This is a genomic window from Streptomyces sp. MK7, assembly GCF_032658145.1.
In the GTDB taxonomy this organism is placed as follows: domain Bacteria; phylum Actinomycetota; class Actinomycetes; order Streptomycetales; family Streptomycetaceae; genus Streptomyces; species Streptomyces spiralis.
The window spans coordinates 173,015-403,700 of sequence record NZ_JAVACL010000003.1 but is presented as its reverse complement, the minus strand read 5'-3'; the positions used below and the strand labels follow the sequence as shown (position 1 = coordinate 403,700).

190 protein-coding genes, 7 tRNA genes and 5 pseudogenes (2 of these 202 cut by a window edge) are annotated in these 230,686 nt (G+C 70.9%); 71 read left to right on the top strand and 131 right to left on the bottom strand.

The features are described 5' to 3' along the window. Positions 1–119, top strand: the 3' end of a protein-coding gene (locus tag R2S09_RS06555; protein ID WP_316740113.1) for a carboxyl transferase domain-containing protein. 1,318 nt of this gene lie to the left of the window's left edge; the window shows 119 of its 1,437 coding nt (coding positions 1,319–1,437); its start codon lies off the left edge, out of view; it ends in the stop codon at positions 117–119. 25 nt (positions 120–144) lie between these two features. On the opposite strand, the pseudogene R2S09_RS06550 reads toward R2S09_RS06555, so the two are convergent. Further along, positions 145–669 (bottom strand): annotated as a pseudogene (locus tag R2S09_RS06550) (hypothetical protein); the annotation flags it as partial. A 342-nt stretch (positions 670–1,011) separates the two neighbouring features. Between R2S09_RS06550 and R2S09_RS06545 the strand changes: the two are divergent. From R2S09_RS06545 to R2S09_RS06535, 3 genes are all read left to right on the top strand, one after another. After that, positions 1,012–2,055: a rod shape-determining protein gene (locus tag R2S09_RS06545; RefSeq protein WP_306186910.1), complete on the top strand. Its 1,044-nt coding sequence runs from the start codon at positions 1,012–1,014 to the stop codon at positions 2,053–2,055. 296 nt (positions 2,056–2,351) lie between these two features. Next, positions 2,352–2,507, top strand: a complete 156-nt coding sequence (locus tag R2S09_RS06540) for a hypothetical protein (protein ID WP_306186911.1) — start codon at positions 2,352–2,354, stop codon at positions 2,505–2,507. Between the two features lie 217 nt (positions 2,508–2,724). Continuing rightward, entirely contained in the window at positions 2,725–3,513 is a 789-nt protein-coding gene (locus R2S09_RS06535; protein ID WP_306186913.1) for a VOC family protein, read from the top strand. A 121-nt stretch (positions 3,514–3,634) separates the two neighbouring features. On the opposite strand, the gene R2S09_RS06530 is transcribed toward R2S09_RS06535, so the two are convergent. From R2S09_RS06530 to R2S09_RS06515, 4 genes are all read right to left on the bottom strand, one after another. Beyond that, a tRNA-Ile gene (locus tag R2S09_RS06530) sits at positions 3,635–3,711 on the bottom strand. Positions 3,712–3,762: 51 nt separating this feature from the next. Beyond that, positions 3,763–3,945 carry a hypothetical protein gene (locus R2S09_RS06525; RefSeq protein ID WP_316740112.1) on the bottom strand — a complete coding sequence of 61 codons (183 nt, stop codon included), beginning with the start codon at positions 3,943–3,945 and terminating at the stop codon, positions 3,763–3,765. A 63-nt stretch (positions 3,946–4,008) separates the two neighbouring features. After that, a tRNA-Asn gene (locus R2S09_RS06520) sits at positions 4,009–4,081 on the bottom strand. Between the two features lie 5 nt (positions 4,082–4,086). Next, positions 4,087–4,159, bottom strand: a tRNA-Asn gene (locus R2S09_RS06515). Positions 4,160–4,304: 145 nt separating this feature from the next. Here R2S09_RS06515 and R2S09_RS06510 point away from each other — a divergent pair. From R2S09_RS06510 to R2S09_RS06495, 4 genes are all read left to right on the top strand, one after another. After that, on the top strand, positions 4,305–4,604 hold the full coding sequence (locus R2S09_RS06510) for a YtxH domain-containing protein (RefSeq protein ID WP_306186994.1): 300 nt from the start codon (positions 4,305–4,307) through the stop codon (positions 4,602–4,604). Positions 4,605–4,657: 53 nt separating this feature from the next. Further along, positions 4,658–6,112, top strand: a complete 1,455-nt coding sequence (locus R2S09_RS06505; protein WP_316740111.1) for an FGGY family carbohydrate kinase — start codon at positions 4,658–4,660, stop codon at positions 6,110–6,112. 172 nt (positions 6,113–6,284) lie between these two features. After that, positions 6,285–8,018 carry an ABC transporter ATP-binding protein gene (locus tag R2S09_RS06500; protein WP_316740110.1) on the top strand — a complete coding sequence of 578 codons (1,734 nt, stop codon included), beginning with the start codon at positions 6,285–6,287 and terminating at the stop codon, positions 8,016–8,018. Next, complete coding sequence (locus R2S09_RS06495; protein WP_306186999.1) at positions 8,018–10,000, top strand: ABC transporter ATP-binding protein; 1,983 nt, start codon at positions 8,018–8,020, stop codon at positions 9,998–10,000. Before R2S09_RS06500 ends, R2S09_RS06495 begins: the two co-directional genes overlap by 1 nt. 72 nt (positions 10,001–10,072) lie before the next feature. Here R2S09_RS06495 and R2S09_RS06490 read toward each other — a convergent pair whose 3' ends face one another. Continuing rightward, complete coding sequence (locus R2S09_RS06490; RefSeq protein ID WP_316740109.1) at positions 10,073–11,359, bottom strand: RNA polymerase sigma factor; 1,287 nt, start codon at positions 11,357–11,359, stop codon at positions 10,073–10,075. Between the two features lie 265 nt (positions 11,360–11,624). Here R2S09_RS06490 and R2S09_RS06485 point away from each other — a divergent pair, with 265 nt between their 5' ends. After that, a complete protein-coding gene (locus R2S09_RS06485) occupies positions 11,625–11,846 on the top strand; it encodes a hypothetical protein (protein WP_316740108.1) in 222 nt (73 codons plus the stop codon). Positions 11,847–11,858: 12 nt separating this feature from the next. Here the strand turns inward: R2S09_RS06485 and dnaG are convergent, their stop codons facing one another. The 4 genes from dnaG to R2S09_RS06465 all read right to left on the bottom strand — a co-directional run bounded on the left by dnaG (position 11,859) and on the right by R2S09_RS06465 (position 17,637). After that, positions 11,859–13,778, bottom strand: coding sequence for a DNA primase (dnaG, locus tag R2S09_RS06480; protein ID WP_306187004.1), 1,920 nt, complete (start codon positions 13,776–13,778; stop codon positions 11,859–11,861). Positions 13,779–13,916: 138 nt separating this feature from the next. Then, positions 13,917–15,182 carry an NAD(P)/FAD-dependent oxidoreductase gene (locus R2S09_RS06475; protein ID WP_306187006.1) on the bottom strand — a complete coding sequence of 422 codons (1,266 nt, stop codon included), beginning with the start codon at positions 15,180–15,182 and terminating at the stop codon, positions 13,917–13,919. A 195-nt stretch (positions 15,183–15,377) separates the two neighbouring features. Next, the gene (locus R2S09_RS06470) at positions 15,378–16,712 is read right to left on the bottom strand and encodes a deoxyguanosinetriphosphate triphosphohydrolase (RefSeq protein ID WP_316740107.1); all 1,335 of its coding nucleotides are present in this window, start codon (positions 16,710–16,712) and stop codon (positions 15,378–15,380) included. 109 nt (positions 16,713–16,821) lie between these two features. Continuing rightward, entirely contained in the window at positions 16,822–17,637 is an 816-nt protein-coding gene (locus R2S09_RS06465; RefSeq protein ID WP_306187009.1) for a sirohydrochlorin chelatase, read from the bottom strand. A gap of 622 nt (positions 17,638–18,259) precedes the next feature. On the opposite strand from R2S09_RS06465, the gene R2S09_RS06460 reads away from it, so the two are divergent. Together R2S09_RS06460 and R2S09_RS06455 are read left to right on the top strand one after the other, a co-directional pair. After that, positions 18,260–18,985 (top strand): vancomycin high temperature exclusion protein, encoded by a 726-nt coding sequence (locus R2S09_RS06460; RefSeq protein ID WP_372337678.1) that lies wholly within the window; start codon positions 18,260–18,262, stop codon positions 18,983–18,985. A gap of 118 nt (positions 18,986–19,103) precedes the next feature. Continuing rightward, the gene (locus tag R2S09_RS06455) at positions 19,104–21,275 is read left to right on the top strand and encodes a molybdopterin oxidoreductase family protein (protein WP_306187013.1); all 2,172 of its coding nucleotides are present in this window, start codon (positions 19,104–19,106) and stop codon (positions 21,273–21,275) included. A gap of 95 nt (positions 21,276–21,370) precedes the next feature. On the opposite strand, the gene R2S09_RS06450 is transcribed toward R2S09_RS06455, so the two are convergent. Continuing rightward, positions 21,371–21,814, bottom strand: coding sequence for a gamma-glutamylcyclotransferase family protein (locus R2S09_RS06450; RefSeq protein WP_306187015.1), 444 nt, complete (start codon positions 21,812–21,814; stop codon positions 21,371–21,373). Between the two features lie 150 nt (positions 21,815–21,964). On the opposite strand from R2S09_RS06450, the gene R2S09_RS06445 reads away from it, so the two are divergent. Continuing rightward, positions 21,965–23,608, top strand: a complete 1,644-nt coding sequence (locus R2S09_RS06445) for a M4 family metallopeptidase (RefSeq protein ID WP_316740106.1) — start codon at positions 21,965–21,967, stop codon at positions 23,606–23,608. 32 nt (positions 23,609–23,640) lie between these two features. On the opposite strand, the gene R2S09_RS06440 is transcribed toward R2S09_RS06445, so the two are convergent. The 5 genes from R2S09_RS06440 to R2S09_RS06420 all read right to left on the bottom strand — a co-directional run bounded on the left by R2S09_RS06440 (position 23,641) and on the right by R2S09_RS06420 (position 27,474). Continuing rightward, positions 23,641–24,954: a hypothetical protein gene (locus R2S09_RS06440; protein ID WP_316740105.1), complete on the bottom strand. Its 1,314-nt coding sequence runs from the start codon at positions 24,952–24,954 to the stop codon at positions 23,641–23,643. 86 nt (positions 24,955–25,040) lie between these two features. Then, entirely contained in the window at positions 25,041–25,598 is a 558-nt protein-coding gene (locus R2S09_RS06435; RefSeq protein WP_316740104.1) for a hypothetical protein, read from the bottom strand. A gap of 109 nt (positions 25,599–25,707) precedes the next feature. Further along, positions 25,708–26,154: a hypothetical protein gene (locus tag R2S09_RS06430; RefSeq protein ID WP_316740103.1), complete on the bottom strand. Its 447-nt coding sequence runs from the start codon at positions 26,152–26,154 to the stop codon at positions 25,708–25,710. A 192-nt stretch (positions 26,155–26,346) separates the two neighbouring features. After that, the gene (locus tag R2S09_RS06425; protein ID WP_316740102.1) at positions 26,347–26,670 is read right to left on the bottom strand and encodes a hypothetical protein; all 324 of its coding nucleotides are present in this window, start codon (positions 26,668–26,670) and stop codon (positions 26,347–26,349) included. Between the two features lie 216 nt (positions 26,671–26,886). After that, entirely contained in the window at positions 26,887–27,474 is a 588-nt protein-coding gene (locus R2S09_RS06420) for an NADPH-dependent FMN reductase (protein WP_306187025.1), read from the bottom strand. Between the two features lie 405 nt (positions 27,475–27,879). On the opposite strand from R2S09_RS06420, the gene R2S09_RS06415 reads away from it, so the two are divergent. The 4 genes from R2S09_RS06415 (at position 27,880) to nirB (ending at position 33,281) form a co-directional block, all read left to right on the top strand. After that, the gene (locus tag R2S09_RS06415) at positions 27,880–28,449 is read left to right on the top strand and encodes a hypothetical protein (RefSeq protein ID WP_306187027.1); all 570 of its coding nucleotides are present in this window, start codon (positions 27,880–27,882) and stop codon (positions 28,447–28,449) included. A 191-nt stretch (positions 28,450–28,640) separates the two neighbouring features. Continuing rightward, positions 28,641–29,261: a class F sortase gene (locus tag R2S09_RS06410; protein ID WP_306187029.1), complete on the top strand. Its 621-nt coding sequence runs from the start codon at positions 28,641–28,643 to the stop codon at positions 29,259–29,261. A gap of 154 nt (positions 29,262–29,415) precedes the next feature. Next, on the top strand, positions 29,416–30,633 hold the full coding sequence (locus tag R2S09_RS06405; protein WP_316740101.1) for an FAD-dependent oxidoreductase: 1,218 nt from the start codon (positions 29,416–29,418) through the stop codon (positions 30,631–30,633). Continuing rightward, positions 30,633–33,281 (top strand): nitrite reductase large subunit NirB, encoded by a 2,649-nt coding sequence (gene nirB / locus R2S09_RS06400; protein WP_316740100.1) that lies wholly within the window; start codon positions 30,633–30,635, stop codon positions 33,279–33,281. Before R2S09_RS06405 ends, nirB begins: the two co-directional genes overlap by 1 nt. A 16-nt stretch (positions 33,282–33,297) precedes the next feature. On the opposite strand, the pseudogene R2S09_RS06395 reads toward nirB, so the two are convergent. Next, positions 33,298–33,594: pseudogene (locus R2S09_RS06395) on the bottom strand (zinc ribbon domain-containing protein); the annotation flags it as partial. 68 nt (positions 33,595–33,662) lie between these two features. On the opposite strand from R2S09_RS06395, the gene nirD reads away from it, so the two are divergent. Further along, complete coding sequence (nirD, locus tag R2S09_RS06390) at positions 33,663–34,016, top strand: nitrite reductase small subunit NirD (RefSeq protein ID WP_306187035.1); 354 nt, start codon at positions 33,663–33,665, stop codon at positions 34,014–34,016. Positions 34,017–34,170: 154 nt separating this feature from the next. Here the strand turns inward: nirD and ppdK are convergent, their stop codons facing one another. Beyond that, positions 34,171–36,918 carry a pyruvate, phosphate dikinase gene (ppdK, locus tag R2S09_RS06385; RefSeq protein ID WP_316740099.1) on the bottom strand — a complete coding sequence of 916 codons (2,748 nt, stop codon included), beginning with the start codon at positions 36,916–36,918 and terminating at the stop codon, positions 34,171–34,173. A 404-nt stretch (positions 36,919–37,322) separates the two neighbouring features. On the opposite strand from ppdK, the gene R2S09_RS06380 reads away from it, so the two are divergent. Continuing rightward, positions 37,323–37,487, top strand: coding sequence for a hypothetical protein (locus R2S09_RS06380; RefSeq protein WP_316740098.1), 165 nt, complete (start codon positions 37,323–37,325; stop codon positions 37,485–37,487). A 120-nt stretch (positions 37,488–37,607) separates the two neighbouring features. Here the strand turns inward: R2S09_RS06380 and R2S09_RS06375 are convergent, their stop codons facing one another. Then, positions 37,608–39,260 carry a hypothetical protein gene (locus tag R2S09_RS06375; RefSeq protein WP_316740097.1) on the bottom strand — a complete coding sequence of 551 codons (1,653 nt, stop codon included), beginning with the start codon at positions 39,258–39,260 and terminating at the stop codon, positions 37,608–37,610. 186 nt (positions 39,261–39,446) lie between these two features. On the opposite strand from R2S09_RS06375, the gene R2S09_RS06370 reads away from it, so the two are divergent. After that, entirely contained in the window at positions 39,447–41,297 is a 1,851-nt protein-coding gene (locus R2S09_RS06370; protein WP_399143922.1) for a CDP-alcohol phosphatidyltransferase, read from the top strand. 323 nt (positions 41,298–41,620) lie between these two features. On the opposite strand, the gene dusB is transcribed toward R2S09_RS06370, so the two are convergent. Beyond that, the gene (dusB, locus tag R2S09_RS06365) at positions 41,621–42,763 is read right to left on the bottom strand and encodes a tRNA dihydrouridine synthase DusB (protein ID WP_306187041.1); all 1,143 of its coding nucleotides are present in this window, start codon (positions 42,761–42,763) and stop codon (positions 41,621–41,623) included. An 81-nt stretch (positions 42,764–42,844) separates the two neighbouring features. Here dusB and R2S09_RS06360 point away from each other — a divergent pair, with 81 nt between their 5' ends. Further along, the gene (locus R2S09_RS06360; protein WP_306187042.1) at positions 42,845–44,290 is read left to right on the top strand and encodes an MFS transporter; all 1,446 of its coding nucleotides are present in this window, start codon (positions 42,845–42,847) and stop codon (positions 44,288–44,290) included. 35 nt (positions 44,291–44,325) lie between these two features. On the opposite strand, the gene R2S09_RS06355 is transcribed toward R2S09_RS06360, so the two are convergent. After that, on the bottom strand, positions 44,326–45,255 hold the full coding sequence (locus R2S09_RS06355; RefSeq protein ID WP_306187044.1) for a helix-turn-helix transcriptional regulator: 930 nt from the start codon (positions 45,253–45,255) through the stop codon (positions 44,326–44,328). A gap of 101 nt (positions 45,256–45,356) precedes the next feature. Here R2S09_RS06355 and R2S09_RS06350 point away from each other — a divergent pair, with 101 nt between their 5' ends. Next, positions 45,357–46,790 (top strand): MFS transporter, encoded by a 1,434-nt coding sequence (locus R2S09_RS06350; protein ID WP_306187046.1) that lies wholly within the window; start codon positions 45,357–45,359, stop codon positions 46,788–46,790. A 48-nt stretch (positions 46,791–46,838) separates the two neighbouring features. Here the strand turns inward: R2S09_RS06350 and R2S09_RS06345 are convergent, their stop codons facing one another. After that, a complete protein-coding gene (locus R2S09_RS06345; RefSeq protein WP_306187048.1) occupies positions 46,839–47,429 on the bottom strand; it encodes a TetR family transcriptional regulator in 591 nt (196 codons plus the stop codon). 38 nt (positions 47,430–47,467) lie between these two features. Next, a complete protein-coding gene (locus R2S09_RS06340) occupies positions 47,468–48,478 on the bottom strand; it encodes an aldo/keto reductase (protein WP_306187050.1) in 1,011 nt (336 codons plus the stop codon). A gap of 174 nt (positions 48,479–48,652) precedes the next feature. On the opposite strand from R2S09_RS06340, the gene R2S09_RS06335 reads away from it, so the two are divergent. Further along, positions 48,653–49,723 carry a chitinase gene (locus R2S09_RS06335; RefSeq protein WP_316740096.1) on the top strand — a complete coding sequence of 357 codons (1,071 nt, stop codon included), beginning with the start codon at positions 48,653–48,655 and terminating at the stop codon, positions 49,721–49,723. A 3-nt stretch (positions 49,724–49,726) separates the two neighbouring features. Here R2S09_RS06335 and R2S09_RS06330 read toward each other — a convergent pair whose 3' ends face one another. Next, on the bottom strand, positions 49,727–50,338 hold the full coding sequence (locus R2S09_RS06330; protein WP_316740095.1) for a LysE family translocator: 612 nt from the start codon (positions 50,336–50,338) through the stop codon (positions 49,727–49,729). Between the two features lie 311 nt (positions 50,339–50,649). Beyond that, positions 50,650–52,032, bottom strand: coding sequence for a glycine--tRNA ligase (locus R2S09_RS06325; RefSeq protein WP_306187056.1), 1,383 nt, complete (start codon positions 52,030–52,032; stop codon positions 50,650–50,652). Positions 52,033–52,215: 183 nt separating this feature from the next. On the opposite strand from R2S09_RS06325, the gene R2S09_RS06320 reads away from it, so the two are divergent. The 4 genes from R2S09_RS06320 (at position 52,216) to R2S09_RS06305 (ending at position 55,384) form a co-directional block, all read left to right on the top strand. Next, entirely contained in the window at positions 52,216–53,172 is a 957-nt protein-coding gene (locus tag R2S09_RS06320) for a metal ABC transporter substrate-binding protein (RefSeq protein ID WP_316740094.1), read from the top strand. Positions 53,173–53,201: 29 nt separating this feature from the next. Beyond that, positions 53,202–53,993 (top strand): metal ABC transporter ATP-binding protein, encoded by a 792-nt coding sequence (locus R2S09_RS06315; RefSeq protein WP_306187059.1) that lies wholly within the window; start codon positions 53,202–53,204, stop codon positions 53,991–53,993. Next, positions 53,993–54,895, top strand: coding sequence for a metal ABC transporter permease (locus R2S09_RS06310; RefSeq protein WP_306187060.1), 903 nt, complete (start codon positions 53,993–53,995; stop codon positions 54,893–54,895). Before R2S09_RS06315 ends, R2S09_RS06310 begins: the two co-directional genes overlap by 1 nt. A 72-nt stretch (positions 54,896–54,967) precedes the next feature. Then, entirely contained in the window at positions 54,968–55,384 is a 417-nt protein-coding gene (locus tag R2S09_RS06305) for a transcriptional repressor (protein WP_316740093.1), read from the top strand. 10 nt (positions 55,385–55,394) lie between these two features. Here R2S09_RS06305 and R2S09_RS06300 read toward each other — a convergent pair whose 3' ends face one another. The 10 genes from R2S09_RS06300 to leuA all read right to left on the bottom strand — a co-directional run bounded on the left by R2S09_RS06300 (position 55,395) and on the right by leuA (position 66,110). Further along, complete coding sequence (locus R2S09_RS06300) at positions 55,395–55,916, bottom strand: YcxB family protein (protein WP_316740092.1); 522 nt, start codon at positions 55,914–55,916, stop codon at positions 55,395–55,397. A gap of 24 nt (positions 55,917–55,940) precedes the next feature. Next, complete coding sequence (locus R2S09_RS06295) at positions 55,941–56,780, bottom strand: isoprenyl transferase (protein ID WP_189898944.1); 840 nt, start codon at positions 56,778–56,780, stop codon at positions 55,941–55,943. A gap of 65 nt (positions 56,781–56,845) precedes the next feature. Continuing rightward, entirely contained in the window at positions 56,846–57,592 is a 747-nt protein-coding gene (gene recO, locus R2S09_RS06290) for a DNA repair protein RecO (protein ID WP_306187067.1), read from the bottom strand. Between the two features lie 130 nt (positions 57,593–57,722). After that, a complete protein-coding gene (locus R2S09_RS06285; RefSeq protein ID WP_316740091.1) occupies positions 57,723–58,469 on the bottom strand; it encodes an alpha/beta hydrolase in 747 nt (248 codons plus the stop codon). 300 nt (positions 58,470–58,769) lie between these two features. Beyond that, on the bottom strand, positions 58,770–59,219 hold the full coding sequence (locus R2S09_RS06280) for a protein phosphatase (RefSeq protein WP_306187069.1): 450 nt from the start codon (positions 59,217–59,219) through the stop codon (positions 58,770–58,772). Between the two features lie 45 nt (positions 59,220–59,264). Beyond that, the gene (locus R2S09_RS06275) at positions 59,265–59,930 is read right to left on the bottom strand and encodes a response regulator transcription factor (RefSeq protein WP_306187071.1); all 666 of its coding nucleotides are present in this window, start codon (positions 59,928–59,930) and stop codon (positions 59,265–59,267) included. After that, on the bottom strand, positions 59,927–61,153 hold the full coding sequence (locus tag R2S09_RS06270; RefSeq protein WP_306187072.1) for a sensor histidine kinase: 1,227 nt from the start codon (positions 61,151–61,153) through the stop codon (positions 59,927–59,929). Before R2S09_RS06270 ends, R2S09_RS06275 begins: the two co-directional genes overlap by 4 nt. Before the next feature lie 47 nt (positions 61,154–61,200). Continuing rightward, a complete protein-coding gene (locus R2S09_RS06265) occupies positions 61,201–63,276 on the bottom strand; it encodes an MMPL family transporter (RefSeq protein ID WP_316740090.1) in 2,076 nt (691 codons plus the stop codon). A gap of 220 nt (positions 63,277–63,496) precedes the next feature. Beyond that, positions 63,497–64,195: a TerB family tellurite resistance protein gene (locus tag R2S09_RS06260; RefSeq protein WP_306187076.1), complete on the bottom strand. Its 699-nt coding sequence runs from the start codon at positions 64,193–64,195 to the stop codon at positions 63,497–63,499. 193 nt (positions 64,196–64,388) lie between these two features. Then, a complete protein-coding gene (gene leuA / locus R2S09_RS06255; protein WP_306187078.1) occupies positions 64,389–66,110 on the bottom strand; it encodes a 2-isopropylmalate synthase in 1,722 nt (573 codons plus the stop codon). A 382-nt stretch (positions 66,111–66,492) separates the two neighbouring features. Between leuA and R2S09_RS06250 the strand changes: the two genes are divergently transcribed. The 8 genes and pseudogenes from R2S09_RS06250 (at position 66,493) to R2S09_RS06215 (ending at position 73,015) form a co-directional block, all read left to right on the top strand. Then, on the top strand, positions 66,493–67,563 hold the full coding sequence (locus R2S09_RS06250; RefSeq protein WP_316740089.1) for a M4 family metallopeptidase: 1,071 nt from the start codon (positions 66,493–66,495) through the stop codon (positions 67,561–67,563). Positions 67,564–67,584: 21 nt separating this feature from the next. Further along, positions 67,585–67,851, top strand: a complete 267-nt coding sequence (locus R2S09_RS06245; protein ID WP_306187081.1) for a protealysin inhibitor emfourin — start codon at positions 67,585–67,587, stop codon at positions 67,849–67,851. 82 nt (positions 67,852–67,933) lie between these two features. Next, positions 67,934–69,277: a GH1 family beta-glucosidase gene (locus R2S09_RS06240; RefSeq protein WP_306187082.1), complete on the top strand. Its 1,344-nt coding sequence runs from the start codon at positions 67,934–67,936 to the stop codon at positions 69,275–69,277. Between the two features lie 147 nt (positions 69,278–69,424). Further along, positions 69,425–70,504, top strand: coding sequence for a PhoH family protein (locus tag R2S09_RS06235; RefSeq protein WP_316740088.1), 1,080 nt, complete (start codon positions 69,425–69,427; stop codon positions 70,502–70,504). 12 nt (positions 70,505–70,516) lie between these two features. Next, positions 70,517–71,014 (top strand): rRNA maturation RNase YbeY, encoded by a 498-nt coding sequence (ybeY, locus tag R2S09_RS06230; protein WP_306187084.1) that lies wholly within the window; start codon positions 70,517–70,519, stop codon positions 71,012–71,014. An 8-nt stretch (positions 71,015–71,022) separates the two neighbouring features. Next, complete coding sequence (locus tag R2S09_RS06225; RefSeq protein ID WP_316740087.1) at positions 71,023–72,339, top strand: hemolysin family protein; 1,317 nt, start codon at positions 71,023–71,025, stop codon at positions 72,337–72,339. Further along, positions 72,336–72,629: pseudogene (locus R2S09_RS06220) on the top strand (MmcQ/YjbR family DNA-binding protein); the annotation flags it as partial. The gene R2S09_RS06225 and the pseudogene R2S09_RS06220, both read left to right, overlap by 4 nt. A gap of 26 nt (positions 72,630–72,655) precedes the next feature. Further along, positions 72,656–73,015, top strand: coding sequence for an MmcQ/YjbR family DNA-binding protein (locus R2S09_RS06215; protein WP_306187089.1), 360 nt, complete (start codon positions 72,656–72,658; stop codon positions 73,013–73,015). Between the two features lie 31 nt (positions 73,016–73,046). Here R2S09_RS06215 and R2S09_RS06210 read toward each other — a convergent pair whose 3' ends face one another. After that, positions 73,047–74,468, bottom strand: coding sequence for an MFS transporter (locus tag R2S09_RS06210; protein WP_316740086.1), 1,422 nt, complete (start codon positions 74,466–74,468; stop codon positions 73,047–73,049). Positions 74,469–74,577: 109 nt separating this feature from the next. Here R2S09_RS06210 and R2S09_RS06205 point away from each other — a divergent pair, with 109 nt between their 5' ends. Beyond that, positions 74,578–75,438 carry a helix-turn-helix transcriptional regulator gene (locus R2S09_RS06205; RefSeq protein ID WP_316740140.1) on the top strand — a complete coding sequence of 287 codons (861 nt, stop codon included), beginning with the start codon at positions 74,578–74,580 and terminating at the stop codon, positions 75,436–75,438. 39 nt (positions 75,439–75,477) lie between these two features. Further along, on the top strand, positions 75,478–75,840 hold the full coding sequence (locus tag R2S09_RS06200; protein ID WP_306187091.1) for a cytidine deaminase: 363 nt from the start codon (positions 75,478–75,480) through the stop codon (positions 75,838–75,840). 20 nt (positions 75,841–75,860) lie between these two features. Here R2S09_RS06200 and R2S09_RS06195 read toward each other — a convergent pair whose 3' ends face one another. Then, positions 75,861–76,199 (bottom strand): P-II family nitrogen regulator, encoded by a 339-nt coding sequence (locus tag R2S09_RS06195; protein WP_030173001.1) that lies wholly within the window; start codon positions 76,197–76,199, stop codon positions 75,861–75,863. Next, positions 76,196–77,509 (bottom strand): ammonium transporter, encoded by a 1,314-nt coding sequence (locus tag R2S09_RS06190; protein WP_316740085.1) that lies wholly within the window; start codon positions 77,507–77,509, stop codon positions 76,196–76,198. Before R2S09_RS06190 ends, R2S09_RS06195 begins: the two co-directional genes overlap by 4 nt. 151 nt (positions 77,510–77,660) lie before the next feature. Between R2S09_RS06190 and era the strand changes: the two genes are divergently transcribed. Beyond that, the gene (gene era, locus R2S09_RS06185) at positions 77,661–78,614 is read left to right on the top strand and encodes a GTPase Era (RefSeq protein WP_306187095.1); all 954 of its coding nucleotides are present in this window, start codon (positions 77,661–77,663) and stop codon (positions 78,612–78,614) included. Positions 78,615–79,226: 612 nt separating this feature from the next. On the opposite strand, the pseudogene R2S09_RS40525 reads toward era, so the two are convergent. The 4 genes and pseudogenes from R2S09_RS40525 to R2S09_RS06165 all read right to left on the bottom strand — a co-directional run. Then, positions 79,227–79,355: pseudogene (locus R2S09_RS40525) on the bottom strand (RHS repeat-associated core domain-containing protein); the annotation flags it as partial. Between the two features lie 12 nt (positions 79,356–79,367). Beyond that, positions 79,368–81,455, bottom strand: a complete 2,088-nt coding sequence (locus R2S09_RS06175) for a glycoside hydrolase family 31 protein (RefSeq protein WP_399143921.1) — start codon at positions 81,453–81,455, stop codon at positions 79,368–79,370. Between the two features lie 298 nt (positions 81,456–81,753). Beyond that, positions 81,754–82,875, bottom strand: coding sequence for a carbohydrate kinase family protein (locus R2S09_RS06170; RefSeq protein WP_399143925.1), 1,122 nt, complete (start codon positions 82,873–82,875; stop codon positions 81,754–81,756). A 242-nt stretch (positions 82,876–83,117) separates the two neighbouring features. After that, on the bottom strand, positions 83,118–84,425 hold the full coding sequence (locus R2S09_RS06165) for a glucarate dehydratase family protein (protein WP_306187100.1): 1,308 nt from the start codon (positions 84,423–84,425) through the stop codon (positions 83,118–83,120). A 338-nt stretch (positions 84,426–84,763) separates the two neighbouring features. On the opposite strand from R2S09_RS06165, the gene R2S09_RS06160 reads away from it, so the two are divergent. Beyond that, positions 84,764–85,990: an MFS transporter gene (locus R2S09_RS06160; RefSeq protein WP_316740082.1), complete on the top strand. Its 1,227-nt coding sequence runs from the start codon at positions 84,764–84,766 to the stop codon at positions 85,988–85,990. On the opposite strand, the gene R2S09_RS06155 is transcribed toward R2S09_RS06160, so the two are convergent. The 5 genes from R2S09_RS06155 to R2S09_RS06135 all read right to left on the bottom strand — a co-directional run bounded on the left by R2S09_RS06155 (position 85,942) and on the right by R2S09_RS06135 (position 92,401). After that, positions 85,942–86,946, bottom strand: a complete 1,005-nt coding sequence (locus R2S09_RS06155; RefSeq protein ID WP_316740081.1) for an adenosine deaminase — start codon at positions 86,944–86,946, stop codon at positions 85,942–85,944. The genes R2S09_RS06160 and R2S09_RS06155 overlap by 49 nt on opposite strands. A 20-nt stretch (positions 86,947–86,966) precedes the next feature. Then, on the bottom strand, positions 86,967–87,872 hold the full coding sequence (locus tag R2S09_RS06150) for a ribonuclease Z (RefSeq protein ID WP_306187103.1): 906 nt from the start codon (positions 87,870–87,872) through the stop codon (positions 86,967–86,969). Between the two features lie 177 nt (positions 87,873–88,049). After that, on the bottom strand, positions 88,050–88,403 hold the full coding sequence (locus tag R2S09_RS06145) for a histidine triad nucleotide-binding protein (RefSeq protein ID WP_306187104.1): 354 nt from the start codon (positions 88,401–88,403) through the stop codon (positions 88,050–88,052). 126 nt (positions 88,404–88,529) lie between these two features. Next, complete coding sequence (locus R2S09_RS06140) at positions 88,530–91,673, bottom strand: S41 family peptidase (RefSeq protein ID WP_399143924.1); 3,144 nt, start codon at positions 91,671–91,673, stop codon at positions 88,530–88,532. Between the two features lie 164 nt (positions 91,674–91,837). Then, entirely contained in the window at positions 91,838–92,401 is a 564-nt protein-coding gene (locus R2S09_RS06135; protein ID WP_316740079.1) for a hypothetical protein, read from the bottom strand. 230 nt (positions 92,402–92,631) lie between these two features. On the opposite strand from R2S09_RS06135, the gene R2S09_RS06130 reads away from it, so the two are divergent. Beyond that, positions 92,632–93,039: a hypothetical protein gene (locus R2S09_RS06130; RefSeq protein WP_316740078.1), complete on the top strand. Its 408-nt coding sequence runs from the start codon at positions 92,632–92,634 to the stop codon at positions 93,037–93,039. Here the strand turns inward: R2S09_RS06130 and R2S09_RS06125 are convergent. The 5 genes from R2S09_RS06125 to hrcA all read right to left on the bottom strand — a co-directional run bounded on the left by R2S09_RS06125 (position 92,981) and on the right by hrcA (position 97,599). Continuing rightward, positions 92,981–93,373, bottom strand: a complete 393-nt coding sequence (locus R2S09_RS06125; protein WP_306187111.1) for a VOC family protein — start codon at positions 93,371–93,373, stop codon at positions 92,981–92,983. The two genes, R2S09_RS06130 and R2S09_RS06125, sit on opposite strands and share 59 nt — an antisense overlap. Positions 93,374–93,405: 32 nt before the next feature. Next, positions 93,406–94,146, bottom strand: a complete 741-nt coding sequence (locus R2S09_RS06120) for a 16S rRNA (uracil(1498)-N(3))-methyltransferase (protein ID WP_316740077.1) — start codon at positions 94,144–94,146, stop codon at positions 93,406–93,408. Beyond that, positions 94,143–95,231 (bottom strand): nitronate monooxygenase, encoded by a 1,089-nt coding sequence (locus tag R2S09_RS06115; protein ID WP_306187114.1) that lies wholly within the window; start codon positions 95,229–95,231, stop codon positions 94,143–94,145. Before R2S09_RS06115 ends, R2S09_RS06120 begins: the two co-directional genes overlap by 4 nt. Before the next feature lie 214 nt (positions 95,232–95,445). Next, a complete protein-coding gene (gene dnaJ / locus R2S09_RS06110) occupies positions 95,446–96,582 on the bottom strand; it encodes a molecular chaperone DnaJ (RefSeq protein ID WP_306187115.1) in 1,137 nt (378 codons plus the stop codon). Further along, positions 96,583–97,599, bottom strand: coding sequence for a heat-inducible transcriptional repressor HrcA (hrcA, locus tag R2S09_RS06105; protein ID WP_306187117.1), 1,017 nt, complete (start codon positions 97,597–97,599; stop codon positions 96,583–96,585). It abuts the gene before it with no gap. Positions 97,600–97,748: 149 nt separating this feature from the next. Here hrcA and R2S09_RS06100 point away from each other — a divergent pair, with 149 nt between their 5' ends. Both R2S09_RS06100 and R2S09_RS06095 read left to right on the top strand, forming a co-directional pair. After that, positions 97,749–98,480, top strand: a complete 732-nt coding sequence (locus R2S09_RS06100; protein WP_306187119.1) for an MBL fold metallo-hydrolase — start codon at positions 97,749–97,751, stop codon at positions 98,478–98,480. 247 nt (positions 98,481–98,727) lie between these two features. Continuing rightward, entirely contained in the window at positions 98,728–99,498 is a 771-nt protein-coding gene (locus R2S09_RS06095) for a DUF3097 domain-containing protein (protein WP_316740076.1), read from the top strand. On the opposite strand, the gene R2S09_RS06090 is transcribed toward R2S09_RS06095, so the two are convergent. From R2S09_RS06090 to lepA, 5 genes are all read right to left on the bottom strand, one after another. Next, positions 99,470–100,054, bottom strand: a complete 585-nt coding sequence (locus R2S09_RS06090) for a Uma2 family endonuclease (RefSeq protein WP_306187122.1) — start codon at positions 100,052–100,054, stop codon at positions 99,470–99,472. The genes R2S09_RS06095 and R2S09_RS06090 overlap by 29 nt on opposite strands. Before the next feature lie 99 nt (positions 100,055–100,153). After that, entirely contained in the window at positions 100,154–101,386 is a 1,233-nt protein-coding gene (hemW, locus tag R2S09_RS06085) for a radical SAM family heme chaperone HemW (RefSeq protein ID WP_306187124.1), read from the bottom strand. Between the two features lie 91 nt (positions 101,387–101,477). Then, entirely contained in the window at positions 101,478–103,352 is a 1,875-nt protein-coding gene (locus R2S09_RS06080; protein ID WP_316740075.1) for an ATP-binding SpoIIE family protein phosphatase, read from the bottom strand. Positions 103,353–103,561: 209 nt separating this feature from the next. Further along, positions 103,562–105,436 carry a long-chain fatty acid--CoA ligase gene (locus R2S09_RS06075; protein WP_316740074.1) on the bottom strand — a complete coding sequence of 625 codons (1,875 nt, stop codon included), beginning with the start codon at positions 105,434–105,436 and terminating at the stop codon, positions 103,562–103,564. 314 nt (positions 105,437–105,750) lie between these two features. Beyond that, positions 105,751–107,619 carry a translation elongation factor 4 gene (gene lepA / locus R2S09_RS06070; RefSeq protein ID WP_306187126.1) on the bottom strand — a complete coding sequence of 623 codons (1,869 nt, stop codon included), beginning with the start codon at positions 107,617–107,619 and terminating at the stop codon, positions 105,751–105,753. Between the two features lie 209 nt (positions 107,620–107,828). Between lepA and rpsT the strand changes: the two genes are divergently transcribed. Next, entirely contained in the window at positions 107,829–108,095 is a 267-nt protein-coding gene (rpsT, locus tag R2S09_RS06065; RefSeq protein ID WP_015660447.1) for a 30S ribosomal protein S20, read from the top strand. A 756-nt stretch (positions 108,096–108,851) separates the two neighbouring features. On the opposite strand, the gene holA is transcribed toward rpsT, so the two are convergent. From holA to leuS, 7 genes are all read right to left on the bottom strand, one after another. Beyond that, positions 108,852–109,841: a DNA polymerase III subunit delta gene (holA, locus tag R2S09_RS06060; protein WP_306187129.1), complete on the bottom strand. Its 990-nt coding sequence runs from the start codon at positions 109,839–109,841 to the stop codon at positions 108,852–108,854. A gap of 59 nt (positions 109,842–109,900) precedes the next feature. After that, entirely contained in the window at positions 109,901–110,146 is a 246-nt protein-coding gene (locus R2S09_RS06055; RefSeq protein ID WP_306187131.1) for a hypothetical protein, read from the bottom strand. A 59-nt stretch (positions 110,147–110,205) separates the two neighbouring features. Beyond that, entirely contained in the window at positions 110,206–112,875 is a 2,670-nt protein-coding gene (locus R2S09_RS06050) for a ComEC/Rec2 family competence protein (protein WP_316740073.1), read from the bottom strand. Continuing rightward, positions 112,872–114,065 (bottom strand): ComEA family DNA-binding protein, encoded by a 1,194-nt coding sequence (locus tag R2S09_RS06045; RefSeq protein ID WP_316740072.1) that lies wholly within the window; start codon positions 114,063–114,065, stop codon positions 112,872–112,874. The genes R2S09_RS06050 and R2S09_RS06045 overlap by 4 nt, the downstream gene beginning before the upstream one ends. 137 nt (positions 114,066–114,202) lie before the next feature. Continuing rightward, entirely contained in the window at positions 114,203–115,048 is an 846-nt protein-coding gene (locus tag R2S09_RS06040; protein WP_316740071.1) for a DegV family protein, read from the bottom strand. An 81-nt stretch (positions 115,049–115,129) separates the two neighbouring features. Continuing rightward, positions 115,130–115,858: a hypothetical protein gene (locus R2S09_RS06035; RefSeq protein WP_316740070.1), complete on the bottom strand. Its 729-nt coding sequence runs from the start codon at positions 115,856–115,858 to the stop codon at positions 115,130–115,132. A gap of 167 nt (positions 115,859–116,025) precedes the next feature. Beyond that, positions 116,026–118,911 (bottom strand): leucine--tRNA ligase, encoded by a 2,886-nt coding sequence (gene leuS, locus R2S09_RS06030; RefSeq protein WP_316740069.1) that lies wholly within the window; start codon positions 118,909–118,911, stop codon positions 116,026–116,028. A gap of 450 nt (positions 118,912–119,361) precedes the next feature. On the opposite strand from leuS, the gene R2S09_RS06025 reads away from it, so the two are divergent. Next, positions 119,362–120,666 carry a cytochrome b/b6 domain-containing protein gene (locus tag R2S09_RS06025; RefSeq protein WP_316740068.1) on the top strand — a complete coding sequence of 435 codons (1,305 nt, stop codon included), beginning with the start codon at positions 119,362–119,364 and terminating at the stop codon, positions 120,664–120,666. After that, the gene (locus R2S09_RS06020) at positions 120,663–122,273 is read left to right on the top strand and encodes an NADH-quinone oxidoreductase subunit NuoF family protein (protein ID WP_306187143.1); all 1,611 of its coding nucleotides are present in this window, start codon (positions 120,663–120,665) and stop codon (positions 122,271–122,273) included. Before R2S09_RS06025 ends, R2S09_RS06020 begins: the two co-directional genes overlap by 4 nt. 111 nt (positions 122,274–122,384) lie before the next feature. Here the strand turns inward: R2S09_RS06020 and R2S09_RS06015 are convergent. The 4 genes from R2S09_RS06015 to R2S09_RS06000 all read right to left on the bottom strand — a co-directional run bounded on the left by R2S09_RS06015 (position 122,385) and on the right by R2S09_RS06000 (position 124,472). After that, positions 122,385–122,457 (bottom strand) — tRNA-Ala (locus R2S09_RS06015). Positions 122,458–122,600: 143 nt separating this feature from the next. Then, positions 122,601–122,834 (bottom strand): hypothetical protein, encoded by a 234-nt coding sequence (locus R2S09_RS06010; RefSeq protein WP_006136074.1) that lies wholly within the window; start codon positions 122,832–122,834, stop codon positions 122,601–122,603. Positions 122,835–122,837: 3 nt separating this feature from the next. Next, positions 122,838–123,011, bottom strand: coding sequence for a hypothetical protein (locus R2S09_RS06005; protein ID WP_107473306.1), 174 nt, complete (start codon positions 123,009–123,011; stop codon positions 122,838–122,840). A gap of 69 nt (positions 123,012–123,080) precedes the next feature. After that, the gene (locus R2S09_RS06000) at positions 123,081–124,472 is read right to left on the bottom strand and encodes an MFS transporter (RefSeq protein ID WP_306187146.1); all 1,392 of its coding nucleotides are present in this window, start codon (positions 124,470–124,472) and stop codon (positions 123,081–123,083) included. Between the two features lie 208 nt (positions 124,473–124,680). Here R2S09_RS06000 and R2S09_RS05995 point away from each other — a divergent pair, with 208 nt between their 5' ends. Next, positions 124,681–125,517: a helix-turn-helix transcriptional regulator gene (locus R2S09_RS05995; protein ID WP_316740067.1), complete on the top strand. Its 837-nt coding sequence runs from the start codon at positions 124,681–124,683 to the stop codon at positions 125,515–125,517. Positions 125,518–125,570: 53 nt separating this feature from the next. Here the strand turns inward: R2S09_RS05995 and R2S09_RS05990 are convergent. The 7 genes from R2S09_RS05990 to R2S09_RS05960 form a co-directional block, all read right to left on the bottom strand. Continuing rightward, a tRNA-Ala gene (locus tag R2S09_RS05990) sits at positions 125,571–125,643 on the bottom strand. A gap of 143 nt (positions 125,644–125,786) precedes the next feature. Continuing rightward, positions 125,787–126,464 (bottom strand): histidine phosphatase family protein, encoded by a 678-nt coding sequence (locus tag R2S09_RS05985; protein ID WP_306187150.1) that lies wholly within the window; start codon positions 126,462–126,464, stop codon positions 125,787–125,789. Next, positions 126,455–126,901, bottom strand: coding sequence for a ribosome silencing factor (rsfS, locus tag R2S09_RS05980; RefSeq protein WP_306187152.1), 447 nt, complete (start codon positions 126,899–126,901; stop codon positions 126,455–126,457). The genes R2S09_RS05985 and rsfS overlap by 10 nt, the downstream gene beginning before the upstream one ends. 77 nt (positions 126,902–126,978) lie before the next feature. Then, entirely contained in the window at positions 126,979–128,817 is a 1,839-nt protein-coding gene (locus tag R2S09_RS05975) for a LytR C-terminal domain-containing protein (RefSeq protein WP_316740066.1), read from the bottom strand. A gap of 16 nt (positions 128,818–128,833) precedes the next feature. Beyond that, positions 128,834–129,508 carry a nicotinate-nucleotide adenylyltransferase gene (nadD, locus tag R2S09_RS05970; protein ID WP_306187156.1) on the bottom strand — a complete coding sequence of 225 codons (675 nt, stop codon included), beginning with the start codon at positions 129,506–129,508 and terminating at the stop codon, positions 128,834–128,836. Between the two features lie 112 nt (positions 129,509–129,620). Next, a complete protein-coding gene (locus R2S09_RS05965; RefSeq protein ID WP_306187157.1) occupies positions 129,621–129,776 on the bottom strand; it encodes a hypothetical protein in 156 nt (51 codons plus the stop codon). Between the two features lie 189 nt (positions 129,777–129,965). Beyond that, a complete protein-coding gene (locus R2S09_RS05960) occupies positions 129,966–130,130 on the bottom strand; it encodes a hypothetical protein (RefSeq protein ID WP_316740065.1) in 165 nt (54 codons plus the stop codon). A 101-nt stretch (positions 130,131–130,231) separates the two neighbouring features. On the opposite strand from R2S09_RS05960, the gene R2S09_RS05955 reads away from it, so the two are divergent. Beyond that, positions 130,232–131,416 carry a M48 family metallopeptidase gene (locus tag R2S09_RS05955; protein WP_316740064.1) on the top strand — a complete coding sequence of 395 codons (1,185 nt, stop codon included), beginning with the start codon at positions 130,232–130,234 and terminating at the stop codon, positions 131,414–131,416. A gap of 72 nt (positions 131,417–131,488) precedes the next feature. Here R2S09_RS05955 and R2S09_RS05950 read toward each other — a convergent pair whose 3' ends face one another. The 6 genes from R2S09_RS05950 to galE form a co-directional block, all read right to left on the bottom strand. Further along, entirely contained in the window at positions 131,489–132,559 is a 1,071-nt protein-coding gene (locus tag R2S09_RS05950; RefSeq protein WP_316740063.1) for a hypothetical protein, read from the bottom strand. Between the two features lie 89 nt (positions 132,560–132,648). Then, positions 132,649–133,248, bottom strand: coding sequence for a hypothetical protein (locus tag R2S09_RS05945; RefSeq protein ID WP_372337682.1), 600 nt, complete (start codon positions 133,246–133,248; stop codon positions 132,649–132,651). 84 nt (positions 133,249–133,332) lie between these two features. Beyond that, positions 133,333–134,619, bottom strand: coding sequence for a glutamate-5-semialdehyde dehydrogenase (locus R2S09_RS05940; protein WP_316740062.1), 1,287 nt, complete (start codon positions 134,617–134,619; stop codon positions 133,333–133,335). A gap of 91 nt (positions 134,620–134,710) precedes the next feature. After that, positions 134,711–135,262, bottom strand: coding sequence for a hypothetical protein (locus R2S09_RS40520; protein WP_399143923.1), 552 nt, complete (start codon positions 135,260–135,262; stop codon positions 134,711–134,713). Between the two features lie 227 nt (positions 135,263–135,489). Then, the gene (gene proB / locus R2S09_RS05930; protein ID WP_306190185.1) at positions 135,490–136,617 is read right to left on the bottom strand and encodes a glutamate 5-kinase; all 1,128 of its coding nucleotides are present in this window, start codon (positions 136,615–136,617) and stop codon (positions 135,490–135,492) included. Positions 136,618–136,851: 234 nt separating this feature from the next. Further along, complete coding sequence (galE, locus tag R2S09_RS05925; RefSeq protein WP_316740061.1) at positions 136,852–137,823, bottom strand: UDP-glucose 4-epimerase GalE; 972 nt, start codon at positions 137,821–137,823, stop codon at positions 136,852–136,854. A gap of 328 nt (positions 137,824–138,151) precedes the next feature. On the opposite strand from galE, the gene R2S09_RS05920 reads away from it, so the two are divergent. Then, entirely contained in the window at positions 138,152–140,395 is a 2,244-nt protein-coding gene (locus R2S09_RS05920) for a bifunctional glycosyltransferase family 2 protein/CDP-glycerol:glycerophosphate glycerophosphotransferase (protein ID WP_316740060.1), read from the top strand. A 113-nt stretch (positions 140,396–140,508) separates the two neighbouring features. Here R2S09_RS05920 and obgE read toward each other — a convergent pair whose 3' ends face one another. The 6 genes from obgE to R2S09_RS05890 all read right to left on the bottom strand — a co-directional run bounded on the left by obgE (position 140,509) and on the right by R2S09_RS05890 (position 149,656). Further along, positions 140,509–141,954, bottom strand: a complete 1,446-nt coding sequence (gene obgE, locus R2S09_RS05915; protein WP_316740059.1) for a GTPase ObgE — start codon at positions 141,952–141,954, stop codon at positions 140,509–140,511. A 135-nt stretch (positions 141,955–142,089) separates the two neighbouring features. Beyond that, entirely contained in the window at positions 142,090–142,344 is a 255-nt protein-coding gene (gene rpmA / locus R2S09_RS05910; RefSeq protein ID WP_023550764.1) for a 50S ribosomal protein L27, read from the bottom strand. A 14-nt stretch (positions 142,345–142,358) separates the two neighbouring features. Then, positions 142,359–142,679, bottom strand: coding sequence for a 50S ribosomal protein L21 (rplU, locus tag R2S09_RS05905; protein WP_003990208.1), 321 nt, complete (start codon positions 142,677–142,679; stop codon positions 142,359–142,361). Between the two features lie 250 nt (positions 142,680–142,929). Further along, entirely contained in the window at positions 142,930–147,414 is a 4,485-nt protein-coding gene (locus R2S09_RS05900) for an Rne/Rng family ribonuclease (protein ID WP_316740058.1), read from the bottom strand. 275 nt (positions 147,415–147,689) lie between these two features. Then, on the bottom strand, positions 147,690–148,475 hold the full coding sequence (locus tag R2S09_RS05895; protein ID WP_306190180.1) for a TIGR03936 family radical SAM-associated protein: 786 nt from the start codon (positions 148,473–148,475) through the stop codon (positions 147,690–147,692). A 224-nt stretch (positions 148,476–148,699) separates the two neighbouring features. Next, positions 148,700–149,656: a DUF5996 family protein gene (locus R2S09_RS05890; protein ID WP_306190179.1), complete on the bottom strand. Its 957-nt coding sequence runs from the start codon at positions 149,654–149,656 to the stop codon at positions 148,700–148,702. 497 nt (positions 149,657–150,153) lie between these two features. Here R2S09_RS05890 and R2S09_RS05885 point away from each other — a divergent pair, with 497 nt between their 5' ends. Together R2S09_RS05885 and R2S09_RS05880 are read left to right on the top strand one after the other, a co-directional pair. Beyond that, entirely contained in the window at positions 150,154–151,281 is a 1,128-nt protein-coding gene (locus R2S09_RS05885; protein WP_306190187.1) for an LLM class flavin-dependent oxidoreductase, read from the top strand. Continuing rightward, on the top strand, positions 151,278–151,883 hold the full coding sequence (locus tag R2S09_RS05880; protein WP_316740057.1) for a CE1759 family FMN reductase: 606 nt from the start codon (positions 151,278–151,280) through the stop codon (positions 151,881–151,883). Before R2S09_RS05885 ends, R2S09_RS05880 begins: the two co-directional genes overlap by 4 nt. Before the next feature lie 86 nt (positions 151,884–151,969). On the opposite strand, the gene R2S09_RS05875 is transcribed toward R2S09_RS05880, so the two are convergent. Both R2S09_RS05875 and R2S09_RS05870 read right to left on the bottom strand, forming a co-directional pair. Continuing rightward, entirely contained in the window at positions 151,970–153,166 is a 1,197-nt protein-coding gene (locus tag R2S09_RS05875) for an LCP family protein (RefSeq protein WP_316740056.1), read from the bottom strand. A 16-nt stretch (positions 153,167–153,182) separates the two neighbouring features. Then, on the bottom strand, positions 153,183–155,282 hold the full coding sequence (locus tag R2S09_RS05870) for a bifunctional polysaccharide deacetylase/glycosyltransferase family 2 protein (protein WP_316740055.1): 2,100 nt from the start codon (positions 155,280–155,282) through the stop codon (positions 153,183–153,185). A 504-nt stretch (positions 155,283–155,786) separates the two neighbouring features. On the opposite strand from R2S09_RS05870, the gene R2S09_RS05865 reads away from it, so the two are divergent. The 5 genes from R2S09_RS05865 (at position 155,787) to R2S09_RS05845 (ending at position 162,951) form a co-directional block, all read left to right on the top strand. Beyond that, a complete protein-coding gene (locus R2S09_RS05865) occupies positions 155,787–157,118 on the top strand; it encodes a ferredoxin reductase family protein (protein ID WP_316740138.1) in 1,332 nt (443 codons plus the stop codon). Positions 157,119–157,162: 44 nt separating this feature from the next. Then, positions 157,163–157,771, top strand: a complete 609-nt coding sequence (locus R2S09_RS05860; RefSeq protein ID WP_316740054.1) for an FMN-binding protein — start codon at positions 157,163–157,165, stop codon at positions 157,769–157,771. 310 nt (positions 157,772–158,081) lie between these two features. Then, positions 158,082–159,758 (top strand): SpoIIE family protein phosphatase, encoded by a 1,677-nt coding sequence (locus tag R2S09_RS05855; protein ID WP_316740053.1) that lies wholly within the window; start codon positions 158,082–158,084, stop codon positions 159,756–159,758. A gap of 272 nt (positions 159,759–160,030) precedes the next feature. Continuing rightward, entirely contained in the window at positions 160,031–161,026 is a 996-nt protein-coding gene (locus tag R2S09_RS05850) for a terpene synthase family protein (RefSeq protein WP_316740052.1), read from the top strand. A gap of 362 nt (positions 161,027–161,388) precedes the next feature. After that, positions 161,389–162,951: a recombinase family protein gene (locus R2S09_RS05845; protein ID WP_316740137.1), complete on the top strand. Its 1,563-nt coding sequence runs from the start codon at positions 161,389–161,391 to the stop codon at positions 162,949–162,951. Between the two features lie 61 nt (positions 162,952–163,012). Here R2S09_RS05845 and R2S09_RS05840 read toward each other — a convergent pair whose 3' ends face one another. From R2S09_RS05840 to R2S09_RS05820, 5 genes are all read right to left on the bottom strand, one after another. Further along, positions 163,013–163,147, bottom strand: coding sequence for a hypothetical protein (locus R2S09_RS05840; RefSeq protein WP_316740051.1), 135 nt, complete (start codon positions 163,145–163,147; stop codon positions 163,013–163,015). Continuing rightward, positions 163,116–164,492, bottom strand: a complete 1,377-nt coding sequence (locus tag R2S09_RS05835) for a replication initiator (protein ID WP_316740136.1) — start codon at positions 164,490–164,492, stop codon at positions 163,116–163,118. The genes R2S09_RS05840 and R2S09_RS05835 overlap by 32 nt, the downstream gene beginning before the upstream one ends. 300 nt (positions 164,493–164,792) lie before the next feature. Continuing rightward, entirely contained in the window at positions 164,793–164,990 is a 198-nt protein-coding gene (locus tag R2S09_RS05830) for a hypothetical protein (RefSeq protein WP_316740050.1), read from the bottom strand. Then, positions 164,987–166,288, bottom strand: coding sequence for an FtsK/SpoIIIE domain-containing protein (locus tag R2S09_RS05825; RefSeq protein ID WP_316740049.1), 1,302 nt, complete (start codon positions 166,286–166,288; stop codon positions 164,987–164,989). Before R2S09_RS05825 ends, R2S09_RS05830 begins: the two co-directional genes overlap by 4 nt. After that, positions 166,288–166,635 (bottom strand): hypothetical protein, encoded by a 348-nt coding sequence (locus tag R2S09_RS05820; protein WP_316740048.1) that lies wholly within the window; start codon positions 166,633–166,635, stop codon positions 166,288–166,290. Before R2S09_RS05820 ends, R2S09_RS05825 begins: the two co-directional genes overlap by 1 nt. A 165-nt stretch (positions 166,636–166,800) precedes the next feature. Between R2S09_RS05820 and R2S09_RS05815 the strand changes: the two genes are divergently transcribed. Further along, positions 166,801–167,580 (top strand): GntR family transcriptional regulator, encoded by a 780-nt coding sequence (locus R2S09_RS05815; RefSeq protein WP_316740047.1) that lies wholly within the window; start codon positions 166,801–166,803, stop codon positions 167,578–167,580. Positions 167,581–167,990: 410 nt separating this feature from the next. On the opposite strand, the gene R2S09_RS05810 is transcribed toward R2S09_RS05815, so the two are convergent. Continuing rightward, positions 167,991–168,269 (bottom strand): hypothetical protein, encoded by a 279-nt coding sequence (locus R2S09_RS05810; protein WP_316740046.1) that lies wholly within the window; start codon positions 168,267–168,269, stop codon positions 167,991–167,993. 339 nt (positions 168,270–168,608) lie between these two features. Then, on the bottom strand, positions 168,609–169,160 hold the full coding sequence (locus tag R2S09_RS05805; protein WP_316740135.1) for an ATP-binding protein: 552 nt from the start codon (positions 169,158–169,160) through the stop codon (positions 168,609–168,611). A 210-nt stretch (positions 169,161–169,370) separates the two neighbouring features. Between R2S09_RS05805 and R2S09_RS05800 the strand changes: the two genes are divergently transcribed. Continuing rightward, positions 169,371–170,747: a sporulation protein gene (locus R2S09_RS05800; RefSeq protein WP_316740045.1), complete on the top strand. Its 1,377-nt coding sequence runs from the start codon at positions 169,371–169,373 to the stop codon at positions 170,745–170,747. 3 nt (positions 170,748–170,750) lie between these two features. Here the strand turns inward: R2S09_RS05800 and R2S09_RS05795 are convergent, their stop codons facing one another. The 15 genes from R2S09_RS05795 to R2S09_RS05725 form a co-directional block, all read right to left on the bottom strand. After that, positions 170,751–171,665 (bottom strand): aminoglycoside phosphotransferase family protein, encoded by a 915-nt coding sequence (locus R2S09_RS05795; protein ID WP_316740044.1) that lies wholly within the window; start codon positions 171,663–171,665, stop codon positions 170,751–170,753. 219 nt (positions 171,666–171,884) lie between these two features. Then, positions 171,885–173,771 carry a UvrD-helicase domain-containing protein gene (locus tag R2S09_RS05790; protein ID WP_316740043.1) on the bottom strand — a complete coding sequence of 629 codons (1,887 nt, stop codon included), beginning with the start codon at positions 173,769–173,771 and terminating at the stop codon, positions 171,885–171,887. Further along, positions 173,768–175,921 (bottom strand): ATP-dependent endonuclease, encoded by a 2,154-nt coding sequence (locus tag R2S09_RS05785; protein WP_316740042.1) that lies wholly within the window; start codon positions 175,919–175,921, stop codon positions 173,768–173,770. Before R2S09_RS05785 ends, R2S09_RS05790 begins: the two co-directional genes overlap by 4 nt. Positions 175,922–176,303: 382 nt before the next feature. Further along, positions 176,304–177,122, bottom strand: coding sequence for a hypothetical protein (locus R2S09_RS05780; RefSeq protein ID WP_316740041.1), 819 nt, complete (start codon positions 177,120–177,122; stop codon positions 176,304–176,306). 910 nt (positions 177,123–178,032) lie between these two features. After that, positions 178,033–179,973 (bottom strand): TIGR03960 family B12-binding radical SAM protein, encoded by a 1,941-nt coding sequence (locus R2S09_RS05775; protein ID WP_316740040.1) that lies wholly within the window; start codon positions 179,971–179,973, stop codon positions 178,033–178,035. 43 nt (positions 179,974–180,016) lie between these two features. After that, entirely contained in the window at positions 180,017–181,576 is a 1,560-nt protein-coding gene (locus R2S09_RS05770; protein ID WP_316740039.1) for a CYTH and CHAD domain-containing protein, read from the bottom strand. A 79-nt stretch (positions 181,577–181,655) separates the two neighbouring features. Next, the gene (gene rodA, locus R2S09_RS05765) at positions 181,656–182,855 is read right to left on the bottom strand and encodes a rod shape-determining protein RodA (RefSeq protein ID WP_306190169.1); all 1,200 of its coding nucleotides are present in this window, start codon (positions 182,853–182,855) and stop codon (positions 181,656–181,658) included. Continuing rightward, positions 182,852–185,116, bottom strand: a complete 2,265-nt coding sequence (gene mrdA, locus R2S09_RS05760) for a penicillin-binding protein 2 (protein WP_306190168.1) — start codon at positions 185,114–185,116, stop codon at positions 182,852–182,854. The genes rodA and mrdA overlap by 4 nt, the downstream gene beginning before the upstream one ends. Positions 185,117–185,268: 152 nt before the next feature. Next, the gene (mreD, locus tag R2S09_RS05755) at positions 185,269–185,946 is read right to left on the bottom strand and encodes a rod shape-determining protein MreD (protein WP_306190167.1); all 678 of its coding nucleotides are present in this window, start codon (positions 185,944–185,946) and stop codon (positions 185,269–185,271) included. A 15-nt stretch (positions 185,947–185,961) separates the two neighbouring features. Next, a complete protein-coding gene (gene mreC, locus R2S09_RS05750) occupies positions 185,962–186,945 on the bottom strand; it encodes a rod shape-determining protein MreC (protein WP_306190166.1) in 984 nt (327 codons plus the stop codon). 162 nt (positions 186,946–187,107) lie between these two features. Then, complete coding sequence (locus R2S09_RS05745; RefSeq protein WP_030381728.1) at positions 187,108–188,127, bottom strand: rod shape-determining protein; 1,020 nt, start codon at positions 188,125–188,127, stop codon at positions 187,108–187,110. Positions 188,128–188,420: 293 nt separating this feature from the next. Beyond that, positions 188,421–188,834: a nucleoside-diphosphate kinase gene (gene ndk, locus R2S09_RS05740; protein WP_030171330.1), complete on the bottom strand. Its 414-nt coding sequence runs from the start codon at positions 188,832–188,834 to the stop codon at positions 188,421–188,423. 54 nt (positions 188,835–188,888) lie between these two features. Continuing rightward, on the bottom strand, positions 188,889–189,254 hold the full coding sequence (locus R2S09_RS05735; RefSeq protein WP_316740038.1) for a DUF4233 domain-containing protein: 366 nt from the start codon (positions 189,252–189,254) through the stop codon (positions 188,889–188,891). 6 nt (positions 189,255–189,260) lie between these two features. Beyond that, a complete protein-coding gene (locus R2S09_RS05730) occupies positions 189,261–190,778 on the bottom strand; it encodes a folylpolyglutamate synthase/dihydrofolate synthase family protein (RefSeq protein ID WP_306190164.1) in 1,518 nt (505 codons plus the stop codon). A gap of 142 nt (positions 190,779–190,920) precedes the next feature. Beyond that, positions 190,921–193,545, bottom strand: coding sequence for a valine--tRNA ligase (locus R2S09_RS05725; protein ID WP_316740037.1), 2,625 nt, complete (start codon positions 193,543–193,545; stop codon positions 190,921–190,923). Between the two features lie 136 nt (positions 193,546–193,681). On the opposite strand from R2S09_RS05725, the gene R2S09_RS05720 reads away from it, so the two are divergent. Then, positions 193,682–194,692 carry a hypothetical protein gene (locus R2S09_RS05720; protein WP_316740036.1) on the top strand — a complete coding sequence of 337 codons (1,011 nt, stop codon included), beginning with the start codon at positions 193,682–193,684 and terminating at the stop codon, positions 194,690–194,692. Between the two features lie 74 nt (positions 194,693–194,766). Here the strand turns inward: R2S09_RS05720 and clpX are convergent, their stop codons facing one another. The 5 genes from clpX to R2S09_RS05695 form a co-directional block, all read right to left on the bottom strand. Beyond that, a complete protein-coding gene (clpX, locus tag R2S09_RS05715; protein ID WP_086724555.1) occupies positions 194,767–196,053 on the bottom strand; it encodes an ATP-dependent Clp protease ATP-binding subunit ClpX in 1,287 nt (428 codons plus the stop codon). A gap of 170 nt (positions 196,054–196,223) precedes the next feature. Next, positions 196,224–196,934: an ATP-dependent Clp protease proteolytic subunit gene (locus R2S09_RS05710; protein WP_306190161.1), complete on the bottom strand. Its 711-nt coding sequence runs from the start codon at positions 196,932–196,934 to the stop codon at positions 196,224–196,226. A 172-nt stretch (positions 196,935–197,106) separates the two neighbouring features. Beyond that, on the bottom strand, positions 197,107–197,712 hold the full coding sequence (locus tag R2S09_RS05705; protein ID WP_030171301.1) for an ATP-dependent Clp protease proteolytic subunit: 606 nt from the start codon (positions 197,710–197,712) through the stop codon (positions 197,107–197,109). Positions 197,713–198,009: 297 nt separating this feature from the next. Further along, positions 198,010–199,395, bottom strand: a complete 1,386-nt coding sequence (gene tig, locus R2S09_RS05700; protein ID WP_316740035.1) for a trigger factor — start codon at positions 199,393–199,395, stop codon at positions 198,010–198,012. Positions 199,396–199,674: 279 nt separating this feature from the next. Beyond that, positions 199,675–199,751 (bottom strand) — tRNA-Pro (locus tag R2S09_RS05695). Between the two features lie 410 nt (positions 199,752–200,161). On the opposite strand from R2S09_RS05695, the gene R2S09_RS05690 reads away from it, so the two are divergent. Next, positions 200,162–200,232: transfer RNA gene (locus R2S09_RS05690), tRNA-Gly, on the top strand. Between the two features lie 110 nt (positions 200,233–200,342). Here the strand turns inward: R2S09_RS05690 and R2S09_RS05685 are convergent. Then, a complete protein-coding gene (locus R2S09_RS05685) occupies positions 200,343–200,537 on the bottom strand; it encodes a hypothetical protein (RefSeq protein WP_030171279.1) in 195 nt (64 codons plus the stop codon). Between the two features lie 491 nt (positions 200,538–201,028). On the opposite strand from R2S09_RS05685, the gene R2S09_RS05680 reads away from it, so the two are divergent. Beyond that, the gene (locus R2S09_RS05680; protein ID WP_316740034.1) at positions 201,029–202,240 is read left to right on the top strand and encodes an acyltransferase family protein; all 1,212 of its coding nucleotides are present in this window, start codon (positions 201,029–201,031) and stop codon (positions 202,238–202,240) included. A gap of 217 nt (positions 202,241–202,457) precedes the next feature. Here the strand turns inward: R2S09_RS05680 and R2S09_RS05675 are convergent, their stop codons facing one another. Then, entirely contained in the window at positions 202,458–202,991 is a 534-nt protein-coding gene (locus R2S09_RS05675) for an HD domain-containing protein (protein WP_316740033.1), read from the bottom strand. A 23-nt stretch (positions 202,992–203,014) separates the two neighbouring features. Next, entirely contained in the window at positions 203,015–204,193 is a 1,179-nt protein-coding gene (locus R2S09_RS05670; RefSeq protein WP_306190156.1) for a PP2C family protein-serine/threonine phosphatase, read from the bottom strand. 164 nt (positions 204,194–204,357) lie between these two features. Here R2S09_RS05670 and R2S09_RS05665 point away from each other — a divergent pair, with 164 nt between their 5' ends. Further along, positions 204,358–205,599 carry a GNAT family N-acetyltransferase gene (locus R2S09_RS05665; protein ID WP_306190155.1) on the top strand — a complete coding sequence of 414 codons (1,242 nt, stop codon included), beginning with the start codon at positions 204,358–204,360 and terminating at the stop codon, positions 205,597–205,599. Positions 205,600–205,690: 91 nt separating this feature from the next. Here the strand turns inward: R2S09_RS05665 and R2S09_RS05660 are convergent, their stop codons facing one another. Continuing rightward, entirely contained in the window at positions 205,691–206,500 is an 810-nt protein-coding gene (locus R2S09_RS05660) for a DNA-formamidopyrimidine glycosylase family protein (RefSeq protein ID WP_316740032.1), read from the bottom strand. Between the two features lie 155 nt (positions 206,501–206,655). Further along, a complete protein-coding gene (locus R2S09_RS05655) occupies positions 206,656–207,141 on the bottom strand; it encodes a ribose-5-phosphate isomerase (protein ID WP_306190153.1) in 486 nt (161 codons plus the stop codon). Positions 207,142–207,363: 222 nt separating this feature from the next. On the opposite strand from R2S09_RS05655, the gene R2S09_RS05650 reads away from it, so the two are divergent. Next, positions 207,364–208,785 carry an amino acid permease gene (locus R2S09_RS05650; protein ID WP_306190152.1) on the top strand — a complete coding sequence of 474 codons (1,422 nt, stop codon included), beginning with the start codon at positions 207,364–207,366 and terminating at the stop codon, positions 208,783–208,785. A 100-nt stretch (positions 208,786–208,885) separates the two neighbouring features. Here the strand turns inward: R2S09_RS05650 and R2S09_RS05645 are convergent, their stop codons facing one another. Beyond that, the gene (locus R2S09_RS05645) at positions 208,886–209,467 is read right to left on the bottom strand and encodes a biotin transporter BioY (protein ID WP_316740031.1); all 582 of its coding nucleotides are present in this window, start codon (positions 209,465–209,467) and stop codon (positions 208,886–208,888) included. A 471-nt stretch (positions 209,468–209,938) separates the two neighbouring features. On the opposite strand from R2S09_RS05645, the gene R2S09_RS05640 reads away from it, so the two are divergent. The 3 genes and pseudogenes from R2S09_RS05640 (at position 209,939) to R2S09_RS05630 (ending at position 211,957) form a co-directional block, all read left to right on the top strand. Next, positions 209,939–211,327, top strand: a complete 1,389-nt coding sequence (locus R2S09_RS05640) for an amino acid permease (RefSeq protein ID WP_306190150.1) — start codon at positions 209,939–209,941, stop codon at positions 211,325–211,327. 29 nt (positions 211,328–211,356) lie between these two features. Next, positions 211,357–211,587 (top strand): annotated as a pseudogene (locus R2S09_RS05635) (Fe-Mn family superoxide dismutase); the annotation flags it as partial. A gap of 142 nt (positions 211,588–211,729) precedes the next feature. Then, positions 211,730–211,957 (top strand): hypothetical protein, encoded by a 228-nt coding sequence (locus tag R2S09_RS05630; RefSeq protein WP_306190149.1) that lies wholly within the window; start codon positions 211,730–211,732, stop codon positions 211,955–211,957. Positions 211,958–211,960: 3 nt separating this feature from the next. Here R2S09_RS05630 and R2S09_RS05625 read toward each other — a convergent pair whose 3' ends face one another. After that, positions 211,961–212,626, bottom strand: a complete 666-nt coding sequence (locus R2S09_RS05625) for a DsbA family protein (RefSeq protein ID WP_306190148.1) — start codon at positions 212,624–212,626, stop codon at positions 211,961–211,963. A gap of 136 nt (positions 212,627–212,762) precedes the next feature. On the opposite strand from R2S09_RS05625, the gene pepN (R2S09_RS05620) reads away from it, so the two are divergent. Next, on the top strand, positions 212,763–215,408 hold the full coding sequence (pepN, locus tag R2S09_RS05620) for an aminopeptidase N (protein WP_316740030.1): 2,646 nt from the start codon (positions 212,763–212,765) through the stop codon (positions 215,406–215,408). A 217-nt stretch (positions 215,409–215,625) separates the two neighbouring features. Continuing rightward, entirely contained in the window at positions 215,626–216,675 is a 1,050-nt protein-coding gene (locus R2S09_RS05615; protein WP_316740029.1) for a hypothetical protein, read from the top strand. On the opposite strand, the gene R2S09_RS05610 is transcribed toward R2S09_RS05615, so the two are convergent. Genes R2S09_RS05610 through R2S09_RS05600 form a run of 3 tightly spaced genes read right to left on the bottom strand, consistent with a single transcriptional unit; the run spans position 216,672 to position 218,557 of the window. Continuing rightward, a complete protein-coding gene (locus R2S09_RS05610; protein WP_306190145.1) occupies positions 216,672–217,142 on the bottom strand; it encodes an NUDIX hydrolase in 471 nt (156 codons plus the stop codon). The genes R2S09_RS05615 and R2S09_RS05610 overlap by 4 nt on opposite strands. A gap of 9 nt (positions 217,143–217,151) precedes the next feature. After that, entirely contained in the window at positions 217,152–218,069 is a 918-nt protein-coding gene (locus tag R2S09_RS05605) for a pyridoxamine 5'-phosphate oxidase family protein (RefSeq protein ID WP_316740134.1), read from the bottom strand. Positions 218,070–218,110: 41 nt separating this feature from the next. Next, entirely contained in the window at positions 218,111–218,557 is a 447-nt protein-coding gene (locus R2S09_RS05600; protein WP_316740028.1) for a VOC family protein, read from the bottom strand. A 138-nt stretch (positions 218,558–218,695) separates the two neighbouring features. Here R2S09_RS05600 and R2S09_RS05595 point away from each other — a divergent pair, with 138 nt between their 5' ends. Together R2S09_RS05595 and R2S09_RS05590 are read left to right on the top strand one after the other, a co-directional pair. Further along, a complete protein-coding gene (locus tag R2S09_RS05595; RefSeq protein ID WP_316740027.1) occupies positions 218,696–219,235 on the top strand; it encodes a CGNR zinc finger domain-containing protein in 540 nt (179 codons plus the stop codon). Positions 219,236–219,442: 207 nt separating this feature from the next. Continuing rightward, a complete protein-coding gene (locus R2S09_RS05590) occupies positions 219,443–222,757 on the top strand; it encodes a S8 family serine peptidase (RefSeq protein ID WP_316740026.1) in 3,315 nt (1,104 codons plus the stop codon). Between the two features lie 58 nt (positions 222,758–222,815). On the opposite strand, the gene R2S09_RS05585 is transcribed toward R2S09_RS05590, so the two are convergent. Both R2S09_RS05585 and R2S09_RS05580 read right to left on the bottom strand, forming a co-directional pair. After that, entirely contained in the window at positions 222,816–223,607 is a 792-nt protein-coding gene (locus R2S09_RS05585) for a hypothetical protein (protein WP_316740025.1), read from the bottom strand. Between the two features lies 1 nt (position 223,608). Then, the gene (locus R2S09_RS05580) at positions 223,609–224,142 is read right to left on the bottom strand and encodes an RNA polymerase sigma factor (RefSeq protein WP_306190140.1); all 534 of its coding nucleotides are present in this window, start codon (positions 224,140–224,142) and stop codon (positions 223,609–223,611) included. 349 nt (positions 224,143–224,491) lie between these two features. Here R2S09_RS05580 and R2S09_RS05575 point away from each other — a divergent pair, with 349 nt between their 5' ends. Then, a complete protein-coding gene (locus tag R2S09_RS05575; RefSeq protein WP_306190139.1) occupies positions 224,492–225,508 on the top strand; it encodes an aspartate-semialdehyde dehydrogenase in 1,017 nt (338 codons plus the stop codon). 59 nt (positions 225,509–225,567) lie between these two features. Here R2S09_RS05575 and R2S09_RS05570 read toward each other — a convergent pair whose 3' ends face one another. Further along, positions 225,568–225,915: a type II toxin-antitoxin system PemK/MazF family toxin gene (locus tag R2S09_RS05570; RefSeq protein WP_399143920.1), complete on the bottom strand. Its 348-nt coding sequence runs from the start codon at positions 225,913–225,915 to the stop codon at positions 225,568–225,570. Then, on the bottom strand, positions 225,902–226,132 hold the full coding sequence (locus R2S09_RS05565; protein ID WP_306190137.1) for a ribbon-helix-helix protein, CopG family: 231 nt from the start codon (positions 226,130–226,132) through the stop codon (positions 225,902–225,904). The genes R2S09_RS05570 and R2S09_RS05565 overlap by 14 nt, the downstream gene beginning before the upstream one ends. A 100-nt stretch (positions 226,133–226,232) precedes the next feature. On the opposite strand from R2S09_RS05565, the gene pepN (R2S09_RS05560) reads away from it, so the two are divergent. Next, positions 226,233–228,812, top strand: a complete 2,580-nt coding sequence (gene pepN / locus R2S09_RS05560) for an aminopeptidase N (RefSeq protein WP_306190136.1) — start codon at positions 226,233–226,235, stop codon at positions 228,810–228,812. Positions 228,813–228,944: 132 nt separating this feature from the next. On the opposite strand, the gene R2S09_RS05555 is transcribed toward pepN (R2S09_RS05560), so the two are convergent. Then, on the bottom strand, positions 228,945–230,453 hold the full coding sequence (locus R2S09_RS05555) for an FAD-dependent monooxygenase (protein ID WP_316740023.1): 1,509 nt from the start codon (positions 230,451–230,453) through the stop codon (positions 228,945–228,947). A gap of 128 nt (positions 230,454–230,581) precedes the next feature. On the opposite strand from R2S09_RS05555, the gene R2S09_RS05550 reads away from it, so the two are divergent. Further along, positions 230,582–230,686 carry the beginning of a TetR family transcriptional regulator gene (locus R2S09_RS05550; RefSeq protein WP_306190134.1) on the top strand. Its footprint extends 462 nt past the window's final position, so the window shows 105 of its 567 coding nt (coding positions 1–105); it begins with the start codon at positions 230,582–230,584; its stop codon lies off the right edge, out of view.

Genomic DNA, 230,686 nt, shown 5'->3' with positions numbered 1-230,686 from the left:
GCCCGCCGGACCAGGCACCGGCCACGGCCGAGCAGCTGCGGATCCGGCCGCAGGATCTGGTGGAGCTCGGGGTGGTCCGGGGGGTGGTGCCGGTCCTCGGCGATCCGGACGCGGCCTGACGGTTGTCCGGGCGGTTGTCCGGACCTACCTCACCCCCACGGCCCGGACGATCTCCTGCCGTACCGAACCGCCCCGGCCGTCGCTCGCCGAGGCGCGCGGTGAGACGGTGGCCGCGCCCCGGGGCACGGTCAGGCTGCCGTGCCATGAGGCCTGCTCACCCTGACCGCCGTGCCCGCCGTGTCCGCCGTGCCCGCCGTGCTAGACGTGCCGGCCGTGCCCGCCGGTGAGCCCGACCGTCTGCCAGGTCGCGCCCTCGTCGTACGAGACCTCCAGCTTCCCGGCGCCGATGGTCCCGGTGCCCGGCGCGCCCCCCACGTGCGCGGGGTGCGGGCCGACCGGGAGCCGCCCGCCGGCCTTCGGCAGGCCCGCGAGGTCGGTGTCGGAGTCGAAGGCGAGGTTGATCAGGGGCAGCGCGGTCCAGTGGTCCTCGAGGGTCGCCGACGACCGGAACGTCCACTCGGCGTGCCCCTGGGTGGCGAGCTCGAAGTGCGCGGTGTCGAGCGCGGTGTCCGTGACGAGCTGGTCCGTGTGCTCGTCGGCCGGGGCGTCCTACACGTACGCGCCCCGAGCCGTTCCGCCGGGGTTCCCGGCCCGCTGCTGCCCCCCAGCCGAGTCCGGTGCCGCCAAAGGTGCCAGACGGCTGGAGGGCTTGTGCGGTACGGGAGTTGACGGGAGGTGGTGGATGAGTGCCGTGGCAGATTCCCGCCGCCGGCAAGCCGCCCAACTTTACGCTTATCCAGCGCTTATTCAGCTGATAACCGTAAAATGCACTCGCCCAGTGGCACCCGCCCGGCCCCCTTGAACAGGCGCCCACTCCCCCGCCGCCCGCACGATGCCTATGGGGCCGCAGCCCGGCGGCCGCCACGGCCCGCGCTCTCGGGAGGATCTGCCATGACCGCGACCGCCAGTCTCGAGCAGTTGCGCCGCTGTCACTTCGCCGTCGACCTGGGAGCCGCCCGGACCCGTGTGTACGTCAAGGGCGCCGGACTCGTCGTCGACCAGCCCTCGGTGGCCGCCGTGAACACCCGCAACGGCGCGCTGATCGCGGTCGGCGAGTTCGCGGAGCGGATGACCGGCCGCACCCCCGACTACATCCGCGTCGTCCGCCCCGTCTCCGGCGGCACGGTCGTCGACATCGAGATGGCGCAGCGCATGCTGCGGCATCTGCTCGGCGACCGGATGCGCCGCTCGCTGCGCCGCAGGCCCCGGCTGCGGGCCGCGGCCTGCACCCCGCACGACGCCGACCCGCTGGCCCAGCGCGCCACGATCGAGACCCTGGTGGGGCTCGGCGCCCGCCGCGTGGAGCTGGTCGACACGCTGATCGCCGCGGCCGTCGGCTGCGGGCTGCCCGTGGAGCGGGCCGAGGCCACCATGATCCTGGTGTGCGGGGCCGCCGCCACCCAGGTGGCCGTGCTCTCCCTGGGCTCGATCGTCACCGCGCAGCGCATGCCCGTCGGCGGCGAGGCCGTCGACCGCGCGATCGTGCAGCACCTGCGCCACGAGCACGCGTTGATGCTGCCCAGCCAGTCCGTCCGTCCCCTCCAGGTGGCCCTGCACGGCAACGGGCTCACCGCGCACGGTCCGGCGTCCACGGAGATCCACGGCCGGGACGTGGCGACCGGCCTCGCCCGCTCCGTCCTGGTCGACACCGCCGCCGTACGGGAGGCCATCCAGACCCCGCTGACCACCGTGCTCGACGGCATCTACAAGGTGCTCCGGGAGTGCCCGCCCGACCTGGTGGCCGACCTCGCCGACCGCGGCATCATGATGGTCGGCGGCTCCGCCCTGCTCCCGGGCCTGGACCAGATGCTGCGAGAGGCCACCGGCATGCCGGTCAACATCGCCGAACGCCCCGACATCTGCGCGGTCCAGGGCCTGGGCGACATGCTGGAGGGCAAGGTGGAGCCACTGGTCCTCGACCCGCTGGGGGCGTAGCCGGCAGGCGGACGCGGACACCGGCGCGGACGCGGCGACCATCAACACCGCGGCGCGCCCCGAGGCTTCGGCCGGCCCGCACATACCGGACCACGCCCCGGCGGCGCCGCCGGAGGGGGTACGCGTGCCCTGCGCCCGGCGCGCTCACCCGCACGACGGCCGGACCGCCGCATGACCGCAACACCCCCCGCGCCCCTGCACGACGGCCACACCCCCGCGTCCCCGCACGGGGTGTTTCCGGCGCTCAGGGGTACCCGGTCGCCGAGTGACCAGCCCCGTCCGCAGGAGTCGCCACGATGCGAGAGCGCACCCCCTCCCAGGCCGAAGGCGAGCGCGACGACAACGAGGCCCAGCGCATCGCCGAGCTGCCCGACACGCCGTACCCGACGCCCTCCCAGGCCGAGGGCGACCGCGACGACCTCCCCGAGACGGCCGACGCCGCCGACGCCTGACCACGGCGCCGGCCGCCGGGCGTGAGAAATCCGTGTGATGCCGGTGGATGGCAGGCTCATGACAGTCATATCGGCCGCTCGTCACCCCGGAGCATGAATCGCCCCGGCCCGCCGGGCGGGATGTGAGGGCGGGGCGGCCGAAGGTGGGCATCGTGGCAGGCGTCGTGCGGGGCCGCCCAGGGAGTGGTCCCGCGGAGCCGTCGTCGGAGGGGCGCGCATGCTCGGCACAGACTTCACCCACGGATCACCCTGCTGGATCGACCTCGGCAGTCCGGACACCGACCGGGCGGCCGCCTTCTACGGCGGTGTCTTCGGCTGGCGGTTCGTCCCGGCGGGACCCGAGGCCGGCGGGTACGGGTTCTTCCAGAAGGACGGTGGCACCGTCGCCGCGCTGGGCCCGCTCACCGAGGAGGGCGCGAGGAGCGCCTGGACGGTGTACTTCCGTACCGATGACGCCCAGGCCACGGCCGACGCGGTCGAGCGGGGCGGCGGCACCGTGCGGACGGCGCCGATGGACATCCCGGGCGGGGCACGGATCACCCAGCTCACCGACCGGCAGGGAGCCCGGTTCGCGGCCTTGCAGCCGGGCGCCACGCCGGGAGGAGGGCTGGAGCGGACGTCCGAGGACGACACGCTGGTCTGGGTGGAGCTGCACGTGCCGGACCCGGAGGCGGGAATCGCCTTCTACCGCGACCTCTTCGGCTGGCGCTCACAGGAGATGCGGGCGCCCGGGATGACGTACCGGGTGCTCAGTCTCCGGGACGGGGACCAGCAGGACGCGTCCTTCGGCGGGGTGGCGCCGCTCCAGGAGGGCGGCCTGGAGGCGAGCTGGGTGCCGTACTTCGCGGTCGCGGACGCCGACGAGACCGCGCGCAGGGCGGAGCGGAACGGCGGCTCCGTGCCGATGCCGGCGGCGGACGTGCCGGGCGTCGGCAGGATCGCCTGGCTGGCGGACGCATCGGGCGCGGTCTTCGCCGTACTCAAGCCGAACCCCCGCCAGGAGTAGCCGGACCGGGCCACCACGATCCGGTCTTGGTCCTGACGAGTGAACGGGGGCCACCACGCCCGCGTGGCGGCCCCGGTCCGCGTGTTTCCGCGGATAGAAACGCTTCTGCACGCAGAGCGCCTGGTGGGGCGGGTGGGACTCGAACCCACGGCCGACGGATTATGAGTCCGCTGCTCTAACCGGCTGAGCTACCGCCCCGTGCGGCGTGTCGCGCACACTTGTACGCGCCGTCTGCCGCAGCATAGCCGCTCATACGATCTCCTGCTTCGCCATGGTCGGCTTACCGCGGCCCTTCATGACCTTGATGGTCTTCACGACCTTGAGGACTCCGCCGGGGCCGCGACGGTTCCCCCGGGACGGGGCGGTTCCCCCGGGACGGGACGGATCGCTGGGAAGCCGGCGGGAGGCCGGGAAGCCCATGGCGAGGCTCACGGCGAGAAGGCGGGCAGGAAAGCGGGCATGAAAAAGGACCCCGAAGGGTCCTCGTTCAGCATGCTCCCCCGACTGGACTCGAACCAGTAACCTGCCGGTTAACAGCCGGCTGCTCTGCCAATTGAGCTACGGAGGACCGAGCTCCCCCGACTGGACTCGAACCAGTAACCTGCCGGTTAACAGCCGGCTGCTCTGCCAATTGAGCTACGGAGGAATGCCTCGTTGCATCGAACGTGCCTACCTGGGTATTGGCCAGGGGGCGCTCGCTCGCTGCGACACATACATTAGCGCAAGCAGGGGGGTGCTCCGCCAATCGGTTCCCTCCGGCAACGACGTCGAGGCAAGAAAGGGTGGCCACCATGCGCTACCGGCTCGTGTTCATCGCAGGACTGGCTGTCGGTTACGTACTGGGCACGAGGGCGGGACGTGAGCGCTACGAGCAGCTGAGGAAGTCCGCGCGGCAGGTCGCGCAGAACCCGGCGGTGCGCAACACCGCCGAGAGCGCGGCGCAGCAGGGCCGCCAGTTCGCGGGCCGGGCGTACCACGCGGTGAGCGAGAGGGTCGGCGACCGGATGCCCGACTCGGTCGCCCGGCGCGTGCGCTCCCTGCGCGAGCGGGGCACCGGCGGCACGGACGACTGGGGCACCAGCAACACGTAGCGATCCGGCGCCCACGACCCGAGCAAGCGCTCCGGTGCGGCAGAATTTCGGTCATGGGGATAGTCGCCGGGTTGGACAGTTCACCCGATTTCACTCGCATCGTAGTCTGCGACACGGACACCGGGGCCGTGCTCAGGCAGGGCTACGCGCCGCATCCGGTGGAGAGCCCCGAGGGCGGAGGCCGCCCTGCCGACGTCGATCCGCAGGCGTGGCTGCTCTCGCTGGGGGAGGCCGCGGGCGGCGGGCTGCTGGAGGGCGTGCAGGCCATCGGCGTCTCGGCCCAGCAGAACGCGCTGGTCCCGCTGGACGGGCAGGGTGCCACCGTGCGGCCCGCACTGGTCGGCGGCGACCGGCGGGCCCAGGTCGCCGCGGCCGACCTGATCGACGCGCTCGGCGGGCGGGAGGCCTGGGCGCAGGCCGTGGGATGCGTTCCGCAGGCCGCGCAGCCCGTGACCAAGCTGCGCTGGCTCGCCAAGACCGAATCCGACGCCGCCCGGCGTGTCGCCCTGCTGCTGCAGGCGCACGACTGGCTGGTGTGGCAGCTGCTCGGCCGGCCGGTACGGCGGACCACCGACCGCGGGGGCGCCTCCGGCACCGGCTACTGGTCGGCGGCCACCGGCGCCTACCGGCCCGACCTGGTGGAGCTGGCCCTCGGTCACCACGCCGCACTGCCGGAGGTGATCGGCCCGGCGGAGGCCGCCGGTACGACACCCGAGGGGCTGCTGATCTCGGCCGGCACCGGGGAGACCATGGCCGCCGCCTTCGGGCTCGGTCTGGGTCTCGGTGACGCGGTGGTCTCGCTGGGCGCCTCCGGCTCGGTGATGGCCGTCCACCCCGAGGCGCTGGTGGACCAGAGCGGGATGATCACCTCGCTCGCCGACGCCACCGGCATGCACCTGCCCGTCGTCACCACCCTGAACGCCGTACGGGCGCTGCGCGGCACCGCCGAGCTGCTGGGGCTGCCCGATCTCGAGGGCCTGTCCGACCTGGCGATGAAGTCGACGCCGGGCGCGCACGGGCTGGTCCTCCTGCCGTACCTGGAGGGCGAGCGGACCCCGAACCTGCCGCACACGGCGGGGACGCTGGCGGGCCTTCGGCGCGAGTCGATGAAGCCGGAGCACCTGGCGCGGGCCGCGTTCGAGGGCATGCTGTGCGGGCTCGCGGACGCGCTGGACGTGCTGCGCGGGCGGGGCGTGGAGGTGCGGCGCGTCTTCCTGCTCGGACCGGCCGCCGAGCTGCCCGCCGTACAGGCCGTGGCGCCCCCGCTGTTCGGCGCGCAGGTCGTGGTCCCGCAGCCCGCGGACTACGCCGCGATCGGCGCCGCCCGGCAGGCCGCGTGGGCGCTCGGCGTGTCCCAGGGCACTCTCGACCCGCGCACTCCGCCGCGCTGGCAGGGCGCCGTCGCCCAGATCCTGGAGCCCGGCGAGGAACTGGCGGTGGGCCAGGCGGTGCGCCAGCAGTACGTGTCGGTGCGCGAACAGACCCATCCGGGGGCGTTTCGCCCGTAATGCCCCCTGAATTCCCCTACGCCACCCGCACGGAGTAGGTCCACCGGCTGACGGCGCGTCGGTCGGTGGACCGCTGTCGGCTTAATCAGTTGAGGTAACGCGGGTGGAGTGTTCGACGATAGGGGCCAGGGGACATCGACCGCCCCCGACCGCCGACTCCGAGAGACCCAGCGTGCTCATAAGACTTCTGCGGACCTATCTCAGGCCCTACAAGAAACCACTGGCCGTACTGGTGCTGCTGCAGTTCCTGCAGACCTGCGCCACCCTCTACCTGCCCACACTGAACGCCCACATCATCGACAACGGTGTCGTCAAGGGTGACACGGGGTACATCCTGACGTTCGGTGCCGTGATGATCGGCATCTCGCTGGCGCAGGTCGTGTGCAACATCGGGGCCGTCTACTACGGCGCCCGGACCGCCTCCGCGCTCGGCCGGGACGTGCGCGCGTCCGTCTTCGACCGCGTGCAGTCGTTCTCGTCGCGTGAGGTGGGGCACTTCGGGGCGCCCTCGCTCATCACGCGTACGACCAACGACGTCCAGCAGGTGCAGACGCTGGCCCTGATGACGTTCACCCTGATGGTGTCGGCACCCATCATGTGCGTGGGCGGTGTGGTGCTGGCCCTCGGCCTGGACGTGCCGCTGTCGGGCGTCCTGGTCGCCGTGGTACCGGTGCTGGCCATCTGCGTGACCCTGATCGTGCGCCGGCTGCGCCCGCTGTTCCGGTCCATGCAGACCCGCCTGGACACGGTGAACCGGGTACTGCGCGAGCAGATCGGCGGCAACCGCGTGATCCGCGCCTTCGTCCGTGACGAGTACGAGAAGGAACGCTTCGGCAAGGCCAACGCGGACCTGACGGACATGGCGCTGGCCACCGGCCGGCTGCTGGCGCTGATGTTCCCGATGGTGATGACGGTGGTGAACCTGTCGTCCATCGCCGTGGTGTGGTTCGGTGCGCACCGCATCGACAGCGGCGGCATGCAGATCGGTGACCTGACCGCGTTCCTGGCCTATCTGATGCAGATCGTGATGTCCGTGATGATGGCCACGTTCATGTTCATGATGGTGCCGCGCGCGGAGGTGTGTGCCGAGCGCATCCAGGAGGTGCTGGGCACCGAGTCCAGCGTCGTGCCGCCGCTCGCGCCCGTGCGGGAGCTGCGCCGGCACGGGCATCTGGAGATCCGTCAGGCCGGCTTCCGCTACCCGGGTGCCGAGGAGCCCGTGCTGAAGGCCGTGGACCTGGTGGCCCGCCCCGGCGAGGTGACCGCCGTCATCGGCTCCACCGGCAGCGGCAAGTCCACCCTGCTGGGCCTGGTGCCGCGCCTGTCCGACGCCACCGACGGCGAGGTCCTCGTCGACGGCGTGGACGTACGGACCCTGGACGCCGAGCTGCTGGCGAAGACGGTGGGCATGGTTCCGCAGAAGCCGTACCTGTTCGCCGGCACGGTCGCCACCAACCTGCGCTACGGCAACCCGGACGCCACCGAGGAGGAGTTGTGGCACGCGCTGGAGGTGGCGCAGGCCAAGGACTTCGTCTCGAAGCTGGAGGGCGGGCTGAACGCGCCGATCGCGCAGGGCGGCACCAATGTCTCGGGTGGTCAGCGCCAGCGCCTGGCCATCGCCCGTACGCTCGTGCAGCGGCCCGAGATCTACCTGTTCGACGACTCCTTCTCCGCCCTCGACTACGCCACCGACGCGGCCCTGCGGGCGGCGCTGGCGCGGGAGACGGCCGAGGCGACCGTCGTCATCGTCGCCCAGCGGGTGGCGACCATCCGCGACGCCGACCGGATCGTGGTCCTGGACGAGGGACGTGTCGTCGGCACCGGCCGCCACCACGAACTGATGGCCGACAACGAGACCTACCGGGAGATCGTGCTCTCCCAGCTCACCGAAGCGGAGGCTGCCTGATGGCCGGGCCCATGGGGCGGATGATGGCCGGCGGCGGACCCGACAGCCGCTCGATGGACTTCAAGAAGTCGGGCAAGCGGCTCGTCTCCCGGTTCCGGCCCGAACGGGTGACGATCGTCACGCTCGTGCTGTGCGTGGTCCTGAGCGTCGGGCTCAGCGTGATCGGGCCGAAGATCCTCGGCCGGGCCACCGACCTGGTGTTCGCCGGGATCATCGGACGGCAGATGCCGTCCGGCGTGACCAAGGACCAGGTCCTGCACTCCATGCGCGAACGCGGGCAGGGCTCGGTCGCCGACATGCTGAAGGGCACCGACTTCACCCCGGGCAAGGGCATCGACTTCGGTGCCGTCGGCGAGGTCCTGCTGCTGGCGCTCGGCACGTTCCTGGTCGCCGGCCTGCTGATGGCGGTGGCGACGCGGCTGGTGAACCGCGCGGTGAACCGGACCATGTTCCGCATGCGCGAGGACGTGCAGGGCAAGCTGTCGCGTCTGCCGCTGTCGTACTTCGACAAGCGCCAGCGCGGCGAGGTGCTCTCCCGCGCCACCAACGACATCGACAACATCGGGCAGACGCTCCAGCAGTCGATGGGCCAGCTCATCAACTCGGTGCTGACCATCATCGGCGTGCTGGTGATGATGTTCTACGTCTCCTGGCTGCTGGCGCTGGTCGCGCTGGTGACCGTGCCGCTGTCGTTCGTGGTGGCCACCCGGGTGGGCAAGCGGTCGCAGCCGCACTTCGTGCAGCAGTGGCGCTCCACCGGCAAGCTCAACGCGCACATCGAGGAGATGTACACCGGACACACGCTGGTGAAGGTGTTCGGGCGGCAGGAGGAGTCGGCCAAGCAGTTCGCCGAGCAGAACGAGGCACTGTACGAGGCCGGGTTCAAGGCGCAGTTCAACAGCGGCGTCATGCAGCCGCTGATGATGTTCGTGTCGAACCTGAACTACGTGCTGGTGGCGGTCGTCGGCGGTCTCAGGGTCGCCTCGGGCTCGCTGTCCATCGGTGACGTGCAGGCCTTCATCCAGTACTCGCGGCAGTTCTCGATGCCGCTGACCCAGGTCGCGTCGATGGCGAACCTGGTGCAGTCCGGCGTCGCCTCGGCCGAGCGGATCTTCGAGCTCCTGGACGCCGAGGAGCAGGAGGCCGATCCGGTGCCGGGCGTGCGGCCGGAGGAGCTGCGCGGGCGGGTCGCGCTGGAGCACGTCTCCTTCCGCTACGACCCCGAGAAGCCGCTCATCGAGGACCTGTCGCTCACGGTGGAGCCGGGCCACACGGTGGCGATCGTCGGCCCGACCGGCGCGGGCAAGACCACGCTGGTCAACCTGCTGATGCGGTTCTACGACGTCACCGGCGGGCGGATCACGCTCGACGGCGTGGACATCTCCCGGATGTCCCGGGACGAACTGCGCTCCGGCATCGGCATGGTGCTCCAGGACACCTGGCTGTTCGGCGGCACCATCGCGGAGAACATCGCCTACGGCGCTGGAGTTGAAGGGGGTGCGCGAAGCGCACTCGGTCAGGGTGGTGGCGGGCGACGGGAGGGCGAGGTCACCCGGGGTGAGATCGAGGAGGCGGCGCGGGCCGCGCACGCGGACCGCTTCATCCGCACCCTCCCCGACGGCTACGACACGGTCATCGACGACGAGGGCTCCGGGGTCAGCGCCGGTGAGAAGCAGCTCATCACCATCGCGCGGGCGTTCCTGTCCGACCCGGTCATCCTGGTCCTGGACGAGGCGACGAGCTCGGTCGACACCCGTACCGAGGTGCTGATCCAGAAGGCGATGGCCAAACTCCAGCACGGCAGGACGTCGTTCGTCATCGCGCACCGGCTGTCGACCATCCGGGACGCGGACACGATCCTGGTCATGGAGAACGGGTCGATCGTCGAACAGGGTTCGCACACCGACCTGCTGGACGCCGACGGGGCCTACGCACGGCTGTACAAGGCGCAGTTCGCGCAGGCGGTGGCGGAGGTCGACTGACCGTCCGGGCCACGCGTCGGGGGCCGCTCGCTTCGGGTCGATCCGGTCGACACCGCGGTGAGCGGCCCCTCGTCAGTCCAGGTAGCCGCGCAGCTGGTCGGCGAAGGCGTGGTCGCGGAGCTTGTTGAGGGTCTTGGACTCTATCTGCCGGATCCGCTCGCGCGTGACGCCGAAGAGGCGCCCTATCTCCTCCAGGGTGCGCGGGCGGCCGTCCACGAGCCCGTACCTGAGCTGGACGACCTTCCGCTCCCGCTCCCCCAGTGTCGACAGCACGGCCTCCAGGTGTTCGCGCAGCAGCAGGAACGCCGCCGACTCCACGGGGGAGGCGGCGTCGCCGTCCTCGATCAGGTCGCCGAGGGCGACGTCCTCCTCCTCGCCGACCGGGGCGTGCAGCGAGACGGGCTCCTGGGCCAGCCGCAGCACCTCGCCGACCCGCTCGGGCGGCAGTTCGAGCTGGGCGGCGACCTCCTCGGCCGTCGGCTCGTAGCCGAGCTCCTGGAGCATCCGCCGCTGGACGCGTACGACCCGGTTGATGAGCTCCACGACGTGCACGGGCACGCGGATGGTGCGGGCCTGGTCGGCCAGGGCCCGGGACATGGCCTGGCGGATCCACCAGGTGGCGTAGGTGGAGAACTTGTAGCCGCGGGCGTAGTCGAACTTCTCCACGGCCCGGATCAGCCCGAGATTCCCCTCCTGCACGAGGTCCAGCATGGTGAGCCCGCGGCCGACGTAACGCTTCGCCACGGACACCACGAGCCGCAGGTTGGCCTCGATGAGCCGGCGCTTGGCCACCCGCCCCATGACGACCAGCCGGTCCAGATCGCCGGCGAGCCGGCTGTCCAGGTCCGGGGTGTTGCTCAGCTTCTCCTCGGCGAACAGCCCGGCCTCGACCCGCCGGGCCAGCTCCACCTCCTCGGCGGCGGTGAGCAGCGGAATCCGCCCGATCTCCCGCAGGTACTGCCGGAACAGGTCGGAGGAGGGCCCGCCGGTCTCGGGGCGGGCGGGAGCGGCCGGTTCGACGGGTTCGGGCGCGTCGCTCTCCAGCGCGCCGGCCGGGGGTTCCTCCGGCTCGGGCGGCGCCGGCTCCGCCTCGGGGTGGTGCGCGACCCGGTCCTGCGGGGGCACGGCCGCCGCGATGACGAGGTCGGGGGGGACATCGGCGGGGATGTCGGTCTGGGTGAGGGTCTGGGTCTGCACGGGGGCGACCTCCAGGATGATCGCTGCTGAACTGTGCGGCAGCGGTACTCGGGGGGCGGAGTCGGCGGCCACGCCGCTGTCCGTCCCGTACGCGATGAGCGGAACCGCGGGGATGTAGGACCCGTGGGGGACGGATCGGCCGCGCTCCGAGGACTCAGGCACCGGACCCAGTGTGGGGTACGACACATCGCCGCCACGAGGGGCGTGCGGTGACTTTTTGCGTCCGGTCCGTGACCGGTCGGTTACTCAGGTCGTCCGACCATCGGATTGATGGACGGGGACACTGGAACCCACCGACTTCGGGCAGGATCCACATGGGAGAGATCGAGGAGCCGCGGCGCCGTCTGGAAGCGCTGGAGGCTCAGGTGAACGCCGTCGTGAGCAGCAGACCACGACGCAGAACCTGGCCGTGGGCTCCGATCGGGACGTGGCCGCTCTGCAAGTGGCCGCTCTGCAAGTGCAGCGGCGCTCGGATATGCAGGTGATCCGGGCACCGCGGGAGACGCAGATCGAACACGGCAGGACGCTGGAGGAGCACAGCAAGGTCCTCGGTGCCCTGGTGTCCGGCCAGGTGGCAATGATGGAGCATCTCAAGGCGATCACCGACCACCTCGGGATCACCCCGCCCGGACACTCCTCCGAGGAGTAGCCGGAGCAGCCCTCACAGCGCCGCCGCCCCTCGCTCCCGCAGCGCCTGGTCGTACTGCTGGAGCACCCACAACTCGTTCTGCACCGCCGCCAGCTGGGCCGGGTCGCCGCCGTTGCCGAGGCGGGCGACCGTGCTCTGGAGGTCGCGGATGCGGCGTTCGACCGCGCGGCGGCGGACGGTGACCAGCTGGGCGCCGACGTAGGCCTCGTCGACCTCCCGGCGAAGCAGGATCGCCTCGACCGCGAGTTCCGTGACCATGGCGCGGACCGTGTCGTCGGGGGCGGCCTCGCGGACGCGGACCAGGTACTCCTGCGGGTCCTGCACGCCGTACTCCGCGCCGCCCGCGTCCAGGATCGTCTGCCGTACGGCCGCGTACGGCGGGGCGGTGAACTCGTCCACCCCGTAGGCGTCAAAGGCCGGGGAGACCAGTTCGGGGCGCTGCAACGCCAGCTTCAGCAGCTCCCGTTCGGTGGCGTAGACGGGGTTGCGGAGGTTGAGCGCCGGGCCGCGGGAGGCGGTGGGGTGGGCGGGCGCGGCGGCATACGTCTGCTGCGGTCCCCGCTGCTGCCGCTCCGGCGCGGGACCGCGGCCGCCGCGCTCCCGGGCCCAGCGGGCCAGTTGGGCCACCCGCCTGACCACGAACTGCGTGTCCAGGATGCCGAGCAGGCCGGCGAGCTGGACGGCCACCTCGTGCTGGGCGCCGCTGTTCTTGATCCGGGCGACGACCGGCGCGGCCTCGTCCAGGGCGGCGGCGCGGCCGGCCGGCGTGTTCAGGTCGTAGCGGGCCACGATCTGGCGCAGCGCGAACTCGAAGAGCGGGGTGCGCGGTTCGACGAGGTCCGCCACCGCCTCGTCGCCCTTGGCCAGGCGCAGGTCGCAGGGGTCCATGCCGTCGGGCGCGATGGCGATGTAGGTCTCGGCGGCGAACTTCTGGTCGTCCTCGAAGGCGCGCAGGGCCGCCTTCTGGCCGGCCGCGTCGCCGTCGAAGGTGAAGATCACGCGGGCCGAGCCGTTGTCCATCAGCAGCCGGCGCAGAATCTTGATGTGCTCGCCGCCGAAGGCCGTGCCACAGGTGGCGATGGCGGTCGTCACTCCGGCGAGATGGCACGCCATGACGTCGGTGTAGCCCTCGACGACGACCGCGCGGGAGGTCTTCGCGATCTCCTTCTTCGCCAGGTCGATGCCGTACAGGACCTGGGACTTCTTGTAGATCGGCGTCTCGGGGGTGTTGAGGTACTTGGGGCCGTTGTCCGCCTCGTAGAGCTTGCGGGCGCCGAAGCCGACGACCTCGCCGCCGATGTCCCGGATCGGCCACATCAGCCGGCCGCGGAAGCGGTCGATGGGGCCGCGGCGGCCCTCCTGGGCCAGACCGGAGAGGATCAGCTCCTTGTCGGTGAAGCCCTTGCCGCGCAGGAAGCGGGTGAGGTGGTCCCAGCCCTGGGGGCTGTAGCCGACGCCGAAGTGGACGGCGGCGGCCTGGTCGAAGCCGCGTTCGGCCAGGAAGACCCGGCCGGTCTCGGCCTCGGCGGAGCCGGCGAGCTGCTCGGCGTAGAAGTCGGCGGCCAGCTTGTGGGCCTCGACCAGGCGGATGCGCTCGCCGCGCTGGTGGGCGGGGTTGTACCCGCCCTCCTCGTAGCGCAGGGTGATGCCGGCCTGGGCGGCCAGCCGCTCGACCGCCTCCGAGAAGGAGAGGTGGTCGACCTTCATCACGAAGGTGATGGTGTCGCCGCCCTCCTGGCAGCCGAAGCAGTGGAAGAGTCCCTTGCTCGGGCTGACCTGGAAGGACGGCGACTTCTCGTCATGGAAGGGGCAGAGACCCTTGAGGTTGCCTCCGCCCGCGTTGCGCAGCTGGAGGTACTCGGACACCACGGCGTCGATCGGGACCGCGTCCCGTACCGCCTTCACGTCCTCGTCGTTGATCCGTCCTGCCACGCGTGAATTCTACGGGGCCGGACCGACACTCCTGGGGCGAGCCGCTCCCCGGCCGGGGGTCCGGCCCGCCGTGCAGCGGCTGTGGGACGCAGGCCCCCCGGGAATCGCAGCACGGGGAGGCCGGACACTCCCGCCCCGCTACGAGGCCAGGGTGTCCAGCGGCACATGCGGGTCCGCCAGCGCCTCCGTGTCCACCTGTGCCTTCGTACGAATCAGGTGCTGGATCGGGTCCGTGACGTCCCACACGTTGACGTTCATCCCGGCCAGCACCCGGCCCTCCTTCACCCAGAACGCGATGAACTCGCGCTTTCCGGCGTCGCCCCGGATCATCACCTGGTCGTACGAGCCCGGCGGCGCCCAGCCGCTGTACTCCATGCCCAGGTCGTACTGGTCGGAGAAGAAGTAGGGCACGCGGTCGTAGGTGACGTCCTGGCCGAGCATGGCGCGGGCGGCGGCCGGGCCGCCGTTGAGGGCGTTGGCCCAGTGCTCGACGCGCAGCCGGGTGTCGAACAGGGGGTGCGGGAAGGACGCCGCGTCACCGGCGGCGTGGATGTCCGGGTCGGAGGTGCGCAGCCGCTCGTCGACCGCGATGCCGCCGCCGTGGGCGCGGTCGGCCAGCTCCAGGCCCGCCGCCTCGGCGAGGGCGACCCGCGGCGCGGCGCCGATCGCGGCGAGCACGTCGTGGCAGGGGTGCTCCTCGCCGTCGTCGGTGCGGGCGGCCAGCACCATGCCGTCCTGGCCGACGATCTCGGTCAGCACGGCACCGAAGTGGAAGCGGACGCCGTGCTCGCGGTGCAGCTCGGTGAAGATCTGACCGAGCTCGGGGCCGAGGACGTGGTGCAGCGGGGTGGCGGACGGTTCGACGACGGTGACCTCCGCGCCGTACTCGCGGGCCGCCGCCGCGACCTCCAGGCCGATCCAGCCGGCGCCGGCGATCACGATGTGGCCGTTGTCCCGGCCGAGGTGGGTCAGGACGCCCTTGAGCCGCTCGGCGTGCGCGAGGCGGCGCAGATGGTGGACGCCGGCGAGGTCGGTGCCCGGGATGTCCAGGCGGCGCGGCTCGGCGCCGGTGGCCAGCAGCAGCTTGTCGTAGCGGACGTGGGTGCCGTCGTCACCGAAGTGGACGGTCTTGGCGGCGCGGTCGATGGCGTCGACCGTCTGGCCGAGGTGCAGCTCGATGTCGTTCTGCGCGTACCACGCCGGTTCGTGCACGAAGACCGTGTCGCGTTCCTCCTTGCCCAGCAGGTAGCCCTTGGACAACGGTGGGCGCTCGTAGGGGTGGTCGCGCTCGTCACAGATGAGGATGACGCGGCCGCTGAAGCCCTCCGCGCGGAGGGTCTCGGCCGCCTTGGCGCCGGCCAGACCCCCTCCGACGATGACGAATGTCTGATCCGCGTCGACCACTTGTTGCCTCCTCGTCAGGGTGCCGCCACATGCGAGCGTCCCGCACGGAGCGTGATGCGGGAAGAGGGAGTGGCCCGATCAGGCCACGGAGGGTCACCTGGGGGCCTGGTCAGGGCCTTTGGATCACCTCTGGAACCAACTGTTGTCACACCGGTATCACCGGTATCACGGACGTCCGTAAGCGCGCTGTCAGTGTCATGCGCGCCCCCTCAGACGCGCGTGGAGCGAGCGGGCCGAGGCGTCGGTGAGGGAGGCGATCTGGTCGACGATGACACGCTTGCGGGCGCGGTCGTCCGGAGCCTGGTCGAACAGGGCACGGAACTGCGGGTCCAGGCCCCCCGGGGCGCGCGCGGTGAGCGCCTCGGCCAGCTCGGCGACGACGATCCGCTGATCGGCCCGGAGCCGTTCCTGTTCGGCGCGCTGCATCACGTAGCGGTCGGCGACGGCCTTGAGGACCGCGCACTCCGTTCGGGTGCTTCTGGGGACGACCAGCTCGGCGCCGTAACGGCTCAGCCGCCCGCTGCCGTACGCCTGCCGGGTGGCGCCCTCGGCCGCCAGGCAGAAGCGGCCGATGAGCTGGCTGGTGGCGTCCTTCAGCCGGGCCTGGGCGACCGCCGAGCCGTCGTAGCCGTGCGGCCACCACTCCTGGTCCAGCAGGCGGTCCAGGGCCTCGGCCAGCTCCTCGGGGTCGGTGTCCGCGGGGACGTAGCGGCCGACGGCGACCGCGAACACCGCCTGCCGCTCGGGCTCGGCCTGGAGGCAGCCCGGGTCGATGTGGCCGGCGTGCAGGCCGTCCTCCACGTCGTGCACCGAGTACGCCACGTCGTCGGACCAGTCCATGACCTGGGCCTCGAAGCAGGTGCGGGTGCCGGGCGCGTCCTTGCGGAGCCAGTCGAAGACCGGCCGGTCGTCCTCGTAGACACCGAACTTGGGGGACGCCGGGTCGGTGGGGTGGGCGTCGCGCGGCCAGGGGTACTTGGTGGCGGCGTCGAGGGCGGCACGGGTGAGGTTGAGGCCGACGCTGACCAGCTCGCCGGAGGCGGGGTCGGGGACGAACCGCTTGGGCTCGATGCGGGTGAGCAGGCGCAGGGACTGGGCGTTGCCCTCGAAGCCCCCGCAGTCCCGCGCGAACTCGTTCAGCGCCTGCTCGCCGTTGTGCCCGAACGGCGGGTGGCCCAGGTCGTGGGAGAGGCAGGCCGCCTCCACCAGGTCGGGATCGCAGCCGAGGGCGGCGCCCAGCTCCCGGCCGACCTGGGCGCACTCCAGCGAGTGGGTGAGCCGGGTGCGGGGGCTCGGGTCCCAGGCCTGGCTGCGCTCGCCCGGCGTGACCACCTGCGTCTTGCCCGCCAGGCGTCTGAGCGCGGCGGAGTGCAGCACGCGCGCGCGGTCGCGCTGGAACGCCGTACGGCCCGGGCGCTTGTCCGGCTCCGCGGCCCACCGCTCGACGGCCGACGCCTCGTAACCGTCGGACGGGAGGTGGTTCTCGTAGGGCCCTGCTGCCTCGACTGCCCCGGGGGCGATCCCTTCCATGTCTCGACAGTAAGCGCAGCCGCCGACAATCGGGATGTCACCGTCCGGCTCCGGTCGGTGATCGCCAGACCGGTCGCGGCGCCGCCGTCCACCCGCCGGTACGCCCGCGTCAGGCCGGTACGCGCGCGTCCTGGGCCGAGGTCGCCGGCGCCGCGAGGGCCCGGTCGTAGCGGTGCAGGACGAGCCGGGCCATCGCCGGGTGGTCGCCGAGCGGGGCGGAGGCGATCCAGGGGGCGGCCTCGGCGCACTGGGTGGCGAAGCGGCCGGGGGCGGTGAAGCAGGAGGCGACGGCGACGCGGTGGCGGCCCCGGGCCGCGAGGGCGCGCAGGGCGGCGGGGACGGTGGGGCGGGCGGCGGAGGCGTAGGCGGGCACGACGGGTACGCCGAGGCGGTCGGCGAGGAGCCGCGCGGTGCGGCGGGTGCCGGCCGCGGAGTCGGGGTCGCGCGAGCCGGCGGCGGCCAGCACCACCGCGCTCGTACGGCGCACGGCGTCGTCGGTCCCGGTCCGGGCGGGCCAGCCGGCCTCGACCAGACGGGCGTACAGGGTCTCCACGAGCAGGGGGTGCGGGCCGAGCGGTGCGGCCACGCGTGCGCGTGCCGGTGCGGCGGCGGCCATCCCGGGGATGTCCTGCTTGACGTGGTAGCCGGGGCTGAGCAGCAGCGGCACCAGGACGGCTTCGGTGTCGCCCAGACCGGCGAGGGTGTCGGGGAGCAGCGGCTCGTTGAGCTCGATGTGCCCCAGGTGCACGGACAGCCGGGGGCGCAGCTCGCGGACACGGTCCATGAGGGCCCGTACGGTGCTCAGCGCGCGCGGGTCGCGGCTGCCGTGCGCCACGAGGACGAGGGCGGGCGGGTCGGGCCGGCGTCCGCCGCTGAGCGACACCAGGCTGAGCTGGCCGGCGAGCTGGGTGCTGATGCTGCTCATGATGTGCGCCGTACTGTCGAGGCGGACGCCGGGGGCCGGCGGCCCGCCGGGGCCGTGGAGGGACTCGTCGCGAGGAGGGCGGTAACTGCTCGCCAAGAAGTGCGCATCGGATTGCATCAGCTCGATCGTGTGATGGTCAGTTTCCCGGCTTGCGGTGCCGTGCGGGGCTCGGGGCAGCGTGATCAGCGCGATCTGGGACGCCGGGTGCGGTGCCGGCGTGCGGGGCCCCTGCTCCACCAGCGAGATGGTCCAGGGCCTCCCCGCCGCCTCTGGCCGCGCCCACATGGCCAGATCGTGAGGGAACCGGCCTCCCGGGATCGGACCACGCACGGGATGCGTGTCGCCGCCCTGGGGACGAGTACGCCGGGGACCAGTGCGCTCAAGACCGTTCGGGGCGTGCCAGTGCGCGGACTCACTCCTGCTCACTGCCAAGGATCGGTTTGCCGCCGTCATGCACAGATCCTGACGGTGTGAGGTTGCCGCGCCGTTGCGTGGCCGTGACCGGGTTGTTTTCCGGCATTTCACGGGGCGGGCAGGGGCGGAGTGAGCAGGCTTCCGCGCTCCCCGCCCCGCCCCGGCGAACCGGGGCGTCGCTCACGGCGTCCCTAGGGGCATGCCGGGCATGAAGATCCACGGACCGAGGCTGCCGCGCGCCCCCTTCTTTCGGGGCTCGCTGCAGGGCCGCTACAGCCGGTGTCGGCTCACCCGCACCGGGCAGCGGCGGCTGGTACAGACCGTGATGTCGGTGTGCGTACTGGCGCTGCTCCCGGCGGCCTGGCTGTTCGTCGTGACCGGCGACCGGCTGCGGACCACGGCCGACGCGCCGCGCGCCGAGGTCGGCGTGGTCTTCGGCGCGGGCCTGTGGGACGGCGAGCCGTCGCCGTATCTGGCGCACCGCCTGGACGCGGCGGCGCGGCTGTACCACGAGGGCCGGGTCAAGGTGCTCCTGGTCACCGGCGACAACAGCCGCGAGGACTACGACGAGCCGGACGCCATGCGCGCGTACCTGACCGAGCACGGAGTGCCCGCCGCCCGGATCGTCACCGACTACGCCGGGTTCGACACCTGGGACTCCTGCGTGCGCGCGAAGAGGATCTTCGGCGTGGACCGGGCGGTCCTGGTCAGCCAGGGCTTCCACATCCGCAGGGCGGTGGCCCTGTGCGAGGCGGCGGGCGTCGACTCCTACGGCGTCGGTGTGGACGAGGCGCACGACGTCACCTGGTACTACGGCGGCACCCGCGAGGTGTTCGCGGCGGGCAAGGCGGTGCTGGACGCGGTGTTCCGTCCCGACCCGACGTTTCTGGGGCCGAAGGAGCACGGGGTCGCCCGGGCCCTGTCCACCCGGTGAGGATCGCCTCCGCCGACGGCGGCCTCACGGCGGGCGGGCCCGCGCTGCGAGGTCACCGTGCCGGGCGCGTAACAGCGGCCGTCCGGGCGCGTAACACGGCCGACGCACGCTGAGCGGCATGCAGCAAGAGACCTCCGCGACGCCCACGCACTGCCCGTACTGCGCCCTGCAGTGCGGGATGAACCTCACCCCCGCCCCGGGCGGGGGTGTGGAGGTGACCGAGCGCGCGGACTTCCCGGTGAACCGGGGCGCGCTGTGCGGCAAGGGCCGTACGGCGCACGCGGTGCTCTCCTCCCGGGTGCGGCTGACCTCCCCGCTGGTGCGCTCCGGCGACGGCACGCTCAGGCCGGCCGGCTGGGAGGAGGCCCTGGGCCGGATCGCCGGGGCACTGGCACGCGCGCGCGTGGAGCACGGCCCGGACGCCTGCGGGGTGTTCGGCGGGGGCGGGCTGACCAACGAGAAGGCGTACACGCTGGGCAAGTTCGCCCGGGTGGTGCTGGGCACCTCGCAGATCGACTACAACGGCCGTTTCTGCATGTCGTCGGCGGCGGCCGCCGGGACGCGGGCGTTCGGGCTGGACCGGGGGCTGCCGTTCCCGCTCGCGGACATCCCCCGGACGGGCTGCGTGATCCTGGTCGGCTCCAACCCGGCGGAGACGATGCCGCCCTCGCTGCGCTACTTCACCGAACTGCGCGAGAACGGCGGCACGCTGATCGTCGTCGACCCGCGTCGCACGAAGACCGCCGAGCAGGCCGACCTGCATCTGGCGCCCCGGCCCGGCACCGATCTCGCCCTGGCCCTGGGCCTGCTGCACCTGGTCGTCGCCGAGGGCCGCACCGACGAGGCGTACATACAGGAGCGGACGACCGGCTGGGAGGAGGCCCGGGCGGCGGCCATGGCGCACTGGCCGGAGTACGTGGAGCGGGTCACGGGGGTGCCCGTTCCGCAGCTCCGGGAGGCGGTACGGCTGTTCTGCGCGCCGGAGTCGGCGATGGTGCTCACCGCGCGCGGGCCCGAGCAGCAGGCCAAGGGCACGGACACGGTGGGCGCGTGGATCAACCTGTGCCTGGCGACCGGCCGGGTGGGCCGGCCGCTGTCCGGGTACGGCTGCCTGACGGGGCAGGGCAACGGGCAGGGCGGGCGCGAACACGGCCAGAAGGCCGACCAGTTGCCCGGCTACCGCAAGCTGACGGACCCGGCGGCGCGGCGGCACGTGGCCGAGGTGTGGGGCGTGGACCCGGACAGCCTGCCGGGGCCGGGACGCAGCGCGTACGAACTCCTGGACGCGCTCGGTACGGACATCCGCACACTGCTGCTGATGGGCTCCAACCCGGTGGTGTCGGCGCCGCGCGCCGCGCATGTGGAGGAGCGGCTGAGGTCGCTGGACTTCCTGGCCGTCTGCGACGTCGTGCTGTCGGAGACGGCGGCGCTGGCGGACGTCGTCCTGCCCGTCACGCAGTGGGCGGAGGAGACGGGCACCACGACGAACCTGGAGGGCAGGGTGCTGCTGCGGCGGCGCGCTCTCACGCCGCCCGACGGGGTCCGCAGCGACCTGGAGGTGCTGCACGAACTGGCCGCCCGGCTGGGCGTGGAGAAGGGCTTCCCGACCGATCCCGAGGAGGTCTTCGAGGAGCTGCGCCGCGCCTCGGCGGGCGGTCCCGCGGACTACTCGGGGATCACCTATCGCCGGCTGGCGGAGGAGAACGGCGTCTTCTGGCCGTGCCCGGCGCCGCCGGAGCCGGCCGGCGCCCCTGCCTCCTCCTCCGCCCCCGCTCCCGCCTCCCCTTCCGCTCCCGCTCCCGCTCCCGCGTCCGGATCCGATGTCCATCCGGGCACGCCGCGCCTCTTCCTCGACCGGTTCGCCACCGAGGACGGCCGGGCCCGGTTCGTGCCCGTCTCGCACCGGCCGAGCGCCGAGGAACCGGACGAGGAGTACCCGGTGCTGCTGACCACCGGGCGGGTCGTGTCCCAGTACCAGTCGGGCGCCCAGACCCGGCGCGTGGACGAGCTGAACGCCGCCGCGCCCGGTCCGTTCGTCGAGCTGCACCCGCGACTCGCGGCGCGGCTGGGGGCCACCGAGGGCGACCCGGTGGCCGTCGTCTCCCGGCGCGGCCGTGCGGTGGCGCCCGCGCGCATCACGACCGGCATCCGCCCGGACACGGTGTTCATGCCCTTCCACTGGCCCGGCGAGGGCCGGGCGAACACGCTGACCAACCCGGCCCTGGACCCGACCTCGCGAATGCCGGAGTTCAAGGTGTGCGCGGTGCGGGTGGAGGCGGTACGGCCGTGACGGCTGACAGCTGACGGGTCACGGCTGACGGCTGACGGCTGACGGCTGACGACCGCAGCCGACGGCTCGGGTTGACGGCTGCGTTTGACGTCCCGTCAGCGGCGGGACGACCACGCGCCGCTCTCGATGACCCGGCCGCCGGCCCGCAGCCGCGCGGCCACGGCCGGACCCGCCACGTAGACCCACGCCCGTACCGCTGTCTCGTCGGCCTCGCTGACCACCTCGCGTGCGACGCGTTCGTACAGGCTGCGCGGGTCCCCGGCGACGTATCCCTCCAGCCGGTCCAGGACCGAGAGCAGTTCCTCGTACGTCTCGGGCCGGGCGGTGACCAGTTCGCCCCGCACCACGCCGCCCGGCTCCTCGACCGCGTACGGGAAGCCGGGCCCCTCGTACAGCACGGCGCCGGTGAGGCGGGCCGGCTCCTCGGTCCGGGTGCGGCCGCGCAGGAGGACGTCGTGGTTGCGTTCGCCGGGGCGCAGGGTGCCGTAGACGAAGAAGGGGAGGGGCTCGGGCGGCGAGGAGGGGGCCGGAACGATCACGGAAACGATTCTGTACCCCCTCCAGCTCCCCACACATCTCCATGGAGGGGGTATGGACACGACTTGTCATGGTCCCTTAAACCTGAACGAACGTCAGCGCCACGCCCCACCCCCACTCCCCCCCTCGAAGGCGCCTTCCCAAGGAGACCGATGAGTCGGACACGGCACACCCGAGGCGGCCGCCTGGCCACGGCCGGCATAGCCGCCACCACCGCCACCCTGCTGGCCGCCGTACTCTCCCCCGCCGCACACGCGCAGGACGGACCGACCCGGGCCACCGCGATCCAGAACGCCGCCTCGGCGCTCCTGGACCACGCCACCGCCCTGGGGCTGACCTCCGCGGAGAACACCACCGTCCGGGACGTGATCGTCGACAAGGACGGCACACAGCACGTCCGCTACGACCGCACCTACGACCGACTGCCGGTGCTGGGCGGCGACTTCGTGGTCCACCTGCGCCCTGACGGCACCTACCGCGGCGCGAACCGGGCGACGAGAGGCACGGTCGCTCTCCCGACCACCACCCCGAAGCTCTCCGCCCCCAAGGCCGCCGACCTCGCGGTCAACGCGCTGCGCGCCGCGAACCTCGGCGAGACCCTGAAGAACGTGAAGGCCAGGCCCGAGCTGGTCGTCGACGCCCTGCACGGCGCCCCGCGCCTGGCCTGGCGGACGAACGCGGCCGGGCTGGACTCCCTCGGCAACCCGGTCGCCCGTACGGTGCTGACCGACGCGCTCACGGGTGCGCAGATCGACGCCTGGGACAGCATCGAGACGGCGACGGGCGACGGCAAGTCCCTCTACAGCGGCACTGTAGGGCTGGAGACGACCCTGTCCGGCTCGGCGTACCAGCTCAAGGACCCCACGCGCGGCAACACCTACACCGGCGACGCCGCGAACAAGACCGACCTGTGCTTCCTCGGCATCTGCTTCCAGCGGGCGCCCGCGACCCTGTTCACGGACTCCGACAACCACTGGGGCACGGGTACGACGGCGGACCGCGCGTCGGCGGCCGTCGACGCCCAGTACGGGACGAACGAGACCTGGGACTACTACAAGAACATCCACGGGCGCAACGGCATCGCGGGCGACGGCAAGGGCTCGTACAACCGCGTCCACTACGGCAGCAACTACAACAACGCCTTCTGGGACGACAGTTGCTTCTGCATGACGTACGGCGACGGTGACGGGACGACGTTCGGTCCGCTGGTGGCGCTGGACGTGGCCGGCCACGAGATGACGCACGGCGTGACGTCGAAGACGGCGGCACTGACGTACTCGGGCGAGTCCGGCGGCCTGAACGAGGCCACCTCGGACATCCTCGGCACGATGGTCGAGTGGTACGCGAACAACCCCTCCGACCCCGGTGACTACCTCATCGGCGAGAAGATCGTCCGCTCCGGCTTCGGCAAGACGGCGCTGCGCTACATGGACAAGCCGTCCAAGGACGGCAACTCGGCGGACTACTGGAGCAGTTCGGTGGGCAACCTCGACGTCCACTACTCCTCCGGCGTCGCCAACCACTTCGCGTACCTCCTCGCGGAGGGCAGCGGCGCGAAGACCATCAACGGCGTCGCCTACGACTCACCGACGTACAACGGCAGGACGGTGACCGGCATCGGCCGGGACAAGGCCGGCAAGATCTGGTACCGCGCCCTGACGGTCTACATGACGTCCTCGACCAACTACGCGGGCGCCCGCACGGCGACCCTGAACGCCGCCAAGGACCTCTACGGCTCCGGCAGCGCTGAATACAACGCGGTGGCGGCGGCCTGGAGCGCGGTCAACGTGAACTGACCGCCTGCGGACACGCGAAGGCTGCCCCGGCCTCACGACCGGCCGGGGCGGCCTTCGCACCACGACGCGGACGGGCTGCTCCGCGCCTGTGCCGGCGAACCGGCTCCCGGCCGACGCCGGTCCACGACGTCGACGACCCCGCACGCCACCACGGCCGTCATCAGAAAGGCCGCACCCGCCGAGAGCGCCCTGGTCTCGTAGTACGGCCCGGGGCTCAGCGACACTGCCACGTATGCGGCCCCCGCGCCCGCCAGGCCGGCGCAGGTCAGTCTTCCGGCCAGCAGGAGAGCGAGTGTTCGGCGCCGGCCCGTCCGAAGGCCGGCGGCGTCCGTCGCGTCCTCCGGCCCGGCCACGGTGTCCCGGCCGGCCCCCAGGCAGGCAGCCGCTCCGATCACGAGCGCCGCCCCTGCCGCGAGCCACGGTGTCCCGAACACCACGCCGTAGCGCACCGCGAGCGCCGGCACGAAGAAGAGCGCGAGCCAGCGAGACAGAGCGTGCCGCACGAAGGACATCGCGAGGCCGGGAGCGGACCGGTCCTCCCGCAGCCGGTGCGCGACCCCGCGCAGAGCGGCCAGTAGACCGGCGGCCGCCAGTGCGAGCGGCAGGCGGTCGTCCAGCCGCCCCAGGTTGTAGAGCAGGGCAGTGTCGTACACGACCAGGACCAGCGCTCCCAGAGCACCCAGCGAGCCGATGAACACCAGCAGCCCGGACACGGAGGCCGGGGTCCGGGTGACCCCCGAGTCACGCGCCGCCAGACGGGCGACGAGAAGGGACGTGAGGGCGGCGGAGACGGCTCGTACGACGATGTCGTCCACCGTGTACGGATTGCGCAGGTCCCACTCCACGAGGCAGAACACGACGGTGTACGACACGGAGGCCAGCGGCAGCAGGGCGGACCGGGCGATCGCCCGGTACAGCCCCGCGTCGAACCACCGCACGACGGCCGCGAAGGCCAGGAGGACGAAGGGGAGCTCGAGAAAGGCCTGGACGCGCAGGACCGAGGGAGCGAGGAGCTCGGGCGCGGGGAAGGCGTCGGCGAGCCGCCGCACCACGGGGCTTCCCGAAGCGAGTTCGAACCACCCCGTCGGCAGATACCGCGCGACGAAGGACGCGTCGCCGCCGTGCACGCGCAGCACGTACACGGTGAACAGCACCTGGTTGACGTAGACCAGCCCGGTCACCACCGCCAGCGCGGCGAGCGGCGGCACAGAGCGGCCCGTAGGCGGCCGGGGCAGCACCCGCCGGACGGCCGCCGGTACGCGCGGGGCGCGCGCGAGAGCCAGGACGGCGGACACGACCACCACGGCGTCGACGAACACGGGCACCACCGTAGGCCAGGCGGTCACGCCACGGCTCTGCTTGCTCTGCGTGCTCTGCTTGCCCTGCGTGCTCGCGTGCTCGGCGTGCTCTGCCTGCGGCGTCGGCAGCTCTCTCAGTACGGCGCCATCACCAGGTCGCCGATCACCGGCAAGCCGACCTGGGCCGCCAGCCACGGTGCGCGTTCGGCCTCGACCTGCTTGACGTGGACGAAAACGGTGTGGTCGGCCGCCGGCTCCTCGAGGTCGAGGTCGCGGGCATGGACACACAGTGTGACGAATGCTCCGCGGGCACCCCCCACCCCCAGGCCCACCTCGGGAGCCTCGGGCCAGGCGTTGAAGTCCCACCGCACGGTCGCCGGGTCGCCGCCGACCGCGTGGAGGAACGGCCTCACCGTCTCCGGTGTCCCCGCCCAGTGCCGCAGCCGGACGGGCAGAAGGGCCGACGGATCATCTTCCTGCTCCGACGGACCGCTCCGCACCCCTTCCGCCCACCACTCGGCATCCGGCAACACGGCCCGCACTGCCGCAAGCGAGCGAGTCGAGGAGATCCGCACATCGAAGTCGACTTCAAGGCCCCCCAGGTCGGCCATCCCGAGCAGCCTCTCGACCGTACGCAGCCCCTCGGACAGGTCCGCCGTTCTCAGGATGGCCTGCGCGAAGGAGTTGGACACGGCGACCAGTGTGCCGGCATGCGGGACACCCCATGGGATCAGGCCCCCGCCGATCCGGGCACATGGATCCGGCAGGGCGCGAACGGCGGCTTCGTGGAAGCCGGGAGCATCAGGCGACCTCTCGCCTGACCCGCCCATGGAGTGTCAGCCAGAACCTCTGCAACGACTCCTCCGCGCCGCCCAGTTCGAAGCGGTTGCGGACCTTGCCGAGCGGATTCCACACCCGCCCGTCGGGCATGCGTACGCCGACCGCCTGACCGAAGCAGGCCTGCTGTCCGGCGTCGAAGTCGACCCACACCGCCCCGGCGCGGCGCACAAGCACCTCACCGACGTACGCGCCCAGCCCGAACAGCGACTCGCGCGCCCGTTCCGCCTCGGCACCGCCCTTGCGTAACCCGTCCACCAGGAAGTCGACCAGGCGCAGACTGGCCACCGAGTAGTCCAGCGGCAGCCGGTTGCGCGCCGTGACCCGCTCCACGAAGGCCGCCGCGTACACCCGCATCCCACTCGCGTCCGGCACGCCCGTATCCGGCACGCGCTCGTCCGCCCTGCCCATGAGAAATCGCCCCCTCGCTCGACCCACGCGGGGGACTTCGAGCGGTCCCCCTCATTTCCCAGCGGATCGAGCGGCCACGGCAACACGGGTGAGGAGCATGCCAAATCTCACAAACGAATCTCACGCAAGGGTTACAACCTTTTCGCGGCTCATACGTCCCGGAACGTCAAGTACCACGGCAGACATGCCTGCTCAGCTTCCGTCGTGGCGTGAGGAAGCCCGGTAGACCAGATAGAGAGTGGTACCGACGATGACGAGCATGGAAGCGACAGCCACTGGCAGCGAGGACATGAGCGCACTCTCCTTCACTGCAAGAGCCAGGAGAAGCCGCGCGCCCAGTATCCCGCCGCCGATCGGGACAAAAGCGGTTCCCACTCTACGCGACAGGTACCGCTCGCTCACCGTGAACCGCGGCCCGCCCATGCGTGAGGTGAATCTGATGTACTTCTCCGCAATCCCCAGGGGATTGAACACAAATATCAGGCCGCCGATGAAAAATACGGCACCGACCAGCAAAAACGCTGATTAACGCTCCTTTCGGGTGTCCATTGAGGGGAGGAAAGCCCACGGGGCATTCCTCCCCTCAATGGCTTACGTGCGTTTACAGGCCTGTTCAGGTCATCAGTGAACGCCGGCGCAGGTGCAGGATCTGATCCCGACACGTCGATCCCCGGTGACGTGATGCCCAGCCACAGCCCCATCCCGTCCGGGGCTCGATGCACAGCCCGGGGGCTAACCTCCGTACGGCCGCCGCTCCTTGGCCTCTCGGAGCGCCTGGCCCCACCACACCAGCTGGTCCAGCATCGACTTGGCCGCCGCGTCGGCGGCGGTGGGGTCGTTCAGGCGGCCCTCGTCGTCGAAGGACGCGCGCGCGTTGTGGAAGGAGACCGTGTCGCGGACGGTGACCGCGTGGAGTTCGGCGAAGACCTGGCGGAGGTGTTCGACGGCGCGGAGGCCGCCGGCCAGGCCACCGTAGGAGACGAGGGCGACGGGCTTGGCCTGCCACTCCGTGAAGTGCCAGTCGATGAGGTTCTTCAGGCCGGCCGGGAAGGAGTGGTTGTACTCGGGGGTCAGGACGACGAAGGCGTCCGCCGATGCCAGTTTCTCCGTGACGCCCGCCAGGGCCGCAGTCGCCTCCGGGCCGCGGGCCAGTGTCGTCGGCAGGGCCGCCGTCTCCGCCACGTCCACGACCCGCGGGAGCAGGTCGGCGCGGTCGCGGAGGTGGGCGAGGAGCCAGTCGGCGACCACGGGGCCGAAGCGGCCGTGGCGGTTGCTGCCGATGACGAGGGTGACCTTCAGGGGTTCCGTGGTTGTGTTCATGCGGCACAGACTGATACCTCAAGCTTTGTTGAGGTCAAGCCGGTCACGCCCCGGCTTCTCGGTGATGCCGAGCCCGCGGCGGGCCGGAGCGTCGCGATCACCCGTTCACCCCCGCGACCCGCACCCTTCGGGGTGTTTTCCGACGCGCCGTCAGCGAGACCGCACTGACCTGCCCAAACACCCTTCGTCACGCCTCCCTGGCGGGGCGCCTCGACACCCGTTCACCGTATTCCTGACGTGCTCTCAGGAAGCGGGCTCGCGTCCGAGCCACTTACCTCGGAAGGGCAGGGCGCGACGACAGCGGCGGCACTCGCGGGTGCCGCTGAGCCGTGCCGCCACCGCGGAACCGCAGAACCGCGGAACCGCAGAGCTCGGAAGAGCTGGGAAGAGCTGGGAGGAGGACCGATGCGACGTCACGCTCGTCTGTCGGCCGGGGCCGTGACCGGGGCCGCGCTCGCCGTCGCCGCCGTCAGCGGTCTCGCCGCGCCCGCCTACGGCGCCGAGGACTCCGTCGCGGCGGTGCGTCCCTCCGGCTCGGCCACCGGAACGCTCGAGGTGTACCCGTCCTCGGTGGTGCCGGGCGGTCACGTCAGCGTGAACACCAAGGCGTGCGGCGCGAAGGCCGCAGCGGCGGGTGACGCGAGCGCCGTCGGCGCGGGCGCCTTCCCGCTGGCGCCCAGCGCGCACGAGGGCGACGCGATCGGCCAGTTCCGGGTGCCGGAGAGCGCGCAGCCGGGGACGTACGAGATCGTCGCCGACTGCGCCGAGGGCGGCCGGCGGGTCAAGGGCGATCTGATCGTCGCCCTGAGCTCGGCCCAGGGGCAGTTGCAGCCCCGGGGAAGTGTGAAGACGGGGGTCGGCGGCGCGCTGGGTGCCGACCCCGTACGGACCGCGGCCGGCGTGGCGGCACTCGCCGTCGCCGCCGCGGGCGGTACCTGGCTCCTGCATCGCCGGGCGAGAGGCGACGGGATCTGACGGGCACCCTCCGCTGTCCGTCCGCCGGTACCGCACGTCCCTCCCCCTCCGGGCCCGACGCCCCTCGCGGCCCGGAGGGGGCACGGGGCACCAGCTCCGAGCAGGGGCCCAAAAAGCGGGGCCCGATGAACGGGGCCCGATGAACGGGGTCCAAGAAGCGGGGGTCCAAGAGGGGGGCGAGAGGTGTTCGTATGCGCAGGATAGGCAACTCCGCGATAGCGACCGTCACCGTCGTCGCCCTCTGCTCCGGCGTGTGGCTGCTGCGCAGCGCCGGCCCCGAGCAGCCACCGCCCCAGCCCGCCGCTGCCGAGGGCCGCCCCGACCCCGGCGAGGAACGGCTCTCGGCCCCCGCGCTGCCGCCGTCCCCGCCCACCCGCATCCGCATACCCTCGATACGGGTGGACGCCCCCCTGATGGGCCTGGGCCTGACCCCCTCCGGCAGCCTCGACGTCCCGCCCTCCCAGGAGAAGAACCTCGCCGGCTGGTACGAGGCCGGCACCACGCCCGGTGAGCGCGGCACCGCGATCGTCGCCGGCCACGTCGACAACACGGAGGGTCCCACGGTCTTCTACGACCTCGGCGCCCTGAGGAAGGGCAGCATCATCGAGGTGGACCGCCGGGACGGCGGCGTCGCCGTCTTCACCGTGGACGCGATCGAGGTGTACCAGGCCACGAACTTCCCCGACAAGAAGGTCTACGGCGCCGCCTCGCGCCCCGAGCTACGGGTGATCACCTGCGGCGGCGGCTACTCCCGGTCCACCGGCTACCAGGGCAACGTCGTCGTCTTCGCCCATCTGACCGGCAGCCGCTGAGACCGACCCCTCGTCTCGCCGTCCCCGCCTCACACCGCTCCCCCGCCGCCCCGCGGACCCTCACAACCGCCCCCCGCGCCCGCTGAGGGCAGCGTTCCGTACGGGAAACAGGTGTGATGCGGCCGGGTAACGTCCGCGCCGCACGCTCGGGTGCATGACCTCGAATGCGCGTGTGGTGGTGATCGGCGCCGGCCTCGCGGGTGTGACCCTCGCCCGGCGGCTCGGTGAGCTCGGCACGCCCGCGCTGGTCGTCGGCGAGGAGGAGCATCCGCCGTACAACCGGGTGCTGCTCGCCGAGGTGCTGGCCGAGCGGTACGCACCGGAGGTGATCGCGCTCCCCGCGCCCGCCGGTCTCGTCCGCGGCCGGGTCACTGGGATCGACCGCGCCGCACGCGAGGTGCGGTGCGCGGACGGTTCGGCGATCGGCTACGGCACGCTGGTGCTGGCCACCGGCTCCAACCCCGTGCTGCCGCCGCTGCGCGGCCTGTTCACGCCGGACCACGAGCTGCCCGAGGGCGTCCACGCCTTCCGCACCATGGACGACTGCCTGGGCCTGTCCAAGGCGGTACGTCCCGGGGTGCGCGCGGTCGTCGTCGGCGGCGGGCTGCTCGGCGTCTCCGCCGCCCGCGCGCTCGCGGCCCGCGGCGCGCAGGTGGTCCTCGCCCAGCAGGCCGAGCGCCTCATGGAACGGCAGCTGGACCCGGGCGCCTCCCGGCTCGTGCGGCACCACCTGGAGGGCCTCGGCGTCGAGGTGCACACCGAGTGCCGGGTGCGGGACGTGCGCTGCGCGGGCGGGGCGGTCCGCTCGGTGGAGATGGCCGACGGGTACGCGCTCGACGCCGACCTCGTGGTCGTCGCCTGCGGGGTGCACCCGCGCACCGGCCTCGCCGAGCAGGCGGGCCTCGCCGTCCACAAGGGCGTCCTCGTCGACGACGAGCTGCGCACCTCCGACCCGCACATCCACGCCATCGGCGACTGCGCCCAGCACGCGGGCACCGTGTACGGCCTGGCCGCGCCGGCCCTCGACCAGGCCGACGCGCTCGCCGCGCTGCTCTCGGGCGACCGGGACGCCCGCTACACCGGCACCCGTTCCCTGACCCGGCTGACCCTGGCCGGCCCGCACTCGCCCTTCGACCTCGCCGCGTTCGGCGAGACCGAGGCCCGCCCCGGCGACGATGTCGTGCAGCTCGCCGACGCCACCCGCGGCACCTACCGCAAGGTCGTCGTCCGCGACGACCGCCTGGTCGGCGGGGTCCTCGTCGGCGAACTCGGCACCGTCGGCGCGCTCGCCCGCGCCTGGGAGGGAGCAGAGCCGCTCCCGACGGACGGCGGCCCCCTGCTCCACCTGCTCACCAACGACGGAGGCTCCTGATGTCCACGGACACCGCCACGGACACCCGCACGGACACCCCCACGATCGTGCTCGTCGGCCACGGCATGGTCGGCCAGCGCTTCCTCGAAGCGCTCGCCGAGCGCGGCCTGACCGCCACGCACCGCGTGGTCGTGCTGTGCGAGGAGCCGCGCCCCGCCTACGACCGCGTGCAGCTCACCTCGTACTTCTCGGGCCGGGCGCCCGAGGACCTCTCCCTGACCGACCTGGCGTTCATCGAGGACCACGGCATCGAGCTGCACATCGGCGACCCGGCCGAGACCGTCGACCGGGAGGCGCGGAAGGTGACCGCCCGCTCGGGTCTGGTCGTCGGCTACGACGTCCTGGTCCTGGCCACCGGCTCCTACCCGTTCGTGCCGCCGGTGCCGAACAAGGACGCCACCGGCTGTTTCGTCTACCGGACCATCGAGGACCTGCTCGCCATCGAGGAGTACGCGAAGGCGAAGGCGACCACCGGTGCCGTGGTCGGCGGCGGTCTGCTCGGCCTGGAGGCGGCCGGCGCGCTCAAGGGTCTCGGACTCGACGCCCACATCGTGGAGTTCGCGCCGCGCCTGATGCCGGTGCAGGTCGACGAGGGCGGCGGCGCGGCGCTGCTGCGCACCATCGAGGGGATGGGCCTGACGGTGCACACCGGTGTGGGCACCCAGGAGATCGTCACCGACGCCTCCGGCGCCGTCACCGGCATGAAGCTGTCCGACGGCTCCGAACTCGCCACCGACATGGTGGTGTTCTCCGCCGGCGTCCGCCCCCGCGACCAGCTGGCCCGCGACTGCGGACTGGCCGTCGGCGAGCGCGGCGGCATCACGGTCGACGAGCAGTGCCGTACCGTCGCCGACCCGCGTGTGTTCGCGATCGGCGAGTGCGCGCTGGCCGCCGACGGCCGGGTGTACGGCCTGGTCGCGCCGGGTTACGAGCAGGCCGAGACGGCGGCGGCGACGATCGCCGAGGACGAGGCGGCGTTCGTGGGCGCCGACCTGTCCACCAAGCTGAAGCTGCTCGGCGTGGACGTGGCCTCCTTCGGCGACGCGCACGGCACCGCCGAGGACTGCCTGGACGTCGTCTACTCCGACTCCCGGGCGGGCCTGTACAAGAAGCTGGTCATCGGCCGGGACGGCACGCTGCTGGGCGGCATCCTGGTGGGTGACGCGGAGGCGTACGGCACGCTGCGCGCGCTCACCGGTTCGGTGCCCCCGATCGCCCCCGAGTCGCTGGTGCTGCCCGCCGGCGCGGGCGCCCCCGCGCAGCTCGGCCCGTCCGCGCTCCCGGACGACGCGGTGATCTGCTCCTGCCACAACGTCAGCAAGGGCACGATCCGCGGCGCGGTCACCGAGCACCGGTGCACCACTGTGCCCGAGGTGAAGAAGTGCACCAAGGCCGGCACCGGCTGCGGCTCCTGCGTCAAGGTGCTCACCCAGCTGGTCAACGAGGAGCTGGAGGCGAGCGGCGTCGAGGTCGACAAGGGCCTGTGCGGCTGCTTCGGGCAGACCCGCGAGGAGCTGTACCAGATCGTCCTCGCCCTGCGCCTCACCTCCTACCAGGAGCTGCTGGACCGCTACGGCCGTGAGGAGGCCCGGGGCGGCGACGGCTGCGAGACCTGCAAGCCGGCCGTGGCCTCGATCATCGCCTCGCTCGCACCGGCCATCGGCGCCGACGGCTATGTCCTGGACGGCGAGCAGGCCGCCCTCCAGGACACCAACGACCACTTCCTGGCCAACCTCCAGAAGAACGGCTCGTACTCGGTGGTGCCGCGCATCCCCGGCGGGGAGATCGCCCCGGAGAAGCTGATCGTGATCGGTGAGATCGCCCGGGACTTCGGCCTCTACACGAAGATCACCGGCGGCCAGCGCATCGACATGTTCGGCGCCCGGGTGGAGCAGCTGCCCCTGATCTGGGCGCGCCTGGTCGACGCGGGCTTCGAGTCGGGGCACGCCTACGGCAAGTCGCTGCGCACGGTGAAGTCCTGCGTCGGGCAGACCTGGTGCCGCTACGGCGTCCAGGACTCGGTGCGCATGGCGATCGATCTGGAGCTGCGCTACCGGGGCCTGAGGTCCCCGCACAAGCTCAAGTCGGCGGTCTCCGGGTGCGCCCGCGAGTGCGCGGAGGCCCAGTCGAAGGACTTCGGCGTGATCGCCACCGCGGGCGGCTGGAACCTGTACGTCGGCGGCAACGGCGGCGCCACCCCGCGCCACGCGGACCTGCTGGCCCAGGACCTCTCGGACGCCGAACTGGTCCGGCTGATCGACCGGTTCCTGATGTTCTACATCCGCACCGCCGACCGGCTGGAGCGCACCAGCGTCTGGCTGGAGCGGATCCCCGGCGGCCTGGACCACGTACGGGACGTGGTCGTGCACGACTCGCTCGGCATCTGCGACGAGCTGGAGGCCCTGATGGCCGCGCATGTGTCCCACTACCGCGACGAGTGGGCCGAGACCATCAACGACCCCGAGAAGCTGGCCCGGTTCGTGTCCTTCGTCAACGCCCCCGACACGCCCGACCCGGTCGTCGGCTTCGTCCCCGAACGCGACCAGATGAAGCCCGACCTGCCGCTGCTGTCCATCGGCATGCGCCCCGCCGGCACCGCGGAGCCCCTGGAAGACGTCCTGGACCTGGAAGGAAGCGCCCAGCGTTGACTTCCTCCCCTGCCTGAAGGCGGGGGATTCCAGCGCTCGCCCGCTGGGGTTCCTGCTTCACCGACGACCGCCCCGTCCGGGAGGACTCCCGTTGAGGTCTTACACCGTCTCCACAGGCAGACGCCGTCGGCCCGGCGGCCCGGATGTTGCGTGCCGCGTTCACGTCGCGGTCACGCACGGCACCGCAGTCGCACGTCCACGCGCGGGCGTTCAGCGGCAGCTCCTCACGGACCGTGCCGCAGGCCCCGCACAGCTTCGAGCTGGGGAAGAAGCGGTCGATCACGACGAGTTCGCGCCCGTACCAGGCGCTTCGTTTCTCCCCCGCAAGCGGGAGGTACCCCCACCCGGCCTCAAGGCCGGGGTATCCACGAAGGAGAACCGATGACCACCCTGGCACCCGAGACGACCGACCTGAAGGTGCAGCTGCGCCTGGACGACAGCTGGTTCACCGTCTGCGACCTGAGCACGCTGCTGCCGGGCCGCGGGGTGGCGGCCCTGCTGCCGGACGGCCGCCAGGTGGCCGTCTTCCGCGACCGTTCGGGCCGGCTGTACGCCATCGACAACCGTGACCCCTTCACCGGCGCCGCCGTTCTCTCCCGCGGCCTGACCGGCACCCACCAGGGCCGCCCGTTCGTGGCGTCCCCGCTGCTCAAGCAGCGCTTCGACCTGGCCGGCGGCCGGTGCCTGGACGACGAGTCGGTCCGGGTGAGGGCGTACGAGGTCCGGATGGCCTGACCCCGCTCCGGACCACGAGGAAGGGGCGGCATCCCCGCACAGGATGCCGCCCCTTCTTCTCGTGGACCGGAGTCCTCGTCGCAATCGGTATTGAGGGTCGGGGACCACGACGAGGACTCCGGGGTCTGCTACCGGTCTCTGCCGGTGGTCCGGTCTACCGGTGGTCGCTGCCCTCCGACTGGGAGGCTGCGCGGCCGGCCTCCAGGCGGGCGACCGGGATGCGGAACGGGGAGCAGGAGACGTAGTCCAGGCCCACCTCGTGGAAGAAGTGGACGGACTCCGGGTCGCCGCCGTGCTCGCCGCAGACGCCGAGCTTGAGGTCGGGGCGGGTGGCGCGGCCGGCCTGGGCGGCGGCCTTGACCAGGGAGCCGACACCGTCCCTGTCGATCGTCTCGAACGGGCTGACGCCGAAGATGCCCTTCTCCAGGTACGCCGTGAAGAAGCTCGCCTCCACGTCGTCGCGGCTGAAGCCCCACACCGTCTGGGTCAGGTCGTTGGTGCCGAAGGAGAAGAACTCCGCGGCCTCGGCGATCTGGCCGGCGGTGAGCGCGGCGCGCGGCAGCTCGATCATCGTGCCGATCGCCAGTTTCAGATGGGTGCCGGTGGCGTCCTGGACCTCGGCGATGACCTGGTCGGCCTCCTCGCGGACGATCTCCAGCTCCTGGACGGTGCCCACCAGCGGGATCATGATCTCGGCGCGCGGGTCGCCCTTGGCCGCCTTGCGCTCGGCCGCCGCCTCGGCGATGGCGCGGACCTGCATGGTGAACAGGCCGGGCACGACCAGGCCGAGGCGTACGCCGCGCAGGCCCAGCATCGGGTTCTGCTCGTGCAGCCGGTGCACGGCCTGGAGCAGGCGCAGCTCGTTCTCGTGCGGCTCCTGGCGGGACTCGGCGAGGGCGACGCGCACCGACAGCTCGGTGATGTCGGGCAGGAACTCGTGCAGCGGCGGGTCGAGCAGGCGGATGGTGACGGGCAGTCCGTCCATCGCCTCGAACAGCTCCACGAAGTCCTTCTTCTGCAGCGGCAGGAGCTGCTTGAGGGACTCCTCGCGCTCGTCCTCGGTGTCGGCCAGGATCAGCCGCTCGACCAGCTCGCGGCGGTCACCGAGGAACATGTGCTCGGTACGGCACAGGCCGATGCCCTGGGCGCCGAAGCGGCGGGCGCGCAGCGCGTCCTCGGCGTTGTCGGCGTTGGCACGCACCCGCAGGCGGCGCTTGCGGTCGGCGAAGGCCATGATGCGGTGCACGGCCTCGACCAGTTCGTCGGCGTCGTCGGCGCCGGCGTGCATCCGGCCCTCGAAGTACTCCACGACCGGGGACGGCACGACCGGGACCTCGCCCAGGTAGACCTTGCCGGTGGAGCCGTCGATGGAGATGACGTCGCCCTCCTCGACGACGTGCCCGCCGGGGACCGTCATCCGGCGGCGCTTGGTGTCGACCTCCAGCTCCTCCGCGCCGCAGACACAGGTCTTGCCCATGCCGCGGGCGACGACGGCCGCGTGGGAGGTCTTGCCGCCGCGGGAGGTCAGGATGCCCTCGGCCGCGATCATGCCGTCGAGGTCGTCGGGATTGGTCTCCCGGCGCACCAGGATGACCTTCTCGCCCGAGCGGGACCACTTGACGGCGGTGTAGGAGTCGAAGACCGCCTTGCCGACCGCCGCGCCCGGCGAGGCGGCGATGCCCCGGGCGACCTGCTCGACCTTCGCCCCGTCGTCGAAGCGCGGGAACATCAGCTGGGCGAGCTGGGCACCGTTGACGCGCTGGAGGGCCTCGGCCTCGTAGATCAGGCCCTGGTCCACCAGCTGGGTGGCGATCCTGAAGGCGGCACCGGCGGTGCGCTTGCCCACGCGGGTCTGCAGCATCCACAGCTGGCCGCGCTCGATGGTGAACTCGATGTCGCAGAGATCCTTGTAGTGGTTCTCCAGGGTCTCCATGATCTGCATGAGCTGGTCGTACGACTTCTTGTCGATGTTCTCCAGCTCGGCGAGCGGCACGGTGTTGCGGATGCCCGCGACGACGTCCTCGCCCTGCGCGTTCTGGAGGTAGTCGCCGTAGACGCCCTGGTGGCCCGAGGCGGGGTCGCGGGTGAAGGCGACGCCGGTGCCGGAGTCGGGGCCGAGGTTGCCGAACACCATGGAGCAGATGTTGACGGCGGTGCCCAGGTCGTGCGGGATGCGCTCCTGGCGGCGGTAGAGCTTGGCGCGGTCGCCGTTCCAGGAGTCGAAGACCGCCTTGATGGCGAGGTCCATCTGCTCGCGCGGGTCCTGCGGGAAGTCCCGGCCGGCCTCGGTCTTGACGATCTTCTTGAACTTGGTGACCAGCTTCTTCAGGTCGGCCGCGTCCAGCTCGGTGTCGACGGTGACCTTCTTGGTCTCCTTGGCCTTGTCCAGGGCCTCCTCGAAGAGGTCGCCGTCGACGCCGAGGACGGTCTTGCCGAACATCTGGATGAGGCGGCGGTAGGAGTCCCAGGCGAAGCGCTCGTCGCCGGCCTGCTTGGCCAGGCCCTGCACGGACTTGTCCGACAGGCCGATGTTCAGGACGGTGTCCATCATGCCGGGCATGGAGAACTTCGCCCCGGAACGGACCGACACGAGGAGGGGGTTGTCGGCCTGCCCGAGCTTCTTGCCCATCCGCTCTTCGAGGGCGTCGAGGTGCGCACTCACCTCGTCACGCAGCGCGGCCGGCTCCTCGCCGCTGTCCAGGTAGACCTTGCAGGCCTCGGTGGTGATGGTGAAGCCCGGAGGGACGGGGAGGCCCAGGTTGGTCATCTCGGCGAGGTTGGCGCCCTTGCCGCCGAGGAGGTCCTTGAGGTCCTTGTTGCCCTCGGTGAAGTCGTAGACGAACTTCACGCCCTCAACACTCTGGCCGCGCTCGGCTACCTGGGGATCTTTGTTTTCCGACACGGGTCTCGACTCCTCGAGGACGCGGTGGCTGCCCTGACGGCGAGGAACATACCCAGATCGAAGGCACCTTGGTACGTCCACTTGCGCGTCATGCGCCCGTAACCACTCGTCCGCCAGCGGATCGAAAGTCAAGGCTGGGCAAGCAACCGAGGCTTTTTGTTTTCACTTCTTGAACGCATCAACACCCGTAGACCCTCTGAAGCGCTCAGATGAGCGGCTTTCGGCACGTCTGAATTTCCTCGATGAACGATCGAATGGTGGCACTGAGTGCCACTCCTTGATGAAGTGCAGTCGCTCTTGATCCGCTCATCTGAGCACAACCCTTATCAGAGGTGGTGAGAATCACGCTCCCACACGGGGCGAGGTTTCACCATGCGGACGGGTGTCCGGACGGCCCGGACGTCATGCCGTTCGCCGCCCTGGGCGTCGCCGGCGACCTCATCGGGGCGCGCGGCGGTCAGGTGCCCGGCGGGCTGTTCGTCCGCGACAGGCGTCGGCTCAGCCACCGGCATGCGCCACCGGCCCTGCTCACGGCGATGGAGGGCCGTCGGGGGCTGCCACCCTCGTGACCGGGCACATCCCACCAGGTCCGCGCGGTGTACCGGCCGCACTGCGGCTCCGCCCGCCCGCGGCCCGGACGAGTCCCGGGACGCGAGCGGGCGGGTGCGGTCACCTCACGCGGGCCGTGCTCACTGGACGTCCACGAAGTCCAGGCGGCTGTAGGCGTAGAAGTGGGTCCACTCGTCGCCGTCGTACTTGGCCTGCCAGTCGCCGTCCTTGGCCGCCGTGAACGTCTTCGTGAACCTGCCGTCATTGCCCGTCACGGCGACGCCGGCCCCGCGCCAGGTGGTCGTGCCCTTCGCGCGGAAGTAGATGTCGATCCGCGCGTTGGCGAGCGCGGACCACTGCCCGTTGTCCTCGTTCTTCGCGTTGAGCTTGCCGGTGATCGTGATGGGGGCGCCCGCCTTGACCGGCTCGGGGTTCGCGTTGAACTCCGGGAAGGCCGTCATCCGGCGGTACACCGTGTACGACTCCGGTGCGGGGCCGGCCGGGATCTGCTGGGTGCCGGGGTACTGGAACCGCCAGACGCCCACGCCCGGGTAGGGCAGGTCCGCGGCCGTGACCGTGCGGGAGCTGTCGCCCGCGAAGGCGGGGCTGTCGATGGTCTTCTTGGTGACCCAGGTCGTGGTGCCTCTCGCCTTGAACTGGAGGTTCACCTTCAGGGTCGTCGCGGCCGGGAGGTCGTAGCGGTCGAAGATGCCCGACACCGTGACCTTCTTGTACCGGCTGACGGTGACCGTGGGGACCCTGTGGAAGCCCGCGCTCGTCGTCGGGTCCGGGGTGACGTAGGCGTAGGTGTTGGACAGCCATGGCGTGCCGAGGAGGGCGATCGTCTGCCGTCGGGTGCCGTAGACGGGGACCTGGGTGGTGAAGCGCCCGTCCTCGCCGGTCTTGAAGGTCCGTACGTTGTACACCGACATGGGTGTGCCGGCGGGGACCGGCTTGGAGACGCCGTTGCTGTCGCGGTAGGTGGCCCGGCCGGTCAGCGGGGCGTCCGTCCCGTCCGCGCCTCTCACCGTGGACGAGTCCAGCGTGATGTCGGTGGTGGTGTAGCCGACCTCGACCCGGCGGGTCAGACCGTGCGCGGCGTCCGCACCGGCCGGCCGGAGGACCACCCTCACGTCGTTCTGCCACGTCGTCGTGTCGTGCTTCTCCGTGCCCGTGAAGGTGAAGGGCGTCTCGACATGACCCGCGGCGTCGGTGTTCAGTCCCGTCTTCGCCGCGGTCGTCTCCAGCACCAGCCGGCCGTTCGCCATCGGCGTCTCGGAGTCGTCGCGCGGGTCGCGCAGCGTCGCGTCCGCCTTGACGGTCACCGTCCTGTGCTCCAGGTCCGGCTTCCCGCTCACCTCGAACGTCTTGACCCGCGGGATCAGGTGGTAGTCGAAGACCGCCTCGTCCTTGTGGAGGATCGTTTCACCCTCGGTGCCGTCGTACTGGACGTCCACGGCGTACCGGCCCAGGTCCGCCAGGCGCAGCGGGGAGGTCACGACAGCGGTCTCACCGGGGTCGTCCTCGCAGGACGGGTCGCAGGGGTCGGTGTCCTGCATCTGAGCGAACTCGGTGACGGCCGCCACCGGTGTGTCGGTGCCCGTCTTGCGCAGGAGCAGCTTCAGGTTCTTCGGCGGCAAGGGCTTGCCGAAGTCCACGTAGATCCGGGTGTCGTCGGTGTGGATCGAGGGACCGTTCGGGTACGGGTCGGCCGCGTGTGCAGCCGTCGGAACCGCGAGCACGCCACCGAGCGCGCCGAGTGTGCACAGCGCCGAGAGGGTGCGTCTTCTCATGTGTTCCCCCAGGGAATCAAGATCTCATCAGCCCTTCCAGACCTCCGCTGGGGCCGGAAGGTTGTAGGCGCAACCAAAGCGAGTGTTGGGCGGGCGTTTGCCGGGTGTTTGCCGAGGTGCGTGAACGGGTGCCGGGCGCGTGCCGTACGGGAGGATGTCGTCGGCCGCCGTTGGAAGGAACCCGGGTTGTCCCAGGACACGAGTACGCGCGGGCGGGCGGGAAGCGCCGCGACGCCCGACCCCGACCGCCCCGCCTCCACCCCTGGCGCACCCGACTCCCCCACCCCCGACTCCCCCCGCGTCCCACGCTCCCCCCTCCGCCGTCTCCGGGCTCTCCGGACCCTCCGGGTCCTTCGTCCCCAGGCCGCCCGGCGGGCATGGCGGCGTTGGCAGGCCGGGCATCCGGATGCCGCGCGGGGGGTCTCCCTCACCGTCACCGGGGTGGCCCTGGGCCTCGTCCTCCTCGCGCTGCTGATGCCGAACAAGCGGGAGCAGTTCCATCTCGCGTCGTTCACGCGGATTCCGGTGGAGGCGTTGCTCGGGGCGGCCGTGCTGGTCGCGCTGCCGCGCAGGCCGCGGGTGGCCGTGGCGGCGCTCGGCGGGGTGGCGCTCGGCGTGCTGACCGTGCTGAACCTGACGGACATCGAGTTCAACCAGTACCTCGGCCGCAGCTTCAACGTCATCCTGGACTGGCAGCTGCTCGACGACGCGCAGTCCTATCTCGCGGACACCCTGGGCGGCACGGTCGCGCTGCTGGCCGCCGTCGCCGCGGTGCTCCTGGTCGTGGCGGTGCTCGCCGTGATGGCGCTGGCGGTGATCAGGGTCGGCACCTTCCTCGGCCGGGACAAGTCACGCGCGACCCGTGGCCTGCTGCTGGTCAGCGCGCTGTGGATGACCTGCTCGGCCCTGAACCTCCAGATCTCCGGCATCCCGGTGGCGTCCGAGCACACGGTGACCATGCTCAAGTACCACGAGCAGGCGCTGCGTTCGACGATCCGGGACGAGCGCGCGTTCGCGAGGACGGCGAAGGCCGACGCCTTCGGGAACACACCGGGCAGCGAGCTCGTGCCCGACCTGCGCGGCAAGGACATGATCTTCACGTTCATCGAGAGCTACGGCCGCAGCGCGATCGAGGACCCGATCATGGCGCCCGGTGTGGACAGGACCCTCGCCGCCTCCACCCAGGCCCTGGCCAGGGCGGGCTTCCACGCGAAGAGCGGATGGCTGACGTCGGCGACGTACGGCGGCGGCAGCTGGCTCGGCCACTCCACGTTCATGTCGGGTCTGTGGGTCGACAACCAGAACCGCTACCGCACGGTGACCTCCGGCGACCACCTGACCCTCACCGAGGCGTTCAGGAAGACGGGTGCCTGGGACACGGTCGGCATCATGCCGGGCGTGCAGAAGGGCTGGCCCGAGGCCAAGTGGTACGGCCTGGACAAGGTCTACAACGCCTTCCAGATGGGCTACCGGGGCCCGAAGTTCAGCTGGTCGACCATGCCCGACCAGTACGCGCTCGAGGCCTTCCAGCGCCTGGCGCACGGCAGGAAGCACGACAAGCCGCTGACGTCGTTCGTCATCCTGACCTCCAGCCACCAGCCCTGGGCGCCGATCCCGAAGATGGTCCCCTGGGACCGGCTCGGTGACGGCTCGGCCTTCAAGAGCATCGAGGCGGCCGGCACCAAGCCGCAGGACATCATCACCGATCCCACCCGCTCCCGCGAGGAGTACGGCAAGTCGATCCAGTACTCGGTGACGGCCCTGACCCAGTGGCTCCAGCGCTACGGCAACGACGACACCGTGCTGGTCTTCCTCGGCGACCACCAGCCCATCGCCCGGGTCAGCGGCGACCACGCCAGCCGGGACGTACCGGTCTCCATCGTCGCCAAGGACCCCAAGGTCCTCGACAAGATCGCCGACTGGGGCTGGACCGACGGCCTGCGCCCGGCCCACGACGCCCCCGTCTGGAAGATGAGCGCGTTCCGCGACCGCTTCCTGACGGCGTACGGCTCCACCCCACACCCCAGGAAGAGCTGACACCCGACGCCCCGGGGCCATCGAACGACCCGAGCCGAACGGCGCATCGGACCGACGGCCCGGCGAGAACCCCGGCGGGGGTGGCGGGCCCAGGGGCGCAGCCCCGGCGGGGCCCAGGGGCGCAGCCCCGGCGGGCCCCAGGGGCGCAGCCCCGGGGACGGCCACCTCTCAAGCAACCGAGACCGGCGGGCGGGCAAAGGCCCGGGGCGCAGCCCCGGCGGGGCCCAGGGGCGCAGCCCCGGCGGGGCCCAGGGGCGCAGCCCCGGGGACGGCCACCTCTCGAGCGACCGAGACCGGCGGGCGGGTGGGCGAAGAAGGCCCGCTCAACCACCGGAGGTATCCAGCTCCGCGTCCTCGCTCACGCCCGCGCAGTCGTACGGGTCCCTCAGCCAGCCGTCCGGCAGCACCACCCGGTTGTTGCCGGACGTACGGCCGCGGGGCCCGTCCGCGCCGGCCGGCCAGGGCTGGTCCAGGTCCAGCTCGTCCAGGCCGGCGCGCAGCTCCTGAAGGGAGGAGGTGATCGCGAGCCGCTTGCGCATCTCGGAGCCGACCGCGAAGCCCTTCAGGTACCAGGCGACGTGCTTGCGGAAGTCGATGACGCCCCGCGACTCGTCGCCGATCCACTCCCCGAGCAGGGTGGCGTGGCGGACCATGACGTCCGCGACCTCGCGCAGCGTGGGCCGCACATAGGCGTCCGTACGGCCCTCGAACGCCGCCACCAGGTCCGCGAACAGCCACGGCCGGCCCAGGCACCCGCGCCCGACCACGACACCGTCGCATCCTGTCTCGCGCACCATGCGCAGCGCGTCCTCCGCCGACCAGATGTCGCCGTTGCCGAGCACCGGGATCTCGGGCACGTGCTCCTTCAGGCGGGCGATCGCGTCCCAGTCGGCGGTGCCGCCGTAGTGCTGGGCGGTGGTGCGGCCGTGCAGCGCGATGGCCGTCACGCCCTCCTCCACGGCGATCCGGCCGGCGTCGAGGTAGGTGAGGTGGTCGTCGTCGATGCCCTTGCGCATCTTCATCGTGACCGGCAGGTCCCCGGCGCCGCTGACGGCCTCCCGCAGGATCGCCCGCAGCAGATTGCGCTTGTAGGGCAGGGCGGAGCCGCCGCCCTTGCGGGTCACCTTCGGCACCGGGCAGCCGAAGTTCAGGTCGATGTGGTCGGCGAGGTCCTCCTCCACGATCATGCGGACGGCCTTGCCGACGGTCGCCGGGTCGACGCCGTACAGCTGGATCGAGCGCGGCCTCTCGCTCGCGTCGAACCGGATCAGCTGCATGGTCTTCTCGTTGCGCTCGACCAGGGCCCGGGTCGTGATCATCTCGCTCACGAACAGGCCCTTGCCGCCGGAGAACTCCCTGCACAGGGTGCGGAAGGGCGCGTTGGTGATACCGGCCATGGGGGCCAGGACCACCGGGGGCCGGACGGGGTGCGGACCGATCTGCAGAGGGGACTCGGGCGTGGGCATTCCCCCATTGTCGCGTATCGGCGGAGATCCTGTACCGGTCATTAGTTAACCGCACTATCGAAATCGACTACGATGGACCGCATGCCCGAGCTCAGCCATCGCCGGCGTCTGCTGGTGCTCGCGATCTGCTGCATGAGCCTGCTGATCGTGAGCCTGGACAACACCGTTCTGAACGTCGCCCTCCCCTCGATGCAGCGTGACTTCCACGCCACCACGTCCGGCCTTCAGTGGACCATCGACGCCTACACGCTGGTGCTGGCCTCGCTGCTGATGCTCGCGGGCTCCACGGCCGACCGGATCGGCCGCAGACGCGTGTTCACGACGGGCCTCGTCGTCTTCGGCCTCGGCTCGCTGCTGTGCTCCCTCGCGCCGAACCTCGAACTGCTGGTCGTCTTCCGCATGATGCAGGCCGTCGGCGGCTCGATGCTCAACCCGGTCGCCATGTCGATCATCACCAACACGTTCACCGACCCGCGCGAGCGCGCCCGCGCGATCGGTGTGTGGGGCGCCGTGGTCGGCATATCGATGGCGGCCGGACCTCTGGTCGGCGGCCTGCTGGTGGAGTCGGTCGGCTGGCGCTCGATCTTCTGGGTCAACCTGCCCGTCGCCCTCGCCGCCATCCTGCTCACCCTCCGCTTCGTCCCCGAGTCCCGCGCCCCGAAGGCCCGCCGCCCCGACCCGTTCGGCCAGGTGCTGGTCATCGCCCTGTTCGGCGCGCTGACGTACGCGATCATCGAGGCGCCGGACGCGAGCGCGGCCAGGGTCCTGCCCTTCGCCGCCGTGGCGCTCGCCGCCCTGCTCGGCCTGCTGTGGTACGAGCCGCGCCGCGCCGAACCCCTCATCGACCTGCGGTTCTTCCGCTCCGCCCCGTTCAGCGGGGCCACGGTGATCGCGGTCAGCGGCTTCGCGGCCCTCGGCGGCTTCCTCTTCCTGTCCACGCTCTACCTGCAGAACGTGCGCGGTCTGGACGCCCTGCACGCCGGCCTGTGGATGCTGCCGATGGCGGCGCCCACCTTTCTGTGCGCCCCGCTGTCCGGGCGGCTGGTCGGCAACCGGGGTCCGCGTCTGCCCCTGCTGATCGCCGGGACCGCCATGACGGCGAGCGCGGTGCTGTTCGCGGCCTTCGAGGCCGAGACGTCCGACCTCACCCTCATGATCGGGTACCTGCTGTTCGGCATCGGCTTCGGCTTCGTCAACGCCCCCATCACCAACACGGCGGTGTCCGGCATGCCGCGCGCCCAGGCCGGCGTCGCCGCGGCGGTCGCCTCCACCAGCCGGCAGCTCGGGCAGACCCTCGGCGTCGCCGTGGTCGGAGCGCTGCTGGCCTCCGGGGTCGGCTCGTCCTCGTACAAGGACGCGTTCGTGTCGGCCGCCCGGCCCGGGTGGTGGGTGCTGGTGGCCTGCGGGCTCGCGGTCCTGGTACTGGGCGCGATCACCTCCGGCCGGTGGGCCCGCCGCACCGCCGAGCACACGGCCGACCGGCTCCAGGAGCACGAGGTCCGCCAGGCGGCGGGCGTCGGCGCCTGAGCCGCTCCCCCGGGGCCCGCCCCGACGAGCGGGTCCTACGCGTTGCGCTCCAGCGCGATCGCGTGCAGCTTCTCCAGCCGCTCGCGCGACTCCTCGTCCACCGGTACGTACGTCACCATGCGCGGCCCCACCTCGGGGCTGAGCCACAGGTCGGTGTGGTCGACGGTGAGGCGGCCGACGTGGGCGTTGCGGAACTCCTTGCGCTTGCTCGCCGGGGCGACCACCTCGTGCCGGTCCCAGGCCCGGCAGAAGTCGGGGGACTGGTCGCGCAGCCGCTTCAGCAGCGTCTTCCAGGTCGGGTCGGCCAGATGCCCGGCCATCGCGGCGCGGAACCGGGCGGCCATGTGCCGGGTGGCGTCCTCCAGGTGCACGATCGAGGAGCGCCACTCCTCGTTGGTGTACGCCAGGACCATCAGGTTGCGGTCCTCGGGCGCCACCGCGTCCAGGTCGCAGAAGAGCAGGCGGTAGGTGCGGTTGTAGGCGAGGATGTCGTACCGGCTGTTCTGGAGGCAGGCCGGGTAGGGCTCGATCTGCTCCAAAAGGGCCCGCAGGGCGGGTGTGACCGACGGGCACGTGGCCGAAGGGGCCGGGTCCGTGGCGCCGGCCAGCTGGAACAGGTGGGCCCGCTCGCCCGGGTCGAGCAGCAGGGTGCGGGCCAGGGCGTCCAGGACCTGCACGGACACCTGGATGTCGCGGGCCTGCTCGAGCCAGGTGTACCAGGTGACGCCGACCGCGGAGAGGTGCGCGACCTCCTCGCGGCGCAGGCCCGGCGTACGGCGCCGGGGGCCGCGGGGCAGACCGACCCGCTCGGGTGCGATGTGCTCGCGCCGGTGGCGCAGGAAGGCGGCCAGTTCATGCCGCCGGATCGCCGACGCGGCAGCCTCCCGGGAGCGCGCGGCCCGGGGCTCGTTCTTCGCTTCGCCCGCCGCTTCCCGGATCCGCGTCTCGTGAGCCATGGTGGTCATGCCTCCAGCCTGCCTTCGCGCGAACCCTGTTGCCAGGTACTGCCGCTACCAGGATAAGAACACTCTGGTACCTGTCTTGGCCGGGGCGCACGCTCGGATCCGTGACCACCCGAACCATCACTTCACGTACCGTCCGGCCCGTCGCGGCGACGCCACCCGCACTGGGCGGGCTCGGACTCTTCACGGTGCTGCTGGCCGCGGCACTTCCGCTCATCGACTTCTTCATCGTCAACGTCGCCCTGCCCACCATCGGCAAGGACCTGCACGCGGGCGAGGCCGTCCTGGAACTCGTCGTCGCCGGGTACGGGGTGGCGTACGCCGTGCTGCTGGTCCTCGGCGGCCGGCTCGGTGACCTGTTCGGCAGGCGCCGCCTCTTCCTCGGCGGCATGGCGGCCTTCGGCCTGACCTCGCTGGCCTGCGGGCTCGCGCCCGGAGCCTGGTCGCTGGTCGCGGCGCGGGTGGCCCAGGGCGCGTCGGCCGCCGCGATGCTGCCGCAGGTGCTCGCCACCATCCAGGCCGCCACGTCCGGCCCGCGCCGGGCCAGGGCGATGGGCCTGTACGGGGCGACGGCGGGCCTGTCCATGGTGGCCGGGCAGATCCTCGGCGGTGTCCTGGTCGCCGCGGACGTGTGGGGCACCGGCTGGCGCTCGGTGTTCCTGGTGAACGTGCCCGTCGTGATCGCCGGTCTGGTGCTGGCCGTCCGGGCCGTCCCGGAGACCCGCTCGCAGCACCCGGAGCCGGTCGACGGCCCCGGCACGGTCCTGCTGGCGGTGTCCCTGCTGGCGCTGCTCGCGCCCCTCACCGAGGGCCGTGCGGCGGGCTGGCCGCTGTGGACATGGCTGTCGCTGGCCGCGTTCCCGCTGGTGGCTGCGGCCTTCTACGCCGTGGAGCGCCGTGCCGACCGGCACGGCCGTACGCCGCTGGTGCCGCCGAGCCTGTTCCGGCTGGTGTCGCTGCGCCGCGGCCTGGCGCTGATCGTGCCGTTCTCGATCGGCTTCAGCGGCTTCATGTTCGTCATCGCGGTGGCGTTGCAGCGCGGCGCCGGACTCGGCCCGGTCCCGGCGGGCCTGGCCCTCGCCCCCATGGCCGTCGTGTTCTTCTTCGTCTCGCTGGCCGGGCCCCGGCTGGTCGCCCGGTACGGCACGCGCGTGGTGACGGCGGGCGCGGTGGTGCAGCTGGTGGGCGTGGGCCTGATGGCGCTGGCCGTCCGGCAGTCCTGGCCGCACCTCGGCGTCGTGGAACTGCTGCCCGGTGCTGCGGTGGCCGGTGCCGGGCAGGCGCTCCAGCTGCCCATCGTCTTCCGGATCATCCTCTCCGAGGTGCCGGCCGCCCGGGCCGGGGTGGGCAGCGGGGTCATGGTCACCACCCAGCAGTCGTCGCTGGCGCTGGGCGTGGCCACGCTCGGCACGCTGTTCCTGTCCCTGGTCCCCGGCTCGGGCATGCGGGACGCCCTGGTGATCACGCTCCTCGTCCAGCTGGCCGGCGTGGTCCTGACGGGCCTGCTCAGCCTGCGGCTGCCCCGCACGATCGGCTGAGACGGAGGGTGCCCGGGCAGAGCCGTGACGGCCCTCACGGAACAGTGGCTACGGCCGCAGGCCCCGCAGCAGCAGGCCCAGGACCGCGTCGAACTCTTCCTGCACCTCCGGCCGCTCCCACTCCCGCGCGTAGCACGGGTCGTGGAAGCGGCCGGTGGCGTGGAAGAGTGCGCGGGCCGTGGCGGCCGGGTCGGCGGAGCTGAAGGCGCCGGCGGTGACGCCCGCCCCGACGATCCGGGTCAGCTGGGCCGTGAGGTCGTCGATGTGCTCGCCGACCGCCTCGACGTTCTCGTCGGCGAGCACCGAGTACGTGGCGAACAGCTCGGGGTCGTGACCCGCCTTGCGGCGCTTGGCGTCGAACAGCCCCTGGAACCAGCCGCGCAGCCGCTCCTCGGGATCACGCCCCTCCTCGGCGGCTATGCCCGACAGGGCCTCGGAGGTCCGATCGAGCCAGCGCTTCGTCACCGCCTCGCGCAGCGCCGCCTTGGTGCGGAAGTGGCGGTAGACGCTGCCGTGACTGACGCCGAGCGCGCGGGCCACGTCCACCACGGTGGCCTTCGCCGGCCCGTGGCGGCGCAGCACCTCCTCGGTCGCCTCGAGGATGCGCTCGGCGGTCAGGATCTCGGTGGTGGGTGACATGCCTTAGACCGTACCTGGACGCATGACCGGCGCCGTCGTCAGCGTTCGCTGTCCAGGTGGGCCATCTGCGCGTCGGGGTAGCGCTCGCCCGCCGCCGCGTCCGCCGGCACGGCCTCCTCGATGGCGCTCAGGTCGGCCTCGTCCAGGGTGACGTCGAGTGCTCCCAGCGCCTCCGACAGCCGCTCGCGGGTGCGGGCGCCGATCAGCGGCACGATGTCCTCGCCCCGGGAGAGCACCCAGGCGATCGCGGTCTGCGCGACGGTGACGCCCTTGCCCTCGGCGATCTTCCGCAGCGCCTCGACCAGGTTCAGGTTGTGCTGGAGGTTCTCGCCCTGGAAGCGGGGCGAGTGCGCCCGGAAGTCGGTCGCGGCGAGCTGCCTGTCGCGGCTGAAGTGCCCGGAGATCAGCCCGCGCGAGAGGACGCCGTAGGCGGTGATGCCGATGCCGAGCTCGCGGGTGGTGGGCAGGATCCGGTCCTCGATGCCGCGCGAGATCAGCGAGTACTCGATCTGGAGGTCCGAGATCGGCGCGGTGGCGGCGGCCCGGCGGATGGTCTCGGCGCCGGCCTCGCTGAGGCCGATGTGCCGTACGTACCCCTTCTCGACCAGTTCGGCGATCGCGCCGACGGTCTCCTCGATCGGTACGTCGGGGTCGACCCGGGCGATCCGGTAGACGTCGATGTGGTCGACGCCGAGGCGCTGGAGCGAGTAGGCGGCGAAGTTCTTCACGGCGGCGGGACGGCCGTCGTAGCCGCTCCAGTTGCCGTCGGGGTCCCGCAGAGCGCCGAACTTCACGCTGACCAGGGCCTGTTCGCGGCGGGCGGAGGGGGCGGTGCGCAGGGCCTCGCCGATCAGCATCTCGTTGTGGCCCATGGCGTAGAAGTCGCCGGTGTCGAGCAGGGTCACGCCCGCTTCGAGGGCCGCGTGGACGGTGGCGACGGATTCGGTGCGGTCCGCCTCGCCGTACAGCGCGGACATGCCCATGCAGCCGAGGCCGAGGGCGGAGACCTGGGGACCGGTGCTGCCGAGGGATCGGTTGTTCATCGTCATGGCTTCACCGTGCCATGACGGATGACAGATTTCAATATCTGTCATTCATTAATTTGTCAGCCGCCGCCGGGTGCCCCGCGCCCGGTCCAGACCTCTTGACGAAAGGTCTGGACCAGAGCACTGTCATGTCTGCGACATCCACGACCCTCACCGCACCCCACCGGGAGGCTCCGCATGATCCGCCGCAGACTGCGTCTGCTCGCCGCCGCTCTGGCCACCGCCTGTCTCGCCCCGCTCTCCCTCACCCTCGCCCTCGCGCCCGCCGCCTCGGCCGCCACCACGGCGACCGACACCTGCGCGGTGAAGTCGCGGCCCGCGGGCAAGGTCCTCCAGGGCTACTGGGAGAACTGGGACGGTTCCTCCAACGGCGTCCACCCGCCCTTCGGCTGGACCCCGATCACCGACTCCCGCATCCCCGCGCACGGCTACAACGTGATCAACGCGGCCTTCCCGGTCATCCGCTCCGACGGGACGGCCCTGTGGGAGGACGGCATGGACTCGGGCGTGAAGGTGGCCACGCCCGCGGAGATGTGCGCGGCGAAAGCGGCCGGCCAGACGATCCTGCTGTCGATCGGCGGCGCGGCGGCCGGCATCGACCTCGGCTCGCAGGCGGTCGCGGACCGGTTCGTGGCGACGATCGTGCCGATCCTGAAGAAGTACAACTTCGACGGCATCGACATCGACATCGAGACCGGCCTGGTGGGCAGCGGCAGCATCACCCAGCTCTCCACGTCCCAGGCCAACCTGATCCGCATCATCGACGGCATCCTGGCGCAGATGCCCTCGAACTTCGGTCTGACGATGGCTCCGGAGACGGCGTACGTCACCGGCGGCGGCATCGTCTACGGCTCGATCTGGGGCGCGTACCTGCCGATCATCAAGAAGTACGCCGACAACGGCCGGCTGTGGTGGCTGAACATGCAGTACTACAACGGCAGCATGTACGGCTGCTCCGGCGACTCCTACTCGGCCGGCACGGTGGAGGGCTTCACCGCCCAGACCGACTGCCTGAACAAGGGCCTGGTGGTCCAGGGAACGACGATCAGGGTCCCCTACGACAAGCAGGTCCCGGGCCTGCCCGCACAGCCGGGCGCGGGCGGCGGCTACCTGTCCCCGTCCCAGGTCTCCCAGACCTGGCGCCACTACGGCACCGCCCTGAAGGGCCTGATGACCTGGTCGATCAACTGGGACGGCTCGAAGAACTGGACCTTCGGCGACAACGTGAAGGCACTCCAGGGACGTTGAGTCTCACCGGGCAGTGAGCGCGAGCTTGGCGCCCAGCGCCACGAACGACCCCGCGAAGCTCCGCCGCAGCCACGTCATCACCCGCGGCCGTGAGACGACGCGGCTGCGCACGGATGCGGCGAGGACGCCGTACGCGGCGAACACCACGAAGGTCGCCAGCATGAACACCGCGCTCAGCCCGAGCATCCTCGGCAGGGCGTGCGGCTCGGCCGGGTCCACGAACTGCGGCAGGAAGGCGAAGAAGAAGATCGTCAGCTTCGGGTTGAGGATGTTGATGAGCACGCCGCGCACGATCACGCGCCCCGCCGGACCGGGGGCGTCCTCCTCCGCGACGACGATCGACTCCTTGTCCCGCGCCGTCGCCCACGCCATGTACAGGAGGTAGGCGACCCCGGCGTACTTGAGCATCTGGAAGGCCGCCGCACTGGCGTTCAGCAGCGCGGCCAGCCCGGTCACACTGGCCAGCACATGCGGCACGATCCCCAGCGTGCAGGCGAATGCGGCGACGACGCTCGCGCGGCGCCCGCGGGAGAGCCCGGCGGCGAGGGTGTAGACGACGCCGGTACCGGGCGTGGCGACGACGACGAGGGTGGTGAGGACGAAGGCGAGACTCATGGCACCACCCTGTCGGCACGGTGGCCGGGGACACAGGTCCAAAGCAGGGCGGCTGTCGGGGACCAATACGCCCGCGTCCCCGACATGGAATCAGGAACGGCCCTGGGCGGACCTCTTTCGAAGCCACCGAGACGGGCGGGCGAAGCCTGGGGGCGCAGGGGCGAAGCCTGGGGGTGCAGGGGCGAAGCCTGGGGGTGCAGGGGCGAAGCCCCCGCGGGGTCTGGGGCGGAGCCCCAGGACGGCCACCTCTGAAGCGACCGAGACAGCGGGCGGGTGGGCGAAGAACCCACCCGCCAAGCCCAGCGCAGCGCCTAGCAGCCGAGCAGCCGAGCAGCCAGGTAGCCCTCGATCTGGTCCAGCGACACGCGCTCCTGCTTCATCGAGTCGCGCTCGCGGACGGTGACCGCGTTGTCGTCCAGCGTGTCGAAGTCGACCGTCACGCAGTACGGCGTGCCGATCTCGTCCTGGCGGCGGTAGCGGCGGCCGATGGCGCCCGCGTCGTCGAACTCGATGTTCCAGTGCTGACGCAGGGTCTGGGCCAGGCCCTTGGCCTTGGGCGACAGCTCCGGGTTCCGGGACAGCGGCAGCACCGCGGCCTTCACCGGGGCCAGGCGGTGGTCCAGGCGCAGCACCGTGCGCTTCTCCATCTTGCCCTTGGCGTTGGGCGCCTCGTCCTCGACGTAGGCATCCAGCAGGAACGCCAGCATCGCGCGGCCGACACCGGCCGCGGGCTCGATGACGTACGGCGTCCAGCGCTCGCCGGCCTCCTGGTCGAAGTAGACGAGGTCCTGGCCGGAGGCCTTGGAGTGCGCGGTGAGGTCGTAGTCGGTGCGGTTGGCCACACCCTCCAGCTCGCCCCACTCGTTGCCGCCGAACTGGAAGCGGTACTCGATGTCAGCGGTGCGCTTGGAGTAGTGGGAGAGCTTCTCCTTCGGGTGCTCGTACCACCGCATGTTCTCCTCGCGCAGGCCCAGGCCGGTGTACCAGTTCCAGCGCTGCTCCATCCAGTACTCCTGCCACTTCTCGTCCTCGCCCGGCTTGACGAAGAACTCCATCTCCATCTGCTCGAACTCGCGGGTGCGGAAGATGAAGTTGCCGGGCGTGATCTCGTTGCGGAAGGACTTGCCCATCTGCGCGATGCCGAACGGCGGCTTCTTGCGCGAAGCGGTCTGCACCTGGCCGAAGTTGGTGAAGATGCCCTGCGCGGTCTCGGGGCGCAGGTAGGCGACGGAGCCGGTGTCCTGGGTCGGGCCGAGGTGGGTGGAGAGCAGGCCCGAGAACTGCTTGGGCTCGGTGAACTGGCCCTTGTTGCCGCAGTTGGGGCAGTTGACGTCCGCGAGGCCGTTCTCCGGCACACGGCCGTGCTTGGCCTCGTACGCCTCCTCCAGGTGGTCCGCGCGGAACCGCCTGTGGCAGGCGGTGCACTCGGTCAGCGGGTCCGTGAAGGTGGCGACGTGGCCGGAGGCGACCCAGACCTCGGGGGCCAGGATCACGGACGAGTCGATACCGACCACGTCCTCGCGCGACGTCACCATGTAGCGCCACCACTGGCGCTTGAGGTTCTCCTTGAGCTCGACACCCAGCGGCCCGTAGTCCCAGGCGGCGCGCTGGCCGCCGTAGATCTCACTGCTGGGGAATACGAAGCCACGGCGCTTGCTCAGGCTGACGATGGTGTCGATCTTGTCGGCGGCCACGGTGCTCTCTTCATTACGACGACGGGCGACGAAGCGAGGCGCTTCACAGCGAATGCCTCAGGGTACCGGCGGGGGCTCCCCCTCAATCAAATCGGTGCCGGGTAAGGACGCTGTTCGGGTCCTTCACGGCCTCCTGCCAGCGCTTGTTGACAACGGTTTCCATGTTAGTTGAAAATGACTGTCATGAACGTACGACGACGCCTCATACCGGGGACCGCGGTCGCGGCGGCCACCGCCCTCGGTCTCGGAGCCCTCTCCGCCTGCTCCTCCAGCTCCGCGGCGGGCAATACGGACAAGTACGACGTCGTCGCGTCGTTCTATCCGATGGCCTTCCTCGCGGAGCGGATCGGCGGCGACCACGTCCACGTCACCAGTCTCACCCAGCCCGGCCAGGAGCCGCACGACCTGGAGATCAGCGCCCGGCAGACCGTGCGGCTCCAGGAGTCCGACGCGGTGCTCTACCTCAAGGGCCTGCAGCCCGCCGTGGACAAGGCCGTCGCCCAGTCGGAGATCAAGACGAAGATCGACGCGGCCTCCCTGACCACCCTGGAGGAGCACGGCAACGAGGTCGGCGGCCACGCCGCCGCGCACGACACCCACGAGGGCGAGGAGACCGGCGGCGAGGACCCGCACGTCTGGCTCGACCCGGTGCGCTACGCCCAGCTCGCCGAGGGCGTCGGCAAGGCGTTCGAGAAGGGCGACCCGGACCACGCGGCCGACTACCGGAAGAACACCGCGGCCCTGGTCAAGCAGCTCAACGAGCTGAACACCCGGTTCAAGGACGGCCTCGCGCACACCAGGACCAAGGTCTTCATCACCACCCACGCCGCCTTCGGCTACCTCGCCGAGCGCTACGGCCTGACCGAGGAGGCCGTCAACGGCCTCGACCCGGAGTCCGAGCCCAGCGCCGCCCGGGTCAAGGACCTGGAGACGATGGCCAAGGCCGACGGCGTCACCACCGTCTTCTACGAGACGCTCGTCAGCGACAGGACCGCGCAGACCATCGCCACGGACGCGGGCCTGAAGACGGACGTCCTCGACCCGATCGAAGGCATCACGAAGAAGTCCCGGGGCACCGACTACTTCTCGGTCCAGGAGGCCAACCTCAAGTCCCTCCAGCAGGCCCTGGGTGCGAAGTGACCAGCCAAGCCGGCACGGAGGACGACGTCATGGGCGATGACACGAGCGGTGTCAGGGACGAGCCCGTCGTGGCGATGCGCCGGGTGACCGCCGAACTCGGCTCGCGCCCCGTCCTGCGGGGCATCGACCTCACCGTGCGCCGCGGCGAGGTCGTCGCCCTGCTCGGCGCGAACGGCTCCGGCAAGTCCACGGCCGTGCGCAGCGTCATCGGCCAGGTGCCGGTGAGCGCCGGCGAGATCGAGCTCTTCGGCGCCCCACGGCACCGCTTCCGCGACTGGGCGCGCGTCGGCTACGTACCGCAGCGCACCACGGCCGCCGGCGGAGTCCCCGCGACGGTCACCGAGATCGTGTCGTCCGGCCGGCTCTCCCGTACCCGCTTCGGCGTCTTCCGCAGGGCCGACCGGGCGGCCGTGCACCGGGCCCTGGAGCTGGTCGGCATGGCGGACCGGGCCAAGGACTCGGTGAACGCCCTGTCCGGCGGCCAGCACCAGCGGGTACTGATCGCCCGCGCGCTCGCCGCCGACCCCGAGCTGCTGATCATGGACGAGCCGATGGCGGGCGTGGACCTGGCCAGCCAGGAGGTGCTGGCCCGCACGCTTCAGGAGCAGGTCGCCCAGGGCGCGACGGTCCTGCTGGTGCTGCACGAACTCGGCCCGCTGGAGCCGCTGATCGACCGGGCGGTGGTCCTGCGCGACGGCTGCGTCCTGCACGACGGCCCGCCGCCGAAGGCGGTCGGCCAGCACGCCCTGCCCGGCCACGACCATGTACACCCGCACGACGCCACGGGCGCCGATCCGATCCGCACGGGACTGCTGAGCTGATGGACCTGTTGAACTACGCCTTCATGCAGCGGGCGCTGCTGGCCGCCGTCCTGGTCGGCATCACCGCGCCGGCCGTCGGCATCTACCTCGTCCAGCGCCGCCAGGCCCTGATGGGCGACGGCATCGGCCACGTCGCGATGACGGGCGTCGGCCTCGGCTTCCTGCTGTCCACGTCCCCGGTGTGGATGGCGACGCTGGTGTCCGTGCTGGGCGCCGTCCTGATGGAGCTGATCCGCTGGTACGGCCGCACCCGCGGCGACATCGCCCTCGCCATGCTCTTCTACGGCGGCATGGCGGGCGGCGTCATGTTCATCAACCTCGCCCCCGGCGGCTCCAACGCCAACCTCACGTCGTATCTCTTCGGCTCCCTCTCGACGGTCTCGCAGTCGGACGTCGTGGCGATCTGCCTGCTGGCCGCCTTCGTCGTGCTGGTCACCCTGGGGCTGCGCCGCCAGCTGTTCGCGGTCAGCCAGGACGAGGAGTTCGCCCGGGTGACGGGGCTGCCGGTGCGCGCCCTGAACCTGCTGACGGCGGTGACGGCGGCGGTGACGGTGACGGTCGCGATGCGGGTGGTCGGCCTGCTGCTGGTCTCGGCGCTGATGGTCGTCCCGGTCGCGGCGGCCCAGCAGCTCAGCCGCAGCTTCGCCGCGACGTTCGCGATCGCCGTCGCCATCGGGATGAGCGTCACCATCGGCGGCACGGTCACGTCGTACTACCAGGACGTGCCGCCCGGTGCGACGATCGTGCTGCTGACCATCGCGGCCTTCATCGTGCTCACCGCGCTCGCCACACCGCTGGCCCGGCGCCGCGCCCGGGCACTGGCCGCGGCACGTCCCGCCGGGGACCCGGCGGAGTGCGCGATTCCGGCCAGCCGGGGGGCCGGGGACGAGGTCGGCGTCTGACCCCGCACTGCCCGGGCTGGCACAATGGCCCGGGCAGACGCACATGTGCGCGCCAGCAGAAGGAGGCAACCGGTGACGACCGCTGGACCGCCCGTGAAGGGCCGCGCGACCCGGCAGCGGGCAGCCGTGGCGGCGGCCCTGGACGAGGTCGACGAGTTCCGCAGCGCGCAGGAGCTCCACGACATGCTCAAGCACAAGGGCGACTCGGTCGGCCTGACCACGGTCTACCGCACCCTCCAGTCCCTCGCCGACGCCGGCGAGGTCGACGTCCTGCGCACCTCCGACGGCGAGTCCGTCTACCGCCGCTGCTCCACCGGCGAACACCACCACCACCTGGTCTGCCGCGTCTGCGGCAAGGCCGTCGAGGTCGAGGGCCCGGCGGTGGAGAAGTGGGCGGAGTCGATCGCCGCGGAACACGGCTACGTCAATGTCGCCCACACGGTGGAGATCTTCGGCACCTGCGCGGACTGCGCGACAACGCAGGGCTGACGGCGCCGGTTCAGACGCGGGGCAGGTGCTCGTCCAGGAGGGCGCGCAGCCGGTCCGCGTCCTGCGGGGAGCGCAGCCCGCGCTTGGGCAGTACCTCCACGAGCAGGATGTTCGGGTCGCGGCTGAGCAACACCACGCGGTCGCGGGTCTCGCGGTAGCCGCGGAAGACCGACCAGCGCTGCAGGAGCGTGGTGTGCGCGGTCTCGGCGGTGATTCCGGCACCGGTCACGGCCGTGCGGTACTCGCCCTGCCAGGAGACGGTGCGCAGGGCGTGATGGGCCTGGAGATGCGGGGTCGACCAGATCACGACGGCGCAGAAGACCGCGGTCACGACCGAGAGCACGGACATCCTCTCCGAGACCGCGGCCTGCACTGCGAGGGCCAGGAAGACGAGGGCGAAGCCCCACCGGACCAGGTGCAGCCGCCGCCTGCGCTCGCGCACCACGACACCGGCGCGGATGTCCGCGCGAGTCGGCCGGTAGACCAGTTCGACGGCGTCCTGTCGTTCGTCCCGCCCCATGTCCATGACCATGAGGCGGGATCGTACCGCCGGTGATCAGTCCTCCTCGGTGCGGCCCTCCATGGCCAGCAGCTCCTCGTTCGGGATCGCGCCGCCGAACCGCCGGTCGCGGGAGGCGAATTCGACGCACGCCCGCCACAGGTCGCGCCGGTCGAAGTCCGGCCACAGCACGTCCTGGAAGACCATCTCGGCGTACGCGCTCTGCCAGAGCAGGTAGTTGGAGGTGCGCTGCTCGCCGCTCGGCCGCAGGAAGAGGTCCACGTCCGGCATGTCCGGGTAGTACAGGTACCTCTGGATCGTCTTCTCGCTGACCTTGGACGGGTCGAGGCGTCCCGCCCGCACGTCCTCCGCCATCGCCTTCGCCGCGTCGGCGATCTCGGCGCGCCCGCCGTAGTTCATGCAGAAGTACAGCGTGAGCAGGTCGTTGCCCTTGGTCTGCTCCTGCGCGACCTGCAACTCCTTCGCCACCGACTTCCACAGCCTGGGCATACGGCCCACCCACCGCACCCGCACACCGAGGTCGTCGAGCTGGTCGCGGGTCTTGCGGATGAAGTCGCGGTTGAAGTTCATCAGGAAGCGGACCTCGTCCGGCGAGCGCTTCCAGTTCTCGGTGGAGAAGGCGTAGAGGGAGATGTTCCGGACGCCGATCTCGATCGAGCCCTGGAGGACGTCGAGCACCCGCTCGGCACCGACCTTGTGTCCTTCGGTCCGGGGCAGGCCCCGCTCCTTGGCCCACCGCCCGTTGCCGTCCATGACGATGGCCACGTGGTTCGGCACCAGCTCGCCGGGGAGCTTGGGCGCACGCGCACCGGACGGGTGCGGTTCCGGCGCCCTGTACTCACGCCGCTGGCGCCCCAGGATCCCGCGTACGACCATGTTGCTTCTCTCTCCTCGACCGTTCCGTGCCGTGCCGTGCCGTGCTTGCTTCTCTGCTTGCTTGCTTACTTCTCTACGTATCGCAGGGAGCGCAGCCCGCGCTCCAGATGCCAGTGCAGGTAGGCGGACACCAGCCCGCTGCCCTCGCGGACGTGGCGCGCCTCGCACGCGTCCGCCGTCTCCCAGTCTCCCGTAAGCAGCGCGCCCAGCAGTACCAGGGTCTGCGGCGACGGTACGACGCTGCCGGGCACCCGGCAGTCGGCGCAGACCGAACCACCGGAGGCCACCGAGAAGAACCGGTTGGGTCCGGGCAGCCCGCACCGGGCGCAGTCGCCGAAGCTGGGCGCGTAGCCGTTGACGGCGAGCGAGCGCAGCAGGAACGCGTCGAGCACCAGATGCGGGGCGTGCTCCCCGCGGGCGAGGGTGCGCAGTGCGCCCACGAGCAGCAGGTACTGCTGCACGGCCGGCTCGCCCTCGTGGTCGGTGAACCGCTCGGCGGTCTCCAGCATGGCCGTGCCGGCGGTGTAGCGGGCGTAGTCGGTGACGATCCCGCCGCCGTACGGAGCGATGGTCTCGCTCTGCGTGCACAGCGGCAGCCCGCGCCCCACCAGTTCGCTGCCCCGTGCGAAGAACTGCACGTCGACGTGCGAGAACGGCTCCAGCCGTGCCCCGAACTTCGACTTGGTGCGCCGCACTCCGCGGGCCACCGCCCGCACCCGCCCGTGCCCGCGCGTGAGCAGCGTGATGATCCGGTCCGCCTCGCCCAGCTTCTGGGTGCGCAGCACGATGCCGTCGTCGCGGAACAGACTCATGTCCCTCATTCTCGCCCATGCGCCGGGCGCCGGGGCGCACTCCCCGCGAGGTGCGGCTCACCACGCGGTCCGTGCCCGCCCCCGGGGCAGGTGGAGGAGGCGGCGTGCCTCCTGGGCCTGTGTGACGGCGTCAGTGCGTGGCGGCCTGAAGGATCAGATTCGCGACGGCGTCGGGGCGCGCGATCAGGGACACGTGACAGGTGTTGATCTCCACGGTGTGGGAGTGAGCGCGCTGGGCCTGGAAGCGTTCCTGGTCCGGATTGATGGTCATGTCCTGTCGGCCTACGAGGGCCCAGGACGGGATGTCCTTCCAGGCCGCCACCTTGGCACTCTCGGAGAACGCGGTGGTCGCTGCGGGCCGCTGGGTGACCGCCAGCAGATTCGCCTGGCCGGCCGGCAGACAGGCCGCGAAGACCGGGTGCACCTTGTCGGGCTTGAGGTACAGGTCGGTTCCGCTGGTGCCGTCGGTCCGGTAGGGGACGGAGGTGGTGGCGGTGCCGAGAGCACTGGGGAACCGGGCGGACAACGACATTCCGCTCTCGCCCACGTCCGGCATCAGTGCCGAGATGTAGACCAGCGACTTGACCTGCGGATTTCCGGCAGCGGCCGTACTGATCACTGCCCCGCCGTAGGAGTGGCCGGCCAGCACGACGGGTCCCTTGATGCTCTTGAGCACGGAGGCGATGTAGGCGGAGTCGCTGTACAGGCCGCGCAGCGGGTTGGCCGGGGCCATGACCCTGTAGCCGCGGCGTTCGAGCCGTTCGATCACTCCGTTCCAGCTCGAGGCGTCGGCGAAGGCACCGTGCACCAGCACGATGGTGGGCTTGGCACCGCCCGAGCCCGTGTCCGCGACAGCCGGCGCCGTGACCGTGCACAAGGTGGCGACCGTGCATCCCGCCGCCGCGACGCGGAGACGCCGCGTGCGGCGTCCTGTGTCAGGGACCATAGATGCCGTCATGCCGAACTCGCTCTCGCTCGAGGCCTGTGGCCACCAGCGTTCACGCACCCGTCCTCCCAGGCTCCTCATGCGGTGCAATCGGGTGAAAACCGATGGGACATCGGTGTGAAAGCCGAGCGGGTTGCGTTGCTCGATGGACAACAGCTGAACAGCCGAATCGGCCCCGCGTGCCCCCTGGGCGCGGGCGCGTCCCTCCTTCCGGTGCGGACGCAGGACGTCTCAGCCGGCGGCGGCGAAGTTCCGTACGTACCGCTTCTGCCACGGCGTCTCCACCGCGTGGCGGTCGTAGTGCTCGCGGACGTACGCGACCGCGCCCTCGGGCGGTACGCCGTCCAGGACCGCCAGGCAGGCCAGGGCCGTGCCCGTGCGGCCACGGCCGCCCGCGCAGGCGAACTCGACGCGTTCGGCGGCGGACCGTTCCCAGGCCTCGACGAAGGCCGCGCGGGCCGCCGTACGGTCCGCGGGGAGCCGGAAATCGGGCCAGCGCAGCCAGTGGGACTCCCAGGGGACCTCGGGCGGCCGCTTCCCGAGGAGGTAGACGCCGTACGTCGGGCTCGGCGCCCCGGGGGCGAGGGGGCGGCGCAGGCCCCGGCCGCGTACCAGCCGTCCCGACGGCAGCCGCAGCACGCCCGGCTGCCCCTCTTCCCACCGCACTTCCCCGCTCGTCATCCGGCCATTCGTACCCGGGCCCCGGGCGGTCCGCAACCGGATCCCTCACGTGCTCCCCGGCGACACCAGCCCCGACTCGTAGGCCACGATGACGAGTTGGGCCCGGTCCCGCGCACCCAGCTTGCCCATGATCCGGCTGACGTGGGTCTTGGCGGTGAGCGGGCTGACGCCGAGCGCCTCGCCGATCTCGGTGTTGGTCAGGCCCCGGGCGACCAGGGTCAGGACCTCGCGCTCGCGGTCGGAGAGGCAGTCGGGGCCGCCCGTGACGGGGGCGGCCGGGCTGCGCAGGAAGCGGGCGATCAGGCGGGCCGTGGGGCCCGGTGAGAGCAGGGCGTCGCCCGCGGCCACCGTGCGGATCGCGTCGAGGAGGTCGGCCGGGCGGGTGTCCTTGACCAAGAAGCCGGAGGCGCCGGCGCGCAGCGCCTCCACGATGTGCTCGTCGGTGTCGTAGGTGGTCAGGACGAGCACCTTCACCCCGGCCAGGTCCTCGTCGGCGGCGATGAGCCGGGTGGCCTCGATGCCGTCCAGGTCGGGCATGCGGATGTCCATCACCACCAGGTCGGCGCGGGCGCTGCGGGCCAGCGCGACGGCCTCGCGACCGGTGCCGGCCTGACCGACGACCTCCATGTCCCCGGCCGACTCGACGAGCATGGCGAAGGCGGCCCTGACCAGGGTCTGGTCGTCGGCGAGCAGGACGCGGACGGCGCTCACCGGCCTCCCTCCAGGGGCAGTACGGCCGTCACCTCGAAGCCCCCGCCGGACCGGGGACCCGCGTCCAGCCTCCCGCCCACGCTGCGGGCCCGCTCCCGCATGCCGACGAGCCCGAAGCCACCGCCACCACCGGTGCCGGGCGCGGCCCCGGCGCCGTCGTCGGCGACCGACAGACGCAGTGCGCCGTCCTCGGTGTGCAGGTCGACGCCGACGGACGGTTCGGGACCGGCGTGCCGTACGGCGTTCGTGAGCGCCTCCTGCACGATGCGGTACGCGGCGGCGCCGACGGCGGGCGGGACGTCGTCGGCCCGCACGGACAGCTCCACCTTCGCCCCGGCCAGCCGGGCGGTCTGCGCCAGGTCGGCGACGCCGTGCAGCGCGGGCAGCGGGCCGCGCGCCTCGGGGGCGCCCTCCCGCAGCACCTCCAGCGTCGTGCGCAGCTCGCCGCGCGCGGTCCGGCAGGTCTCCGCGATGTCGTCGAGGGCCTCGGCGACGGCGGCGCGGTCCAGGCGCTCCGGGTCGGCGGCGAGGACGTGCGCGGCCACGGAGGTCTGGACGCCGATGAGGGTGATGCTGTGGGCGAGCAGGTCGTGCAGGTCGCGGGCGATGCGGAGGCGTTCCTCCGCGACACGGCGGCGGGCCTCCTCCTCCCGGGTGCGTTCGGCGCGTTCGGCGCGCTCGACGATGGAGGCGACGTACTGCCGGTAGTAGCGGACGTCGACGCCGAAGAAGAGCACGGCGATGATCCAGCCGGAGACCCGCAGCAGTTCCACTGCCTGGTGGGTGTTGACGGTGAGCATCACGCTCGTGGCGAACGTGACGACGATGACGCCGGTCAGGATCGTGCGCAGCGGGCGGCTGGTGACGGCGATCGTGTAGAGCGCCACGTACGCGGCCGGGGTGGGCGCGAAGTGGTTGTTGTCCATGGCGTGGTACGGCATGATCAGCGCCACCATCGCCGCCAGCACCAGCAGCGGCCTGCGCCGCCGCCACACCAGCGGCACATGGGCGGCCAGCAGCAGCGCCCAGCCGAGCGCGTCCGGCCGCCGTCCGGCGTCGCCGAACAGTGCCAGGCACGCGGCCACCACGGCGAGCGCCGCGGCCAGCAGCGCGTCGTTGCGGGGGCCGTGCGGCGCGGTCAGGGGGTCGCGGTTGATCGCCGCCATGATCCGTTCGCCCGGGCGGGGCCGCTCCGCTGTCATGGTTGGTTGCACGGGGTTCATCTTCCGACAGGCGGGCGCCCCTCCGGGAGGGAGGGGCGCCCGGCGGCTCACACCGTCTCCGGCTGGCGCTCGGGCGGTGCCGGTTCCGGGGTTCGCGACAGCGGGCCCGGCCACCAGACCTTCCGGCCGAGTGCCACGCTCGCGCTGGTCACCAGGTAGGTGCGGACGAGGAAGGTGTCCAGCAGCACACCGACGGCGATGACGAAGCCGAGTTCGACGAGCTGGACGAGCCCCATGTTCGTCAGCACCGCGAAGGTGGCCGCGAGGACGAGCCCGGCGGAGGCGATGACCCCGCCCGTCGTCCGCAGCGCGGTCAGCGCGGCGGACGACGGTTCGGCACCGCCCAGGGACTCCTCCCGCATGCGGTGCATGAGGAAGATGCCGTAGTCGACGCCGAGGGCGACGAGGAACACGAAGGACAGCAGTCCGAGCCCGGGGTCCGTGCCCTCGAAGCCGAACAGCGGGCCGAACACCAGTCCGCCGATGCCGAGCGCGGCGCCCCAGACCGCGATGACAGCGGCCACCAGGATCAGCGGCGCGACGAGGGAGCGCAGCAGGGCGATCAGGATCAGCAGGACGGAGACCAGGACGATGGGGATGACGACGAGCCGGTCGCGGGCGTTGGTGTCCTTCAGGTCGATCTGCTGGGCGCTGGGCCCGCCGACGTAGGAGCCGGGCAGCTGGTGCCGCAGTTCCGTGATGGTGGCGGTCTCGGCCGCGGACTGGGGCGGGGCGGAGGCGATCACGGAGATCTCGGTCCAGCCGCCGCCCGTACGGCCCGGCTGGGCGTTCGCGACGCCGTGCGCGGCGCGGACGGTGGCCAGGGTGGCGTCGGCCCGGTCGGCCGGGGTGATGACGTCGATGGGCTGGGCGGACCGCTCGGGGTAGGCCTTGGCGAGGGTCTCCAGGGCGGCGACCGACTCCGGCTTGTCGACGAAGGCGTCCTGCTGCTTGATCGTGCCGGGCAGGTTGAGGGCACCCAGGGCGAGGGCGCCGAGCAGGACGGCACCGGAGGCGAGGACGGTCAGCGGGCGGCGCCCGGCAGAGCTGCCCATCACGGCGAACAGCGACCGGCGGCGCGCCTTGGGGGTGCTGCCGTAGGCGGGCACGAGCGGCCAGAACACCCGGCGGCCCAGCAGGACGAGCAGCGCGGGCAGCAGTGTCAGCATCGCGGCCAGCGCGCACAGCACGCCGACCGTGCCCAGCGGCCCCATACCGCGGCTGGAGTTGAGGTCGGCGGCGAGCAGGCACAGCAGGCCCGCGGCGACCGTGCCGGAAGAGGCGAGCACGGCGGGCCCGCAGCCGCGCAGGGCGGCGCGCATGGCGTCGTACGGGCGTTCGTGGCGCCGGAGTTCCTCGCGGTAGCGGGAGACGAGCAGCAGGGCGTAGTCGGTGCCGGCGCCGAAGACGAGGACGGTCATGATGCCGGTGCTCTGTCCGGAGACGGTGGTGCCGAAGGCCTGGTTGAGGCCGTAGGCGACGCCCGTGGACAGGAAGTCGGCGATCCCGGCCACGACCAGCGGGACCAGCCACAGCATCGGGCTGCGGTAGATGAGGATCAGCAGGACGGCGACGACGGCGACGGTGGTGTAGAGCAGCGGTCCGCCGAGGGACTGGTAGACGTCGGCGGCGTCGGTGGCCATGGCGCTCGGGCCGCCGACCTGGACCGTCATTCCGTCCTGGTCGTGGGCGACGCCACGGACGTCGTCGACGAGGGCGTCGCGCTTCTTCTCGTCGGCGCCGGGCTCGTTGCTGGTGACCGGGTACATCACGGTCGTGCCGTCCTTGGACGGGACGGGCTGCGGTGTCCCCGTCAGGGCGTGCTGCCGGCCGACGGCCGCGACCTGCCGTGCCGCCGTCGCCCGGTCCGCGGCCGTCAGGCCGGAGTCGCGGTGGTAGACGAGGACCAGTTCGGTCGTCTGTCCGCCCGGCAGCCGGTCCTGGATCTTCGCGACCTGGGTGGAGTCGGCACTCGCGGGCAGGTAGTCGGTGACCCGGTCGTGCTGCACGTCGCCGAGTTTCGACGCGAACGGCGCGACGACCGCGAGCACGCCGACCCACAGCGCGAGCAGCAGCCAGGGGATGGCCCGTCGTCGCGTACGTTTCGTTTCTGCGGCCCCCATGGAACGGGCCCTCCCTCCGGCGCGGGTGTCTGGATGCGCTCTCCAGACTCCCGGCGCGGGGGGCGCGTTTCGTCGCGCCGGAGGGCGAGTTCGGGCGTACTGCGCGGGGTGACCGGGCGGGCGGGCTACTCCCCGGGGAGTACACGGGGAGTAGCCCGGGAGGTGCCGCGGGAAGCGGTCCGGGACGTGCCACAGGGCGTGAGGGCGCGGCGCGGTGGGTTCAGGACGGAGTGCGCGCCGCCGCGAGCAGTCTGGTCACGTCGTCCGCGCAGATCGTCAGGGCCGCGCCGACGGTGGCGAGGGTGTCGCGTTCGGCGGGGGTGTAGGGGCCGTCGGCCAGGGCGATGCGGGCGGCCTGGAGGAGGATCGACTCTCGGCCGGCGGCGGCGAGGTGCGGGGCCAGCGGGTCCAGGGCCTCGTGGAGCTCTATGGCCAGGCCCGCCACGCTCGGCTCGCCCTCGTACACCCGGCCGGTGTCCGCGGCCAGCGCCTCGACCAGGGCGGCCAGCTGCTCCTCGGTGCACTCGGCGAAACCGGCCGCGCGCACGGCGACCGCCGCGGTCTCCAGGGCCGTACGGGAGGAGGTGCCGCCCGCGGAGAGCACCGCGAGGGCGACGGTGTGCACGGCGTCGCGGAGCATCGCGGAGAAGCGGGAGGTGGTCGGGTGGTCGAGGCTGTCGGTGCCGAAGTGTCCGCCGCAGGCCGCGCACTCCACGACCGGCCCGGTCGCTCCGCGCGGCAGCAGGGGCACACCGAGGACGGTGAAGCGCCGCCGGCCGCTCAGCCGCTGGTAGTTGCGGTCGCCGCCGCAGCCGGGGCAGAAGAACTCGCCGTCGCCGACGGGTGTCCACGAGATACGGGTGCCCAGCATCCGGGCAAGCCCGGCGGCACGGCCGTTTCGTCCCCGTACTGGCAGCACGTCGCACCTCCGTAACCACGCGGCAACATCGCCGCGTGGGCGTGATGTTAGCCACATTGGTGAGGCTGAGTCAGTACCCCGGACGAGACCTGTTCGTGACCTGGCCGGTAAACGACCGTGGGAGAAAGGGCCCCGGTCGCCTCAAAGGACGGCCGGGGCCCCGGAAAGTGCCGGTCAGCGCCGGTCAGTGGGGTCAGCGGGTGGCCCGGTTGACGGCCGAGACGACCGCCTTCAGAGACGCGCGTGTCGTGTTCGCATCGATACCGATGCCCCACAGGACCTTGTCGTCGATCGCGCATTCGATGTAGGAGGCGGCCTGCGCGGAGGCGCCCTCGCTCATCGTGTGCTCCTGGTAGTCCAGCAGGCGTACGTCGATGCCGATGGACTGCAGGGCGTCGAAGAAGGCCGAGATCGGACCGTTGCCGGAACCGGTCAGGACGGTGTCCTGGCCGTCGACGGTCGCCTCGACGGTCAGCGTGTCCACGCCGTCGGTGTCCGTGGTCGACTGGCCGGTCCTGACCTGGATGCGGCCCCAGGGGTTGTCCGGGTTCGGCAGGTACTCGTCCTGGAAGACGTTCCAGATCTCCTTCGGCGTGATCTCGCCGCCCTCGGCGTCGGTCTTCGCCTGGATGATCCTGGAGAACTCGATCTGCATCCGGCGCGGCAGGTCCAGCTTGTGGTCGTTCTTCAGGACGTAGGAGATACCGCCCTTGCCGGACTGGGAGTTGACGCGGATGACGGCCTCGTAGGAGCGGCCGACGTCCTTGGGGTCGATCGGCAGGTACGGCACCGCCCACTCGATGTCGTCGACGGTGACGCCCTTGGCCTCGGCGTCGGCCTCCATGGCGTCGAAGCCCTTCTTGATGGCGTCCTGGTGGGAGCCGGAGAAGGACGTGTAGACCAGGTCGCCCACGTACGGGTGGCGCGGGTGGACCTCCATCTGGTTGCAGTACTCCCACGTGCGACGGATCTCGTCGATGTCGGAGAAGTCGATCTGCGGGTCGACGCCCTGCGAGAACAGGTTCATGCCCAGGGTGACCAGGTCGACGTTGCCGGTGCGCTCGCCCTGCCCGAACAGGCAGCCCTCGACGCGGTCGGCGCCGGCCATGACCGCCAGCTCGGCCGCCGCCACGGCCGTGCCGCGGTCGTTGTGCGGGTGGACGGACAGGCAGACGTGCTCGCGGCGGGACAGGTTGCGGTGCATCCACTCGAAGCGGTCCGCGTGCGTGGACGGGGTCGAACGCTCCACCGTGGCGGGCAGGTTGAGGATGATCTCGCGGCCCGGGCCGGGCTGCCAGACGTCCATGACCGCCTCGCAGACCTCCAGGGCGAAGTCCAGCTCGGTGTCGGTGAAGATCTCCGGCGAGTACTGGTAGCCGAACTCCGTCTCCGGGCCCAGCAGCTTCTCGGCGTACTCCATCACCAGACGGGTGCCGTCGACGGCGATCTGCTTGATGTCGTCCTTGGAGCCGCGGAAGACGACCCGGCGGAAGACCGGGGCGGTGGCGTTGTACAGGTGGACGTTGGCCCGCCTGGCGCCCTTCAGGGACTCCACGGTCCGCTCGATCAGGTCCTCGCGGGCCTGGGTCAGCACGGAGATCGTGACGTCGTCCGGGATCGCGCCCTCCTCCTCGATGATGGAGCGCACGAAGTCGTAGTCCGTCTGCCCGGAGGCCGGGAAGCCGACCTCGATCTCCTTGTAGCCCAGCTTGACCAGCAGGTCGAACATCGCGCGCTTGCGAGCGGGCGACATCGGGTCGATCAGGGCCTGGTTGCCGTCGCGCAGGTCGGTGGAGAGCCAGCGGGGGGCGGCGGTGATCCGCTGGTTCGGCCAGGTGCGGTCGGGGATGTCGACCTGCTCGTAGCGGCCGTACTTGTGGATCGGCATGGGGCTGGGCTGCTGGCGGTTGGCCATGTTGCGTGGGCTCCTCGGTTGGTCCGCGGTCGGCGCGGTGCCGGAAAGGGCGGCCGACGGCGCAACGCCGAACTCCGCGGGGAGGGGGTCGGCCTACGACTACAGGCCCTCGCCGCGGCAGCTAAGGAGAAGCAGCCCGAAAAGCATGATGCTCCGCAGCCTAGCCGAGCCGCGCCGACCGCGCGGGCGTGTTCCAGTATGCGAAACCGACGGGAGGAAAAGGACAAAAAGTGCGCCATCTCACCGTGCGACCACCTCGGGGTCACGTTGTGCGACGCTCCCTACCACTACGTGACGGCACGGCGGTCCCCTTGCCCCGATATTTCACCAATCATGGTTGCGGGTGGTGACAGCGGCATAACACAGTGCAATGGTGCGAGGCATGACGACCAACGGGGGCCTCGAGCCCGTCTTCTGCACCATCGTGCCGCCGCACATCCTCGACCGTCTCGCGCGCAACGAGGATCCCGCGCTCTCCGGACCGGCGCGCCGCAGCCTGGAGCGCGACGCCATGGAGCGCACCCGCCGCCGGCTGACCACGGTCGTCGGCGCGCCCGCCGTCGCCCCGCCCGCCGGAAAGCAGGCCGGGCAGCCGCACCGCACGATCTACGACGCCCACCACGGCACCGACCTGCCCGGCCGCGAGGTGCGCGGCGAGGGCCAGAAACCCAGCGGCGACGCCACCGTGAACCGCGCCTACTCCGGCCTCGGCGCCACCTTCGAGCTGTACCTGACGGCGTACGCCCGCGACTCCATCGACGGCAGCGGCCTGCCGCTGGACGCGACCGTGCACTACGACGAGAAGTACAACAACGCCTTCTGGAACGGCGAGCAGATGGTGTTCGGCGACGGCGACGGCGAGATCTTCCTCGACTTCACCCTCCCGGTCGACGTCATCGGCCACGAGCTGACCCACGGCGTCACCCAGCACACCGCCAACCTGGAGTACTTCGGCCAGTCCGGGGCGCTCAACGAGTCGGTGTCCGACGTCTTCGGCTCGCTGATCAAGCAGTACACGCTCGGCCAGACCGCCGCCGAGGCCGACTGGCTGATCGGCGCGGGGCTGCTCGCCCCGAGCGTCACGGGCACCGCGCTGCGCTCGATGAAGGCGCCCGGCACGGCCTACGACGACGATGTGCTCGGCAAGGACCCGCAGCCGGCCACCATGGAGCACTACGTCCGCACCAGCAGCGACAACGGCGGCGTGCACATCAACTCCGGCATTCCCAACCACGCCTTCTACCTGACCGCCACCGCGCTCGGCGGCCACGCCTGGGAGAAGGCGGGGCAGATCTGGTACGACGTGCTGACCGGCGGCGAACTCAAGGACGACGCCCTCTTCGCGGACTTCGCCACGCTCACCGTGAAGGCCGCCCGGGAGCGGTACGGCGCCGGCGACGAGCTCCAGGCCGTGCAGAAGGCGTGGGAGCAGGTCGGGGTGCGGACGCTGTGATTCCGTACTAGACACGGACTCATGCGTATTCAGGTGAGGCGCACGGGCGGGTTCGCGGGCATCGAACGGTTCGCCGAGGTGGACACCGCGGGGCGCGCCGACGCCCATGAGTGGCACGCCCTGGCCGAGCAGGCGCTGGCCGCCGGCCGGGGCACGCCGCCGGTCGGGGTACCGGACGGCTTCAGCTACCAGATCACGGTGGACGGCACGACGGTGTACGCCGCCGACCCCCGGCTCACCGACGCGGAGCGGAAGCTGATCACCCGGGTGCTGAAGGAAGGCGCGTGAATCCGGCGGGACGGGTGAATCCGGCCAGACACGTGAACGGGGCGGGACGCACGGGCGTTGACTTCTGTTACCGCGGGTACGGATGATCCGTCGCATGGCGACTGACGCGGGCACGGCGACGGCACCGATCCCCCGGTTCCCGGACGGCTTCCTGTGGGGCGTGTCCACCTCGGCCCACCAGATCGAGGGGGCGGCCGGCGAGCGGGAGCCGTCCGTCTGGGACGTGTTCACGGCCGAGCCGGGACGGGTCAGGGACGGCTCCACGGCGGCGGTGGCCTGCGACCACTACCACCGCCACCACGAGGACGTGGCGCTGCTGGCGGACCTCGGCGTGGACGCCTACCGCTTCTCGGTCTCCTGGCCCCGGGTGAACTCCCCCGGCGGCCTCGACTTCTACGACCGGCTGGTCGACGAGCTGTGCGCGGCGGGCGTCCGGCCGGTCCCCACCCTCTTCCACTGGGATCTGCCGGCCCGTCTGGACTGGCTGGAGCGGGACACCGCGTCGCGGTTCGCGGAGTACGTGTCGCTGGTGGCCGCCCGCCTGGGCGACCGCGTCACGAAGTGGATCACGCTCAACGAACCCGCCGAGCACACCCTGCTGGGCCACGCCCTGGGCGTGCACGCACCGGGGAGGCGGCTGCTGTTCGACGCCCTCCCGGTCGCCCACCACCAGCTCCTCGCCCACGGCCTGGCGGTGCGGGCGCTGCGCGCGGCGGGGGCGGCGGACATCGGCATCGCCAACTCCCACGGCCCGACGTGGCCCGCTTCGCCGGAGGCGGCGGACGTCGAGGCGGCGGACTTCTACGACGTGCTGCTCAACCGGATGTTCGCGGAGCCGATCCTGCTGGGCCGCTACCCGGAGGGGATCGGCGAGCTGCTGCCCGGCGACGTCGAGGCGGACCTGGAGATCATCGCCGAGCCGCTGGACTGGTACGGGATCAACTACTACGCCCCGGCCCGCGTGGGCGCCCCGCAGGGTGCGGGGACGGAGTTCGGCGGGGTGACCCTGCCGGCGGAGCTGCCCTTCTCGCTGCGCGCGATCGAGGACCGCCCGGTCACGGATTTCGGCTGGCCGGTGGTGCCCGAGGCGCTGACGGAGCTGCTGACCGGCTTCCGCGACCGCTACGGCGACAGGCTCCCGCCCGTCGTGATCACCGAGAACGGCTGCTCCTACGAGGGCCTCGACGATCAGGACCGCATCGCCTACCTCGACGGCCACGTCCGCGCCCTGCACCGCGCGGTGGAGGCGGGCGTGGACGTGCGCGGTTACTTCGTGTGGTCGCTGCTGGACAACTTCGAGTGGGCGGAGGGCTACGCCCGCCGCTTCGGCCTGGTGCACGTGGACTTCGGGAACCCGGCGACGCTGGAGCGGACACCGAAGGCGTCGTACCGCTGGTTCCGGGAGATGCTGCGGGGCCGGCGGTAACCGGACCGGCCGCGGGAGGATCGTTCCGGCGGCCCCGGGAAAAGTCCTACGGCGTTGTCACTCCCCCGTCGTACCCTGGGAAGCGCGAGGCCGCCCTCAGCCAGGCGGCCGTGACGAGGAGGAACCGCAGGCCTTAAGCGCCGGCCCATGACTCAGACACCCGAAGCCAACACCCCCGCGCAGGGGCAGGCACGAGCACAGTTCACCGTCCCCGCCCAGCACCCCATGGTGACCGTGCTGGGTTCCGGCGACTCCCTTCTGCGCGTGATCGAGAAGGCCTTCCCGGGGGCCGACATCCACGTCCGGGGCAATGAGATCAGCGCGGTCGGCGACTCGGCGGACGTCGCCCTGATCCAGCGCGTGTTCGACGAGATGATGCTGGTGCTCCGCACCGGGCAGCCGATGACGGAGGACGCAGTGGAACGCTCGATCGCCATGCTCAAGGCGAGCGAGAACGGGGAGAACGAGGGCCAGGAGACCCCGGCCCAGGTGCTGACGCAGAACATCCTGTCCTCGCGCGGCCGCACGATCCGCCCCAAGACGCTCAACCAGAAGCGCTACGTCGACGCGATCGACAAGCACACGGTCGTCTTCGGCATCGGCCCCGCCGGTACCGGAAAGACCTACCTGGCCATGGCCAAGGCGGTGCAGGCCCTGCAGTCCAAGCAGGTCAACCGCATCATCCTGACCCGTCCGGCGGTCGAGGCCGGCGAGCGGCTCGGCTTTCTCCCGGGCACGCTCTACGAGAAGATCGACCCCTATCTGCGCCCGCTGTACGACGCGCTGCACGACATGATCGACCCGGACTCCATCCCACGGCTGATGGCGGCGGGGACGATAGAGGTGGCGCCGCTGGCGTACATGCGCGGCCGGACGCTGAACGACGCCTTCATCATCCTGGACGAGGCACAGAACACCAGCCCCGAACAGATGAAGATGTTCCTCACCCGCCTCGGGTTCGACTCGAAGATCGTCATCACCGGTGACGTGACGCAGGTGGACCTGCCGAACGGCACGAAGAGCGGTCTGCGGCAGGTGCAGGAGATCCTGGAGGGCGTCGAGGACGTCCACTTCTCCCGGCTGTCCTCGCACGACGTCGTACGGCACAAGCTGGTGGGCCGTATCGTCGACGCGTACGAGAAGTACGACAGCATGTACGGCACCGAGAACGGCGCGCCGAAGCCCGCCGGGCACGGCAGGCCGGGACGCGGGCACAAGGGGAAGTAGACCAGCACGACCATGTCGATCGACGTCAACAACGAGTCCGGAACCGAGGTCGACGAGCAGGCGATCCTCGACATCGCCCGCTACGCGCTCGCGCGGATGCGCATCCACCCGCTCTCCGAGCTCTCGGTGATCGTCGTGGACGCCGACGCCATGGAGCAGCTGCACGTGCAGTGGATGGACCTGCCGGGGCCCACGGATGTCATGTCCTTTCCGATGGACGAGCTGCGTCCGCCGGGCAAGGACGACGACGAGCCTCCGCAGGGCCTGCTGGGCGACATCGTGCTGTGCCCGGAGGTGGCCGCCAAGCAGGGGGCCGAGGCCCCGACGAAGCACTCCATGGACGAGGAGCTGCAACTGCTCACCGTCCACGGTGTGCTGCACCTGCTCGGCTACGACCACGAGGAGCCGGACGAGAAGGCCGAGATGTTCGGCCTCCAGGCGGCCATCGTGGACGGCTGGCGCGCGGAGCGGGGCCTGACCGGGCCGTCCCCGGCGCCGACGGTCTCCTGAGGCCGCCCATGAGTCCACAGATCGTCGTCGGCGCGATCGCGCTGGTCGTCGTGGCCTGGCTCGCCGCCTGCGCGGAGGCGGGCCTCGCGCGCATCTCCAGCTTCCGCGCCGAGGAGGCCGTGAAGTCCGGCCGCAGGGGCAGCACCAAGCTCGCCCGGGTGGCCGCCGACCCGACCCGCTATCTGAACGTGGCGCTGCTGGTGCGGGTGGCGTGCGAGATGGCGGCGGCCGCGCTGGTCACGTACGCGTGCCTGGAGGCGTTCCCGGGCACGGGCGAGGCGCTGGTGGTCGCGATCGCGGTCATGGTGCTCGTGTCGTACGTCGCCGTCGGGGTCTCCCCGCGCACCATCGGCCGGCAGCATCCGCTGAACACGGCCACCGTGGCGGCGTACGTGCTCGTCCCGCTCGCGCGGATCATGGGGCCGATCCCGTCCCTGCTGATCCTCATCGGCAACGCGCTCACCCCGGGCAAGGGGTTCCGCCGCGGCCCGTTCGCCTCGGAGGCGGAGCTGCGCGCGCTGGTCGACCTGGCCGAGCAGGAGTCGCTGATCGAGGACGAGGAGCGCCGGATGGTGCACTCGATCTTCGAGCTCGGCGACACCCTCGTGCGCGAGGTCATGGTCCCGAGGACCGACCTGGTCGTCATCGAGCGCTACAAGACCATCCGCCAGGCGCTCACGCTGGCGCTGCGGTCCGGTTTCTCGCGCATCCCGGTCACCGGGGAGAGCGAGGACGACATCGTCGGGATCGTCTACCTCAAGGACCTGGCCCGCCGCACCCACATCAGCCGGGACGCCGAGAGCGACCTGGTGTCCACGGCGATGCGCCCGGCCGTCTTCGTGCCGGACACGAAGAACGCCGGCGACCTGCTGCGCGAGATGCAGAAGGAGCGCAACCACGTCGCCGTCGTCATCGACGAGTACGGCGGCACGGCCGGCATCGTCACCATCGAGGACATCCTCGAGGAGATCGTCGGCGAGATCACCGACGAGTACGACCGCGAGCTGCCGCCGGTGGAGGACCTCGGCGAGGACCGCTACCGGGTGACCGCCCGCCTCGACATCGGCGACCTGGGCGAGCTGTACGGCCTGGAGGAGTACGACGACGAGGACGTGGAGACGGTCGGCGGCCTGCTCGCCAAGGCACTGGGCCGGGTGCCCATCGCCGGCGCGTCGTCCGTGGTCGAACTCCCCGACGACCGGCAGCTCCGCCTGACGGCAGAGGCCGCCGCGGGCCGCCGCAACAAGATCGTCACGGTGCTGGTGGAGCCGGTCCCGGCGCTCCCGCCCGAACCTCTCGAGGACGAGGAGACGAAGCCGGAGTGACCCCGCAGCAACTGCGCGCCCTCTGTCTGTCCTTCAACGCCGCCGTGGAGGACTTCCCCTTCAACCCGGAGACCTCCGTCTTCAAGGTCCAGGGCAAGCTCTTCGCCCTCTCCGCGCTGGACGCCACGCCCCTGACCGTCAACCTCAAGTGCGACCCCGAGGACGCGATCCGCCTGCGGGGCGAGCACCCCGGGCTCATCGTCCCCGGGGTGGCACATGCTGCGTTCTCTGGGGGGATACCCCCCAGACCCCCCGAGCGGCACTGGAACACGACGGACCTCGACAACGGCTCCTGGACTGGAGACGGTACCCGCACATGACCCCCAAGGAACTGCGCGCCCTCTGTCTGTCCTTCAACGCCGCCGTGGAGGACTTCCCCTTCAACCCGGAGACCTCCGTCTTCAAGGTCCAGGGCAAGCTCTTCGCCCTCTCCGCGCTGGACGCCACGCCCCTGACCGTCAACCTCAAGTGCGACCCCGAGGACGCGATCCGCCTGCGGGGCGAGCACCCCGGGCTCATCGTCCCGGGGTGGCACATGAACAAGCGGCACTGGAACACGGTGACGGTCGACGGCGGGCTCCCGGACCGGCTGGTCCGGGAGCTGGTGGAGGACTCGTACGACCTGGTGGTGGCCGGTCTGCCGCGTGCCGAACGGCTTCGGCTCGACCGGCCCTAGGGCTGACCTAGGGCTGACCTAGGGGCTTGTCCTAGGCGGCCGTCCGCCGGACCCGCAGGCCCAGGGCGACCAGGGCGGCCGCCGCGAGGACGATCGTCGCGTCCAGGGCCAGGACGGTGTGGACGCCCGAGAGGAGGTCGCCGGAGGTGGTGGCCAGGACGCCCAGGAGTGGGATGCCGACCGTGATGCCGACCTGCTGGGTGGAGGTGACCAGGCCGGTGGCCAGGCCCTGTTCCTCGTCGGGGACGCCCGAGGTGACGGTCAGGCCGTAGGAGATGATGGCGCCGAGGTGGCACATGCCGGCCAGCGAGACGGCGGCCGTGGCGAGCCAGACCGACCAGGTGTGGGCGTTCAGGCCGAGCAGCGCGGCGATCAGCGCGCCCTGCCCGGCGAGCGAGCCGACGAGGGTGCGGCGGGCGCCGAACCGGCCGATGACCTTCGCCGCGTAGCCGCCCGCGACCGCCGACAGCACACCCTGGACACCGAAGACCAGACCGGTCTCGAAGGCCGACAGGCGCAGGGTCTCCTGGAGGTAGAGGGTCAGGACGAAGACCACCGTGGACATCATCGAGAAGGTGACCAGACCGCCCAGGTTGCCCCACGCCACCGTGCGGCGGCGCAGCATGGGCAGGGAGACCAGGGGGGCTTGCGAGCGGGACTCCACGACCGCGAACGCGGTCAGCAGGGCGACGCCCGCGATCAGCGCGGCGATGACGTCGGGGCGGCCGAAGCCGTGGTCGGCGGCGGTGGACAGGGCGTAGATCAGCGACAGCAGGCCGGTGGTGACGGTGACCGCGCCTGGGATGTCCAGGCGGGGGCGCTCCGGAGTGCGGGACTCGGGCAGCAGGCCGGGTGCCAGGGGCAGCACGATCAGCGCGAAGACCGACAGCAGCGCCATCGTGGAGCGCCAGCCGAGGGCGTCGGTGAGGACGCCGCCCGCGACCATGCCGACGGTGAAGCCCAGCGACAGCAGGGTGCCGGAGATACCGAGGGCACGGTCACGGGCCGGGCCCTCGGGGAAGGTGGTGGTCAGCAGGGACATGCCGGTCGGCACGATCGCCGCCGCGCCCAGGCCCTGGAGCGCCCGGCCGGCCAGGAAGGACGCCGGGTCCCAGGCGAGGGTGGCCAGCAGCGAGGCGCCCCCGAACAGGGCCAGACCGGTCAGGAACAGCTTCCGGCGGCCGTACAGGTCGCCGACGCGGCCGAACAGCAGCAGGAAGCCGCCCGAGGGCAGCGCGAACGCGGTGACCGCCCACTGAAGGGCCGACCGGCTCATGCCGAGGTCCGTGCCCAGCTCCGGCAGGGCCACGTTCAGCACGGAGAAGTCCAGGGCGACCATGAACTGGGCGGCGCACAGGACGAAGAGGACCAGCTTGTCGCGGGTCGACAGCCGCGGGCCGTCGAGCTGTGCCCGGGCGGGGGTGCTGGGTGAGGTGGTGGTGTCGATCGCCATGGCCAAGAGCCTCGTGCGACCGGAACAGCCGTGGGGAGTCGGAACTTATGGTGGTGGTGGCACCACCAGACACTACGAGGGGGATCCGTACGTGCCTGACACGGACACGATGAAGAGTCAGCGGCTGCGGGAACTGCGCGAGTTCCTGAGGAACAGGCGGGCCCGGGTGACCCCGGCCGAGGCGGGACTGCCGGACGGCGGGGCCCGGCGCCGTACGCCCGGCCTGCGGCGCGAGGAGGTCGCCGTGCTCGCCGGGGTGGGCGCCTCCTGGTACCAGTGGCTGGAGCAGGGCCGGGACATCTCCGTCTCCCCGCAGGTCCTGGACTCCGTGGCCCGGGTGCTCAGGCTCAGCGACGTCGAGCGCCGGCACCTGTACGTGCTCGCCGGGCTGAACCCGCCCGCGCCCGAGGTGGCGCCGGAGAAGCGGGACATGTGCGACGGGCTGCGGCGGCTGATCGACACATGGGTGCCGTATCCGGCGCACATCATGGACATGTACTACAACTGCGTGCTGTACAACGACGCCGCCGCGATCGTGCTGGGCATGCGTCCGGACATCACGCAGAACTGCCTCGTCGACTTCTTCACCGACCCGATGTACCGCTCCCGCAGCAAGAGCTGGGAGTCGAACGCCCGGACGGTCGTGGCACAGTTCCGGGCCGCGTGCGCAGCCCGCCCCGACGACGAGGGGTACCAGGCCGTGCTGGACCGGGCCAGGGCGGCCAGTGCCGAGTTCACGGCGCTGTGGGAGCAGCGGGACATCGAGGACGCCGGGCAGATCCGCAAGGAACTCGACCATCCGCTGGTGGGGCTGCTGTGCATGGAGTCGACGGCCATGAAGGTGCCGGCCCGGCCGGACCTGACGGTCGTGCTGCACACTCCGCTGGACGAGGCGAACACCGCGGCGAAGCTGGAGTGGCTGGCCTCGCCCGGGGGGCGGCGCGGTGCGATGTATCCGGTGGCGGGGTGACCCGGGCGGTCGCCGGTGCCGCTTTCGTATGCTCGGATCATGACCGAGAGCAACGGGCTTGACCCCGAGGACCGCAAGATCGTCACCCTGGCCCGTTCGGTGCGGGCCCGCAACGGCGTGCCGGAGGGCGCGGCCGTACGCGACGAGACGGGCCGTACGTACGCCGCCGGGTCGGTGCACCTCGCCTCGCTGAAGCTCAGCGCCCTCCAGACGGCGGTGGCCATGGCGGTGGCCTCCGGCGCCACGTCCCTGGAGGCGGCCGCGGTGGTCAGCGAGGCGGAGGGCATCGCGCCCGAGGACCGGGCCGCGGTCGGGGACCTGGGCGGCCCCGGGACGCCGGTGCTGCTGGCCGGGCCGGACGGCACGGTCCGGCTGACCGAGCCGGCGGGCCCGGCGGAGTAGACGCGGTAGGGGGCGGTCGCTTACAGCGCGTCCGGGCCGCGTTCACCCGTCCGGACGCGTACGACCGTCTCCACGGGCACGGACCAGACCTTGCCGTCGCCGATCTTGCCGGTCTGCGCGGCCCGGACCACCGCGTCGATGACCGCGTCCGCGTCGGCGTCCTCCACGACGACGTCGATGCGGACCTTGGGCACGAGGTCGACCCGGTACTCGGCGCCGCGGTACACCTCCGTGTGGCCGCGCTGGCGGCCGTAGCCGCTGGCCTCGGTCACGGTCAGACCGTCCACACCCATCTCCTGGAGCGCGGTCTTGACCTCGTCGAGGCGGTACGGCTTGATGATCGCGGTGATGAGCTTCATGCCTGGGTGTTGACCTTCTGGGCGGTGGGGACGAAGGGGGACGCGCCGACCGGGGCGCCGTGCCCCAGGACCCCGTGATCGTAGGCGGTCTCGGCGTGCACCGTAAGGTCCAGGCCGGTGTGCTCCTGCTCCTCGCTCGCGCGCAGGCCCATCACCTTGTCGAGCAGTTTCCCGAGGCCGTACGTCACGGCGAAGGCGTACACCGCCACAACCGCCACGGCCAGCAGCTGCCGGCCGATCGGGGCGAGCCCGCCGCCGTAGAGGAGGCCCTCGGCGCCGCCGGTCATCGCCTTCTCGGCGAACAGGCCGATGAGCAGGGTGCCGATGATGCCACCGACCAGGTGGACACCGACGACGTCGAGGGAGTCGTCGTAGTTCAGCCTGAACTTCCAGCCGACCGCGTAGGAGCAGACGACACCCGCGGCCAGGCCCACGACCAGCGCGCCGAGCAGGGAGACGGTGCCGCAGGACGGGGTGATCGCGACCAGGCCGGCGACCGCGCCGGAGGCGGCGCCCAGGGTGGTGGGGTGCCCGTCGCGCTTGTGTTCGACGAAGAGCCAGCCGAGCAGGCCGGTGCAGCCGGCCGCGAGGGTGTTGAGGAAGGCGGCGGCGGCCAGGCCGGTCGCGCCCATCGCCGAGCCCGCGTTGAAACCGAACCAGCCGAACCACAGCAGGCCGGCGCCGAGCATCACCATGGGCAGGTTGTGCGGGCGCATGGCGTCCTTCTTGAAGCCCAGACGGGGGCCCAGGACCAGGCAGAGCGCGAGGCCGGAGGCGCCGGAGGTGATCTCGACGGGGAGGCCGCCGGCGAAGTCCAGCGCGTGCAGGTGCTGACCGATCCAGCCGCCGGGGCCCCACACCCAGTGCGCGACGGGAACGTATACCAGCAGCGCCCACACGGGCACGAACACCAGCCAGGCGCCGAACTTCGCCCGGTCCGCGACCGCGCCGCTGATCAGCGCGGCCGTGATGATCGCGAAGGTGAGCTGGAAGGTGGCGAAGAGCAGGGTGGGCACAGTGCCGTGGACGTCGGAGGGGCCGAGGCCGGCCATTCCGGCCTGGTGCAGGCCGCCGATGAGGCCGTCCGCCACGTCGTCACCGAAGGCGAGGGAGTAGCCGCAGGCCAGCCAGACCACGGTGACCAGGGCGATCGACACGAAGCTCATCATCAGCATGTTGAGCACGCTCTTCGTGCGCACCATGCCGCCGTAGAACAGGGCGAGGCCCGGTGTCATCAGCAGGACGAGAGCGGTGGCGGCGAGCAGCCAGGCGGTGTCGCCGGTGTCGATGTGTGCGGCGGCGAGGGTCACGGGCGTCTCCAACGGTCCGGGGGCACGTCCGAGGGTCACCGGAGCGCGTTTCCGGTCGCGTACAGGTATGTTTCCGTGACGTTTCGTTGCGCGCGGGTTACCGGAACCTCACGGTGCCGCCGGGCTTTGCGGATCAGGGAGAATGGGCGGCATGAGCGTTCGCACCCCGTCATCCGAAGAGTCGGCCGAGGCCGTCCACCGCGCCGGCTTCGCCTGCTTCGTGGGCCGTCCCAACGCGGGCAAGTCCACCCTCACGAACGCTCTGGTCGGGCAGAAGGTGGCGATCACCGCGAACCAGCCGCAGACGACGCGGCACACGGTACGCGGCATCGTGCACCGGCCGGACGCCCAGCTCATCCTGGTCGACACGCCGGGCCTGCACAAGCCGCGCACGCTGCTCGGCGAGCGGCTCAACGATGTAGTGCGGACGACGTGGGCCGAGGTCGACGTGATCGGTTTCTGCCTTCCCGCGAACGAGAAGATCGGTCCCGGCGACCGCTTCATCGCCAAGGAGCTGGCCGGGATCAGGAAGACCCCGAAGGTCGCCATCGTCACCAAGACGGACCTGGTCGACTCCAAGGCCCTCGCCGAGCAGCTGATCGCCATCGACCAGCTCGGCAAGGAGCTGGGCATCGAATGGGCGGAGATCGTGCCGGTGTCGGCGACGGCGGGCAAGCAGGTGGACCTGCTGGCCGACCTGCTGGTCCCGCTGCTGCCCGAGGGGCCGGCGCTCTACCCCGAGGGTGACCTGACGGACGAGCCCGAGCAGGTCATGATCGCGGAACTCATCCGGGAAGCGGCGCTGGAGGGCGTGCGGGACGAGCTGCCGCATTCCATCGCGGTCGTCGTCGAGGAGATGCTGCCGCGGGAGGACCGGCCGGCGGACAAGCCGCTGCTGGACATCCACGCGAACGTGTTCATCGAGCGGCCGAGCCAGAAGGGGATCATCATCGGGCCCAAGGGCAAGCGGCTGAAGGAGGTCGGCATCAAGTCCCGCAAGCACATCGAGGCGCTGCTGGGGACGCCGGTCTTTCTCGACCTGCATGTGAAGGTGGCGAAGGACTGGCAGCGGGACCCCAAGCAGTTGCGGCGGCTCGGTTTCTGAGGGGGCCGCGCTCGACGGGCGCGTCAGCCCCCGGCGTTGATCAGGCGAAGGAATGGAAAAGCAGGAGGGCTATCCCCACTCCGTGCCGGCCGCCGCGACGCGGACTACGAGAATCTCCGCCTCATGCATCTGCAGATCATTCCGTTATTGGTCCGTTCGAGTCGGTGTCGAACCGCCCCGGGGAGGCCGAACGGCTCCTCCCCGGGGCAGATTCAGAGATTCACACGCGCCCGACGGACTGTCCGGTACGTGTCTCTGGTGGCAACAGCCGTCACTACCTGAGGAAGTGGTAGGGCACGTGCTCGAACCGGGTGCGCTGCCAGCGGCGCCAAAGCCCACCCAAGCCCGACCGTATACCTGATCCGAGTCCGACACCGAAGGCGGAGTACACGGATCCGCTTATGCCGCCGTAGAACATGTGGCGTGCACGGTGTCTCCTGCCCCGGGAAGCACCGGCCAGCGCACCGGCGACGAATCCACCGGCATGAACGCAGCCGGCCAGTGCCATTCCGGCCGTTGCCGAAATGGCGAGCCCGCAGCCGAACCCGACCGCCGCTCCCGCCGTCGCGGACCGGTGCCTGTTGACGAATCGCCACACCCGGCCCCAAAACAGCCGTCGAGGTCGTAATGGGAGATCGGGTCACCGTTGCAGTACTCGTAGGCGTCGGCCGAGCCACCGGGGACCGGGTCGATGGACAGGAAGCGTCCGGTGGTGGGGTCGTAGAGACGGACGCCCATGAGGCGGTGGGTTTGTCAGCGCAGGGCCCGCAGGGCCTTGTCCGCTCCCTTCGCGCCCAGTTTCACGAAGACCGGGGTGGTGCCCAGGGGCGTGGCGTAGGACGTGAGGGTTCTGCCGCCGCGGACGGCTCTGCCGTGGGCCACGTCGTACCAGGTACCCGGCGGAAGGTGGACGCTCCTGGTCGGGGCGTCGGTGAGCTGGGGAGCCGCCAGGACGGCCGGGCCCAGCATCCACTCATCGGTGATCGTGTAGGCGGCCTTGTCGCCCGGGAAGTCGAAGAACAGAGGGCGCATGATCGGATCGCCGGTCTTCAGGGTCTGCTGGACCTGGTCCCAGATGTACGGGGCGAGGCGGGCGTGGCGGGCGATGGCCTGGCGGTAGCGGGCGGTCGTCTCCTCGTCGTACACCACCTTCTGGCCCGTTCTGGCGTCGATCGTGTCCACGGGGGACGTGGAGGCGTACATCAGCGGCATCAGGGCGGCCGACTGCGCCCAGCGGACCAGGACCTGCTTCGTCGGCGCGGGCTGGGCGCTGGAGCCGCCGATCATGTCGGTGGTGACGAAGGGGTAGCCGATGGTGGAGATGGCGAGGTTCTGGGTGACGGAGGCGCGCAGGGAGTTCCAGCCGGTGCCCTTGTCGACCTGGCGGGTGACGAAACCGGCCTGGTGCGCGGCGGTGTCCCAGTGGACGCGGATGCCCACGCCCTGGAGGTCGTACTCGTCTGCGAGTTGGGCGCCCAGGCGCTGGTAGTCCGTGGGCTTGTAGCCCTCGTGGGGTGCGCACCGCTCGTCGAAGAAGCGGGTGTCGAACTTCAGGCCGTCGATGCCGTACGTCTCCATCAGACCCTTGAGCCGGCCCTCGTACCAGGCCTTCGCCTCCGGGTTGCCGAGGTCGACGATGCCCGCGGTGCCGTTCCACCAGGTGACCGTGCAGGGCTTGGCGGTGTCGGCGGCGTCCTTGAGCAGATAGCCGTGGTCGGCGGCGTACTGGTACTGGTCGGAGTCGAGGTTGATCCACAGGGTGACCCAGAGACCGAAGTCGAAGCCCAGGTCGTGGATCTTCCGCGACATCGCCTTGGGATCGGGGTACGCCTTCGGGTCGAAGGTCATGTTCCCGTAGTTGGACTCCCACTTGTCGTCGAGCTGGAGGGCGTGGCCGGTGATGCCGTTGTCGTGCAGGTCCTGGGCGTAGTCGAGGAGCCTGGCCTGGTCGACGTGGGTGTAGAACTGCGCCCAGGAGTTCCAGACGGGCTGGGCGTACTGCCGGTAGCCGGCGTCGCTCTTCGTGGGCTTGCCCACGATGCCGACGTAGTCGCGGTAGACGTCGAGGGGGGTCCGCTCCACGAAGACCGTCGCCCGGTACGGGTCCGCCGACTCGATGTCGAAGCGGCCGACACCGTCGGTGTTCTGGTTGATCGCCACGTCCATGACGTGACCGGTGTCCACGCGCAGTCCGGTCGCGGCGGAGGTGTACCAGAACGGGTCGATCATGTAGTACGAGGCCGGTCCGAAGGCGGGGTGGACCACCTGGCCGCTGTCGAGCGGCCAGGGCTGGTCGGTGCCGGGGCCGCCGTTCGGGGTCTGGGCCTCGCCGTGGCCGTACCAGTGGCCGGCGGACTTCAGGTCGTAGGCCAGGCCGAGGCGTTCGGGAGTGGTGCCGCCGACCTGCCAGTCGAGCTGGTAGCGGTCGGCGGAGGCGGTGACGCGGGCCCGGACCGTGGCACCGGGCGCGGTGGTGGCGGCGGTGAGGGTCAGAACGCCGTTCTTCCAGGACCAGCCGGTGACGCGGGTGGCGTGCTGCCAGGCCCCGGCGGTGCGGAAGCGGAGGGCTCCGGTGTCACCGGGGGCGGTGGCCAGGACGGTGGCTCCCGAACGCCGGGTGGTGAGGGCGAGTTGATCCGTCGCCACATGGAGGGCGTAGCCGGGCGTGGTGCGGCTTGGAGGAACGGTCAGGGTGAGCTCGGCGGCTGACGTGGCGAGTTGGGGGGTTCGGGGGGCGGCGGCGGCCTGTGCGCGGTTCTGCGCGGTGAGGCCGACGGGGAGGGCGAGGGCCAGGGCGAGGGCGGCGAGGAGCACTCGGGGTCTGCGTGTTGGTCTGCGCACGACGCATGTCCTTCGACGGTGAGAAGTCCGGAGCAGCAAGTCATGGTCAGGAGGTACGGGAGCCCGTGCAATATTCGTGCGTGCCTGCAAGATGGCTGCAAAATCGTGCTTGATTCAGCCGATAATTGAGCAGCAAAAGTCAACTGTCAATGGCGTGCTCCGGTGCGGGCTCGGCCCGGCGCCATGACCTGGTGTGCCTGCGGGCAGGGGGACCCGGTAAGTCGGCAGGTCGGCCCCGTACGTCAACCCGGTATGTGCAGCAGGCGGTTCAGGGGGCGTAGTCGCCGGGTGCGGCCGGTCACACGGACCTGCCGAAGCCGATGGTCGGAACGGCCCTGCGCCGCGGCCAGGGCTCCGCGCACGTCTCCGGCACCAGGTCCTCCAGGAAGGCGTACCGCCGCAGGGCCGCCGGGTCCTGGGCGGCCACCGACTGGACCTTGCGCCACCAGGCCGCGACCTCGGACCAGCCGGGCGCCGACAGCGAGCCGCCGAACTCCTGCACGGACAGGGCGGCGGTGAGGCCGGCGAAGGCGAGGCGGTCGGCCAGCGGCCAGCCGGCCAGCGTGCCGGTGACGAAGCCGGCCACGAAGACGTCACCCGCGCCGGTGGGGTCCAGCGCCTCGACGGCGATGGCGGGCACCTCGGCGGTCTCCCCGGTGCGCCGGTCGACGGCGTAGGCGCCGTCCGCCCCGAGAGTGACCACCGCGACCGGCACGAACGCGGTGAGCGCGCGAGCGGCGGCGCGCGGGCAGCCGGTGCCGGTGTAGCGCATGGCCTCCTCGGCGTTGGGCAGGAACGCCTCGCAGTGCTCCAGGTCGGGCAGGGCCGCCAGGTCCCAGGCGCCGGTCTCGTCCCAGCCGACGTCACCGAAGATGCGGGTGCCCCGGCGCGCGGCCTCGGCGATCCAGGGCGAGCGCCTGCCGGGGATCAGGGAGGCCACGGCGGCTCGCGCGCGGGGCGGGCAGGCGAGCGCGCCCTCCTGCATGAAATCGGCGTCGGGGGGCGGCTCGTGGCCGTGCGAGACCATCGTGCGCTCGCCCTCGTAGGCCATGGAGACGGTGACCGGGGAGTGCCAGCCCGGGACGGTGCGGGACGGCGAGAGGTCGATGCCCTCACCCTGTTCCAGCACGTCCCAGCAGTACTCGCCGTAGTGGTCGTCGCCGAAGGCCGCCGCGAGCGCCGTGCGCAGGCCGAGGCGGGCCAGTGCGGTCGCCATGTTGGCCACGCCGCCCGGACTCGACCCCATGCCGCGCGCCCAGGACTCGGTCCCGCGCACCGGTGCGGAGTCGAGCCCGGTGAAGATGATGTCCAGGAAGACGGTGCCCGTGAGATACACGTCCCAGGGCGGGTCGGCCGTCGCCCGCAGCCCGGCCAGCGGATCGAACTGCGGACCGAGGTGGGCGTGCGGCGCCCCGACGATGTACTCCCGGCCCCCCGGTCCCTGGTCCTGGTGGTCCGGCCCCTTTCCGGTGGGTGTGCTGGACGCGGTCACGGTGCGCTCCCTGACGTGGTGCGGACCAGGCCAGTGTGCACCAGAGGGCTGACAACGCGTCGGCGGTCACGCCGGGGCGGGGCGGGACGGCCCGGGCGGGGCAGGGTGACCCGGGGGCAGGGCAGGGCGACCGGGCAGGGCGGGCAGCCGGGGCCGAGGTCGGTGGGCGCCTACCAGCGGGGCACCGCGGGCGTCACCCAGCCCGGCTCGGCGACCCGCATCGCCGCCGCGTCGTCGCGGTCCCTGAGCGAGCCGTCGTCCGCGGCCCACCGCCGGTGCAGTCGGCCCAGTTCGTCGCGGTCGAGTCCGACACCGAGGCCGGGGGCGTCCGAGACGGCGACCCGGCCGCCCTCGAAGGTGAGGCGCTCGGTGAGGACGTCCTCGGACTGCCAGGGGTAGTGGGTGTCGCAGGCGTGGTGCAGGTTCGGCACGGTGGACGCCACGTGGGTCATCGCGGCCAGGCTGATCCCCAGGTGCGTGTTGGAGTGCATGGACACGCCCACTCCGAAGGCGTCGCACAGGGCCGCCAGGTGCTGGGTGTTGCGCAGGCCGCCCCAGTAGTGGTGGTCGGAGAGCACCACCTGCACCGCGTCCCCGGCGAACGCCTCCTTGATCTCGGCGAACGTCGTCACGCACATGTTGGTGGCCAGCGGCACCCCGGTCCGCGCCGCCACCTCGGCCATGGCGGGCGTGCCCAGCGCCGGGTCCTCCAGGTACTCGAGCAGGTCCCCCAGTTCCCGCGCCACCCTCACCGACGTCTCCACCGACCAGGCCCCGTTGGGGTCCAGCCGCAGCGGGTGCCCGGGGAACGCCTCCGCCAGCGCCCGTACGGCGGCGATCTCCTGCTCCGGCGGGAAGACCCCGCCCTTGAGCTTGAACGAGGTGAAACCGTGGCGCTCCTTGAACCGGCGGGCCTGCTCCACCACTCCGGCGGGGTCGAGGGCGGCGCCCCAGTCGTCCTTCTCGGAGGGCACACCGGCGGGATGAGCGGCCCACTTGTAGAAGAGGTAGGCGCTGTAGTCGACCGAGTCCCGCACCTTCCCGCCGAGCAGCGCGTGCACGGGCAGGCCCAGCGCCTTGCCGAGGGCGTCGAGGCAGGCGACCTCGAAGGCGGACAGGACGGACAGGCGCAGCTTGTCGGCGCTCTGGACCCCGCGCAGCCCGCCCGCGTCCACCTTCCCGCTGATCCGGGACTCGTCCACGCCGAGGTCGGTCGCGAACAGCAGGTTCACATCCATGACCGACCGTCCGGTGAGCCGCTCGGCGAGCGGACGGGCGAGCTCCAGGTACTTGGTGTCGCCGTAGGTCTCCCCGAGCCCGGTGATCCCGTCGGCGGTGACGACCTCCACGATCAGCCGGGGCGTGTACGGCTGGTGGACGCCCTGTGTGTTCAGCAGCGGCGGGTCGGCGACCAGGATCGGCGTCAGCCGCACCTCGGCGACGGTCAGATCGCGGGCTGCGTCGGTGGCACGGGTCACGGGGAGGCTCCTACGAGGTCGGGTCCGGCGGCGAGGAAGGCCTTGAGGCCGGGGACGGGGAGTCGGGGCGTCGGCGGGGCCGGCGAGGGCGCCGCCCACCAGGCTATCCCTCCCCATCCCCTCTCATGAATGCCGTACACATACAGGAACGAAAGATCGTCTCTACTACCCGCACCCTCACCTCGCAAACCAAAACGTGACGCAGATCGCATCGCTCGCTGTTCTTTCCCGAACCACGTGCTTGGTACAACTTGTTCGCGCGGGCACGTCCGTCGACGACCGTCGCCCCTCTCTCTTTTCCGAGTCCCGTTGTTCTGAGCCGTTTTCTGGGAACGCCCGTGTCCGCCCGCCGCCCCCTGCCCTGGTCCCTCGTCGCCCTGTTCATGGCCGGGAACCTCGCCCCCTATCTGCTGCCGACCACCGTCGGCAGGCTCGAGAGCGGCCTTCCGCTCACCGCCACCCAGGCGGGTGCCATCGGCACTGCGCTGCTGCTGAGTTCGGCGACGGCGGGTTTCCTGCTGGCTTCCCGGGTCGACCGGATCGGGGGGCGTACGCTCGCCCGCCTCGGCCTCGCGCTCGCCCTCCTCGGCTACGGCGGCGCGGCCCTGACCACCGTCGTACCGGCCGTCGTCGCCGGTGCGGTGGCCGGCGGGTTCGGCTCGGGCACGCTCACCGCGGTCGCCGTGAGTGGCTTCGCCGCTCATCGCGACCCGCACCGCGTCACGACGTACGGCCTGCTCTGTGTCTCCGCCCTCGCCGGCGCCCTGTATCTGACGCTGCCTCACCTCGGGGCGGGCCACGGCCTCCCCTTGGCGGCGATCGCCCTGACCGCGCTCGCCGTCTGGCCGCTCACCGGCCGCCTGACCGGCCCCGCGGTCCCGGACCGGGCCGTGGCCGGCGAGCGGCGGCTCCCCCATCGCCGCGCCGGGCTGCTGCTGGCCGCGAGCATGCCCTGCTGGTCCCTCGCGCAGAACGCCCTGTGGGGCGTGAGCGGCCGGCTCGGACTCGTACAGGCGCATCTCACCGAGGTCACCGTGGGCGCGGTGTTCGCGGTGGCGCTCGGCGCCGGACTGGTCGGGGTCGCCGGCGCGGGCGTGCTCGGCACCCGGTTCGGCCGGGCGGTGCCCATCGGCGGCGGTACGGTGCTGATCGCGGCCTGTATAGCGCTCAGCGCCTCCGCCACCGACCTGCCCGCGTTCGCGGGCGGGGAGATCGCCTGGAACCTGTTCTACCCGGTGGTGCAGACGTACGTCATCTGCCTCGCCGCCTCACTCGACCCGCGCGGCCGCTGGGCGGTGTTCGTCGGCTCGGCGGGCTCCCTGGGCACGGCGGCGGGCCCGCTGACCGGGAGCCTGCTGGCGGGACGCGCGGGCTTCCCCGTGATGGGCGAGGTGCTGGCCCTCCTCCTGCTGCTGACCGCCGTGCCGTTGACGGCGGTGGCGCTGCGCGCGGGCAGGCGGCTCCTGCCGGTCGTGGAAGTCCCGGTGGAGGCGCCCGCCGCGGCCGTGCGCAGCGCCTACGACACCGCGTCCCCGAACTGGTACGCCTCCACCTCGGCGAGGTAGCGGGCGCGCCGCTCCTCGTCGTCCTCCAGGAAGGAGGCGAGGAAGGAGTTGCGGGCCAGTTCGCGCAGCCGCTCCTCGGTCAGGCCCAGGGTGCGGTGGACGGCGGCGAAGTTGTCGCCGGCGTAGCCGCCGAAGTAGGCCGGGTCGTCGGAGTTGACCGTGCACAGCAGACCGGCGTCCAGCATGGCGGGCAGCGGGTGGTCGGCCAGGGTGTCGACGGTGCGCAGCCGTACGTTCGACAGCGGGCACAGGGTCAGCGGGATCCGCTCGCGGACGAGCCGCTCGACCAGCGCGGGGTCCTCCAGGCAGCGCAGCCCGTGGTCGACGCGCTCCACGCCGAGCACGTCCAGCGTCTCGGTGATGTACTCCGGCGGGCCCTCCTCACCGGCGTGCGCCACGCGGCGCAGCCCGAGGGCGGCGGCGGCCTCGTAGACCGCGCGGAACTTCACCGGCGGATGCCCGACCTCGGCGGAGTCGAGTCCGACGCCGGTGATCCGGTCGAGGTACGGCTTGGCCGCGTCCAGCGTCGTCAGGGCCGACTCGGCGGACTGGTCGCGCAGGAAGCACATGATGAGCCTGGTGGAGATCCCGTGGTTCTCCGCGCTGTGGCCCAGCGCCCGCCACAGGCCCTCGACGACCGTCCCCATGCCGACCCCGCGCGCGATATGGGCCTGCGGGTCGAAGAAGATCTCGGCGTGCCGCACGCCCTGTGCGGCGGCCCGCGCGAGATAGGCGTTCGCCAGGTCCTCGAAGTCCCGCTCGGTGCGCAGGACGGCCATCAGTTCGTAGTACAGGTTCAGGAAGGACTGAAGATCCTCGAACCGGTAGGCCTCGCGGAGCTGGTCGGTGTCGGCGTACGGCAGCGTCACGCCGTTGCGCGCGGCCAGCTCGAAAGCCAGCTCGGGCTCCAGGGTGCCTTCGATGTGCAGGTGCAGTTCTGCTTTGGGCAGGGGCATCAGAGCATCGTACGGCCTGGTCACCGTCGTTTCGGAAGCGGCACTCGGAGCAAGTCGGATGCCACGGTCAGCTCGCCCTCGAACCCGGCCGCCCGCGCCTGCCGCTCGAACTCCTCGGGGTCGGTGTAGCGCTGGCTGAAGTGGGTCAGGACCAGGTGCCGTACGCCCGCGTCCCGCGCCACCCGCGCCGCCTGGCCGGCCGTCAGGTGGCCGTACTCCTCGGCCAGCCTCTCGTCCCCGTCGAGGAAGGTGGACTCGATCACCAGCAGGTCGCAGCCCTCGGCCAGGGCGTGCACCCCCTCGCACAGCCGGGTGTCCATGACGAACGCGAACCGCTGTCCGCGCCGTACCTCGCTCACCGCCTCCAGCGGGACGCCGTTCAGCGACCCCTCCCGCTGGATGCGGCTCACGTCCGGGCCCTTGATCCCGTGCGCGGCGAGCCGGTCGGGCAGCATGCGGCGCCCGTCGGGCTCGACGAGCCGGTAACCGAAGGACTCCACGGGGTGGGAGAGCCGGCGGGCCTGGAGGGTGTACGCCTCCGTGGCGGCGAGGGTGCCGTCGGCGTCGACCGGGGCCTCAGTGAGCGAGACGGTCTCACGGTAGGCGGTGGCGTACCGCAGACGGTCGAAGAAGCGCTGGCCGGAGCGCGGGTAGTGCGCGGTGATCCGGTGCGGCACCTTGTCGAGGTTGATGCGCTGGATCACCCCGGCCAGGCCGAGGCAGTGGTCCCCGTGGAAGTGGGTGACGCAGATCCGGTTCAGGTCGTGCGCCGCGGCCCCGGCGTGCAGCATCTGCCGCTGGGTGCCCTCGCCGGGGTCGAACAGGATGCCCTCGCCGTCCCAGCGCAGCAGATAGCCGTTGTGGTTGCGGTGGCGGGTCGGGACCTGGCTGGCGGTACCGAGGACGACGAGTTCACGCACGGACATGTCTCCTGGCCGGTCCTAGGGGGTGTCTCGTCGATCATGCCGGGCTCGCGGCGCCTGGCACCGCACCTCGCCGCGTTGTCGTCGGTCGCCGATGCTCCGTATCGACTCCCTCCTCCGCCTTGCGATGTACGGCACCAGCCACCGCTCCCTGATCCGGCCTGATCGACAAGACACCCCCTAGCCGGGGGGCCACTGCAGGCCGCGGCCGCCGAGGACGTGGGCGTGGGCGTGCCAGACGGTCTGGCCGGCGCCGGGGCCGGTGTTGAAGACGATGCGGTAGCTCTCGAGCTTGTCCTCGTCGGCGATCGCCTGGGTCTCGCGCAGCACGTCCGCGGCGAGTTCCGGGGCGCCGGCCGCGAGGACGGCGGCGTCCTTGTAGTGCGCCTTCGGGATCACCAGGACGTGCGTGGGTGCCTGGGGGTTGATGTCGCGGAAGGCGACGGTGGTGTCCGTCTCGCGGACGATCGTCGCCGGGACGTGCCCCGCGACAATCTTGCAGAACAGGCAGTCGTCCTGGGGTTCCCCTGCCATGGGTGCTCCTCCGGAGTGATCGAGTACGGGGGCATGTTACCGATGGGGGCGAAAACCAGCCCGTCCGCGCTTGAGGGCGAGGCCGTTCAGGCCGCTGGGGTTCCGGGGGCGGCAGCCCCCGGGCGGTCACGGCAAGGACGGTGGTGTCTTGGCCGGGGTGGTTTCCAAGGCTTCCAGGGCGAGCCGGATCGCCTCGTCGAGTTGGGTGTCGCGGCCCGCCGCGTGGTCCTGCGGCCGCTGGACGACCTCCACGTCCGGGTCCACGCCGTGGTTCTCGACGTCCCAGCCGTAGCCCTCCAGCCAGAAGGCGTACTTCGGCTGGGTGACCAGGGTGCCGTCGACCAGGCGGTAGCGGCTGTCGATCCCGATGACGCCGCCCCAGGTGCGGGTGCCGACGACCGGCCCGATGCCCAGCGCCCTGATCGCCGCGTTGACGATGTCGCCGTCGGAGCCGGAGAACTCGTTGGCGACGGCGACGACGGGGCCGCGCGGCGCGTCGCGCGGGTAGCTCTCCGGCTGCATGCCGCGGGGCAGGTCCCAGCCGACGATCCGCCGGGCCAGCTTCTCCACCACGAGCTGGGAGGTGTGGCCGCCGCGGTTCTCCCGGACGTCCACGACCAGGCCCTCGCGGGCCACCTCGACGCGCAGGTCGCGGTGGATCTGCGCCCAGCCGGGGGCCTGCATGTCCGGCACGTGGAGGTAGCCGAGCCGGCCGCCGGACTTCTCGTGGACGTAGGCGCGGCGGTCGGCCACCCATGCGTGGTAGCGCAGCGGCTCCTCGTCGGCGAGGGGCACCACGACGGCGTGACGCGGGTCGCCGCCGCCGGACGGGGAGATGGTGAGCTCGATCGGCTTGCCCGCCGTACCGACGAGCAGCGGACCGGGCCCGGTCACCGGGTCGACCGGACGGCCGCCGACCGCCACGATCGCGTCCCCGGCGCGCACCGCGACACCGGGCGCGGCGAGCGGGCTGCGCGCCTCGGGGTCGGAGGTCTCCGAGGGCAGGATCCGGTCGATGCGCCAGCTGCCGTCCTCGTGCCGGGAGACGTCCGCGCCGAGCAGGCCCTGCCTGGGGCCGTCGCCGAAGCTCCCGTAGGGGGTGACATAGGCGTGCGAGGTGCCCAGTTCGCCGTGCACCTCCCACAGCAGGTCCACGAGGTCGTCGTGGGTGGCGAGGCGGTCCAGGACGGGCCGGTAGCGGTCGAGGACGCCGTCCCAGTCGACGCCGCCCATGTCCGGCCGCCAGAAGTTGTCCCGCATGATGCGGCCGGTCTCCTCGTACATCTGCCGCCACTCGGCGGCCGGGTCGGCGGTCTGCCGGACCCGGCCGAGGTCGACGGTGATGTTGGAGTCGCTGTCCTCGTCGCCGGAGGCGCGCCGGTCGCTGGGTACGACCTTCAGCTTGCCGTCGGTCCACAGCAGGACCCGCTTGCCGTCGCCGCTGACCTCGAAGTGGTCGGCGTCGGCGGCGAGGTGCTCGATGCGCTGCTGGGTGAGGTCGTAGCGCTCCAGCTCGGTCTTCGGGTCGGGGTCGTCGGGCGTGGCGCGGGAGGCGCCGAGCACTCCGGTGACCGGGTGCCGCAGCCACAGCACGCCGTCGCGGGCGGCGCGCAGGTTGGAGTAGCGGGCGGCCTCGACCGGGAAGGGCACGATGCGGTCGGCGAGGCCGTCGAGGTCGATCCTCGTCGTCGGGGTGCCCTCGCTGTCCGGGGTCTCCTCCTTGTCGGAGACCTCGAACGGCCGGCCGTGCCGCTGCGGCCCGAACGGGGAGGGCGTGGTCGCGGCCAGGGTGATCAGATGGGGACGGGAGCTCTCCACGAACGCCAGGTCGAAGACGTGTTCGTCGTAGACGGGGTCGAAGGAGCGGTGGGAGAGGAAGGCGAGGTGCTTGCCGTCCAGGGTGAACGCGGGGGCGTAGTCCTGGAAGCGCAGCGGGGTCGCGTCGGTGACCGACAGGTCGGTGGTGTGGGCGAGCCGGATCTGGCTGAGCGGGCGCGGGCCGGGATGGGACCAGGCCAGCCAGGTGGAGTCGGGGGAGAACGTGAGGTCGGTGACGTCGCCGTGCTCGCTGCGGTCGATCTCGCGGACCTCGCCGCTCTCGCGTTCGACGAGCAGCAGCCGCCCGTCGTGGGAGGCGACCGCGGCCCGGCTGCCGTCGGGGGCCATGGCCAGTTCCAGGACCCGGCCGAGCCGCCCTGCGGCCAGCCGGCGCGGGGTCGCGCCGGGGGCCGGACCGGTGGCGGGCGCGAACTCCAGGGCGTCGTCGCCCTCGGCGTCCGTCACCCACACCACCCACATCTCGCCCTCGGCGCGGAAGGTGCGCGGCAGCCGGGCCCGTACGCCGGGCTCGGCGGCCAGCGCGCGGGCGGGGCCGGAGCGGTGGGTGACCCAGTGGACGGCGCCGCGCACGGCGACGGCGCTGCCGCGCGCGGTGTGGTCGGGGGCGGCGGAGCCGAACCAGCGGGAGGCGTTCACCGGGTAGGGCTGGAGGTCCACGCGCGGACCGCCGAGCCGGACGTCGAGCCGGCGCGGTTCGGCGCCGTCGAGGTCGTCCAGGAGCCACAGTTCGCCCGCGCCGACGTAGACCACCCGGGTCCCGTCGGTGGCGGCGTGGCGGGCATAGAAGCCGTCGAGCGGGGTGTGCCGGCGCAGGTCGGAGCCGTCGGCGAGGGAGGAGTACAGGGCGCCGGTGCCCTCGTGGTCGGAGAGGAACGCGATCCTCTCCCCCACCCACAGCGGGTACTCGAGGTTGCCGTCCAGCTCCTCGTGCAGCCGTACGAACTCGCCGGTGCCCTCGGTGTCGATCCACAGCTTGCCCGCCGTGCCGCCCCGGTACCGCTTCCACCAGGCCGCCTCGCGGCCCATCGGCGCGGACAGCAGCACGGTGTGCGGCCCGTACGCGATGTCGCCGACCGGACCGTACGGCAGGGTGGTGGCCGGTCCGCCGTCCAGCGGGACGGCACGGGCCCAGCTGCGGCGCAGGCTCGCCTGGCCGTGCGTGCTCAGCGCGAGCACCCGGCCGTCCGGGGTCCAGCCGCGCACCTGGGTGCGCCAGCTCCCCCAGTGCGTGAGGCGCTTGGCGGGCCCGCCCTCGACCGGGGCGATGTGCACCTCGGGAGCGCCGTCACGGGTGGAGGTCCACGCGACGGTGGTGCCGTCGGGCGAGATACGGGGGTGGTTCACCGGCACGTTGTCGGCGCTGACCCGCCAGGCGCGCCCGCCGTCCAGCGGCGCGAGCCACACGTCGTCCTCGGCGGTGAAGGCGACCAACTCGCCGTACAGATGGGGGAAACGGAGGTACGCCGTCGACGCGGACAGCAGAGACGATGCGGACTGAGTCACCCGATCACCCTACGCAGCGGCGGCGGCCGCGGACAGGGGTCCGGATCACTTGGACGTGCCTCCTTCGCACGTCACGCCGTGGCCAGGGCACCTCACTTGCCCTGGACCGGCCAGCAGGTCGGGTCGCCCTGGCACCAGATGGTCCGGGTGACGGTGACCGTGACCGTCGGCCCCGGCTGCCCGTGGGTGCCGGGCGGCCGGTAGGTGGGGCCGGTGGTGGCGTCGCAGTCGCCGAGCCCACTGACGTGGAAGAGCACCCTGCCGCCCACCTTGGCGGTCAGGTTCCCCCGCACACAGGCGCCGCTGACGGCCCGGGTGACCCTGCCGGTGACGGTGATCTTCCGGCCGTCCTTGGTCTCCCCCTGGCAGTCGACGGAGGCGACGGTGGCGCGGGACGCCGACGGCGTCGGCTTCCCGGGCGTGGCGGTCCTGCCGCCGTCGTCGTAGTGGGCCGTGCAGCTGAGCCAGCGCACGGAGGTGTGCCGCCGGTTCAGCTCGGCGGTCGCCGTGCGGTCGGTCGTATAGGCCACCGCCGCGGTGCTCAGCCCACCGGGATCACATGCGACGACCCCGCCCGCGGCGAGAGCCACGAGCCCCGCCGCGGTCATCACCCGCCGCCCGCGCGGCAGTTGCCGCGTCCACCTCGACACCCCCATGCACGCCAGCGTGCCACCGGCCCGCCCCACGTGGAAGAGCGCATACGGCCACACACGCGCCGCACGCGCCGCACGCCGGGACCCGGCCACGGCGCAGCGGCGGTCGTCGCCGCGCGCGCCGAGCCGGTCGCGCCGGGCGCGCCGAGCCGGTCGCGCCGGGCGCGCCGAGCCGGTCGCGCCGCGCGGAAATCCGTCGGCCGGCGCGGCCCCGAACCGCCTACGGTGGTCGGATGCGCAAGGACCACGCTCTTCGGCGACTCGTCGTGGACGGCACCACCGCGTACCTGTGGTCGGTCCGTCACCGGCACGGCGGCCGGCCCGGTGACGGGGAGCCCTGCCGGGAGGTGCTCACCCTGTACCAGGGCGGACCGGCCACCCGGTTGGTCTTCCGCGCCGGTGAGGGACGGTATGTCGCCGACGGGCACTGGTACTCGGGATGTGTCACGGACGGCCGCGGGAACCTGCTCAACCTGCGCGAACCCGGCGTCGTCCGGGCCCTCGTCGACGAGGCCCGGCGGCGCGGGCTGCTGCCCGGCACCGGGGAGGTGGACGGCTGGGAGCCGTTCGAGGGCGTCGCCGTCAGCCGCGCAGCAGCAGCCACTCCTGGAGTTCCACGAGGTTGCCCTCCGGGTCCTTGAGGTGGGCGACACGCATGCGGTCCGTCATGGGGGCCGGGCCGTGCAGCAGGGTCGCGCCGCGGGCGGTCAGCTCGGCGCAGTAGGCGTCGAGGTCGTCCACGCGCAGGACCACCAGGGAGCGGTGGCCGCTGGCCTCGTCGCCGAGCTCGCCCAGCACCTCGGCCATCATCGCCCGGTCCTGCAGGGCGATGCCCGCCGACCCGGTGGCCGGGCTGAACTTCTCGTACGGCCCCGCGGCCGCCCCGGACTGCGGCTTGAGGCCCAGGACCTCGGCGTAGAAGCGGTAGGCGGCGGCGAAGTCGGTGACGAGCAGCCGGACTTGGGCGAGTTCCACGGCATCCCTCTACGGTTCGGGACCGGCGGTTGTCAGGACCAGCGGCCGGTCCGGCCCATCAGCAGGGCGGCCGCCGCGGTCCCCGCGGTCGATGTACGCAGCACCGTACGCCCGAGGACGTACGCCTTCGCGCCCGCCGCCTCGAACGCCCCCAGTTCCTCCGGGGAGACACCCCCTTCGGGGCCGACGACGAGCACGATCTCGCCCCCGGCGGGGAGTTCGGCGCGGGCCAGGGGCTCCTCGCCGCTCTCGTGGAGGACGGCGGCGAAGTCCGCTTCGGCCAAAAGTGAGGCAACCTGTTTGGTCGACGCCGCGTCCGCGACCTCCGGAAAGCGGACCCGGCGGGACTGCTTGCCCGCCTCGCGGGCGGTCGCCCGCCACTTGCCGAGCGCCTTCAGACCGCGCTCACCCTTCCACTGCGTGATGCAGCGGGAGGCCTGCCAGGGCACGACGGCGTCGACGCCGACCTCCGTCATGGTCTCCACCGCCAGCTCACCGCGGTCGCCCTTGGGCAAGGCCTGCACGACGGTGATGCGGGGGGACTCGGGGGGTTCCTCGTGCAGGGTCTCCAGGTCCATGACGACCAACCGGTCCTTGCCCTCGGCGGCCTTCACCACACCCTCGATCCAGCGTCCGCGCCCGTCGGTGAGCACCACGTCCTCTCCGGGCCGCAGCCGCTTCACCGAGACCGCGTGCCGGCCCTCGGGTCCGTCGAGCACGAACTCCGGTCCGATCCCGACGAGTTCGTCGACGACGAACACCGGTGCCGTCATCGCACGTCACCTCCCGCCGGCCGACGGACCGACAACGCCGCCCGGACGGCGTCGAGTTCGGCGGCCAGCAGCTCCACCAGCTGCCCGGCGGGCAGCTCGCGGGCCATGCGGTGGCCCTGGCCCGCCCACAGCGCCATGCCCTGCGGGTCGCCCGCCTCGGCGGCGGCCCTGCGCAGCGGGGCGGCGAGGTAGTTGATCTCCGGGTAGGCGGCGGGCGCGTACGGGCCGTGCTCGCGCATGAACCGGTTGACCAGGCCGCGGGCGGGCCGGCCGGAGAACGCGCGGGTCAGCTCCGTGTGCGGGAAGAGCGGGTCGGTCAGGGCCTGCTTGTGCAGGTCGTGCGCGCCGGACTCGGGGGTGGTCAGGAACGCGGTGCCCAGCTGCGCGGCGCTCGCACCGGCCGCGAGGACGGCGGCGATCTGGCCGCCGCGCATGATGCCGCCGGCGGCGACGACGGGGAGGTTCACCGCCTCGCGGATCTGCGCGACGAGGGAGAGCACGCCGATGCCGGAGCCGTCGTTCTCCGGCAGGTCGCGGTGGGTGCCCTGGTGGCCGCCGGCCTCCACACCCTGGGCGACCACCGCGTCCGCGCCCGCCCGCTGCACGGCCAGCGCCTCCTCGACGGTCGTCGCGGTGACCAGGGTGAAGGTACCGGCCCGGTGCAGGGCGTCGATCACCTCGCGGGTGGGGACGCCGAAGTGGAAGGAGACCACCGGCACCGGGTCGTCGAGGAGCACGGCGAGCTTGACGTCGTAGCCGTCGTCGCGTGCGCACTCCGGGTCGCCCAGCTCGGTGCCGTACCAGGTGGCCTCGCCGGCCAGCTGCTGGGCGTAGAGGTCGACGGCGCCCGACTCCGCATGCTCGGACTGGGGCACGAAGACGTTCACGCCGAAGGGGCGGCCGGTCAGCCCGCGCAGCTGCTTGATCTCCTGGTACATCCCGTCGGCGGTCTTGTACCCGGCGGCGAGGAACCCGAGCCCGCCCGCGTCGGACACCGCGGCGGCGAGCCGCGGCCCGGAAGGACCGCCTGCCATCGGGGCCTGCACGATCGGGTGCGGGAAGAGATCGGTCAGTGCGGAGGACATGAGCGCATGGTGTCACGTCCTGCTCAAGGCTCCGAATCGGGCCGACTTCCGGCATATGCGAGAGGCGCCCACTGCCGGCAGCGGGCGCCTCTCCCCGATCACAAGCCCACGTCAGCGACCGTTGAACGCATCCTTCAACCGCGAGAACAGCCCCTGCTGCCCGGGCTGACTGTGCCCGCCCGGGGGACAACCCCCAGACCCCCGGCAGCCCACATCAGCGACCGTTGAACGCATCCTTCAACCGCGAGAACAGCCCCTGCTGCCCGGGCTGGAACTGCCCCTGCGGCCGCTCCTCGCCGCGCAGCTTGGCCAGCTCGCGCAGCAGGCGCTCCTGCTCGGGGTCGAGCTTGCTCGGGGTCTGGACCTCGACGTGGACGACGAGGTCGCCCCGGCCGCCGCCGCGCAGATGCGTGACGCCCCGGCCGTGCAGCGGGATCGACTGGCCGGACTGCGTGCCCGGGCGGATGTCGACCTCCTCCAGGCCGTCCAGGGTCTCCAGCGGCACCTTGGTGCCGAGGGCCGCCGCGGTCATCGGAATGGTGACCGTGCAGTGCAGGTCGTCGCCGCGCCGCTGGAACGTCGGGTGCGGCAGCTCGTGGATCTCGACGTAGAGGTCACCGGCCGGACCGCCGCCGGGGCCGACCTCGCCCTCGCCCGCGAGCTGGATGCGCGTGCCGTTGTCCACGCCGGCCGGGATCTTCACCGTCAGCGTGCGCCGGGCGCGGATACGGCCGTCGCCCGCGCACTCCGGGCACGGGGTCGGCACGACGGTGCCGAAGCCCTGGCACTGGGGGCAGGGCCGGGAGGTCATGACCTGGCCCAGGAAGGACCGGGTGACCTGCGAGACCTCACCGCGGCCACGGCACATGTCACACGTCTGGGCGGAGGTGCCCGGCGCCGCGCCCTCGCCGTTGCAGGTGTTGCAGACGACGGCGGTGTCGACCTGGATGTCCTTCGTGGTGCCGAAGGCCGCCTCGTCCAGCTCCACCTCCAGCCGGATCATGGCGTCCTGGCCCCGGCGGGTGCGCGAGCGCGGTCCGCGCTGCGACGCGGTGCCGAAGAACGCGTCCATGATGTCGGAGAAGTTGCCGAAGGCGCCGGCCCCGAACCCGCCCGCGCCGGCCGCGCCGGACTGCGAGAGCGGGTCGCCGCCGAGGTCGTAGACCTGCTTCTTCTGCGGGTCCGACAGCACCTCGTAAGCGGCATTGATCTCCTTGAACCGCTCCTGCGTCTTCGGATCGGGGTTGACGTCCGGGTGCAGCTCGCGCGCGAGCCGCCGGAAGGCCTTCTTGATCTCTTCCTGCGACGCGTCGCGACGCACGCCGAGAACGGCGTAGTAGTCCGTGGCCACTTACGACTCCGCCAGGATCTGTCCGACGTACCGTGCCACTGCGCGTACCGCTCCCATCGTTCCCGGATAGTCCATGCGGGTCGGTCCGACCACGCCGAGCTTGGCGACTGCCTCGCCGCCCGAACCGTAGCCCACCGACACGATGGACGTGGAGTTGAGTCCTTCGTAGGCGTTCTCGTGACCGATGCGCACGGTCATGCCCGGATCCTGTGTCTCGCCGAGCAGCTTCAGCAGGACGACCTGTTCCTCCAGCGCCTCCAGAACGGGCCGGATGGTGAGGGGGAAGTCGTGTGCGAAGCGGGTCAGATTGGCGGTGCCGCCGATCATCAGCCGCTCCTCGTTCTCCTCCACCAGGGTCTCCAGGAGCGTGGACAGCACCGTGGAGACCGTCCCGCGGTCCTCGAGGTCGAAGCCCTCGGGCAGATCCTCCACCAGCTGCGGCACGTCCGTGAAGCGTCGGCCGGCGACCCGGCTGTTCAGCCGCGCCCGCAGGTCCGCGAGCGAGGTCTCGCCGAACGGGGCCGGACAGTCGATCATCCGCTGCTCGACCCGCCCGGTGTCCGTGATCAGCACCAGCATCACGCGCGCGGGCGCGAGCGCAAGCAGCTCCACGTGCCGCACGGTCGAACGGGTCAGCGACGGGTACTGCACCACGGCGACCTGCCGGGTCAGCTGCGCCAGCAGCCGCACCGTACGGGCCACCACGTCGTCGAGGTCGACGGCGCCGTCGAGGAAGTTCTGGATGGCGCGCCGCTCCGGCCCGGTCATCGGCTTGACCCCGGCGAGCTTGTCGACGAAGAGGCGGTAGCCCTTGTCGGTGGGGATGCGGCCCGCGCTGGTGTGCGGCTGGGCGATGTAGCCCTCGTCCTCCAGGGCCGCCATGTCGTTGCGGACCGTGGCCGGGGAGACGCCGAGGTTGTGCCGCTCGGTGAGGGCCTTGGAGCCGACCGGCTCCTCGGTGCCGACGTAGTCCTGGACGATGGCACGCAACACCTGAAGCCGTCGCTCACTGAGCATCGCGCGCACCTCCAGAATCTTCCTCGGCTCCCGCCTGGCACTCGGCGCATACGAGTGCCAGCATTCCCGGGCCCAGTGTACGGCCGTCGGGTACATCGGCGGCAAGGCTGGTGCCGGCAGGCCGGTGCCGGGAGGGCTAGCGTCGCGGCATGACGGTGACTTGGGAAGAGCTGGGGTGGGAGCGGCTGGCGGAGGGCGTCGGCCGGGTGCGGTTGCCGGTGTGGGACTGCACGGTCGGGCTGGTCGTCTCCGGCGGCTCGGCGCTGCTGGTGGACGCCGGGTCGAGCCTGGCGGAGGGCGCGCGGCTGCGGGCCCAGGCGCGGGAGCTCGGCGGTGACCGTGTGACACTTCTCGCGCTGACGCACCCGCACTTCGACCACGTCTTCGGGGCGGCCCGGTTCGAGGACGCGGAGGTCTTCGCGGCCGAGGGCTCACGGACCGTGTTCGACGGCGTGCACGGGCGTGCGGAACTGCGCGCGGACGCCGTGCGCAACGGGCTGGACGCGCGGGCGGCGGACGAGGCGGTGGCGGCCCTGGTACGGCCCGGCCGCGAGGTCTCCGGCCGGCTGACCCTCGCCCTGGACGGCGGCCGGGAGGTGCTGCTGGCGAACGTGGGCCCGGGCCACACCGCGCACGACCTGGCGGTGGTGGTGCCGGGCGAGCGTCCGGTGGTGTTCTGCGGCGACCTGGTCGAGGAGTCCGGCGAACCCCAGGCCGGCCCCGACGCCGTGCCGTCCGGGTGGCCCGACGCCCTGGACCGGCTGCTGGCACTGGGCGGCGAGGACGCCCTGTACGTCCCCGGTCACGGAGCGGTGGTGGACGCCGCCTACGTCCGGGCCCAGCGGGACGCCCTGGCGGCACGCTTCGGCGTGTCGCGCTGATCGGCGCAGGACTTCTCCTATCGTCACCCGAATGCGCCCACCCGTCTCCCGCCACCGCCCTTCCAATGAGGGCCCTTCGGGCCCGCCCCTCCCACCCGTCTCCCGCCACCGCCCTTCCAATGAGGGCCCTTCGGGCCCGCCCCTCCCACCCGTCTCCCGCCACCGCCCTTCCGACGAGGGCCCTTCGGGCCCGCGCCTTCGTTCGTACTCCCCCGACCTGACCCCGCCGTGGAAGAAGCCGAAGGCCGTGCCGGAGGTGCCGGCCGAGCCCGGCCTGGTGGTCGAGGAGCCGGGGAGCGGCTTCTGCGGGGCGGTGATCCGTTGCGAGGCGGGCACGGTGACCCTGGAGGACCGCTTCGGCAAGCACCGGGTGTTCCCGCTGGAGCCCCGGGGCTTCCTGCTGGAGGGACGTGTGGTGACCCTGGTACGGCCGTCGTCCGGTGAGCCGGTACGGCCCACCCGGACGGCCTCCGGTTCGGTCGCCGTCCCCGGTGCACGCGCGCGCGTGGCCCGCGCCGGGCGGATCTACGTCGAGGGGCGGCACGACGCAGAGCTGGTCGAGAAGGTCTGGGGCGACGACCTGCGCATCGAGGGCGTGGTCGTGGAGTACCTGGAGGGCGTCGACGACCTGCCGTCGATCGTCGAGTCCTTCGCTCCGGGCCCGGACGCGCGGCTGGGCGTGCTGGTGGACCACCTGGTGCCGGGCACGAAGGAGTGGCGGATCGCGGAGTCGGTGACCAGCGAGCACGCGCTGGTGGTGGGCCACCCGTACATCGACATCTGGGAGGCGGTGAAGCCGGCCGCGCTGGGCATCCCGGCCTGGCCCACGGTCCCGCACGGCCAGGACTGGAAGACGGGCGTGTGCCGTGCGCTGGGGTGGCCGTCGGAGAACACCGGGGCGGTGTGGCAGGCGATCCTGAAGCGGGTGGGGTCCTACAAGGACCTGGAGCCGGAGCTGCTGGGGAGGGTGGAGGAGCTGATCGACTTCGTCACGGCAGCGGGAAGCGGTGGGGCTTGACATCGGGGAGCGTGCCGAACCCGCTGGTGTCCAGTTCGACGCCCAGCGCCTCGATCCGCAGGAGTTCGCCGAATTTCCTCTTGGTCTGCCCCTTGTAGTCGGCCCGCTCCCCCTCACCTTCGGGCCGCGTCAGCAGGACGCACTGCGCCATGACCGGATCGACGATGAGGTATACGGGAATCCCACCTGCCGCATAGATGGAGCGCTTGACGCAGTAGTCCCTCTCGACGCTGGTCTTCGAGACCACCTCGACGACCATCGTGATGAGACTGGCCGGGAGGAGCCGACCCGAAGCAGGCAGGATTTCGGGAGCGACGACCACAAGATCCGGGACAGGCTCGCTGGCTTCGTCGATGATGTCGACGTCCTGGGTTTGAAGGCTGTACCAGTGCTGAAGAGGGATCTGCCTCCCGAGCAGCATCACGATCAGGTTATGGACCAGATCAGGGCTCGCCATCATCACGATTTCCCCCCGCAGGAGCTCCACCTTGAGTCCGTCGGGCGGTTCGAACCCCTCGAAGAACTCTGCGACTCCACGTTCGTCCACAGCGGTCATCTCCGTGGCCTCCACATTCGCCGCGTACTGTCAGCGGCAGCCTACGAACCAGGTTATTGACCGAACCGGCGTTCCGGGGGCATTCACTCGCCGGAGTGATCAGTCCACCAGGTCCCGCACCACCGCGTCCGCCAGCAGCCGCCCGCGCAGTGTCAGTACGGCCCGCCCGTCGTCGTAGGGCCCGCGCTTCAGAAGCCCCTCCGACAGGGCCCTGCGGGATGCTTCGAGCCCCTCCTCCTTGAGCAGGGACAGCGGTGCCCCCTCGCGCAGCCGCAGCTCCAGCAGGATCCGCTCCACCCGGCGGTCCTCCTCGGACAGCACTTCACGCCCGGCCCCCGGCGACTTCCCCGACGCCAGCGCCGCCGCATACGCCCCCGGGTGCTTGACGTTCCACCAGCGCACCCCGCCCACGTGCGAGTGCGCCCCCGGGCCCGCGCCCCACCAGTCGGCGCCCCGCCAGTACAGCTCGTTGTGCAGGCAGCGGCCGGCCTCCGAGGTGGCCCAGTTGGACACCTCGTACCACTCGAAGCCCGCCGCGGACAGGGCCTCCTCGGCGATCAGGTAGCGGTCGGCGTGCACGTCGTCGTCCGTCATCGGGATCTCGCCGCGGCGGATCCGGCGGGCGAGCTGGGTGCCCTCCTCGACGATCAGCGCGTAGGCGCTGATGTGGTCCGGACCCGCGCCGAGCGCCGCGTCCAGCGACGCCCGCCAGTCGTCGTCGGACTCGGCGGGGGTGCCGTAGATCAGATCGAGGTTGACGTGTTCGAAGCCGGCCGCACGGGCCTCGGCCACACACGCCTCGGGGCGGCCGGGGGTGTGGGTCCGGTCGAGGACCTTCAGCACGTGCTGCTGCGCGCTCTGCATGCCGAAGGAGATCCGGTTGAAGCCGCCCTCCCTGAGGGCCGTCAGATACGCCGGATCGACCGACTCCGGGTTCGCCTCCGTGGTGACCTCCGCGTCCGGCGCCAGGCCGAACTCGTCGCGGACGGCCCCCAGCATCCGTACGAGGTCGCCGGCGGCCAGCAGGGTCGGCGTGCCGCCGCCGACGAAGACCGTGCGGACCTCGCGCGGGTCGTCGCCGAGCACCTTGCGGGCGAGTCGGATCTCGTCGATCAGCGTGTCCGCGTAGTTGTCCCGGGAGGCCAGGACTCCGCCCGTGCCGCGCAGCTCGGTCGCGGTGTAGGTGTTGAAGTCGCAGTACCCGCAGCGGGTCGCGCAGTACGGGACGTGAAGGTAGAAGCCGAGCGGGCGGTCGGCCGCCCCGGCGAGCGCCTGTGCGGGCAGTGCGCCGTCGGCGGGGACGGGCTCGCCGTCGGGGAGTGCGGAAGGCATGCCTTCCATTGTCCAGCACCCGGGCGGTTGCCCCACCGGCCGGCATTCGGGCGGTTGCCCCGCCGGGCCGGCGGGGCTCGGTTGCCCGCCGTCACTGCGCCTGGAGCACCATCAGGGCCAGATCGTCCTCGGGCGGGCGTGCCCCGAACTCGTGCACGAGCAGCTGGATGCGCTCGGCGATCGAGCCGGCGTCCAGCCCGGCGCAGTCGGCGAGTGCGGCGGCGAGCCCGTCGCCGTCGTCGAACTGGCGCGAGCCGCAGCGCCGCTCGGTCACCCCGTCGGTGACGCACAGCAGCGTGTCGCCGGGCTCCAGCTCGAAGGTGTCGCTGGTGTACGTCTCGTCCTCGATGACACCGAGCAAGGTCTGCGGGCGCGCGACCGGACGGACGTCTCCGGCGCGGGTGAGCAGCAGCGGCAGCGGGTGCCCGGCGCTGGCGAGGGTGCAGCGGACGCCGCCGTCGAAGGGGACGAGCTCGCCGTACAGGAGGGACAGGAAGCGGGTCTGGGGGTCGTCGCCGGGGGCGACGGGGCCCACGAGGGCCCGGGCGGCGGCGTCGGCGGCCTCGGTGGCGTCGTCGAGGAGGAGCTGGTTGAGACGGTCCAGGACGTCGGCGACGCCGTAGCCCTCGCGGGCCAGCAGCCGCAGCCAGGGCCGGGCGAGTCCGATGACCACGGCGGCCTCCGGGCCCTTGCCCTGTACGTCGCCCACCGCGAAGCACCAGCGGCCGTCGCCGGCCGGGAAGAGGTCGTAGAAGTCTCCGCTGGGGCCGCCCTGGTCGCAGGGCTCGTAGACGAGGGCGCTGCGCACCCCGGGGATCTCGGCGACCGCGCCGGGCAGCAGCCCGCGCTGGAGCACGGCGCTGATGGTGGCCTGGCGGGCGTACTGCCGGGCCGCGCCGATGCCGAGCGCCACCCGTCGGCTCAGGTCCTCCACCAGCCCGGTGATCTCGTCGGGGAAGCGCGTCAGCCCGGTCCGGCCGATGACGAGCGTGCCCAGCGGGCGGCCGCCGGCGATCAGGCGGTAGGCGAGCGCGGCGCCGTCGGTCGCGCGGGGGCCGAGGGCCTGCGCGGGCCAGGGGTAGGGGACCGGGCCGGAGCGTAAGTCCTCGGTGGGCTGCGGAGGGTCCTTCTCCAGGGCGCGGCGCAGCTCCTCGAGGTGGTTCTCGCTGCCGTGCCAGACGCGGGCGAGCCGCGGTCCGGCAGCGCCCGTGCCGTCGCTCCAGCCGCCCCGCACGGTGGCCTCGTCCTCCAGCCACACCGCGCACCAGTCGGCCAGCCGGGGTACCAGCAGCTGCCCGGTGAGCGCGGCGACCAGGTCCTCGTCGAGCTGCCCGGCGAGCAGGTCGGAGGCCTCGGCGAGAAAGGACAGGGCGCCGCGGCCCAGCCATTCGCGGTCGCGTTCGGCGCGCTGCGGGTCGGGGGCGAGGATCTCGGCGACGCCGAGGCCGGGCTCCGCGTGGTACGCCTCGGTGTCCTCCTCGTCGCCCTCGGCGGGCAGCCGTGCCCACACCGTCTTGACTCCGGTGCGGTAGGTGATGCCCCACTCCTCGGCGAGCGCGGCGACGAGCCGCAGCCCGCGGCCGTACTCCGGGGGTTCGTACGGCGCCTCGCCGGCGTGGTCGCGGGGGGCGCGCGAGGGGTGCTGGTCGGACACCTCGACGACGCACGCGCCGGTCTCCGGCTCCAGGCGGCAGACCAGCTCGACATCGGTGCCCGCGTGCACGACGGCGTTGGTGACCAGTTCGCTGACGACCACCAGGACGTCGTCGGCGAGGCGGTCGGGAACGGTCAGTCCGAGCTCCCGCCACTCCGTGAGCGCCGCGCGCGCCAGCCCACGGGCGGAGCCCGGCGCGAGGGGGCTTCCGGACAAGGTCGCATGCGCCTGGGTACGCGCCTGAGCGCGCTGCTGCGCAGCCGTGTCACCGCCACGGGAGAGCGTCTCCCGTTGCGTCGGAATGGCCACCATGACGGCTCCCCGGACAGTGCGGACGCGCGCCCTCGGCACGCACGACGCGGACAGGGTGACAGAAAGGCCGCGTCCATGAGCACCGAGTAACCGAAATGAGCCAGCCAGGACAAGAACCGGACGTGATCCGTATACGAAGACGGACAGATCCGATCAACGGATCTGTCCGCTTCGTTCGTTCGGTTGATTCCTGTTCGTTCCGGCCCCGGTCAGTCCTCGCGGGTGCCCGCGTACATCTCGTCGATCAGATGCTTGTACTCGCGCTCCACCACCGGCCGCTTCAGCTTCAGGGACGGGGTGATCTCGCCGTGCTCCACGTCCAGGTCGCGCGGGAGCAGGCGGAACTTCTTGACGGTCTGCCAGCGCTGGAGACCCTCGTTGAGCTCCTTGACGTAACCGTCGACCATCTCCACCGTCTGAGGGGCGGCGACCACATCCGCGTACGACCTGCCCTCCAGGCCGTTCTCCTTGGCCCACTCCAGGATCGCGGCCTCGTCGAGGGCGATGAGGGCGGTGCAGAAGTTCCGGTCGGCGCCGTGGACCAGAATGTTGGAGACGTACGGGCACACCGCCTTGAACTGGCCCTCGACCTCGGCGGGCGCGATGTACTTGCCGCCGGAGGTCTTGATCAGGTCCTTCTTGCGGTCGGTGATGCGCAGGTAGCCGTCCGGGGAGAGCTCGCCGATGTCGCCGGTGTGGAACCAGCCGTCGGACTCCAGCACCTCGTCGGTCTTCTCGGGCAGCTTGTGGTAGCCCTGCATGATGCCGGGGCCGCGCAGCAGGATCTCGCCGTCGTCGGCGATACGGACCTCGGTGCCGGGCAGCGGCTTGCCGACGGTGCCGGTGCGGTAGGCCTCGCCGGGGTTGACGAAGGAGGCCGCGGAGGACTCGGTGAGGCCGTAGCCCTCCAGGATGTGGATGCCGGCGCCGGCGAAGAAGTAGCCGATCTCCGGGGCGAGCGCGGCGCTGCCCGACACACAGGCGCGCAGCCGGCCGCCGAAGGCCTCGCGGATCTTGGCGTAGACGAGCCTGTCGGCGACCTTGTGCTTGGAGGCCAGGGCGAAGGGCGCGGAGTGGACGCCGGTGCGCTTGAAGTTGTCCTGGGTGACCTTGGCGTACTCGCGGGCGACCTCGGCGGCCCACTGGAAGATCTTGTACTTGGCCGCGCCGCCCGCACGGGCCTTGCCGGCCACGCCGTTGTAGACCTTCTCGAAGATGCGCGGGACGGCCGCCATGTAGGTCGGCTGGACCACCGGCAGATTCTCGATGATCTTGTCGACCCGGCCGTCGACGGCGGTGACGTGGCCGACCTCGATCTGGCCGGAGGTGAGGACCTTGCCGAAGACGTGCGCGAGCGGCAGCCACAGGTACTGCACGTCGTCGGGGCCGATCAGGCCGGTGGAGGCGATCGCCTTCGCCATGTACGACCAGTTGTCGTGCGGCAGCCGGACGCCCTTGGGGCGGCCCGTGGTGCCGGAGGTGTAGATGAGGGTGGCGAGCTGGTCCTTGGTGAGGGCGCCGACCCGCTCCTTGATCAGCTCGGGGTGCTTGTCCAGGTAGGCGGCGCCGCGCTGCTCCAGCTCGGCCAGCGTGAGCACCCAGTCGCCGGTCTCGACGCCGGCCGGGTCGACCACGACGACGTGGTGCAGGTCGGGCAGCTCCGCCCGCTTCTCGAGCGCCTTGGCGAGCTGGGCGGCGTTCTCCGCGACGAGGACCTTGCTCTCGGAGTCGGAGAGGATGAAGGCCGACTCGTCGGCGTTGGTCTGCGGGTAGATCGTGGTGGTGGCCGCGCCCGCGCACATGATGCCGAGGTCGGCGAGCAGCCACTCCACCCGCGTGGAGGAGGCGAGCGCGACCCGCTCCTCGGGCCGCACGCCCAGCTCGATGAGCCCGGCGGCGATCGCGAAGACACGCTGGGCGGCCTGCCCCCAGCTCAGCGACTTCCAGTCGTCCGGGCCGTCGCCGGTGGCAGCCGGCACCGGGTACCGGTAGGCCTCGGCGTCCGGTGTGGCCGCCACACGCTCCAAAAAGAGTGCCGCCACGGACGGCGGACGGTTCTCGATCAGGGTCTGTGCGTCGCTCACGACATCCTCCGGGGCCCGCGACAGTGCGGCGGCTGGCTCAGGTGCGGCTGGGGTGGATCAGGTGCGGCTGGGCTGGATCAGGTGCGCTGGGGTGGCTCACGGGTTGCGGCTCGGGGCCGTTGTTTAACTCGCGAGTAACTATCGAGCAGGGACAGATTAAGGGGCCTTCCGCCACCGCGTAAGGGGTTGCGGCCTGTCACTTCCTACAGACGGCGACCGCCCCCATGCACAGGGGCCCGCCGCACTTTCGCACGACGGACCCCTTTTCACCCGGTTCGCCGGGGTACCGGCTGCTCGCTCCGGGCTACCGACGGTTACTTCTTGCCCTTGGCCGATCCCGCGCTGTCATCGCTGGAGAGCACCGCGATGAAGGCCTCCTGCGGAACCTCCACGGAACCCACCATCTTCATGCGCTTCTTGCCCTCCTTCTGCTTCTCCAGCAGCTTCCGCTTACGGGAGATGTCACCGCCGTAGCACTTGGCGAGGACGTCCTTGCGGATGGCGCGGATGGTCTCGCGGGCGATCACGCGGGAACCGATGGCGGCCTGCACGGGCACCTCGAAGTTCTGCCGCGGGATCAGCTCCTTGAGCTTGGCGACGAGCCGGACGCCGTACGCGTACGCCTGGTCCTTGTGGGTGATCGCCGAGAAGGCGTCCACTTTGTCGCCGTGCAGCAGGATGTCGACCTTGACGAGGCTGCTCGACTGCTCGCCCGTGGGCTCGTAGTCCAGCGAGGCGTAACCGCGCGTCTTGGACTTCAGCTGGTCGAAGAAGTCGAAGACGATCTCCGCGAGCGGCAGCGTGTAGCGGATCTCCACCCGGTCCTCGGAGAGGTAGTCCATGCCGAGCAGGGTGCCGCGCCGGGTCTGGCACAGCTCCATGATCGCGCCGATGAACTCGGTGGGCGCGAGGATCGTGGCCCGCACGACCGGCTCGTACACCTCGTCGATCTTGCCCTCGGGGAACTCGCTGGGGTTGGTGACGACGTGCTCGACGCCGTCCTCCATGATCACCCGGTAGACCACGTTGGGCGCCGTGGCGATCAGGTCGAGGCCGAACTCGCGCTCCAGCCGCTCCCGGATCACGTCCAGGTGGAGCAGGCCGAGGAAGCCGACGCGGAAGCCGAAGCCGAGGGCGGCGGACGTCTCCGGCTCGTAGACCAGCGCGGCGTCGTTGAGCTGGAGCTTGTCCAGGGCCTCGCGCAGCTCCGGGTAGTCGGACCCGTCCAGCGGATACAGGCCCGAGAAGACCATCGGCTTGGGGTCCTTGTAGCCGCCGAGCGCCTCCTCGGCACCCTTGCTCTGGCTGGTGACGGTGTCACCGACCTTGGACTGGCGGACGTCCTTCACACCGGTGATGAGGTAGCCCACCTCGCCGACGCCGAGGCCGTCGGCGGGCAGCATCTCCGGCGAGTTGGTGCCGATCTCCAGCAGCTCGTGGGTGGCGCCGGTGGACATCATCCGGATCCGCTCGCGCTTGTTGAGCTGACCGTCGACGACACGGACGTACGTCACGACACCCCGGTAGGAGTCGTAGACCGAGTCGAAGATCATCGCGCGGGCCGGGGCATCCTTGACGCCGACCGGGGCGGGGATCTGCTCGACCACCTTGTCCAGCAGCGCCTCGACGCCGAGGCCGGTCTTGGCGGAGACCTTCAGCACGTCGTCGGGGTCACAGCCGACGAGGTTGGCCAGCTCCTCGGCGAACTTCTCCGGCTGGGCGGCCGGCAGGTCGATCTTGTTGAGGACCGGGATGATCGTGAGGTCGTTCTCCATCGCCAGATAGAGGTTGGCGAGGGTCTGCGCCTCGATTCCCTGGGCCGCGTCGACGAGGAGGATGGTCCCCTCGCAGGCGGCGAGCGACCGTGAGACCTCGTAGGTGAAGTCGACGTGCCCCGGGGTGTCGATCATGTTGAGGATGTGCGTGTTGCCGGGGTCGTGGGTCGGGGCCCACGGCAGACGCACCGCCTGGGACTTGATCGTGATGCCGCGCTCGCGCTCGATGTCCATGCGGTCGAGGTACTGAGCGCGCATCTGCCGCTGCTCGACCACACCGGTCAGCTGGAGCATCCGGTCGGCGAGCGTGGACTTGCCGTGGTCGATGTGCGCGATGATGCAGAAATTGCGGATCAGAGCCGGGTCGGTACGGCTCGGCTCGGGCACATGGGTAGGGGTCGCGGGCACGCAGGGTCCTGATTCTTGAGGCGTCCGCATACGTGTGCTTGTCCGTCTGCGGTCTCGGGTCGGATCGATACGTAGTCTCCATGGTCCCACGGACGGCGACCTGCGACGGGTTTGGGCCACTCGATGGGCCGCTGGTAGTGTGGGTGGCTGTGTCTCATGCCCTCTCAGCGCGAGGCACATCGGAAAATTTCGAAAGAGAAGGCTCATTCGTGGCGAACATCAAGTCCCAGATCAAGCGGATCAAGACCAACGAGAAGGCTCGGCTGCGCAACAAGGCCGTCAAGTCCTCCCTGAAGACGGCGATCCGCAAGGCCCGCGAGGCCGCTGCCGCGGGTGACGTCGAGAAGGCCACCGAGTACCAGCGCGCTGCCGCGCGTCAGCTCGACAAGGCCGTCTCGAAGGGCGTCATCCACAAGAACCAGGCCGCCAACAAGAAGTCGGCGCTGGCTTCCAAGGTCGCGTCCCTCAAGGGCTGAACTTCCTGACTTGACGCCGGGAGGACCAGAGCGGGCCCTCTCTCATCCGCTCCCGACCGGCACCCAGGATCCATGCGCGGCCTGCGTTCGCCACGCGGGCATGGATCCACGAGCGTGACCGAAGGCCCCGTCGCCTCCCTTCCCCAGGGAGAGCGGCCGGGGCCTTCGGCTTGCATTCCCGGGCTCCGACTTGCACCGCTTGCCTCTTGGGCCGGCTCTCGCCGCTTGCGCCGCTTGCCCTCTGGTTCGGCTTGCGCCGCTTGCGTTCTGGTTCGGCTTGCGCCGCTTGCGCTTTGTGTCGGCGTGGCCCGGACCCTGGGGGCTGGCGTGGCCCGGCCCCTCGGGAAGGCGGGCGGATGCGGCGGGCCGGGCGCGGGGCGAGGGTGGGTGCGGCGCGCGGGTGGGCGCGCCGGGTGGGCGCGCGACCCGCTGGGCCCGACGCGCGGGTGGGTACAGACCCTGGGTCCGGCGCCGAGGCGGCCCGGACACAGGCCCCGCAGGGCCGGCGGAGCGACGTGGCGGAGGTGCCGGAGGACCGGCCGCCCGGCCGGGCGTCGCACGCACACCGGGCGGGGACCGCGGGCGGCCGCCACGGTCGCAGGCGCACGCCCTGCCCCCGAGGGAGCGCCCCTCCCGAAGGCACGAGTCCGTCCCGAAGGCACGAGTCCGTCCGGAGTCGCCCGCCCCGGGCAGCAGCCCAGCCCCACGCATGGGGCATCGGCTCCAGACACCCCCTAGGGCACCCCTAGGCCACCCCTAGGCCCGGCCCCTTGAGCGTGCCGCTCGGGCGATGGTCACGACGGCCTTCTCCAGGGCGTACTCGGGGTCGTCGCCGCCGCCCTTCACCCCGGCGTCCGCCTCGGCCACCGCCCGCAGGGCCACCGAGATGCCGTCCGGGGTCCAGCCTCGCATCTGCTGCCGGACCCGGTCGATCTTCCACGGCGGCATGCCGAGTTCCCGCGCCAGGTCGGCGGGGCGTCCGCCGCGTGCGGAAGCCAGCTTCCCGATCGCGCGCACGCCCTGGGCCAGCGCGCTGGTGATCATCACCGGCGCCACGCCCGTGGCGAGCGACCACCGCAGCGCCTCGAGGGCCTCCGCGGCCCGACCCTCCACGGCCCGGTCCGCGACGGTGAAGCTGGAGGCCTCGGCCCGTCCGGTGTAGTAGCGCCCGACGACGGCCTCGTCGATCGTCCCCTCGACGTCGGCGGCCAGCTGCGACGCCGCCGACGCCAGCTCGCGCAGATCACTGCCGATCGCATCCACCAGGGCCTGGCACGCCTCGGGCGTCGCCGAACGCCCGAGCCCGCGGAACTCGCCCCGTACGAAGGCGAGCCGGTCGGCCGGCTTGGTCATCTTCGGGCAGGCCACCTCCCGTGCCCCCGCCTTGCGCGCGGCGTCCAGCAGCCCCTTGCCCTTCGCGCCGCCCGCGTGCAGCAGCACCAGGGTGATCTCCTCGGCAGGCGCCCCCAGATACGCCTTCACGTCCTTGATCGTGTCGGCCGAAAGGTCCTGTGCGTTGCGTACGACCACGACCTTGCGCTCCGCGAAGAGCGACGGACTGGTCAGCTCGGCGAGCGTGCCGGGCTGCAACTGGTCCGGGGTGAGGTCTCGTACGTCCGTGTCGGCGTCGGCGGCCTTCGCGGCGGCCACCACCTCCTGCACGGCACGGTCGAGCAGGAGGTCCTCCTGCCCGACGGCGAGCGTCACCGGGGCGAGAGGGTCGTCATTCGCAGTCTTCCTGGCCATCGCGACAAGCATCCCACGCGGCACTGACAACGAGCGGCGCGGCGGTCGGCGGAGACCGCCTACGGCTCCTCGCGCCAGCCGTCCCACTGCGCCGCGAACTCGTCCAGCTCCCCGGGGTCCAGCCGTTCCTCCTCGTCCCGCAGGACGACGAGCCACTGGGCGTCCTCGGCATCGTCCTCACCGGCCAGAGCGTCCCGTACGAGCCGCGGCTCCTCCCGGATTCCGAACCGCACCCCGAGCGCCTGAGCCGCCTCCTCCGCGGAATCGCGGTCGGGCAGCACCAGTACATGTCTCACATCACTCACGCCGGCCATTGTCGCCCCAGGGACCCCCGAACCGATGCGGGCGGCCCCCCGTGCGGCCGTCAGTCCCGTGCCACGCGCAGCCCCGCGCCCGCTCCGGTGACCGCGAGCGATCCGTCCCGGTCCGTCCGCAGCACTCTCGCACCCTCCGCCTGGAGCGCCGCGACCGTGCTCGGAGCCGGGTGTCCGTACATGTTGCCCGCACCGCAGGAGATCAGTGCCAGCCGCGGGGCCACCACCCGTATCAGGTCCGGGTCCTGGTGGGCGGAGCCATGATGGGCGACCTTGAGCACGTCCACGCCGACCAGCCGCGCGAGGACCGGAGACCGCAACAACTGCTGCTGTGCCGGGGGTTCGAGGTCACCCAGCAGCAACAGCCGCAGCCCGCCGGAGCGGACGAGCAGCGTCACGCTGGCGTCGTTCGGCCCGTCCGGATCCGGGGACGGGCGTGGCGGAGGCCACAGGACCTGCCAGCTCAGCCCGCCGATCCGCCGCTCCTCCCCGGCGGCGGCGTGGGTGAGCGGGATACCCCGCCCGGCTGCCTCCCTCCGTACGAACTCCGCCTGGTCCGCGGGCTCCTCGTAACCGGTCGTCTCGATCGCGCCCACCGAGCGTCCCCGCAGGACACCGGGCAGCCCGGTCACATGGTCGGCGTGGAAGTGGGTCAGCACGACCAACGGGATCCTGGTGATGCCCAGCGCGCGCAGACAGTGGTCCACCGGCTTGGGGTCGGGCCCGGCGTCCACCACCACACCGGCGCCCGGTCCGGCCGCCAGCACCGTGGCGTCGCCCTGGCCCACGTCGCACATCGCGAACCGCCAGCCCGGCGGCGGCCAACCGGTGATCACCCGGGTCAGCGGCGGAGGCTGCACCAGTACCAGCAGGAGCAGCACCCCGCACAGGGCGCAGAGCCACGGGTGTCCCAGCAGCCGCCGGCCCACCAGTACGACCACCACGGTGACCAGCCCCAGCAGCAGCGCCCCGGTCCAGCTGCCCGGCCAGTCCACTCCCCCGCCGGGCAGCGCCGCGCCGGTCCTGGCCACCTCCGCGATCCACCGGGTGGGCCAACTCGCGCACCACGCGAACGCCTTCGCCACCGGCATCGCCAACGGCGCGGTCGCCAGGGACGCGAAGCCCAGCACCGTGGCGGGCGCGACCGCGACCTCCGCGAGCAGGTTGCACGGCACCGCCACCAGACTGACCCGCGCCGACAGCACGGCGACCACCGGCGCGCACAGCGCCTGCGCCGCTGCCGCGGCGGCCAGCGCCTCGGCCAGGCGGGCGGGCACCCGGCGCCGGCGCAGCGCCGCGCTCCAGCGGGGCGCCAGCGTGAGCAGGGCGCCGGTGGCCAGCACCGACAGCAGGAAGCCGTAACTGCGGGCCAGCCACGGGTCGTAGAGCACCAGCAGCAGTACGGCCGTCGCCAGGGCCGGGATCAGCGATCGGCGGCGCCCGGTCGCCAGGGCGAGCAGCGCGACCGACCCGCACGCCGCGGCGCGCAGCACGCTCGGATCCGGTCGGCACACGACGACGAATCCGAGGGTGAGCACTCCGCACAGCAGCGCGGTGGCACGCAGCGACAGACCGAGTCGCGGCGCCAGGCCACGGCGTTCGACGTGCTGGGCCAGTCCGGGCGGGCCGATGAGCAGGGCGAGCAGGACCGTGAGGTTGCTTCCGGAGACGGCCAGCGTGTGGGCGAGGTCCGTCTCCTTGAACGCCTCGTCCAAGTCGGGCGTGACCCGGGAGGTGTCTCCCACGACCAGCCCCGGCAGCAGCGCCCGGGCGTCCCCCGGCAGTCCGTCCGTCGCCGCGCGCAGCCCGGCCCGCAGCCGGCCCGCCAGCCGTTGCGGCCCCGACGGTCTCCCGATCACCTCGGGCGCCGCCCGGCCCCGGACCCGCAGTACCGCCGCGATCCGGTCGCCGTCGGTGAGCGGGGGTGCCAGCCGCGCGGTCACTCTCAGCCGCGTGGACGGCAGCAGCCCCAGCCAGGGCGACGGCCGAGTGTCAGCTCCGTGCCCGTGCCCCTGTCCGGCGGTGTTCACCAGGATCAGCACGGGTGTCCGGATCTCCGCGGCGGCCGCGGCCCCCGGGTCGCCGACCCGCTCCACGCGCCGTACCTCGGCGTCCATCAGCACCGAGTCCGGCGCCATGTGGTCGCCGCTGACCCGAGGCCGGGTGAGCCGGGGATCGGAGGTCAGCTCCACCTCGGCGGTCACCGTGGCGTACTGCCGCGCCAGCCCGGGCACGGGTCCTCGGCGCACGTCGGCCCCGTGCAGCCCCGCGGAAGCGGCGGCCGCGGCGGCGGCGAGCAGCGCCGCGGCAAGGGAGGCGCGCGCCAAGCCACGGGAGCCGGTGGATGAGGCCGGGGGTGGGAGTGGAGGTGAGTGCGGGGACGGCGGTGGCGGTGCGGGTGGCGAAGGTGTGGGGGTGGGTGCCGGTGCGGGTTCGTGTGCGAGCGCTGTCCTGCTCCGCCTGGTACGTCCTCGCTGCTGCCGGGTGGCGTACAGGAGCACGGCGGCTGTGGCGAGGCACACTGCCACGAAACCGGTCACCCATCCCGCCGGAGCCGCCAGAGCCACGGCCGCCGTCGCCCAGGCCGCGAGCGCGGGAGGGAGGAGCCGTAAGTCGGTCGGTCCTTCCTGTCGGGGGTGGGCGGCTCCTAGCCGTTTGCCGGAAGCGGCGTGCACCGCGGGGCGCGTCCGGGGCGCGGTGGGGGCGGGGTTCCGGCTCATGACCTCACCAGGCTTCGCAGGTCGGCGAAGCGCCGGTCACCGATGCCGCTCACCTGGCGCAACTCGTCCACCGAACGGAAACCGCCGTGCTGCGTGCGGTAGTCGATGATGTGCTGGGCCAGCACGGGACCGACACCGGGCAGGGTCTCCAACTGCTCGGCGGTGGCGGTGTTCAGAGAGACCGGGGCGGCGGGAGGCCCCGCCGCGCCCGTTCCGGCCGCGGTGGATCCCGTCGCCGGGGCGGGCCCGCCGACGACCACCTGTTCACCGTCCACGAGGAACCTGGCGCGGTTCAGACCGCCGAGGTCGGTGCCGGGGCGCACTCCGCCCGCCGCCCGTAGCGCGTCGGCGACCCGTGAACCCGCCGGGAGCCGGTGGATCCCGGGGTGGCGTACCTTGCCGCTGACGTCCACGACGATCTCCGGTCCGGCCGAGGCAGTGGTACCCGGTGAAGGCGCCGAAGCGCCGAACGCGGTGGCCTTGTCCTGCCCTCGGCTCGGGGCGGGGGCCACGGCCCTCACCACCTCGGGCGCCCGGACCTCATCGCCGCGGCCGGCCCAGAAGTGCTGCAGGGCGAAGGCCCCGGCGAGGACGAACACCACCGTGAGGGCGATCACGCTTCTGCGCTCGAGGCCGCACCGCGTCTGCACCCACATCGGCATCCGCTCACGCAGCGCGAGCCGGGCCCTGTCCCGCCAGTCCGTCCCCACGCTCACGTCCGTGCCCACGCCCGCGACGCCCCGAACGGCCTCACTCTCGGCAGGCGGCTCCACTTCGCCCCCGTCGGCCGGCAGCACATCGCTGACGGCAGCCGGCGCCTTGGCGGTCACAGCAGTGGTGCTCGCGCCCCGCAGAACGGAGTCCTGCTCCCTCGGCCTGGTGGGGTTCACCGTCACCCGCCGCGGTGGCCCGTTCCCCGACTCCGCCGGCCGGTCGGGGTGTCCCCCTACCCCCTGTCGTTCCCTGTGTTCCGGCTCCAGCCGGTCCGTGTGTCCCGACTCCCCCAGCCGCCCGGTGTGTTCGACGAACAGTGCCCGAGCGCGTCGGCGCAGGTCCTCGGCCTGCGCATGGCGGTGCCGGGGGCCGCGCCGAGCGGGCGGGCGGCGGTGGCGGGTGCGGCCGTCCGAGTCCGGGCCACGGCCTGGGCCGCTGGTTGCCGTCGCTGTGCGTGAGTGTGCTCGAAGTGCCATGCGACGAGCATCGGGCAGTCCGGCACATTCGCGATGATCTTGCTTGATTCCCGGGGACTACTCCCGGGTTGTGGACAACTCCGTCACCCACACGGGTTATCGAGGAAGGCGATGTCTCATCGAAGGGAGGCGATGCCTCATCGAGGGGAGACCACAACCCCCAGCAGCCCCGGCCCGGTGTGCGCCCCGATCACCGCCCCGACCTCGCTCACATGCAGCTCGGCCAGCCCGGGCACCCGCGCCCGCAGCCGGTCCGCGAGGGCCGACGCCCGTTCCGGGGCGGCGAGATGGTGGACGGCGATGTCGATGCCCGCCCCGCTCGCGCGCTCGGCCGCGATCTCCTCCAGGCGGGCGATCGCCTTGGAGGCCGTCCGCACCTTCTCCAGGAGCTCGATGCGGCCCCCTTCCAGCTGGAGCAGCGGTTTGACGGCGAGCGCGGAGCCGAGCAGGGCCTGCGCGGCGCCGATGCGGCCGCCGCGGCGCAGATAGTCGAGTGTGTCGACGTAGAAGTAGGCGGAGGTGCCCCCGGCCCGTTTCTCCGCGGCGGTGACCGCGTCGTCCACGGTGCCGCCGGACCCGGCCGTCTCGGCGGCGGCCAGGGCGCAGAAGCCGAGTGCCATCGCGACCATCCCGGTGTCCACCACGCGCACCGGCACGGGTGCCTCGCGGGCCGCGAGCACCGCCGCGTCGTACGTGCCCGACAGTTCCGCGGACAGGTGCAGGGAGACGATGCCGGACGCACCGGATTCGGCCACCTTGCGGTAGGTCTCGGCGAAGAGTTCGGGGCTGGGGCGCGAGGTGGTGACGGGCCGGCGCTTCTGCAGTGCCTGGGCCAGGGAGCGGGTGGAGATCTCCGTGCCCTCTTCGAGCGCCCGGTCGCCGAGGACCACGGTCAGCGGGACCGTGGTGATGCCGTGGCGCGCCATCGTCCGCGGCGGCAGGTAGGCCGTTGAATCGGTGACGATCGCGACATGGCGGGACATGAGCTGGAGGTTACCTGCCGTAGCGCCCGGACGGCAGCCCAGGCCCGCTGACCGGGTGTGCCACTGGCCGGATCGAGCGGATCAAGTGGTGCTCTCGGGACGGGGTTTCTTCTGCCAGGAGTAGACGGGGCGACGGACCGCCGGGGTGATGGCGGGGCGGGCGGCCTCCGGGGCGGAGCCCGGCCGTGGGGTCCGCGACGCCGTTCGCCGGTCCTGGTCGGCGGCCGGGGACTCGGGCCACGGCTCGGGTGCGGCCGCGGGCTCCGGGCTGGTCCAGTGACGCAGGGCGTCGGCCTCCACGTCGATCTGGGCGCTCAGCATGTCCAGGTCGTCCTCGGCGAAGCGGCGGGCTCGGTCATGGGCCGCCCAGCGCAGGGAGTCGGCCGAGTCCGTGATGCGCAGCGTCCTCTCGCGCAGGCCCGGGAGCCGCTCGGCGAGCGTCGCCCGGCTGGGGTCGCTCTCCAGGCGCTTGAGTTCGGCGTCCAGTTGGTGGCCGTACGCGCTGAGCCGCTCGAACAGGGCGACGGACTCCTTCAGGGACTCGTCCTCGGCCGCGCCCGCGTACAGGGCGTCCTGGGTGGCACGCATCGAGGTGCGCAGGGTGAGCCGGAGCCCGGCCAGCTCGCCGGCCGGGCCGGGCCGGCCGAGAGATTTGGCGCGCAGGGTCTGGTCCTCCACCGCGCGGCGGGCCTGGCTGATCGTGCGGTCCACGCTGCGCTTGGCGGCGCCGACGGCCTTGACCGTGGCGTAGGCGCCGAGCACCAGGCAGAGCACGAAGAGCACGGCGAAGACTGCGACGACTGCTTCCACGGCGCTCCTCCTCGGCTCGGGCGGCACAGGCCGCGCCGCTCTTCCACGGTAAACGCAGGCGGGCAGGCCCGGGGTTCCGGAGGAACCCCGAACCTGCCCGTAGGGGACTACCCGGAGCCGCTCACGCCCCGGCCGTCACGACATCCCCTCGTCACGACACCGCGCCGTCACGCCGGGACGATGTTCACCAGCTTCGGCGCCCGCACGATCACCTTGCGGATGCCCGCGCCGTCCAGTGCCGCGACGACCTTCTCGTCGGCCAGCGCCACCTTCTCCAGCTCCTCCTCGGAGATCGTCGGCGGAACCTCCAGACGCGCCTTGACCTTGCCCTTGACCTGGACGACGCAGGTCACGGACTCGTCCATGACGTACGCCGGGTCGGCGACCGGGAAGTCCTGGTGGACGACGGAGCCGGTGCGGCCCAGCTTGCGCCACAGCTCCTCGGCGATGTGCGGGGCCAGCGGCGCGACCAACAGCACCAGCGACTCGGCGACCGGGCGCGGCACCGCCCCGCCGGCCTTGGTCAGGTGGTTGTTCAGCTCGGTGACCTTGGCGATGGCGGTGTTGAACCGCATCCCCTCCAGGTCGCCGCGCACGCCGTCGATCGCCTTGTGCAGGGCGCGCAGCGTCTCCTCGTCGGGCTCGGCGTCGGAGACGGTGACCTCGCCGGTGGTCTCGTCGACGATGTTGCGCCACAGCCGCTGCAGCAGCCGGAACTGGCCCACCACCGCGCGCGTGTCCCACGGACGGGAGACGTCCAGCGGACCCATCGCCATCTCGTACAGACGCAGCGTGTCGGCGCCGTACTCGGCGCAGATCTCGTCCGGAGTGACGGCGTTCTTCAGGGACTTGCCCATCTTGCCCAGCAGTCGGCTGACCTTCTCGCCCTGGTAGTAGTAGGCGCCGTCGCGCTCCTCCACCTCGGCGGCCGGCACCGCGATGCCCCGGCTGTCACGGTAGACGTAGGCCTGGATCATGCCCTGGTTGAACAGCTTGTGGAACGGCTCCGCGGAGGAGACGTGCCCCAGGTCGTACAGGACCTTGGACCAGAAGCGCGCGTACAGCAGGTGCAGCACGGCGTGCTCGGCGCCGCCGACGTACAGGTCTACGCCGCCGTGCGGCATGCCCTGGCGCGGGCCCATCCAGTAGCGCTCGATCTCCGGGTCGACCAGCTGCTCGCTGTTGTGCGGGTCCAGGTAGCGCAGCTCGTACCAGCAGGAACCGGCCCAGTTGGGCATGGTGTTGGTCTCGCGGCGGTACTTCTTGGGTCCGTCGCCCAGGTCCAGGGTGACGTCGACCCACTCCTCGTTGCGCGACAGCGGCGTCTCGGGCTGGGTGTCGGCGTCGTCCGGGTCGAAGGTGCGCGGCGAGTAGTCCTCGACCTCGGGCAGCTCCAGCGGCAGCATCGACTCGGGCAGCGCGTGGGCGACGCCCTCCTCGTCGTAGACGATCGGGAAGGGCTCGCCCCAGTAGCGCTGGCGGCTGAACAGCCAGTCGCGCAGGCGGAAGTTGACGGTGCCCTCGCCGATGCCCTTGCGCTCCAGCCACTCGGTGATGCGCGCCTTGGCCTCGACGACGCCCAGTCCGTCCAGCGTCAGGTCGTCGGCTCCGGAGGAGTTGACGATCCGCGCGTCGTAGGACACGAACGCGTCGTCCCACGTCGACGGGTCGGTGCCGCGGTCGTCGGACGGCTCCACGACGCAGCGCATCGGCAGTTCGAAGGCGCGGGCGAAGGCGAAGTCGCGGCTGTCGTGCGCCGGGACGGCCATGATGGCGCCGGTGCCGTAGCCCATCAGGACGTAGTCGGCGATGAAGACGGGGACCTTCTCGCCGTTGACGGGGTTGGTCGCGAACGCGCCGGTGAAGACGCCCGTCTTGTCCTTGGCCTCGGCCTGGCGTTCGACGTCGGACTTCGACGCGGCCTGGGCGCGGTAGGCGGCGACGGCCTCGGCGGGGGTGGCGTGGCCGCCGGTCCACACCTCGTGGGTGCCCTCCGGCCAGGCGCCCGGGGTGAACTTCTCCACCAGCGGGTGCTCGGGGGCCAGCACCATGTAGGTCGCGCCGAACAGAGTGTCCGGGCGCGTGGTGAAGACGGTGATGTGCTCGCCGTCGATGGGGAAGTCGACGCGGGCGCCCTCGCTGCGGCCGATCCAGTTGCGCTGCTGCAGCTTGATGGCCTCGGGCCAGTCCAGCTCCTCCAGGTCCTCCAGCAGCCGGTCGGCGTAGGCGGTGATGCGCATGTTCCACTGGCGCAGCTTGGCCTTGAAGACCGGGTAGTTGCCGCGCTCGGAGCGGCCGTCGGCGGTGACCTCCTCGTTGGCCAGCACGGTGCCCAGGCCGGGGCACCAGTTGACCGGTGCGTCGGAGGCGTAGGCCAGGCGGAACTCGCCCAGGACGTCGGCGCGCTCGGCGTGGTTCAGCTCGTGCCACCCGCGCGTGTGTCCCGGTACGGCACGCTCACCGGACTCGAACTGGGCGATCAGCTCCGAGATCGGACGGGCCCTCCTGGCCTCGTCGTCGTACCAGGACTCGAAGATCTGCAGGAAGATCCACTGGGTCCACTTGTAGTAGTCCGGGTCGATCGTGGCGAACGACCGGCGCTTGTCGTGGCCCAGGCCCAGGCGGCGCAGCTGGGCCTTCATGTTCTCGATGTTGGCCTCGGTGGACACGCGCGGGTGCGTGCCGGTCTGCACGGCGTACTGCTCGGCGGGCAGGCCGAAGGCGTCGAAGCCCAGGGTGTGCAGGACGTTGTGGCCGGTCATCCGCTGGAACCGGGCGTATACATCGGTGGCGATGTAGCCCAGGGGGTGGCCGACGTGCAGGCCCGCACCGGACGGGTACGGGAACATGTCCATGATGAACTTCTTGGGCCGGGCGGCCAGCTCGGGGTCGCCGGCCAGGTCACCCTTGGTGTTCGGTGCCGCGTAGGTGCCCTCGGCGTCCCAGAAGTCCTGCCAGCGTGCCTCGATGTCGGCCGCCATGGCGGCCGTGTAGCGGTGCGGCGCCGCCTCCGCCGGGGTGGCGGCGGTGGCAGCGGAGTTCGTCTCGCTCATGATCCTCAAAGCTCCATCGATCGTCTCTGCCGGCGGCTGCGACTTTCAAGAAACGAAAAATCCCCTCGCACAGGAGGGGACGCCGCGCCGATTCCGACCACCCGATTCACCGGCGGTCGGGACTGATCAGCGCGGCTCGCTAAGCAGAAGGCGTACGGCACGCATGGCGTCAGGGTACCGCAGCCGTCGAGTGCGCCGCGACGAGTCCTCGCCCCGCCCGCATCCGGGACCCGCCGAACCTCACAGGAACGTATCGATCCGCTTGTGAAAGTTCGGAAAAGTTGAACCTGGTTCAAATATTTCCCGGCGTAACGGACGCTATGGGGACAACAGGAGTCCAGAACGTTCCGTTGATAACAACGCAATAACTCAAACGGCGTACTGCTCGGTTTGGAGCCACTTAGAGTTCGTCCTCGGGACCGCTCACCCGAACCGCTCGGAGTTGCCCCCATGAACCCTCGTCGCAGTAACAGCTCGCTCCCCAAACCGGGCCGGTCGGCCTACGGGGTGGCGTCCGCTGTCGTCCTGCTCCTGATACCCGTGGCCGTGCTGGTGGGAGGCAGCCAGTTCCGCGAGTTCCTGAACTTCGGCGCGGGCGTCCTCTCCCTGGTCTCCCTCAGCTGCTCGGTGATCTGGGGCCTGGTCGCCCAGGACCGGATCTTCCTCAACACGCGCCAGCGGATCGTGGGCCAGGCGGTGCACCGGACCACCGCGGTCGCCTCGATCGCGTTCCTCCTGCTGCACATCACCACCAAGATCGCCCTGGACCACACCCAGCTGATCGCCGCGGTCCTTCCGTTCTCGCTCGGCGTCACCGGAAGCGGCGGCCTGATCGGCCTCGGCTCCCTGGCCGGGCTGCTGATGATCTTCGTGGGCATCACAGGCGCGCTGCGCAGCAACTTCGCCACGCCCGCCCCGGTCGCGGCGCGCTGGCGGGCCATGCACATGCTGGCCTACCCGGCCTGGTGCGCGGCGCTGGTCCACGGCCTGTACGCCGGCCGCCAGGCCAAGCCGATCTTCGTCATCCTCTACAGCCTGTCCCTGCTCGGCGTCATGGGAGCCCTGGCGCTGCGCGCGGCACCGCGCCCGTTCAAGCGCAAGGTCGCCGACCGGCTGGTGACGCTGCTCGGCGGCGGTGAGCGGCCGGAACTGGACGACCTCGACTCCAGCCGGGCCAGGGTGGCGGAGTCCGTACTGCCGGGCTACGAGAACGCGCGGGCGGAGCGGCCCTCGCGCACCGACACGACCGGCTCCCTGCCGCGTGTCGCGGCCCCCTCCGCGCCGCCCTATGAGGCTCCCGCGGCCGGCGCCGCCCAGGAGGACACCTCCGGCTTCGCGGCCGCCTACCGGGCCGTCTCGACACCGGAGCAGCCCTTCGCCGCCGACCGGACCGCGCGCATGGACCTGTCCTTCGACCTGCAGGCCACCGAGGCGATGCCGCGCATGGAGAGCACGGCGGGCACCTCGGGCAGCTGGCCGATCCCGTCGCCGCCGCCCGTCGGCGAGGCGCCCCCGTCGGCCTACGACCCGCTGAACGACACGGGACACACCATCCCGTCCTACGGCAATCCGGGCACGAACGGCTACGGCGGACGTGATGTGTACGACACCGGTGAGACGAACCCGGTCCACGGCACGTACAACTCGAACGACACGTACATGAGCGGTCCCGCAACTGAAACACACCCGGGCGCCCCCTTCGACGCGCCGGGTTCGGGGGAACCTTGGAACACGCCTTCCGGAGGCCATAGGTGAACGAGGCCCTGCCCGACGTCCCGGAAGTCCGCGTGGTCGGACTTCCACAGCTCACGTCGGGCTTCGACCTTGTGGAACGACTCGACCTGCCCATGCACCTGAAGGTGCACGGTCCGCTCGAACCGCTGGGCGGCGAGCAGCTCGCGCAGCTCGCCGAGGCGATCAACCTCAGGGGCCGCGGCGGCGCGGGCTTCCCCTTCCACAAGAAACTGCGGTCGGTCGCTGAGTCGGCCATCCGCCGCGGCGTACGGCCGGTCGTCGTCGTCAACGGCAGCGAGGACGAGCCGGCCTGCCGCAAGGACACGGTGCTCATCAACCGTGCCCCGCACCTCATCCTGGACGGTGCCCTGCTGTGCGCGGAGGCCCTCGGTGCCCGCACGCTCGTGGTGGGGGTCACCCGGGAGTCCACCCAGCGCTCCATGGAGGCCGCCCTGGCCGAACGGGGCCTGAGCAACGGCCGCAGATCGGCACTCCGCGCGCGCGTGCAGCGCAATCCGGTGCGCATGGTCACGGGCGCGGCGGCGTCACTGATCCGCTCCATCGACGGCGGCCCGGCGATCCCGCCCGGCCGCAAGGTGAGCGCCTCGCAGACCGGCGTCGGCGGCGCGCCCACCCTGCTGTCCAACGCCGAGACGTTCGCGCAGCTCGCGATCGCCGCCCGCATCGGACCCGAGCGCTACGGCAACACCGGCCTGTACGACGAGCCGGGCACCGTCATGCTGACGGTCTCCGGCGCCGTCGCCCGCCCCATGGTGATCGAGGTCCCCACGGGCGTGCCGCTGCGCTACGTCCTTCAGCTGGCCGGTGCCCCGCCCGTGCCGCAGGGCGTGCTGACCGGCGGCTACCACGGCAAGTGGATCGACGCGGCGACCGTCAACGAGGCGATCGTCTCGCGCAATTCGCTGGACGCGGTGGGAGGTTCGCTCGGCGCCGGGGCGATCCTGCCGATCAGTCAGAACACCTGTCCGCTGGGCGAGTCGCTGCAGGTGGCCAAGTGGCTGGCCGAGGAGAGCGCGGGCCAGTGCGGCCCGTGCTACCTCGGGCTGCCGGCCGCCGCGCGCGGCATGGAGGACATCCTGGGCGGCGGCGGACCGGCCGCCCTTGAGGCGCTCAAGCAGGTCGCCAAGAACGTCAAGCGGCGCGGCGCGTGCTCGCATCCGGACGGCTCGGCGATGTTCCTGGAGTCCACCATCAAGGCGTTCACGGACGACCTGGCGGCCCATGTCCTCGGCAACGGCTGCGGACGGCCCGTGGAGGGCGTGCTGCCGCTCTTCGAGGACGGCAGGGTCCCGACGGGCGTCCCCGGCGGCGGCGCGGCCGAGGAGACCGGTCCCAGCCGCCAGAAGATCTACGTCGACTGGACCCTGTGCCGGGGTCACGGCCTGTGCGCGGACATCCTCCCGGAGGTGTTCGAACTGGGTGCCGACGGCTTCCCGACCGTCGCCCAGGCACAGGTGCCGCGCTACGCGGAGGCCAAGGCGCTGCGCGCGGTGCGCCGTTGTCCGGCACTGGCCCTGCGCCTCGAGGAGGACACCCGCTCGCAGGCCCCGTCGCGCAACCTGCCGGTCCTCTCGCAGGGCCGCGGCCGCCGCGCCCTGGGCCGCTGAGCACACCGGCGGCGGGTCACCCTTCCAGGAGTGGCCCGCCGCCGCTTCGTCACGCGCCCCTGGAACGCCGAGGGCGGGCCATCCTTTCGGATGACCCGCCCTCGATGTCTGTGGAGCTAAGGAGAATTGAACTCCTGACCTCCTGCATGCCATGCAGGCGCTCTACCAACTGAGCTATAGCCCCTTGCTTCGTTCCGCCCGGTTCCCCCGGCGGCGACGCCAACATTACACGGTCCAGGGGGTGCTTCACCAAATCGGTTTCCGCTCTGCCCGATATGACCGATGCCTACGATACGGCCGGGGTCCCGCGCGGGGCCCCGGCCGTGGTCATGCCGTGACGAAGGAGTAGAACCGCTTGAGGGTGCAGTGCTCCTCCAGGAGGCGGCCGTAGATCGGCTCCCCCTCCAGTTCGCGGTACGTCTCGATCGGGTCGCCCTTTATGATCAACGCCCGCGCGCACTCCTCGCACCAGTACTGGTAGTCGGGGTTGATCGGTTCCATGTCACGCACGATCGGCGTACCACTGCCGCACCAGTCGCACTTTCGCCTGTGTGCACCCATCGATCAGCTCCAGCTGTGGCCGCAGGCCGTGCACACGTACGAGATCCCGCCGTTGTCGCCGAGGACTTGCGCCACATGGAGGGAGCCGCAGGAGGGGCAGACGAGGCGAGTGACCGTGTCCCGTATCAACGCCGCATCGAGGAGGTGACCGACCTCCTCGAGGATGCTGGCAGGCATCGCTACTCCCTCCCGTCGGGCCGCGCCCCCTTCCGGCCGTTTGATTCTGCCACGGCCGGACCAATACGGTCAGCGACGCCTCGGTACCAGTCCGGCCACGGCGGCGGCCACGGCCGTCCCGGCCAGCGCGTACATGCAGGCCGAGAGCGCCTCCGCAGAGGTATACGCCCCGGGGGCCCCGAGTGACTCAAGCCGGTGCAGGAACAGTGTGCCGAAGGCCGCCACGCCGATCAGCTGACCGAGCTGTGCGACGGTGGCGAGCAGACCGCTGGCGTCCGCCGCGTCCTGGGGCCGTACGGCCGCCAGTGCGCCGGTGAGCGTCGGGCTGAAGCCGAGCGCGAGCCCGACGCCCACACCGGCGTAGGCGAGGTAGAGCGGGGCGCCGCCGTCGTGGCCACCCCTGAACGCCAGTGCGACACCGGGCACGGACAGCGCGATGAGCACGAACCCGGACGGGGTCAGCCACCGCTGCCAGGACGCCGGCCACCTCCGCCACGTCAGCCCGACCAGCCCGAAGACGGCCGCGGTCGGCGCGAAGGTCAGGCCCGCCCGCAGCGGGCTGTAGCCGAGGCCGCCCTGGACGTGCAGGGTGAGCGCGAAGAGGAAGCCGCCGTTCACGGCCATCACGGCCAGCACCTGGAAGACCGCGAGACCCATGCCGGGGAGGCGCAGCACACGGGGTGTGATCAGCGGGGCTCCGCCGCGCCGGGCGAGCCGGGACTCGTAACCGCAGAACACCGCCAACAGCACCGCGGACCCGGCCAGCGACAGCCAGGACCACAGGGGCCAGTCCTCCTCCTGGCCGAGCACCAGCGGCACCGTCAGCAGCGAGACCGCCGCACCCAGCAGCACCAGACCGGGCAGGTCCAGGCCCCGCGGCCCGACCCGCGCACCGGCGGCGGACGTCCGCGGCCGCTCCGCCCCGCCGTCCCGCGGCAGCACGCGCCGCCCGACGAGCAGGAGGACGGCGCCCACGGGGACGTTGACGAGGAACACCGGGCGCCAGCCGGTTCCGAACAGGTCTGCGCTGACCAGCACACCGCCGACGACCTGCCCGGCCGCCGCGCCGACGGCGATCACCGCCGAGTACGCGCCGAGCGCCCGCACCCGGGCCTCGCCGGTGAAGGTGCGCTGGATGAGGCTGAGCACCTGCGGGATCATCAGCGCCGAGCCGGCGCCCTGCACCAGCCGGAAGACGATCAGCGCGCCCGCTCCCCCGGCGAGGCCGCAGGCGAGCGAGGCGGCGGTGAACAAGGCCAGTCCGGCCAGGTGCACCCGGCCGTGCCCGAGCCGGTCGCCCAACCGCGCTCCCGTGATCAGCAGGACCGAGTAGGTGATGGTGTAGCCGGCGATGACCAGTTGCAGATCGGCGCCGGAGGCGTGCAGGTCGGACCCGATGGCCGGGGCGGCGACGTTGACGATGAACACGTCGAGGAGCGCCATGAACTGGGCCGCGAGCACGGTGGCGAGCAGCGGCCGGGCCCGATTGTCAGTGGTGGGCGCTTTACTGTTCTCAGGACTTCGGAGCGGGTGCGCGGAGGCGGGATTCGGGCCTGTCCGGGATGGTGTCGTCATGCCGTCGAGCCTGGCGACGCCCCGGTACGGGTGCCGAGAGCCCGTTGATGCTGGTATTGACAGCACCTGGCACGCGACGAGTCCGGCCTCGACGATGAGGAACGTGACGACGGGGGACGTGACGATGACGACGACACAGCGCCGCCGGCCGGAGCTGGCCGCCTTTCTGCGCAGCAGGCGCGCCCGGGTGACACCGGCCGACGTGGGGATGGCTCCGGGCCTGCGCCGCCGCACACCGGGGCTGCGCCGCGAGGAGGTCGCCCAGCTCTCGGGCGTGGGCGTCACCTGGTACACCTGGCTGGAACAGGGCCGGCCGATCAACGCCTCCTCGCAGGTGCTGGACGCGGTGGCGCGCACGCTGCGGCTGGAGCCACCGGAGCGGGAGCATCTGTACCGGCTGGCGGAGGTGCCGTTCGACCCGGGCCCGCAACCCCCGGCGCAGCGGGTCCGCCCAGAGGTCCAGTGCGTTCTGGACGCCCTCGATCCGCATCCGGCGGCGGTCTACAACGCGCGCTACGACATCCTGGCGACCAACGCCGCCTTCCGCGACCTGTTCCAGGTGCCGCGGATGTCCGAGGACTCCGTGCCGAACGCGCTGTGGACGCTGTTCACACTCTCCCCGGACGCCTGCCCCGTGGTTCACCGGGAGCGTGAGCTGCCGGTGATGGTGGCCACGCTGCGGTCCCACTACGGCAGACATGTCGGCGAGCCCGTCTGGGAGGACTTCATACGCGCCCTGTCGGCCGCCAGCCCGTACTTCGCCGAGCTCTGGGCGAGCGGCGAGGTGATACCTCCGGGGCCGCGCGTGAAGACGTTCCGCCGTCTGTCGGGAGAGGAGCTGCGGACGACGGTGGTGTCGCTGTCGATCCACGGGATGCCGGAGTGCCGGATCGTGGCGTACACGCCGGAAAACGAGAATCCCGCCCCTTGACGGGACGGGATTGTCATCACCGATCTTTGACAACTCAACAGAGTGTCGATCCGTGGAGCTAAGGAGAATTGAACTCCTGACCTCCTGCATGCCATGCAGGCGCTCTACCAACTGAGCTATAGCCCCTCGCTGCCACGCGGCGAAGCCGCCTGGTGTTCTTCCCGCTCGGCGGGGCGAACAAGAAGAACTTTAGCCTGTGACCTGCCGGAAAGTGAAATCCGGGCCCCGTGGGGCCGCCGGGGTGTCCCGGGGCCCGGTTCCGGCCGGTCTCAGTCGTCGTCGCCGAGGACGGGCTCGGGCAGGGTGCCGGCGTTGTGCTCCAGCAGACGCCAGCCGCGGGCGCCCTCGCTGAGGACCGACCAGCAGCAGTTCGCGAGCCCCGCCAGGCTCTCCCAGTGGTGGGCCTCCAGGCCGAGGAGGCGACCGATGGTGGTGCGGATGGTGCCGCCGTGGCTCACCACCACGAGCGTGCCGTCCTCGGGCAGCTTCTCCACGTGCCGCAGCACCACAGGCGCGGCACGGTCGGCGACCTCGGTCTCCAGTTCGCCGCCGCCCCGGCGCACCGGCTCACCGCGCTTCCACGCGGTGTACTCCGCGCCGTAGCGGTCGATGATCTCCTCGTGCGTCAGCCCCTGCCAGACGCCCGCGTAGGTCTCGCGCAGGCCCTCGTCCTCGGTGACGTCGAGGCCGGTGAGCACGGCGAGCTCGGCGGCCGTCCGGGCGGCCCGCTTCAGGTCCGAGGAGATGATCGCGTCGGGTCCGAGGGAGGCCAGCAGCCGAGCGGAGCGGCGGGCCTGGCCGACGCCGGTCTCGGTGAGCTCGACGTCCGTGGAGCCCTGGAAGCGGCGCTCCACGTTCCAGGACGTCTGGCCGTGCCGCCACAGGATGATGCGGCGGCCCCGGCCCGGTGTCCTGCCGGTTCCGTCACCGGCGCCGCTCACCGCCACTCACCGCCCGGCTCCGCCGAGTCCTCGGCGGCCTTCAGCCTGGCGTGCTCCTCGGCCTTGCCCCGGGTGGCCCGGGCGTCGGCGGGCAGCTCGATCTCCGGGCAGTCCTTCCACAGCCGCTCCAGGGCGTAGAAGACACGCTCCTCGCTGTGCTGGACGTGGACGACGATGTCGACGTAGTCGAGCAGGACCCAACGGGCCTCGCGGTCGCCCTCGCGGCGCACCGGCTTGGCGCCGAGCTCCTTCAGGAGCCGCTCCTCGATCTCGTCGACGATCGACTTGACCTGGCGGTCGCTGGGTGCGGATGCCAGGACGAAGGCATCCGTGATCGACAGCACATCGCTGACGTCGTAGGCGATGATGTCGTGCGCGAGCTTGTCGGCGGCCGCCTGGGCGGCGGTGCTGACGAGCTCGAGAGAACGGTCGGTTGCGGTCACTACAGGGCTTTCCGTCGGCGGTCACTTGCCATCCAGGGTCTCACGGACCGCCGACGGCGCCCCACGTGATTAACGGATCACTGCGCTGACGTGGGCTTGTAGTCCTGGCCGAGGACCACCGAGACGTCGGCGCCGGAGGAGACCGTGCCCTTCGTCACGGAGCCGGCGGGCAGGCCCAGGGTCTTGGCCACCTCGGTGGCGTTCTCCTTGTCGCCGGCGTCGGCGTAGACGACCTTGGAGGTCGGCTGGACGGCGGACGCGGTGCCGGCCTCCAGGAAGGTGAAGCCGCCGTTGAGGAGGACGACGCGCGCCTTGTCGGTGTCGCCCTTGGTGCCGGAGGCGTTCTGGACGGAGACCCGGACGGACGAACCCTGGTCGGGGCTCTTCGCGGTGCCGCCCAGGATGTCCTTGACCACGCTGTCGCTGGTCTTCGCGCTCAGCGTGCCGTCGCTGCCGACGGGCAGCAGGGCCGTCCGGTAGTCGCCGCCCTTGGCCAGGTCGGCGAGCTTGGCGAGGAAGGTGCCGAGGTCCTTGTCGGTGAGCGAGGGGTCGAGGATCTGCGCCAGCGTCTGCACGGTCGTGGTCGCGGCCTGCGGGTCGGAGGACAGCTTGCGGAGTACGCCCTGCATGACCTGGCCGAACCGCTCCAGCTGGGCGTTCTGGGCCTCGCCGGAGGCGCGGTAGGTGGCGTAGGCGACGGCCATCTTGCCGCTGAGGGTCTGGTCCTTGCCCCGGTGGACGAGGGTAGTGGTGCCCTTCTTCTTCGCGTCCGGGTCGGGGACGTCGGTGTCGGTGTCGACCTCGACGTTGCCGACCAGGTCGACGAGGTTCTGCAGGTAGGGGGTGTCCAGGCGCCAGGTGCCCTCGATGTTCGTGCCGAGGACGGTGTCGAGCTGGTCGCGGGTGCCGGAGGAGCCGTCGTCCTGGACCGACTTGGCGAGGGTCGTCGTGGTGCCGTCGTCGTCGGTCAGGGCCAGGGAGTTGGGCAGCAGGACGGTGGTGCCCTGCTTGGTGGTGGTGTTGTCGACGAGCAGGGCCGTGGAGGTCCCGCCCTTGGCGGTGTTGTGCAGGTGGACGACGATCACGTCGCGTTTCTGGGCGGCGGCCGCGGTCGCGGTGCCGGTCTTCTTGGCGGCGGAGGACAGTCCGGGCAGCTTCCCGGCGTACCAGAGGTAGCCGACGCCGCCCACCGCGACCAGGGCCAGCACCACGGCCAGGGCGATGATCCGGCTGCGGGCGCGGCGCCGGGCCTCCTCGCGGCGCTCGGTGCGGTTCTCGGTGAACTTCAGCCAGTCGATGACGTCTTCGGAGTCGTCGCTCGGCTCCTCGACGAAGGCGAACTGCTCGGTGTGGTACTCCCGCTCGTCACCGTCCGGCCGGTCCGGCGCGTCCGCCGCCCGGCCGGCCGCCCCGGGTGCGGTCCGCGCGGGCCCCGCCTGCTGCGGGCCGGTCTGCTGCGGGATGTAGGCGGTCTGCTCGGTGCCCGGGGGCTGCTGTCCGCTGGTCGCGGTCCGGCCGTAGGGGTCGTACGGCGCCGCCGTCGCGCCGGAGGCGGGCGTAGCGGAGCCGTAGGGGTCGTAGGTGCCGGGGTGGCCGTGGGAGCCGTCGGAGCCCTGGGGGCCGTGCGGACGGTGCGGGTCGTACGACGGGTACTGCTCGTAGGGGGACGACGGGGCGGGGGTCTGCGGGCCGGTGCCGTAGCCGCCGTCGTAGGCGGACGGGCCGGGCTGCTGCTGCCCGCCGGTCGCGTACGGGTCGTAGCCGTAGCCCTGGTGGTCCCGACGGCCGTAGGCGTCGTACGACTGCTGCGGGGTCTGCTGGGACGGGACCTGCTGGTACACAGGCCGGCCGTACTCGTCGTAGCCGACGAGCTCGTAACTGTCGCCCTCGTACCCAGCGTCGTATCGGTCGTTCACCGGTGCCCCTCTCGGCTCACTCGCCGCGGTACAGCTCGCGCTTGGCGATGTAGCGCACGACTCCGTCCGGCACCATGTACCAGATGGGGTCGCCCGTGGCGACTCTCGCCCGGCAGTCCGTGGAGGAGATGGCGAGGGCCGGGACCTCCACGAGCGAGACACCGCCCTCGGGGAGGCCGGGGTCGCTGAGGTGGTGACCGGGCCGGGTGACCCCGATGAAATGCGCGAGGGAGAAGAGTTCCTCGGAGTCCCGCCAGGTGAGGATCTGGGAGAGGGCGTCGGCGCCGGTGATGAAGAACAGGTCGGTGTCGGGGTTGAGGGCGCGCAGGTCGCGCAGGGTGTCCACGGTGTAGGTGGGGCCGCCGCGGTCGATGTCGATGCGGCTGACGGAGAACTGCGGGTTCTCGGCGGTCGCGATGACCGTCATCAGGTAGCGGTCCTCGGCCGGGGAGACATGGCGGTGGCTCTTCTGCCAGGGCTGGCCGGTGGGCACGAAGACCACCTCGTCCAGGTGGAACTGCGCGGCGACCTCGCTGGCCGCCACGAGGTGCCCGTGGTGGATCGGGTCGAACGTTCCGCCCATGACGCCCAGGCGGCGCTTGCCCGACGACGAGGGGCCGCTGCCGGGCCCGTTCTCGGGGTGCTTCACCGTGTCGCTCGCCGGACCGGTAGGCATGTCCTGCTCTCCCATGCGAGCAGACCCTACCGGCCCGGTCCAGGGGCCCCGGCCGGGAGTTCGCCGAGCACGGTTCCCCGGCCCCGGCGGCGAGCCCCCGGGGCGGGCCGGCGGGGCCCCGGCGGGGTCAGCGGTCGCGGTTGAAACGAGTGGTGACCCACAGCAGGAGCAGCAGGATGACGAGTGCGGCTCCGCCCGTCACCGCGGGGTTGAGACTCTCGTGGTTGCCGCCCTCGGCCTCGGCGAGGTTGACCAACTGGGCAGCGGTGCTGTGGATGCTCATCTTCGGCAGACCTATCCGGGTGTGGGCGGGATAAAGATGTCCGCCCATCGTAAGCGTCCGCCCTCCCGCCCCTCACGCCGACTCCACCGTTGCGGACGGCAGCTGACCAGGCCGCGGCCGACGCGGCACGCACGGGGCCGGGCCACTGGCCACGCCCGGCGGGGACGGACGGGGAACCTTCCGGGACGCTCAGTCGTCGTTCCGCTTGTAGCCGCGCAGCAGGAACCAGCCGACGAGGACACACCCCAGGATCATCACGACCAGGACGACCCGGAGCAGGTCACCGGATCCCTGATGCTGGATGGCGCCCCCGGCGGCCTCGGCCAGCCGTGCGGCTGCGGGGTGGTGCTCCATGGCGGACTCCTTCGCTGTGCTGCCCGTCCACGGTATCTCCGCCTAGGCTGGTCCCTGCCTCGGGGGCACATCGGGCGACACAGACGCACATGGGGGATCACATGTCCGACGAAGGCCGCGAGCACAACGGGCACGAGCGCGTGCCGAGCCGCCGCCGCACTCGCTTCCCGGGGATCTCCTCGCGGGCGTACGAGCATCCGGCCGACCGTTCCGCCCTGGTCGCCCTGCGCAAGCTGAGTGGCTTCGACACGGTGTTCAAGGCCCTCAGCGGCCTGCTGCCCGAGCGCAGTCTCCGGCTGCTGTTCCTGTCCGACTCGGTACGCGTCTCGGACCAGCAGTTCACGCACCTCAACGACATGCTGCGGGACGCCTGCTACATCCTGGACCTGGAGAAGGTCCCGCCGATGTACGTCAACCAGGACCCGCAGCCCAACGCGATGTGTATCGGCCTGGACGAGCCGATCATCGTGGTGACCACGGGCTTGGTCGAGCTGCTCGACGAGGAGGAGATGCGGGCGGTCGTCGGCCACGAGGTGGGCCACGCCCTGTCCGGCCACGCGGTGTACCGCACCATCCTGCTGTTTCTGACCAACCTGGCCGTGCGGGTGGCCTGGATCCCGCTGGGCAGCATAGCGATCATGGCGATCGTCACGGCGCTGCGCGAGTGGTTCCGCAAGTCGGAGCTGTCGGCCGACCGGGCGGGGCTGCTGGTCGGGCAGGACGTGCGGGCGTCGATGCGCGGCCTGATGAAGATCGCGGGCGGCAACCACCTGCACGAGATGAACGTGGACGCGTTCCTGAAGCAGGCCGATGAGTACGAGGAGTCGGGCGACCTGCGCGACTCCGTGCTGAAGATCCTCAACGTGCTGCCGCGCACCCACCCCTTCGCCACCGTGCGGGCGGCCGAGCTGAAGAAGTGGGCCGAGTCCCGGGACTACCAGCGGATCATGGACGGCCACTACACGCGGCGCACCGAGGACAAGGACACCTCGGTCAGCGACTCCTTCCGCGAGTCGGCGAATCACTACGCCAATCACGTGAAGAGCTCCAAGGACCCGCTGATGAAGCTGGTCAGCGACCTCGCGGGCGGGGCCGGTGACCTGGGCGAGCGGGTCCGGCGAGGTTTCGGCGGCTTCACGGGTTCGGCCACGTCCAGGGACGGCGCGAAGAGCGACGGCGCGAAGAGCGAGGGGGCGAAGAACGACGGGGCGAAGGGCGGCTCACAGGACAGCCGCGCCCCGGAGGACGAGCCACCGACGGACACCCCGCGCCGCGACGAGGACTGACCGCCGACGGACCGACGGACCGCCAGGGGGCCGACGGACCAACAGGGGGCCGACGGACCGCCGGGGCCGGCGTCACACCTTCGGCTGGGCGGCGGGGGCCAGGGTGCCGCACAGGGGCGTCGGGCCGCCCGGTGCGTACGGGTCCGTGCCGGAGGGGCCGCCCGGCTTGGCGGTCTGGCCGGCCAGCAGGGGGTGGAAGCGCCCCGCGGAGTCGTCGGTGCAGGACAGCGGTCCGGCCTGGACGGAGGAGGCGACCAGCTGCACCTGGCGCAGCCGCAGGTCGTCGCGGTCGAAGCGGAACTGCAGCTCGCGCCGGACGGTGAACAGCGACACCGCGGCCTTGGCGGCCGAGCCGGCCGGCTTGAGCGCGTAGACCAGGGTGGGGTCCGCCGTGACCTCCAGCGTGGCCGAGTCGGTCTCGACGGCCTGCAGGCTGCCCTGGACGCGGATCGCGGGGTCGGCCAGCTCGGCCCGGGCCGGGTCGAAGCGGACCAGCCAGCCGGTCGCGGCGTGCGCCCCGTCGGCGACGGGGTGGTCGAAGCTCTGGTCGAACTGGTTGAGCTGGTCCGGCGCGAGCAGCGCGCGGACGGTGTTGATCTGGCCGCCGGTGAGCACCGCCGGGTCGAGGGAGGAGGCCACGATGTAGTCCCGTGCGGTGAGCAGGGCGGTGGCGACCTGGCCGTCCGAGAAGTGGGCGGTGCGCCGATGGGCGGGCAGCGGGATGCCCTCGGCACCGACGACGTAGTGGGCGGCGGGGCTGTGCGTGTACAGGTACTCGGGGTCGGCGGACCCGGGGACCTTGCCCTGCGGGACGAGCGGTACGACGGTCGACCGTAGCGGTACGGCGGACGGCTGGAGCTGCGTGGACCGGCTGGGGCTGCGCACGCTCATGTAGACGGCGGTGGCGAAGGCGAGGGCGATCAGCAGGACGAGGGCCAGGGCCTGCCGGGACAGTCCGCGGTGCAGGTGGGGGCGGCGGCGCACGGCGGGCGTGTGGTCGGCCATCCGCTCCCGCGCGGAGTACTCCTGGAGACGGGCAGCCCGGACGAACGACTCGTCGAAGACGACGGATCGGTACTCGTCCTCCGCACCTCCGGGGGCGCCCTCGGGTGTCCCTTCGGGCGGGTCTCCAGGCCCTCCCATATATTCAGGGTAGGTCTCGGCAAGCGCCGGTAAACGCCCTGCTGCGGGCCAACTTCTGACAGGTTCTCACCAAGGCCGGCGCCGGACCGTCAGGGGGTGCGGGGGACTGCGGAGACCGGTGGCGGGGAGGAGTCGGCGGACGCGGAGGGCGCGGCGGCGCTGCCCTGTTCCAGGCCGGTGGAGGCGGGTGACGGCACCTGGTCGCGGCTGCCCGAGGACCCGCCCCGGTAGACCGCCGCGAAGGCCAGCGCGACCATGCCGATGCCCATCACCACGGCGAGCACCCAGGCCACGGGCCGGTGCCAGCGCACCTGCTTGCCGAACGTCCCCGGGCCGCCGTAGCCGCCGTCGAGGAGGTCGGGGTCGTCCAGGTCGTCGAGGTCGCCGTCATGGGCGAACCCGCGCCGGTCGGGGCCGTAGCCGTCGTCGTAGTGCTCGCCTCTCGCGTGCGCGCGGCGGGCCTCGGCCTCGGAGGCCTCGGCTCTCGCCTGGGCCGCGGCCAGGAGGCGCTCGACGGCGGTCGGCTCGTGGAACACGGCCGCCCGTACGAAGGCCTCGTCGAAGACCACGGAGGCGAACTCTTCGTCCGACACCCCGCGGTCGTGGTCGTCGTCGGGCTCCCAGCCGTCAGGGAACGGCGTGCCCCCCACGTCCTCCGGCACGGATCCAGAGTAGACCTGGGGGGTCAATTTGGGCAGACGGTACGGAAATTCATCCGCCTGCTGAGACGCCGTTCCGCCGGGCAATCGCCGGGCAGTCGCCGGGCTCCTCACTCAGCGGCGGATGTGTCCGTCGCCCGTGACGATGTACTTCGTGCTGGTCAGCTCAGGGAGCCCCATCGGGCCGCGGGCGTGCAGCTTCTGTGTGGAGATGCCGATCTCCGCGCCGAAGCCGAACTGTCCGCCGTCGGTGAAGCGGGTGGAGGCGTTCACGGCGACGGTGGTGGAGTCGACCAGCTGGGTGAACCGGCGGGCCGCCTGCTGCGAGGTGGTGACGATCGCCTCGGTGTGCCCGGAGGACCACAGCCGGATGTGCGACACCGCCTTGTCCAGCGAGTCGACGACGGCGGCGGCGATGTCGTACGACAGGTACTCGGTGTCCCAGTCGTCGGGGGTGGCCTCGACGACCGTGGCCCGGGAGTCCTTGGCGTAGGCCATCACCCGCTCGTCGGCGTGCACGGTGACCCCCGCCTCGGCGAGCGCGTCCAGGGCGCGCGGCAGGAACTCGGCGGCGATGTCCTGGTGGACGAGGAGGGTCTCGGCGGCGTTGCAGACGCTGGGCCGCTGCGCCTTGGAGTTGATCAGGATGTCGACGGCCATGTCGAGGTCGGCGTGTGCGTCGACGTAGACGTGGCAGTTGCCGGTGCCGGTCTCGATCACCGGGACGGTCGACTCGTTCACGACCGTCTGGATCAGGGAGGCACCGCCGCGCGGGATCAGCACGTCGACCAGGCCGCGGGCGCGCATCAGCTCGCGCACGCTCTCGCGGCTCTCGCCGGGCACGAGCTGAACGGCGTCGGCGGGCAGCCCGGCCCCGCCGACCGCGTCCCGGATCACCCGGACCAGGGCGGAGTTCGACTCGTAGGCGGAGGCCGAGCCGCGCAGCAGGACCGCGTTGCCGGACTTCAGGCACAGGGCGGCGGCGTCCACGGTGACGTTGGGGCGGGCCTCGTAGATGATGCCGACCACGCCGAGCGGGACGCGGACCTGGCGCAGGTCCAAGCCGTTGGGCAGGGTGGAGCCGCGGACGACCTCGCCGACCGGGTCGGGCAGCGCCACCACGTCGCGCACGTCGGCGGCGATGGCGCGCACCCGCTCCGGGGTCAGTGTGAGCCGGTCGACGATGGCCTCGCTGGTGCCGGCCGCGCGGGCCTTGGCGATGTCCCTGGCGTTGGCCTCGACGATCTCGCTGGTACGGACCTCCAGGGCGTCCGCGATGGCGAGCAGCGCGTCGTCCTTCTCCGCGCGCGGCAGCGGCGCGAGGTCGGCGGCGGCGGCCTTGGCACGGTAGGCGGCCTGGGCGACCGGGGACATCGAGTCGTACGGCGAGAGCGTGGTCATGAGGGCAGGGTAGTGCGGCGCGCAGGCGGAGGCGGGATTTGTCCCGGTACCCGAGACAGGTCCTCGACCCGGCACCGGGGGCAGGCCCTTGTCAGAAGGGGTGCACCCCCACCGGGGTCGCCGGGGGCGGCCCATAGCCCTCGGCGAGGCGCTGGTGGTAGGTGTCGCGGTCGATGACCTCCAGGCCGACGATCTCCCAGGGCGGGAGTTTCGCGCTCTGCCGGTGCTCGCCCCACAGCCGCAGGGCGACGGCCGCGGCGTCGTGCAGGTCGCGGGCCTCCTCCCAGTAACGGATCTCCGCGTGGTCGTCCGCGTAGCGGCTGGTCAGCAGGAAGGGATGGTCGTGCGCGAGCTGCTCCAGGCCGCGCCGCACCTCCCGGAGCGGCGCCCGGGCGCCCGAGACCCGCAGGGTGATGTGCCACAGCCGGGGAAGGCCGGCGGGATCCCCGCTCCCGTCGCGTCGCTCGCCCGGCCGGTGCGCCGGCCCGTCCGGAGCCGCGCCGCGCCCCTCCCGCCCCTCATGCCCGTCGAGCCCCTTGAGGCCATCAAGCCCCTCTAGGCCATCAAACCCCTCTAGCCCATCGAGCTCCTCGAGCCCCGCATGATCCACGCGTTCCTTCTCGTAGCGGTCGCCGGCCGCCACGCTCGTCAGAGCGCGCTTCTCACCGGTCGCACGGGGCGGGGACCCACCGGTACCACCGCGGGACGCCGCCGCCCCAGGGCGCACTCGTCTCACGACGGCCTCCTTTACCCAGTGCTCGTGCGGTTGGTGTCCCTGAGACAAAGTGCAGCAGGCCGCACGGCTCCGTGGGGCGGTTTTGCGGAACGTCCCCCACCTTCAGGCCACGGGCGGCCGGACGTTTCGGCCCATTACGGCTCCAGGAGCACCAGATCGTCCCTGTGTACGACCTCGCGTTCGTACGCCGGTCCGAGTTCGCGGGCGAGTTCCCGGGTGGAGCGGCCGATCAGCCGGGGGATCTCCTTGGCGTCGAAGTTGACGAGCCCGCGGGCCACCGGGTGCCCCCGGCCGTCGCGCAGTTCGACGGGGTCGCCGGCGGTGAACTCGCCCTCGACGGCCGCGATGCCGGCCGGCAGCAGTGACTTGCGGCCCTGGACGATCGCGCGGACCGCTCCGTCGTCGAGGGTGAGCGAGCCCTGCGGGGTGGAGGCGTGCTGGAGCCACAGCAGCCGGTCGGCGGAGCGCTTGCCCGTGGAGTGGAAGTAGGTGCCGGTGTCCCCGCCGGTCAGGGCCTCGGCCGCGTGGACCGCGCTGGTGAGCACCACGGGGATGCCGGCGGCGGCAGCTATCCGGGCCGCCTCGACCTTGGTGACCATGCCGCCGGTGCCGACCCCGGCCTTTCCGGCGCTGCCGATCTCGATGCCCTCGAGGTCGGCCGGCCCGCGCACCTCGGCTATCCGGGAGGTTCCGGGCCTGCTCGGGTCGCCGTCGTAGACGCCGTCCACGTCGGAGAGGAGCACCAGCAGATCGGCGCGGACCAGGTGGGCGACGAGGGCGGCGAGGCGGTCGTTGTCGCCGAAGCGGATCTCGTCGGTGGCGACGGTGTCGTTCTCGTTGACGACCGGGAGGGCACCCATCGCGAGCAGCTTGTCGAGGGTGCGGGAGGCGTTGCGGTGGTGCGCGCGGCGGCTGGTGTCGTCGCCGGTCAGCAGGACCTGGCCGACACGGATGCCGTAGCGGGCGAAGGAGGCGGTGTAGCGGGCCACCAGCAGGCCCTGGCCGACGCTGGCCGCGGCCTGCTGGCGGGCCAGGTCCTTGGGGCGGCGGCGCAGACCGAGCGGGGCGAGCCCGGCGGCGATCGCGCCGGAGGAGACCAGGACGATCTCCTTCTCCTCCGCACCACGGCTCTTGGCCAGGACGTCGACGAGCGCGTCCACCCGGTCGGCGTCCAGACCGCCCGAGGCGGTGGTCAACGACGAGGAACCCACCTTGACGACGATCCTGCGGGCCTCGCGCACGGCCTGCCTTGCCCCTGCCACCTTGTTGCCTGTCCCCTCGCATCGGTCCGGCTGCCTGCCCGGATCCACGTGCCGAATCTACGCGAAGAGGCCGATGCGGTGCTTGTCCGTTTCAGCTGACGGACCGGCGCGGGACGCACCCCACGGCGCCCGGGGCAGCCGGACGCGCGCGGGGCAGCCGGACGCACCCCGGACAAGCCGTCCGCGCGCCGGGCCGTCCGGGCGCCGGGCCGTCCGCACGCCCAGCCGCGCGGCTCAGCCGTGCCGGTGGCGCCACCCCCGCCAGGCGGACTCGATCATCTCGTCCAGGCCGTGGCGGGCCGTCCAGCCCAGTTCGGCGCGGATACGGTCGGCGGAGGCGACGACCCGGGCCGGATCGCCGGGCCGGCGGGCGGTCACCTCGGGCGTGACGTCCTCGTTGCCGGTGACCTTCAGGATGCGGTCCACCATCTCCCGCACCGAACTTCCTTCGCCACGGCCGATGTTGAGGACGAGGGAGGTGCCCTCCGGCGCCTCGGTCAGGCGCCGTGCCGCCGCCAGGTGCGCGGAGGCGATGTCCTGGACGTGGATGTAGTCGCGGACACAGGTGCCGTCGGGCGTGGCGTAGTCGTCGCCGAAGACGCGGGGCGGCCGACCTGCCTCGAGCCGTTCGAACACCATGGGGACGAGGTTGAAAACGCCCGAGTCGGACAGTTCGGGCCTGGCGGCTCCGGCGACGTTGAAGTAGCGCAGGGCGGCGGCCTTCAGGCCGTGGGCCCGGGCGGCGGCGGCGATCAGCCACTCGCCGATCAGCTTGGTCTCGCCGTAGGGGCTCAGGGGGAGGCAGGGCGTGTCCTCGGTGACGAGGGCCACGTCCGGCATGCCGTAGACGGCGGCGGAGGAGGAGAAGACGAGCCGGTCGACCCCGGTGGCGGACATGGCCTCCAGGAGGGTCTGCAGGCCGGTGACGTTCTCCCGGTAGTAGTGGAGGGGCCGCTCCACCGACTCCCCCACCTGCTTCCTGGCCGCGATGTGCACGACACCGACGACGTCGTGGTCACGGATCGCACGCTCCAGCAGAGAGGCGTCCAGCACACTGCCCACGACGAGGGGCACACCCCCGGGCACCCGGTCGGCGCCGCCGGCCGACAGGTCGTCGTACACGACCACGCGCTCGCCGCCCTCGGCCATGGCGTGCGCCACATGGGCACCGATGTACCCGGCGCCGCCGGTGACCAGCCAGCTCATCGTCGTGCCTCCCAGGTCGGTTTCGATGTGAGCACCTTTGTCTATGGCGTACGGAAAATCGAGTCCGGCACATCGGTACAACCACCGTCAAAACCAACACGGTCGGCCGCGAGGGAGTTGTTCCGGCGCCCGGGCAAAAGGTAGTTTCCGCGAGCGCGTCGAGCCTCGGGGCGTCAGCGCTCTTACGGCATCGCACAACGGCGCCCACACCAACTTCAAGTGAATCCTTTACGCTGATGCGGCCAGTACGCTTCGGGTCCGTCGGCAAACGGAGCGCACCGGTCCGGCCCCACACACGCGTGATCAGTTCTCGGAACAGGTTGTAAGGATGCCCAGACTCTCTCTCGTCGTCCCTGTGTACAAGGTTCAGGGCTACCTCGCCGAGTGCATGGACTCGGTCCTGGGGCAGGACTACCGGGACTTCGAGGTCATCGCGGTCGACGACTGCTCGCCGGACGGTTCGGGTGCGATCCTCGACGAGTACGCGGCGCGGGACCCCCGCGTTCATGTGATTCACCTCACGGAAAACGTGGGACTGGGCCGTGCGCGCAATGCCGGAATGGAAAAGGTCACGGGCGATTACGTCCTGTTTCTGGACAGTGACGACACGTTGGCCGACGGAGCTCTGCGGGCGATATCCGAGCGCCTGGACGCCACCGGGGATCCCGAAATACTGATCTTCGACTACGCCCGCACCTATTGGTACGGGCGCGTCAGCCGCAACCAGCGCGCGGACCTGCTGAAGAACGAGGGACCGGACGTGTTCTCCCTCGCCGAGCGGCCCGAGCTGCTGGACCTGCTGCAGATCGTCTGGAACAAGGCCTACCGCCGGGACTTCGTCACCCGCCACGGCCTCACCTTCCCGCCCGGGTACTACGAGGACGCCCCCTGGACGTTCTGCTCCATGATCAGCGCCGAGAGCATCGCGCTGCTCGACATGGTCTGCGTGATGTACCGGCAGCGGCGTGAGGGCGGCAACATCCTCAAGACCGTCTCCCGCAAGCACTTCGACGTCTTCGACCAGTACCGCCGGGTCTTCGACTTCGTCGACGCCCACCCGGAGCTGGACCGCTGGCGGGCGCCGCTGTTCTGCAAGATGGTCGACCACTACCTGACCGTGCTGGAGCGCCCCGAGCGCCTGCCGAACGACGCCCGCGCGGAGTTCTTCCACCGTGCCGCCGCCGACTACCGGGCCCGCCTGCCCAAGGGCTTCCAGCGGCCGACGGACGGCCAGGGCCGCAAGTACGCGATGCTGGAGCGGGACGCCTACGCCGCGATGGCCTCCGCGACGGCCGTGGTAAAGCTGCGTCAGACGGTGCGGACCCGCACCCGCAAGGCGGTCAACCGCTCCAAGCGCAGCGCCATGGGCGTCTTCTACCGGTCGCAGCTGCGTCTGCCGCTGGACGAGAACCTGACGGTGTTCTCGGCCTACTGGGGCCGCAGCGTCTCCTGCAACCCCGCCGCCATCGACGCCGAGCTGGCCCGCCGGGCCCCGCAGATGCGCCGTGTGTGGGCCGTCCGGCCGGACGCGGTGGACCGGGTGCCCCAGGGCGTGGAGTACGTCCCGATCGGCTCCAAGGAGTACTGGGCGGCCGTCGCCCGCGCCAAGTACCTGGTCAACAACGTCAACTACCCCGACACCGTGGTCAAGCGCGAGGGCCAGATCCACGTGCAGACCCACCACGGCACGCCGCTGAAGAGCATGGGCCTGGACCAGCGCAACTACCCCGCTTCGACGAACATGAGCTTCGCCAAGCTCCTCAAGCGCTGCGACCGCTGGGACTTCAGCATCACCTCCAACCGGTTCACCACCGTCATCTGGGAGCGGGTCTACCCCTCCTCGTACGTCTCCCTGGAGACCGGCTACCCGCGCAACGACGCCCTGGTGAACGCCACCGCCGACGACGTGCGCAAGGCCCGCGAGGAGCTGGGTCTGAGCGCGGACAGCACGGTGTTCCTCTACATGCCCACGCACCGCGAGTACCAGAGGGGCTTCGTCCCCCGCCTCGACCTGGAGCGGCTCGCCGAGCGGCTGGGCCCCGACGTCACGCTGCTGGTGCGCGGCCACTACTTCTACGGCGGCTCGGCCCGGCTGGAGACGCTGCAGGCCGCCGGCCGGATCATCGACGCGTCCGAGCACCCGTCGGTGGAGCAGCTGTACCTCGCCGCCGACGCCCTGATCACCGACTACTCGTCGGCGATGTTCGACTACGCCATCCTCGACCGCCCCGTCGTGATCTTCGCCGACGACTGGGAGACGTACTCCATGGTGCGCGGCACGTACTTCGACGTGCTGCGGGAGGGGCCGGGAGCCGTCGCCACGACGCAGGAGGAGCTGACCGAGCTGCTCACCTCGGACCAGTGGCGCGGCCAGGAGGCCGCCGAGGCGCGGGCCCGTTTCCGCCAGCGCTTCTGCGAGTTCGACGACGGCCGTGCGGCCGAGCGGGTCGTGCGCCACGTCTTCCTGGGCGAGCCGCTGGCGGAGCTCCCGGCCGTCGTGCCGCTGGCCGAGCGGATGCCGGTTCCGCCGGCCAGGCCGAGCGCCGACGCGAGCGATCCGGTGTCCGTCTGAGCCACACCGCGTCCCTGTGACGAAGGGGCGGGGGCCAGGTCCTTTCCGGACCTGGCCCCCGCCCCTTCGTCGCGGTGCGAGCCGTCAGAACGGCTTCGTCGCGGTGCGAGCCGTCAGAACGGCTCGAAGTCGTCGTACTCCCGCTCGGACTCGTCGCGTTCGGCCTGGCGGTCGCGGCGGCGCTGCGCGGCCGGGCGTACGCCCTCGAAGCGGTGGTCCTCACCGCGGCGGCCGAGCATCTCCGCGCCCGCCGTCACCGAGGGCTCCCAGTCGAAGACGACCGCGTTGTCCTCGGGGCCGATGGCGACGCCGTCGCCGGTCCGGGCGCCCGCCTTCATCAACTCCTCCTCGACACCGAGGCGGTTCAGCCGGTCGGCGAGGTAGCCGACGGCCTCGTCGTTGTTGAAGTCGGTCTGGCGCACCCAGCGTTCGGGCTTCTCGCCGCGCACCCGGAACAGCGGCTCGCCGCCGACCTCCTCGCGGGTGACCGTGAAGCCGGCGTCGTCGACGGCCTTCGGGCGGATGACGATGCGCGTCGCCTCCTCCTTCGGCCGGGCGGCACGCGCCTTCGCGACCAGGTCGGCGAGCGCGTACGACAGCTCCTTCAGCCCGTTGTGCGCCACCGCCGAGACCTCGAAGACCCGGTAGCCGCGCGCCTCGAGGTCGGGCCGGACCATCTCGGCGAGATCCCTGCCGTCGGGCACGTCGATCTTGTTCAGGACGACGATGCGGGGACGGTTGTCGAGGCCGCCGTACTGCCGGAGCTCCTCCTCGATGACGTCGAGGTCGGAGACCGGGTCGCGGTCGGACTCCAGGGTCGCGGTGTCCAGGACGTGGACGAGGACGCTGCACCGCTCCACGTGCCTGAGGAACTCGAGGCCCAGACCCTTGCCCCGGCTCGCACCCGGGATCAGGCCCGGCACGTCGGCGATGGTGTAGACGGTCGAACCGGCCGTGACCACGCCCAGGTTCGGGACGAGGGTGGTGAACGGGTAGTCCGCGATCTTCGGCTTGGCGGCGCTGAGCACGGAGATCAGCGAGGACTTGCCGGCGCTCGGATAGCCGACCAGCGCCACGTCGGCGACGGTCTTCAGCTCCAGGACGATGTCCCCGAGGTCACCGGGCTCGCCGAGCAGCGCGAAGCCGGGCGCCTTGCGCCGGGCCGAGGCCAGTGCCGCGTTGCCGAGGCCGCCCCGGCCGCCCTGTGCGGCGACGTACGAGGTGCCGTGGCCGACCAGGTCGGCGAGCACGTTGCCCGCCTTGTCCAGGACGACCGTGCCGTCCGGCACCGGCAGCACGAGGTCGTCGCCGTCCTTGCCGGAGCGGTTGCCGCCCTCGCCGGGCTTGCCGTTGGTGGCCTTGCGGTGCGGGGAGTGGTGGTAGTCGAGCAGCGTGGTGACCGACTGGTCGACGGTCAGGATCACGTCGCCGCCGCGGCCGCCGTTGCCGCCGTCCGGGCCGCCCAGCGGCTTGAACTTCTCGCGGTGCACGGAGGCACAGCCGTGGCCCCCGTTACCCGCGGCGACATGCAGTTCGACGCGGTCCACGAAGGTGGTCATGTTCAGTGCCTCCAGAAAGTACGGGTGTTTCTCACTCAACACGCGAAAGGCGGACCCGCCTTCCCGACCGGGAAGTGAGGTCCGCCTCGCGAAAGCGTTCGGTGCTGAAGCAGCCCGATCGGACGATCAGGTGGTTCAGGCGACCGGAACGATGTTCACGACCTTGCGGCCGCGGTGGGTACCGAACTCCACCGCACCGGCCTGCAGGGCGAACAGCGTGTCGTCGCCGCCACGGCCGACGCCCGCGCCCGGGTGGAAGTGGGTGCCGCGCTGGCGGACCAGGATCTCACCCGCGTTGACGACCTGACCGCCGAAGCGCTTCACGCCGAGCCGCTGGGCGTTGGAGTCGCGACCGTTCCGGGTGGACGATGCGCCCTTCTTGTGTGCCATCTGTTCTCAGTCCCTTACTTCGCAGCCGTGGGGATCTCAGTGACCTTGATCGCCGTGTACTGCTGGCGGTGGCCCTGGCGACGGCGGTAACCGGTCTTGTTCTTGTAGCGCAGAATGTCGATCTTCTGGCCCTTGTGGTGGTCCACGACCTCGGCCTGGACCTTGATGCCGGCCAGCACCCACGGGTCGCTGGTCACGGCGTCGCCGTCGACAACGAGCAGGGTCGAGAGCTCGACCGTGTCGCCAACCTTGGCAGTGGAAATCTTGTCAACCTCGACGATGTCGCCGACAGCAACCTTGTGCTGGCGACCGCCGCTGCGCACGATGGCGTACACGCGGATCTCACTCTCTCGCTCGGGAAACGGCACCCCCGCAGGCCAGCCGCCCGGCACAGCGGACGACCTCTCCCGGCCAACCCAGTGCCCGGGAGGAAAAGGTTTACGGGGATGTGGCGTGCTCAGTGGACACGCCGACGGTCTAGGTTACGGGGCCTGCCCGGCAGGGGTCAAACCGGCCGTCCCGGACGGCGTGGCCCCGCCCGCAGGGGGCAGGGCCACACCACGCCGGTGACCAGGCCGGCCCGGATCAGCCCTCGTCGGTCGAGGCCGAGACGGACGGCAGCGACTGCTGCGCCGCCGCGGTCTTCTTCGACGCCGACTTCTTCGCGGCCGTCGTCTTGGCCGCCGTCTTCTTCGTGGCCGCCGTCTTCTTCGTGGCGGCCTTCTTCGCCGTCGCCTTCTTGGCGGCGGTCTTCGTGGCGGCCGTCTTCTTCGTGGCGGCCTTCTTCGCCGTGGCCTTCTTGGCGGCCTTGCGGGCCGTCTTCTTGGCCGCGGCGGCCTCCTCGGCCGGCTCCGCGCCCTCGGCCGCCGGTTCGGCTGCCTCGGCGGCGGGTGCCTCGGGGGCCTCGGCGGACTCCTCCTGAGCCGGGGCCGACGGGACGACCACGACGGCCGTCTCCTCGGACGCGGTCGGCGCGGTGGCCTTGCGCACGGCGCGACGGCGCGGACGGGCCGGGGCGGCCGGCTCGGCGGCCTGCTCGGCCTGCTCCGCCACCGGAGCCTCGGCCTCCGGGGCCGCCTCCGCCGGGGCGGCGGGCTGCGCCTCGGGTGCCGTCGGTGCGGCCTCCGGCACCGTCACCACGGCCGCCTCGGCGCCCGCGGGGGGACCGGCCGGCGCCGACACCTTGCGGGTCGCGCGACGGCGCGTACGGCCCTTGGGCGCGGCCTCCTCGGCGGCCGGTGCCTCGGCCGCCGCGGCGGCCCGGACGACCGGGTCCTCGACGGCCGCGGGCTCGGCCTTCGCCTCGGCGGCCGGCTCCGGACGCACCGGGCGCTCGGCCTCCTGCGCGGCGGTGACGTCCTGGGCCGTGGGCGCCTGGGCGGCCGAGCGGCCACCGTCGGCCATCGCCTTCGGCGCGCCCGCGGGAGCGGACGCCCGGCGGCTCGCCCGGCGCCGGCCACGGCCGCGACCCGCCGCGGCCTCCGCCTCGGCGACGCTGCTGTACAGCTCCTCGTCCGGGGCGATCTCCGGCGCGGGCAGCGCCACCGGCTCGGCGGCCTCGGCGGCGACCTCGGCCTCGGCCTCCGCCTCCTCCTCGGCGGTCGGGACGGCGATCTCCGTGGCGGCGGCCACGGCCTCGTGCTCGTGCGGCTGCTCGGCACCGGCACGGGCGCGCTTGCGGCGCTTGCCGGCCCCTGCGCCCGCGGCGGCGGCCTGGTCCAGGTGGACGATGACACCGCGGCCGTTGCAGTGGACACAGGTCTCGGAGAAGGACTCCAGCAGACCCTGGCCGACCCGCTTGCGGGTCATCTGCACCAGGCCCAGCGAGGTCACCTCGGCCACCTGGTGCTTCGTACGGTCGCGGCCCAGGCACTCCAGCAGACGGCGCAGCACCAGATCGCGGTTGGACTCCAGGACCATGTCGATGAAGTCGATCACGATGATGCCGCCGAGGTCGCGCAGCCGCAGCTGGCGCACGATCTCCTCGGCCGCCTCCAGGTTGTTCCTGGTGACCGTCTCCTCCAGGTTGCCGCCCTGGCCGGTGAACTTGCCGGTGTTGACGTCGATGACGACCATCGCCTCGGTCCGGTCGATCACCAGCGAACCGCCGCTGGGCAGCCAGACCTTGCGGTCCAGCGCCTTGGCGAGCTGCTCGTCGATCCGGTACGTGGCGAAGACGTCGACCTCGCTGGTCCAGCGCGACAGACGCGGGGCGAGGTCCGGCGCGACGTGCGAGACATAGCCGTGGACGGTGTCCCAGGCCTCGTCACCGCTGACGATGACCTTGGAGAAGTCCTCGTTGAAGATGTCGCGCACGACCCGGACGGTCATGTCCGGCTCGCCGTACAGCAGCGACGGCGCGCTGGAGCCGTTCTTGGCCTTCTTCTGGATGTCCTCCCACTGCGCCTGGAGCCGCTCGACGTCCCGGCGCAGCTCGTCCTCGCTCGCGCCCTCGGCGGCGGTGCGCACGATGACGCCCGCGTCCTCGGGGACGATCTTCTTGAGGATGGTCTTCAGCCGGGCCCGCTCGGTGTCGGGCAGCTTGCGGCTGATGCCGGTCATCGAGCCCTCGGGCACGTACACGAGGTAGCGGCCCGGGAGGGAGACCTGGCTGGTCAGGCGGGCGCCCTTGTGGCCGATCGGGTCCTTGGTGACCTGCACCAGGACCGACTGGCCGGACTTCAGGGCGGACTCGATCCGGCGCGGCCCGTTGGCCATGCCGAGCGCCTCGAAGTTGACCTCGCCGGCGTACAGGACGGCGTTGCGGCCCTTGCCGATGTCGATGAAGGCGGCCTCCATCGACGGCAGCACGTTCTGCACCTTGCCGAGGTAGACGTTGCCGACGTACGAGCTGGACTGCTCCTTGTTGACGTAGTGCTCGACGAGCACGCCGTCCTCCAGGACGCCGATCTGCGTACGGTCGCCGTTCTGCCGGACGACCATGACGCGCTCGACGGCCTCGCGCCGGGCCAGGAACTCGGCCTCGGTGATGATGGGGACGCGGCGGCGGCCCTGCTCGCGGCCCTCGCGGCGGCGCTGCTTCTTGGCCTCCAGCCGGGTCGAGCCCTTGATGGACTGCACCTCGTCGGAGGGGTGCTCGTCCTTCTCCTTCTTGCGCGGCTCACGGACCTTGACGACGGTGCGCTCGGGGTCGTCGGCGGACGGCTCGCTGTCCGTGCCGGTGTCACCGGCCCGACGACGGCGGCGGCGACGGCGGCGGCTGCTGGTGCTGGCGCCGGTGCCCGCGGGCTCCTCGTCCTCGGCGCCCTCCTCGGCCGCCTCCTCGATGTCTTCCTCGATCTGCTCGGCGGTGTCCTCGGCGTCCTGAGCGGCCTGGGCAGTGGCGAGTTCGGCGCTCTCCTCCGCGTCCTCCTCGCCGCCGGCCTCCGCGGCCTCGCCCCGGCGGCGGCGACGGCCTCCGCGGCGACGGCGGCGCCGGGAACCGGTCTCCTCGCCCTCTTCCTCGGCGGCCTCCTCGGCCGACTCGGGCTCCGGCTCCTCGGCCTCCTCCTCGGCGGGGGCCGCGGCCTCGGCCTCGGGCTCCTCGCCGTAGCCGGCACCCCGGCGACGGCGACGGCGGCGCGTGCCGGCCTGTTCGGCCCGCTCCTCCGGGAACTCCTCCGTCTCCTCGCTCTCCTCCGCCTCGGCGGCCTCGGCGGCCGCTTCGGCGGCGGCCCGCTGCGGGGTCTGGAACTTCGGCTCGGTGAAGACGGGCGGCTGGAAGACGGCTACGGCCGGCCGCGCCGGACGGCGCGTTGCCTCGTCCTCGGCGGCCGGGGCCTGCGCGCCGGCGGGCTGCGGCGCGGGCGCGGCGAACCCGGTCGCGGCACGCCGCACGGCCCGGCGCCGTCCGCGCCGCGGCGCGGACTCCTCGGCGGGGGCCTCGGCGACGGGGGCCTGCGGAGCCTCGGCGGGCTTGGTCTCAGCGACCTCAGCGGTCTCAGGAGCCTCGGCAGCGGCGGGGGCGGCGGCCGGCGCCGCCGTCTCGCTCACCTCGCCCTCGGGGGCACCGGCGGGCGTCGACACGCGGCGCGTGGCACGACGGCGGGTGCGCCGCGGCGCGGCTTCCTCCGCCTCTTCGGCGGCCGGAGCGGCAGGCGCGGCAGCGACGGGCTCCTGTTCGGTGGTCTCGGCGGCGGGGGCCTTCGGGGCCTCGGCCACCGCCTCGGCCGTCTCGGCGCCCTCGGGCGCGGACACGCGGCGCGTGGCACGACGGCGCGCCCGGCGCGGAGCCGCCTCCTCCTCGACGGCCTCGGCCGTCTCGGCGGCGGGCGTCTCCGTGGCGGCGATCTCCACCGGTGCGGCGGCCTCGGCGGGCTGCGGCGCACCGGCCGGCGCGGAGGCGCGGCGACGGGTACGACGGGCAGGCGCGGCCGCCTCCGCGGGCGCTTCGACAGCCGCAGGCTCAGCCTGAACAGCCGCCTCGGCAGCCTCAGCGGTCTCTGCGGGCTCTGCGGTCGCGGCGGGCTGCGGCGCACCGGCGGGCGCGGAAGCGCGGCGACGGGTACGACGGGCGGGCGCGGACGCCTCAGCGGGCGCCTCCGCAGCAGCCGGCTCCGCCTGGACGGCCGTTTCGGCGGGCACGACGGTCTCGGCAGCCCCGGTGGACACCTCGGCCCCGGTGGGCGCGGAGACGGTGCGCGTGGCGCGGCGGCGGGTACGCCGAGGCGCGGCGGCCTCGCCGACCTCCACGGTTCCGCCGGACGTCTCGGCGGCCTCGGCGGCGGGTGTCGCGGCGGCAGCGGTCACCGGCACGACGGTCTCGGCGGCGGCGTCCGCCGCGGCGGCCTTGGGCGCCCCGGACGGTGCGGAGGCCCGGCGGCGCGTACGACGCGCGGGCGCGGGCTCGGCAACGGCCTCGACGGCCCCTTCGGCCGCGACGGCCTCCGCGGTCTCGGCGGGCGGTATGGCCGGCGTGGTGACCTCGGCCGACGCCTCGGGGGCGGCGGCGGTGCCGGCGGGCGGACCCGCCGGCCGGGAGGCGGCACGGCGCCGACGACGCGGCGGCAGGGTGTCGCTGGGGGTGTTCAGTTCTTCGGAACCCTGGGCGGGTTCGTTCGGTCCGAGCATGCGGGCGTATCTCCCGTCAGGCTCCCGGGCGCCGCGCTGGTCCGGTGTCGATCACATCGATCGAACGCCGTTGACGTCCGCGGCCACGCGGTTGCGCGATGGCCGCCGTCCGGGGCGCGGGCGCCGCACGGGAGCTCTCTGTGTCCTGTCTCGCCGGTTCCGTACGCCTTGTCGCGTACGGCCTGGCGAAAGTCTTCTGGTCGGTGCGCTGCCCGACCCAGGTGGCTCCCGAGTACGAGGGCGGCGCTTCGACGTCCGTCCCTGCGGAACCTTCCCTAAGCCGGCGCCTTCGCGGCGGCAGCGTCGGCGCCCCCTACTGAAACGGCCGGGGCGGCCGGGTCTGCCTCGCGGTCGGGCGCGAGCGGGTCGGTCACCGTGCCGGTCTCTTCATCGAGCAGCCCCTGCGCCAGCCTGGTCACCGCTGCGGGGACCGGCGGCGCCAGGTCGGCCACGGCGCGGAGACCGGACAGGACGTCGTCGGGTCGTACGGCAGGCGTCACGTGCCGAACAACCAGCCGCAGTATCGCACAGGGCTGGTCGGTCGGCCTATCAGCCGCCGGACGATGCGTTTCCACGCTCTGGAGGCTCACGACCGCGGGGCGGGCGTCGAAGGTGCGCATGCCGTTCTTGGTCAGGCGCTGTACTTCGACACTCCCGGCGCCGTTGAAGGCCGCGACCGCGCGGTCGGCCTCGGCCGGGTCCACGCCGTTCAGCCGCAGCTCCCACACGGAAGCCTCCAGCCGGTCGGCGAGTCCCGGCGTACGGACCTCGACCGCCTCGACGATGTCCAGCCCGGCGGGCATCGACTCGTCGAGGAGGACACGCAGCCGCTCCGGGTCGCGGGACGCGGTGAGCGCGATCTCCAGGTACTCCGCCTCACTGCCCGTGCCGGTGGGTGCGGCATTGGCGTAGGAGACCTTCGGGTGCGGCGTGAACCCGGCCGAGTACGCCATCGGCACCTCGGCACGGCGCAGCGCACGCTCGAAGGCGCGCTGGAAGTCACGGTGGCTGGTGAACCGGAGGCGGCCGCGCTTGGTGTAGCGCAGTCGAATGCGCTGCACCGCGGGTGCGGGCGGCGGGCCTTCGGGCTGTCGCTTGCCCAGTGGAACTTCTCCTTGTGTACGGCGGACGTCCCATGGCGCCTCCCCGCGTCGGCGGGGACCTGTGGCGCCTGGTCCTTTCTCTAGAGTACGTGCTCCGCGGCCCGCCGGTTCCCGGCCGCCCGGCCGGACGGACAGCTCTGGGGCTCCGCCGTCCTCCTGACGGATACCGGGAGACCGGCGGTTCAGCCGTGCAGCTGCTGGAGGGTCGAGGCCGGTGTCCTGCTCGCGTACCAGCCGTCGACGCGCGGGCCGACGAGATCGGCGGGCCAGCCCGCCGTCTCGACCGCTGCCTGGTAGACGGCGTCCCCGAAGGCCACGATCGTCTGATGCGGGTCCTTGGTCTGCCGCAGCACCTCCCACGGCAGCAGCACCAGACCGGCGTCCGCGTTCCAAGCCGCGCCCTCCACGCCCCAGGACCGGCCCTCCAGACCGTCCGGCTGCGGCCAGATGTAGGCGTACATGCCGATGCTCGGCCTGTCGGGAAGGTTCTTGAACGAGAAGCCCACCGAGACATACTCGTTGAGCTGGGCGTTCTGCATGAACGTCGGCGCGTTCCGCGGCGGAGCGGTGGGCTGTGGCCGGTGGCGTGTGGCGGACAGGTCGAACCCGCCCCACATCACACCGACCCGGGGACGGTGCCCCAGGAAGGGCGCCTGCCAGGACTCCAGTCCGCCGGCGGCGAGGTTCTCGGCCCGCCACATCAGCCGGGCGGCGTGCGGGTCCCACGTGCGTTCGGCGTGATCGTCCTCGAAGGTCGCCGGGGCGCCCGGGATCTCGCAGATCAGCGATGTTCGGGGCCGGGGGATGCCGAGTTCGGCGGCGGCCTCGCAGAACGCCCTGTAGAACGAGGCGACCGACTCGCCGGACAACGGCACCCGCCGCTCGTCCCGGTCCGTCTCGATGACGACGTCACCGTCGAGCAGACGGTAGTGGACGGTGAAGGTCACGTCCTGGTGCCGGAACGTCGGTGTGCCCAGTCCCCGGGGCGTGACGTCGAGGACGATGTTGCCCCAGCCCGTTTCGAAGGGGTCGTCCAGGGTGTATTTGCCCGCGACCTGCACGATGCGGTTCACGTAGTCGACCATGGGCGCCAGTTCCGCGTGGTCGAGCTCCGGCCACGCGTCGAGACGTTCGCTCACGGGGAGCCTCCCGGCGTGTCGAGGGGAGTGCGATCCCGCCCCATTTTCCCACGCCGGCCGGTGCCGTGCCTGCTCGGCGCCCGTGCGTCGTACCTGCTCGGCAGCGGTGCGTCCGGCCTGCCCGGCGGTGGTGCGTCCGGCCTGCCCGGCGGTGGTGCGTGCGGCCTTCTCGCGCCCGCGGAGGCATCTTCTGCCGGATCGCGCGCGGCGTGACACGATGACGAGGTGAGGCCGGGGGCGCCCCCGGTCCGCGACTCTGCCCAGTGACCGGGCGTACCCCGCGCAAACGGTGCGACGACGATCGCACCGGGGACCCGCCGGCACGAACTCCCCGGTGAGCGAGGCGACGACGGCCCGTCGCGCAGGACCGACCGCACCAGGTCGGGTACGACTGCCCCGGCGAGGGAGGCCAGGAGGAACTCAGCATGGCGTCGTCCGAAACGACCGGCACGGAGCCGTACGACACGACGGCTGCGCAGCCGTCCGAGGCGAGCGGGATGCAGTTCGGCATCTTCACCGTCGGTGATGTCACCACCGACCCCACGACGGGCCGGACGCCCACCGAGGCCGAACGCATCCAGGCCACCGTCGCCATCGCGCGCAAGGCCGAGGAGGTCGGCCTGGACGTCTTCGCCACCGGCGAGCACCACAACCCGCCCTTCGTGCCGTCCTCGCCGACCACCCTGCTCGCCTACATCGCCGCCCAGACCCGGCGGATCGTCCTGTCGACCTCGACCACGCTGATCACCACCAACGACCCGGTCAAGATCGCCGAGGACTTCAGCGTGCTCCAGCACCTGTCCGGGGGGCGTACGGACATCATGCTCGGACGCGGCAACACCGGCCCGGTCTACCCCTGGTTCGGGCAGGACATCCGCGACGCCCTGCCGCTGACCGTCGAGCACTACGGACTGCTGCGCCGGTTGTGGCGCGAGGAGGTCGTCGACTGGGAGGGCAAGCTGCGCAGCGCGCTGCAGGGTTTCACGCTCGCTCCGCGCCCCCTGGACGACGTACCGCCCTTCGTGTGGCACGCCTCCATCCGCACGCCCGAAGTGGCGGAGCTGGCCGCCTACTACGGGGACGGGTTCTTCGCCAACCACATCTTCTGGCCCGCCTCCCACACACGGCAGCTGGTGAGCCTGTACCGCCGGCGTTTCGCCCACTACGGCCACGGCACCCCGCAGCAGGCGATCGTCGGCCTCGGTGGCCAGGTGTTCATGCGCCCCAACAGCCAGGACGCCATGGCCGAGTTCCGCCCCTACTTCGACAACGCACCCGTCTACGGACACGGCCCCTCGCTGGAGGAGTTCACGGAGCTGACCCCGCTGACGGTGGGTTCACCGGCGCAGGTCATCGAGAAGACGCTCGGCTTCCGCGAGTACGCCGGCGACTACCAGCGCCAGTTGTTCCTCATGGACCACGCCGGCCTGCCGGTGAAGACGGTGCTGGAGCAACTCGACCTGCTCGGCGAAGAGGTGGTGCCGGTGCTGCGCAAGGAGTTCGCCGTCGGCAGACCGGCCGACGTCCCGGCCGCGCCGACCCACCGATCGCTGCTGCGCGACCGCGAACGTGCCGAGGCGGAGCAGTCCACCGGTGACAGCGACGAGAACCCGGAGACCCCATGAAAATCACGATCATCACCGGCGGACTCCGCGAGCCGTCCTCGACGCGGCTCCTCGCGGACCGGCTCGCGGCCGCCGTGACCCGGGAACTCGAGGAACTCGGCGAACCGGTGGAGACGGCCTTCGTGGAGCTGCGTCCCCTCGCGCACCCCATCATGGACGCGATGCTGACGGGGTTCACCGGGGAGGCGCTGGAGTCGGCGTTCGCGAAGGTCGCCGAGGCGGACGGTGTCATCGCCGTCACGCCCGCCTTCAACGCCTCCTTCAGCGGACTGTTCAAGTCCTTCTTCGACGTGATGCCGGAGCACACCCTGTCGGACATGCCCGTCCTCATCGGCGCGACCGGCGGCACCGAGCGGCACTCCCTGGTGCTGGAACACGCGCTGCGGCCGATGTTCTCGTACCTGCACGCGATCGTCTCCCCCCGGCCCGTCTACGCCGCCACCAGCGACTTCGGCACCCAGACAGGATCGGCCCTGGGTGAGCGCATCTTGGCGGCCGTAGCCGACTTCGCCCGCCTGCTGCGCGCGTGCGGACCGCGCGCCCGCCGCGAGATCGTCGACGAGGACCTCGCCGCCATGCAACGCCTGCTGGGCGGCACCTGACCGGCGGCGGCAGGAGCTTCTTGCCGGTGGGGCCGGTGCGGAGCCGGAAGCCGTCGGCGAAGCCCGGCAGATGCGCGGCGCGGGGCTCATCCGCCGGCCGGCTGGTTCTTCGCCGCGACGGTCACCGGCCGGTCGTTCCTCAGTTCGGTGAACAACTCCTTCGACTTCACCGCGTCCCACTTCACGGCGCTGCCCTGCGACGTGCTGATCCCCACGTCGGCCACGGGGACGTTGAGCTGCCTGCCGGCTCCGGAGGAGACACTCCTCATCGCCTCGAACAGCGAGGCAAGGGTGCGCAGTCGCGTGTCCTTGTCCACCACCAGGGTGTTCAGCGCCGCGTCCAGCAGGGGATAGGTCCGGAACGGATTGAGCGCCGTGCCCGGTGCGGCCGCCTTGTGGGCGAGCGCGGCGAGGAACTTCTGCTGGTTTCTGCTGCGCCCCAGGTCGCCCTGGGCCTCCTGATGCCGCTGGCGGACGAACGCGAGTGCCTGGGCGCCGTCCAGGGTGTGGCAGCCCTTCGTCAGGTCCAGCCCCGACTTCTCGTCCTTGATGCTCCGGTCCACGCACATGCCCACGCCGCCGACGGCGTTCACGACACCGACGAAGCCGCCGAAGCCGATCTCCGCGTAGTGGTCGACACGGACGCCCGTGTTGAGCTCGATGGTCCGCACCAGCAGCCGCGCGCCGCCCAGGGAGTAGGCCGCGTTCAGCTTGTTCTTCGCCGGGCGGTGCCGCTTTCCGGTGTCGGGGTCGAGGTACGACGGGAGGGTCACCCACGAGTCGCGCGGCAGGCTCACCAACGTGGTGCCGTGGACACCGGTGTGCAGGAGCATCATCGAGTCGGTACGGCCGCCACCGCCACCGCCGGCGTGCAGATCCCTCCTGGCCTGCTCGGACAGGCCGTCACGGCTGTCGGAGCCCACGATGAGGTACGTGGTGCCCTTCCCCGGCGGCGGACGGTCCCCGACCTCGCCGAGGTCGACGGCCCGGTTGAGCTCGAAGTCGGCCCAGGCGTATGTGCCGCCGCCGGCCAGGAGCAGCACGCAGAGCAGCAGCACCAGCAGGCGCGCGACACGACGGCGCCGGCTGGGGCGCACCCAGGGGGCGCGCGTGCTGCTGGTGTGGCCACCGCCGTTCCGCCCGTTGGAGGGGGGCCGGGCGGTTTCCCCGTACGGGCCCGGGCCGTGATTCCCGTACGGCCGTGTCTCCTCCGTCTGCGCGACGACGTGCCCCGTGATCACCCGGGGTGCCTGTGTCTCCTCGTACCCGTTCCAGTCGCTCATGGATTCCGCCCCCTGATCACCTCGATGACAACTCCCCCGCGGCGACCGGCTGTCTCAGCTGCTCCGTAGCGGCTGTGCCGGCGCGCTGCATGCGATGCCACTTCAGCCGGGTACCGCCGAGCAGGGCGAACACGGACTGGATGACGACCAGATACATCAGCTGCCGGTAGACGAAGAGCTGGAACGGCATCGACCACAGGGCCCGCAGCTTCTCCCCGTCGAGTCTCAACGCATAACCCGCACAGAGCAGTTGGGCGACGAGGAAGGCGAACCATATCCCCAGCGACTGCGCAGGATCACTGAAGAGCGCCCCGTACAGCGCGAACAGGTCGACGACCGGGGCGATCAGCGGCAAGGCGACCTGGAAGATCGTCAGGTATGTCAGTCCGCGGCGCGCGAAGCGTCCGGCGGTGCCCACTTCGAGGACGGCTCCGCGGTGCTTCCACATCGCCTGGAGCGTGCCGTAGCACCAGCGGTAGCGCTGCCGCCACAACTGCCGCAGCGAGGTGGGCACCTCGGTCCAGGCGACAGCCGACTCCTCGTAGACCACCCGCCAGCCGGCCCGCCACAGCGCCATCGTCAGGTCGGTGTCCTCGGCGAGGGTGTCCTCGCTGACCCCTCCGACGCCCATCAGCGCGTCCCGGCGGAAGGCACCGATGGCCCCCGGAACCGTCGGCATGCACTCCAGCACCTCGAACATCCGCCGGTCGAGATTGAAGCCGAAGACGTACTCCAGGTGCTGCCATCTGCCGAGCAGCCCGCGCCGGTTGCCCACCTTGGTGTTGCCGCTGACCGCGCCGACGGCCGGGTGTGCGAGGGGCTGGATGATCCGGTACAGGGCGTCGGGCTCGAAGACGGTGTCGGCGTCGACCATCACGACGATGTCGTACGAGGCGTGTGCCAGTCCGGTGTTGAGCGCGGCCGCCTTGCCCGAGTTGGGCTGCCGGATCACCCGCACCCGGGGGTCGTTGATCCAGGTCGCGAGGTCCGCGGTCCGGTCGGTCGAGCCGTCGTCGATGACGATGACCTCGAGGTGCGGGTGCGTGGACGCGAGCAGCGAGTGGACCGTGGACTCGATGCCCGCCTCTTCGTTGTACGCCGGGACCAGCACCGTCACCGGTGCGTCGACCCTCCGCAGCCACGGCGAGCCGGGGCGGAAGCGGGTCAGGCGGCGGACATGGACTCGGGCGAAGACGATCAACGCAAGAAGCCGCAGCACGCCCAGGACACCCAGCGCGAGGAGCACCCAGGTCATGGCGTTCGTGAACGCGTGGCCGGCGGTCGTGGCCCAGATCAACGCCTTGCCCTGCCATCGTTCGGCGGTGGAGACCCGGGTGTCGGCCGAGGGCATGCCGAGTGCGTCCGTGACGGTGGTGAACCGCTTGACGTGCCGGTTGCCGAGCAGGTCCTTCGTTTCCCGGTACGCCAGGTCCGTCTGGCTGAGCTGGCGGACCGTGCCGGACGCCGGATCGCGGTCGGGACGGTTGGCGGCGACCAGCACGTAGCCGGCCGCGGCGGCGCTCCGGGCCGCCGTCCACTCGGCGCCGCACAACGTGTCCACCTGGGTGGTCAGCGGCATCCGCAGGAGGCTGGTGCGGATGCCCGCCGAACCGGCGAGGGTCTTCTGGGTGAGCGTCAGCTCCATCGCGGCGCGCACGCGCGACGAGGAACCGAGGTCCGCCCCCGTGTACGTGTTCGAGCCGATCTCGTGGCCCTCGTCGAGGATCCGCCGCACCAGCTCCGGGTGGCGTGCCGCCTGCGCACCGAACAGGAAGAAGGTCGCGTGCGCATGATGCTTGTGCAGCAGGTCGAGGAGGCGGGGGGTCCAGACGGGATCGGGGCCGCCGTCGAAGGTGAGCGCGACGGTACGGGCGGGCACGGCCGAGGACTCGACGTCGTCCCCGCTGATACGGCGCAGGACCGGTCCGCTCTCGTCCACGGCCTTGGGTACGGGCCTGGTACAGGGGATCCGCGACTTGGCGGCGTCGACCTCATGGGTGGTCCAGCCCTCGAAGAGAAGGGCGGCGAGCACGACGGGCAGGGTCAGGGCCAGCAGCCGCCAGTGACCGCGGGGCTCACGGGAACGAGCGTGCCGACGTCGCGCCGAACGACTCACGCGGCCGCCCCTGGAGTGACGTTAATCACAGTGCACTCGGGGCCCGTTCGGCCGGTGCCGGTGACGGAAGCGGCCGCTTCGAGCCCGAGCGCCGGAGTGCGCCCGACGGGCTTCGATCCGGCGGTGCGGGGGGCGAAGCGCGTCGGGCGCCACGCGGATCTCCCGCGCTGGTCGAAGGCGTCGACGTCCGCCGGACGGCGAAGCGATATCTGTTGGTTTGTCTTCCCGTCGAGCTCTTGCATGGGCGGCGAGTCTAGCCACAGCCGGTACCGCCGGTGTGTCCGAAACAGCCCAGGCGACCACCGTGCCACGCGGGTGTGACGCCAAGCCCCGTCAGTGCGCTGGACTAGGTGGCTGCGGGGAAATGCGTCCGCCTGTTCCGCCTGCCCGACCGATGGTTTTCGGCCATCCGTCCGCTGTACGGTGCTCGGGGAGCGAAGGCCAGCAAAGGGAAGTCCAGCCTTGACGACCATCCAGCACAGCCGGGCGGGCAGACGGCAGGCCATGCGCCGGATCCGGCCCCGGCGTTCCCCCGCGGCATCCCTGCTCGCACTCTCCTGGGCGGGAGCGGCCGCCGCGCTGTGGCTGTGGTGGCGGGACACCCCGGCCGTCGCCGCGACCACGGCCGACCGGCTGGTGAACGCGGGCCGGATCACCGGACTGCTCGCCGGCTATGTGATCGCCCTGGTGATCGCCCAGATGGCGCGCGTCCCGGCCCTGGAACGCCGGGTCGGGTCGGACCGCGTGGTGCGCTGGCACGCGCGAAGCGGCCGCTACGCACTGACCCTGACCCTCGCCCACATCGTGCTGATCCTGTACGGATACGCACTGCAGGCGGGCACCGGCACAGTGGCGCAGACCGTCTCCGTCATCACCGACTACCCGCACATGATCGAGGCGACCGTCGGCACGCTCCTGCTCCTCCTCGTCGGCTTCGTGTCCGCCGGAGCCGTACGGCGCCGTATGCGCTATGAACTCTGGTACTACCTGCACCTGCTCACCTACGCCGCGGTCTACCTCGCCTTCTGGCACCAACTCGCCACGGGCGACGAGTTCGTCGGCGACCCCACCGCCCGTACGGCCTGGTACGCCCTGTACATCACGGTCGGTGCCCTCCTCCTCTGGTATCGCCTGCTCACCCCGGTGCGGCTCAACCTCCGGCACCGCATGCGGGTCGAGTCGGTCGTACAGGAGGCGCCGGGCGTGGTCTCCGTGCTGGTCCGGGGTCGGCGGCTGCACCGGCTGGGCGCGGAGGCGGGGCAGTTCTTCCGCTGGCGGTTCCTCACCAAGGGGCTGCGGTGGAGCGCCAACCCGTACTCGCTCTCGGCCCCGCCCCGCCCTGACCTGCTGCGGATCACCGTCAAGGCCGTCGGCGGGCACAGCGCGGCGCTCGCCAGGCTGCGGCCGGGCACGCGCGTGTGGGCGGAAGGCCCGTACGGGGCGATGACCGCGGCCCGCCGCAGCCGCGGCAAGGTACTGCTGCTCGCGGGCGGCGCCGGCATCACCCCCCTGCGGGCCCTGTTCGAGACGCTGCCCGGCGCAGCCGGCGACCTGACGCTCCTCTACAGGGCCCGCACGGCCGAGGAACTGGCGTTGCGGGACGAACTGGAGCAGATCGCGGACGAACGCGGGGCCCAGCTGCTGTACGCCGTCAACAGCCCGGAAGGGCGACGACCCGCGATCACCGCGAAGATGCTGCGCAGGATCCTGCCGGACATCGCCCGTCACGACGTGTACCTGTGCGGTCCTCCGGGACTGGCCGAGGAGTCCTACGCCGCGCTCCGCGAGGCAGGGGTTCCGCACCGGCGCATCCACCACGAGTCCTTCGAGTTCTGAGGCGGAGCTGTGACAGTCCATACCCCTGACGCGCTGGGACTCTCATGAGGAAGAGGCATCCGTTCCGTCACGCGCTGCTGGCCACCGTCGGCACCGTCTCCGGCATTGTGCTGCTGCTCGCGCTCAAGCCGTCCACCGGCCCCTCGCCGGCACAGGCCGAGCCCGCGACGACGTCGCACGCCGCCGTGTCCCCGTCCCCGTCGGTGTCCTCGCACTCCGTGTCCGCGTCGCCGTCACCGTCACCGTCGAAGACACCGAAGAAGAAGCACACCGCGTCCTCTTCCCCCTCCGCGAGTACGTCGCACGCGGCATCGGCCGCCCCCACAAGAACCAGCAGCGCTCCCTCCGCCCCGAAGACCACCTCGGCCGCCCCCACCACTCGGACCGTCACCGGCGCCACGACCCAGACGAAGTACGGCCCGGTCCAGGTGCGGATCACCCTCACCGGCGGCAAGATCACCGGAGCGGACGCCGTCCAGTCCCCCGACGAGACGGCGCGCAGCAAGGACATCAACTCCACGGCCCTCCCCAAGCTCGATCAGGAGACGCTGCAGGCTCAGAGCGCGGACATCGACACCGTGTCCGGCGCCACGTACACCAGCGCGGGCTACAAGCAGTCCCTGCAGAGCGCCCTGGACCGGGCCGGCGCCTGAGCCGGGCATGCGGTCCGGCCGACGCGGTCTGCCGGGTACGTGTCTGGCGCAAGATCCGGAAAGTCACTACCATGCGCACGATCCGGCCACAGTCGGATCGGTCAGGCGATCTTCCCTGGAAGAGCGGGAGCACACTCCGCTGCACGAGCCCCGTTCGTCTCCAGGAGGGAATGGTGTCGCAGTCCCGTAGGCTCGCGAGTCGCCCCACTGGCTGGTATCCATCGGCCACCCACTACGGTGCGTGGCCCATCCGGTTGAGCGCCGTTGATCCCTCGGAGGGAAGTAGTTCACGCCACGGCAGGGAGATCCAGTGAAAGACATCGGGCCGGTGCGTACTGCTGTAAGGGAAGATGAGTCCGATCCGGGCTCCTTCCAGGCCAGCGCGAGCAACGTGCAGGCGGGCTTCTTCTGCTGGGAGATCGCCACAGGCGAGGTGAACTGCGATCCGCTCACCCTCGCGCTGCACGGCATGCCCGAGAACGGCCCGTCGGACATCTCGAGCTTCCTGGCCGCAGTACACGAGTCCGATCTGGCCGATGTGCGCGATGCCTTGGGCCTGATAGCGAAATCCTGCGGCAACTACCAGATCGAGTACCGGGTCACCACCGACGACGACCGGCACCGGTCCCTGGAAGCCCGCGGCCGTGTCCTGCCCGGCGCCGACGGGCTGCCGGCCCGCATGGTCGGAGTGGTCATGGACACCACGGCCGTCCATGAACGCCACGAGGCGGAGAAGCGGCGGTTGTACGAGCGCGCCACCCGTGACCGCTGGATACGGGAGCTGACCGCGGCTCTGGCCGCCGCGGTGACGGTGAAGGACATCATGGCCGCCGCCCAGGCCGGACTGCGTACCTTCGGAGCGGACGCGCTGGCGGTGATCGCCCCGGAGGGAGACCGGTTGACCGTCGTCGCCTCGTGCGCCGACGACGAGCAGGGCGAGGGCTCCGTGCGAGTCCTCGACGCCACGGCCCGCACACTCGTGGAGGAGTCGCTCGACCGCAGGGCTCCCGTCCTCATCGGCTCTGCGGACGCGCTGATCACCGATCATCCACACCTGGCACCGCTCGCGCGGTCGGCGCCACAGGCGTGGGCGGCATTGCCGCTCACGGACTCGCGCGGCCGCGTCAGTTCCTGCCTTGTCGGTTTCCCCGAGCCACAAGAATTTCTGCCCGAGGAACGCGCCCTCCTGGTCGCCGCCATGGGACTGCTCGCCCAGTCCCTGGAGCGAGCCGCCATGTACGAGTCGGAACACGCACTCGCCACCGAGCTCCAGCGCGGCATGCTGCCGCGCGGGCCGCTCACGGTGCCCGGCGTGACCATCGCCGCCCGCTACCAGGCCGCCACCTCCGGCATGTGGATCGGTGGCGACTGGTACGACGCCATCAGCCTGCCCGACGGCGGCGTGGCTCTGGTCATAGGAGATGTGCAGGGGCACAGCGTCCACGCCGCGTCTCTCATGGGGCGGCTGCGCACCGCCGTACACGCCTACGCGAACGAAGGACACACGCCCGCGGCCGTCCTGGAACGCACCAACCGCCTGCTGGCCGAACTGAACACCGACCCGGACAGGGCCCTGTTCGCCACATGCTGCTACATCGCACTCAACCCGTCCGACGGGACGCTGCGAGTGTGCCGGGCGGGCCATCCGGCCCCAGCGCTGATCACGCCCCGCAAGCCGCCGCGCCTCCTGGAGGTCCCCGGCGGTCTCCCTCTGGGAATCGACCGGGAGCAGCGGTACCCGACCACCCGCCTGCGCATCGCTCCGGGCAGCGTGCTCGCGCTGACCACCGACGGCCTGCTCGAGGCCGTGAACAAGGACATCGACCAGGGTGTCGAGAGGTTTCTCCGGGGGCTGCGAGGGGCTCCCACCGCGGACCTGGAGACCGTTGTCGACGACCTCCTCGCCGGTACGCAGAAGGCTCACGGCCTGGGCGACGACGTCGCTCTGCTCCTGGCTCGTCTGAACAGGCCCGGCCGCCAGAGCTGACCCGGTCCTGCCCCAGCCTGTTCTCAACCGGCTTGGACCGCCGGGCACTTTTATCGGCGGCCAACCGAATTCGCCCGGTCTGTGGTGCTTCCCGCGCAGGGCGATGAGGGCCGAAGAAACGAGACGCCGGTCGAACACCATCGACGGGCAGGGTAATTTACGTCGGTGGCTGGGACTGCCTGGTCATGCCCCGTGCGGGCGCTGCCGAGTCACATCGGCAATGTCGCTGGATGTCGCGAATGGCAGAGGATTACCGAGAAGCGAGCTGACGTATGGACAATTTCCGGATTCCGGACCTCTACATACCCGTACCGGCAGCGCTCAATCCGGACCTCCAGGAGGCTGCTGCGGCGACTGAGGCGTGGCTGGACGAGTTCGGCCTGGTGCCCACCGAGGAGGCGCGTCGGCACGTACGGCGCACTCGTGTGGACCGGCTCACCGCGTGGCTGTGCCCGAACGCTTCACAGGAGGCGCTGACGCTGATCACCCAGTGGAACGCGTGGCTCTTCCAGCTGGACGACCAGTTCGACGACGACCCGGTGCGCGGTTACCGGCCCGAGCGGTGGCGAGAGGCGTTCGGGCCGTTGTTCGCCGTGTTCGACGGAAATGTCACGGCCGGGCGACTGGCGCGCTCCTTGGCTGATCTGTGGCGCCGCACGACGGACATCCGTTCTTCCGCATGGCAGCGCCGATTTGTCCCGCACCTGTTGTGGTATTTCGACAGCTACCGGGCCGATATGATCCACCGGGAGCAGGGGCGTGTACCCGGCCTGCAGCAATACCTCGCGCACCGCCGCGCCTCGTTCGCATTCGACGCCGTCCTCGACCTGATGGAAATCGGCACCGGTGTGGACCTGCCCGACCAACTGCATGCCAACCCGGCCTTCGCCGACATGCGAGAGGCGGTGATCTACGCGAATGCCTGCATCAACGATCTCTACTCGCTGCGCAAAGAGCTCGCCCATGACTATGCGTTCAACGCCGTCACGGTGATCTGCCATCATCACCGGTGCAGCCTCCAGGAGGCGGCGGAGCGAGTGGCCGTGATGCAGGCCGGATACGTCCAGCGCATCCTTGATCTCGAGCAGGTCCTGCCCGGGCGGCTGACACGTTCCGGCCTCGCCGACGACGTCGTCGAGGACGCGCTGCGCTGCGTCAGGGATTTCAACGCGCTCACCGCCGGGAACGCCGCTTGGTCGAAGGAGACCGGTCGCTATGCGGAGATAGAGGCCAAACCGACCTATCTGGCGGACTTGTTCATTCCGTAGGACCCTCGGCCATCGCCCAAGCGCGCCGCAGCCCGCACGGCGTGGCCCACGGATCGATGCCACGGCCGGTGGTTCCCAGGGGTCGCGGCCACCAGGGGCCGCTCACCGCGGCCCCTGTCGCACCGACGACGAGCCCCAGCGCTCGCTCACGTCAGTGTGTGTGACCACTCGAAGCGGGGGCCGGCCCAGCGTTCTTGACCGTCAGCGGCAGCAGCTTCTTACCCGTGGGGCCGATCTGGATGGACGTGTCCATCGCCGGGCATATGGAAAAACGCTGAAAACTGCCCAGGAACTACGTCACGCTGTCTGGCATGAGGAAACGAGGACAGCGGCGGCTCGCGGCGGAGCGGGCGGCCTACAACGTGGAAGCCGAGTGGACCGAAGCGGACTTGGCGCTCTTGGAGGAGTTGAAGCGGGCCGAGGCCCTGCTCCCCGAGGACGCTCCCCGGGCACTCCTCTCCATCCGCTTATCCGTGCTGACGGACGACACGACGTCGCCCGTGCGACAGGAGCTCGACCTCCGCATCCTGGCCAGGGAGCGCGGCAGCCGAGTCGTGGGTGTGGCTTCCGACCTGAACGTGTCGGCGACGAAGGTCCCGCCATGGAAGCGGAAGCAACTCGGAGAATGGTTGAACAACCGCTCCCCCGAGTTCGACGAGATCCTGTTCTGGAAGCTGGACCGCTTCGTACGCCGCCTCTCCGATCTCTCGATGATGATCGAGTGGAGCCTGAAGCGCGGGAAGAACCTGGTCTCGAAGAACGACAGTCTTGACCTCACGACGACCGCCGGGAAGATCATGGTCACGATCATCGGCGGTATCGCCGAGATCGAAGCGGCGAACACCTCCACCCGGGTCACGAGTCTGTGGGACTACGCGAAGTCCCAGGAAGACTGGATCATCGGGAAGCCGACATACGGCTACGTGACGGACGAGGACGACACGGGGAAGGTCGTTCTCGCCATCGATCCCGAGGCTTACAAGGCACTGCACTGGGCTCGGGACATGGCGATTCGAGGACGCTCAGCCAGTTTCATGGTGCGCTGCCTGAAGCGGTCCGGCCTCATGAGCCAGGGGCTCACCGTGGTGACGCTGCTCCGCCGGCTCCGCAACCCCGCACTCCTCGGTTACCGCGTGGAGGAGGACAAGAACGGAGGACAACGGCGCTCGAAGCCGGTCCTCGGCAAGGACGGCCGGCCGATCAAGGTCGCTCCTGCCATCTTCACCGAGGAGGAGTTCGAGACCCTTGGCGCCGCCCTCGACAAGCGCAAGAAGAATCAGCCTCCGCGCCGTGTCGGCGGGGTGACCCAGTTCCTCGGCGTTCTCCTGTGTGCCGACTGCAAGACGAACATGACCGTGCAGATCACGTCCAACAAGTTCGGGACCTACCAGTACCTGCGGTGCCGCAACTGCAAGAGCGGCGGACTCGGCGCTCCCAACCCCGAGCGGGTCTACGAGCGCCTGGTGGAGGACGTGCTCAAGGTCCTCGGCGACTTCCCCGTCGAGGTTCGCCAGTACGCGGAGGGCGCGGAAGCGCGGAGGGAGATCAAGCGCCTACAGGAGTCCATCGCCCTGTATATGAAGGAGCTGGAACCCGGGGGCCGTTACACGAAGACGCGGTTCACGAAAGAGCAGGCGGAGGCAACGCTCGACAAGCTCATCGCGGAGCTGGAAGCGATCGACCCTGAGACGGCGAAGGACCGGTGGGTCAACGTCCACGGCGGCAAGACGTTCCGTGAGCACTGGCAGGAAGGCGGCATGGAGGCCATGTCCGCGGACCTGTACCGGGTCGGGATCCGCTGTGAGGTCACCCGCACGAAGGTGCCGAAGGTCCGGGCCCCGAAGGTTCACCTCCGCCTACTGATCCCGAAGGACGTACGCGAACGCCTCGTGATCCGAGAGGACGACTTCGCGCAGGCCATCTGAGTCCGGCACGTACAAGATCGAGGCCGCCTTCCCGTCATGCGAGGGAAGGCGGCCTCGCGTCTCACTGGAACCACTTGGTGGCGTCGAACGGTTCCTCCGTACCGTCGTCGTCCACGATCACGATCTCGCTTTCGATCAGGCTCGCGGCTCTGTCGTTCGCGCGCTCAGGTTCGGGCAGCGGCGTCGTGGACCCCACCTCCCTGTTGCCTGGCATCGGCACTGTGCCGCCGGCACTCCGCGAGGTCTTCGGCGATCCCGGCGGCGATGAGCGCGGCACCCGGGGTGTGGCCGGAGCCGACGTAGCGCCACTGCCGTTCGGTGACCGCGTCAGGGACGTCTACGTGCCCCTGATGGTGGGCACGCTCGGCACGGAGTGCGGCGTACGTCGTGGAGTAGGCACGGGACTTGGTGAGGATGTGGCCCCGGTAGCCGAGGGTGTGAACCCAAGCTCGCAGGTTCAAGGGCGCATACTCCCGCAGACCGCCCAGGCGCCAGCAGGCTCGCATGAGGGCGCGGACGTGTTCCCTGACGGGCGCAGACTCGATGTCGGCCCAGGTGGTGAGTGAGCGGTCAGTGCCGGCGCCCGTCTCGCTTGCCCCCTTGGTGACGTACTTCGCGACGTAGGCCGCCACGGCGTCATCGTCGGGGCCGTCGCCGTCGGCATGCAGCGTTCGCGTGTCGAGCTGAGCACCCCAGCGGAGTTGCAGCTCCCCCACGGCAGGGCTGTAGGGAGTGCGGACGCGGACCCGCTGAGCGGAAGCGCGTACCGCATCGATGAGGAGATTCGCGGTGCCCCAGGCCGGGGGTTCGTCCTGGTATCCGTTCGGGCCGTCGAGGCGGACGACGACGTGCACGTGGACGGCCGCCCGCTTCTGGTACTCGGCGACACGAGCGAAGGACAGCCGGGCGTGCCGAGCGAAGCGGGACTGCACGAGGCCGACCGAGGAGGCCACGCGACGCCGTACGTCGATGACGAACCGGTCCCAGAGCTTCGAGGCGTGTGCGTGCCACAGCACGTGGCCGGTGTAGTCGTAGCAGTCGGCGCAGAGCGGTTGCCCGACGGCCGGGGCGTCCGGTGCGTGGAGGGTGCCGCATCCGAGAGACCGTCCGTGTTCGCAGGTTCCGCCGTCACGGCGTGGACGGCACAGCTCCCCGGCACGGTGCACGGGGCCGAAGGACGGGGCGGTGAGGGTGACGAAGAGGCGGGGCCGGTGCCGGACCGTGGAGGGGATGTTCTTGCCGCCGAGAAGGCCGGCGCGGACCAGATGGTAGGTGTCGCCGGCGTGGAGGCGGGAGCAGGCCGGGCATACGGATGCACGGCGGTTGCGGCAGCGGACAAGGAGGCGTTCGCCGGGCTCGTCGCGGGTGTCGTAGTGGTGGATGATCTCGCCGGTTGTGGCGTCCACGGTGGTGCTGGAGCCGGCGAGGTGGACGGGGTGAGCGCAGCCGCCGGTCGCGGTGACTTGCTCCAGCCAGCGGGAGAACTTCGGGTCTTGAGCGAGGCGGATTGCGTCACGGTCTGTCTCGGGGAGCTGACGCAGGCGCGCCGCGCGGTCGAGGGCGGCGCGCCTGTCAGTCGAGGTGATGTCCGGGGTGATGGCGGTGGCCTTCCGGGGTGAGCCGCCGAGGCGGCAGGGTCGGTGGTTGGTGGCGCGCTGTCGTCCATGGGGCGATCTCCTTGTGAGTGGTGGCTTGCGATGTGCGTCGGTCAGCGGACGGTTCCGGTCCCCCGACAGATACGGCAGCGCCGCAGTCGTCCGGTCCAGGTCTTGCGGGCACCGTCGCCCTTGCATTGGGGGCACCTCACACGAGGCATGCGCATGCGCGTACGTCCTTCCAGGTCAGAAGTGGCTGAAGCCGCTGAGGAACCAGGTGATGAAGCCGTTGATCGTGAGAGCGACGGGCGTTTCACCGAGGTACATGCCGAACAGGGCGATGCAGGCCGCTTCCCAGATCCGTACGTCTCGGGAGCGGACGAGGAGGAAGGTGATGATCCCGAAGACCACGACGAGCGACACGGCGGTGCCTGTGCTGATCACTTGCCGTCTCCTTCCATCACCGCGAGGGCGTGATCTATGGCGGGCAGTGTCGGGGCCATCCCGGCGTACTTCCGGGCCGTCGAGGCGGCCTCATCCGTGGGTGTGAGGTGCGAGCGGGCCCGGCTCCAGCCGCCGTCCGGTCCGGTGCAGACGGCCACGCCACGTTCCTCAGGCGTGATCGACTGGGCGACGACTACGGCGTCCTTGTTGAGGTCGCCCAAGGTCATCTCCGCTGTGCCGGGGTCGTTGACGCGGTGGCAGATTCGGCCGCCGAGTTGGGCGCGCAGGGCGGTGACGCCGGGGCCGAGGTCGGAGCCGACGCGTTGGCCGGCGACGACGAGGTGTAGGCCGAGCGCGGCCCCGAGCTGCGCCAGGCGGAGCAGCAGCGTGGAGCACTGGTCTGCTTCGGCCTTGCTCTCGCGGGTGCCGTCGGACAGGTACAGTTCCGCGATCTCGTCGACGATGACGACGACCGGCACCGGCCGCAGCTTCTCCGGCAGTTCCCAGATCGAGCGGACCCCGGCCGAGCGGCACGCGCCCATCCGGTCTTGCATGTCGACGACGAGCGCGGAGAGCACGGCGACCGCTTCTCGGCGGCAGGTCGCCAGGGCACTCAGCCGTCCGGAGAACAAGCCGAGTTCCATGCCGCCCTTGCAGTCGATGCCGACCAGGGCGACGGGCTGAGTCGCAAGCTGTGTGATCAGCCGAGCGAGGAGCGTGGACTTGCCGGAGCGGGTGGCGCCGACGATGAGCCAGTGGGGTACGAGCCGCAGGTTCACCACCCAGGCGCCGCCGTTCTCCAGGACGCCGATGAGCGCGGAGAGGAGTTCGGCCGGTGCCGTGGCTAAGCCCGGACGCTGAAGCGGATCCGTGGCCGTCGCGGTCAGGAGGACGAGCCCGCGTTCCGGTGAGGTGACCCGGACCGCGTGAACCTTCCACGCGTGGACGAGAGCGTCAGCCGCCTTGAGAAAAGTGGCCGGGGTCTGGCCCGCGTGCAGACGCACGATCACGGTCAGCCCCATGCGAGTAGCGCGCGGGAAGGAGATCCGCGGAGCCACCGGCCGTAACGGGTCGCCCTTCACGACCAGGTCGCCGAGCAGCCCACGCGACGGGCGCCGGGAGACAGCGAGGTCGTTGAGGACGGCGACCTTGCGCCAGGTGACCACCACCCGGAACGCGGTGGCCGGGTAACCGACGAGGTACCAGTGCCAGGCCGGCCGATGCCGCCGCAGCAGGTCACCGACGACCAGCATCCACGCCAGCACGGCGAGCGCGAAGGCGAGCACGGTCGGCCCCATCACGCGTCACCGCCCTTGGCACGCACCGGACCGTCGTGCACGGCCGTGATCGCGTCGGCCCGGAAGCTGACGCCGTGCCGGTCACCCATCGACCAAGTGAACGCCGTCAGCCCGGTGACGCGGACGATCTGCCCTTCCTCGATCCCCTTCGGCTGACCGCTGACGGCGATCTCGATCACGGAGATCCGCCGACGGTCCTGCCGAACGGTGACGGCTACCGTCCAGACCGGATTGCCGTCCCGGTCCCTCTTCACCTCCTGTGTCTCGGGGTTGCTGAGCTTCGCTTCCGGCGCGATGGCGCACCGCAGTACGCCGAGCCGCGCCGTGTCCACGGGAATGGACTGCATGGTGTGTGGCCTCCCTGGCCAGTCGAGACGCCAGCCTGATACTGACGTCACTTGTCCTTACGAGTTAGGACTATGGAGCTCTGTACGGCGAGAGTGCAACTACTTATGCTGACGAGTGATGTCGCGCGTGCGACGCGCCTACGACCACGATCCGGAGATGACCCGATGTCGGAGATCCAGCGCCCCGGAGCCCTCTACCAGCAAGTGGCCGCCGCGATCCGCGAGGCGATCCTGTCCGGCGAGTTCGCACCCGACTCCCTGTTGCCGTCCGAAGCCCAGCTCATGACCCGCTACGGCGTCTCGCGGCCGACCGTCCGCAACGCCATCGCCGCCCTGCGAGCGGAAGGGCTGATCGACGTCCGCCACGGCAAGGGCAGCTTCGTACGCTCCGACGGACAGCCCGCGCTCACCCTCGAACGGCGCATCAGCCACACCACCGGCGGCCGGTTCGTCATGCCCGGCGGAGACGTATGGCAAGAGGCGGAGGCGCCCAGCACCTACCGCACCCGCACCACCATGACCACCGGCCGACTGCTCCAACTCGGCGAGGAAGAGGCGCTGTTCGGCTGTGACCGGCTGCTCGCCGACCCCGGCACCGGAACGCGTGCCATGCACCGCACCCTGATCCCGTTCGAGGCCGCCGAGGCAGTCCCCTCGCTCGGCGAGGAACCGGGCCGGCAACCGGCGGAGATCTACCAGCTGCTCGCCGAGGACGGACACAAGCTGTCGTGGACCGAGACGGTACGCGCCCGCATGCCACTGCCCGACGAGCGCACCGCGCTGCGACTCCCGGACGCGACCCCGATCCTCCACCTGGCCCGCACCACGCACGGCTCCGACGACCGTCCCCTGATCCTCGAGGAACTGCGCATCGGTGCCGACCGTGCCGAAGCCACCTACCGGATCACTGCCGACAAACAGCCCGCGCGGCGCACCCGCACCTGAGACCGAACGGTCATCGGTCGAAACCCGCTTCACTTCCTCAAGGGCGCGCCTGCGGCGCGCCGGGGCGCCCGGCCGCCCCGGCCGGGCGTGCGGCGTGGCCGCCGGTCCCGTCCGGTCGCCGGACGCCCCCGACCGCAGCACACCCAAGCAGTCGAAAGGGCGACCGGTCCGCGCAGGCCGGAGCCCACGGGGCTGGGGGTCGCCGACCTCCGAGACTTTAGGCAGCCACCATGGGGCGAGCCTCGAAGAACAGGGGGCCAATCGGGCACAACCGCGGGCAGGACCAGTACCTGCCCGATTCGCCGGGCCAGCGTAAGGCCCCCTGTTCACTCGCCCCATGGCAGCTCCAGCCCAAAGTCTCTCCGGCCGACGACGTGCCCATGCGCGCCGCCCACCAGCGGATACGCCCCTCATGCCGCCGACTCCAGAAGGGCAGCGAGCCGGTCCACAGCATCCGGCCGGCCCGCCAGCCGGACGACGCCCCGCCCCGCCTCGTCCGTGGAGGCAACCGCCCGGACACTCGACAGCTCGAAGCCGGCGCCAATAAGTGCGCGGTTCAGTCGGTCAGCAGACTCCCGAGCCCCGCGCCACCCCGCGATGTAGTCGACACCAGGCGTCCACAGGACTCCGTCCGAGCCCTCGATGTCGTGCAGCCCATCACCGATCCAGTCCTCACCCGCGCCGGTCACGTGTGTTCACCTCAGCCCTGTTGCAGAAAACGGCTCGTCAACTCGCTTACTTCCAGGACCAGAAGCGACGCAGCGCAGCGGCCCCGGTACCATCAGGCACCGGGGACCGCTGCGTCCCCTCCCGGACCACCCCGGTTGCTGCCAGGCGCGGGGGTGGTCCGGTCTCGGTATGAGGTTGTGAAGCGCGGCCCCTCGCCCGGGCGGGAACCCGGTGGGCATGATCGCGAGAGACCGCGCTCCGTGGCTGGAGGGGTCAGGCTCCAGCCGGTTACCGGGGCACCGCCGACTCCCGATCGCAAAGGAGTGGCGAGGACGGCACCCCGGAGATCACCAGTGAGGTCAGTGACCTGTTCCGCCGCTCAGGTCGAAGCGGCACCAGACCGTCTTGCCGCCCCGCTCCTCCGGCGACCACCAGACCGCCGCCGCCAGTCGCTGCACGATGAGCAGGCCACGGCCGTTGTCGGGCAGTACCGCTTCCGACAGCTCCCCGAGCAGCGAGGGCGAGAATGCCTCTCCCGCCGGAAGCAACGGGGGCGTCGAGTCTTCGTCGGTTACCCCGATGAACAACCACTTCGGCCACAGCTTGAAGGTCACGTCGATGCGCCGGCAGCCACCGGCCACGGCGAGGTGACGGTCCGGCACAGCATGGTTCACCACGTTGCCGACCAGTTCCGAGACGGCCAGCCGGGCGTCATCCACGATCGCGTCAACACCCGAGCCCCGGAGGAAGACCGCCGTCATGTCACGTGCCGTGCGCGCCGTGTTCTCGAACTCGGCGAAGAGCGTGAGTGTCAGGAAGTGCCCATCGGCAGACGGGGCCGGCGGTGCCGCGAACCAGTGGGTGTACGCGTCCAGCTCACTCGCCAGCCACTCGATCTTGCCCGCATCCATCACGTCCCCTTCCGAGAGCCGGGACGGCTCGTTCGGCGCCGGTTGCATCACGCAAGCCAGTACACGGCTCAGCGGGCGTGATCGGGAGCGTTCACCAGGGGGTTCACATGAACACGGGCAAACGCAAAGGGGGTTCACCAATGAACCCCCAAAGCGATCCTGTTGTGACACGATGAACACTCGCCGTCATTCTCGGGTTGGCAGGGGAGCATGAACCGAGAGCCGAACGCGCAATTGATCGCAGTCATGGACGAGGCGAAGGTCTCGAACAAAGGTCTTGCCAAGCGGATGAAAGATGCCGCAGACCAGCGAGACATCAGCCTCGGGACGACACACGTCTCAGTGCAGCGATGGCGGGACGGCGCGGGTATCCAACCGCAGACAGCAGCGATCATGGCGGACGTGCTGAGCTCCAAGCTGGGCCGTCGCGTCACGCCGGGCGATCTCGGCTTCTTCGACCACACCAAGCCGACCGCCCTGGACCCCGTCGGCTATCCGAGCACCGTGCCGGACGTGCTGTCCATGCTGGACGGACTCGCCCAGGAACGAGCCGAGGCCGCGGTCACTGACCGCTTGGTCGTCGCGGACGCCGACCTCAGCGCAGCAGTCCTCTCCTGGATGATCGCGCGCCCCGACGGCATCCAGGCCGACCGACCCGCTCACCAACGCGTCGGCATGCGCGACGTACGCGCGATCAGAGACGCAGCCGCCACGTTCATGCAACTCGACTTCAAGTACGGCGGAGGCCACGGCCACCGAGCCTTACGCCACTACTTCCGCCATGAAGTACTGCCACTGCTCAGCGCCAGCTACAGCGAGAAGGTGGGCCACGCGCTCTTCAGCGCCGCCGCCGAGGTCTCCCAGTTGCTCGCATGGACTGCATACGACGTCGGCAACCATCGACTCGCCCACCGCTACCTCACCTCCACTCTGCGCCTGTCCCAGGTCATCGACGACCGCATGTTCGGCGCCCGCATCCTCGGCAACCTCAGCCACCAGGCCAACTACCTCGGCAACCACGCCCAAGCCATTCAGCTCGCCCGAGCCGCCGTCGAGGGCGCCAAGGGCCGGGCCACCCCACGCGCCATGGCGAACTACTGGGCCATGGAGGCTCGCGCCCTGTCCAACGCAGGCGACCGCACCGGGGCCGGCCACGCCATGAACCAAGCCGAACGCCACTTCGGCCAGGCCGACACCGCCGACGACCCCGCATGGCTCAGCTACTTCGACGACGCCGAACTCCTGGGCGAGTTCTGCCACTGCTTCCGCGACCTGAAGATGCGCCGCGAAGCCGTCGAGCACGCACAGCGCGCCGTCGACAGCACCGACCCGCAGTATGCCCGCACCCTCGGCTTCTGCCGCATGGTGCTCGCCCAGAGCCAGCTACTGAGCGGCGACCTGGAAGCCGCCGTCACCACAGCCAGCCTTGCCGTGGACGGCGGCGACACCCTCCAGTCCAACCGCTTCCAGCGCTACGTCACCGACTTCCAGGCAGAGGTCAGCGCGCACGCCGCCCACCCCGCCGTCGTCGCCTTCAACGAGCAGGTCAACGAAGCACTCGCCCGCCTGGACGACGAGGACGAGTAGCGGCTACCGCGGCCGCCAGTCACGCGGTGCGTCGTCGTTGCGCAGAGCAGCAATGCGCCGGCGGTACTCGTCGGCCGTCTCTTGGTCTTCCTGCACGTTCTGCATGAGCCACGTCGTCATGCCGAACTCTTGGAGCCGACGAAGCGTGTCGTAACCGTGCCAGTAGTACAGATCCCGTCCGTAGGCCCGGACGAAGTCGGCGTACTGCTCGTCGGTCTGCCAGCCGAGGCTGTGATGCTCCGTGGCTGTGACCATCAGGTCCCACTCAGGGTGATCGAAGCAGAAGGCCTCGAAATCGATCAGAACCACTTCGCCCCGATTATTCACCATGAGGTTCTGCACATGAGCATCCCCGTGCACCGGCCCCTTGGCAGTCTCGAACCTCAGCGCCCCGAACTGGTCACGCAGCTCACGCCACCGCTTCCGCAGGAAGACCCTGTCGTCCTCCGAAATCGCAGCCCGGCTGATCCGCAGCTCTTGCTTACCGAAGGGATCGAACGACGGCAGCTCCAGCCCGGCCGGCAGCGTCATGGAGTGCAGATCACGGAGGACGCCTCCCAGCTCCCCATAGGTGGCCTTACGCTCACCTTCGACGATGAGATGCCAGAAGGTCACCGGGTGGCTTTCGATCATCAACGGCTGCTCCAGGTCCTCCACGATGCGTGCACCCGGGAACCCCTCTGTAGCAAGCCACCGCGACACACCCACCTCAGTGCGCGCCTTGGGCAGATACTCCTCACCGCGAGCAACCCGCACGACCACCGGTACCGAGCCCAGCCGAAACAGCGCGTTCTCCCCAAGCCGGATCAACTCGGCGCCTCTGTCGTCTAGCCCAGCCACCCGGCACGCGGTACTCATCACCCGCACAGCCCTCGCCGACGTTAACCCCTCATCCGACCGAGCAGCGTCAACCGCCATGCCCGTACCAACTCCCCTAGGTCGCGCGCGATCAACCAGCACACGCCTACGGGCGACCAACCCGACGCGCGCCGGACACGACTCTGACCGTACCCATCCTCATACGGTCGACGCGAGGGCACGTCTCCGAGAGCTACACCGAGCCCGACGGAAGCGAAAAACAGTGTCGCACGCTAAAAAAGCTGAGCTATCACTCAGAGGCGCCAGGGCCAATCGAATTCACGACGCAAGGTCTTCGGCTGTCAAGATTCGACCGCATGGGATGGTCTTAGATTCCTCAATCGCCTTCCTGGCGGCGTCCACATCCCCAGCAAAAACGACGACTGCTAGCGAATCAATCGCTCGCGACACGCACACATACAGCAGACGCCTTGTTCGCTCCAAAACTGAGTCCTTACCAGCGGCCAAGTTTTTCCTGTCGACCTCCGATAGCTTTTTGATGCCGAATAGCTTCTCGTAAGAGTAAAGGCTATACCTTCCCTCTTCGTCGTCTAGTACGACTACAACCTTGGAGAACTCTGCACCCTTAGTGCCGTGCTGAGTCGAGTAAGGTGACTGCTGTCGAATGTACTTGAAATAAGACCGGAGTTCAGACACATCACATGCCGCGAAGGCATCTAGCGTCTCCCTGACCTCCGACGACAGAATGACCTCTGAATGCATACCATCTGGGTCGAGGTATACGGAGAGTCGCGGATCCGGGACGATGATGTCGGCAGCTACAGCGAGCCGTAGCGCAGTACCCACAGATCCTTGTCCTGCCTTTGCCACGGTCTTTCGCAGGTGCGCTACGGCGTCCCGCACGGTAGCCAAGCTCTGCCTGACATCACGGTCAGGGAAATCATCATTAAGCACCCCCCCTCGCTCCCGGAGGACAGAAAGCACGGATGGGGAATTAATGCTTTCAGCCGCACAAATGGGTAGTATAACTTCCTCAAATGGTCTTAGAGGCCAGGCGGTTCCCTCATCGAACGCGTCCTTCAAGCTTTTCGCATCACCGTCATGAAACGCGGCGTATAGCCGCTCAAATCCCATACGTTTGGCAACCATGCGATGGACGATCATGAGGATCTTTGCACCCTCAGCATCGCCGGCCGAGTCGGCAGACCAACTACCGGCGTCGCTGTGTTTCCCCAACCAAACTCGGACCTGTTCCAGGCTTTCACTTCGCTGGTCATCCGCGGGAAGAATAAAGAAAAAGCATTCTCCGCTTCTCTGCGCGCTCGCCGGGCGACCGGGCACTTGCACCAAGCCGTCAGCTTCAGATCGCACCTGGTTGATGACACTTAGCACTGCGCTCGAACTTCGGAAGTTCTCTGGCTTATCGATGCGCACCCACCCTTCCTCAAGGGAAATAGAGCCGATCCCACGCTGGAAGATCTGCTGCATAGGGTCTCCGAAAAAGCCCAAACACACTGCGCCATGTGCCTGATTCGCGACTCGCTTCAGCGCCTGGACAACGTTAGGGAAGGTGTCCTGGCTCTCGTCGACAAAAATATACGGATACTTGTTAGCTACGATACGCGCGAGTAGCTCTTTTTTCAGGATCAACTCGGGAACCATAGACACGATATCCTCATGCCCGAGAATTCCCTTCGCGTAGTCACTGCCGGTGCCATAGGTATAACGGCTAACCTGACTGAGAAGCTGAAGCTGAGTGCCAAGTTTCTCAAGTGAAGAATTATCCTTGGCAATTGTCGTCGCACGCGTGCGTGAGGAGTAGTGTGCCTGTCTCTCCTTCAGTTGTCGTATCTCGTTCTCAACGCGACAGCGCACCCATTTGGAGATATCCCTTTGGAACGGGTTGATCAGGGACCACAAAAAACTGTGGATAGTAGAGACCGCTACAAGAGGGGTATTTCCGATGTCGGCGTGAATTTCCTTAGCGGCGACCTCGGTATATGTGATGCAGGCAACTTGCTGAGTTCGGGCCCTGAGGCGAGAACCGCACTGCACTACCACGTGATCTAGCGCCTTGACCAAAGAGGTTGTTTTACCTGAACCCGCTCCAGCCACCATAATAAAGCAGCCAAGCTGATCTCCGTCCAGGAGACGCCGAAGCTCGATATCAGCTGGCGTATCCGGCGCAGTAAGTCGTGCCGTCACTTTCCCTCCCCAGGTACAAGCGAAGACGTGGACGCTAGGGGTGACAACCGATTACTGAGCCATGCCAACCCATCGAGGATGTATTGCGGTGCCTTCCATGTGCTGTCTTGCTCAGCAATAAGACCAAGGGCAAACTTCGTCTTGTCCAGGTTTCGAACTCGCCTGAAGATCGCGTCGTGTAGTTCACCAAGCGTCAACTCACTCGACTTCATGATGTACAGGCCGATAACTCTTCGGGACGGATCTTGAGACCAGTCCAAATTTTCCAGAGCAAAGGCCTCTTCGAGTGTTCGTCCGGCTAGCTCGTTCGCCTCCGAGCCCCATTCGACTAGCTGTCGGGTCTGGCAAGCAACCCGGATATTGCCAGCGCCCTTCCCATCACGTTCAACGACTCGCTCATGGTCCGCGAGGTTAAGGAACTCATCAACCGAAGACAGCTTCGGGAACCAGTTCTTTAGAGTCTCATTGGAAGTGACAGCGCCGGGCACCGTCGTCATGCACGCGCGACCTTTTTCGGATTCGTCTTGTTGTAGGCCGGCGCCTTCGGAAGGCTCAATACTATCCAAATCAGTGATGACCAAGGCCGTGATGTCCAGGAATTCAAGCAGTTCTTGAAATTTGTGCGCAAAGGCGCCTCCGACTTCCAGGATCGTGAGGTGACAAGACTTCAATTGGGGGAAGTTGCGTTCAATAATGAGCGGCAACAGCAAGCGCTCGACGTTTCCCTCTACCAGGACAGCAGCATCCGCGAAGAATAGATCACAGTGGGTCAATTTCAGATATTGCTGAAGGAACTCGCGCGTCTCTTTTTCTTCTCCGTTGTAGAAGTCCGAAAGGTTCTTAACTTCGCTTCGATGCAGAACCCCGCCCACTCTGTCTCGACAAAAATACCGGATTGGCTGGAAACTGCTCTCGTAGAGGATGTGTGACGAGTGGGTGGTGACGACCATCTGCGTACGAAACCCTTGTTTCGCCCCGGGGAGTAGCTCGAATACTCGGCGAATGAAAACCTGTTGGAGTTGCGCATGGAGATGCGCTTCCGGCTCCTCGATCATAATTAGATGAACCGGCGGGCGCTGGCCCTCCACATCCTCCCAGGCGTGGTGGAAGTCCAAGATCTCAACGGCCATGTAGATAAGGTTCTTGAAACCCAGACCGTTGTACTGATCTGGTAGAACCTGCGACTTCTCCCCGTTGACTGGAGGCAGCATATAATGTACGCGAGCGCTTGTACTGAGCATGTTTTGCACATTGAACGAAGCCTTCACTACAAGCCCAGCATTCGTGGCTCCTGGGTAACCCAGGTGTTCAATACTCGCGAAAATTGAGCCGAAAGCCTCTTCAAAGTGATCGTTGAGGGCGGACTCTGAATTAGCGATAGCGCTTAGCGCCCCTAGATCCGTTTCAAACTTCTGCAAATTGCGCTGATAGTACCTACTTAGCCGCCGCGACAAGTCTTCGGCCCGGCCATGTGATTCCGCGTCTGTAAGATGCCGTTGAGCGTTTAGAAAATCTACCTTTATGAGTGCGCCAACCTTTGTGCTGGCCCCAGACGAACTAGATCCCAAGTAGAACGGTTCGTATCCAGCCTTAGGCTTCAAATCGTCGTCACACTGCCGCTCGTCGAGTACGTAGTACTTGATTTCGTATTCGCTCGTCAGTCGTTTACTTAGATAGTCCGTGAGGTCCACAGGCCACGGCTTGTAAGCAGCACCTGGGTTGTCTTTAGGAAGCTTCCTTTCCTTACGGGCCTGCTGATAGTTCTTCAATACTGAAAAAGAATCTCTCGGCGCATACACCATGCGGATACCTACCGGTTCCCCGTCCCAGTCGAGTCCCGGCAAAAGGTCTAGCACACGGTGGACGTTTTCGTCATCTACCTCGAACCATAGATCAAAGTAAATCTTGGGTAGATCCATCTCAGCATCGACGGCGTCGGGGTCAAGCCTGTTGAACGTCTCCCAACAGTCGGCAGCGAAGTCGTAAATCTGGAATCGAACCTTGGGATCCAAGAAGCGCTGGAAGACATGGGTTGCGGACGTCTTTCCGCTGTTATTCGCACCAACGAAAATTGTCGTCTTTTGGTCGAGATCCACTCGAACATTCTTCAGGCGGCGGAAGTTCTGAACACGAAACGCCTTGATATGCACGGTCCCCCCGGCATTTTCGCAGTTTTACGGTGCTTTTACCATTGAGTATCGACTAGTCGAACGCGTGCTGCGGGGTCTGAAAGCAACACCCACTCGTCTTGCTTCGATCGAACGTTCGATTGCTTTCTCAGCGGCAGCAGCTACCCGTCTACCCCTGCCCTCCCCAGGGCAGGGCGACTAGGTTATCCGAACTGAGGCCGGTGTGACTGCTGCTTCCGCACAATCCATTTTTTTGTGCCCATGACGCGCCCATGACCCGTTCGAGTGCGACGCCGAGTAGGTAACCGTCATTCGAACGATGTCGGCCGGCGGAACCGCCCTCCCGGGCGTACCGTACGGCCGCGCGCCCCAAGGTCTGGGCGGACCACTGCGTCTGAGTTGCCTACAGGCGAGAGTGCAGGTCACGACGAAGACCGAGATGCCCCATATGTGCTGTGTTGCGAAGCAAGACGTCGTCCATAACGCGGACAAGCTCCTTGCTGCCGATTCGAGCAGCGATCCGGAGCTCGTGGACAAGTAGTGTCGCGCAAGCTAGATCGACGAGGTCGGAAGCCATGGCTGCCGCTTCTGTGTCGGTAGCGGGGCCATCCGCGAATACGGTGATATCGTCATAGTTCGCCTTTACTCGGAGACGGTACAAGTAATCGGCAATCGTTACTGGCCGAATCCCCTTCTCTGTGACGTCGCGTTCCGCGGCTGTCAGATTCGCCGACTTAGGTTCAGGACGAGCCTTCTTGCCCTGCTGAACGCGTGTCTTGCTATCCGCATGCCAGGCCTTACGTCGCTCCGAGAGCTTTCGTTCCCGAGCTTTTTTAAGCCTGTCCTCGATCAACGCAGCCCGTGTGCTGCGTAGTGCCTTGGCCGCTATGTCCCATGCCTGATCACCCTGCCAGGACGTCCACGGGTGCAAGCCCGTGTCCAGCGAGCGACCGGGCCCGGCGAGGAAGCCATCAGAGTCTGATTCCCTCGCGGCGGGGTGAGCAGCTGCGAAGCTCCACGGAGCCAGTTTAGCTGTCCGGTAAGTCCAAAGGTCCACGAACTGGCGCTTGGTCTGTTCATGCTGCTTCGGGCGCTCATGTCCTTCAGCCACCAACACCGCTTGGGTGGCGTTGTACAGGACGTAGTACGCCTGGACAGCACTCCATCCGTTAGCCAGCCGTACAATCTCAGAGTCCTCGGCCAATGCATGGGTAGCTTCCAAGAGCGAGGCCGTGGTCCATGCACGACGCAAGCAGCTTGTCACCTCATCGCGGTCGGCATCACAAGGCGTACGGGTTGGTTTGTAGAAGTGACCCGCTGCCGTGGAATGTAGCTGCGTAGTCGCAACTTCGAGGTCCGTCCAACCTCCTCCGAGAGCAAGCTCACGAAACGCTCGAACGTAGGAAGCATGCGTACGGAAGCTACGCGTCTGCTCGCTGTCCGATTGCGGGACGGCGAATCTGATCATGGCGCATTATTGCGGATGGTAGCGGCTGGCGTCATCCCCTATGCGCTCAAGCGCCGCTGGCGAACCAACGGGCACGCAGCGCGAAGCCCCCTCCCTGTGGTGGCAAGGGGCGCACTTGGTCGTACAACTTAGGGCAGGCCCGCACTGCTCCTAGATCCACTCCACTACGGAGACGACCTGCGAGCCGTCTCCATGGCCAGCGGCGGCGTCCGGGACAGCGATGGCGGCGCCGACGGGCGAGGGATCGTCAATCACCTCTCTGGCGAGCCACTCAGACAAGCAGACGTATCAGCCCTACGAGCTTGGGCAACTCTGACCTCCGTTGGACATCCGGGGCCTAGAGGCAAGGCCGGCGCCAACGCACACAGACGCCTCGCAGCCCTTGTCGGTTCCTAACTGCCTTGAGCTCACGCACTTTGGCGCGGCTCAGCGCGGTGAACGCCGCCGCGACATGGCCACAGGTCAAACCCACTCCACCTCAGAAAGGACGCCGGAGGAGCTTCTAGACGGCGGCAACGGCGTTCGAGGCGCGCTCTGCGCCAGCCGCTGCCGCCCTCTCTGCATGCCGAGCGCACTCAGTGCCGTCACCGCGTCTTCCTCTGTGACTTCCGCCACAGCCTCAGCGATGCGTCGCAGCGGCTCGTTCACCCCCCGGTCCCCCGTTTCAGCTGGTCGGAGCGGACTTCTTGACCGTCAGCGGCAGCAGCTTCTTGCCGCTGTCACTTACTTGTGGCCATGTGTCCATCGCCGGGCACACGCCGCAGTCGAAGCAGGGCGTCCAGCGGCAGTCCTCGACCTCGGTCTCGTCGAGGGCGTCCTGCCAGTCCTCCCAGAGCCAGTCCTTGTCCAGACCGGAGTCCAGGTGGTCCCAGGGCAGGACCTCCTCGTAGGAGCGCTCGCGGGTGGTGTACCAGTCGACGTCGACGCCGTAGGGGGCCAGGGCCTTGTCGGCGCACGCCATCCAGCGGTCGTAGGAGAAGTGCTCGCGCCAGCCGTCGAAGCGGCCGCCGTCCTCGTAGACCGCGCGGATGACCGCGCCGATGCGGCGGTCGCCGCGCGAGAGCAGGCCCTCGACGATGCCGGGCTTGCCGTCGTGGTAGCGGAAGCCGATCGAGCGGCCGTACTTCTTGTCACCGCGGATCTTGTCGCGGAGCTTCTCCAGGCGGGCGTCCGTCTCCTCGGCGGAGAGCTGGGGCGCCCACTGGAACGGCGTGTGGGGCTTGGGGACGAAACCGCCGATGGAGACCGTGCAGCGGATGTCGTTCGAGCCCGAGACCTCGCGGCCCTTCTGGATGACGTGCGTCGCCATGTCGGCGATCTGGAGGACGTCCTCGTCCGTCTCCGTCGGCAGGCCGCACATGAAGTACAGCTTCACCTGGCGCCAGCCGTTGCCGTACGCCGTGGCGACGGTGCGGATCAGGTCGTCCTCCGAGACCATCTTGTTGATGACCTTGCGGATGCGCTCCGAGCCGCCCTCCGGGGCGAAGGTCAGGCCCGAGCGCCGGCCGTTGCGGGTCAGCTCGTTGGCCAGGTCGATGTTGAAGGCGTCCACGCGGGTGGACGGGAGGGACAGGCCGATCTTGTCGTCCTCGTACCTGTCCGCCAGGCCCTTGGCGATGTCGCCGATCTCCGAGTGGTCCGCCGAGGACAGGGAGAGGAGGCCGACCTCCTCGAATCCCGTCGCCTTCAGGCCCTTGTCGACCATCTCGCCGATGCCCGTGATGGAACGCTCGCGCACCGGGCGGGTGATCATGCCGGCCTGGCAGAAGCGGCAGCCGCGGGTGCAGCCGCGGAAGATCTCCACCGACATGCGCTCGTGGACCGTCTCGGCGAGCGGCACCAGCGGCTGCTTGGGGTACGGCCACTCGTCCAGGTCCATCACCGTGTGCTTCGACACGCGCCACGGCACGCCGGACTTGTTGGGGACGACGCGGGCGATACGGCCGTCGGGCAGGTACTCGACGTCGTAGAAGCCGGGGACGTACACCCCGCCCGTCTTGGCCAGGCGGAAGAGGATCTCCTCCCGGCCGCCGGGACGGCCCTCGGCCTTCCAGGCGCGGACGATCCCGGTGATCTCCAGCACTGCCTGCTCGCCGTCGCCGATGACCGCGCAGTCGATGAAGTCGGCGATCGGCTCCGGGTTGAAGGCCGCGTGGCCGCCGGCCACCACGATCGGGTCGTCCGGCGTGCGGTCCCTGGCCTCCAGGGGAATGCCCGCCAGGTCCAGCGCGGTGAGCATGTTGGTGTAGCCCAGCTCGGTGGAGAAGGACAGGCCGAACACGTCGAAGGCCTTCACCGGGCGGTGGGAGTCCACCGTGAACTGCGGGACGCCGTGCTCCCGCATCAGCGCCTCCAGGTCGGGCCACACGCTGTAGGTGCGCTCGGCGAGGACGCCGTCCTGTTCATTGAGCACCTCGTACAGGATCTGCACGCCCTGGTTGGGCAGGCCGACCTCGTACGCGTCCGGGTACATGAGCGCCCAGCGGACGTCACAGCCGTCCCACGGCTTGACGGTGGAGTTGAGCTCTCCGCCCACGTACTGGATCGGCTTCTGCACATGCGGGAGCAGGGCCTCGAGCTGTGGGAAGACCGACTCGACAGACATCGCGGGGATTACCTTCGTGAGCTGACTGGGGTGACCATCAAGCCTAACCCGGACGCAGCGCTGTTCCATACGGCCGCAGGTCGGCCCACACCCGGGGCAGCTCCGCCTCCAGCTCGGCCGCGCGCCGCTCCTCCCGCCCGTAGAGCACCCCGTAGGTGAACGAGCTCTCCCCCGTCCGCTGAGCCCGCGCGGCGAGTTCACGCAGGGCCTCGCGGGTCATGACGCTGTCCTGGTGGTCGCCGAGCAGGCTCTGGAGGGTCTTCGCGGCCCGCGCCACCCCGGCCGCCGCCTCGCCGAGGGCGGGCGCGGCGGCCTCGGCGGCGTACCGGGTCCGTTTGGCCTGCTTGCGGGCCTGGTGCAGGGCGACGTCCCGGTCGGTGCCGGGCGGCAGGGCAAGAGCCTGTTCGAGCCGGGTGGTCAGCTTCGCGAAGTCCCTGCGCACGGCCCGGGTGAGCACCCCGGCCGGGTCTCCCGAGGCCGGCGGGCGCAGCGGCGGGTCGGCGAGCAGGGCGTCCAGCGCGTCGAGCAGCCGCAGGTGCCGCTCGCCGTCGAGGACGTCGAGGAGCCGGCGGCGGGAGCCGCCGCGGCGCTCCTCGGACCAGGAGCGCAGCCGGGTGCGGACGGGGCCGGTGACCAGTTCGGCGGGCAGGGCGTCCAGGGCGGCGGTGAGGCGTTCGGCGAGGACCTCCTGGTCGCGGTCGAGACCGAGTTCGCCGCCGAGCCACTTCAGTTCCGCGCCGAGCGGGTCGGTGGCGGTGCGGTCCAGGACCTTGCCGTAGCTGCGCAGGGCGCTGCGCAGCCTGCGGGTGGTGACGCGCATGCGGTGCACGGAGTCCTCGACGTCCCGGCGTACGGCCGGGTCGAGGGCGACGAGGGCGTCCCGCTGGGCGCGCAGATGGGCCAGGACGTGGTCGCCGGCCGTGACGGGGGCGGGTTCGGCGGCCGTCCGGGGGTGGTCCGGCGGGGCGGTCTCGGCGAGGGCGCGGGCCAGTTTCGAGGGGGCCGCCGAGGGACGCAGACCGGCCTTGCGGAACCGTTTGTCCACCTTGTCCAGGAGCGGCGGCTCGCCTCCGTCGGCCAGTTCGACCTCGATCTCGGTCCAGCGGGCGGTGCCGCCGTCGCCGGTCAGCCGCTCGGCGTGTACGGCGTCCACGCTCACCTCGGCGAGCAGGGTGCCGCCGCCGTCGACGAGGTGGCTTACGGCGCGCTCGGAGCGGAGGCGGACCAGGGGCCGGAGCTCGCTGTCGCGGACGCGGGAGCGGACGAGTCCGGCGAGGTCGGGCGGCACGGTGTCGGAGAGCGGGGCCTGGATCTCGTCGCGTACGCCGGGGGCGACCGGGAGCTTCAGGTGCCAGCCCGCGTCGCTGCCGCCGGTGCGCCGGCGCAGGGTGAGTCCGGCGGTGGAGAGGCGTTCGTCTGGGGTGTCGTAGTAGACGGCGTCCAGTTCGGCGACGCCCCTGTCGACGACGGCCGCGACCGGGCCGACGCCGGTCAGGTCGGGCAGGCCGCCCGCCTCCGGACCACCCGGCCCTCGCGACCCGCCCGGCTCGTCCGGCCGCTCCGGCTCGTACTTCCGCTCGATCTCGCGCTTGGTCGCCGCCATGAACCGAATGTAGGCGCCCCGGAGCCCCGGGGCGCCCCCCGATGCCGCTCGATCTTCGAAGGACTCCCTTTCGAAGGCCTCACGCCGACATCGGGCGTTGCACCTGGATCGACTGGAGCAGGCCGACCGCCACCCAGACCGCGAACATCGACGAGCCGCCGTAGGAGACGAACGGCAGGGGCAGGCCGGTGACCGGCATGATGCCCAGGGTCATGCCGATGTTTTCGAAGGCCTGGAAGGCGAACCAGGCGACGATCCCGGCGGCGACGACGGTGCCGTACAGCTCGGTGGTCTCGCGGGCGATGCGGCAGGCCCGCCACAGGACGACCCCCAGGAGCAGGATGATCAGGCCCGCGCCGGCGAAGCCCAGTTCCTCGCCCGCGACCGTGAAGACGAAGTCGGTCTGCTGTTCCGGGACGAACTGCCCGGTGGTCTGGGAGCCGTGGAAGAGGCCCGCGCCGGTCAGGCCGCCGGAGCCGATGGCGATCCGGGCCTGGTTGGTGTTGTAGCCGACGCCGGCCGGGTCGAGGCTGGGGTTGGCGAAGGCCGCGAACCGGTTGATCTGGTACTCGTCCAGGATGTGCAGCTGCCAGATGGCGACGCAGCCGAGGGTGCCCGCGATGAGCAGGCCGAAGACCCACCGGTTGGAGGCGCCGGAGGCGAGCAGCACACCGAGGATGATGGTCACCAGGACCAGGACCGTGCCGAGGTCGGGCATGAGCAGCACGATCAGGATGGGTACGGCGGCCAGGCCCAGGGACTGGAGCACCGTGCGGTGGTCGGGGTACATCCGGTCGCCGGCGTCGACCCGGGCCGCGAGCATCATGGCCATCCCCAGGATGATCGTGATCTTCACGAACTCCGAGGGCTGGAGGGAGAAGCCGCCGCCGAGCACGATCCAGTTGCGGCTGCCGTTGATGGTGGCGCCGAGCGGGGTGAGCACCAGCAGGATGCCGAAGACCGAGGCGCCGTAGAGGATCGGCACGGCGTTGCGCAGGGCGCGGTGGCCGAGCCAGATGGTGGCGACCATCAGGGCGAGTCCGATGCCGATGTTCATCAGCTGCCGGACCAGGAAGTAGTGCGGGTCGCCCTGGTTGATCTCGGTGCGGTTGCGGGTCGCCGAGAAGACCAGCGCGGTGCCGATCACGGACAGCGCGAGCGCGGCCAGCAGCATCGGCCAGTCGAGCCGGCGGGCCACCGAGTCGCGCGCGAACAGGCGGGTCCAGCCGGCCCGCTGCGGTCCGTATCCGGAGACGGAGAAGTTGTTGGCGCCGGTCATGCGGTCCTCCTGCGGCCTCTCCTGCCGCGCGGGCGCCTGCGGGTGTCGCGGTTGTCCGTCGGGGACGGTGTGGTCGCGGGCGTCTGCTGGTCGTCCGGGGCGGTGGTGCCGCCCTGCTGGGCGACCTCCTGGGCGATCTTCTCCTGGTCCTTGGCCGGGTCGCCGGGGATCTTCGGGGCGGCGATGGTGCCGTCCGGCTGGATCTTCGGCAGGCTCTTCTCCGGGGTGGGCAGCAGCGCCTTCTTGTTGTCGATGGAGCCGTCGGACTGGACGCCGTACATGGCGCTGTAGATGTTGCGCACCGCCTCACCGGAGGCGCCCGAGCCGGTACCGGCCTGGGAGATGGTCATGATGACCGAGTAGTCCTTGCTGTAGGTGGCGAGCCAGGACGTGGTCTGCTTGCCGTAGACCTCGGCCGTACCGGTCTTGGCGTGCAGCGGGATCTTGTTCTGCGGCCAGCCGCTGAACTTCCAGGCGGCGGTGCCGCGGGTGGTGACGGCGGCGAGGGCCTCGTCCATCATGTCGCGGGTCGCCTTGGTGATCGGCAGCTTGCCGTGCGAGCGGGGCTTGATCTCGGTGACGTGCTTGCCGTCGGCGCTGACGATCGCCTTGCCGATGGTCGGGGTGTACATGGTGCCGCCGTTGGAGATGGCGCCGTAGATGACGGCCTCCTGGATCGGGGTGAGGAGGGTGTCGCCCTGCCCGATGGAGTAGTTGATCTCGTCACCCTCGCGCATCTTGTTGCCCTCGAGGCAGTTCTCGTAAAAGATCTTCTCGACGTAGGTGCCGTCCTTCTTGCCGGACTTGCACCAGGTGTCCTTGTTGGCCTTCCAGTAGTCCAGCTTCCACTGGCGGTCGGGGACGCGGCCGGTGACCTCGTTGGGCAGGTCGATGCCGGTCTTCTTGCCGAGGCCGAACTGGTGGGCGGTCTTGAAGAACCAGTCCTTGGGCCGGCCCTTCTTGGGGTTGATGCCGCCGTCCTTCTTCCACTCCCTGTCGGCGAGGCCGTAGAAGACGGTGTCGCAGGAGACCTCGAGGGCCTTGCCGAGGGAGATGGGGCCGAAGTTCTCGCCCTCGAAGTTCTTGAAGACCTGGCTGCCGACGGAGTAGGAGCTGGTGCAGGGGTAGTTGCCGTTGAAGTCGTAGCCGGCCTGGACCGCGGCGGCGGTTGAGACGACCTTGAAGGTCGAACCGGGCGCGGACTGGCCCTGGGTGGCGCGGTTGAGCAGCGGGTAGTCGGAGTCCTTGCCGGTGAGCGCCTTGTAGTCCTTGGCGGAGATGCCGCCGACCCAGACGTTCGGGTCGTACGTCGGTGCGGACGCCATGGCCACGATCCGGCCGGTCTTGGCTTCCATCACGACGACGGCGCCGGAGTCCGCCTTGTAGTTGGTGCCAGTGATCTTGTCGTACTGCTGGCGGGCGGCCTTCATCGCCTTGTCCAGCTCGTATTCGGCGACCCGCTGGACCCGGGCGTCGATGCTGGTGACGAGGTTGGAACCGGGCTCGGCGGCGTCGGCCTTGGCCTTTCCGATGACCCGGCCGAGGTTGTCGACCTCGTAGCGGGTCACGCCGGCCTTGCCGCGCAGCGCCTGGTCGTACTGGCGCTCGAGGCCGGAGCGGCCGACCATGTCGGAGCGCAGATAGGGCGAAGCGGTGTCCTTGGCCTTCTGGACCTCCTCGTCGGTGACCGGCGAGAGGTAGCCGAGCACCTGCGCGGTGTTGGACTTGCCGGGGCCGGGATAGCTGCGCACGGCCTCGGGTTCGGCGGTGATGCCGGGGAAGTCCTCGGAGCGCTCCCGGATCTGCAGGGCCTGCTTGGGCGTGGCCTCGTCGGTGATCGGGATGGGCTGGTAGGGCGAACCGTTCCAGCAGGGCTGCGGGGTCTTGGCGTCGCACAGCCGGACCTTCTGCATGACCTCCTGGGGGCTCATGCCGAGCACGCCGGCGAGCTTGGTGAGGACCGCCTTGCCGTCGTCCTTCTGCTTGAGCAGGTCGGTGCGGGAGGCGGAGACCACCAGGCGGGTCTCGTTGTCGGCGAGCGGCACACCGCGCGCGTCCAGGATCGAGCCGCGCACGGCGGGCTGGACGACCTGCTGGACGTGGTTGCCGGACGCCTCCTTCTGGTACTGGGCGCCCTCACGGATCTGCAGGTACCACAGCCGGCCGCCGAGGGTGCCGAGCAGGGAGAGGACGAGGATCTGGATGACGACGAGCCTGGTCTGGACCCGGGGGGTCCTGCCGGTCTCGGGAATATTGGTCACTGGTGCTGCCTCCCCCTCTCAGTGCGCGAACGAGCCGTGCCGGTATGCGTGGTTCCGGCGGGAGTCGTACTGGTCTGTGTCGCGCCGGTACGGCCGGTACGAGTCGTATCCCATGAAGCTGTGAACGCCGGAGGCGGTCAACTGCCGTGCTCTCACAGCCGCTTGACCCCCTTGATGCGGCCGACCCGGGTACTGCGGGCGCGGGCCTTGGTCTTCAGGCCGCCGAGCGCGCCGCGCTGGCCGCCGATGCGCAGCCCGGTGCCGGAGGAGAGCCAGCCGGAGGAGATGTCGGTCGCCTGTTTGACGGCGGACGTCTCGGAGAACGGGTCGTGCTCCGAGCGCCGGGCCAGCGCCATGATGCCGGGAACGACGAACGGGGCGAGCAGCAGGTCGTAGACGGCGGCGCTGATCAGCAGGCCCGGCAGGCCGACATGGCGGGCGGCGGTGTCGCCGACGAGGGCGCCGACACCGGCGTACAGCAGCGTCGAGCCGAGCGCGGCGGCGACCACCACGGCCATCGGGCCGGTGGCCGACTTGACCTGGCCGGTCTCGGGCTTGATGAGCCCGGCGAGATAGCCGATGACGCACAGCACCAGGGCGTAGCGGCCGGCGGCGTGGTCGGCGGGCGGGGCGAGGTCGGCGAGCAGTCCGGCGCCGAAGCCGACGAGGGCGCCGCCGACATGCCCGTAGACCATGGCCAGGCCCAGGACGGTGAGCAGCAGCAGGTCGGGGACGGCGCCCGGCAGGTGCAGCCGGGACAGGACGCTCACCTGGATCACCAGGGCCACGACGACCAGCGCGGTGGAGAGCAGAATCCGGTTGAGGCGCATGGGGACTTCTCGCTCCTACGGCAGCTGGTCGTCGGTGGGCTGCGCGTCGCCGGTGGACTGCGCGTCGGGCCCGTCGGTGGCGTTCGCGTCGGCGGACGGGGTGACCGTCACCGTCACGGTGGGCGTCGGGGTCGGCTTGGGCTTGGGCGGCAGCACCTCGTCGCGCGGGTCCTTCTTCGGGGCCTGGACGACGACACCGACGACGTCGAGCTTGGTGAAGCCGACGTACGGCGTGACGTAGATGGTGCGGGTCAGGTCGCCGCCCGAGGGGTCGACGCGGGAGACGACGCCGACCGGGACGCCCGGCACGAAGGGCTTGCCGCCCTGGGAGCCGAAGGTGACCAGGCGGTCGCCCTTCTTCACCTCCGCCTTGCCGTTGAGGAGCTGCACGCGCAGCGGGCGGTCGCCCTGGCCGGAGGCGAAGCCGAGTTCGTCGCTGCCCTCCATCCGGGTGCCGACGGTGAAGTCGGGGTCGTTGGCGAGCAGCACGGTGGAGGAGTCCGGGCCGACGGTGGTGACCCGGCCGACCAGGCCGTCGGCGTTGAGGACGGTCATGTCGCGCTTGATACCGTCGCTCGCACCCGCGTCGATGGTGATGGTCCAGGAGAAGCCCTGCGCGGCTCCTATGGCGATGACCTGGGCGCCCTTGATGCCGTACTGACCCTGGCCGGCCAGCTTCAGCATCCGGTTCAGCTGGTCCAGGCGGCTGCGGTTGCGGTCGTCGCTGCCGAGCTTGGCCTTGAGAGCGGCGTTCTCCTTCTCCAGGGCGGCGAGCCGGTCGTGGCGCTCACCGGAGTCACGGACCGCGGAGACGGCGTCGCCGACCGGGTTCACCGCGCCCGACACGCCGTTCTCGATCGGGCCGAAGACGGCGGCGGCGGCATGCCGGGCGCCGTCCACCGGGGAGTTCTCCCCACCGCGGATATCCACCGTGATCAGCGCGAACGCGACGGCGATCAGCAGCACCAGGAGCAGCCGGCTCTCTTTCGTGTCCCTCACGTGCGGCGGCCGTGCCCTTCCTCGTCGGAAATTGGGTGGCCCCCGGAAGCGCTGACCCTGAGCGCGGTCCCAAGGGGCCCATTTGCGGGAGCTTATGCCTCTATATCAACGATCCGCCGCACGAGAGGAGAACTGCTCGTACGGCGGAATCGAAGAGTTGTGTCATCTGCGCGGCTGGGCGTCCAGGACCTGCTGGAGCGCCTCGAACTCCTCGACGCATTTGCCGGAGCCGAGCGCCACGCTGTCCAGCGGGTCCTCGGCGATGTGGATCGGCATGCCGGTCTCGCGGCGCAGCCGCTCGTCCAGGCCGCGCAGCAGCGCGCCGCCGCCGGTCAGCACGATGCCCCGGTCCATGATGTCGCCGGACAGCTCCGGCGGACACTTGTCGAGGGTCGTCTTGACCGCGTCGACGATCGCGTTGACCGGTTCCTCGATCGCCTTGCGGACCTCGGCGGCCGAGATGACGACGGTCTTGGGCAGCCCGGAGACCAGGTCCCGGCCGCGGATCTCGGTGTGCTCGTCGGAGTCCAGGTCGTACGCCGAACCGATCGTGATCTTGATCTGCTCGGCCGTGCGCTCGCCCAGCAGAAGGCTGTACTCCTTCTTGACGTGCTGGATGATCGCGTTGTCCAGTTCGTCGCCCGCGACGCGGATGGACTGGGCCGTGACGATGCCGCCGAGCGAGATGACCGCGACCTCCGTGGTGCCGCCGCCGATGTCCACCACCATGTTGCCCGTGGCCTCGTGGACCGGCAGGCCGGAGCCGATGGCCGCGGCCATGGGCTCCTCGATGATGTGCACCTGGCGGGCGCCGGCCTGCGAGGAGGCCTCGATGACGGCGCGGCGCTCGACGCCGGTGATGCCGGAGGGCACGCAGACCACGACGCGCGGACGCGCCAGATACCGGCGCTTGTGGATCTTCAGGATGAAGTAGCGCAGCATCCGCTCGGTGATCTCGAAGTCGGCGATGACGCCGTCCTTGAGAGGGCGCACGGCCACGATGTTGCCGGGCGTGCGCCCGATCATCTTCTTCGCCTCGGCGCCGACCGCGAGGATGCCACCGGTGTTCGTGTTGATCGCGACGACGGACGGCTCGTTGAGTACGATCCCGCGACCCCTGACGTACACCAGCGTGTTGGCGGTCCCGAGGTCGACAGCCATGTCACGGCCGATGAACGACATTGAGTTCCCCATCAGGATTCGTCTGGCCTTCCCTGGGTGCTTTGAGGGCATTTCAGGTACGGCGAGGTGGGTGCTGTGACGTGAAGGCTTCCATCGTAAACGCGCCTGCACGAACACTGCGCGAGGGTCTTCGCCATTGTCAGCAGATGGCGTACCGCCTCGCTTGTGGAGACGGCCCATCGGAGGCACGCGTTCCCCCGATCGGCATCGCATATGCCGCGAGGCGGCCGTCTTTCACGGCCGCCCAGGTCAGGCACAGGTAAAGCCTGACGGTGCGTCAGAGAAAACGGACGTCAGCCCCGGCCGGGAAAGAAGATCTTCACCTCGCGCTCGGCGGACTCCTCGGAGTCGGAGGCGTGGATGAGGTTCTCCCGGACGATCACGCCGTAGTCCCCGCGGATGGAGCCGGGAGCCGCGGCGATCGGGTCGGTCGGACCGGCCAGGGCGCGCACCCCCTCGATCACCCGCTCACCCTCGACGATCATCGCCACGACCGGACCGGAGGACATGAACGCCACCAGCGGCTCGTAGAACGGCTTGCCCTTGTGCTCACCGTAGTGCTGCTCCAGCGTGTCGGTGTCCAGGGTGCGCAGCTCCAGCGCGGTGATCTGCCAGCCGGCCTTGCGCTCGATACGGCTGATGATCTCGCCGGTCAGGCCACGACGGACGGCGTCGGGCTTGAGGAGGACGAGGGTGCGCTGGGTCACGGGGGGACTCCTTATCCTGCAGATGTGCGGTGAACGAAGAGTACAGGGCGCTGGTCACACAGCGTCAGGGGAGGAGGGGGTCGCCTCGGCGGACCGCTCCGCGAATCTCGCCTTCGCCACGTCGATCTTCCGCCCGAAATGCACCGACGCCCACCACAGCCCGGCGAACACCGCGCCCAGGAAGTACATCGTCGGCACCACGACACCGGACGCGACCAGTGCGATCTGCAGCGCCCAGCCCAGCGCCACCCCGGCGGGCCGGGTCACCACACCGCACAGCAGCACACACAGCGCCATCGCGACGCCGCTGACCGTCCACACGCTCGCCATCGAAAGACCCGGGTCCTTCATCGCGACCAGTGCGGCGAACCCGATGACGAAGAACTCACCGATCAGCGTCGAGGAACACAGCGTACGCACGAGATGTCAGCCCTTCCCCAGGAGCAGCCGGGCCTCACCGACCGTGATCACGGAACCGGTGACCAGCACACCGCCGCCGGCGAACTCGCCCTCCTCCTCGGCGAGCGTGATCGCCGCCTCCAGCGCGTCCGGCAGCCGAGGCTCCACCTGGACCCGCTCCTCGCCGAACACCTCGACGGCGATCCCGGCCAGTTCGTCGGCGTCCATCGCGCGGTGGCTGGAGTTCTGGGTGACCACGACCTCCGCGAAGATCGGCTCGAAGGCCTCCAGCAGACCGCGCACGTTCTTGTCGCCGCTGGCCCCGACCACACCGATCAGCCGGCTGAAGTCGAACGCCTCCCGCACCGCCTCCGCGGTGACCTGCGCACCCGCCGGATTGTGCGCGGCGTCCAGCACGACGGTCGGCGAGCGCCGCACCACCTCGAGCCGGCCCGGCGAGGTGACGGACGCCAGCGCCCGGCGGACGGTCTCGACGTCCAGCGGCTCCGCGCGCTGCGCGCCCACGCCGAAGAAGGCCTCCACGGCGGCGAGCGCCACGGCCGCGTTGTGCGCCTGGTGCGCGCCGTGCATCGGCAGATACACCTCCGTGTACTCGCCACCCAGGCCGCGCAGGGTCAGCATCTGCCCGCCCACGGCCACCTGCCGGGCGACGACACCGAACTCCAGGCCCTCCCGGGCCACGGTCGCGTCCACCTCCACGGCCTTCTTCAGCAGCACCTGCGCGGCGTCCACCGGCTGCTGCGCCATGATCACGGTGGCGCCCTGCTTGATGACGCCGGACTTCTCCCCGGCGATCTCGGCCGGAGTGCCGCCCAGCCGGTCGGTGTGGTCGAGCGCGATGGGGGTGATCACGGCGACATCGGCGTCGATCACATTGGTGGCGTCCCAGCTGCCGCCCATCCCCACCTCGACGACCGCGACGTCCACCGGAGCGTCCGCGAAGGCCGCGTAGGCCATGCCGGTCAGCACCTCGAAGAAGGACAGCCGGTACTCCTGGGAGGCGTCGACCATCTCCACGTACGGCTTGATGTCGTGGTGCGTCTCGATGAACCGCTCGGCGGAGATCGGCGCGCCGTCCAGGCTGATCCGCTCGGTGATCGACTGCACGTGCGGCGAGGTGTACCGGCCGGTGCGCAGCTCGAAGGCGCCGAGCAGGGCCTCGATCATGCGGGCGGTGGAGGTCTTGCCGTTGGTGCCCGTGATGTGGATGGACGGATACGACCGCTGCGGCTCGCCCAGCACGTCCATCAGCGCCGCGATCCTGGTGACCGAGGGCTCCAGCTTGGTCTCGCCCCAGCGGGTCGCCAGATCCGCCTCGACCTCGCGCAGCGCCTTGTCGACCTCGGGGTCCTCCGGCCGCCCCGGCACCTCCGCCTGCGGCGGCCCACCCTGCGTTCGCAGGGTCCGGCTACCGGCCTCGATCACCGCGAGATCGGGGTCACGTTCCGTCTCGGCGGCAATGATCTCGTCGAACGACTCGAAAGGATCGGACGGACCACTGCCGCCAGGGGGGAGCTCACTCACGGGGCCAGTCTACGTACCCGCGCCGCCATGGCTGCGGCTCCCCGCCCGCGGGCAGTCGTGCCTTCCCCGGCGCTCTTACCCCCACGGCAACCGAAAGCCCCGGAGCCTCACCGACTCCGGGGCCTCCAGCGACGTACGAACCTCACGCCTGCGGCAACCGCTCCAGCTGCGCGGCAATCCGCGTGATGTCCTCCTCGGCCTTCGCCAGCCGCGTACGGATCTTCTCGACCACGTGATCAGGCGCCTTCGCCAGGAACGCCTCGTTCCCGAGCTTGCCCGTGGCCTGGGCCTTCTCCTTCTCGGCGGCGGCCAGGTCCTTCGCCAGCCGCTTCCGCTCCGCCGCCACGTCGATCGCCCCGGACAGGTCGAGCGCGACCTCGACGCCCGCGACCGGCAGCGTCGCCGTGGCGGTGAAACCGTCACCCTCCGGCTGGAGCCTCAGCAGCTGACGGATGGCCGCCTCGTGCGGCGCGAGCGCCGTACCCTCCAGGGCCAGCCGTGCCGGGACCCGCTGCCCCGGCTGCAACCCCTGGTCGGCCCGGAAGCGGCGCACCTCGGTGACGAGCGACTGCAGCGTCTCGATCTCCCGTTCGGCGTCCGCGTCGCGGAAACCACTGTCCTTCGGCCACTCGGCGATGACGACCGACTCGCCGCCGGTGAGCGTGGTCCACAGGGTCTCGGTGACGAACGGGACGACCGGGTGGAGCAGCTTGAGCGTGACGTCCAGGACCTCGCCCAGGACCCGCTTGCTGACCTCCGCCGGCTCGCCGCCCGCTTGGAAGACCGTCTTGGACAGCTCGACGTACCAGTCGAAGACCTCGTCCCACGCGAAGTGGAACAGCACGTCGGACAGCTTGGCGAACTGGAAGTCTTCGTAGTGGGCGTCGACTTCGGCGACGACGGAGTTCAGCCGGGACAGGATCCAGCGGTCGGTCGACGACATCTTCGCCGGGTCCGGCAGCGGCCCGTCCACCGTCGCGCCGTTCATCAGCGCGAAGCGCGTGGCGTTCCAGATCTTGTTGGCGAAGTTGCGCGAGCCCTGGACCCAGTCCTCGCCGATCGGGACGTCCACGCCCGGGTTGGCGCCGCGGGCGAGGGTGAACCTCAGGGCGTCGGAGCCGTACTTGTCCATCCAGTCCAGCGGGTTGACCGCGTTGCCGAAGGACTTCGACATCTTCTTGCCGAACTGGTCGCGGACCATGCCGTGCAGGGCGATGGTGTGGAACGGCGGGGTGCCGTCCATCGCGTACAGGCCGAACATCATCATCCGGGCGACCCAGAAGAAGAGGATGTCGTAGCCGGTGACCAGGACGGAGTTCGGGTAGAACTTCGCGAGCGACTCGGTCTGCTCCGGCCAGCCCAACGTGGAGAACGGCCACAGACCGGAGGAGAACCAGGTGTCGAGGACGTCGGTGTCCTGGTGCCAGCCCTCACCGGTGGGCGCCTCGTCATCGGGGCCGACGCAGACGACTTCACCGTTCGGGCCGTACCACACCGGAATCCGGTGGCCCCACCACAACTGCCGCGAGATGCACCAGTCGTGGAGGTTGTCGACCCAGTCGAAGTAGCGCTTCTCCATCTCCTGGGGATGGATCTTGACGCGGCCGTCGCGGACGGCGTCGCCGGCGGCCTTGGCCAGCGGGCCGACCTTGACCCACCACTGCATCGACAGGCGCGGCTCGATGGTGGTCTTGCAGCGCGAGCAGTGCCCGACGGAGTGGACGTAGGGCCGCTTCTCGGCGACGATCCGGCCCTCGGCGCGCAGTGCGGCGACGATGGCGGAGCGGGCCTCCAGGCGGTCCAGGCCCTGGAAGGGACCGTGGGCGGTGATGACGGCGTGCTCGTCCATGATCGTGATGGACGGCAGGTCGTGCCGCTGGCCGATCTCGAAGTCGTTCGGGTCGTGCGCCGGCGTCACCTTGACGGCGCCGGTGCCGAACTCGGGGTCGACGTGCTCGTCGGCGACGACCGGGATGGACCGGTCGGTCAGCGGCAGCTTGATGAGCTTGCCGACCAGGTGCCGGTAGCGCTCGTCCTCGGGGTGAACCGCGACGGCGGTGTCGCCGAGCATGGTCTCGGCACGGGTGGTGGCGACGACGATGGCGTCGTCCCCGTCGCCGTACTTCATGGAGACCAGCTCGCCGTCGTCGTCCTGGTACTCGACCTCGATGTCCGAGATGGCCGTCAGACAGCGCGGGCACCAGTTGATGATGCGCTCGGCGCGGTAGATCAGCTCGTCGTCGTAGAGCCGCTTGAAGATGGTCTGGACGGCCTGCGAGAGCCCCTCGTCCATGGTGAAGCGCTCGCGGGACCAGGCGACGCCGTCGCCGAGGCGGCGCATCTGCCCGGAGATCTGTCCGCCGGACTCGCTCTTCCACTGCCAGACACGCTCGACGAAGGCCTCACGGCCGAGGTCGTGCCGGGACTTGCCCTCCTTGGCCAGCTCCCGCTCGACGACGTTCTGCGTGGCGATGCCGGCGTGGTCCATGCCGGGCTGCCACAGCGTCTCGTGGCCCTGCATGCGCTTGCGGCGCGTGAGGGCGTCGATGAGGGTGTGCTCGAAGGCGTGCCCCAGGTGGAGGCTGCCGGTGACGTTCGGCGGCGGGATGACGACGGTGAACGCGGGCTTGTCGCTCTTCTCGTCCGCCTCGAAGTAACCGCGCTCTACCCAGCGCTCGTACAGCGGCCCCTCTACGTCGGCCGGCGCGTACTGGGTCGGCAGTTCGGTGTCGGGCGCTGGTGGCTGCTGCTGAGCGTTCTCGGTCACGGGGCCAGTTTAGAGGTGTCACGACGCGGTCCCGAACCGCATTTGTTCTGTAACGGTCCCCACCCCGCTGCCCTGCCCCCCGCGCGCCTGCGCCAGGATGTCAGGAACACATAAGCACCTGGAGGGGAACCCAGTAATGAGCTACAACCAGCCGGGCCCGTACGGCGGGCAGCCTCAGCAGCCCGGACCGTACGGCCAGCCGGGCCCCTACGGCCAGCAGCCGCCGCAGGCGCCGCCCGCGCAGCCCGGCTACGGCTACCCCCAGCAGCCGTCGGCCCCGCAGCCGGGTTACGGCTACCCCCAGCAGCCCGCGCAGGGCGTCCCGCCGCAGCCGAACCCCTACGGTCAGCAGCCCCAGCCCCCGTACGGCCAGCAGCCCCAGCCCCCGTACGGCCAGCAGCCCCAGCCCCCCTACGGCCAGCAGCCGCCCTACGGCGCCGTCCCGCAGCCCCCGGCCGCCGGCGGCGGCAAGAAGAAGACCGGTCTGATCATCGGCGCGGTGGCGGTCGTGGCCGCGATCGCGGTGGGCGCGTACTTCCTGATCGGCGGCGGTGGCGGCAGCGGCTCGGTGGCCGACGACGGCCCGCACAAGCTGACGACTCCGGCGACGGTGCTGACCGAGTACAAGAAGACCAAGAGCGACAGCAGCACCATGTCGGACGACGACTTGAAGGACGCCGAGAAGTGGGGCGTGCACAACCCCAAGGACGTCAGCGCCGGGTACCAGTCCGGGGACGAGAGCAACCCGCTGGCCATGAAGCAGATCCAGTTCGGCGGCGTGTACGGCACCATCGACGACCCCGAGAAGACCGTCGACGCGATGTTCGCCCACATGAAGGACCAGACCAAGAAGGGCGGCGACGACGAGGATGTCACCCTGGTCGGCGAGCCGAAGGCGTACAAGCCCGCCGCGCTCGACAACGCGGTCCTCAAGTGCCAGCAGGCCAAGGTCGACAACTCCGACGGCGGCAAGGGTGAGCCGAAGTCGATGAACATGACGGTCTGCATCTGGGGAGACCACAGCACCCTCGGCTTCGTCATGCCCATCGAGATGGCCAGCATGCTGGCGGGCAAGACCACCGACCCGGCGGACGCCGCCGACATCACCGCCAGGTTCCGCAAGGAAGTGCGCGTGAAGGCCGACTGAGGCCAGGTACGCAGCGCGACGAAGGGGCCCCGGTCATCGAGCGGGGCCCCTTCGTCGTCGTGTCGCTCGGGCGGTTACGCCGTCTTCTGCTCGCCCGTGCCGCGGCCGCGGGCGTCCCTCGGGATCAGGGTCGGGTTGACGTTGGAGTGGACGACATCGGCGGTGATGACGACGCGCGCCACGTCCTTCCGGGACGGCACCTCGTACATCACCGACATGAGGACCTCCTCCATGATGGCGCGCAGGCCGCGGGCACCGGTCTGGCGGAGGATGGCCTGGTCGGCGATGGCCTCCAGGGCCTCGCGCTCGAAGTCGAGCTCCACGCCGTCGAGTTCGAACAGGCGCTGGTACTGCTTCACCAGGGCGTTGCGCGGCTCGACCAGGATCTTCAGCAGGGCCTCGCGGTCGAGGTTGTGGACGCTGGTGATCACGGGGAGGCGGCCGATGAACTCGGGGATCATGCCGAACTTCACCAGGTCCTCGGGCATGACGTCCTCGAACTGGTCCTTGGCCTCCAGCTCCCGCTTGGAGCGGATCGTCGCGCCGAAGCCGATGCCCTTGGCACCCGCCCGGCCCTCGATGATCTTCTCCAGGCCCGCGAACGCGCCGCCCACGATGAACAGGACGTTCGTCGTGTCGATCTGGATGAACTCCTGGTGCGGGTGCTTGCGGCCGCCCTGGGGCGGGACCGATGCCGTGGTCCCTTCGAGGATCTTCAGCAGGGCCTGCTGGACGCCCTCGCCGGAGACATCGCGGGTGATCGACGGGTTTTCGCTCTTACGGGCGACCTTGTCGATCTCGTCGATGTAGATGATCCCGGTCTCGGCCTTCTTGACGTCGTAGTCAGCCGCCTGGATCAGTTTGAGCAGGATGTTCTCGACGTCCTCGCCCACATAGCCGGCCTCGGTCAGCGCCGTGGCGTCGGCGATGGCGAACGGGACGTTCAGCATCCGGGCCAGGGTCTGGGCCAGCAGGGTCTTGCCGGAGCCGGTGGGGCCGAGCAGCAGGATGTTGGACTTGGCGAGCTCGATGGCGTCCTCGCGGCCCTGGCCGCCGCCGTTCTCCCCGGCCTGGACGCGCTTGTAGTGGTTGTACACCGCGACGGACAGGGCCTTCTTGGCGGCCTCCTGGCCGACGACGTAGCCGTCCAGGAACTCGTAGATCTCGCGGGGCTTGGGCAGCTCCTCCCAGCGCACCTCGCTGGTCTCCGCGAGCTCCTCCTCGATGATCTCGTTGCAGAGATCGATGCACTCGTCGCAGATGTACACACCGGGCCCTGCGATGAGCTTCTTGACCTGCTTCTGGCTCTTGCCGCAGAACGAGCACTTGAGCAGATCGCCGCCGTCACCGATGCGTGCCACGGTGTGCTTCCCCTTCGCCTGGGAGACGCCTGGACACCTTGCGGTCCAGCGGCTCCTGGTGCTGCCTTATGTCGACGGTACCTTGCCGGGCCCCCCGTTCGGGCCCCCCTTGGCACGGTTCACTTCGACGTGACCGTGCCAAGGAGCGACGGGCGGGTCCGGTGTCCGCGTCAGCGGACGGCCAAGTTGTTCATCTTCCGGGTGGAAATGATCTGGTCGATCAGCCCGTACGACAGTGCCTCCTCGGCCGTGAGGATCTTGTCGCGCTCGATGTCCTCGCGGATCTTCTCGATCGACTGGTTGGAGTGCTTGGCCAGCATCTCCTCCAGCTGCGAGCGCATCCGCAGGATCTCGTTGGCGGCGATCTCCAGGTCGGAGACCTGACCGCGGCCGGTCTCACTGTACGGCTGGTGGATCAGCACCCGCGCGTTCGGCAGGGCCATACGCTTGCCCGGCGTACCCGCGGCCAGCAGCACCGCGGCGGCGGAGGCCGCCTGGCCCATGCACACCGTCTGGATGTCGGGCTTGACGAACTGCATCGTGTCGTAGATGGCAGTCAGCGCCGTGAAGGAGCCGCCAGGGCTGTTGATGTAGACCGAGATGTCCCGGTCGGGGTCCATCGACTCCAGGCACAGCAGCTGCGCCATCACGTCGTTGGCGGAGGCGTCGTCGATCTGGACGCCGAGGAAGATCACGCGCTCCTCGAAGAGCTTCGCGTACGGGTCGTACTCGCGGATGCCCTGGGAGGTGCGCTCCACGAAGCGCGGGATGACGTAGCGGGACTCGGCCGTGGGGCCGGTGTACTCGGCCCTGGGGGCACCTCCCACGCCGTTGAGGCTGTGGGGGAGGTCGTAGAGGCCGCTGCCGGGGAAGTCGTTCACGATGTCTCCTGGAAGGGGGCTGGGCGGTCGGCTGAGGGGCTGGCTGGGCTGCACGGAGGTGTCCGGAGGTCCGGGGCCGGTCCGGGGCCGTGAAGGCCTTCAGGGCCTGTCACGGGGGGAGCGGCGCCTCCGAGGGAGCGGCTCAGGGGGCCGTGCGGCCCCGGTGAGCCGCTCAGGCCCCGGTGCCGCCGCCGCCCGGCATGCCGGCGGCGTGCGTGATGACGTCGTCGATGAGGCCGTACTCCTTGGCCTCGTGGGCGTCGAACCAGCGGTCGCGGTCCGAGTCCCGGGTGATCTGCTCGACCGACTGGCCGGTGTGCTGGGAGGTGAGCTCGGCCATGCGCTTCTTGGTGTGCAGCAGCCGCTCGGCGTGGATCTTGATGTCGGAGGCCGAACCGGCCAGACCGGCGGAGGGCTGGTGGATCAGGATCTCGGCGTTCGGCAGCGCGAAGCGCTTGCCCGGGGTGCCGGCGCTGAGCAGGAACTGACCCATCGAGGCCGCCAGGCCCATGGCGATGGTCACCACGTCGTTCTTGATGTACTGCATGGTGTCGTAGATCGCCATGCCGGCCGTGATCGAGCCGCCGGGGCTGTTGATGTACAGGTAGATGTCCTTGTCCGGGTCGGCGGCAAGGAGCAGCAGCTGTGCGGTGATCTTGTTCGCGATGTCGTCGTCGACCGGCTGGCCGAGGAAGATGATCCGCTCGTTGAGCAGCCGGTTGTAGACCTGGTCGCCGAGGCCCCCACCGATGGAAGGCTCGCCGGCGGCGGAGGGCATCAGATTCGTCACGTATCCACCTGCTCGTCTTACGACGGCGCCGGGCCGTCTCACGTGTTCTGCCGGGGCGTGGGGCCGTCCGGCCCTGTTCGGGGACTCCCCTGCCCTCGTATTCATGGACCCTAACGCGCGGCTCCCTTCGGGGAATCCCGCTGAGGGGGGTGTTCGCCGGGGGCGTAGCGCACCGGGCCTTCGGTTCGCGGGTGGCCGGTCATGACAACGGGCCCTGGGGAGCGGTTCCCCAGGGCCCATCGTACGTACGGCGTCGTGGACGACGCGCGCGGATCAGGTCGCGGATCAGGCCTCGGCCTTGTCCTCGCCGTCACCCTCGGCCTCGGCGGCGGTCTCCGCCTCGGTGGCCTCGTCCTCGTCCTCGTCGTCCAGGTCGACGATCTCGCCGTTGGTGTCCTTCACGGTCGCGGCCTCGACGACGACGGCCAGGGCCTTGCCGCGGGCGACCTCGCCGACCAGCAGCGGAACCTGGTTCTGCTGCACGACGGCCTGGGCGAACTCGTCGGGGGACATGCCGGAGGAGGCGGCGCGCCGCATGAGGTGCTCGGTGAGCTCCTCCTGGTTGACGTTGAGCTTCTCCTTGTTGACCAGCTCGTCGAGCACGAACTGGGTCTTGATGCCCTTGACCGCGGCCTCGCGGGTCTCCTCGTCGAACTCCTCGGCGGTCTTGCCCTGGAGCTCCAGGTACTTGTCGAGGGTGAGGCCCATCTGCGCGAGCTGGTGGTGCTCGAGGTTGTGCTTGCGGGTGTTGATCTCGTCCTCGAGCAGCTTCTCGGGGACGGGCACCTCGACCAGCTCCAGCAGCTTGTCCAGGACGCGCTCCTGGGCCTGCGTGGCCTGGTCGTACTGCTTCATGTTCTCCAGGCGCTTGCGGCTGTCGGCCTTCAGCTCCTCGAGGGTGTCGAACTCGGAGGCGAGCTGAGCGAAGTCGTCGTCCAGCTCGGGCAGTTCGCGGGCGGCGACCTGGGAGACCTTGACGGTGACCTCGGCCTCACGGCCGGCCGCGGAGCCGCCCTTGAGCTCGGAGGTGAAGGTGGCCTCGCCACCGGCCTGAAGGCCCTTCACGGCGTCGTCGATGCCGTCCAGCAGCTCACCGGAGCCGATCGTGTAGGAGACGCCCTCGGCGACGCCGTCCTCCAGGACCTCGCCGTCGACCTTGGCCTCCAGGTCGACGGTGACGACGTCGCCGTCCTCGGCGGCGCGCTCGACCGGGGAGGTGGAGGCGAAGCGCTCGCGCAGCTGCTCGACCGCCTTCTCCACGTCCTCGTCGGTCACCTCGACGGCGTCGACCTCGACCTCGATGCCGGAGTAGTCCGGGATCTCGATGGCCGGGCGGACGTCGACCTCGGCGGTGAAGTTCAGCGTCTCGCCGTCCTTCAGCTCGGTGATGTCGACCTCGGGCTGGCCCAGGGGGTTCAGCTCGGCCTCGTTGACCGCGTCGGTGTAGAACCGCGGAAGCGCGTCGTTGACGGCCTCCTCCAGGACCGCACCGCGGCCGAACCGCTGGTCGATGACCCGGGCCGGGATCTTGCCCTTGCGGAAGCCCTTCACCGTGACCTGCTGGTTGATCTTCTTGTACGCCGCGTCGAGGCTGTCCTTGAGCTCCTCGAAGGGCACCTCGACAGTGAGCCGAACCCGGGTCGGGTTCAGGGTCTCCACGGCGCTCTTCACGGTTCGGTCTCCTTGTGGCTGACTTCTCGGGTTTCGCCGGAGCCGTCAGGGCGGTCCGGCGGATTCGCCGCCCGGAGGAGTTCATAGGCCCAGAGGCCGGACACACGGGCGCGCAGCTTGCATAGTAACCGCAGCGGCTCGGCGTCCCAAAAGGCGATCACGGGCGATCGCGCAGGGGAACACGGCGGGGACCACGAGTGGATCCCGTGGCTCGCGCGCTCCCGGGACGAGTGCGCCGACCTGTGGTGATCCCGGTCGGCGGTGGTCCCGGTCGGCGGGTGGTCGGGGTGGCGGGATTTGAACCCACGGCCTTCCGCTCCCAAAGCGGACGCGCTACCAAGCTGCGCCACACCCCGTCTGGTGCGACACGTAGGGTACATGCCCGCAGCCAGTACGACCGCCGCATTTGCCACCCGCCCCGCCACCCGCCGTCACCCCGGCCCCTCCCGCGCCCCCGACACGCCGACCCCACCCCTTCGGCCGAAACCCGTCCCGCACGCGACGAGGGAGCCTCGAGGGGCCTGGGGGACGCCAGTGCCCCAGGGGGACACCGGGCGGCCCACCGCCGGGCGGCCCACCGCCGGGCGGACGGGGCAGCGCCCGGGGGACGAGGAGCGGCACGAGGTGTTGGCCGGGCTCGGCGGGGGTGCGTGAGGTCGCGACCGGGTCCGCGGGGGTGCGGGAGGGGAAGGGGTGTGCGTGGATGGGGGGCGACCCGCTACGATGCCTGGTGTGCCGCGGTCGGTCGACCTGCGGCGCGTTGTGTGCGGGCGTAGCTCAATGGTAGAGCCCCAGTCTTCCAAACTGGCTACGCGGGTTCGATTCCCGTCGCCCGCTCCGCGTGGCTCAGGGCCAGGCCGGAGGATGGATTCTCCGCCTGGCCCTTGGTCGTGTCCGGGGGCGCTCCGTCGGGTTCGGGTCCGGCGTGGGCCGGGGGGACGCCTCCGTCAGAAGTTGATCGAGTTGATCGTGTCCGCTATCGAGTTCAGGAAGCGGTTGATCGACGGGGCCATACCGGTGGACGCGAGGAAGAAGCCGAAGAGCACGGCGACGATGGCCGGCCCGGCCTTGATCGACCCCCCTCTGAGCAACACCACCAGGATGATCGCCAACAGCAGCACCACTGACAGTGAAATGGCCACAACTGATCACACCCTCGGTCGGTCCGCTCTCCCGGCCCGGCGGCGCCATCCCCGCGCCCCCGCTGGAACCATCGTGCCACCAACAGGGCTCACGTATGCGACGCCTGACGCATCATCGGCCAGGTCCGTGTCACGGATCCCAGGGACCTCACGGCAGGCGCCCTTCTCCCGCCGTGTGCCGTACGGCAATTCGGCGCTTTCCGTCGCCGCACTTCCGCCCGGAATTCAGTGACTTCGTTTCCATGTCCACACATCGCGTTCGCAAGTGATTCGAATATCACTGGAGGATGTGGTCTTCATGGCGTAACTCGTCATGATGAATCCGGACATTGAGGGCGTATTCGGGGTGCGGGAACAGCGCGTGTGATGTGTCTGTCGTCACCCCCTCGGTCCCGCAAACATCGTCAAATCCTGGGTAGACGTGGGAAATAGTCAGCATTTCCAGTCGGGGGGTTGCCCGTAATCCCACAGACAGCGCTAGGGTGCCTCAGATGTTCCACTCCGCCTCGTCTCCCGGACAGAACAGAACACCGCTCCCTCCGGCCCAGCCGCCGGCACCCGCAGGCGTGCCGGGTCCCGGCCGGTCCGATGGCCCCGGCGGAAGACCCGGCACACAGCGCGATCCGTTCTTCGACAACGCCAAGTACCTGGCGATCGTGCTGGTGGCCGTGGGGCACACCTGGGCGGCGGTCATGAACGACAGCCGGACGCTCGAAGCCGCGTACGACGTCGTCTACACCTTCCACATGCCGGCGTTCATCATCATCTCGGGCTTCTTCTCCCGTAATTTCGACCTGCGCCCGGACCGGCTGAAGCGGCTGATCAGCGGCGTCGCCGTGCCGTACGTCATCTTCGAGACCGCCTATTCACTCTTCCGGATCTTCGTCGGTCACTCGGGCGACCGGCAGATCAGCCTTCTCTCCCCGTGGTACCTGACCTGGTTCCTGTGCGCGCTGTTCGTGTGGCGCCTGACCGCCCCGGTCTGGAATCTCGTGCGCCGGCCCCTGCCCCTAGCCCTCGGCATCGCCATGCTCGCGTCGCTCACCCCGGGCATCGGTCAGGACCTGCAACTCCAGCGCGTTCTGCAGTTCCTGCCCTGCTTCGTGCTGGGGCTGTGCATGAAACCCGAGCACTTCCACATGGTGCGCCGCCGCGCGGTGCGGATCCTGTCGGTGCCGGTGTTCGCGGTGGCGCTGGCGGGGGCCTGGTGGACCGTGCCGCGCGTGAACGGCTCGTGGGTCTACCGGCAGAGCGCCGCCCAGGACCTGGGCGCCCCCTGGTGGGCCGGTCCCGTCATGGTGCTGGTGATGTTCGGCGGCGCGGTGCTGCTGACCGCGTGCTTCTTCGCCTGGGTGCCGGGCCGGCGGACCTGGTTCACCGCGCTCGGCACGGGCACGCTGTACGGCTATCTGCTGCACGGCTTCGTGGTCAAGGGCGTGTTGTACGCGGGCGGTTTCGACATGGCCGCGCTGCACAGCCCGCTCGGCTCGGTCGTGGTCACCGTCGCCGCCGCGGGCGTGGTCACCCTGCTGTGCACCGAGCCCGTACGGCGCGTCTTCCGGTTCGCCGTGGAGCCGAGGATGGAGTGGGCCTTCAGGCAGCCGGCCACCAGCTCAGGAACGGGTACGGGAGGGACGGGGGTGGCTCGTGGCCACTCGCAGTCCGCGAACCCCGCTGCCCGGCCCGAGCGGGTCGGTGCCTAGTGCCGCAACAGGCAACGTTCGCCCCGTCGCGACGCCCGGCGCTCCCCCACTGCCTTGACGGCGTGGGAGGTGCCCCCACTCACCGCACCGGGCACAAGCCCAAGTACGTCCAGTACGAGGACTTGCACCCGGCACTCCCCCAGCCTTCGGCCGGGGGGACCCCCAGAGCACGCACCGGACGCCGCTCCTTGACGGGCAAACGCTGCCTGCCGCGGCACTAGCTCCCGGGCGCTCCCGAGTCTCTCCGGCCCGCTTGCGCGCCGCGCTTTCCGTTCGTCTTCCCGTCCGTGAGGCCGAGGAGTGCGCGCATCCGTGCGTACTTCTCGGTCAGGCGCGTGCGGGTGGGCTCGTCGAGGACCGCGAGGCGGGCCGGATCGGCGTTGTGCGCCAGGTCCGCCTCCTTCACCAGCAGGGCGCCGGGTGTGGCGAGAATGCGCCGGGCGTACGCCTCCGGCTCCTCCCCCGCCCGTTTGGTGAGCGCGAGCACGATGTCCTTCGTACGACTGCTCAGCGCGGCCTCGCGCAGCCACCGCTCCGGGAGCGCGTCGTCCTCGACGGAGTCGTGCAGCCAGGCCGCCGCGATCTGCTCGGCGTCGCCGCCGCGGGCCCGTACGCCCTCGGCCACGGCGCGCAGATGTTCGATGTAGGGACGGCCGGCCTTGTCGGTCTGGCCGGCGTGGGCGGTGCGGGCGAGCGCCTCGACCTCGGCCGGGGTGAGCGGCGGCCGCGCCTCGGGGTGAGTGTGGGTCACCCCTCCAGTGTTACCGGCCGGCTTCAGCGGAGCGCCTGGGCCGTGGGGCCCTCACGGCAGATCAGCAGCAGCGCGCGGTCGTCGTTGACGTCCTTGGCCACCGCCTCGATCAGGTGCCAGGCGGCGCCGTGGAAGCCGCCGGCGACATAGCGGTCGGCCTCGCCGGTGAGGCGGTCGATGCCCTCGGTGATGTCCCGGTCGGCGGTCTCCACCAGGCCGTCGGTGAACAGCATCAGCACGTCGCCGGGGCGCAGGGAGCCCTTGACCGAGTCGAACTGGGCGCCGTCGTACACCCCGAGGAGCGGGCCCTCGGCCGCCTTCTCCTCCCAGCGGCCGCTGCCCGCACTGAGCTGGAGGCCGGGCGGGTGGCCCGCGGAGTACAACTCGTAGTCGCCGGAGTCCAGGTCCAGCACCAGGTGGATGGAGGTCGCGAAGCCCTCCTCCCAGTCCTGGCGCAGCAGATAGCCGTTGGCCGCGGGCAGGAAGGCGTGCGGGGGCAGGCTGCCCAGCAGGCCGCCGAACGCGCCGGACAGCAGCAGTGCCCGAGAGCCGGCGTCCATGCCCTTGCCGGACACGTCGGTGAGGACCACCTCCAGGGTGCGGCCGCCGTTGGTGCGAGCCGCGACCACGAAGTCGCCGGAGAAGGACTGGCCGCCGGCCGGGCGCAGCGCCATCTCGCGGTGCCAGCCGCCGGGCAGCTGCGGCAACTTGCTCTGCACCCGGATGCGTTCACGCAGGTCGAACAGCATGGTGCCGCCGCGCCGCCAGGGCACGCCGACCCGGCTGCGGAACTGTGCGATCAGCAGCCCGAAGAAGCCGCAGGCGGCGACCACCAGCACCACGCCCGGGGTCACCCGGGAGGGTCCCTCGGTGTACGGGCCGAGCCGTACCGACTCCACGATCAGCGCGGTGGCGGCGGCCGCGTACAGGCCGAGCAGGCTCGCCGGACGCAGCAGCAGACCGCCGGCGACGATGGGCAGCACCAGGCCGACCGGCGAGAACCACACCGAGTCGACGAGCGTGAGCACGGCGATCAGCGGGATGGTGAGCAGCAGACCGCCGAGCGCGATCCAGTCCGAGCCGTCCCCGCGGAAGTAGTCGACGGCGGCTCTGCGCACGCCGACACGGACCCGGTGCCACTGCATTTTCAACCGGGCCGTGTACGTCTCGGCTTCCGCGCGCCGCTCTCGTCGTGCTGCCATTAGTCCGGGACCCTATCCACCGGACCCACCGCTTGGCACGGGAGGTCCGACTTATCCCCCGTCCGAGGCGCGAGGTCACACGGAACTCCGCGCGGGGCCGGACCGGCCGCCACCGGCGGGAAATTCCCTCGCCCCTCCCGCATCGGCCCTGGTAGGCATGGCACATGGCGACTGACCTTGCGACCGAGCTGAGGGTGCTGCGGCGGGACGAGTGGGACGCGTGGTACGACAACCTCGTCCGTGCCTTCGGCGGCGGGCCGGCGGCGCCGGAGGAGCGGGAACTGGACCGCTCGCTCACCGAGTACGACCGCTCGCTCGGGGTCTGGGACGGCCGGACGTGCGTGGGGACGGCGGGGGCGTTCAGCTTCCGGATGACGGTGCCCGGCGGGGCCCTGGTGCCGGCGGCCGGGATCACGATGGTCAGTGTGGCCGCGACGCACCGGCGGCGCGGGGTGCTGACGTCGTTGATGCGGCGGCAGCTGGACGACGTGCGCTCCTGGGGTGAGCCGCTGGCGGTGCTGACCGCCTCCGAACCCGCGATCTACGGCCGGTTCGGGTACGGCGCGGCGACCTTCCAGGTCGACGCCGAGATCGACACGAGCCGGGCCGGGCTGTCGGTCCCGGCCGGCACGGACGACGTACGGCTGCGGTACGCGGCGCCCGCCGAGGTGCTCGACGCGTGCGAGACGGTGTACGCCGCGCTGGTGCCCGGCCGGCCCGGGATGCTGGCCCGGCGGCCCGGCTGGGAGCGGGCGGGACTGCTCGATCCGGAGAGCGAACGGGACGGGGCGTCGCCGTTGCAGTGCGTGGTCGCCGAGCGGGAGGGCGAGGTCACGGGGTACGCCCGGTTCCGCACCAAGCTCGGCTGGGGCGTCGGCGGGCACGACGGCACGGTGCGGCTGGAGGACCTGGCCGCGCTCGATCCGGCGACCGAGGCGGCGCTGTGGCGCTTCCTGTTCGGCATCGACCTGACGACGACGCTGACCGTGCGGGGGCGGCCGGTCGACGACGCCTGGCAGTACCTGGTGTCCGACATCCGGCGGTGCCGGCCGCGGCGGCGGGACGCGCTGTATCTACGGCCGGTCGACGTCGGGGCGGCGCTGGCGGCGCGGACGTACCAGGCGCCGGTGGACGTGGTGCTCGAGGTCGAGGACGCGTTCTGTGCCTGGAACACCGGGCGGTGGCGGCTCAGCGGGGACGCGAAGGGGGCGTCCTGCGAGCGGACCTCCGACGCGGCCGATCTGGAGCTCTCGGTACGGGAGCTGGGGGCGGCGTACCTCGGTGGCGTGTCGTTGACGGCGCTGGCGGCGGCAGGGCGGGTCGGTGAGCTGCGGGCGGGGGCGCTGGCGGAGGCGGCGGTGGCGTTCGGGGTGGCGGTGGCGCCTTGGCTGCCGCATGGGTTCTAGCGAGCCCGTTTCGGGGCTCTGCCGGTTTGCCGGGCTTCTTTGTGCCGGTTTCGCCGCGCCTTTCGGGCCGGTCTCGTCCGTGCCGGTCTCGTCAGTTCTGCTGGCAGGCGGGGCACCAGAAGAGGTTGCGGGCGGCCAGGCCCGCGGTGCGGACCTCGGTGCCGCAGATGTGGCAGGGCAGGGTCGCCCGGCGGTAGACGTAGACCTCGCCGCCGTGGTCGTCGACGCGCGGGGGGCGGCCCATCGCCTCGGGCGTGTGCTCGGGGCGGACGGTGTCGATGCGGTTGTTGCGGACGCCCTCGCGCATCAGGTCGACCAGGTCGGTCCAGATCGCCTCCCACTCGGCGGGGGTGATGTCCCTGCCCGGGCGGTACGGGTCGATGCGGTGCCGGAAGAGGACCTCGGCGCGGTAGACGTTGCCGACGCCGGCGATGACCTTCTGGTCCATCAGCAGCGCGGCGATCGTCGTACGGCTGCAGCGGACGCGGGCGTAGGCGGAGGCCGGCTCGGCGTCGGGGCGGAGCGGGTCGGGGCCGAGGCGGTCGTGTATCGCCGCCTTCTCGGCGTCGGTGATCAGGGCGCAGGTCGTGGGGCCGCGCAGATCGACGTACGACGTGGGGTTCGCGAGGCGGAGGCGGACGGTGTCCGTGGGGGGCGGTGCGGGGGCGTCGCCGAAGGTGACCTTGCCGAAGAGGCCGAGGTGGATGTGGACCCAGTCGCTGTCGCGGAAGCCGAGGAAGAGGTGCTTGCCGTGGGCCTCGGTACGGGTGAGTTCCGCGCCGTCGAGGAGTTCGGCGGCGTCGGAGAACTTGCCCTGGGGGCTGGTGACGCGGGTGGGCGTGCCGGAGAGGCGCGCGGCGTAGTCCTGGGCGAGGCGGTGGATCGTGTGCCCCTCTGGCACGGTGCGGTGTCCTTTCCTGCCGCGCCCGGGGCTCCGCCCGGGCCCCTGTCCCCCGGTGCGCTGTGAAGTCGCGGTCCTGGGGCTGTGCCCCGGACCCCGCCCGGGCCTTCGGGTCCCGGGCTTCGCCCCTGCCCCCCTACACGTCGCCGCTGCTGTTACTGCTGCGGGTGGTGCGCCGGGACGGGCGGGAGGTCGCCCGTCGTCTCGTAGGTCGTGAGCATGTCGATGCGGCGGATGTGGCGGTCGTCACCGGAGAAGGGGGTGTTGAGGAAGGTCTCGACGAACTTGGTCGCCTCCTCCACCGTGTGCATGCGCGCACCCACCGCGACGACGTTCGCGTTGTTGTGCTGGCGGCCGAGGGATGCGGTCTCCTCGCTCCAGGCGAGGGCCGCGCGGACGCCCTTGACCTTGTTCGCGGCGATCTGCTCCCCGTTGCCGGAGCCGCCGATCACGATGCCGAGGGAGTCCGGGTCACCGGCCGTGCGCTCGGCGGCGCGCAGGCAGAAGGGCGGGTAGTCGTCCTGGGCGTCGTAGATGTGCGGCCCGCAGTCGACGGGCTCGTGTCCCGCCGCCTTGAGCCACTCGACGAGGTGGTTCTTGAGTTCGAAGCCCGCATGGTCCGAGCCGAGATACACGCGCATGGGACGAGTGTGACACGGAGCATCCTGGGCAGCAGCTCCGGGTGTCGGGACGGAAAGATGTGAGCCGCACCATTGAAGCTCAGAGAAACCTCAAGTAACAATCGGGATTCAAAGGTTCCCGAATTCCGTCACCTCGGATTCACTGGACCGGCTCGTACACGGCCCCTACAACGGCCCCCTCGTACGGCACACCGCTCAACCGGCGCAAAGGAATTCCGTCCCATGACCCCTGGTTCCGGACTTCAGGCTGGACTCAAGAACCGTCATCTCACGATGATCGCGATCGGCGGCGTCATCGGCGCCGGCCTCTTCGTGGGCTCCAGCTCCGGCATCGCCACCGCCGGACCCGGCATCCTCCTCTCCTACGCCCTCGTCGGCACGCTCGTCGTCCTTGTGATGCGCATGCTCGGCGAGATGTCCGCCGCCAACCCGACGTCCGGTTCGTTCTCCGCGCACGCCGACCGCGCGCTCGGCCGCTGGGCCGGGTTCTCCATCGGCTGGCTCTACTGGTTCTTCTGGGTCGTCGTGCTGGCCGTGGAGTCCACAGCCGGTGCCGCGATCCTGTCCGGCTGGATCCCGGCCGTGCCCCAGTGGGGCTGGGCCCTGATCGTCATGGTGGTGCTGACGGCCACCAACCTGGTCTCCGTCGGCTCCTACGGCGAGTTCGAGTTCTGGTTCGCTGGCATCAAGGTCGTCGCGATCGCCGCGTTCATCGTCATCGGTCTGCTGGCCGTCTTCGGCGTGCTGCCCGGCGTCCACGCCGACCAGGCCTCCTTCGGCAACCTCACCGGACACGGCGGCTTCCTGCCGCACGGCCCCGGCTCCATCCTCACCGGTGTGCTGCTCGTCGTCTTCTCCTTCATGGGCAGCGAGATCGCCACCCTGGCCGCGGGCGAGTCCGAGGACCCGCAGCGCGCCGTCACCAAGGCGACCAACAGCATCATCTGGCGTATCGCCGTCTTCTACCTCGGCTCGATCCTGGTCGTCGTCTCCCTGATCCCCTGGGACGACAAGTCGATCGCCGAGAAGGGCTCGTACGTCGCCGCCCTGGACTCCCTGGGCATCGCGCACGCCGGTCAGATCATGAACTTCATCGTGCTGACCTCGGTGCTGTCCTGCCTGAACTCCGGCCTGTACACCGCCTCCCGCATGGCCTTCTCGCTCGGCCAGCGCGGGGACGCGCCGAAGGCCTTCGCCCGGACCACGAGCAGTGGCGTGCCGCGGACGGCGATCACCGTCTCCGTCCTCTTCGGCTTCCTGGCCGTGTTCTTCAACTACAAGTTCCCGGACACCGTCTTCCTCTTCCTCGTCAACTCCTCCGGCGCGGTCGCCCTGTTCGTCTGGCTGGTGATCTGCTTCTCGCAGCTGCGGATGCGGAAGATCATCCAGCGTGAGGCGCCGGAGAAGCTGGTCGTGAAGATGTGGCTGTACCCGTACCTGACCTGGGCCGCGGCCGGACTGATCGTCTTCGTCCTCGGCTACATGCTCACCGACACCAAGCACGACGGCCGCGAGACCGTGCTGCTGTCGCTGCTGGTCGCGGCGGTCGTGCTGGCCGTCGCCGTGGTCAAGCAGAAGCTCGGCGGCGGCCACCGGACGGCGGTCACGGAGCAGGGCGAGACCGAGAAGGTCTCCGTCGGCTGACGCGGTCCGCGCACGAAGAGAGGAGGGAGCCCTGAGGGCTCCCTCCTCTCTTCGTGCGTGCGTCTCTTCGTCTGTGCGTCGCCGGTGGACGGCTACGGCGTCAGCGCTTGTCGGCGAGCTTCCAGGCGGCCGGCATCGCGCCCATCGCCAGGGCGGCCTTCAGGGCGTCGCCGATCAGGAACGGGGTGAGGCCGGCCGCGATCGCCTGGGACGCGGACATCTGGGCCGCCACGGCCAGGTAGGGCACGCCGACGGCGTAGATGACCGCCTCGCCGAGGATCATCGTGCCCGCCATGCGCAGCGGGGAGCGGTCGGCGCCGCGGCGGGCCAGGGCGCCCACGACCGCCGAGGCGAGCAGCATGCCGAGGACGTAGCCGAAGGAGACGGCGCCCGAGCCGGAGGCACCGTCCGCGAACCACGGCACGCCGGCCACACCGGCGAGCGCGTACAGGGCGAGGGAGAGGAAGCCGCGGCGGGCTCCGAGCGCGGTGCCGACGAGCAGGGCGGCGAAGGTCTGGCCGGTCACCGGCACCGGGGAGTGGGGAATCGGGACCGACAGCTGGGCCGCGAGGCCGGTGAGCGCCGCACCGCCGACCACGAGGGCGGCGTCGCGAACGCGCGAGACGGGCAGCAGATCGGCGAGGACTGCGCCGGGGCGAGCGGTGGCGGTGGCGGTGCTCATGGGGACTCCGCGGGTGTGTGGGCAGGTGGGAACACCGCGACGCTATACCGGCGCCCTCGCGCCGATCACCGTCAGCGCTCGACAAAGGCTTGATCGTGCACTTGGTGGGCTCCGGACAAAGCGAGCCGGTTGCAGCGGGGGTGACGTGACGCCGGTCACTGAGGTGGAGTGGTGTGGGCGACGGGGAGCGCGTCGTCCGCTTCTGTAGGGACCCACCAAAGCGCCCCCTGCCGGCGGAGGTTCCTGCCGACCTGGATTCGGCTGATCCGCTCCAGGGTGACGCCTCGCACCACACACCCGTGACCTCCGTGGCGCGTGACCGGGTCCCCGCGGCTCCCCATGAGGGGGTAATCGGAACCTCACCCTCCGCACAGGGGGTGTCCGGATACTGGGCGGCCCCTCCGCGTGAGCGGACGGGCCGCCCAGACTGGCGGGGTTTTACCGCCTCTTGCCCTGGGAGAGCCGCCTTCCATGCCCAGCAGCACGACCACGGACACATCACCGCGGCAGCGGGACGCAGCCGCCCTCTCCCACGGCCTCAAGCAGCGCCATCTGTCGATGATCGCCCTCGGTGGCGTGATCGGCGCCGGGCTGTTCGTCGGCTCCGGCGCGGGCATCGCCGCCGCCGGACCGTCGATCGTCCTCGCCTACGCCGTCTCCGGCCTGCTCGTGATGCTGGTGATGCGGATGCTCGGCGAGATGTCGGCCGCGTATCCGTCCTCGGGCTCCTTCTCCGCGCACGCCGAGCGGGCGTTCGGCCCGTGGGCCGGCTTCACGGCCGGCTGGTCGTTCTGGGTGCTGCTGTGCACGGCGGTCGGCCTGGAGGGCATGGGCGCCGCGAAGATCGTCACCGGCTGGCTGCCGGGCACCCCGGAGTGGGTGTGGGTGGCGGTGTTCATGGTGGTGTTCTGCGGGGCGAACCTGGCGGCGGTGAAGAACTTCGGCGAGTTCGAGTTCTGGTTCGCCGCGCTGAAGGTCGGCGCGATCACGCTGTTCCTGGTGCTGGGCGTGCTGGCCGTCGCCGGTGTGCTGCCCGGCACCGACTCCCCCGGCGCCTCGAACCTCACCGACCTCCTCCCCCACGGCAGTCAGGGCCTGATCATCGGCCTGCTCGCCTCCGTCTTCGCCTACGGCGGCCTGGAGACGGTCACCATCGCGGCGGCCGAGTCCCAGGACCCGGTGCGCGGGGTGGCGAGCGCGGTCCGCACCGCGATGTGGCGCATCGCCCTGTTCTACGTCGGCTCCATGGCCGTCATCGTCACCCTGGTCCCCTGGGACTCGGCGCAGGTCGTCGAGAAGGGCCCGTACGTCGCCGCCCTGGACCACCTGGGCATCCCGGGCGCGGGGCAGCTGATGAACGTGGTCGTGCTGGTGGCCCTGCTGTCGGCGATGAACGCCAACATCTACGGTTCCTCGCGCATCGCGTACTCGCTGGTGGAGCGGGGCCAGGGCCCCAAGGTGCTGGCGAAGGTCTCCGGCGGGGTCCCGCGCGTGGCCGTCCTGGTGTCGAGCGTCTTCGGCTTCGTCTGCGTGCTGCTCAGCTACTGGCGGCCCGACGACGTCTTCCCCTGGCTGCTGAACATGATCGGCGCGGTGATCCTGGTCGTCTGGATCTTCATCGCCGTCTCGCAGCTGCGGCTGCGGCGCCGGCTGGAGCGGGAGGCCCCGCAGAAGCTGGTCGTGCGGATGTGGGCGTTCCCGGTGCTGACCTGGGTGGCCCTGGCCGGCATGGCGGCGATCTTCGTCCTGATGGCCCGGCAGCCCGGCACACGGGTGCAGCTGTACTCGACGGGCGGGATGACGCTGTTCCTGGCGGCGGCCGGATACGTCCGGCAGCGCACCCGCGCCCGGCAGGACTGACCCGCCGGCGTTTCTTCTCTCAAGGCCCGCCGCTCAGCGGCCGGCTCGTCGTCGAGCAGGTCTACGACCACCAGGGCAACGTCGGCCAGGGCTCGACACCGGTCCTGGTCTCCGACGCCTGGGAGCACGCCTTCTGCCTCCTGTACCGGAACCAGAAGGCCGACTTCATCGAGGCGATGTGGCAGGTCGTCAACTGGCAGCACGTCGCCCGGCGGTACGCCGCCGCCAAGTCCCGCACGGACGTGCTGCCGGCGCCCTGAGGGCGCGCCCCGGATCACCGCCCCGCCTCGTGATCGTCTTCTCGCCCTTCGCGCGGGCGGGCGGTGGAAGGAGGAGAACCCCCGCGAGGTCGTGTCTCGCGGGGGTCTTCCGGTATCGGGGGCTCCGGGGGATGGTGGCGGGATGCGGACGTACTACTGCCACACGTGCGACGCCGACCAGCCGCACCGCAAGCTGAGCGCGGCCGAGGCGGCCATGCTCAAGGAGCGGCTGGGCCGCAACAGTGTGAACGAGTTCTGGATCTGCGAGGCCGTGCTGGACGCCGAGACCGGCGAGCAGTGCCGGAACCTGCGCACGGGCGGGAACAAGAAGCCGTTCCCCCGGCCCATCAAGCTGCCCGTCCCGGAGTGAGCCTCACAGGTTGCTGAAGTCCGGGCCGACCGTACGGGTGCGCTTGATCTCGTAGAAGCCGGGGATGGAGGCCACCGCGATCGTGCCGTCCCACAGGCGGGCCGCCTGCTCGCCCTTGGGAGCGGGGGTGACGACCGGGCCGAAGAAGGCGATCTGCTCGCCGTCGGCGCCGGGCAGCGCGATGACCGGGGTGCCGACGTCCTGGCCGACCTTGTCGATGCCCTCCTTGTGGGAGGCGCGCAGCTCGGCGTCGAACTCGAAGTCCTCCTGGTCGGCGTAGTCGATCAGCTCGGCGGGCAGGCCGACCTCCTCCAGCGCGGCGGCGATGGCCTCGCGGGTGGGGCCCTCGCCCTGGTTGTGGAAGCGGGTGCCGAGCGCGGTGTAGAGCGGGCCGAGGACGTCGTCGCCGTGCTTCTGCCAGGCGGCGGTCACCACGCGAATGGGCGCCCACGCCTTGGTGGTGAGCAGCTCGCGGTAGTCCTCGGGCAGCTCGTCCAGCTTGGGCTCGTTGAGCACCGCCAGGCTCATGATGTGCCAGCGGACCTCGATGTCCCTGAGCTTCTCCACTTCCAGCACCCAGCGGGAGGTCATCCAGGCCCACGGGCACAGCGGGTCGAACCAGAAGTCGACAGGGGTCTTGCCGGAAGGGGCGGAGGCGGTCTCGGACATGACTCTCCTCGGTATGGGGTCTTTGAACGGGCAACATCGATCGTCGCCCCCGGCATTCCCGGCTGCCGCGCGTCAGGGCCGCATGGCAGGATCGGTCCTGTCCGCATCGTGAACGCGACCCGAGGGAGTGCCGCCTGTGCCCGGTGAGAATCTGTCCCGCGACGAGGCCCGGGAGCGGGCCGCGCTGCTGTCCGTCGACGGGTACGAGGTGTCCCTCGACGTGCGCTCGGCGGTCGGCGATCATGAGGGGGACGGGCCGCGCACGTTCCGGTCCGTCACCACGCTCCGCTTCCGCTGCAACGAGCCGGGTGCCTCCAGCTTCGCGGACCTGATCGCGCCCGGCGTCACGGCGGTCTCCCTCAACGGCAAGGACCTCGACCCCAGCGAGGTCTTCGACGGCTCCCGGATCCTGCTGGAGGACCTGGCCGCCGACAACGAGCTGATCGTGGACGCCCAGTGCGCCTACTCGCGCACCGGCGAGGGCCTGCACCGCTTCGTCGACCCGGAGGACGGCGAGGTCTATCTCTACACCCAGTACGAGCCGGCCGACTCCCGCCGGGTCTTCGCGAACTTCGAGCAGCCCGACCTCAAGGCCCCGTTCCGCTTCGAGGTGCGCGCGCCGGAGGGCTGGACGGTGTGGAGCAACGGCGCCGGGCAGCGGATGGAAGGGCGCGAAGCGCTTCCGCAGAAGGGTGGCGGTGAGCGACGGGCGGGCGGAGTGTGGCGGTTCGCCGAGACCAAGCCGATCTCGACGTACATCACGTGCGTGGTGGCGGGGCCGTACCACTATGTGACCGACTCCTACGAGCGGGTGCTGAAGGACGGGACGCGGCTGGAGATCCCGCTGGGCGCGATGTGCCGCAAGGGGCTCGCCAAGCACTTCGACGCCGACGACGTCTTCCTGGTCACCAAGCAGGGCCTGGACTTCTTCCACGACCACTTCGACTACCCCTACCCGTTCGGCAAGTACGACCAGGCGTTCGTGCCGGAGTACAACCTGGGCGCGATGGAGAACCCGGGTCTGGTGACCTTCCGCGAGGAGTTCATCTTCCGCGGCAAGGTGACGCAGGCGTCGTACGAGGGCCGGGCGAACGTCGTCCTGCACGAGATGGCGCACATGTGGTTCGGCGACCTGGTCACCATGGAGTGGTGGGACGACCTGTGGCTGAAGGAGTCCTTCGCGGACTTCATGGGCACGTTCGCAGGCGTCGGCGCGACCCGCTTCACCGACGCCTGGATCACCTTCGCCAACCGCCGCAAGGCCTGGGCGTACCGCGCGGACCAGCTGCCCTCCACGCACCCGATCACGGCGGACATCCATGACCTGGAGGACGCCAAGCTGAACTTCGACGGCATCACCTACGCCAAGGGCGCCTCGGTGCTCAAGCAGCTGGTGGCGTACGTCGGCCAGGACGCGTTCCTGGAGGGCGCCCGCCGCTACTTCAAGCGGCACGCCTACGGCAACACGCGCCTGGGCGATCTGCTGGCGGTGCTGGAGGAGACCAGCGGCCGGGACATGGGCGCGTGGGCGCGGTCCTGGCTGCAGACGGCCGGGGTCAACTCGCTGACCCCGCAGGTGCTGCTGGACGCCGAGGGCCGGATCGACGAGCTCGCGGTGGTGCAGGAGGCCGCGGAGTCGCATCCGGAGCTGCGCCCGCACCGGGTGGCCGTCGGCCTGTACCAGCGCTCCCAGGTGGGGGCGCTGGAGCGGTACGCGCGCGCCGAGGTGGACGTGGACGGCGCGCGGACGGTGGTGGCGGAGCTGGCCGGGCAGGACGCCCCGGAGCTGGTGCTGGTCAACGACGACGACCTCACCTACTGCAAGATCCGCTTCGACGAGACCTCGCTGGCCACGCTGCGCGAGCACCTGGGCGCCCTGGCCGACCCGCTGGCCCGCGCGCTGTGCTGGTCGGCGCTGTGGAACCTGACCCGGGACGCGCTGCTTCCGGCTCGGGACTTCGTGGGCCTGGTGCTGCGGTTCGCTGGCCGTGAGTCCGACATCGGGGTGCTCCAGATGCTGCACGCGTGGGCGGACTCGGCGCTGGTCCACTACGTGGCACCCGAGTGGCGAGAGACGGGTGAGCGGCTGCTGGCCGAGGGCGCGCTGGCCGAGCTGCGACAGGCCGAGCCGGGCAGCGAGCACCAGCTGGCGTGGGCCCGCTTCTTCGCCACGGTGGCGTCGGCGCCGGCCGATCTGGACCTGCTGAAGGGCCTGCTGGACGGCACCGAGGAGATCGCCGGCCTGGACGTCGACCAGGAGCTGCGCTGGGCCTTCCTGGAGCCGCTGGCCGCACATGGGGCGGCGGACGAGAAGGTGCTCGCGGACGAGCTGGCGCGGGACGACACCGCCTCGGGCAAGCGGCACCAGGTGCGCTGCCTGGCCGCGCGTCCCTCGGCGGCCGTGAAGGCGCAGGCGTGGGCGCAGGTGGTGGAGTCGGACGCGCTGTCGAACGCGCTGGTGGAGGCGACCATCGCGGGCTTCGGCCGGCCCTCGCAGCGCCGGCTGCTCGCGCCGTACACCGAGAAGTACTTCGCGGCGATCGAGCGGGTGTGGGCCGAGCGGTCGATCCAGATCGGGATGGACGTGGTCCGGGGCCTGTTCCCGGCACTGCGGGACACTCAGGAGACGCTGGACGCGACGGACGCCTGGCTCGCCGCGCACGAGGACGCCGCTCCCGCGCTGCGCCGGCTGGTGCTGGAGGCCCGGGACGACCTGGCCCGGGCGCTGCGCGGACAGGCGCGCGACGCGGCGGCTGGTGCGGCCGGGGCCGGGGGCGTCTGAGCCGTCACCCGGACGGCCGTAGCTCTGGCCAAGGCTCGGGCGGGCGGTAACCGTTACGAAATTCGGTCAAGACACACCGTAACCCCTGGTCCGTCCCTGAACGGACCAGGGGTTTTCGGCATCCGAACACCCGTCCTTTAGGGCGAGGTTGTCCGGATTGAGTGCCGCCCTTGTAACAGCCGTTAAAGGGCCGAGCGGACGCGGGAACGTGCCCGGCATGAACCACAACACCCCGCTCTCCCCCCGCCCCCTGAGCCACCTGGCCGAGGCGCACTGCCGGCTCCTGACCGCCGCCCAGCTGCGCGCCCACGGCGTGCCGGCGGCCGAGACCACCGAGCGGTGCCGTACCGGCGGACCCTGGCAGCAGCTCCTGCCGGGCGTCTTCCTGCTCCACCCCGGCCCGCCGACCAGCGAGGAGCGGCTGCACGCGGTCCTCCTGTACGCGGCACGCCCCCCTGCGCCCCGCAGGGCGCCCGGGGTGCCGGCCCAGCCGACCGCGCAGCAGCCGCACCGGCCGGTGTACGCGGAGGCGGTGATCACCGGGCCGGCCGCCCTCACCCTGCACGGCTTCGCCACCACGCCCCCGCTGCTGTCGCTGGAGAGGATCGACGTCCTGGTGCCGCGGCTGCGCCGGCTGCGCTCGACCGGCTGTGTGCGGATCGTACGCACGGCCGCCCTGCCCGTCCCGGCGTCGGTCACGGGTCTGCCGGTGGCCCCGGTGCCGCGCGCCCTGGCGGACGCGGTGGCCGGCCTGGACGACGCGGACACGGTGCGCCGGCTGCTGACGGAGGCGGTGCGCGGCGGACACTGCGAACCGGCCGCTGTCGTCCGGGAGCTGACGGGTGCGAAGCTCCTGACCCGGACGCATGTGGTGGACGCGGTGGACTCGCTGCTGGCCGAGGGCCGGGCGATCGCCGAGGACCGGCTGTACCGGATGGTCAGGGAGTACGGTCTGCCCGACCCGGTGTGGAACGTGGACCTGCGGCTGCCGGGCGGCCCGCACCTGGGCGGCCTGGACGCCTACTGGCCGGACCAGGCGGTCGCCCTGGAGCTGGACGCCCGCGCGCCCCGGGCGAACGACGACGCCGAGTGGTCGCAGTACGCCCGCAAGCGCGAGCACCTGGAACGCCTGGGCATCACGGTCGTCCACATCACCCCCAGGAAGCTGCGGGACACGCCGGACCAGCAGGCCACGGTGGTCCGCACGGCCCTGATGGCGGCAGCCGACCGCGACCCGGCGGCGTATGTCGTGGTGCTGCCGCGCTAGCAGCGCGGCTGCCGTGGTGCTGCCGCCACCCGGCCCGCGGCGGGGCGCTCGCGCCACAGGCGCAGTCCGACGTCGACCAGCCCGACCCGCTCGAGGCCGGGCACCGTCTCCAGCGGGTGCCAGGCCGCCATGTCGGTCGAGCCGCCCGTCTCGTGGCGCAGCTCGCCGCCGGTGACCCGGCCCTCGTAGACGATGCGCAGGCCATGGAAGTCGGCCTGGGCGCCGAGGGGGCGCGGGTAGGTGCGGCGGATGGAGTCGAGGCCGAGGAGGAAGACCGGTTCGACGGTGTAACCGGTCTCCTCCTCGGCCTCGCGCACCACGGTGTCGTAGGGGTCCTCGCCGTGCTCCATGCCGCCGCCCGGCAGGGTCCACCGGCGGGCGCCGTCGCGCGCGACCCAGCGGGCCAGCAGCATCCGTCCGTCCCGTACACACACGGCGTAGGCCGCCACCCGCAACTCCTCACGCATGTGGAGACGTTACGGCACCCATGGGTTGGCCGGTGAGTATTCCGGCGGAGCCCAGCGCAGCGGCACCGCCCCGTCGGTCGCCGCCACCCGGGTCACGGTGAAGCGGACCCGGCGTTCCCCGTCCGCCCCGAACTCCGTGCGCGCCTGGCCCGTCAGCTGCAGCGCCGCCCCGCTCGTCCAGTCCAGGAACAACAGCCCCGCCCGTGGGTCGGCGGCGAGGTTGCCCAGGGTGAGGAACATGGAGTTGCCCGGGTAGTCGCGCCAGAGCAGTTCGCGCGGCGAGAGCACCCGGACGAAGCCGGGGCTGCCGCCGCGGTGACTGGCGTCGGCGCCGTGCGCGTGCACGGTGGCCAGGAAGAAGGTGTCGGCGGCGGCCACGAAGTCCTGCTGCCGTGCCGTCAGTTCGGTGCCCCGTTGCACCTCTCCCGGGGTGCGGTCGACCGTCTCGTAGGACGACCTCCTCTGCAGGTACTTGGGGCAGTTGGAGAAGACCTGGTCCGCCTCGACGGCGAAGCCCCGCGGGGTGCGGTGCAGGCGGCCGTTGAGGCGCATACGGCGGCGGGTGCGCGGGTCGAGCGCGATGGTGCCGACGCGCGTGCCCTCGCTGCCGTCCGGGCCGTCCCTGCCGTCCGTGGCATCCGTGGCGAGGACCTCCGCCAGCGGGTCGCCGGGGAGCACCCCGCCGGTGACGGACATCCGGTGCGGGCCCGTGGCCCGTACGAAGCCGGGGGTGCCGGTCAGCGGCGAGGCCCAGACGCCGCCGGTCGCGGGGTCGGTCGCGCCGAGGACGAGCAGCGGCTGGAGTTCCAGGAAGGCGGCGGCGACCGGTCTGATGCCCCGGCCGACGGACCGGCCCACATGGTCGGCCGCCGCACGCACCCCGACCCGGTCCTGCACGGCGCGTGAACCGGCGTGGTAGACGCTCATGGCGGTGTGTTCCGCGGCCACGATGTCCACGACCGCCCTGTCTAGAAGAACCCGCAGGTCGGGGCCGACTCGTGCGGGGCGGGCGCGCCCTCGGCGCCCTCCGTGGCGGAGATCTCCAGACGGATGCCGTCGGGGTCGTGGAAGAAGATCCCGCCGGAGGCCGCGCCCTCGCGGTGGGCCACCACTCCCTCGTGGTGGAAGTCCACGCCGTAGGCGCGCAGGGCCGACTCGTACGCCCTGACCCGCTCGATCGACCCGGCCGTGAAGGCCAGGTGGTGCAGTCCGGGGCGGCCGGCGTCGTAGCCGCCCTCCGACTGCTGCCAGAGGGTGACCACGGGCTGGTCGCCGCCGTCACCGAGGAGGGCGTAGCGCCTGCCCTCCTCCTTGCCCTCCGCGAGCAGCGCGAAGCCGAGCACGTCCCGGTAGAAGGCGAGCGAGCGGTCGAGGTCGGTGACGTTCAGACCGGTGTGGGCGGTGCGCAGGGACATGGGTGCCTCCTTCGGACAGCGGCTGCGGCGGCCGCCGACAGCCGCACGGCTAACCTGCTACATGTCATTCAAAGGTTAGAATCGGAGCGTGTCAACCGGTCACATACACTTGAGCGGTTAGCACGGAAGGAGCCCCGGATGCCCACCGCCCCCGACCCCCGACCGCTCACCGGCGAGCCGCTCGCGCTCGACCTGCTCAACACGCGCTGGAACCGGGAGGGGGCCCTCCAGGACCTGCTCGCCGACACCGACGGGCTGGCGGTGTGGCTGGCGGCCAACGGGCTGGACGACCGGTTCGCGCCGGAGGAGGCCGTGCTGCGGCATCTGCTCCAGGCCCGGGACGCCCTCCGGGCCGTCGTGGACGGGTCGGCCGAGGAGGGAGCGCCGCTCGTGGACGCCGTGCTCGCGCACGGGCGGATCCGGGCCGGGCTCACCGCCCAGGGCCCGGTGGAGCGGCCGGAGTTCGGCGATCCCTCGTGGGGACCGGCCTGGCTCGCCGCCCGGAACTACCTCGAACTGCTCGCCGACGCGCCGGACCGGATCCGGATGTGCGCCCACGAGGCGTGCGTCCTGCACTTCTTCGACACGTCAAGGAACGGTACGCGCCGCTGGTGCTCCATGGCCGCCTGCGGCAACCGTGCGAAGGCGTCCCGCCACTATGCGCGGTCGCGCTCTTGAAACACGGCACGGTATAGGGGAGTTCGTGGAGGTGTGTCCCCGCTGACGCATGGCGGAAGTACGCCATGAGTCCATCCCGCCACGGTCAACTCTCCCCAAACATCTTTCCCTTGGGTAAAGCTGAGCGATCGTCCGGCTCCGAAATCCGGACGACCGCGATCGAACCCGATCGCATCTCGCTGGTTCCTTTACCAACAAGGGATGCCGATGACCTCCGATCCCCAGCGCGCCCCGCTCCCGGGCGCGAGACGCCTGGCCCGCACAGCCGTGGCCGCCGGCGTGGTGGCCGCGCTCTGCGCGGCCGGGCCGATACCCCTGGCCGCCGCCGCCCAGGGCGGTCCCGCCCCGTCCGACCCGGCCGTCAAGTCGGCGAGCGCCAAGCTCGGTTCGGACGACGCCGACCTGCTCGCCGCCGCCAAGGCCGACGGCAGCAAGAACGTCACGATGATGATCGCGACCGCGCCCGGACAGACCGAGCAGGTCGCCGAGCAGCTCGACGCGGTCAAGGGCGGCTCCGTGGGCCGCACCTACGACAAGCTCGGCTACGTCCGCGCCACCGTGCCCACCGGACAGGCGGACGCGGCGATCACCGCCGCCGAGAAGCTGTCCTCGGTGCACGCCATCGACCTGCGCCAGGAGATCCCGCTCGACGACCCGACACCGGCCGCGGACACCGCGAAGGGCGCCACAGCCGCCCAACGCACGAGCGGGACCACCTACTCCGGGCCCGACAAGAACACCCCCGCCGAGAACCCGTACAACCCGTCCTTCGAGACGGGCGCCGTCGATTTCGTGAGGCAGAACCCGAAGGCGGACGGCCGCGGCGTCACCATCGGCATCCTCGACTCCGGTGTGGACCTCGGCCACCCGGCGCTCCAGAAGACCACCACCGGCGAACGCAAGATCGTCGACTGGGTGACCGCGACCGACCCGATCGTCGACGGCGACGCCACCTGGCGCCCCATGGTCAGCGCGGTCTCCGGCCCCGAGTTCACCTACGGCGACCAGTCCTGGAAGGCCCCGGCGGGCTCGTACCAGATCAGCACCTTCAAGGAGGCCTCGACCGCGGGCGGCGACGCCAAGGGCGACGCCAACCGCGACGGCGACACCACCGACTCCTGGGGCATCCTCTACGACGCGGCGGCCGGCACGGTCCGCGTCGACCTGGACAACGACAACGACTTCACCGACGACGAGCCGATGAAGCCGTACAAGGACGGCTTCCAGATCGGGTGGTTCGGCACCGACGACCCGAAGACCGACGTGGCCGAACGGCAGCCGTTCGTCGTGCAGATCCGCAAGGACGTGCCGATGGACCCCTACGGCGGGTCCTGGGTCGGCAAGAAGGCCGACTTCGTCAACATCGGTGTGATCGAGTCCGAGCACGGCACCCATGTCGCCGGCATCACCGCCGCCAACGGCCTGTTCGGCGGGAAGATGAACGGCGCGGCCCCCGGCGCGAAGATCGTCTCCTCCCGTGCCTGCACCTGGACCGGCGGCTGCACCAACGTCGCCCTCACCGAGGGCATGATCGACCTGGTCGCCAACCGCGGGGTCGACATCGTCAACATGTCCATCGGCGGCCTCCCGGCGCTGAACGACGGCAACAACGCGCGCGCCGAGCTCTACACGCGTCTCATCGACACCTACGGCGTCCAGCTGGTGATCTCCGCGGGCAACTCCGGGCCCGGCGCCAACACCATCGGCGACCCGGGCCTGGCCGACAAGGTGATCTCCGTCGGCGCGTCGATATCCAAGGAGACCTGGGCGGCCAACTACGGCTCGGTCGTGAGGACCCCGTACGCGATGATGCCGTTCTCCTCGCGCGGCCCGCGTGAGGACGGCGGCTTCACTCCGACGCTGACCGCGCCGGGCGCCGCGATCAACAGCACCCAGACCTGGCTGCCCGGCTCCCCGGTCGCCGAGGCGGGCTACTCGCTGCCGGCCGGCTACTCCATGCTCCAGGGCACCTCGATGGCCTCCCCGCAGGCCACGGGCGCCTCGGCACTGCTGCTGAGCGCCGCGAAGCAGCGGCACCTGGACCTCGCCCCGGCAGACCTGCGCACCGCGCTGACCTCGACCGCCCACCACATCCGGGGTGTCCAGGCCTACGAGGAGGGCGCCGGGCTCATCGACGTCGTGGACGCCTGGACGGCGATCCGCCTCGGCGCCACCGCCCACGACTACACGGTCAAGGCCCCCGTCGACACCGCGATCGACTACGCGCTGAAGGCCCCCGGCTTCGGCACCGGCCTGTACGACCGCGAGGGCGGCCTGAAGGCGGGCCAGAAGAAGACCTACGACGTCACGATCACCCGCGCCTCGGGCCCGGACCACCCGGTCTGGCACACGCTGCGCCTGGTGAACAACGCCGGCAACACCTTCCGTGTCGTCGGCTCGCCCCTGGTGCGGCTGCCGCTGAACCAGCCGGTCACCGTCAAGGTGCAGGCCGCGCCGCGCTCCGCCGGTCTCAAGAGCGCGATCCTCCAGGTCGACGACCCGTTCACGGCCGGGATCGACAAGCAGATCCTCGCCACGGTCGTGGTGGCCGCCCCGGTCGCCTACGCCTACTCGGACTCCGGTTCGGTGCAGCGCAACAGCACCCGCTCCTACTTCCTGACCGTGCCCGAAGGCGCGAAGTCGCTGGAGGTGGCGATCGGCGGGCTGAAGGACAAGAGCCAGACGCGGTTCATCGCCGTCCACCCCTACGGCGTCCCGGTCGACAACACCTCGACCCCGTACTGCTACAACAACTACCTCGACGGCAACGGCTGCAAGCCCGACGTGCGGTCCTACGCCGACCCGCAGCCGGGTGTGTGGGAGGTCGAGGTCGAGGCGCGCCGCACCTCGCCGCTGCTCGACAACCCCTACACGCTGGACGTCACCGTCCTCGGCGCCGCCTTCGACCCCGAGACGGTGACCGTCCCCGAGGCGAAGGCCGGCACGCCGGCCACCGTCTCCTGGAAGGTGACGAACAACTACGCGGCCCTGGACGGCAAACTCGTCGGCGGCCCGCTCGGCTCCGCCGAGTCGGCCCGGCCCACCATCGCCGGCGGTGAGAAGCAGACCACGACGGTGACCGTCCCCGAGGGCGCCGAGTCCCTCGACGTGGCCATCGGCAACGTCTCCGACAAGTCGGCCGACCTGGACCTGACGGTGTACGACGCGAGCGGCAAGCAGGTCGCCCAGTCCGCGGACGGCGACTCGGAGGAGGCGGTCTCCCTCGCCGAGCCCGCCGCCGGGACGTACACGATCGAGGTGGTCGGCTACTCGGTGCCCTCCGGTTCCACCGCGTACGACTACCGGGACGTGTTCTTCTCCGCCGCGCTCGGCACCGTGACGGTCGACGACTCGGCCGCGGTGAAGCTGGGCACCGGCGACTCCGCGACGGTCGCCGGGAAGGTCACGGCCGTGGCCGAGGCGCCCGAGGGCCGTGAGTTCTTCGGTCAGGTGCAGCTGGTGAACGCGCGCGGTACGGTCGCGGGCCTCGGCAGCGTGCGGATCGAGAAGGTCGTGCCGTAGGCGGCGGCGCACACGGCCCGGGCGGGCGCTCGCCGATGCCGGCGGCGCCCGCCCTTCGTCAGTCGGACGACCCGTCACCCTGGTCGCACGTGAGCGTGCGGGACTCCTTGAGCCCTTCCAGGATCCAGGCGCGGTCCCGGGCGATCCCCTGCTCGCCCGTGCTCCAGATGTCCGGGCTGCTCGCATGCCTCGGGATGGCCACGAGAACCCGGTCACCGGTCCGCAGGCGCGGCGAGACGTCGTGGTCCATCAGAAAGGTGACCTGGCCGGGGCCCGTCCGCGGCTTGTAGCGGCGCTCCACGGCGAGCCCGATCCGGTCCTGCCCGGTGCCGGGCTCGGGGTCGACCCGGGTGACCGTGCCCTCGACGATCAACCGCGCGCACGCCACGTATCCCCCGGCGGTGACCTTCGCGTCACCGCTCGCGGAATCGGCGGCCCCGCCGGCCGAGTCGGCCCCGGTCCCGCCCACGGCCAGAAGCCACCCCAGCCCGAACACCCCGCAGACGACGAGGGCCGCGACCAGGGAGCCCACCGCGGCCCTCCGCCCCCGCCGCGCCCGACGGGGCGCCCCCGGCCGCCCCGGAGGCCCACCCGCCGGGCGGCGGCCGGCGGGCGCGCCGCGGCCGGGACGCGGCCCCGGTTCCGCTTCCACTTCCGCTTCCGCTTCCGCGCCCACGAGCGTGTCCGCGATGGCCGTGAGCCGGCGGCGGAGTTCGGTGAGGTCGGTGCGGGCCGCGTGGTAGTCGGTCAGGTAGTCGGCGTCCGAGGAGGCCGGTGGTTCGTCCAGGATCGCGGCCAGCAGGGGGTCCGGCTCGCACGGGTCGTCGGCCCGCGTGCGTTCGGCGGTCATGTCACACCACCTCGTCCTCGTGCAGCCGTTCGCGCAGGGCGCGGACGGCGGTGTGCAGCCGGCTCTTGACCGTGCCCTCGGGGACGCCCAGCTGTTCGGCGATCATCCGTACGGACAGGTCGGCGTAGAAGCGCAGGACCAGCACCTGGCGCTGGGCCTCGGGGAGCTCGTCCAGGCCCCGGGCGACGGCGAGGGACAGCAGCCTGCTGTCCTCGCCCGAGGGGTGTTCCCCCTGCCGCAGCGAGGCCAGCCGCTCGCCGAGCCGCTCCTGGCGCCGCTTGGCGCGGTGCCAGTCCATGGCGAGGTTGGAGGCGACGACCGCCGCCCACGCCGACACGTCCCGCGGCGGCTCCTGGCCGCTCGCGGTGCGCTCCAGCAGCCGCAGACGGACCTGCTGCACCCCGTCCGGCAGGTCCGCCTGCGGCACGCCGCCCAGCGCGAGCACCGCCCGCACCCGGCGTTCCTGGGCCGCGTCCAGCGGATCGTCACCGCCGTGGTCCGTCTCCCGGCCACGGCGCGCCCTTCTGCGCAGCACACGCCCCTCCCCTCCCGCCCTTGCGTCCACGCGTCTCCCCTACGACGCCGCAGCCGCCCGGAACGTTCGGCACCGGCGGCCACGAGGCGTACGTCACATCGCCGTATGCGCCACGGACGGCGGGGCAGACACGGGGCAGCACAGCTTGCGGCGCGGAGGCCTCCCCGGGTGAATTTCTGCAGTTCGGACGGGGTGGGCGCCGTAGGACCGCGACCGTGGGACGGGCGGGCTCGTCCCACTCCTCGGGCGCGGCACGCAAAGAATTGGACACGTGGACCGGGGTCGGCCGCATCATGGAAAGGCCTCGGCCGAGCGCATACGCACGCACAGCACACCAGAGGGAGTCCCCGTGAGGATCGGAATCGTCGGAGCCACCGGTCAGGTCGGCACGGTCATGCGCAGGATCCTCACGGAACGCGACTTCCCGGTCACCGAGCTGCGCCTGTTCGCCTCGGCCCGCTCGGCGGGGACGATCCTCGACGGCGTGACCGTGGAGGACGCCTCCCAGGCCGACTACACCGGCCTGGACATCGTGCTGTTCTCGGCGGGCGGCGCGACCTCGAAGGCGCTGGCCGAGAAGGTCGCCTCCCAGGGCGCCGTGGTGATCGACAACTCCTCGGCCTGGCGCCGGGACCCGGACGTGCCGCTGGTGGTGGCCGAGGTCAACCCGCACGCGATCGCCGGCCGCCCCAAGGGCATCATCGCCAACCCGAACTGCACCACGATGGCCGCGATGCCCGTGCTGAAGCCGCTGCACGAGGAGGCGGGGCTCTCGGCGCTGGTCGTCGCCACCTACCAGGCGGTGTCCGGCTCGGGTCTGGCGGGCGTGGCCGAGCTGCACGGGCAGACCCAGAAGGTCGTCGCGGACGCCGACAAGCTGACCCACGACGGCGCGGCGGTGGACTTCCCCGAGCCGTCCGTCTACAAGCGCCCGATCGCCTTCAACGTGCTGCCCTTCGCGGGGAACCTCGTCGACGACGGTCTGAACGAGACCGACGAGGAGCAGAAGCTGCGCAACGAGTCCCGCAAGATCCTGGAGATCCCGGAGCTGAAGGTCTCCGGCACCTGCGTGCGCGTGCCGGTCTTCTCCGGCCACTCCCTCCAGGTCAACGCCCGCTTCGCCCGCCCGATCAGCCCGGAGCGCGCCACCGAGCTGCTGGCCGGCGCCCCCGGTGTCGCCCTCTCCGACATCCCGACCCCGCTGCAGGCGGCCGGCCAGGACCCGTCCTACGTCGGCCGTGTCCGCCGCGACGAGACGGTGGACAACGGCCTGGCCCTGTTCATCTCCAACGACAACCTCCGCAAGGGCGCGGCCCTGAACGCGGTACAGCTCGCGGAGCTGGTGGCGGCGGAGCTGGGCAAGTAGCCCGCAACATCGCCGTAGGGGCGCCCGCCGATCGATCGGCGGGCGCCCCTACGCCATGTTCAAAGCGCCAAGTGCCGCCGTAGGGCCACGTCGATCTCGGCCATACGCTGGCGCGGTACAGCGCCGACCCGTTGCAGCAGCCGCTCCGGAGCCACGGCACTTACCTGCTCGCACTGCACCTTGGAGTCCTTGGGCAGGCGACTCTCGTCGGCGCGCAGGAAGACCTGGAACGTCAGGACGCGCGCCGTGTTCGACGTCAGTGGCGCCACGGTGACCACGCCGCGCCGGTTCCGCTCAACGGATTCATTGGCACCGTCGTTGGACACGATCACCGCCGGCCTGACCTTGTTGGCCTCACTGCCCCGCGCCGGCTCCAGGTCCACCATGTAGATGTCACCACGCCTCATCGGCGATCCCGTCTCCGCTCGTCCGGTCCCAGAGGGCAGCGTCCTCGCTTGCGTCCCACTCGGCGAATGCTTCCGTGTACTCCTGTTCCAACTGCGCCTGTCGCAGCAGCTCGATCGCGGCGTGTATCACGGCAGATCGGGACTCGGCTTCGGTTCGCGCGGCGTACTCGTCGACGAAGGTGACGTCCTCCTGCGGCAGGCTCACACTGATCTTCATACCGTTAATGCTACCTGGCGGAGCCACACTCCAGCCACCGCGATCCGGGCCGTCTTCGTGGAAGGATGACCGCACCCACACATCACGAGGAGATGACCGCGTGCCTGGCACAAACCTGACTCGCGAAGAGGCACAGCAGCGGGCGAAGCTGCTCACCGTTGACTCGTACGAGATCGATCTCGACCTCTCCGGCGCGCAGGAGGGCGGCACCTACCGGTCCGTGACCACGGTGCGCTTCGACGTCGCCGAGAACGGCGGCGCCTCCTTCATCGACCTGGTCGCGCCGACCGTCCACGAGGTGACCCTCAACGGCGACGCGCTCGACCCGGACGAGGTCTTCAAGGACTCCCGGATCGCGCTGCCGGGTCTGCTCCCGGGCCGCAACATCCTGCGGGTCGTCGCCGACTGCGCGTACACCAACACCGGTGAGGGCCTGCACCGCTTCGTCGACCCCGTGGACGACCAGGCGTACCTGTACACGCAGTTCGAGGTGCCCGACGCCCGCCGGGTCTTCGCCTCCTTCGAGCAGCCGGACCTGAAGGCCACCTTCCAGTTCACCGTGCGGGCCCCCGAGGGCTGGACGGTCGTGTCGAACTCGCCGAGCCCAGAGCCCCGGGACAACGTCTGGGTGTTCGAGCCGACGCCGCGCATCTCGACGTACATCACGGCGCTGATCGTCGGCCCGTACCACTCGGTGCACAGCGTGTACGAGAAGGACGGGCAGTCGGTGCCGCTCGGCATCTACTGCCGGCCCTCGCTCGCCGAGTTCCTCGACGCGGACGCGATCTTCGAGGTCACCCGGCAGGGCTTCGACTGGTTCCAGGAGAAGTTCGACTTCGCCTACCCGTTCGAGAAGTACGACCAGCTGTTCGTGCCCGAGTTCAACGCGGGCGCGATGGAGAACGCGGGCGCGGTGACCATCCGCGACCAGTACGTCTTCCGCTCCAAGGTGACCGACGCGGCGTACGAGATGCGCGCGGAGACGATCCTGCACGAGCTGGCCCACATGTGGTTCGGCGACCTGGTCACCATGGAGTGGTGGAACGACCTGTGGCTGAACGAGTCGTTCGCCACCTACACCTCCATCGCCTGCCAGGCGCACGCGCCGGGCTCGCGCTGGCCGCACTCGTGGACGACGTTCGCCAACTCCATGAAGACCTGGGCGTACCGGCAGGACCAACTGCCGTCCACCCACCCGATCATGGCGGAGATCCGCGACCTGGACGACGTCCTGGTCAACTTCGACGGCATCACCTACGCCAAGGGCGCCAGCGTGCTCAAGCAGCTGGTGGCGTATGTCGGCATGGACGAGTTCTTCCGGGGCGTGCAGGCGTACTTCAAGCGGCACGCCTACGGCAACACGCGCCTGAGCGATCTGCTGGGCGCCCTGGAGGAGACCTCCGGCCGCGACCTGAAGACCTGGTCGGGGAAGTGGCTGGAGACGGCCGGGATCAACGTCCTGCGGCCGGAGATCGACACCGACGCCGACGGCGTCATCACCTCCTTCGCCATCCGCCAGGAGGCCCCCGCCCTGCCCGCCGGCGCGAAGGGCGAGCCGGTGCTGCGCCCGCACCGGATCGCGGTCGGCCTGTACGACCTCGACGAGGCGAGCGGCAAGCTGGTGCGCGCCGCCGACGGCCGGATCGAGCTGGACGTGGACGGCGAGCTCACCGCCGTGCCGCAGCTGGCCGGCCGGCGCCGTCCGGCGGTCGTCCTGCTCAACGACGACGACCTGTCGTACGCCAAGGTCCGCCTGGACGAGCGGTCGCTGGCCTTCGTCACCGAGCACCTGGGCGACTTCGCCTCGTCGCTGCCGCGCGCGCTGTGCTGGGCGTCGGCCTGGGACATGACCCGGGACGCGGAGCTGGCCACCCGCGACTATCTGTCGCTGGTGCTGTCCGGGATCGCCAAGGAGTCCGACATCGGCGTGGTGCAGTCGCTGCACCGCCAGGTGAAGCTGGCGATCGAGCTGTACGCCGACCCGGCCGCCCGCGACGCCCTGCTCGCCCGCTGGACGGAGGCCACGCTGGCCCATCTGCGCGCGGCCGAGGGCGGCGGCGACCACCAGCTGGCGTGGGCGCGCGCCTTCGCGGCGACGGCCCGCACGCCGGAGCAGCTGGACCTGCTGGAGGGTCTGCTGGACGGCTCGCAGTCGATCGAGGGCCTGGCGGTGGACACCGAGCTGCGCTGGGCGTTCGTGGAGCGGCTGGCGGCCGTCGGCCGGTTCGACGAGCCGGAGATCGCGGGCGAGTACGCCCGGGACAAGACCGCGGCCGGTGAGCGGCACGCCGCCACCGCACGGGCGGCCCGCCCGACGCCGGAGGCCAAGGCGGAGGCCTGGGCGTCGGTCATCGACTCCGACAAGCTGCCGAACGCCGTCCAGGAGGCGGTCATCGCGGGCTTCGTCCAGACCGACCAGCGCGAGCTGCTGGCGCCGTACACCGCGCGGTACTTCGAGGTGGTCAAGGACATCTGGGACGCCCGCTCCCACGAGATCGCCCAGCAGATCGCGGTCGGCTTCTACCCGGCGATCCAGGTGTCCGAGGACACTCTGCGCCGGACCGACGAGTGGCTGGCCTCCGCCGAGCCGAACGCGGCGCTGCGCCGGCTGGTGTCGGAGTCGCGGGCGGGTGTCGAGCGGGCGCTGAAGGCCCAGGCGGCGGACGCGGCGGCCGGCTGACGCCCCCGGCCCCGCGGCCGGCTGTACGTACGGCGACGAGGGGCGCCCGGTCGAACACCGGGCGCCCCTCGCTCGTACTGCCGCCCCTCGCTCGTACTGCCCCTCGCCGTACTCCCCTCGTCGTACGCCTCTTCAGCCCACGTGGGTGGCGAGCGCGGCCTCGATCGCGTCGTCGTCGGCCGAGTCCGCGGCCCAGGCCACGTAGCCGTCGGGGCGGACCAGCAGGGCGGTGCGGCGGTCGCTCGCCCAGCGCGCCGCGGTCAGCCGGGCGGCACGCTCCGGCCCGGCCTCGTGGGTCCGCGGCGCCACCAGCACGAACCGGCCGCCGCGCAGGGCCTCGTAGAGCCGGCCGCCGCCGGCGAGGGCGAGGTCCGGGACGCGGGCGCCGACGAGGCGGTGGGAGCCGCGGGGGGCCGCGTAGCGGAAGCCTACGCCGGTGATCTGGCCGGCCGCCTTGCGACGAGCCGGGCCGCAGACGTCGAGGAAGGTGACCAGGGCGGCACGCAGGGCCAGGGTCCAGGGGCGCTTGGCCATGGCGAGGCGGACGATGCCGCCGCTGCTGCGCAGGACGGCCCTGCCGACCGGGTGGCGCTCGGCCTGATAGGTGTCGAGGAGCGCCTCGGGGGCGTGGCCGGTGACGACCTGGACCAGCTTCCAGCCGAGGTTGGCCGCGTCCTGGAGGCCGGTGTTCATGCCCTGGCCGCCGGCCGGGCTGTGGACGTGGGCGGCGTCGCCTGCGAGGAAGACCCGGCCGGCCCGGTAGGCGGGGGCCTGGCGCTCGTCGCTGTGGAAGCGGGACATCCAGCGGGCGTCGTGCATGCCGAAGTCGCGGCCGAGGGCGAGCCGGGTGATCTCCCTGACCTCGTCGAGGTCGACGGGTGCGTGATCGGGGACGTTCCGGCCGCGGTGCCAGCAGATCACGCGGTGGTAGCCGTCGCCGAACGGCGCGAGGAACGCGAAGGCGTCCCCGGCGGCGTTGACGGTCAGCAGGGTCTCGGGCGGCTCGGCGAGCCGCACGTCCGCGAGCACCACGGAACGGATCACCGAGTGCCCCGGGAACGGCTGCCCGATCGCCTCGCGCACCCGGCTGCGCATCCCGTCCGTGCCGACGACGTACGCCGCCCGCAGCGGCTCGGGGTGTCCGTCGGGCCCCTGGACCTCGACCGTGACGCCGTCCGCGTCCTGAGTGAGCCCGGTCATCTCCGTCTCGTGGCGGAAGTCCACGCCGGCCTCGACCGCACGCCGCTCCAGGACCTTCTCCACCTCGTACTGCGGGAGGACGAGCACATGGTTGAACCGGGAGGGCAGGGCGGTGAGGTCGATGGAGAGCCGGCCGAAGAGCCGCAGCCGGCCGAGGGGGCGGCCGACGGCCTCCAGGTCGTCGGCCAGGCTCCGCGAGAGAGGTGCGCGCGAAGCGCGTCCGTCGAGGGTGGTGGTGGGCGACGGGCGGGCGTCCAGTTGCTCGAGGCTGCGGGCGTGCAGGACGAAGGCGCGGGAGAGGTTGCTGATCCGGTGCGGGCGCTTCTCGACGAGGGTGACGCGGACACCGGCGGCGGCGAGGTCGCCCGCCAGGAGGAGCCCGGTGGGGCCGGCGCCGACGACGATGACGGTCGGGGCGGTGTATCCCGTGGTGCCGGTCATGGTGGCCTCCTGGGTGTCAACGCTTGTTGGCCAACGCTTGTGGGTCAACGCTTGTTGGCAACAGTAGGCCCGACGCCCGCGGCAGTCAACGCTTGTTGGCCCACGAATGTTGGCCTACGCTCGTTGGCATGCCCGTGAACCCGCCGCGCCGCTCCGACGCCACCCGTACGGCCATCCTCGACGCCGCCCGCGCACGGTTCGCCGCCGACGGGTACGAACGGGCCACCATCCGG

What these genes read in the sequence shown, in the direction of transcription:
- R2S09_RS06545 (WP_306186910.1), top strand. Translation starts at nt 1,012, where the DNA reads ATGACCGCGACCGCCAGTCTCGAGCAGTTGCGCCGCTGTCACTTCGCC.
- R2S09_RS06540 (WP_306186911.1), top strand. Translation starts at nt 2,352, where the DNA reads ATGCGAGAGCGCACCCCCTCCCAGGCCGAAGGCGAGCGCGACGACAAC.
- R2S09_RS06535 (WP_306186913.1), top strand. Translation starts at nt 2,725, where the DNA reads ATGCTCGGCACAGACTTCACCCACGGATCACCCTGCTGGATCGACCTC.
- R2S09_RS06510 (WP_306186994.1), top strand. Translation starts at nt 4,305, where the DNA reads ATGCGCTACCGGCTCGTGTTCATCGCAGGACTGGCTGTCGGTTACGTA.
- R2S09_RS06505 (WP_316740111.1), top strand. Translation starts at nt 4,658, where the DNA reads ATGGGGATAGTCGCCGGGTTGGACAGTTCACCCGATTTCACTCGCATC.
- R2S09_RS06495 (WP_306186999.1), top strand. Translation starts at nt 8,018, where the DNA reads ATGGCCGGGCCCATGGGGCGGATGATGGCCGGCGGCGGACCCGACAGC.
- R2S09_RS06470 (WP_316740107.1), bottom strand. Translation starts at nt 16,712, where the DNA reads ATGGAAGGGATCGCCCCCGGGGCAGTCGAGGCAGCAGGGCCCTACGAG.
- R2S09_RS06465 (WP_306187009.1), bottom strand. Translation starts at nt 17,637, where the DNA reads ATGAGCAGCATCAGCACCCAGCTCGCCGGCCAGCTCAGCCTGGTGTCG.
- R2S09_RS06460 (WP_372337678.1), top strand. Translation starts at nt 18,260, where the DNA reads ATGAAGATCCACGGACCGAGGCTGCCGCGCGCCCCCTTCTTTCGGGGC.
- R2S09_RS06455 (WP_306187013.1), top strand. Translation starts at nt 19,104, where the DNA reads ATGCAGCAAGAGACCTCCGCGACGCCCACGCACTGCCCGTACTGCGCC.
- R2S09_RS06445 (WP_316740106.1), top strand. Translation starts at nt 21,965, where the DNA reads ATGAGTCGGACACGGCACACCCGAGGCGGCCGCCTGGCCACGGCCGGC.
- R2S09_RS06430 (WP_316740103.1), bottom strand. Translation starts at nt 26,154, where the DNA reads ATGGGCAGGGCGGACGAGCGCGTGCCGGATACGGGCGTGCCGGACGCG.
- R2S09_RS06420 (WP_306187025.1), bottom strand. Translation starts at nt 27,474, where the DNA reads ATGAACACAACCACGGAACCCCTGAAGGTCACCCTCGTCATCGGCAGC.
- R2S09_RS06415 (WP_306187027.1), top strand. Translation starts at nt 27,880, where the DNA reads ATGCGACGTCACGCTCGTCTGTCGGCCGGGGCCGTGACCGGGGCCGCG.
- R2S09_RS06410 (WP_306187029.1), top strand. Translation starts at nt 28,641, where the DNA reads ATGCGCAGGATAGGCAACTCCGCGATAGCGACCGTCACCGTCGTCGCC.
- R2S09_RS06405 (WP_316740101.1), top strand. Translation starts at nt 29,416, where the DNA reads ATGACCTCGAATGCGCGTGTGGTGGTGATCGGCGCCGGCCTCGCGGGT.
- nirB (WP_316740100.1), top strand. Translation starts at nt 30,633, where the DNA reads ATGTCCACGGACACCGCCACGGACACCCGCACGGACACCCCCACGATC.
- nirD (WP_306187035.1), top strand. Translation starts at nt 33,663, where the DNA reads ATGACCACCCTGGCACCCGAGACGACCGACCTGAAGGTGCAGCTGCGC.
- R2S09_RS06380 (WP_316740098.1), top strand. Translation starts at nt 37,323, where the DNA reads ATGCCGTTCGCCGCCCTGGGCGTCGCCGGCGACCTCATCGGGGCGCGC.
- R2S09_RS06375 (WP_316740097.1), bottom strand. Translation starts at nt 39,260, where the DNA reads ATGAGAAGACGCACCCTCTCGGCGCTGTGCACACTCGGCGCGCTCGGT.
- dusB (WP_306187041.1), bottom strand. Translation starts at nt 42,763, where the DNA reads ATGCCCACGCCCGAGTCCCCTCTGCAGATCGGTCCGCACCCCGTCCGG.
- R2S09_RS06360 (WP_306187042.1), top strand. Translation starts at nt 42,845, where the DNA reads ATGCCCGAGCTCAGCCATCGCCGGCGTCTGCTGGTGCTCGCGATCTGC.
- R2S09_RS06355 (WP_306187044.1), bottom strand. Translation starts at nt 45,255, where the DNA reads ATGACCACCATGGCTCACGAGACGCGGATCCGGGAAGCGGCGGGCGAA.
- R2S09_RS06345 (WP_306187048.1), bottom strand. Translation starts at nt 47,429, where the DNA reads ATGTCACCCACCACCGAGATCCTGACCGCCGAGCGCATCCTCGAGGCG.
- R2S09_RS06340 (WP_306187050.1), bottom strand. Translation starts at nt 48,478, where the DNA reads ATGACGATGAACAACCGATCCCTCGGCAGCACCGGTCCCCAGGTCTCC.
- R2S09_RS06335 (WP_316740096.1), top strand. Translation starts at nt 48,653, where the DNA reads ATGATCCGCCGCAGACTGCGTCTGCTCGCCGCCGCTCTGGCCACCGCC.
- R2S09_RS06330 (WP_316740095.1), bottom strand. Translation starts at nt 50,338, where the DNA reads ATGAGTCTCGCCTTCGTCCTCACCACCCTCGTCGTCGTCGCCACGCCC.
- R2S09_RS06320 (WP_316740094.1), top strand. Translation starts at nt 52,216, where the DNA reads ATGAACGTACGACGACGCCTCATACCGGGGACCGCGGTCGCGGCGGCC.
- R2S09_RS06315 (WP_306187059.1), top strand. Translation starts at nt 53,202, where the DNA reads ATGGGCGATGACACGAGCGGTGTCAGGGACGAGCCCGTCGTGGCGATG.
- R2S09_RS06310 (WP_306187060.1), top strand. Translation starts at nt 53,993, where the DNA reads ATGGACCTGTTGAACTACGCCTTCATGCAGCGGGCGCTGCTGGCCGCC.
- R2S09_RS06300 (WP_316740092.1), bottom strand. Translation starts at nt 55,916, where the DNA reads ATGGTCATGGACATGGGGCGGGACGAACGACAGGACGCCGTCGAACTG.
- R2S09_RS06295 (WP_189898944.1), bottom strand. Translation starts at nt 56,780, where the DNA reads ATGGTCGTACGCGGGATCCTGGGGCGCCAGCGGCGTGAGTACAGGGCG.
- recO (WP_306187067.1), bottom strand. Translation starts at nt 57,592, where the DNA reads ATGAGTCTGTTCCGCGACGACGGCATCGTGCTGCGCACCCAGAAGCTG.
- R2S09_RS06280 (WP_306187069.1), bottom strand. Translation starts at nt 59,219, where the DNA reads ATGACGAGCGGGGAAGTGCGGTGGGAAGAGGGGCAGCCGGGCGTGCTG.
- R2S09_RS06270 (WP_306187072.1), bottom strand. Translation starts at nt 61,153, where the DNA reads ATGAACCCCGTGCAACCAACCATGACAGCGGAGCGGCCCCGCCCGGGC.
- R2S09_RS06265 (WP_316740090.1), bottom strand. Translation starts at nt 63,276, where the DNA reads ATGGGGGCCGCAGAAACGAAACGTACGCGACGACGGGCCATCCCCTGG.
- leuA (WP_306187078.1), bottom strand. Translation starts at nt 66,110, where the DNA reads ATGGCCAACCGCCAGCAGCCCAGCCCCATGCCGATCCACAAGTACGGC.
- R2S09_RS06250 (WP_316740089.1), top strand. Translation starts at nt 66,493, where the DNA reads ATGACGACCAACGGGGGCCTCGAGCCCGTCTTCTGCACCATCGTGCCG.
- R2S09_RS06245 (WP_306187081.1), top strand. Translation starts at nt 67,585, where the DNA reads ATGCGTATTCAGGTGAGGCGCACGGGCGGGTTCGCGGGCATCGAACGG.
- R2S09_RS06240 (WP_306187082.1), top strand. Translation starts at nt 67,934, where the DNA reads ATGATCCGTCGCATGGCGACTGACGCGGGCACGGCGACGGCACCGATC.
- R2S09_RS06235 (WP_316740088.1), top strand. Translation starts at nt 69,425, where the DNA reads ATGACTCAGACACCCGAAGCCAACACCCCCGCGCAGGGGCAGGCACGA.
- ybeY (WP_306187084.1), top strand. Translation starts at nt 70,517, where the DNA reads ATGTCGATCGACGTCAACAACGAGTCCGGAACCGAGGTCGACGAGCAG.
- R2S09_RS06225 (WP_316740087.1), top strand. Translation starts at nt 71,023, where the DNA reads ATGAGTCCACAGATCGTCGTCGGCGCGATCGCGCTGGTCGTCGTGGCC.
- R2S09_RS06215 (WP_306187089.1), top strand. Translation starts at nt 72,656, where the DNA reads ATGACCCCCAAGGAACTGCGCGCCCTCTGTCTGTCCTTCAACGCCGCC.
- R2S09_RS06210 (WP_316740086.1), bottom strand. Translation starts at nt 74,468, where the DNA reads ATGGCGATCGACACCACCACCTCACCCAGCACCCCCGCCCGGGCACAG.
- R2S09_RS06205 (WP_316740140.1), top strand. Translation starts at nt 74,578, where the DNA reads ATGAAGAGTCAGCGGCTGCGGGAACTGCGCGAGTTCCTGAGGAACAGG.
- R2S09_RS06200 (WP_306187091.1), top strand. Translation starts at nt 75,478, where the DNA reads ATGACCGAGAGCAACGGGCTTGACCCCGAGGACCGCAAGATCGTCACC.
- R2S09_RS06195 (WP_030173001.1), bottom strand. Translation starts at nt 76,199, where the DNA reads ATGAAGCTCATCACCGCGATCATCAAGCCGTACCGCCTCGACGAGGTC.
- era (WP_306187095.1), top strand. Translation starts at nt 77,661, where the DNA reads ATGAGCGTTCGCACCCCGTCATCCGAAGAGTCGGCCGAGGCCGTCCAC.
- R2S09_RS06155 (WP_316740081.1), bottom strand. Translation starts at nt 86,946, where the DNA reads ATGCCCCTGCCCAAAGCAGAACTGCACCTGCACATCGAAGGCACCCTG.
- R2S09_RS06150 (WP_306187103.1), bottom strand. Translation starts at nt 87,872, where the DNA reads ATGTCCGTGCGTGAACTCGTCGTCCTCGGTACCGCCAGCCAGGTCCCG.
- R2S09_RS06145 (WP_306187104.1), bottom strand. Translation starts at nt 88,403, where the DNA reads ATGGCAGGGGAACCCCAGGACGACTGCCTGTTCTGCAAGATTGTCGCG.
- R2S09_RS06135 (WP_316740079.1), bottom strand. Translation starts at nt 92,401, where the DNA reads ATGGGGGTGTCGAGGTGGACGCGGCAACTGCCGCGCGGGCGGCGGGTG.
- R2S09_RS06130 (WP_316740078.1), top strand. Translation starts at nt 92,632, where the DNA reads ATGCGCAAGGACCACGCTCTTCGGCGACTCGTCGTGGACGGCACCACC.
- R2S09_RS06120 (WP_316740077.1), bottom strand. Translation starts at nt 94,146, where the DNA reads ATGACGGCACCGGTGTTCGTCGTCGACGAACTCGTCGGGATCGGACCG.
- R2S09_RS06115 (WP_306187114.1), bottom strand. Translation starts at nt 95,231, where the DNA reads ATGTCCTCCGCACTGACCGATCTCTTCCCGCACCCGATCGTGCAGGCC.
- hrcA (WP_306187117.1), bottom strand. Translation starts at nt 97,599, where the DNA reads ATGCTCAGTGAGCGACGGCTTCAGGTGTTGCGTGCCATCGTCCAGGAC.
- R2S09_RS06100 (WP_306187119.1), top strand. Translation starts at nt 97,749, where the DNA reads ATGACGGTGACTTGGGAAGAGCTGGGGTGGGAGCGGCTGGCGGAGGGC.
- R2S09_RS06090 (WP_306187122.1), bottom strand. Translation starts at nt 100,054, where the DNA reads ATGACCGCTGTGGACGAACGTGGAGTCGCAGAGTTCTTCGAGGGGTTC.
- hemW (WP_306187124.1), bottom strand. Translation starts at nt 101,386, where the DNA reads ATGCCTTCCGCACTCCCCGACGGCGAGCCCGTCCCCGCCGACGGCGCA.
- R2S09_RS06080 (WP_316740075.1), bottom strand. Translation starts at nt 103,352, where the DNA reads ATGGTGGCCATTCCGACGCAACGGGAGACGCTCTCCCGTGGCGGTGAC.
- holA (WP_306187129.1), bottom strand. Translation starts at nt 109,841, where the DNA reads ATGGCCAGGAAGACTGCGAATGACGACCCTCTCGCCCCGGTGACGCTC.
- R2S09_RS06050 (WP_316740073.1), bottom strand. Translation starts at nt 112,875, where the DNA reads ATGAGCCGGAACCCCGCCCCCACCGCGCCCCGGACGCGCCCCGCGGTG.
- R2S09_RS06045 (WP_316740072.1), bottom strand. Translation starts at nt 114,065, where the DNA reads ATGGCACTTCGAGCACACTCACGCACAGCGACGGCAACCAGCGGCCCA.
- R2S09_RS06040 (WP_316740071.1), bottom strand. Translation starts at nt 115,048, where the DNA reads ATGTCCCGCCATGTCGCGATCGTCACCGATTCAACGGCCTACCTGCCG.
- leuS (WP_316740069.1), bottom strand. Translation starts at nt 118,911, where the DNA reads ATGAGCGAGACGAACTCCGCTGCCACCGCCGCCACCCCGGCGGAGGCG.
- R2S09_RS06025 (WP_316740068.1), top strand. Translation starts at nt 119,362, where the DNA reads ATGAACCCTCGTCGCAGTAACAGCTCGCTCCCCAAACCGGGCCGGTCG.
- R2S09_RS06010 (WP_006136074.1), bottom strand. Translation starts at nt 122,834, where the DNA reads ATGGGTGCACACAGGCGAAAGTGCGACTGGTGCGGCAGTGGTACGCCG.
- R2S09_RS06005 (WP_107473306.1), bottom strand. Translation starts at nt 123,011, where the DNA reads ATGCCTGCCAGCATCCTCGAGGAGGTCGGTCACCTCCTCGATGCGGCG.
- R2S09_RS05995 (WP_316740067.1), top strand. Translation starts at nt 124,681, where the DNA reads ATGAGGAACGTGACGACGGGGGACGTGACGATGACGACGACACAGCGC.
- nadD (WP_306187156.1), bottom strand. Translation starts at nt 129,508, where the DNA reads ATGGGAGAGCAGGACATGCCTACCGGTCCGGCGAGCGACACGGTGAAG.
- R2S09_RS05965 (WP_306187157.1), bottom strand. Translation starts at nt 129,776, where the DNA reads ATGAGCATCCACAGCACCGCTGCCCAGTTGGTCAACCTCGCCGAGGCC.
- R2S09_RS05960 (WP_316740065.1), bottom strand. Translation starts at nt 130,130, where the DNA reads ATGGAGCACCACCCCGCAGCCGCACGGCTGGCCGAGGCCGCCGGGGGC.
- R2S09_RS05955 (WP_316740064.1), top strand. Translation starts at nt 130,232, where the DNA reads ATGTCCGACGAAGGCCGCGAGCACAACGGGCACGAGCGCGTGCCGAGC.
- R2S09_RS05950 (WP_316740063.1), bottom strand. Translation starts at nt 132,559, where the DNA reads ATGGGAGGGCCTGGAGACCCGCCCGAAGGGACACCCGAGGGCGCCCCC.
- R2S09_RS05940 (WP_316740062.1), bottom strand. Translation starts at nt 134,619, where the DNA reads ATGACCACGCTCTCGCCGTACGACTCGATGTCCCCGGTCGCCCAGGCC.
- galE (WP_316740061.1), bottom strand. Translation starts at nt 137,823, where the DNA reads ATGAGCTGGCTGGTCACCGGCGGCGCCGGGTACATCGGTGCCCATGTG.
- R2S09_RS05920 (WP_316740060.1), top strand. Translation starts at nt 138,152, where the DNA reads ATGCCCAGACTCTCTCTCGTCGTCCCTGTGTACAAGGTTCAGGGCTAC.
- obgE (WP_316740059.1), bottom strand. Translation starts at nt 141,954, where the DNA reads ATGACCACCTTCGTGGACCGCGTCGAACTGCATGTCGCCGCGGGTAAC.
- rpmA (WP_023550764.1), bottom strand. Translation starts at nt 142,344, where the DNA reads ATGGCACACAAGAAGGGCGCATCGTCCACCCGGAACGGTCGCGACTCC.
- R2S09_RS05900 (WP_316740058.1), bottom strand. Translation starts at nt 147,414, where the DNA reads ATGCTCGGACCGAACGAACCCGCCCAGGGTTCCGAAGAACTGAACACC.
- R2S09_RS05885 (WP_306190187.1), top strand. Translation starts at nt 150,154, where the DNA reads ATGCAGTTCGGCATCTTCACCGTCGGTGATGTCACCACCGACCCCACG.
- R2S09_RS05880 (WP_316740057.1), top strand. Translation starts at nt 151,278, where the DNA reads ATGAAAATCACGATCATCACCGGCGGACTCCGCGAGCCGTCCTCGACG.
- R2S09_RS05875 (WP_316740056.1), bottom strand. Translation starts at nt 153,166, where the DNA reads ATGAGCGACTGGAACGGGTACGAGGAGACACAGGCACCCCGGGTGATC.
- R2S09_RS05865 (WP_316740138.1), top strand. Translation starts at nt 155,787, where the DNA reads ATGCGCCGGATCCGGCCCCGGCGTTCCCCCGCGGCATCCCTGCTCGCA.
- R2S09_RS05860 (WP_316740054.1), top strand. Translation starts at nt 157,163, where the DNA reads ATGAGGAAGAGGCATCCGTTCCGTCACGCGCTGCTGGCCACCGTCGGC.
- R2S09_RS05850 (WP_316740052.1), top strand. Translation starts at nt 160,031, where the DNA reads ATGGACAATTTCCGGATTCCGGACCTCTACATACCCGTACCGGCAGCG.
- R2S09_RS05825 (WP_316740049.1), bottom strand. Translation starts at nt 166,288, where the DNA reads ATGGGGCCGACCGTGCTCGCCTTCGCGCTCGCCGTGCTGGCGTGGATG.
- R2S09_RS05820 (WP_316740048.1), bottom strand. Translation starts at nt 166,635, where the DNA reads ATGCAGTCCATTCCCGTGGACACGGCGCGGCTCGGCGTACTGCGGTGC.
- R2S09_RS05815 (WP_316740047.1), top strand. Translation starts at nt 166,801, where the DNA reads ATGTCGGAGATCCAGCGCCCCGGAGCCCTCTACCAGCAAGTGGCCGCC.
- R2S09_RS05805 (WP_316740135.1), bottom strand. Translation starts at nt 169,160, where the DNA reads ATGGATGCGGGCAAGATCGAGTGGCTGGCGAGTGAGCTGGACGCGTAC.
- R2S09_RS05800 (WP_316740045.1), top strand. Translation starts at nt 169,371, where the DNA reads ATGAACCGAGAGCCGAACGCGCAATTGATCGCAGTCATGGACGAGGCG.
- R2S09_RS05795 (WP_316740044.1), bottom strand. Translation starts at nt 171,665, where the DNA reads ATGGCGGTTGACGCTGCTCGGTCGGATGAGGGGTTAACGTCGGCGAGG.
- R2S09_RS05775 (WP_316740040.1), bottom strand. Translation starts at nt 179,973, where the DNA reads ATGTCTGTCGAGTCGGTCTTCCCACAGCTCGAGGCCCTGCTCCCGCAT.
- R2S09_RS05770 (WP_316740039.1), bottom strand. Translation starts at nt 181,576, where the DNA reads ATGGCGGCGACCAAGCGCGAGATCGAGCGGAAGTACGAGCCGGAGCGG.
- rodA (WP_306190169.1), bottom strand. Translation starts at nt 182,855, where the DNA reads ATGACCGGCGCCAACAACTTCTCCGTCTCCGGATACGGACCGCAGCGG.
- mreD (WP_306190167.1), bottom strand. Translation starts at nt 185,946, where the DNA reads ATGCGCCTCAACCGGATTCTGCTCTCCACCGCGCTGGTCGTCGTGGCC.
- R2S09_RS05745 (WP_030381728.1), bottom strand. Translation starts at nt 188,127, where the DNA reads ATGTCGTTCATCGGCCGTGACATGGCTGTCGACCTCGGGACCGCCAAC.
- R2S09_RS05720 (WP_316740036.1), top strand. Translation starts at nt 193,682, where the DNA reads ATGAGCTACAACCAGCCGGGCCCGTACGGCGGGCAGCCTCAGCAGCCC.
- R2S09_RS05705 (WP_030171301.1), bottom strand. Translation starts at nt 197,712, where the DNA reads ATGCCCTCCGCCGCCGGCGAGCCTTCCATCGGTGGGGGCCTCGGCGAC.
- R2S09_RS05680 (WP_316740034.1), top strand. Translation starts at nt 201,029, where the DNA reads ATGTTCCACTCCGCCTCGTCTCCCGGACAGAACAGAACACCGCTCCCT.
- R2S09_RS05670 (WP_306190156.1), bottom strand. Translation starts at nt 204,193, where the DNA reads ATGGCAGCACGACGAGAGCGGCGCGCGGAAGCCGAGACGTACACGGCC.
- R2S09_RS05665 (WP_306190155.1), top strand. Translation starts at nt 204,358, where the DNA reads ATGGCGACTGACCTTGCGACCGAGCTGAGGGTGCTGCGGCGGGACGAG.
- R2S09_RS05655 (WP_306190153.1), bottom strand. Translation starts at nt 207,141, where the DNA reads ATGCGCGTGTATCTCGGCTCGGACCATGCGGGCTTCGAACTCAAGAAC.
- R2S09_RS05650 (WP_306190152.1), top strand. Translation starts at nt 207,364, where the DNA reads ATGACCCCTGGTTCCGGACTTCAGGCTGGACTCAAGAACCGTCATCTC.
- R2S09_RS05645 (WP_316740031.1), bottom strand. Translation starts at nt 209,467, where the DNA reads ATGAGCACCGCCACCGCCACCGCTCGCCCCGGCGCAGTCCTCGCCGAT.
- R2S09_RS05640 (WP_306190150.1), top strand. Translation starts at nt 209,939, where the DNA reads ATGCCCAGCAGCACGACCACGGACACATCACCGCGGCAGCGGGACGCA.
- R2S09_RS05630 (WP_306190149.1), top strand. Translation starts at nt 211,730, where the DNA reads ATGCGGACGTACTACTGCCACACGTGCGACGCCGACCAGCCGCACCGC.
- R2S09_RS05625 (WP_306190148.1), bottom strand. Translation starts at nt 212,626, where the DNA reads ATGTCCGAGACCGCCTCCGCCCCTTCCGGCAAGACCCCTGTCGACTTC.
- R2S09_RS05615 (WP_316740029.1), top strand. Translation starts at nt 215,626, where the DNA reads ATGAACCACAACACCCCGCTCTCCCCCCGCCCCCTGAGCCACCTGGCC.
- R2S09_RS05610 (WP_306190145.1), bottom strand. Translation starts at nt 217,142, where the DNA reads ATGCGTGAGGAGTTGCGGGTGGCGGCCTACGCCGTGTGTGTACGGGAC.
- R2S09_RS05605 (WP_316740134.1), bottom strand. Translation starts at nt 218,069, where the DNA reads ATGAGCGTCTACCACGCCGGTTCACGCGCCGTGCAGGACCGGGTCGGG.
- R2S09_RS05600 (WP_316740028.1), bottom strand. Translation starts at nt 218,557, where the DNA reads ATGTCCCTGCGCACCGCCCACACCGGTCTGAACGTCACCGACCTCGAC.
- R2S09_RS05595 (WP_316740027.1), top strand. Translation starts at nt 218,696, where the DNA reads ATGCCCACCGCCCCCGACCCCCGACCGCTCACCGGCGAGCCGCTCGCG.
- R2S09_RS05590 (WP_316740026.1), top strand. Translation starts at nt 219,443, where the DNA reads ATGACCTCCGATCCCCAGCGCGCCCCGCTCCCGGGCGCGAGACGCCTG.
- R2S09_RS05585 (WP_316740025.1), bottom strand. Translation starts at nt 223,607, where the DNA reads ATGACCGCCGAACGCACGCGGGCCGACGACCCGTGCGAGCCGGACCCC.
- R2S09_RS05570 (WP_399143920.1), bottom strand. Translation starts at nt 225,915, where the DNA reads ATGAGGCGTGGTGACATCTACATGGTGGACCTGGAGCCGGCGCGGGGC.
- R2S09_RS05565 (WP_306190137.1), bottom strand. Translation starts at nt 226,132, where the DNA reads ATGAAGATCAGTGTGAGCCTGCCGCAGGAGGACGTCACCTTCGTCGAC.
- R2S09_RS05555 (WP_316740023.1), bottom strand. Translation starts at nt 230,453, where the DNA reads ATGACCGGCACCACGGGATACACCGCCCCGACCGTCATCGTCGTCGGC.